The organism is Rhodococcus sp. 1163, assembly GCF_002091985.1.
Taxonomy (GTDB): Bacteria; Actinomycetota; Actinomycetes; order Mycobacteriales; family Mycobacteriaceae; genus Rhodococcoides.
In genome coordinates this window covers 225,559-432,033 of the sequence record NZ_MKKX01000033.1, presented here as the reverse complement: position 1 = coordinate 432,033, position 206,475 = coordinate 225,559, and the positions used below count along the sequence as shown (strand labels likewise).

The window sequence follows — 206,475 nt, the reverse complement described above, 5'->3', positions numbered from 1 at the left end:
ATATCACCCACCACCACAGACGAATCCGCCACCACCGCCTCCAACACCCGAACAAACCGCTCCGCAAACAACACCATCGTCGACTCATCGAACAAATCCGTCGCATACGTCAACGTCGCCGACAACCCCGCAGCACCACCATCGACATCGAACGACTCCGTCACCGTCACCTGCACATCGAACTTCGCAACCGCAACATCGAAATCAACCGCCGACACCGACAACCCCGGCAACTCCAGCGAAGACCGCTCCAAATTCTGGAACGACAACATCACCTGAAACAACGGATGACGCCCCTGCGACCGAGCCGGATTGAGCACCTCCACCAAACGCTCGAACGGCACATCCGCATGCCCGAACGCCCCCAAATCCCGCTCACGCACATCCCGAACCACATCAGCAAACGACCAATCCGAACCGAACACCGTCCGCAACACCAACGTATTGACAAACATCCCGATCACATCATCGAGAGCAGCCTCACCACGCCCCGCCACCGGCGTACCCACCGCCACATCATCAGACCCCGACAACCGCGACAACAACACCGCCAACGCCGAATGCACCACCATGAACAACGACGCATTCAACTCCCGCGCCACCACACTCAACCCACGATGCACACCCGCATCCACCGAAAACACAACATTCGCACCACGATTGGACGCCACAACAGGACGAACCCGATCAGAAGGCAAATCCAACTGATCCGGCAAACCCTCCAACGCCGACCGCCAAAACGACACCTGCTGCGACAACAACGAATCCGGCTCCGACTCCGACCCCAACACCGCACGCTGCCACAACGCATAATCGGCATACTGCACCGACAAAGGAGCCCACCCCGGCCCCTCACCCGAAGCCCGCGCCACATACGCACCCATCACATCCCGCGTCAACGGCCCCATCGAAAAACCATCAGCCGCAATATGATGCACCACAAACACCACAACGAACTCCGAACCCACACCACCCGAACCCACAACCTCGAACAAACGAGCCCGAAACGGCACCTCCGCCGTCACATCGAAACCAACAGAGACGAACTCGACCACACGGTCGAGCACGTCCGCCTCCGCCACCGGCTCTACCGCCAAAGTGGGAGCCACCGCATCGACCTCGAGCACCAACTGTGATCCGACACCGTCGATTTCGGGATAGATCGTGCGCACGGATTCGTGACGCGACAGGACATCGCGGACAGCGGACTCCAGCGCAGCGACGTCGAGATCACCGGTCAGCCTGATCGCCACCGGAATATTGTTCACCGCAGACGCGGTATCGAATCGGTTGAGGAACCACATCCGCTGCTGCGCCAACGACAACGGAACAACATCCGGCCGCTCCTGCGGAACGAGCGGTGCTCGTCCCCCGCCGCCCTGCGCAACTGCGGCGTCGACGAGTATCGCGAGTCCCGCGACCGTCGGCGCGTCGAAGAAGTCGCGAACGTCGATACGGATGTCGAATCGCGCATTGATGCGCGAGATCACCCGAGTGGCGATCAACGAGTTACCGCCGATCGCAAAGAAATCGTCGTCGGCACCGATGGTCTCGGAACCGAGTACCTCGGCGAACACCGCTGCAAGCGCCAGCTCGGTTTCGGTGGACGGCTCCCTGTATTCGCTTGCCAGCGAGGAGAAGTCGGGATCGGGAAGAGCTCGTCGGTCGAGTTTGCCGCTGGAACCGAGTGGGAACTCCTCGACTGCGACGAACAACGCGGGGACCATGTATTCCGGCAAGCGGGACGCGACAGCCTGCGCCAGAGACTCCTGGTCGATGACCTCGCCCTGCGCAGGCACCACATACGCGAGAAGGACATCACCGAGCGAGTCGTCGGTGTGGACTAGGGCGACCGCTTGTGCTACCGAAGGATGCTCGAGAACGGCAGTTTCGATCTCACCGAGCTCGATGCGAAGACCACGTAGCTTCACCTGGAAGTCGGTGCGTCCCACATATTCCAGCATGTCGACTTCACCGCGAGGTACCCACCGGACCAGGTCGCCGGTCCGGTACATCTGGCGCCCGCTCTCGAACGGATCAGCCACGAACCGATCGGCTGTCAGATCCGGTCGCGCTACGTAACCACGTGCAAGTTGGACGCCCGCAAGATAGAGCTCACCTTCGACACCGGTCGACACCGGTCGGAGGCCATCGTCCAACACGTAGAGCGAGGTGTCGTGCACGGCCCGGCCGATAGGGACGGATCCCGATTCCACATCGGCAGTCTCGTAGGACGTGACATCCACTGCGGCCTCTGTCGGCCCGTACAAGTTGTGCAGTTCTGCCGAGCTGACGGTATGAAAGCGCGTCGTGGTCTGGGCCGGGAGCGCCTCACCGGACGCAAATACATATCGCAGAGTCTCGATCCCGCGGACCGAGGGTTCTGCGACGAACACCGCGAGCATCGACGGCACGAAGTGCGCCACAGTGACACCGCGGTCGATCATCACACGAGCAAGATACGCGGGGTCACGGTGTCCATCGTGTGTCGCGACGATGAGACGCGCACCGATCTGCAAGGGCCAGAAGAATTCCCACACCGACACATCGAATGTGAACGGCGTCTTTTGCAGCACCACATCGCCCGGTGTCAAGACGTAGTGATCTTGACGCCATTGCACATTGCTGACGATCGCGCGATGTGAAACTGCCACACCCTTGGGGCGGCCGGTGGATCCTGATGTGAAAATCACGTAGGCCAACGCGTCGTCCGACAACGTCCGAACCCGGTCGCTGTCGGTGAGGGCGGTCGCGTCGAATCCGTCCAGCTCCAACAAGTCGATCTCGATGACACCGACCCCGGTCGGCAGGTCGAGGGGTTCTGTGGACAGGCCGAGTACGGCTGCCGGCTGTGCGACGTCGAGCACGTAGGCCAGCCGCTCCGCCGGGTGATCAGGATCGAGCGGAACGTAGGCTGCTCCCGATTTCACGATCGCGTACATGCCGACGAGTAACTCCAGCGACCGTTTTATCCCCAATCCGACGAGGCACTCCGGGCCGATTCCCAGCGACACGAGATGGCGGGCGAGTCGATTCGCGCGAGAATCGAATTCCGCGTAGGTCAAGCTTGCGCCCTCGAACTCGACGGCGATTGCATCCGGGGTACGGGCGACCTGTTCCTCGAACCGGGATACGAGCGTCGGCGGGCCTGCAGGCGTCATATCCCCCAACACCTCGGAGGCGTCGGCGATGATCGACTCGACGATGCCGGCGAGGCCGCGGGACTCGAGTGCGCCGGGAAGAACGTTGGACAGCACGACGGTGACGAGGGCCTCGGTGCCGAGTGCGCCACCCATGGCGGCCTCGAGCGCAGTCAGTTCGGCATGCAACGTCGTGTAGGTCACGGTTGTCCCACCATGGGTCAACGCGATGCGATCGGGCGCAGCATCGACAACTGCAGAGATCACTCCTGGAAGCTCGTCCACGGTTACGCTGCCGGCAGCGTCCTGGCTTCGAGTGTTCGGCCGACCATTCGACATCTGAGTGTTCCTCCTACTAACCGCCGCGGGACGCGCCGAGATGCATCGCATACACGAGACACCCTACGAAACGCTGCGACACAAACCGGCTTCGACTCCAAGTTCACGATCAGGCCCAGGTAGGTCACTGCATGGTGACACCGGGTCCTCCCGGATCAGCGATGAACGACTGAGCGTCACTGATCAGTGACGCAACTGTCGCGGCGAAACCATCGGCACCCAGCGCAGGCAATATTCCTGGTAGAAGACCTGTCAGCGCCACCGACAGAACCGCCTCTGGTTTGAGTGCGCCCCCGGTCGATTTCGAGACGGCCGACAGTTTCTCGTCGAGCTGACCGAAGGTGACGGAAGTTCCGGCGTGGGACACCGCAATGGACGATGCGGCAACTGCGGCCGCGGCCGAGATCAGTTCGGGCAGGTCGTCGATCGTCTTCGGCTTCGGTGCCGGCTCTGCACGTTCGGCCTCGGCCCGCATGTCCACCGCCCGAATGACACTGCTGGGGTCTGAGGTCACGAGATCGAGCACACGGGTGAAACGCTGCGCGAACAATTCGATCGTCTTCGACTCGAACAACGACGTGGCGTAGTTGAACACGGCATCGATTCCGACAAGATCACCGGAATCGTCGAAACGTTCGACCGCCGTCAGTTGCAGATCGACTTTGGCCTGCTCCAGTCCGCTTTCCAAAGCCGACACTTCCAGGCCAGGCAATGCGAACGTGCCGGTGGCAAGGTTCTGGAAGGTCAGCATGACCTGGAACAGAGGACTGTAGGCGGCCGAGCGCTTGTGACCCGCCACCTCGACAACCCGCTCGAAAGGGACATCGGCGTTACCGAACGCAGACAGATCGGTTTCCCGTACGTCTATCAACAGATCAGCAAAGGTCGCGCTCGGCGAGACTTTCGTCCGGAGCACCAACGTGTTGACGAACATTCCGACGAGGTCGTCGAGCGCGGCGTCACCACGACCCGCCACCGGGGTCCCTACGGTGATGTCTTGATCACCGCTCAGCTTCGACAGCAGCACCGCCAACGCGCCGTGCACGACCATGAAGACTGTCGCATTGTGCTCACGCGCAGTTTTTTGTACACGCGCTGCTATGTCGGACGGGACCGTGAACTCGGAGCGGCCACCGCGCAAGGACGCTCGAGCAGGGCGCGGAAAGTCGGTCGGCAACGCGATCTGCTCGGGCGCGCCGACCAGAGCATCGGCCCAGTAGCCGATCTGCTTGGACAACACACTGTCCGGATCGTCCTCGGATCCGAGGACCTCGCGCTGCCACAACGCGTAATCGGCGTACTGCACAGGCAGTTCCGTCCACTGCGGCGTGTCGCCTGCCGTCCGGGCGACGTAGGCAGTCATGACGTCTCTGATCAACGGCCGCATGGAGAAGCCGTCGGCGCTGATGTGATGTGCGACGAAGACCAACACGAACTCGGAACCGTTCGTCTCGCTGATCGAAAAGAGCTCGGCGCGAACGGGCACCTCGGCCGCAACATCGAACCCTGCGGTGACGACGTCTCCGACGACTGCCGGTACGTCGGCGGCCGAGATTTCACGAATCTCGAGCCTTGGTAGCACTTCGGACACCGGAACCACGGATTGCACGGGGCCGTGATCGGAATCCGGATACCGCGTACGCAGTATCTCGTGCCGACGGAACAGGTCGCCCACTGAGGCTCGCAGCGCCGCGACGTCCAATGAACCGGAGAGTCTGATGGCCACTGGAATGTTGTAGGCGTCCGATGCACGATCCACTTGATTGAGGGTCCACATGCGCTGCTGCGCCAAGGACAGCGACACGGCCTCCGGACGAGGGCGTGCGACCAGAGGCACACGAGCTCCCTGCCCGACGTGCGATTCCACCCGCGCAGCCAACGCACCGACCGTCGGCGCCTCGAACACCGAGCGCACCGAGATCGACGCATTCAGTGCCGCCCCGAGACGGGCAACGAGCTGGGTTGCGACCAGGGAATTGCCGCCCAGTGCGAAGAAATCGTCGTCGAGTCCCACTCGAGCCACTCCCAGAAGCTCGGAGTACACACGCGCCACGATCTCCTCGATGGGATCGGTCGGAGCGCGAAACTCGGTCGATTCGAAGACCGGAGCAGGCAGCGCTGCCCTGTCGAGCTTGCCGTTGGCGTTGAGCGGCAACGACCCCAGGACGACGAAGTGTGACGGCACCATGTAGGACGGCAACGACGTACCCAACGCGGTCCGTATCTCGTCGATGTCGATCGTCCGGGATTCGGAAGGAACCAGATACCCCACGAGTCGATCCCCGGTGAGGGCGTCGGAGTGCGAGATCACCGCCGAATCGGCGAGCGTATCGAGAGCGCGCATTGCCGCCTCGATTTCGCCGAGTTCGATCCGGAAGCCTCTGATCTTGACCTGGAAGTCGGAGCGGCCCGCGAACACGAGCTCGCCGTCTGCATTCCAGTAGGCCAGGTCACCCGAGCGATACAGCCGTCCGCCACTGGGGTCGAAAGGACTGGCGACGAAGCGCTCAGCGCTCAGATCGGGACGGCCGAGGTACCCCCGTGCCAGCTGCCCGCCCGCAAGATACAACTCCCCGATGGTTCCCGTCGGGACAGGGTGTAGGCGGGTATCGAGCACGTACGTCTGTGTATTCCACTCCGGCCGACCGATCGGGACGCGCGCACTCTCATCGGGTCGTACGCGGTGCGAGGTCACCGACACCGCAGCCTCGGTGGGGCCGTACAGGTTGAACAGGCCAGCGTCGTTGTGTTCGACGAAACGCCGCGCGGTATCTCCCGGCAGTGCCTCACCGATCGCGAGCACGCGCTTCAACGAAGACGGAAGGGCGCCATCTCCGTCGACCATCAGCGCGGTCAACATCGACGGCACGACATGGAGCGTGGTGATCGACTCTTTCCGAATGATGTCGTTGACTCGTGCGGGGTCGCGGTGCTCGTCCGGTCCGGCGATGACGAGGGTCGCCCCTGACGTCGGGGCCGACCAGAACTCCCACACCGACAGGTCGAACGTCGCTGCAGTCTTCAGCAGAATCGCATCCCGCGAATCGAGATCGAATTCCGCTCGCTTCCACATGAGCTGATTGACGATCGCAGCGTGGGTCACGGCCACACCCTTGGGGCGTCCGGTCGATCCCGAGGTGAAGATGACATATGCGGAGTTACCCGCGCGCAACGGTGCCCGCCGCTCCGAATCGGTGATCGGCGCGTCCGAATATGCCGATAGTTCCAGACCTGCGATATCCGACATCGCTATGTCCAGAACGGAGTGGTTCGCCAGTCGCGAACCGTCACTCGACTTGGACAGCAGCAGTATCGGCTCAGCAGTGTCGAGTATGTACTCGATCCGTTCCAGCGGCTGATCGGGATCGAGTGGCACATATGCGCCACCTGTTTTCGCGACGGCGAACATCGCGACAACCAGATCAGCACTGCGGCGTATCACCAATGCCGTCAGCGTCTCCGGTCCGACCCCACGTGCGATCAGATACCGGGCCAATCTGTTGACCTTCGAATCGAATTCACGGAAGGTCCAGCGTCGATCACCCTCGACCACCGCAGTCGAGTCCGGATGGATCGCGACCTGCTCGTCGAACAACGAGACCAGAGTGGCTTCGCGGTCAACGGGATGGTCGGTCGAATTCCACGAATCGAGTACGAGTTCGCGTTCGGAAGCAGCCAGCAAGTCGATGTCCCCGAGCAGTATCTCGGGTCGATCGACCACAGATTCGAGTAGCCGGACGAACCGAGTCGCGATCGTGCTCACCGTTGTGTGGTCGAAGAGATCCTTCGCGAACGTGAACTCTGCCGACATCCCTGCAGGCACTCCGCTTTCGGAATAGCGGTCCACCACGATCAGATGCAGATCGAACTGTGCCACACCGGACTCGATATCCACTGCTGCGATATCGAGACCAGGAAGGGCCACATCGGTGACTCCCTGGTTCTGGAAGGAGAACCCGACCTGAAACAGCGGGTGCCGTGCAGTCGAACGGACAGGATTGAGGACTTCCACCAGCCTCTCGAATGGCACGTCCGCGTTGGCGAAGGCGCCGAGGTCCACCTCACGGGCGCGGTCGATGAGTTCGTCGAACGACAGTGCGCCGTCCACCTGTGTGCGTAGAACCAGTGTGTTGACGAACATGCCGATCAGATCGTCGAGTGCGCGATCACCGCGACCGGCGATCGGTGTACCGACAGCGATGTCCCCTGTGCCGGAGAGCCTCGAGAGTAGCCCGGCGAAGGCCGCGTGCACCGCCATGAACAAGGTGCTACCCCGCTTGCGTGCCAGATCGCGCAAACGTCCGTGTAGTTCTGCATCGATGTCGAATTCGACACTGCCACCGGCGAAAGACTGCGTTGCCGGTCGCGCGCGATCGGACGGAAGGGTCAGCTCGTCCGGAAGATCCGCGAGTGCGTCGGTCCAGTAGCTGATCTGCTGAGCCGCAGTCGAGTTCGCGTCGTCCTCGGAGCCGAGCGCTTCGCGCTGCCAAAGACTGAAATCGGCGTACTGCACCGGCAACGGAATCCAACCCGGCTCGGTGCCCGTCGCCCGCGCCGCATATGCGGTCATCAGGTCACGAGCCAGCGGACCGACCGATACCCCATCGACGCTGATGTGATGCGCAACCATCGCGAGCACGTGCTCGGTGGCACTGATTCGGTAGAGCTCGATTCGCATCGGTACCTCTGTCGCCACATCGAACTGTGTGGACGCGAGTACAGCGATGTGCTCAGCCACAGCGTCGGGGGCGACATCTGATACCGGCAGCTCCGGAATTGACCGAGACGGGTGCAAAATCTTCTGCACCGGGCCGTTCTTGGACTCCGGATAGATGGTTCGAAGCGACTCATGACGAGAAATGAGATCGGAGACGGCCGCTCCGAGGGCTGCTACATCCAGCTCGCCTGACAGGCGAAGTGCAAACGGAACGAGGTACGCCGTCGAGGTGGGATCGAACCTGTTCAAAAACCACATACGACGCTGGGACAACGACAGTGGGATCTCGTTCGGGCGCGTTCGCGCGGCAAGCGCGACTCTCCCGGACGTTCCGGACCGTTCGACCTCGACAGCGAGCCTCTCCACTGTTCGTGACTCGAACAGTGCACGCACCGGCACAACTGAATCGACCGCTGCGCCGATCCTCGACACCACTCGCGTCGCAATCAGCGAGTTGCCGCCGAGTTCGAAGAAGTCGTCATCGACACCGACCCTGTCGACACCGAGCAAGTCGGCGAAGACCTCCGCGACGATCTCCTCGATCGGCGTAGTCGGCGCCCGGAACTCGCGAACCTCGAACACCGGCTCCGGCAACGCGCGACGATCCAACTTTCCGTTCACAGTCAACGGAATCTCGGACACCACAACAAAAGCTGACGGAATCATGTACTCCGGCAACACCGCAGCCACTGCACCACGAAGGGCCTGAACATCGACGCTCGAACCCACGACCGGTACGACGTACGCCACCAACTGCTGTGCGTCGTGCCGATCGGTTCGAACCACGACGGCCACCTGGCCCACCGAATCCTGACTCGACAGCCCGGATTCGATTTCACCGAGCTCGATACGGAAGCCACGAATCTTGACCTGATCATCAGCACGACCGACGAACTCGAGATCACCATCGATGGTCCACCGCGCCACATCACCGGTGCGGTACATCAACGAACCAGCAGCATGCGCCGCACTACCAGAGAACGGGTTGGCGAGGAAGCGCGTTGCAGTCAGGTCCGTTCGACCCAAGTACCCACGAGCCAACGTCCCACCCGCAACATACATTTCGCCCGCAACACCCACCGGAACCGGCTCCAGACGCGAATCGAGAACATAGACGCGTAGCCCTGGGATAGCTCCGCCCACTACCGATCCCGTAGCACTCGACACCAGTTCGCGGTCGATCCGACGATGCGACACATGCACGGTGGTCTCGGTGATCCCGTACATGTTCACCAGCTCGGGACCGTTCTCCCCGTGTCGTTCGAACCAATCCGACAGTCGACGCAGTTCGAGGGCCTCACCACCGAAGATCACATACCTGAGCTGCAAGCTTCCCTCACCGACAGTGCCGACTCGGTCCACCTCTGCCAGCTGATAGAACGCCGACGGGGTCTGGTTCAGGACGGTGACATTTTCACGAATCAGCAGTTCACGGAACGACTCCGGCGACCGTGAGGTGAAGTAGTCCACCACCACGAGCGTGCCGCCGTGAAGCAAGGGCCCCCACAGTTCCCACACCGAAAAGTCGAATGCGTACGAGTGGAACAGCGTCCACACATCACTGCTGTCGAACTCGAACAGCCCATCCGTATTGGCCATCAAACGCGCCACCGCGACATGCGGGACCACTACGCCCTTCGGACGCCCCGTCGATCCTGAGGTGTAGATGACGTAGGCAACATCCGTGGGACGGAGCGGACGAGCACGCTCGACATCGTTCACCGCAGCGGAACCGAAAACCGACAAATCGACGGCGTCGATCTCCACGCAGTCCAACTCTGCAGGCACTGAGAATTCGCGTCCCGACCAGGTTACCAACGCAGTCGGTGCAGCATCTGCCAAGACGTAGGCGATGCGGTCTGCCGGATTGGTCGGATCCACCGGCACATACCCACCGCCGGCTTTGATCACAGCCAACAATGTGACAACGAGCTCCACCGATCGTGGCAATGCCACGGCGACCAACGACTCCGGGCCGACTCCAGTCGACATCAGGTGACGTGCAAGGCGATTCGAGCGATCGTCGAGCTCCCGATAACTCAACCGCTCATCACCGAACACCACCGCAGTCGCCTGCGGAGCCCACAGGACCTGTTGGTCGAACATCTCGGCCAATGTCGATACCGAGGGATCGATCCCGTCGACACCTGCCCAGGTCGAGGTCACAAGCACTCGTTCCTCGGCACCGAGCAGATCGATCTCGCCGATCACGATGTGTTCGTCCTCGGCAACCGCGTCGAGCACCCTCAGCAACCTAGCGCCGAACTCTTCGACCGTTCCTCGGTCGTAGAGATCTGTTGCGTAGGTCCAGAAAACTCGCAGACCATCCGGGGTGCCGTCTACAGCCGTCGATTCGGTGACCGTCAATTGCAGGTCTGCACGCGCGGTCGCCGCGTCGACGTCCACCGGCGCGACGGTAAGCCCAGGGAGGTCGAATCCAGTCCGTCGGATGTTCTGGAACGCGAGCAATACCTGAATCAGCGGATGACGGGCTTGTGAGCGCTCGGGATTGAGCACCTCCACCAGACGCTCGAACGGAATATCGGAATGCGCGAATGCAGCCAGGTCGACCTCACGCGCTGTCGCGAGCAATTCGCTGAACGTCGTCGCTGCGTCCACATCGGTGCGCAGGACAAGGGTGTTGACGAACATCCCGATCACATCGTCGAGAGCAGCGTCTCCGCGACCCGCGATCGGTGTGCCTATCGCGATATCGTCCGTCGCCGACATGCGGGCCAACATCACGGCAACTGCACTGTGGACGACCATGAACAACGACGCGTTGTTTTCTCGCGCGAGCGCTGAGAGTCGACCATGTACATCTGCGGTGACGTCGAAAGACACCATGGCCCCGTGACCCGAAGCCTTCTCTCCGCGAGGACGATCGGTCGGCAAAGTCACCTCGTCGGGCAGCCCGGCGAGCGCGTCTCGCCAGAATGTCTCCTGCTGAGCGAGCAGCGAGCCTGGGTCGGATTCGGACCCCAACACCTCGCGCTGCCAGATGGCGAAGTCCGCATACTGGACCTCGAGCATCGGCCAGCCTGGGTCGTGCCCCTCCGATCGGGCCACATATGCCGTCATGACATCGCGGGCCAGCGGAGACATCGAAAACCCATCGGCCGCAATGTGGTGGGCTACGAACATCAGCACGTGCTCGCGAGCACCGATCCGGAAGAGCTGCGTACGGAACGGAACATGCAGGGTGACATCGAAGCCAGTCGCAGCCAACTCGTACATACGCCCCGGCAGTTCATCTGCCGAAACGTCTACCGGTGTCAGATCGAGCGTGACGTCACCGACGGGCAGGATCTTTTGGTATCCCGATCCCTCGTGGTCCGGATAGACGGTGCGCAACGACTCGTGACGGCTCGTCAGATCGCCTACCGCCGCGGCCAGCGCCGCGACATCCAAAGCTCCGGTGAGCCTGATCGCCGCCGGAATATTGTTGACAGCCGACTCCGGATCGAATCGGTTGAGGAACCACATCCGTTGCTGTGCAAGGGACAATGGGATCAATGCCGGGCGGTTCTGTGGACCGAGCGCCTTGCGGCCACCTGTCCCGGCTTTGCGCTCGACGCTGGCCGCCAGCGCGCCGACCGTCGAATTCTCGAACAGCTCTCGTACTCCGACACTCGAGTCCAGCGCGGTACCCAACCTCGAAACCAATTGCATGGCAACCAGTGAGTTCCCACCGAGCTCGAAGAAATCGTCGTCGAGACCAACCCTCGCCGTGCCCAGGACGTTCGTGAATACCTGAGCGACGATCTCCTCGATCGGTGTGACGGGTGCGCGGAACTGCGCAACCTCGGCACTGGGCACCGGTAGGGCACGTCGGTCCAACTTGCCGCTCGCGTTGAGTGGGAATGCATCCAACGTTACGAACGCCGACGGCACCATGTACGACGGCAGTGACATCTTCACTGACGCACGAAGCGACTCGGTATCGACGAGGTGACCAGGCCGGGGCACCACGTAGGCGATGAGTCGATCGCCTGCGCGTGCATCGGAATGAACGACCACGACCGCGTCGTCGATGTTCTCGGCGCCCGAGCGCACGCTCGACTCGATCTCACCGAGTTCTACACGTTGGCCTCGAAGCTTGACCTGAAAATCGCTCCGCCCCACATACTCGAGTTCGCCGGCGGAATTCCAACGTACGACATCACCGGTTCGGTAGAGTCGAGAACCGTTCTCGCCGAAGGGGTCTGCCACAAAACGCTCAGCTGTCAGGTCGGCCCGACTCGCGTATCCGCGGGCAAGCTGCACGCCGCCGATATACAGCTCCCCCAGTACTCCGGCGGGCACCGAGTGCAACCGTTGATCCAGCACGTATGCGCGCGTGTTCCACAGTGGCACACCGATGGGAACGGTCTCGGTATCGACGTCGGTGACTTCATGAAAGGTGACGTCGACTGCAGTCTCTGCAGGTCCGTACAGGTCGTGCAACTCGGCGCCAGGAAAGACTTTTCGAACCCGAGCCACGGCCGAAGGCGTGAATGCCTCGCCGCCGACGAACAGCAGTCGAAGGGACCGGCACGCGTCGGTATCGACATCGGTGACGTACACGGACAGTACGGAAGGAACGAAGTGCGCGAGTGTCACCTGTTCCCGCTCGATGATGCGGGTGATCCGGCCTGGGTCTCGATGCGCATCATGTGGAGCGATGACCAGTGAGGCGCCGTTTTCCAGCCCCCAGAAGAACTCCCACACCGACACGTCGAACGTCGCCGGTGTCTTCTGGATCAATACGTCGGCATCGGTCAGCCGGTAGATCTCCTGACGCCACAGCATCTGATTCACGATCGCGCGGTGACTGATCGAGACACCCTTCGGCAGACCTGTCGATCCCGAAGTGAAGATGAGGTAGGCCGGATTGTCCGGTCGGAGTGGACGCGTCCTGTCCGTGTCGGTGATCGCAGACGTCGACACTTCACTCAGATCGAGCGTGTCGAATACACAGACAGGCGCATCCGCAGTGATCGAGTTCGCGGTGTCCTCGGTCGCAAGGACCAGAACGGGCCGAGCAGTCGCCAGGATGTGCTCGTTACGCGAGGCAGGCTGATCGGGATCGAGGGGCACGTACGCTGCCCCGGATTTGATGATCGCGTACATGCCTATCAGCAGCTCGAACGAACGCCGTGCCACCAATGCCACGGTGGACTCGGGGCCGACACCTCGGCCCACCAGATACCGAGCGAGGGCGTTCGCTCGCGCATCGAACTCCGCGTAGGTAAGGACCGGCGACGGGGCGTCGGTCTCCGATGCAAGCACCAGCGCAGTCGCATTCGGAGTACGACCGACCTGCGCGTCGAACAGGGAGGCGAGAGTCTGGGTGCTATCGACCGCATGCTCGGTATCGTTGACCGTGCGGACCAGCTGGTTGTACTCCTCCGGTTCCTGAAAGTCGATGTCGCCGACAATGATTGCCGGATCGACTTCGATCGCTCGTAAGATCCGCTGGAAACGAGCGGCCATCGCCTCGACGGTGGCCGCGTCGAACAGGTCGGTTGCGTAGGTGAAGAGGCAGGACAAGCCGGCGTCGGTGCCGTGCTCGTCGGTCTTCTGACTCATGGTCAGCTGGAGATCGAACTTCGAACCCTTGGTTTCGAAGTCGACCATCGAGACCGACAGTCCTGGCAGCTCGAGGTTCGTCAGCTCCATGTTTTGGAACGAGAGCATCACCTGGAACAGTGGGTGTCTGGCTTGCGATCGGGCAGGGTTGAGCACCTCGACGAGGCGTTCGAACGGGACATCTGCGTTGGCGAAAGCCTGCAAGTCCGTCGTACGCGTAGCGGCGAGCACCTCATCGAACCGTGCACGCCTGTCCACCGGGGTGCGGAGAACGAGCGTGTTGACGAACATGCCGATCAGATCGTCGAGAGCGGACTCTCCTCGTCCAGCAACCGGAGTTCCGACCACGATGTCCTCGGTCCCCGAGAGACGCGCGAGCAGGACAGCGAAAGCCGAATGCATCACCATGAACAGCGAAGAGGTGTGGCGACGTGCAAGATCGGTCAGGACGTCCACGGTGTCCTGATCGACGAGGAAGCTCACGCCCGCACCCTGATTCGATGCGACCGCTGGCCTCGGATGATCTACCGGCAGATCCAACTGGGCAGGTATCCCTGCGAGCGCAGACTTCCAATAGTTCTGTTGCCGCGCCAGTAGCGATTCCGGGTCACTCTCGTGCCCGAGCATGTCACGCTGCCACAAACTGTAATCCGCGTACTGAACCGGTAGCGGCAACCAATTCGGTTGCACGCCTTCGGACCTGGCAATATAGGCCGTCATGATGTCCCGGGTCAGTGGGCCCATCGAGAAGCCATCGGTGGAGATGTGATGGACGACCAGCACCAGAAGGTGTTCGGTCGGGCTGATTTCGAACAGACGCGCACGTAACGGAAGTTCGACGGTGACGTCGAAGCCGGTCGTCGCAACGTCTTCCAGAACCGAGAAAATGTCGTCCCCGGAGATCTCGATCGGCGCGAGATCAGGAATCACCTGGCTGGTGGGCAATACCAACTGATGGCCGGACCCGTCGACCTCGGGGAAAATGGTACGAAGGGACTCGTGCCGATCCAACACGTCGGCAACGGCCACATTGAGTGCCTGTCGGTCGAGCAGACCGGACAAGCGCACTGCCACAGGAATATTGTTGACCCCGGAGGCAGTGTCGAACCTGTTGAGAAACCACATGCGCTGCTGGGCGAGAGAGAGGGGAACGAGGTCCGGGCGCGCCTGCGGCACCAGAGGCTTACGGCGTCCGGCACCTGCCCGCTCGGCGAGTGCGCGAGCCAAAGCGTCGACAGACGGATTCTCGAACAACGTACGGACGCCGATCTCGGCATCGAGGGCTGCGCCCAGTCGAGTCACGACACGCGTCGCGATCAACGAGTTGCCGCCCAGTTCGAAGAAATCGTCGTCGAGTCCGACCTCGTTCGCGTCGAGTACCTCTGCAAAGACGCGCGCGACCGCCTGCTCCGTCGGCGAGACGGGTTCGCGGTACTCGCGCTGCACATGTACCGGATCCGGAAGTGCACGACGGTCGAGCTTGCCCGTGGCACCCAGCGGGAATTGCGCCAACGGCACGAAAACGGACGGGACCATGTACTCGGCCAGTCGTGAGGCCAGCATCTCTCGTACCGGACGGAGATCGGTATCGGGAGCAGTGACCACATAGGCGACCAACTGTTCGCCTCGCACCGAGACGGCCGCCTGCTGGATCGAGGTGTTTTCGAGTAGCACAGCTTCGACCTCACCGAGCTCGATGCGCAGACCCCTGAGCTTGACCTGCGAATCGCTGCGACCGATGTACTCCAGTTCACCGCCGCGATTCCACCGCACGACATCGCCGGTTCGGTACATCCGACTTCCGTACTGCGCGAACGGATCTGCGACGAAGCGGTCGGCCGAGAGGTCCGGACGACCGACGTATCCGCGCGCCAACTGAGCACCCGCGAGATAGAGCTCACCCGCGACACCCACCGGCACCGGCAACAGGCGCGCATCGAGCACGAACACCGAGGTGTTCCACACGGGCATACCGATCGGCATCACAACTGTGTCGACGTCGCTCACCGGGTGGTATGTGACGTCGACGGCAGCCTCGGTGGGACCGTACAGATTGTGCAAGGCGACATGGGGCAACGCTCGACGCAATGCCTGTGCGGTTGTCGGAGCGAGTGCTTCACCCGAGGCGAACACCAGACGCAACGAACTAGCCGCGGCCCGGCGGACCTCGACCTCCGGCACGAACACCGCCAGCATCGACGGCACGAAGTGTGCGACGGACACCCGCTCGCGCTGAACGAGTTGAAGGAGATAGCCGGCATCTCGATGGCCGTCGGGCGCAGCAACAACCACCGACGCACCGTTCTGCAGAGCCCAGAAGAATTCCCACACCGAGACGTCGAATGTGGACGGGGTCTTCTGGAGAACGACGTCGACGTCGTCGATCGGGTATTCGTTCTGCATCCACAGCAAACGATTCACGATGGCCGAATGCGCCACTGCGACACCCTTGGGCCGACCTGTCGAACCGGAGGTGAAGATCGCGTATGCCGTATTCGATTCCCGTAGCGGGCAGACCCTGTCATCGTCCGACACCGGCGCGTTCGAGTACCCGTCGACGTCCAGCGTATCGATGTCGATGACGCCGATGACGCCGAGTTCGAGATGATCCCGCGTCGTGGACAACACACAGACAGGGGACGCGGTGGCAATGATGTACTCGTTGCGCTCGATTGGCTGCGTCGGATCGACAGGTACGTATCCGGCGCCTGTTTTGACGATGGCATACATTCCGACCAGCAGTTCCACACTGCGGCCGATCGCAAGCCCCACCAACATGTCCGGGCCGACACCGATCGAGATCAAGTGCCGCGCAAGGCGATTGACTCGAGAATCGAATTCCGAGTACGTAAGCGTCGCGTCCTCGTACACCAGCGCTGTGGCGTCAGGTGTGGCCTCGACCTGGCGATCGAACAGATCTACCAGTGTCAGACCGGATGCGACATCGTGCCGTGTGCTGTTCCACGTCGATAGAACTCGCTCGCGTTCACCGGTGTCCAGCAGATCGATGTCACCCACCGCGACCGATGAATCCGCGACGACCGCTTCGAGAACGCGAACGAATCGAGACGCGAAACTGCGCACAGTTTCAGCATCGAAAAGATCTATTGCGTAGGTCAATTCGGCGGACATGCCCTGCCCGCGACCGTCCTCCCCGATCGACTCGACGACGTTGAGCTGTAGATCGAACTTTGCTACCTCCGTATCGAGAGCAACGCTGTCGACGGAGAGACCGGGCAGTTCGACGTGGCTTCGAGTGAGGTTCTCGAAGGAAAGCATGACCTGAAAAAGCGGGTGCCGCGCCTGTGAACGTGTTGGATTGAGCACCTCGACGAGGCGTTCGAAGGGCAGGTCTGCGTGACCGAATGCGCCGAGCGCCACTTCCCGCGCGCGACCGAGCTGCTCCGAGAACGATCGCGACGCGTCGACGTCGGTGCGGAGCACCAAGGTGTTGACGAACATCCCGACCAAATCGTCGAGCGCGGCGTCCCCGCGACCGGCCACGGGCGTCCCGATGGCAATGTCGTTCGTCCCGGACAGTCTCGAGAGCAAAACGGCAAGGGCGCCGTGCACAACCATGAACAGAGAAGCATTGTGGGCATGCGCCAGAACGGACAATTCACGATGCATGCGGGCAGAGATTTCGAAACGAACCGAGGAACCCTTGTAGGACTGACGATTCGGCCGCGGATGGTCGGTCGGCAGATCGAGCTGATCCGGTAGCCCTGCAAGCATGTCCGCCCAGTAGTGGACCTGGCTCGAAACAATCGACGTCGAGTCCTTCTCCGAACCGAGAACCGATCGCTGCCACAAACTGTAATCGGCGTACTGAACGGCCAGGGGCAGCCATGCGGGATGCTCCCACGCCGTCCGAGCCGCATAGGCGATCATGATGTCGCGAGCGAGGGGCCCCATCGACCAGCCGTCGGCCGATATGTGGTGCACCACCATCGCGACCACATGCTCGCGTGGCCCGATCTCGAACAGTCGGGCTTGAATGGGGACGTTCACCGTCACGTCGAACGTGGTCGAAGCGAGCGCGAAGACCTGGCGCTGGATGTCCGCTGCCGACGTCTGAATCGGCATGAGATTCGGTACGGTCTGAGCCGCATCGAGGATGCACTGCCGCGGGCCGTCGGCGGTGTCCGGGTAGACGGTCCGCAACGACTCGTGTCGATCGATGACATCCATGATGGCGACTTGGAGTGCCGCCACGTCCAGCTCGCCGGTCAGTCTCAGTGCGAACGGAATGTTGTAAGCAGTGGAATCGGTGTCGAATCGATTGAGAAACCACATCCGTTGCTGCGCCAACGACAGTGGCACGTGTTCGGGACGGGTCGAGGCGACCAAGGGGGTGCGACCGCCTTCGCCCGCTGCTTGCTCCACCCGTACTGCAAGAAGCGCTACCGTGGATGCCTCGAAAACCATGCGTACGGGAACACTTGCATCCAGCGCGACACCCAGCCTGGAGACCACCTGAGTGGCCAGTAGCGAGTTGCCGCCGAGTTCGAAGAAGTCGTCGTCGAGGCCGACGACAGGGACACCGAGGACATCACTGAACACTGTCGCAACAGTTTCCTCGATCGGAGTCGTCGGGGCACGGAACTGACGAAAGCTGATTCCGAGTTCCGGTTCTGGAAGCGCCCGGCGATCCAGTTTGCCGATCGGTGTCAACGGAACCTCGTCGAGAACGACGATCACCGAGGGCACCATGTAGTTCGGCAGCAGACGAGCAACGTGCTTCGACAGTTCGTCCTTGTCGATACCCACCGAACCGTGCACGTACGACACGAGAGCCGTTTGACCGGACTGCATTTCGCGTCCGAGTGTCGCAGCGAAGGTGACCGCCGGGAACGTCTCGAGCGCTGCGTCGATCTCCCCGAGTTCGATACGGAAGCCGCGAACCTTCACCTGGAAGTCCGAGCGCCCCACGTACTCGATGGCAAAGTCTTTCGTCCATCGAACAATGTCACCGGTGCGGTACATCCGCGTCCCCGCGTTGCTGTACGGGTCGGCGACGAACCGATCCGAAGTCAACCCTGCACGCTTGTAATATCCACGTGCGACAGCGTCGCCCGACAGATAGAGCTCACCTGCGACACCGGCAGGGACCGGCTGCAGGCGCGAGTCCAGAATCAGAGCGCCGACACCAGGCACAGGCCGACCTACCGTGATCGGCTCGCCGACGAACAGTTCACCGCGCGTCGATACGATCGTTGTTTCGGTAGGCCCGTATGCGTTGAAGAAGCGGCGGCCCGGCGCCCAACGCGCGATCAGATCGGCCGCGGATGCCTCACCGCCGACGGACAACAATTCCAGGTCGTCGAGGCCGGCCGGGTCGACGGAGCCGAGCACGGCCGGCGTGATGATCGCATGTGTGACAGCAACATCGGCGAGAAGTCGATGAAGTTCGGGGCCACCGATGATCGACGGCGGAGCCACGACCAGAGTTGCCCCAGCCGAGGCAGTGAGTGCCCATTCGAGAACCGATGGGTCGAAACTCGGGGAGATCACGTGCAGGAACCGCGACGCAGGCGTCACCCGATACAGGTCGACCGACTGGTCGATAAGGCCCGACAGGCCTCGATGAGTGACACTGACGCCCTTGGGCAGGCCGGTGGAGCCGGAGGTGTAGATGATGTACGCGGGGTGGTCCAGCCTCAGTGGCGCGGTCCGATCCTCGTCGGACAAGCCGACAGCCGGATAGCCGGCGACAGCCTCCTCGAACTCGGCGTCGTCGATTGCCCACCACTCGCACGTACCGGGTAGTTCGTCGACGCGAGCCGACGAGGTGATCCCTACGAGGGCCCCTGAGTCCGACAGCATGTGCCGTACCCGGTCGACGGGGTATTCGGGGTCGACCGGAACCCATGCGGCACCAGCTTTCGCCACTGCCCACATCGAGACGACCATCTCGAGCGAGCGCGGAAATGCCAGTGCGACAACGGACTCCGGTCCCACGCCGCGATCGATCAGGTACCGAGCATATCGATCGGTCAACTCGTCGAGTTCTCGGTACGTCACCGTCTCCATAGACGTGTGCACCGCGATGCCGTCCGGGTTGACAGACACACCGGCCGCCAAGAATTCTGGCAGAAGTCGCCGCGATTCGACGCGGCCACCGTGAATGGTCGTCAACGTCTCGGACTCGTCCGGAGCCAAAATATCGATGGCGCCCAACGGAACCGACGCGTCTGCAACGATGGCCTCGAGAATGCGCAGGAACCTGTCTGCGAATCCCTCGATCGTCGACTCGTCGAATAGATCTGTGGCGTACTCGAAGGTGGCTTCGATTCGTCCCGGCTCCCCGGAATCGTCCTGATGCTCGGTGAGCCAGAGCTGAAGGTCGAATTTTGCGATCGGAACATCGAGTTCCTGTGCGGTCACTTGCAGACCGGCGAAGCTGAGCTCGCTCACACGTGCCTTTTCCAGGGAGAGCGCAACCTGAAACAGTGGGTGCCGGGCAGTGGATCGAGCGGGATTGAGGACCTCGACGAGTCGCTCGAAAGGGATGTCTGCGTGCGCGAACGCCGACAGGTTGGTGTTGCGTACCTGATCGAGTAGTTCGTCGAACGAATCGTGGGGCTCGACCCGAGCACGAAGAACCAGCGTATTGACGAACATGCCGATGATGTCGTCGAGTTGCTCGTGGGCTCTGCCTGCAATCGGCGCACCGATCGCAATGTCGGTGGTACCGCTCAACCTCGACAGCAACACCGCGTACGCGGCCTGGACGACCATGAAGAGCGACGCTTGGTGTGCGCGTGCCACGGTGGTGAGACCGCGATGGATGCGAGCATCGATGGTGAAGCGGCTCTTTGCTCCGCCGTTGGTCGCCACCGACGGACGGGGGCGATCCGATGGCAGATCGAGCTGATCGGGAAGCTCGTCCAATTCTTGGACCCAGAATTCGATCTGTTGAGCGGACAGCGATGCGCTATCGCTCTCGAGTCCGAGGAGTCGACGTTGCCACAGCGCGTAGTCCGCATACTGGATCGGGAGCGGCGACCACGCGGGCACCCGTCCGTTCGACCGGGCCTCGTAAGCGGCCATCATGTCGCGTGCGAGTGGACCGAACGAAGACCCGTCCGCCGCGATGTGATGCAGCACCATGGCGAGCACGTACTCGGTATCGGAAATCTTGAACAGCGCGATCCGGATCGGTGCGGCGACTGCCACGTCGAATCCGCCGCGAGCGAACTCCACCAATTCGGTAGCCAACGAATTCTCGTCGACGGTTGCGGCCGAGAGATCCGACAAGACGTCCTCGGTCCGCAGGATCAATTGTTGTGGGGCATCGTCGACCTGCGGGTAGACCGTCCTCAGCGTTTCGTGACGAGCGACCACGTCCGCAAATGCCTGGGACAGCGCCACTTCGTTCACGTCGCCGGTCAGTCGCACCATGAACGGGAGATTGTAGGCAGCGGTATCCGGGTCGAACCGGTTGAGGAACCACATACGTTGCTGGGCAAGGGACAGGGGCAGAACATCCGGCCGAGTACCGGCAGTCAGTGGTGGGCCTGCGGAGCCTTGTTCGATCGCAGTCTCGGCACGCGATGCGAGCGCACCGACCGTCGGTGCTTCGAACAACTCTCGGACACCGAGACGGATGCCGAGGGCAGTTCCCACCCGGGTGACGAGTTGCGTTGCGATCAGCGAGTTACCGCCCAGTTCGAAGAAGTCCTCGTCGAGACCGACGTGCGATGCGCCCAGGACGTCTTCGAAGACACCTGCAACCACGTACTCGACACGTGTCTGCGGTGCTCGGTATTTTCTGGCGCTGCTGAACACCGGCTCCGGCAACGCTTTTCGATCGAGCTTGCCGCTCGTGTTCAGCGGCAGGGCATCGAGAACGACGATCGCGGAAGGCACCATGTACGACGGAAGCGATCGGGACGCGAACTCGGTGCCCTCGGCAGCGTCGAGCGCAGCGCCTGGACCGGGTACCACGTAGGCGACAAGTTGCTCTCCGGTCGCAGTGGGAACGACGAGTGCCACGGCCTGCGAGATGGATTGGTGTGCAAGAAGAACCGTCTCGATTTCACCGAGTTCGATGCGCTGCCCACGAAATTTGACTTGGAAGTCGGTACGCCCGATGTAGTCGATGGTGCCGTCCGCACGCCAACGCACGAGATCGCCGGTGCGGTACATCCGTTCCCCCGCGCTCCCGAACGGGTTGGCGACGAAACGGTCCGAGCTCAAATCTGGTCGGCCCACGTATCCGCGAGCCAACTGCACGCCCGCCAGATAGAGTTCGCCGCTTTCTCCGACCGGGCTGGGCCGGAGCAGGCCGTCGAGTACCAAAGCCCTGGTGTTCCATTCGGGAACTCCGATGGGAACAGTTCTTTCGTCTTGTACACCACTTTCGTAGTACGTCACCGAGACCGCAGCTTCGGTGGGGCCGTACAAGTTGTGCAGCCCGGCATCGGTCAGCTCACGAAAGGCTGCTGCTGTTTCCACCGGCAACGCTTCACCGATGACGAAGACATGCCGCAACGACCCGCATGTTCCGATCGGTGCGTTCGCGACGAACACCGTGAGCATCGACGGCACGAAGTCGGTGACGGTCACGCTGTGTTCGGCGATCTTGTCCGCGACGTAGACCGAGTCCCGATGTCCGTCGGGAGTGGCCAACACCATGGTGGCGCCGACCTGGAGGGGAAGGAAGAAGCCCCACAGTGAGACGTCGAACGTTGTCGCCGTCTTCTGCAGGTAGACGTCGGTGGAGTCGAGTTCGTACTCCGAGCGCATCCACTGGAGTTGGTTGTCGATCGCCGCGTGAGTGACTGCGACGCCCTTGGGTCGGCCGGTGGAACCCGAGGTGTAGATCACGTATGCGGTGTTGTCGAGTCGCAACGGGGAGAGGAGATCGCACTCTTCGACGCGTGCCGAATTCAGCGCTGCGTAGTCGAGAAGGTCGACCTGAATCGTGTCGGTGCCGTCCGGCAGTTCCACGCCGTCGCGCGAGACGACCAGAACGCAGAGTGGTTGCGCAGAGTCGAGAATGTAGGCGGTGCGATCGGCGGGATGATCCGGATCGAGCGGTACCCATGCGCCGCCGGCTTCGACGATCGCATACATCGCAACGATCAGGTCGAGTGATCGACGAATCGACAATCCGACCAGTGTCTCCGGCCCTACACCCTGGGCGATCAGCATCCTGGCAAGACCGCTCACGCGCGAACCGAGTTCGCCGTAGGTGAGCGACAAGCCTTCGTAAACGAGCGCTGTGCTCTCTGGATCGAGGTCGACGCGGGCATGGAAGTCCGACAGAAGTGTCCGTTGGACCAGCTCGTGTTCTGTCTCGTTCCAGATCTGCAGGACAGAGGCTTTCTCGTCTGCAGTGGTCAGCTCCAGGTCCCATACTCGGGCGCTCGGCCCTGCCGCGATGAACCGGTCGAGGAAGTCGGTGAAGCGTGCGTGATTGCGTGCCGATTCTTCGGAGCCGTACAGGTTCGGGTTCGACTCGAAATCGACGTGAGTCGTGCTGCCTGCGACGCTCTGATAGAGGTTGAGCCCGAAATCCTCGATCAAACCGGTGGAGAGGATGTTGATTCCGCCGACCATCGAACCGAAACGCAACTCGCTGAAGAAAAGCATGATGTTGACCCACGGTCCGAAAAACGACGCCTGTCCGCCGGCACCGCCGGCGTCGCGGCGGATGTCTTCGTGGCGGTAACGCTGATGCCGAAGCGCACCGGTCACTTCGGTACCGATGCGTGCCAGAAGCTCTTCGATCGTGGTGTCGCTCGACACGTCGAGACGCAGGGGGACGACATTGGAGACCATGCCACCCGAGCGGCGAAGTACTGCCGTGGTGCGAGCGGTGACCGGCAGGCTCAGGACGACGTCCTCGCGTCCGGTCATCTGTGCCAGGTAGGCCGCGAACGCGCTGATCACGACACTTGCCAGCGTTGCACCCGTCGCAGTGGTCAACTCTTCGATCCGCGCGCCTTGGAGCGGCGACAACGCCGTGGTGTCGATCTGACTGACGGGTGCGGGAGCCGCACTGCGCCCGGCCAGGCTCGTCACAGAGTCGATTCCCGCCACTCGATCCGCCCAGTACTCGCGGTCGGTCTCGAAGCGAGTCGAGTCCCGATATGCAACGTCGAGGTCGTAGACCTTGGTCAGGTCCGAGGACAGATTCTTCTTCGGCTCGGTGCCGTTCACGGCGGCGGTGTAGAGCTCCGCGACGCGATTCATGAACGTGACCGCACCGAATCCGTCGAGCACCACGTGATGGACGCGCTCGTACCAGAAAAAGAGGTCGTCTTCGAGGTGCAGCACCGTCGCGGCGATCAACCGGTCGGTGAGCATGTCTATCGGAGCGCTGTAGTCGGCTCGCATCCACGCGTGCGCTACTGCTCGCGGGTCGTCCTCACCGCGTAGGTCGAGGTATCCGAGTTCGTCGTCGAGGGTGGGATCGACGTATTGGCGCGGTTCAGCATCGACTTCGACGATACGAACGAACCCGGACTGCATCTCGAGCGCTGCTTCGGACGACACTCGCTGCAGAAGGTCGATGTCGAGAACACCACGTAGTTCGACGTACTGCGCGATGTTTGCGGGAACGGACGGATCGACGTGTTGCGCGAACCACATCCCGAGTTGAGCAGGAGAGAGCGGAAACGACGACTCGCGGCCCCCCTGCGCATCCTGACCTGATCCTGCCGAACCTAGCGGGTCCAATCGAAGCCTCTCTTTCCCACAATCACACGCCCCTGATCGACTTCTGAGTGCAGAGGTCGATCAAGCACCGAATACAACAATCTCATTCTTCGCTGCGCAGTCGAAAAGAACGCACACCGATCAGAGCCAAGTTACCTTGCAGTACATCTCCGAATCCGGTTGCGATCGTTACATCTGCTTACTGATCCGCTGGGCCCCCGCCAGCGACATCGATACGGTCGGCCGAACGCTCGGCAGTATGCACGAGCCGGTGATCTGAGATCACGCCACCGTTCTTCTTTCCTGAATTCGGCACCGGTCCAATCTACAGTGCTGCCGACAATCGACTCCAACTCGGCGAGGCCTGTGCAGGCGCCTGCTCAGGCGGTCATGTCCAGCGACGCGATGACCTTGGTCGGATGAATACGAACCACCAGCTCACCGGGCACCCCGTTGCGCTTGCCGAACTCTGCGGCACGCTCGGCTCCCATATATCGGGCGCCGATCTCGGTGGCAGTACGCACCAGGTCTGCCGGCTCCTCGGACGTCGTGGCGATTCCTTGAATCTGCACGAATCCGTAGGGCGGCTCCTCCAGGTCCACCGACAACGCGACGCGCGGGTCACGTGCGATCGCGCGCCCCTTCGCGGTCTCGGCACCAGTGTTGAACACGATCGTCTCGTCTTCGAGAACGAACCATATCGGCACCACCAGCGGCCGCCCGTCCGCCGCGACGTAGCCGAGCTTGCCTGTTCTCGTGCCGAAGCCGAGAAATTCACGAACCTCACTATCCGCCAGTGTTGCCATCCCGCGAGCCTATCGACTACCACCGACAATTCTCCGTGCGATCGTCAGATACACCGCTGCAAGTTCTGGCGCCGAGAGTGGACCGTCGGGCCGATACCATCCTGCGATTCCGACGCACAGTGTCGTCACCGCCCGAGAGGCATCCTCCGCATGCTCGGTGTCGAAGTCACCCGACTCGACGCCGTCGTGGACGATCGTGTCGAGCATGCGCTGCTGCTCATCACGTTGGGCGATGTACTCACTGCGGTTGTCGGCTTCGAGGCTGCGGATCTCGGTCGATCCGATGAACGCCTGATCCCGGCGATACATGTGGAACAGGAGTAACGAGGTGACGACGGCATCGAACCGGGCGCTGGGTGAGGACCCAGCTTCTGATTCCGCGATCCTCGACCGTTGAAGCAAATCAGCCATAGCGGCCTTCATCAGACCCACCAGAAGGGCCTGCTTCGACGGGAAATGGTGATACAGCCCTGGCACCGACAGTCCGGCGCGAGCTGCGATCTCACGCACCGAAGCCCCGTGGTAGCCCTGCTCGACGAACGCTGCGAGGGCCGCAGCCAGCGGCGCGGAGAGCACCGAGCCCTCGTAGAAGCGCCAGCTACCTCGCTCCGCATCTCCACTCATGTTGTCCCAGCTTGCTCGAATGTGACCTTGCCTGCGCGAACAGTGGCCAGAATAGGATCCGAACGCAGGTCGCGGTTTCCCAAGTTCGCGGGGTGTTCGGCCAGAATCACCAGATCCGCGGCATCCCCGACTTCGACCGATGGGCGGCCACCACAGGCCGCGCTCAAGGCGATATTCAGCGGTAGCGCCTCCTCGACCTGCCACGGCCGGCGATCGTCGTCGGTGCGCCACACGGCATCGGCGACCGCATCGAGCGGCGACGGCGAGCTGACCGGGGCGTCGGAGCCGAACAGCAGCTCCACGCCCGCGCGATGCAGCGAGGCGTACGGGTAGGAGATCGAGGCTCGCCCACTCCACAGTTCGTCGGCGACGTCACGGTCGCTCATCGCGTGCTGAGGCTGGATGGAGGCCGCGACGCCTGCCGCGGCGAACCGCTGCACGTCGACAGGCAGGACCTGTTGAGCATGCTCGATCCGCCCGCCGGCCCCGATAGCCTCGAACGCGTCGAGTGCGAGTGAGTTCGCGCGGTCACCGATCGCGTGAACAGCCGGCTGCATTCCGGCTTCGGATGCCTTGCGCATCAGTGCCTGGAGGTCTGCGGGCGTCTCGAGAAGCAGGCCGGTTCCGGAACCATCGGGATACGCGTCGTGACAACATGCGGTTCGGGTGTTCAGTGAACCGTCGAACATCACCTTCAGCGGGCCGAGTGAAAGATGCCGCCCGTCACCGATGCGATCACCGGTCCTCGCGCCGAGGTGCAACTCGTGTTCGAGCCATTCCGGCCACACCGCGATGGACACGTCGACGAATGACTGCCCGACGTCGGCACGACGCAGCCAGACAGCTCTGTTGTCCGCGTACTCGAAATCGGTCACGGCGGTGATGCCTCGTCGAGCCAATTCGGCGGTGGCGTCGAGGACACTGCGATCACCGTGCTCGGTATCGGCCCGCCGGTCGAGAGCACCGAGACCTTCCATGCAGTCGTGATCGCGCAATATCCCCGTCGGATGATCGATGGACAGTTCGGCCAGAAGTGCCGGACTGAGCCACAGTGTGTGCAGATCCATGCTCGTGATCGCCACGAGGCGGTCCGGTAGGGCCCTCTGCAACACATCCTTGTGTGGCGCGTCGGGCCACAGCGCGTCCCGAAAACCTTGGGCGCGCAGTATCCCGTGCCCGTACCGCTCCTCGGAGTGCACAAGGATGTCCACGACGGCAGCGGCAGAGTCTGATTCCGAGACATCGATCCGCGTCAACGATGCGGCCCACTGCGTCAGATGCACGTGATTGTCCACGAAACTGGGCAACAGCGCCCCTCCCCGACCGTCGAGGATCTCCCCCTCGGTGGCGCGCGAAGCACTCCCGGACGGGGTCACCTCGGCGATCCGACCACCGACCGTCTGCACTTCGAAGGTCGGGCCGCCCGCGGCGAGAACCACGTTTCTGATCAGCACCTCCGGACTCTAGAACACTCTTGCCTTGAAAGCGTGGGCCGACCGAGTGGGAACCTCTGACGAAGGTGAAGCATCAGCGGCTGTGGTCTCGTCCACGTTCGACGAACCAATCCACCAGATCCGGTGCATCGACGGCCGAGCGGTCGAGAATGCGAGCGGCGTCATCACCCTGAAAGATCCGTTTGAGCGGAACCTCGAGCTTCTTCCCCGTCCTGGTGTGTGGGATTCCGGGGGCTGCGATGATCTCATCGGGTACATGCCGCGGTGATGCGTGCTCCCTGATGACCGCCTCGATCCGTCCTCGTAGCGGCTCATCGAGTTCGGCACCGTCGGCCAGCACTACGAACAGCGGCATCCAATAGCTACCGTCGCCGGATTCGATCCCGAGGACGAGGGATTCGACCACCTCGGGTAAGGATTCGACTGCCTGGTAGATGTCGGCACTACCCATTCGAATACCGTTGCGGTTCAATGTCGAATCGGAACGCCCGTGAACGATGACGCTGCCATGATCGGTGACGGTAATCCAGTCTCCGTGGCGCCACACCCCTTCGAAGGTATCGAAGTACGCGTCGTGATACCGCGATCCGTCCTCGTCGTTCCAGAACCGGGTCGGCATCGACGGCATCGGCTCGGTGATGACGAGTTCGCCTACCTCGCCGGTTACCGAACGACCCTGGTCGTCGTACGCGGCCAGCGCGACGCCGAGGTAGGGGGCCGACAGTTCGCCCGGCCATACCGGCACCGTGCGCACCCCACCCGCGAACGCCGAGACCACATCGGTCCCACCCGAGATCGAGAATACCGGGACGTCACGGCTGATGTTGTCCGCCAACCAGATCGACGATGTGGCCGGTAGCGAAGACCCGGTGATCCCGATCGCCCGCAGCGCACCGAGGTCGTGATCTTCACCTGGGTGTGAACCCGCCTTGATGCAAGACAGCACGTAGCCCGGGCTCGTTCCAAGGAAGGTGACCTTCTGTGCGGCAGCGATTTTCCACAACGCATCGGCCGTCGGGAAGCCCGGGCTACCGGACGAAGTCACGATGGTGGCGCCGACGAGGAGACCTGCCACCTGAAAATTCCACATCATCCAACTGGGGCTCGTGTACCAGAAGAACGTGTCATTCGGTCCGATATCCGATTGCAGTCCAACGGACTTGAGATGTTCGAGCAGAACTCCACCATGACTGTGCACGATCCCCTTGGGCAAACCCGTGGTACCCGAGGAGAACACTATCCACAGCGGATGGTCGAACGGAACAGGAACACTGGTCCACACGCGCTCGCCGGCAGTGGCCTCGTCCCACGTGATCGATCCTGCAGTGACATGCGTGCCGACCTGGACGACGAGATCGACCGTCGGCAAGTTCTCACGCAACGCGCTGACGTCTGCAGTCTTGTCGTGGAATTTGCCGCCGTAGGAGTACCCATCGGCGCTGATCAGCACCTTCGGATCCAGTTGTCCCAACCGATCCGATGCGGCAGACGCGGAATAGTCCTGTCCACAGGCCGACCACACCGCACCGATGCTTGCCACCGCCAGAAACGCGATCACCGTCTCGGGAATGTTGGGAAGATAGCCGACGACGCGGTCTCCCTTCGTGACGCCTCTAGTCTTCAACGTCTCGGCCAGCGATGCTGCCTGCCTAGCCAACTCGTGCCAGGACAGTCTGGTGATCGATCCGTCCTCGTGAGCGTGGACGATCGCGGGCCGATCGGTTCGGATATGTCGCTCGACCTGGTCGACGTAGTTCAGCGCGGCGCCGGTAAACCACTGTGCCCCCGGCATATCGGTCGATTCGAGAATCGAGGTGGGTCGATCGGCGACGATGATGTCGAAGTAGTCCCACACCGCGCGCCAGAAATCGGGGAGATTCTCGGTGGACCATGTCCACAACGATCGATAGTCGGTCAGGTCGAGAGCGTGCCGCCGTTGGACGTAGCGCTGAAAGTCCGTGATGCGCGCATTCTCGATGTCCTCGGTCGACGGCGTCCACTGCGTATCGGTCATATTGTTCAGTATTCCCGACGGTGCCCGATCCGCGTCGTAGGTCACTGCGGCTCCACTGCCAGCATTACGATGGACTTCTCACGCATCTCGACTTTCCGCACCTTACCGGTGACCGTTGTCGGGAACTCATCGACGACGTGGACGTATCGCGGGATCTTGTAGCCTGCCAGTTTTCCCTCACTGAATGCTCGAACCGCAGCGGCATCGAGCGGTACTGCGCTGTCCCGCATTCTGATCCAAACCATCAGTTCTTCGCCGTACTTCGCGTCGGGAACTCCGATCACCTGAGCGTCGAGGATATCGGGGTGGGAGTACAGAAACTCCTCGATCTCTCGGGGGTAAATGTTCTCTCCCCCTCTGATGACCATGTCCTTGATCCGCCCTGTGATGGCGACGTAGCCGTCGGCGTCCATGACTCCGATGTCGCCGGTGTGCATCCACGCCTCGGCATCGATGGCCTCGGCTGTCTTTTCCGGGTTCTGCCAGTACCCGGCCATGACGGAATAGCCTCGTGTGCACAGCTCCCCCGGCTCACCGCGCGGTACGGTCTCCGCGGTCGTCGGGTCGACGATCTTCACCTCGAGATGCGGACCTACTGCACCTACCGTCGAGACTCTTTGGTCGATGGTGTCCTCGCTACGAGTTTGCAGCGAGACTGGCGAAGTCTCGGTCATGCCATAGCAAATGGACACCTCGCTCATTCCCATTTTGTCTATCACCTGCTTCATGATCTCCGCCGGGCACGGCGACCCTGCCATGATTCCGGTGCGTAGACTCGACAGGTCGAACGAATCGAACTCCGGCAGCGCAAGTTCGGCGATGAACATCGTCGGGACGCCGTACAGCGATGTGCACCTCTCCTTCTCGACGGCGGCGAGCGTTGCAGCAGGCTCGAAAGCTCGTCCAGGGATCACCATGGCACTGCCGTGGCTTGTGCAGGCAAGGTTGCCCATGACCATGCCGAAGCAGTGATAGAACGGCACCGGGATGCACACTCGGTCCTCGGCGGTGTAGTGGCACAGTTCGCCGACGAAAAACCCGTTGTTCAGGATGTTGCTGTGGCTGAGCGTGGCGCCTTTGGGGAATCCTGTTGTACCCGAGGTGTATTGGATATTGATCGGATCGTCGACCCGCAGTCGGTCCTGCACCTCGGCGACCATTCGTGGTCGATCGGCCAGCGCGCGGTGCCCGCGGTCGGTCATCAATTCCCATCCGAAGCTGCCGATGTATACCACTTCCCGCAGATCAGGAGTTTCCGGACGAGCCTCCTCGATCATGGCCGCGTAGTCCGCGCCCTTGAACTCCTGCGCCGACAGTAGGACCGACACGCCTGATTGCTTCAGTACGAACCGCAACTCGTGGGTGCGGTAGGCCGGGTTGATATTGACCAGAATGGCACCGATTTTGGCGCTTGCGTACTGCGCCAGTACCCACTCCGGGCAGTTCGGGGCCCATATGCCGACGCGATCGCCCTTCACGACGCCTTGCACCAGCAGGCCCGCGGCCAACAATTCCACGTCCGCGAGGAACTCCGAATAGGTCCACCGCCGGTCGGACACGACATCTATCAGCGCATCATGCCCGCCGTACAGCGATGCAGTTCGATCCAGATTTGCTCCGATAGTGTCTGCGAGCAGCGGCTGAGGCGACGCTCCTGACGCATAGCTGAGTGTCTCCATGACTCCCACGATAGTGAGCTGCGTCACCGAGGACCACCCCCGGACAGGGGTACTCAGTCGAGCGTCATGGTCTCCGAGGATTCGAGAACATCCGCTCGAGAGGTGTCCTTCAGCGCCACACCCGACCGTCCCAGGCTGCGCGCGCCCCGCACGAGTCCGGCAACGATCTTGGCGGATTGCCGATAGCCCAATCCTTCCGGTGGGTGAATGTTCGAGATGCAGTTGCGGTCGGCGTCCGACCGGCCTGGCGCAGGCAGATGCGTCAGATAGATGCCCAGACTGTCGGCCACCGACAGCCCGGGGCGTTCACCGATCAGCACGACGACAGTGCGCACCCCCATCGCCTCTGCGATGTGATCGCCCAGTGCCACCCGAGCCTCGGTCGCGATGACCGGCGGCGCCATCGTGTACAGGTCTGCCAATTCCTCGACAAGCGCTTCCAACATCGAGGTTCCATGATCGGTCAGTGCGCGCGGCGAGAGTCCGTCGCTCAGCACGAATCCGATATCGAACTCCCCCGGCGTGATCGAAGACAGATCCTGGGGCTGTCGGCCCAGGTCCGGTCTGCGGAGATACTCCGCCCGCGATGTCGCCTTCGAAGTCACGACGGCAGGAGCACCGATCCCTACCCGCTCGACGGCGACTGTGAACGAGTCCACCTCCAGTGGCGTGTGTACGGCGTCACGGGCCGCGGCGTGTGCGGACCTGAGCTCGAGAACACGTCGCGTCGGCAGTGAATCGCCGGTGCGGCCCAGTCCGATTCGAGCCTGCGTACTCAGTCTCAGGTCCGCCCAGAAGTCGGTGGGTTCGATCTCGGTCATCGTGTACCCGTCAGCGCTCGTAACGGGGACCCCGTTGCGTCGACGTCGAGTATCCGACCATGGGAGTCCACCATGCCCAGGCGATCGAGCCAGGCCGCAAATTCGGGAGCAGGTTCGAGGCCCAGTACCTGACGCACGTACAGGACGTCGTGAAAACTCGAACTCTGATAGCCGAGCATGACGTCGTCCGCACCGGGAACGGCGATGACGAAGGCCACTCCTGCGGCGCCGAGAAGCGTCAACAGCGTGTCCATATCGTCCTGATCGGCCTCGGCGTGGTTGGTGTAACAGACGTCGACACCCATCGGTAGGCCGAGCAGCTTTCCACAGAAGTGGTCCTCGAGCCCGGCTCTGATGATCTGCTTACCGTCGTAGAGGTACTCGGGTCCGATGAATCCGACGACGGTGTTGACCAGCAACGGTTCGAGGTCGCGGCATACCGCATACGCCCGCGTCTCCAGTGTTTGCTGGTCTACTGGTTTGCCTCCCATTCCAAGGTGCGCGCCGGCGCTCAGCGCTGAACCCTGGCCGGTTTCGAGATACATGACGTTGTTGCCGACGGTTCCCCTGTGCAGCGATCGACCTGCTTCGTTGGCTTCGCGGAGGAGCGAAACATTGACGCCGAAACCAGAATTGGCGCCCTCGGTTCCCGCGACGGACTGAAAAACCAGGTCGACGGGAACGCCTTTTTCGATCAGCTCCATCGTCGTCGTGACGTGCGAAAGGACGCAGGACTGCGTCGGGATCTCGAAACGCTGACGAATGTCGTCGAGGAGATGTAACAGATCCGACGTCGCATGAGGTGAATCGGTCGCCGGGTTGATTCCGATGACGGCGTCCCCCGACCCCAACAGCAACCCGTCCAACGTTGCCGCCGCGATGCCGCGTGGGTCGTCGGTCGGATGATTGGGTTGCAGCCTCGTCGCGAGCGTTCCCGGCAGGCCTATCGTCGTGCGAAACGCTGCGGTGACCTCGGCAGCGCGTGCCACCGCGATCAGATCCTGGTTCCGCATGATCTTGCTGACTGCAGCCACCATCTCCGGGGTGAGGCCTGGTGCAACGGCACGTAGCGTCGCTGCAGCCGAGGTCGATGCGGCAGTGTGCAGAAGCCAGTCTCGGAGTCCTCCCACCGTGAGATGCGAGACTGCGCCGAACGCGACGCGGTCATGCGAGTCGATGATGAGTCTGGTGACTTCGTCGGTTTCGTAGGGAACCAGAAGGTCCTGCAGAAATACCCCGAGGGAGACTTCCGACAGTGCCCACTGTGCTGCCGCACGCTCTGCATCGGATTGTGCTGCGCACCCGGCTAATTCGTCGCCCGAGCGTAGTGGCGTCGCTTTGGCCATCAGTTCCACGAGAGAGTCGAACTGGTAGGTAGTGCCCGATATCTGCTGCGTGTAGGTGGTCATTCGAGCTCAGCTTCTGCCTTCGCCAGCGCTGCGAACTCTTCGTCGGGCGAGTTCGCGACCAGGTGATGGCGGCTGTAGATACCGAAATACAGCATGAACGCAGCGAACACGCCCAGGCACCAGAGCGCTGCAGTGCTGTCGACAAGGAACGTTGCGACGACGGCCAGCGCGGCGACTACCAGGGCGAAGCCGGTAGTGACGACTCCACCGGGAGTGCGGTACGGGCGTTCCATCTCCGGTTCCTTGCGACGCAGCACGATGTGGCTGATCATCATCAGAACGTAACTCAGCGCGGCGCCGAAGACTGCCATGTTGAGCAACATCGCACCTTGCCCCGTGAGCGAGAGCAGGAAACCGATGATGCCGGGCACGATGAGTGCAAGGACGGGAGCTTTACGAGAGTTGGTGACAGAGAGCGTCTTCGGTAGGTACCCGGCACGAGAGAGCGCGAACAACTGCCTCGAGTAGGCGTACATGATCGAGAAGAAGCTGGCAACGAGGCCGGCAAGTCCGATGTAGTTCACCACCTTGGCGGCTCCACTGTCGCCGAGCGCCTCCACGAGTGGATTGCCGGATGACTGCATCGCCTCGGCTCCGCCTGCGCCGGTGACGAGGAAGAGCACCGATGCGCCGGTGACGAGCAGGATGCCCATCGCAGCGATGATGCCGCGCGGGACGTTCTTGGTCGGGTCCTTGGCCTCCTCCGCGGCGAGCGGCACTCCTTCCACTGCGAGGAAGAACCAAATGGCGAACGGGACCGCTGACCAGATTCCGAGGTATCCGAACGGCAGGAAACTCGACGCGCCCGCTGCATCCGTCGGGGCGATGTCGGTGAGGTTGCTCGCGTCGAACTTGCCCAGTGCGGCGAGGACGAAGATCACCAATCCGACCAACGCGATGGCGGTGATGACGAACATGATCTTCAGCGCCTCACCGGCGCCGGTGAGGTGAATGCCGATGAAGATGGCGTACACCGCCAGATATACCCACCACCCATCGGTGATTCCGAAAAGGCCGAGGGATTCGACGTACGCCCCGATGAAGGTGGCGATCGCGGCCGGGGCTATCGCGTACTCGATGAGAATTGCCGTACCGGTGGCGAACCCACCCCACGGTCCGAGTGCACGCCTGGCGAAGGTGTAGCCGCCTCCCGCCGCCGGTAGCGCCGAGGACATTTCGGCCATCCCGAGTACCATCGCCAAATACATTCCCGCGATCAGTACGCCCGCGATGAGAAGCCCACCGAATCCACCTTGTTCGAGACCGAAGTTCCACCCCGAATAGTCCCCGGAGATAACGTAACTGACACCGAGTCCGGCGAGGAGGACCCAACCGGCCGTGCCCTTCTTCAACGTTCGTTTGGCGAGGTAGTCGTCGCCTTCGACGTGTGAATCGACACCGCCGTGATGTGATGCCGTCGGATCGCTGACAGACATGAAAATCCTCTCGTGCAAGTGGAGGTTCGCGCGCGCGGGTTGCGCGAGTCGGCTCAAAATAGGCCCGCTGTGTAAGCGAGATGTCATCTTTCGATGACGAGAGAATTACGGCGTCCTACGTCACTTGGTTGACGTCACCGATGTCGCCCTCGTCCGGTTCTGCGACTGTCAGCACTGCGTCCACAACAGCCTTGTTGGTCTCGAGCTCACGCTCCAGTCGCCGGAGCGTGCGCGCGATCGACGATTCGACGGCATCACCGACGAGATCGACACTTGCCACAACATAGATCTGCTTGGGCCCGGCGAATTCGATACGAACGAAGTTCACCGACGCTACACCCGGTAACTCTTCGATCCTGTCGACTACTGCTTGCCATAGTGCTCGCGACCCGGGTTCGCCGGTGAGAAAACGGCGGTTCCGGTCGATCGGAACGAATGCGACGATTGCCAGAAGTATGCCGACGAGAATGGAACCCATCGCATCCCACGCCGCGTTGCCGGTGATCTGGTGCAGCCCGATCCCGATTCCCGCGATGACGAGACCGATCAGTGCTGCGGTGTCCTCGGCGAAGACCGCGCGAAGCGTAGGGTCCGACGTCTGCAAGCGTCGACCAGAAGTAGGTCTCTCGACCGCGTCCGAGCGGACGTTCGTCGTCCGGGCCGCGCGAGCCCCGCTTGTGGGCGACGAGCAGAAATATCTCGTTGCCGGTGTCGGCCCACGAGTGCGCGGCCTCGGCAACCAGCGAAGCGGAACCGGCGATGACTGCGGCTGCAGTCGTGGCGACAGCGACGCCGAAATTCGCCACGAAGGCGATGACGACGGTGTGGAAGCTGTCGCCACCGGTGACTGGAGCGGTCGTAGAACTCTTCATCGGTCCGACCTCGGCACGGCGTCAGCCCTGGAGCATCCCGGGCACCGGGCACGCGTCCGCAGCTTCGGCGACCACCAGGTGCTCGCCCGGAACTTCGGGCCTGCGCCCCTCTTCCCAGTCGAGGCCGATAAGCGGCGGATGGTGCTCGAGAAGTTCGTTCTCCACTGCCGTGTACGCACGTCCTCGACTGAGGAAACGTACGCCCTCCGGTGATTCCAAGGAAAAGCCTCCACCGCGTCCCGGCACGACGTCCAGTACCAGTTGAGTGTGCTTCCACGCTTGGAACTGAGAACCGGATATCCACACCGGAACGGCGTCACCGCCTTCGGGAAGGTCGTCCGGGATATCGCCCACGCCGAGACGTAGGTCCAGAAGACCCAACAACACATCCCGGTCACCGACGATGAATTCCCCTGCGGGATAACACATCGGCGACGACCCGTCACAGCACCCGCCGGACTGATGCATCATCAGCTCTCCGTGGATACCGCCGAGGCGACAGAGAAGCTCCATCGCCCCGGCGGTTGCTCGCAGACGCGCAGGCGGGGCCGGAGCCGCAGGCCTGCCGGCCATCAGAAGAAGCCCTGAGCCTTTTGGGCGTAGCTCACCAGAAGGTTCTTCGTCTGCTGGTAGTGATCGAGCATCATCTTGTGATTCTCACGTCCGATGCCCGACTGCTTGTACCCACCGAACGCGGAGTGTGCCGGGTACTGGTGGTAGGTGTTGGTCCACACACGACCAGCCTTGATGTCGCGGCCCGCTCGGTAGGCGACTCCTCCATCTCGCGACCAGACGCCGGCCCCGAGTCCGTAGAGCGTGTCGTTCGCGATATCGATGGCCTCGTCGTAATCCTTGAACGACGTCACCGAAACAACTGGCCCGAAGATCTCCTCCTGGAAGATCCGCATGTTGTTCTTGCCGGTGAAGATGGTCGGTTGCATGTAGTAGCCACCGTTGAGATCTCCACCGAGTTGGGCGCGCTCGCCGCCGGTGACGATCTGTGCACCTTCACTCTTGCCGATTTCGATGTAGGACAGGATCTTTTCGAGCTGATCGTTACTGGCCTGTGCACCTATCATCGTCTCGGTGTCCAGCGGATCACCCTGACGCACAGCCTTCGTGCGGATCGCAGCGAGGGCCAGGAACTCGTCGAAGATGTCGGCCTGGATGAGCGAACGCGACGGGCACGTGCACACCTCACCCTGATTGAGCGCGAACATCGTGAAGCCTTCGAGTGCCTTGTCCTGGTAGTCGTCGTTGTGGGCAAGGACGTCGGAAAAGAAGACGTTGGGACTCTTGCCACCGAGCTCGAGGGTGACCGGAATCAGGTTCTGCGACGCGTACTGCATGATCAGGCGGCCAGTGGTGGTCTCACCGGTGAAGGCGATCTTGGCGATCCGGGGGCTGGAGGCAAGAGGCTTGCCTGCTTCGACACCGAAACCGTTGACGATGTTGAGCACTCCCGGCGGCAGGAGGTCACCGATGATCGAAATCAAATGGAGGATCGAGGCCGGCGTCTGCTCGGCAGGCTTGAGCACGACGGCATTACCGGCGGCAAGTGCGGGCGCGAGCTTCCAGACTGCCATGAGGATCGGGAAGTTCCACGGAATGATCTGGCCTACCACGCCGAGTGGCTCGTGAAAGTGGTAAGCGACAGTGTCGTTGTCGATCTCGGAAAGCGAACCTTCCTGTGCACGAATGCAACCCGCGAAGTAGCGAAAGTGGTCCACTGCCAGAGGAATATCGGCGTTGAGAGTTTCACGGATCGGCTTGCCGTTGTCCCAGGACTCGGCGAGCGCAATGGACTCGAGGTTTTCGGCGATTCGGTCAGCGATCTTGTTGAGGATCACGGCGCGCTCGGCAGCGGATGTCTTACCCCATGCGGGAGCGGCGGCATGCGCGGCATCGAGAGCCAGCTCGATGTCCTCGGAGGTCGAGCGAGCAACCTCGCAAAAGTTCTCACCGGTGACGGGGGTCGGGTTCTCGAAGTACTGCCCCTTGACCGGCGGCACCCATTCTCCACCGATCCAGTTTTCGTAGCGTGGCTGGAACGACATGACTGCTTCGGCCGTACCGGGGCGGGCATAGACGGACATCTAGTGACTCCTTCTGATCAACCGAACTGATGTGATTCAGAACACTAGAGTTTGCAACGTTGCAACTACGTTGCTGTGCAGCGCAGCAACTACGTTGCTGCGCGCGCATGGATCGAATCAGACACCCAACTGACGGTCGAGTAGATCGATACGTGCGTTGACCTGGCCGTAAAGCGCAGAATCTGCGTTCAGGGTGGCGCGATACGCCTCCCAGGCAATGACGTCGGTACGACCGTGGATCGAGGAGGTCCACTGGGCGAGCAGGACAGGGTCGCCGACACGAAGCAGAGCTGCTTGCATCCTGGATCGCAGTTCTTCGCGAATTTCCTCGATACCGGGTGCAGACGAACCCGGAAGCACCGGCCCCGAATAGATCCGCATCGCGGCGTCGACGTCACCACGGTCGAGCGCACGGCGAATATCACCTACATCCGAGGCCAGTTCACCGACCAACCGGTACGGTCGGGATGCGAGCCCGGACGCGCCGAAGGTCTTCCGTAGACGCGACATCTCGGCTCGGATCGTTACGGAGTCGAGTTCGTGTTCATCGAGCAGCACAGCGAGATGATCCGAACTCAGACCTTCGGGATGATCACCCAGCAGCAACAGTATTTCCGCATGCCGTTGCGACAGCGCCAACCGACCGCTGCCGCGCACCAACCCTGGCCGCCCGCTCCCGAGCACTTCGAGGCGAGGTGCTGTGTCCCCCAGTGACTTCGGTGAATTCATCAGATGCACCCGAAGCTCGGACTCGGCAGCAGCCACGGTGGCACGGATCAGCGAGAGCACCTCGGGCACAGCAACTCTCGGACCACCGGTGATGTCGATTGCGCCGAGAATATGTCCACTCGTCGGATGATGCACAGGAGCCGCCGAGCAGCTCCACTCGTGCACCGAACGAGAAAAATGCTCGGCCGCGAAGATCTGGACGCAATGATCGACGGCGAGCGCCGTCCCCGGCGCATTCGTTCCCTTGGACTCTTCACTCCAATCGGCGCCCTCGGCGAAGTTCATGGTGAGAGCGCGATCCTTGGCGGTCGCATCCCCCTCCACCCACAACAACCTTCCCTCGGCATCGGAAATCGCGACCAGCAGACCGGTGTCGGCTGCGTCCTCGACGAGCAGTTTTCGGATGACCGGCCTGATGATCGACATCGGATGACCGTCGCGATATCGCTCGAGTTCGGCGCCGGAAAGGGCGAGCGAATCGTTTCCACCGTCCGGATTCACACCCTTGGTTCGGCTGCGCAGCCAGGAGTCCAGGACTACCGATCTGACGGAATCGGACGAGGGCGGCTCGTCGTCGACGAAGAGTCGGTGCGCGGTGGACATCTCCCGGGCGAGAACATCGACGTCTTCACCTGGGCGAACGGCAATCCAGGGGTTGCCCTGCCCTGGAAATCTGGCTGTCATTCCGATGCACGCCTTCCTGCATGTTCACGTCACTGTAACGCAGCTCACATAGTTCAGGGTACAGCTAAGCCTTTGCCGGGCAGAGCCTCGGAGTGTGGGGTCTTACAGCTCGAACCTCGAGAAGAAAGGACTTACGTGGCGGACGCCGAAAGGAAGTCCGCGGCACGCTCGGCGAGCATGACTGCAGTCGCATGCGGTCCACGCGTAGGAACAACAGGAAAGGCAGACGTGTCGGCCACCATCAGACCCTCGAGCCCCTGCACCTGCAACCTATCGTCGAGAACGCCGTTGTCGTTGCCCATCGCGCAACTCCCCGAAAGGTGAAGCGAAGTACCCAGTCGACTCAGCAGGGGGTCGCCCAGGACATCGAGCACCTCGATCGGATGCCGCTTCGATAGCCGTCCGAGCAATTCGGCAACACGATCGAGCCCCGCCTGGACTGCGCGTCGATCGCCCGCTGATTCCAAGTATCGATATCTCACGAGTGGGGCAACCGCGGGGTCCGCTGACGCCAACGTGATGTCGCCGCGACTGTCGGACCTCATCAGGCCGACACCGATCATCGGGTCACCGATCGGAAGTCCGGGGATCAGTCGATCGAATGCCGCTGTGTAAGGACGTATTTCCAGATCGTCGACATGCAGCACCTCTTGGAGGGGCGATGCGGGTTCGAAGGGTAGCGGTGTTCGATAGTAGACGCCGACTTCCGGGTGATCGCTGAACTCCCGACCCACGAACGGGTGATTTAGAACAACCGGAACACCAAGCTCTGCAATATGATCCGCCGGACCTACACCGGAAAGCATGAGCAGCTGCGGGGTGCGAACCGCCCCTGCGCAGAGGACCACCGATGGAGCGATGACCCGCGAAACACTTCCGTTACGAACTACTTCCACACCAGTCGCACGGGTGCCATCGAAAAGCACTGCTACGACTGTGGATTCGGCGAGGACATCCAGATTGGATCGGCGAAGAACCGGTAGCAGATATGCTGCAGCAGCATTAACTCTGCGACCATCGACGACATTGAGTGGAACCGACCCGATTCCGCCGGACGTTCTCGGATCGTTCATGTCCGGATCTCCCGGATAACCGAGCGCCATCGCCGCGTCGTGAAACAGTTTCGTGATCTCGTTCTGCGCCGCGCGAGGAGTCCGAGCTACCGGCATGGGACCACCTCGGCCATGCCACTCGCCAGAGAAGTCCAGATCGGTTTCCGACTTCAGGAAGTAGGGCAACACCTCGTCATAAGACCAGGAAGCGGGCCAGGCATCGAAGTCTTGCGGCCTACCCCGCACGAAATACCCACCGTTGACTGCTCCGGAGCCGCCGAGGACTCGCCCCCGTGAGATCCAGCGGGTGACCTCTGGCGTCAGTTCCGCACGGTACGACGACATCCAAGGGCTCGAGGGCCCGACCGGTAGGACATGTGCGTCCAGGATCTCCGGCGGATACGTCCCATCGCTCGAGAGCCCGGGCCCACTTTCGAGGAGCACTACCCGACACTCCGGATTCGCGCTCGCTCGCGATGCCACAATGGAGCCACAAGAGCCGCCACCTACGACGATCACATCGGCGTACGAAGTCTCGAGCGGGCTCACGTGTCCATGCGCGGAGTCAACGCCTTCAAGCTACGAGACTCGGCGGCACCTCGCCATAGGCCTGTGCCGTACGCGATGTCGTCGACCCGCTTGAAGAAGGCATACCGTATCGGATCCAAGCCGCCGAGTTCGCGGTGGTTGTACCAGTCGGCCAGTGCTTCGGCAACGGCAAGTCCGAGTGCAATCTTCCTGATTCGACTCGAAAGCAACACTGCGAGCAGGGTTATCGGCCAATAGTGCCGACACATCGCTGATGCCAGTTGCCAAACCCCTGCAATGAATCCTTCGGCGGCGAGTATCGCGGCGATGCGCGTGGGCTGATCGAGACCGACGAACATCTTACGTAGTCGACCGATGGTCACTGCGAGAGTCGCCAGTGCGCCCAGCAGCCCGAGCTTGGTGAAACTGATAGCCAACAAGGTAGCGATCAGGGTCCACGGTGACATCGAAATCGGCGGGACCATTCCGGGGTGACGCTCGGCTAGAGGGCTGGCGCCGGTGCCGTAGAACAGTTTGCGGCCGAACCACCGTCCGAACGTCACTCGATGATCGTGAGCAACGTGTGCAACGGGCTCGTATCGCAATCGCCAGCCGGCTTCCTGCAACCTCCAGCACAGATCGACGTCCTCGGCGACGTGCATGGATTCGTCGAACCCATTGCATTCCTCGGCTACGTGCCTGCGTATCAACATGGCTGCGCTGGGGACGTAGGAGACCGAACTACCCGCCCGAACAGCCGCTTCCCTGCGACCGAGATCGAGAGAGGAGCGAGCATGCTCATACCTGGCCAAGGCGTTGCCCTCGGGTTCGAGGGCAACGATACGAGGAGCGACGAGCGCCACCGCCGGATCCGAGAAGTGCCCCAGCATCACCTCGAGCCATCCCTTGCGGGGAACGACATCCGAGTCGAGAAAGGCGACGAAATCCGTTGTTGCACTCCGAAGTCCCGTGTTTCGAGCGGCCGCCGGCCCTCTGGAGGTCTCGTGACGTAGGACCGTCACCCCACCGACGCTCCAGGCCATCGGCGGCGCGGTCACCGGCTCGTCGGATCCGTCGTCGACGATGATGACGTTCAAACCGTGGAGCGCAGGAAGCAGCCTGCCGAGACCGGAGGCATTGTTCTTCATAGGAACGACGACAGTCACATCCTGCGGAGACGGGATGGACATCGGCCGCGGATTGGCTACCCCCGAGTCCAGAAGTTTGCGAGCAACGAGCGCCGACTGCGAGTCGGTGACCTCGAGAAACCCGTCGCCGATCATGGCGGCAGCGGTAGGTGCAAGCTTCAACATTCTGGTGGGTGAGCCACCGATCAACACTCGACCGTCGGAGTATTTGCGAACACGAGGATCGACTCGTACCCCGAATCCATCAGGCAACCGACCTTGACCCATCAGGTGATCGTAAGCGGACATTGCGCCGATGTGTCATCCACTGCCCTAAATTTCGAGGAACATACTCGAAGCCGGTTTTGCCGGGACGGATCAAGGACCTGAATCACGTCAACATTCCAGTATCGGATGGTGCCCACCGACTCACTGCAGCGCTGCCCCGTGCACACATGTCCTGCAGCACTACCTCACCCTCATCTCCGCTGGACAGTCGCGGGTCACCGAGAATCCCGTTGGGCGATACTGCCTTCGTACCCCCCGCACGCAGGCGCGGAAGCAAAGAATCGATAGTGTCGGTATTTCCTACCTCCACACGGGACATGTCGACGACGTCGGGTGAAAGGTAGAGCAGCAGTGAAGTTTCGGTCCGGCCGGCGTGCGCGTCCGCGCCGGGAACGGCACAGGGTAGCCACGCGACATCGCGGCCCTCGTAACGCAGCAGTCCGACGGCGGATATCAGCGTCGAGACGTTTCCACCGTGACCGTTGACGAACACGACACGCTCGGCCCAACGGCACGCCGAGCGTCCGTACTCGACCAGAACCGCGTGCAACGCGTCCGAACCGATGGATACGGTCCCGGGAAAGCCCTCATGCTCCCCGCTTGCGCCATAGGCGATAGCGGGAGCAAGAACGGTGCCGGGCAGCCGCATCGCGAGCGCCTCGGCGATGCGGGTATCGGTGTCCAGCGGCAGGTGCGGTCCATGCTGCTCGAACGATCCGACGGGCACAACGACGGTCTGAGCGCCTTGCACTCGCGGCCACCCACCGATGCCTAATCGCGACGGCTCGGAGACGGGTGGCGGCAGCATTCCGATAATGCTATCGGACGCTTGACCCACGCTCTCCACCGAATCTTCACACATACGAAACAATGTCGAACTAATGTGCCGCTGGTGTGATACCGGAAGGAACTTACATGCCACCACGACGGAGATCAGTACTTCTTGCGCAACTGAGTATTGCGACCCTCGGTGAGCGACAACCTAAGATACTCGAAGAACTACGCAGAGTAATATTGTCCGGCGATGCACCGCCGAACACACCGATACCGTTGAATGAAGTTGCCGAATCGTTCGGGGTGAGCAGAATCCCTGTTCGAGAGTCCCTGAAAACGCTCATAGGTGAGGGTCTCGTAGACCACCGCCCCAATCTCGGTTACACCGTCGCCCAATTGACGTCCTCCGAATTTCGTGAAATGTACATTGTCCGCGAAGTGCTCGAATCAGCAGCACTCGTAACAGCAGTCGAACTTGCGAACGATGACGACCGAGTTCGCGCCATCAAAGCCAATCATCTTCTGGAACAGAGTATAACGGTAAACAACTCACGCGAGTATCACCGTCAAAGTCGCGAATTCCACATGTCTCTCACCCGGCCGTCGAGAATGATGCGACTTCTCCACATGCTCGAGTCAGCATGGAATATCACCGAGCCGATACAGCCAATGGTGCACGTAGCCGGATCCGTTCGCGAAGAATTACACACCGACCATCGAAGAATGCTCGAAGCATTTCTCGATCGCGATTCGGTGGCCCTGATGGAGATCGCACAATTCCACCACATTCGTCTCAATACGGTCATCTCATCGATTTCCAGCGATTCCGGACTTCTTGCAGAATCGCCGCACTCACCTCGGGACTGAACGCGCGAAATGATATATCACTGCCGTCACGCAGGTGCAACACTTCGTCGCTACCTTTTGTTTCACCGACCGAACCCGTATGCGGTGTCGGTCGAAGAAACTCGCACCTCGCGCACATCAGGAGCATCGATGACCGATATATCCCACCAACCCGGCGCGTCGTCAGGCGACCTGGTCGAAGCCGCAGGCCACTCGGTCGGCGGCGGCATGATCAAGGACGGATACGACCCTCGGCTCACCAACGAAGACCTCGCGCCACTGAAGAATCAGTCTTGGTCTTCCTACAATCTTTTTGCTTTCTGGATGTCGGACGTGCACTCGGTGGGTGGATACGTTACAGCTGGTAGCCTCTTCGCGTTGGGCCTGGCCAGCTGGCAGGTGCTCATCTCCCTCCTGGTCGGCATCACGCTCGTGTACTTCTTCTGCAATCTTGTCGCCAAGCCGAGCCAAGCTACAGGCGTCCCATACCCAGTGATCTGTCGAGCGTCGTTCGGTGTGCTCGGTGCCAACATTCCAGCGATCATCCGCGGCCTCATCGCCGTCGCCTGGTATGGGATTCAGACATTCCTGGCCTCCGCTGCCCTCGATATCGTGCTCATCAAGCTCTTTCCCGGACTCGCGCCGTACGCAGTCACCACCGACTACGGATTCGCGGGGCTATCCACTCTCGGATGGATCAGCTTCCTTTTCCTGTGGATCGTCCAGGCCGCTGTCTTCTGGCGAGGAATGGAGTCCATCCGCAAGTTCATCGATTTCTGCGGCCCCGCCGTCTACGTCGTCATGTTCGTGCTGTGCGGCTACCTCATCTGGAAAGCGGGCTGGCGCGCAATCGATCTCAATCTGGGTGGGGTTCAGCACACGGGGTGGAGTTCGATGCCGATCATGCTCGGAGCCGTCGCGCTCGTAGTCTCCTATTTTTCGGGTCCGATGCTCAACTTCGGTGACTTCTCGCGTTACGCCAAATCCTACGCGGCAGTGAAGAAAGGAAACTTCCTGGGTCTACCGGTCAACTTCCTGGTCTTCTCGATCCTCGTCGTCGTCACAGCGTCACTGACATTGCCGGTCTTCGGTGAATTGATCACCGACCCAGTCCAAACCGTCGCCCGTATCGACAGCACTTTCGCTATCGTCCTGGGCGCACTGACGTTCACGATCGCCACCATCGGCATCAACATCGTCGCAAACTTCATCTCCCCCGCGTTCGACTTCTCCAACGTCAGCCCGCAGCGGATCAGTTGGCGTGCCGGTGGAATGATCGCTGCCGTGGGCTCGATCTTGATCACACCGTGGAACCTGTACAACAACCCGGACGTCATCCACTTGACCCTCGAGACCCTCGGCGCTTTCATCGGACCGTTGTTCGGCGTCCTGATCGCCGACTACTATCTGGTCCGCAAGCAGAAGGTCGTCGTCGACGAGTTGTTCACGATGTCACCGGCAGGACGGTACTGGTACTCGAAGGGATACAACCCCGCGGCTGTGTGCGCCACCATCGTGGGAGCTCTACTGGCCATGTTCACCGTGCTGTTCAACGGCGCCATCGACGGTATGGAGATCGGTGGCATGTCTACCGCGTCGAAGTACAGCTGGTTCATCGGCTGTGCAGTCGGATTCGTGCTCTACTACTTCCTCGCCACCAAGACGAAGCTCGCTGTGATGAACGTCGACGCGCCGACCAAAGCATAGGAACTGCCGCGTGTACATCAAGGTCATCAACCCGAACACCACCGCTTCGATGACCGCCAAGATCGAAGAATGTGCCCGGGCCGTCGCAGGCCCGGACACATTCGTCGAGGCAGTCAGCCCATCGATGGGGCCTACCTCCATCGAATCTCACGTCGACGAGGCTCTCAGCATCCCAGGCATACTCGAGCAGGTAGTCCTCGGTGAGACGCAGGGCGTCGACGGATATGTCATCGCGTGCTTCGGTGATCCAGGGATGGATGCCGCCCGTGAGGTGGCATCGGGACCTGTCGTCGGGATCGCCGAGGCGGCAATGCATACAGCAAGCTTCCTCGGTCGCGGATTCTCCGTCGTGACCACACTGGAGCGAACCACTGGACGAGCGTTGGACCTAGCCGCCCACTACGGGATGTCGAGTCGGTGCAGAGGTGTCCATGCCTGTCGAATACCAGTACTGGAGCTGGAGACCGACGCAAATGCACGCAAGGTCATCACCGAAACTTGCCGCGAAGCACTGCTACGCGACGGCAGTGATGCCATCGTCCTCGGCTGCGCCGGTATGGCCGACCTGTGCGAAGACATTCAGAACGCGATCGGCGTACCCGTCGTTGATGGTGTCACTGCCGCAACGCTGTTCGTACAATCACTCGTTGCCATGGGGTTGAGGCCAAGCAAGAGTGGCGAGTTCGCACCACCGCCACCCAAACCCTACGCCGGACTGTTGGCGATCTTCGGAACCGAAGTGTCGCCACGACTGCGCCACAACCACTGAGCGTCAACGTCTTCCGTTCCTGCGGAAGGTCCACAACCGCTACCACTCGGTCGCGAAGGTCGGACATCAGGGGGGATACGGCATCTCGTGGATTCTCACCGCGGACAAGCCGAATGGGGGAACCAACGACACCGTGGATTCGTAACGGCGCCGTTGGTCCACAGACTCCTATTTCACCGCGTCGACCTCGACCTCGACGAGCCATCCCGGAACTGGGAGTGATGCGACCTCGAGCGCGAAGCGCGACGGTCGTGCGGCATTTCGTTCCATCGGCGCCGCAGGCTCAGCGGTGCCCATCGGCACGAGTTCGGTCTCGTTGCTGTCGAGATCGGTGTTGGCGAAGAATTGCCGATACGCCCGATTCCAACCAGCATAGTCAGCCCGCTCGGTACCTGGAGCATTGTCAAGGAACACCCGCATGGTTGCGACGTCTTCGAGCGCGTATCCCTCGGCTTCGAGATTGCTTCTGATCTTTTTCAGGACACCGATCCCTTGGGCCTCGGTCACGCTGACGCCTGCAGGCATTGTGCCGCCGGAAAACTGATCAGTGTCGATATAGGACTCTGCGCTACCCTCCGGAGCTGCCTTGTTCATCGCTGATGGTCCGATCCCGCTGGTTTTGTACACCGTTGCATCGCTGCCGATCTCGACTCCCTGCGCAATCATCGGGGTCGCTTCGCCGGGTTCGATGACCGAGCGTGCGCCGGATGCCGCTGATGGCTCGACTGCTGGATCGGTTTCCGACGAGCACGCCGCAGCGAAGAGGACTGCCCCGGCGGCAAGGGCTGCGGTGAACGAACGTGTGGCATTGGACATTGAGTGTTGTTCCTTTCGAGAAAGATTCGGGGTCAAGACGCGGTGACGCGGGCATGAATGGCAGTGACGACGTCACGAGCAGAGGTGAATGCACCATGCTGCCAAGCGATTGCATTGGAAAGGTGGTCGCCCGCGAAATAGATCCGGTCGACAGGTTCGAGCAACTTCTCGTATTCAGGGGTGGCCATCCCGCCATGCGAGTCGCCCGCTCCGGCCCATGAAACCCAGGCCGATTCCGAGAATTTTGTTCGACGCCAACTACCAGAGAAGGACGACGCTATGTCCTTGGTGTACTTGTCACCGTGGATCATCGAGCCCTCTGCCAAGGCCTTGGCCAGTCGTTGCTTGTGCGTCAGTGACTCGAATGCTTGGTGTCTTCTGCCGGTGTTGTAGTAGCCGACGACAACTCCGCGATCGGAGTTGTAATGGTCGTACGGGAACATGATCTGCGAGATGTCCATGTCCGTATTGCTGGCGCCGCCATAGATGCGCTCGTCGGTCTCCCACCAGCGCCTCGAGTACTCGATTCCGAGCTTGCCCGACGGCGTGGCCTTCGCCGCATTCAACGCAAGGAGTACGTCGGACGGGAGATTGTTGTCCAGACGCTTAACCAGAGCCGGTGGGATTGTGCAGATCACGTACTCGGCCGAGATCGATTCTTTCACTCCATCTTTCGTGTACTCGACCGTGGCACCGTCGGAGGTATTGTTCATCGCGGTCACCTCCGCGCCGTAGACGATGTTGTCCAGCCCGATTCTGTCTTCGAACGCGTAATAGATCTGATCCATGCCACCTACCGGTGAGAACATCAGCATGGCCTGGTCGTATCCGAACTCGAAGCTGAAGTTTCGTCCGATGCCGCTTCGGATGACGTCCGACATACCCTGAGGCTTGGTTTCGGCACCGAAGTTCAAGCCGCCACCCGGCTCGGAGTCGTACCCCCGACGGGTCGAACCGAGATAACGGCCGTCGTCCGAGAGGTCACCGAAGCTGCTCAGAAACTCCGACAGCGCGTCCTTGTCATCGGGGGTCAGAACGTCGTCGAGCGCTCCACGACTTGCGGCCTTCTGCAACAACTCCGACATGTAGCCGTAGGTGTCGGCCTTGGCCGCGCGATAGGACACCGACTGCCGCGACAGCGCAGTATCGCTCTTGTAGTTCACCAGCGTATTTGCATTCTGGTTGCCGAAAGTTTGCAGTTCGACGCCCAGTTCCTTGCAGTAGTCCATAGTGATGTGACTCTGCGGGATTCGGGTCGCGCCTACGTTGTAGAAATGCCCTTCTGAGAACGTGCACTTCTGAGTCTCCCCGTTCAGATCCGTTTCCTCGGTGCCTGAGCGCGCCGACCACACGCGACCCCCTGGCCTCGCCCGCGCCTCGACGATGGTGACCGAGTAACCGGCCTTCTGTAACTCGTACGCCGCGCACAATCCGGCGGGCCCGCCACCCAGCACGACCACGGACGGGCTCCCCTCGACCCTACCCAGCAGATCTGCCATCGCCGGTGCCTGGAATCGCGACGGCGCAGCTGCGGCGGTAGGAGCAAGGCCGAGCGTGGACATCGCACCGTAGGCCAAGCCCGCACCGCCGGTGACGCCGAGTCCCCGCATGAACGATCTCCTTGTTACTGCCATGTGTTCATACACTCCTTCTGCCGGATCCTCTTCACGCTTACTGCCAGACCAGCTGGTTTCGATTCCGGTCAATCGTGGAACTCGAAAGAGTCGGAGATGGAAATGCGGCAATACCTTCTCCGAACTCCGTGTGAGAAAACATGCGGCGGTTGTCCAGGCGTTCTCATTCGTAGGAACCCGACCGAAGCATCGCCGCAATCCGCGGGCAACATGTCGCAACTATTTTCGGAAATCATGTCTGCACTCGAACACGCAATCACTGCGTCCTTCGCTGCGCGCGAACCCGATCGGCCAGCGCTCTCGCCGCTCCGCGCGCTCGGCCGTCGCCAGATGTCCGGCATCGAGGTTCTCGCGCAGGCAATTGCAACGACGGCACCCGCAGCGTCGATGGTCATCCTTCCAATCACGATGCTCACCAACGAGACGATGCTCAGCGGGCTGCTCACTGTCGTCGCCGCGACTGTCATCGTGTCGATGATCGCGTTCTGCGGATCTCAGTTCACTCGCCGCTTCGCAGCATCGGGTGGTCTGTACACCTTCGCGTTTCAAGGTGTCGGTAGCCGCGGCGCATTGACAGTCGGTGCGGCGATGCTGTGCAAGTACTGCGCGAGCGGAGCCATGACGATGTATTTCGGTGGCCATGCCGTGCGTACTGTCCTGCGGGAGACCGGCCTGAATGCTGCTGGTGTCCTGTGGACCCTGCTGATCTACGCAACTATCGGCCTACTGATGCTCGCGTGCCTGCTGCGTGGTGTTCGATTCGCCGCCACTGCCATTCTCGTCGTCGAACTGTGCTCGCTGCTGTTCATCGTGAGTTTGATGATGTTTCCGGCCCCCCAGGTGGTGCAAATCGAGCCATCCGGCGCATCGAACGGACTGCTCCTGGTCGCGCTCGGTGCGATGTTCGCACTCGCCGGATTCGAAAGCGCAACGTTTTTCGCACCCGAGGCCAAGCGTCCGTTGCTGGCGATCACTCGAACCGTTCTCTTGACGCCTGTCATCTGCGGAGCCCTCTTTACGTTCGCGGCGTGGGCGGTGTGGTCCGGTCGCGGCGGGGTATTGATCAACGCGTACCTTCATGGCACCTCCACCGGCATCGACGCGTGGCTCGTCGTTGCACTGAACGTAGGGTTGAGTTGTTCGTGGCTCGCATCGTCCATGGCTTCGTCCAATGCGGCTTCTCGTCTTGTCTACACAATGGGGATCGAGAGGGTACTTCCCCGCGTTTTCAGCCAAGTCCATCGTTCGTTCCGTACACCCCACGTCGCGCTGACCGTCGTGATCGCCGGATTGGCCACCGCCAGTTCTATATTCGCTTTCATCGACGGCTCAGTGGTGTTCGAGGACGTCAAGTTGCTCGCCCGAGCCTCCATCGTCCTCGGCTATACGGTGGTGGCAGTCGCTGCTGTTCGATTCCTCCAGCGGATCGGTGAACTCACCCCAGCAGTGATCGTGTCCGGTGTGCTCGGTTGCGCAGTGGGCTGCGCGACTCTGACCAGCCTGGTGGTCTCAGTCTGCCGGGAACAAAACCTCACCTCTCTGACCGTATTCACAATTTTCGCGGGGTCTGGGCTCGCTTGGCACAGATACCTACGCCATCGCACTCCGAAGGTTCTCGATTCGATCGGAGTTTTCGACAGCGCCGAGTCCAACGACGTACTCCCCGGTGCCGCGTCCTACGGCAAGAACTCCCGCGGCGCAGTAGCACTCGTCAAACTGTCCCGACACGACGCCCGCTGATGGTGACGCGGACGACGAGAGTGCCAGAAACTGGAGGTCACGAACCACGAGCGGTCCAAAAGGCACTTGCCCTACTGGAAGCCGTAGCGCAAATCGGCTCTGGAGCACGCGCCAAGGACGTCGCCAACTTCACTGGCATTGCACCGGCAACCGCATACCGTCTGCTGAACCTTCTGGTCGCCGACGGATATCTGGTTCGGATCGAGGATCTGTCCGGCTTCGCGCTCGGCCGTCGAACGCGGGAACTGGCAGGTGCTGCCCCGCAGACTGCTGTCGTAGACCATCGGCAAATCGTCGACGAAATCCGCAGTCACACTAGATTCGGGGTCTATCTCGTTTCGTATCAGCACGACCGGATCGCTCTTATCGATCGCGACCCCGACCACGAACTGCCCGGCGAATCCGCTCTTGCGACGCACCCACACGCATCGGCCATAGGGAAACTGCTGTTGGCCAACAGGCCTGACGGGGTCAGCTTGAAGGACCTGCGCAAGTTCACCAGTCGCACCATCACCGATCTTGCTGATCTTGCTGTCGAGTTGAGCCGAATCCGAATTTGCGGCATCGCCATTGAGGTCGACGAGATCAAGGTAGGCAGATCGGCTATCGCCGTCCCCATCCGAGACGACGCCGATGGAGTCCGCGGCGCTCTGGCTGTTATCGGGAGGACGGGACGGCTGCATACAGACGATGCGGGATTGATCGAACTGCTCACGGTCTCGGCTCGTGAAATTGGTACTGCCCGATGACCCTGCTCCTCTGCAAAACCGTCTGGGCTCTACAGTCACGTCCCTGCAATGCTCCTCGCCGCCTGCTCCCCCTCGCGTATTGCCGAATCCAGTCGGCGAGGTGTGACGGCGTCGCCGATACGTACGACCGAAAACCCTTCGTCCTTCAACTCGTTCCACAATGCGTCATCCGGCTTCTGGTGGAGCGAGCAGACGATCCAATCGAACCGATGGTTCGCCGTCACGCCTGTGGGGTGATGGAGCAGCGAAATATCGAGGCCGTCGCGTAGCTGGACCGGGACGACATCGGTCAGGCAGGTGATCGACTGTCCGTGCGCTCGCCGCCGCCACCCTTCCATGTCCAGGGTGAGCCCGAGATCCTGCCCGACGACCATCCCCGGCGTGCATACCGTCACCTGACAGCCGCGTTCGGCCAGAAACTCTGCCGTCGACGTCGCGTGGTGGAAACTCAGTTCGTCGACGATCAGGACGCGACCTGACAGTGACGCCGTGCCGTCGAGGACCTCACGGACGTCGACGACGTGATCGTGGGAACTTGCCCACTCCGGACGCACCGGGTTTGCCCCGGTCGCGATCACCACCACGTTGGGCTTTTGCGTCAGGACGAGCATTCTGTCGACCTCGACGCCTGTGCGGATTTTTACACCGCGTGCGCGGCATTCCGCTTCGAGAACATCGACGATTCCAGCGAATTCGGCGCGATGCGGTGCCCGTCCAGCGGTCCGGACCTGTCCCCCGGTCTGTGGCTCGCGTTCGTACAACGTGACGTCGTGCCCTGCGTGTGCAGCAGTCGATGCAGCTTGCAGTCCTGCCGGTCCGCCTCCAACGATCAGGACTCGCAGTCTTGAAGCGGGCAACTGCGGCAGGGCGACGAATTCTTTTCCGGCGCTGGGGTTTACGACACATCCCAGTGCGGCGTTCATCCCGACGCGTCCGATGCAGTCCTGATTGCAGGACAGGCAGGTGTGGACTTCTCGCGCACGGCCTTCACGGGCCTTGTTCGCGAACTCCGGGTCTGCAATCTGGCCTCGAACGACGCCGACCAGATCGCACACCCCGTCGGCGAGAGCCTGCTCGGCCATCTCCGGTGTGGTGAAGCGTCCGACCCCGATCACCGGCAACGACACCCGCTCTCGGATAGCACTGGGAACGAAGTTCGCGTAACCATGGGGCGTTGCCATCGATGCCTCGATCAGGTGGAGCGTCGAGGTCGCCACGCCGATTGCGGTATTGATGTAATCGACCGAACCGGTTCGTTCGACGAGGACAGCGGTGTCCACGGCTTCGTCCAGACGGATACCCCCCTCGATGTTTTCCTGCCCGCTCAGCCTCACTCCAACGATCATTTCGGACCCCAGAGCGGTGCGGACTGCCGAGAGAACCTCCACCAAGAATCGAGCTCGCCCGGCGAGGTCACCCCCGTATTCGTCGGTGCGATGGTTCGTAGTGCGCGCCAGGAACATTCGGATCAACGAGGACTGTGAACACTGTAGCTCCACGCCGTCGAATCCGCCGTCCCTGCAATGCTCGGCGACGCGCACATATCCGTCCACCAACTCGCCGATCTCGACCCGGTCGAGGCAACGAGGTACCTCTCGAAAGAGCGGATCGGGGACGGCGCTGGGTGCGAGGACCGAACGCCCCGAATACATTCCTGACGACTGTCCACCATTGTGGTTGACCTGTGCCAGAACGAGCGCTCCGTGTGCGTGTACGGCGTCGGTGATCGCTCGATATCGAGGTATCACCGCTGGGCGATACCCTTGAATCATCTTCTCGTACGGTTGATCCGACGGGTGGGTGGACTGCTCCTCGACGATGATCAAGCCGGCCCCGCCTGCGGCGCGAGCTGCGTAATAGGCGGCGTGGCGATCCGTCGGGAGGCCGTTCTCGGCGAAGTTGGTCAGATGCGCAGAGAAGACAACTCGGTTCCGCACCGTCGACCGACCGATGTCGAGAGGGGCGAACAGCCGCGGATACTTCATCGGACAGACCCTGTGGCTTTGTACACTCCGGCGTCGTACCCGTCTCGAATGGCCTCGGCGGCAGAACGAGGCGCGAAGCAGTCCCCAATCGTCATCCGCCTCGGACCGTGCAAGGAATCGTCAGCAGAGCGATGCGAGCAGTCCACTACCACTGCGCATTCGATCATGCGGCGTTGCCCGGTGTGTACGTCCTCGAGCTCGGCGCCGCCGTCGCCGACCCGCAGAATTTTTGACAGTAGATGACGCTGGATGCCTGCGCGCTGCAACCGAACGTTGGCCGGAGCCAGGTCACCGGACAAGGAAAGGTGTCGACCGATGGTCTGATCGACAGTCACCACAGAAACGTCCCTACCTGCCTTTGCAAAGCGCTCAGCAAGCGCGACAGCCACGGGACCACCGACCGGATCCCATACGACAACGGGCCCCTCGCCGAGCACGGCACCGTCCAGAACGGCTCCGGAATCGAGGTAGTGCACGCCTGTAGCCACCTCGAACGATCGCGGGCTCGGCACACTGCCGGTCGCGAGGACGACGTCCTTTCCCGCCTCGAGATCGCTGGGTCCGATCTCGACCCCGGTCGCAATATCGACCCCGAGATGGACGCACTCGGCGGCGAGCCATGCGGTCAACGCCTCTCCAGTGCTCGTGAGCGAAAACAAGCCCCCTAGCACGGGCTTACGCTCGTACAAGGTGACCGTCCGACCCCGCAAGGCCAACACCCGCGCTGCCTCGAGACCAGCGGGGCCACCACCCACCACCAGCACAGTGCCTGCACCGTCCGGCTCCGGGTCATCGCCTGCTCGTCCGATGCACGCCACGGTCGGATTACGCGGATCCCGAACCAGACAGGTCTGATTGCACAGAATGCACGGCCGCGGGCTCGCACCGGCTCGCGACTTCGATACCAGATCGGGATCGGCGATCAACGCTCGTGTCATCTCGATGATGTCCGCAACACCCTCGGAGAGTGCGGCTTCGGCCATCGCTGTGTCGACGATGCTGCCCTGCAGCACAACAGGAACCATGCCGTCGACAGAGCCCGATACCGATCGACACAGGTCGAGGTTGAACCCAGGCTCGGTGTGGAAGTCCGGGCGATAGGTGGACATGGCCATCGCCCCACCTCGAACGACGGTAAGCAGATCGAGTTCCGGCGCCATCTCGCGGGCGATGTCGGCACCGATTGCGGGAGTGATCCCCGCCCACGGCGCTCCCTCGTCACAGCTCAGCCGCAGCGCAAGGATTCGATCCGGGCCGAGCTCGGCCCGCACCGCGGTAACCACGTTCCGTACGAACAGCATTCGGTCGGTGCCATATTCGTCTTCTCGCAGATTGGTCAGGCCGGAGAGGAACTGCCGTATCAGGCTCGATGAGCCTGCATCGAGTTCGACGCCGTCGACGTCGGCAGCGGCAGCAACGCGAGCAGCGGCAGCGAACCCGTCCACCGCGGCACGGATGTGTTCCGGTTCCATCGCCATCGGCAGTTCACGCGAAGCCACGTCTGCGACGTGCGACGGCCCCCACAGTGCCTCCCGCGAGTACGCAGGCGAACCTTGGGATCCGGTGTGAGTCAGGCCTGCCAGAACGAGCGTTCCGTTCGGCCTGCACGCGTCGACCACAGCCTGCCAACCGGGCCCGCACTCCGATGCCAGAGGCGCACGCTCGTACGGCCAGTCCGACCGATGCACCGACGCATTCTCGGTGACGATGATCCCGACGCCCGCCCGACGGCGGTAGTACTCCACCAGTGCCGGCGAGAAAGCCCGGCCATCAGCAAGATTGGTTTCGTGCGGGCCGAACATCACGCGACTGGCAGCCGACCGTCCACCGAGGACGATCGGCTCCGTCAGCAGAGTCACCTCGCTACTCTGCACCAAGCTTCCGGTCGAATCCCAACGGCATGACGACGTCCGACGCAGTCAGGTCGTGGACAGAGGAGTGTCCGAGTCCGAGAACAGCGGAGTCGACGCCGCCCCGCAAAATATCGAGAACGTTCTCCACACCGGCCTGACCGTTCGCTGAAAGACCCCACAGGTACGCCCGGCCGATCATGACAGCACGAGCACCGAGTGCGAGTGCTTTGACGACGTCGCTTCCTCGACGGATGCCGCCGTCGAGGGTGATCTCGATCTGGTCGCCCACTGCCTCGGCGATCGCCGGCAGCGCGCGGATCGGAGCTGGAGTGCCGTCGAGGTTGTTGCCACCGTGGTTGGACACCGAGATGGCGGTGACTCCGGCGTCGACTGCCTTCTTGGCGTCATCGACACGCATGACTCCCTTGAGCATGAACGGCCCGCCCCACTGCTCACGCAGCCAGGCAACGTCCTCCCAGGTCGGCAACGGGGTACCCATCCACTCGCCGTATGCACCGAAGAATGTCGGCGCAGTACCCCCGGGTGGAGTCAGGTTGGGCGTCGACAGATCGGGAATTTTTCCGGTTTTCGCGTACTCCCACAACCATTTCGGACGCGTGATGCCTTCGGGGGCGAACTGCCACATCGCCTTGAGGTCCATCTTTTCCGGGATCGACGGGCTGCCCCAGTCGCGTCCGTTGGAGAACGACCAGTCCAGCGTCATGATCAATCCGACCGCGCCGGCCGCACGTGCCCGCTCCATGCGCTGAAGCAGAACCTCGCGCGAGCCGACCCAATACATCTGGAAGAACGTCTGCGGGTTCACGGCCGCGACCTCTTCGATGGATTTGCTCGCAAAGGAGGACAACCCGACCGGGATTCCGCGAGCGGCCGCGGCACGGGCCACAGCGACCTCGCCTTCCGGGTGCACGGCCTGCACACCCGTCGGCGAGATCATGACCGGAAACGAGAGTGGTTGTCCCATGACTGTTGTCGACAGATCCCGTTTGTCCGACAACCCCGCAACATGCGGCGCGAAGCCGAGCTCACCGAATGCCGCCGTATTGTCGTCGACGGTGATGCCCCGCTCCGAGCCCGCCACCAGTGCGGCGTACACGGATTTCGGAAGTCGTTTCTTGGCACGCCGTTGCGCCTCGGCAACGGTCTCGAACCACGCACTCTTGGCCATAGCTATATGTTCCTATTCCATTCCTGCGAGAGGATTCTCGTCGCAGATCTTGGCCGGTGGCCGCATCATCAATGTGAGCGGAACCGACGCTCTCGGTGTTTTACGCTGCCCGGTACGGGAGTGGTCGACGCTGGACTTGGGGATTTCTCCCGCCGCCGCCAACGCCATCTCTCCGTTGCCGATTACGCATTCGGGGTCAGGGCCGTCCATGGGGAGGCCGGTGAAGAACTTTGCTGCCATGCAGCCACCGCGGCACGAATCGAAATGTGCGCACTTGGTACACGCGCCGGAGGTCTGCGGGGACCGCAACTCCTGGAACAATTCGGACGTCTGCCAGACGGTTTGGAAGCCGCCCACAGCCGCAGATGTCGCTGTCGCGGGACGCGCATCGCGGACGATGTTTCCGGCGAGGAAGTTCTCGTGGATAGCGAACGGGCAGGCATAGACGTCGCCGATCGGATCGATCAAGCACACCACTCGCCCAGCGCCGCACAGGTTCAAGCCTGGTAGCGCGTCTCCGAAGGCAGAGAGGTGAAAGAACGAGTCTCCGGTCAAGACGCCCTCGCCGTTCGCGACCAGCCAGTCGTACAACTCTCGCTGTTGGCCGGCCGTGGGATGCAAATCGTCCCACACATCGGCGCCACGACCCGACGGGCGTAGGCGCGTGATCCTCAGTGTCGCACCGTATTTGTCCGCCAGCGCCTTGAAAGTATCGAGCTGTGACACGTTGTGGCGGGTGACGACTACAGAGATCTTCGCGTCCTTGAACCCCGCCTCCTGCAGGTTCTCGAGGGCGCGGATCGCCATGTCGAAGGATCCGGGTCCGCGCACTGCATCGTTGACCTCTGCAGTAGCGCCGTCGATGGAAATCTGCACATCGACGTAGTCGGATGCGGCCAGGCGGGCAGCGACCTTCTTGTCGATCTTGACGCCGTTGGTGGAGAACTTCACGCCGACCTGATGGGCCGTCGCGTAGTCCACGAGTTCCCAGAAATCGCTTCGAACCGTCGGCTCACCGCCACCGATATTGACGTAGAAGACCTGCATCTTCTGCAACTCGTCGATGATCGACTTGCACTGCTCGGTCGAGAGCTCGTTGGGGTCACGCCGGCCCGATGAGGACAGGCAGTGAACGCAAGACAGGTTGCAGGCGTAGGTCAGTTCCCACGTCAGACAGATGGGTGCGTCGAGTCCGAGTTCGAACTGATCGACCAGTTTGCCGACCGCAGGGGGCGGCGCAGGCCTTTCAAGCATGGAGGTCATCGGGTTGTCCTCTTCGGTATGGGTGTGGCGAGACGATGGAAGGGGCTGCTTCCGTGGTGCTCGAGTTCTCTGGTGAGCTGTGGTGAATCAGGCGTCGATGCGGACGATCATGTGCGAACCGACCAGTGTCGCGAGGGCGCGCGTGTACTGGGGCACCGCCGACTCTGCGATTCCTGCAGCCGTGATCGCGGACCGCAGGTCAGAATGATCGGGTAACGATTCGATGATCGTCACGATCGTCCGGTTCTTGAGAAACGAGAGTTTTCGTGTCCCGAAGTGGTAGAGCAGCGCCCCGAACGACTCGGGACGCAGCGCCACCTGCGGGTGAAGAGCCCATCGAGCATCCAGGTCCAATGCAGCTTCCTGGGACGACTTCACGGGTGCGGACATGTCAGTAGACGCCGCACATACCGTCGATGGAAACCTCTTCGACGAGGGATTCTTCGACGAGGTCGGTCTCGATCACTGCAGCGTTGACAACGTCGGTCTTCGAATTCTGGGACATCGCTTACCTCCAGGTGAAAATATGTGGATCCGCCACATCCGGTACTGGACGTGACTTGGTTCACTACAATAATGGCATCGAGTGCAGAATGACACCAATCGGAGAGAAAAAGTGGAAAGCCGTACGAAACTGTCCAGCCGGGTAGGTCGACGCCCATCCACAACGAGGGGTGAGATCAGCGATCTCGGCATCGAGCTCTTCGCTCGGAACGGATTCGACGAGACCAGCGTGGACGAGATCGCCGAAGCCGCCGGCATCGCGCGTCGCACGTTCTTTCGATATTTCCCATCCAAGAACGCCGTTCCGTGGGGAGACTTCGACGAACAACTCGGTGCACTTCGCAGCCTTCTTGCGGCACTTCCCCATGACATCTTGCTGGCCGACGGGATTCGCTCGGCGCTTCTGCATTTCAACACTTTCCCAGAGGACGAACGCGCGGTCCATCGCCAACGCATGGAGTTGATTCTGCGAAATCCTGCGCTCCAGGGTTACTCGATGCTCATGTACGAGGGCTGGCGGGGCGTCATCACCGAATACGTGGCGGCGCGAACGGATTCGAACCCGAGCGATCACTTTCCCCGAACGGTTGGCTGGCTGGTTCTCGGTGTGGCAATGTCTGCATACGAGCAGTGGCTCACCGATGAAACACTCGACCTCGCCGAGCTTCTGTCCGACGGCACCAGAACGCTGTATTCCGGCATTCCCAGCACTCCGACGGCTTCGAGTACTTACGCGAAAGAATCGACATGACCGAACTAGACGCCCTCGCGCCCAGCGTTCCAGGTTCGTGGACACATGAAAATACGACAGTCTCGTTCACCCCGCAGGCAGCCCCCGGCCACATAGGCGTGACGCGCCACGGCGACGCGGTGGATGTGCGCCACGGACTGAGCTCGAAGCATATCGGCGAAAGACTCGTCCGGGAGATCACCGCACACGCAGTCGAAGCCGACCTGTCTCAGCGGGAGTTCGAACTGGTGATGGTCGGCCTCGTTCGATCGACAATCGCCGATCCGGTGCAAGCATGGGCCACGTATTACCGAAACTCGCTCGACGAATTGCTATCGGGAGCTGCCGATTTCGCGTCCATTCACGAGCGCGCAGAATCCTTGGTGATCGGTTCGGTTCTGGATCTGGGTTCGTGTTTCGGATTCTTTCCACTCCGCCTTGCATTGAGCGGACATGCCGTGACCGCCACCGATCTGTCGGCCGGCACCATGCGGCTACTCGATACCGTCGCGCCCCACCTTGGCGTCACCATCGAGACGCTGACCTGTGACGCTGCCGATGTTCCGCTCGCGGACAACAGCGTCGACACGGTGACGGCCTTGCACCTCCTCGAGCACGTGGACGCAGACGCCGGTGCGCGAATCATCGACGAGGCCTTACGCATCGCACGGACCAAGGTGGTCATCGCGGTACCTTTCGAAGACGAGGCCACCGCCTGCCATGGCCACGTACGCACCTTCGATGAGGCAGCCTTGATCGAACTGGGACGATCTACCCATACCGACTTCGAAGTTGCCGAATTCCACGGCGGGTGGCTGGTTCTGAACAAAGCATCCGTTTTGCTTCCGGTATGAGCCGAAGCACCGCACCGAAACCTCAGATCAGCCCTTGCTTGCTCGCGGCATAGACCGCCTCGGCGCGACGGCTGACACCGAGTTTGCGCATCAGGTTGCTGACGTGAAATTTGACCGTTGTCGCCGAGATGAACAGCTTTGTGCCGATACTGTTGTTGGACAGTCCAGTTGCAAGTAGACGCAGCACCTCCAGTTCACGATCGGTCAGTCTCTCGACGCTCGAGCCTTGCCCGTTGAGAGATCGAACAACTGCAGACGCACTCCGGGAATCGAACGCACTCTCACCTCGTGACACCGCGCGGATGGCACGAACTAGCTCGGTGGTGTCGACGTCTTTGACAACATATCCACGCGCGCCCGCGTGCACTGCCTCCACGACCAGTCGGTCGTCGAGAAATGTGGTCAACACCAGGAGACCGATGCCGGGGTGCGCGCCCGACAGTTGCGCACACAGCGCAAGGCCCTCGTAGTCCGAACTCGCCGACAATTTCAGGTCCATCAGCACGATGTCCGGTTCGACCCGATCCACCACCGCCAGACCTTCACCCCTCGACGACGCTTCTCCGACGATGGTCAGATCCGGTTCGCGTTCCAACACGGACCTGAGGCCGTCGCGCAGAATGGCGTGATCGTCGACCAGCACGATACGAACGACGTCGGTATGGACGGTCACGGGTTGCTCACTCTCTCGTACGGGATCCGCGCAGATACGCGCACACCGCCGATTCGGGCCCTACGGATTTCGAGTGCGCCACCGTGCTCACGCGCCCGCGCGGCCATGTTTGCCAGGCCTCGGTGTCTGCCGTCGACGTCGTTGTTCTCCGCCATCCGAAGCATCAGACGGAGGTGCGCGGGATCGCCGTGGCCGTCATCTGCGACGGACAGTTGCACGTTATCTTCACGGTAGGCCAAACGCAGCGTCGCCCGCGTCGCACCAGCGTGGACGGCTGTGTTGAACAACGCCTCTCCCGCGATGCGCAGCAGTCCGTGCTCGCACTCGCTACTGAGTTCGATGGGGGTACCTTCTATCCGCAACGACACCCGCAATTCGTCCGGCATGCGCACGATCGAGAGTTGTTCGAGCATCTCCGGCAGCGAGGTGCGGTCGGCGTCCTGCGCGTGGTTGAGCGCATAGATCGCCGAACGCAGTTGTTCGACGGCCCGTCGGGTCAACTCCTTCGCCAGGTCGAGTCGCTCTCTACGCTCGTCGGCTGGAATATCGTTGCGGCACAATTCGATTTGCATACCGGCCGACAGCACCGCCTGCGTCACACTGTCATGTAGTTCTCGGGCGATACGATGACGCTCGTCGTCGAGAACCTGATGGCGATGAGCTGCGCCCAGTTGGCGTTGCGTCGCTTCGAGTTCAGCGTTGCGGATCGCGAGATCGGCTGCTGTCCGGTGCGCCTCGGCGTAGGCGCTCTCGGCGCGCTCGAGGAGGACTCTTCGGCTCTGGTAGAGCGCCGAGTTCTGCAGTGCAACAGCAGTTTGACTCGCCAGAATGCTCAAAACGGCCGAGTCGGTCGCGTCGAGTACACGGTGGTCGGGTGTCCATGCCGCAAAAGCGCCGACGACGCCACCGTCGAGCGCGATGGGAACGAATGCGTGATGGGCCGCGATGACGGGGTCGCGCCCGTCGCCGATCGTCGCGAGCCTGATCGACTCCAGGCACTCGACGACGTCCTCGGGCAGCGGTGGGCCTTCTACGTTGTCGACGAGAAATGGGGTGGCGTCAGGGCCGAGAACGAGTCGCCGCGGGCCGGCGTCGCCCAATGCTCCGTCGGCGAGTGCGAAGACAACCCATTGCGCGCTCAGATGCGCCCTGGCTGCCTCGGCGACGGCGCAGATGAGAGTTTCCGGGCCGTCGACGGTGCGCACGAGCGCGCGCGAGATCAGTTCCAAGGCGTGGACCACCCGCTCCAGTCGCTCTGCCGCACCGCGATACTGCGGGTAGAACGTGTTCTTGCCTGACCTCAGGCCTGTCAGTAGCGAGAGATCGGGCTGCGAGGCCGTCACAGCGCTGCCCTGAACAGTTCAGCCATCTCATGGTGGGTGGCCGGGCGCGGGTTGGTCGACATACATGCATCGCGTAGGGCGTTGGTTGCGAGCACGTCGATATCGTGCTCGCTCACCCCGATGTCGCCGAGGCCTTTGGGAACCCCGACTTGCCGCGCCAATCGCTCCACTCGCGCTGCGACCGCCAAGGCGGCCTCTTCCGCAGGACCGCGTGCCTCTTCGAGTCCGAGGCTTGTTGCGATCGCCACATATGGAAGCGGATCCGCCTCGGCGTTGAACCTGATGACGTGCGGGAGAAGGACTCCATTGATGACCCCGTGCGGGAGGTCCAGTAGCCCACCGACTTGATGACTCATCGCATGTGTCGCGCCGAGAATGGCATTGGTGAACGCCAGTCCCGCTTCGAGACTCGCCTGTGCCATCGACGTCCGGGCAACGATGTCCGACGGAACGTCCATCGTACGAGCGAGATGCGAGGTGACCATGGTGACCGCCCGCAGCGCGTGATGATCGGTGAGTTGATTGTGACCGAGCGAGACGAAAGCCTCGATGCCGTGCGTCAACGCATCCAAACCTGTTGCTGCGTTGAGCCATTCGGGCATCGTGGTCAACAGACGAGGATCGATGACGGTGATGTCCGGAACCAACCCGCGGCCGAGGATGGTGATCTTTCTCGACCGTGCAGTATCGGTGACGATGCAGAACTGCGAGACGTCGGCCCCGGTACCCGACGTCGTGGGGACCATCACGAGCGGCGGGATCGGGCGGGTAGCTCGATCCACTCCTTCGTAATCGAGTATCGATCCACCGTTACCTGCGAGAACTGCGATTCCTTTGGCCGCATCCATGACCGAACCACCCCCGATGGCCACCAGGACGTCACATTCGGACTCCTGATACGAGGCGTGTCCTGCTTCGATCTCGACGTCCTTGGGATTCGGCGTCAGAGCGCTCCAGGTAGTCGGTTCGAGGCCCTGGTCTTCGAGTGATTGGATCAGCTGGGCAACCCAGCCTGTCTCGATGAGCCCGGCGTCGGTGACCACCATCGGCCGCCTTGCGCCCAAGCGGAGTGCCGAATGTGCAACTTCACCCAATGAACCCTGACCGAACACGATCTCGGGGGCATGAAACTTGAGGACTCTCGGTGTTTCCACCGCACTGCGATGTGAATGCAGATCGTGCAGCGCCTGGCCTGTCGCTGCCACTTCGATCATCGGTTCTCGCCTCTGCAATGCCTGTCGTAGCCGTGTTCGGATCGTATGTGATGCACGTTACAACCATACGAGTCGGAGAGCATCATCCCCACGGGCGCGAGGAGGGGTCGTGACCTGCCCGATCGGGTAGGTCACGGGCTTTCACCGGTCAGGAGAGCGCATGTCCCAACTCTGCAGCCTGAGCAGTCAGCTGCTGACCGTCACGGGCGACGACCACGTGATCGCAAATCCGCTCGTACTCTCCCATCGAGCAGGACGCTTGGTCCCAGTAGCGTCGTGACTCCGGAGTGATCCACGCCAACCGGTGCACCTTCGAACGGATCTTCTCGAGTTGGTCGATCCCCGGTGGTCGACCGTTGCACCGGCCGTCTCCGACGATGATGACAGCGGTGCGCTTGTTCAGAACATCGCCGTACTCGTCGAGCAGATTTGCAAACGTCTTACCGTAATCGCTGCTCGCCTCGAGATCGAGACGCTCGTCGGCCAACACTGCTGCCAATGCACCGTCGCCGGTGCTACCGAGAAGTGTGGTGGTCACATCTACCGGCGAGTCGACGAAACCCATCACTGTGCACCGATGGGCCCTCCTGTGCATGGCTTGCGCGAGCCGCAGCGTAAAGGCCGTGATCGGCCGGACAGATAGCGACACATCTGCCAGAACCAACAGCCGGACCTTGTCCGCCACCGGCGTTCTGGTCACCAAGTGAAACGGAATGCCATCGGTCCCCAGACTCGCTCGAACCGTCCGACGCATGTCGAGGGGCCCACGCGAGTGTTCCCGCGGCCTCGGACGTGGCTTGCCTCGCATCCGGCGCAACACCTCGTGGCTTGCCCGATCGATCTCGGCGTGACGCTCGGTGGCACGATCAGCGACGTCCAACGGGTCCGGTGTGGAGAGGGTCCCGGTCAGCTCGGCGAGCGCAGCTACGAATGCTTCGACAGCGTCGGTGATTCGGTCGAGTTGAGCCGCCGACAACGGGCCCGAATCGGTACCGTCGCCGTACACGCTGCGCGGGTCGTAGGCGTCGAACCACGCCAGAATGCTCGCCGGATCGTCCCAACTGAGCGTCCCTGCCACGGCACCGCTCGTACTCGACGCCAACTCCCCCGCGGCAGTCGATCCAGAGCGCTCGAGATCGACGGTGTACGTCACTCCTCTTCTGCCCATGTCACCGTCGGTGTCGACCGAAAGGTCGTGATCCTCGGAGGACAGGCTGATGTCGTCGTCGTCCTTGTGCGGGTTGAAGCCCTTGTCGGCTTCCGGGGCGTCGAGGAGGTCACCGATTTCCACTGCCCGTTCGTTGTACTCCGCGTACTTCGCCGCTTCCTGATCCGCGCCGACGTCGAGATCACTGGGCAAGCCGCCGGCCACCTGCGCACCCAACGCTTGCCGGGCGGACTCCGTCGCGGACTGAAGGGCAACGAGGAACAGCGAATCGAACGCCCGATCGAAACCATCCTGCTCGTGCGCATACTTTGCACACGTAGCCCGAAGAGCCGCACGTAGAACCGTAAGGTCGCGGGCTCCGATCAGACCGAGAACGCGTCGAACTTCGATCACTTCGGCCGGAGAGGAGGCGACACCGTGGACTCGCAACGTACGTCCGAACACCGCCGACAGCACATCCAACACGATCGACGGTGAAAACGTCGGTGCATCAGTCATTTTCGTATCCCGATGCCGCCCTTTTCGCGGCCACCATGGCCACGGAAAGCGGAGGCGGTGGTATTCATCGGTGCTCCGAGTGAGCTCTCGGCAGCCGTGAGCTTGTCCGGCACAGCCCCTGCGAGCGCCAGTTTCATATCGGAGGAATATTTGACGAGAGCGGCGAGCAGGTACTTCTTGGTTTCTTCGGTATGACCGAGAACCGCTGCTATCCGAGAGGCGTCGATGACCTCCGAGATGGAGGGGCTCTTCCGCAACGGGAGTTCGCGCAGCTCGGCGGCCAAGGCCACGACGTCGGCGGCAACCTTCACCGGCACTTCGGGAGCACGGGCCGTGACGATCTCCCGTTCTCGCTGCGGCGTCGGGTAGTCGAGATGAAAGTGCAAGCAGCGGCGCTTGAGTGCAGAGGATAGTTCGCGAGTATCGTTGGAGGTCAATATGACCCACGGGTCACTGCGGGCGATGAATGTGCCCACTTCGGGAATGGTGACCTGTTTTTCGGCCAGAACTTCGAGCAGCAACGCTTCCATGGATTCCTCGGTGCGGTCGACCTCGTCGACCAGGAGTACCACCGGTTCCTCGGACAGCACGGATTCGAGCAACGGCCGAACCGCGAGGAACGCCTCGGAATACAGACCGAAGTCTTTGGCCGCCAGCAACTTCGATGCTTCATCGATGTCGGTGATGTGTTCGGTCAGCGCGCCGATATGCTCCCGCAGCATCTGCACGTGCAAGAGTTGCTTGGCATAATCCCATTCGTACAGGGCTCGGTTGTCATCGAGGCCCTCGTAGCATTGAAGCCGTACGAGCTTGCGGCCGCTGGCCGCCGCGAGCGACTTCGCCAATTCCGTCTTTCCCACGCCCGCTGGGCCTTCCAGCAGCAATGGACGATCCAAGACAGTCGCCAGATGAACTACGGTGGCGAGATCGTCATCGGCGATGTAGTTCTGCTCGCCCAACGCTCGTTGTAGATCCGTCGCGTCGACGAATCGGACGGTCCCCTCGTCGTCGTCGTTATGCACTGTCGACAACCTTGTCATTGGTGTCCTTCTCGTAGATGTGGCCCGAGCGACCGTGTTCCTGTCGGCATGGTCGGGTGCGCGTGGGTGCACCCGACCACGCCGACAGCACGTTGGTGACTGCCGACTAGTAGGACTCGTTGATGGCGTGTGAGATCACCGGGAGCATGGACTCGACGGTCACTTCCCGCGGATTGCCCGGTGTGCACCAATCGTCCTGGACGTGCTCGGAGATCTTGAGTACCGACTTCTCGTCGCCCTTGATCACGTCGCCCTTGCCTGCGTATTTGCCGGTGTTCATCCGGTTCTTGCCGTAGGTTGCCGATCTGATGGAGCCGAAGTTGTCGGGGATACCGACATCCTTGGCGAGTCGAATCGCGGCCTCGACAGCGGCATCGGCGGCCTGAACCGTGGTCATGTTCTTGGTGTCGACGCCCATGGCTACGGCAATTTCGGCGTAGCGCTTGTAGCGAGAGGGCAGGTTGTACTCCCACACCCGCGGCAGGGCGATGGCGTTGTTCAGTCCATGTGCGCTGTCGTAGAAGGCGCTGATGGCATGCGAGATGGAGTGGATGACGCCGAGGCCGCCAGAGTTGAACGCCTGAGTCGCAATGTACTGGGCGTTCATCATGCCCTCGCGAGCCTTCAGGTTGCCCGGGTCGTACACAGCCTCGCGAAGATGCTTGGACACCAAGCCGATCGAGTAAATGGCATTACCCAGCGAGGGCGCGAAGTCCAGACGCGACACGTACGGCTCGGCTCCGTGGGCGAGGACGTCGAATCCGCAGAATGCCGTCCACTGTTGCGGGCAGGTGTAGTACAGGAGCGGATCATCGAGTGCCAAAGTCGGAGTCGACGCCTCGTCGAAGGCAAGCCACTTGTGCGGCTTGTCCATGTTGGAGGTATCGGTGATCACGTAGGCCCAGGAAGTCTCCGAACCGGTTCCGGCCGTGGTGGATACGGCGATATGCGGCGGATTCTGCTTATTTGTGGACTTGGAGAATCCCTCGAATTCGTTGATGTTTCGGCCGTCATGAGCGACGACGACGCGGATGCCCTTGGCCGCGTCGTGGCTGGAGCCGCCACCTACTGAGATGACGCTGTCGCATTTTTCCTTCTGGTAGAGAGCGGCACCGTCCATGACGTTGTAGTCCTTGGGGTTACTCTCGATCTTGTCGTAGAGAACAACCTCGACGCCCTGGTACTCGATCTTGCCGATCAGTTCCTCGATGATTCCGGATCCGCGAAGTCCGGTGGTGACGAGCAATGCGCGCTTGAATCCGAGTTCCTTGGCCTCGACACCGAGCATGTCGTGGGCACCGACTCCCAGCTTGGCGCGGGGCAGTGGGTGGAATTCCTTGATCGGAAACTCCCAGATCTGGTTGAGCTCGATTGCCATCGGTATCTCCTCGGTGTGTATGGATTGCGTGGACACCGACTGTGATCGGCGTCTCACTGATGACAACTCTGTCCGCTCGGAGGCACTCTGTGAACAGATACCGATGCGAACCCTGCCTTCGCCGATAGTGAACTATCCGATCGGGCAGGTAGGGGTGCTGCACGGCCGATCAGGCGAGAGTGGAAAATCGACACAAGGGAGCGAGATGGCTAAACTAGAACACGTTACAATTGATCGAGAGGACACCACCGAATGACGACAGTCGATGTGCCCCACGGTTCCAGATCCGTACTGCTCACGGTGGCGGATGTAATCGAAGAATCAGCCGACGCCCGGTCGATCGTCTTCGATATCCCCGAAGACGCCAAAGACAAATTCACCTACAAGCCCGGGCAGTTCCTCACGCTGCGTATTCCGAGCGACCGGACCGGCTCTGTCGCCCGGTGCTACTCCTTGGCGAGCTCGCCGCACCGCGACGCTCGCCCCAAGGTGACGATCAAGCGAACGTCCGACGGCTACGGATCCAACTGGGTATGCGACAACGTGAAGGCCGGCGACACCATCGAGGTGCTCCCGCCGTCGGGACGGTTCACCCCGGCCGATCTGGACGATGACTTCCTACTGTTCGGCGCAGGATCGGGCATCACGCCGGTGATTTCGATTCTGAAGTCCGCGCTGGGAGAGGGCACCGGCAAGGTGTTCCTCTTCTACGCCAATCGCGATGGGGACTCGGTCATCTTTGCCGAAGAACTTCGCGCTCTCGCAACCGAATATCCCCGCCGACTCGTCGTCTTGCACTGGCTCGAATCACTGCAGGGCATTCCGACGGTCGATCAACTCGCAACATTCGCAGCACCGTTCCGCGAGTACCGCGCGTTCATGTGTGGACCCGCGCCCTTCATGGACGCGGTGCACAAGGCACTCTCCTCGGGCGGGTTCCCCCGCGAGAACGTGCACAGCGAGGTGTTCCTCTCCCTTGCCGGGGACCCGTTCACCGACGCCCCCGAGATCGAACTGACCGACGACGACACTGCTTCGGCTGCCACCGTCGAGGTCGAACTCGACGGCGAGACCCACACTCTCTCGTGGCCACGGAAACAGACACTCGTGGACGTGATGCTGGCCGGCGGACTCGACGTCCCGTACTCCTGCAGAGAGGGCGAATGCGGATCCTGCGCGTGCACCCTCTCCGTCGGCGAAGTGACGATGGACAATTGCGAAGTCCTCGACGATGACGACATAGCCGAGGGCTTGATCCTCGGCTGCCAAGCTCACCCGGTCAGCGACAACCTGAAAATCGAGTTCTGACGCCGGTAGAAATGTCAGTGCTGGGGAAACTACCGAGGCCCGCTTTCGCGCCGTGATGTGATGCCGAATCCGACGGCCGAGATCATGGCCAGCAGGATCACGAATCCGCCGTACGCGAGGGCGGTCTGCTCCAATCCGAAGAGGTGTACGGCAAATCCTCCTACGACGGCGGGCAGACTGAATGCCAAGTAGCTGATGGCGAAGGTCGTGGCGAACATGCTTCCACGATCGGCTGCGGGGACGATTGCGCCGAGCGTGCGCATGGCTCCGAGAAACGCGCTGCCCCACCCTGCACCTGCGACGGCGGTGCCGATGAAGTAGAGCCCGACTATCGACGTGCTCACTGCGACAAGAGAAATTGCCACGCCGGTTGCCAGGACGAGGGCACCGGCGATCATGACGGTGCGCGGTGTGCGATGTCGCACGAACGCGGCGGCCAGGGATCCGGAAAAGAAGAGCGCGAAGCTTTCGAGTCCGCCGATGATGTGATTGTCGATTCCGAAGACCGACCGGATGATCGACGAACCGAGGGAAAGATGAAATCCGCCCAAGGACCACGTTGCGACGAGGGCGGGGACTATCAGCAAGAATGGTGTCCTGATGTCGGCTGGTACCGCCATCCGCGGGAGCACCAAACGTGCAAGATGCCGCTTCGAGTCGACTCCTCGAAGCGCGGACGTTTCGGGTAGGAACGCAAGGGCGACAGTGAGAACTACCAGCGCTCCGATGAGCATGGCGTACACGAGGACCGTCGGGGCCGGGGCGAGTTGCACCAGCAATCCGGCGCCGAGCGCGCCCGAGGCCAAACCCAGTGAGGGTGCGACGCTGTTCACGAGCGGACCAGCGGTGTTCGACGGCTGGAGATCGACTACTGCTGCATTCATCGCGCCGATTGCGGCACCCGCGGCGAGTCCTTGCACGATGCGCGCGGCGATCAGGCCTGCAACGCCGTCGGCCACGATGAAGAGCAGCAGGCTGACCACCAGGAGAGCGACCGAACCCACCAGGATCGGCTTCCGCCCTACATGATCGGACAGACCCCCGACGGTGAGCAAAGCTGCGAGCAGCGCCAACGCGTAGACCGCGAAAACGATGGTCAATGTCGTCGAGGAGAAGCCCCAGTTGCTCTGATAGATCGGGTAGAGCGGGGACGGTGCTGCCGACGTCGCCATGGTTACGAGGTAGGTCAGACCTACGACCCAGAACGCGACACCGTGGGGCAGTCGACGCGGTGTCCGTCCTCGAGGGGGAAGGGCGATGTCCGACTCGACGTTGACCACGTAGGTCCCTACTTCCGCTAAAGCTATGATCATTGCTTTAACTAACGGTATACCTGCTTGGTCTCCGGTGCCGAAAGTGCGGCCCGCTCGCTCACTGGTGGACCGACTGTTCGCTCAATAACCGGCCCTCGCGGTGCGCAAGCGCACTGGCCGGAAGCTCCCCTGCCCGGCCGCTGAGGAACACTGTCAGCTCACTCGATCCGGCAGAAATCTCGCCCGCCGCGTCGATCCGCCGAAGTGTCTGCCGCGCAACGGCTTCTGCGCTGTCGAACAGGAGCACGTTGTCCGGCAACAGAGCAGTGATCTCGTTCGATACCAACGGATAGTGCGTACAACCGAGAACGACGGCATCGACATCTGCCGGCGTGGCAGCGACCGCAATTCGAATCGCCGCCGAGATCGCCTCCGTGTCGCCCCGGTCGATGGAATCCGCGAGACCGTGACACGCGACCGAAGTGACGGACCGGCCTGTCGCGAACTCCGCTATCAAGCGCGCTTGATACGGACTGGCAGTCGTTGCAGCCGTTGCCCAGACCGCGATCCGATCGCTGGTTGCCGCAGCGGGTTTGATCGCTGGGACAGTGCCGATCACCGGAATCGCGTCACCGAGGTGGCGTCGCACATGCGCCAAGGCCGTCACGCTCGCGGTGTTGCACGGCAATACGATCACCTCGGCTCCCGATGACACGGCGCGATCGGCAGCGGTCACCACGCGATCGATCACCCACGCATCCGGCTTCGGGCCCCACGGGGCCCCGTCGGGATCCATCAGCAGAATCAGATCTAGCTCGGGACGCAGCTCCCTCAAGCGTGCAGCCGTCGGCAGCAAGCCGAGCCCCGAGTCGATCAGTCCGACTATCACTGTGTGTGTCAGCCCAGCGCCTGCTCGAGATCGCCGAGGAGATCAGCGGCGTCTTCGATACCTACCGACAAGCGAACGAGATTATCGGGAACCTCGAGCAGCGACCCTGCCGTCGATGCGTGAGTCATCGCTCCGGGGTGTTCGATGAGTGATTCGACACCACCGAGGGACTCCGCGAGGGTGAAGATCTCGGTGCGAGCACAGAAGTCGAGCGCCGCCTGCCGACCGCCACCGAGCAGCACCGAAATCATGCCGCCGAAGCGTCGCATCTGCTTTGCCGCAACATGATGCGAAGGGTGTTCCGCCAGTCCCGGGTAAATGACCTGTGAGATCGCCGGGTGACTGTTCAGCATCTCGACGAGCGTTTCGGCATTGTCGCTGTGACGCTCCATTCGCAACGCCAGCGTCTTGATGCCGCGCAGAGTCAGAAACGCGTCGAACGGTCCCGGCACTCCACCGGCCCCGTTCTGCAGAAACGCGAAGGCCGCGTCGAGCTCTTCGTCATCGGTGATAAGTGCCCCGCCGACGACGTCGGAGTGTCCGCCGATGTACTTCGTCGTCGAATGCAGCACGACGTCTGCACCGAGCGCAAGCGGCTGCTGCAAGTAGGGCGAGGCGAAAGTATTGTCCACGACCAACTTCGCGTTCGAGCCGTGAGCGACCTCTGCGAGTGCCTCGATGTCACCGATGTTGAGCAGCGGGTTGGTCGGCGTCTCGACCCACACCAGCTTGGTGTTCGGCCGGATCGCCTGACGAACGGCGTCGACATCGGACACCGCGGCGACGGAGTACTCGATACCCCACTGGGTGAAGACCTTGTCGATCAGGCGGAAGGTGCCGCCGTAAGCGTCGTTGGGGATGACGAGGTGGTCACCTGGTCGCAGGGTCGCACGAAGGAGGCAGTCCGTGGCCGCCATGCCCGACGAGAACGCTCTGCCGTAGGTGCCGGATTCGATCGCGGCAAGGTTGGCTTCGAGCGGACGACGCGTCGGGTTTCCGGTACGGGCGTACTCGAACCCACTGCGCATGCCGCCGACGCCGTCCTGAGCGAACGTCGAGCTTGCATAGATCGGCACGTTGACCGCGCCGGTCAACGGATCGGGCTCGTACCCCGCGTGCACCGCCTTGGTGGAAAACCCCTGCGTATCACCCTGGGTCGTTCCGCTGGCTCCACTCCCGGACGTGATGTCTGCCTTGCTGCGCTGCTCACTCATGGCTTCCAGACTAATAGGTGCAGGAAATGGGTAGCCTGCGGGAGACTCAGCCGCACGAAATTTTCGGCGGCAACACTCATCCAAGCCAGCGGAGAACACCGCCGGAAGAAACGAGGCACATCGTGGCCGACTCGACACCCCACAGCTCGCAGAGCGTCGAAGAACTGTTCGCGCTCGATTCTCTCCTGGACTCCGAAGAACGTCAGATTCGCGAGACGGTCCGCAAGTTGGGCAACGAGCGCATCCGCCCGCACTTGGCGGAATGGTACGAGGCGGGCACTGTCCCCGCTCGCGAGCTTGCCAAGGAACTGGGCGCACTCGGCTTGCTCGGGATGCACCTGGAGGGCTACGGCTGCGCTGGAACCTCTGCGACTGCATACGGATTGGCCTGTATGGAACTCGAAGCGATGGACTCCGGGATTCGCAGCCTTGTCTCTGTGCAAGGTTCGCTGGCGATGTTCGCGATCTGGAAGTTCGGCTCCGAGGAGCAGAAGCAGCAGTGGCTCCCGTCGATGGCCGAGGGGTCGAGCATCGGTTGCTTCGGGTTGACCGAGGCGGACTTCGGCTCGAACCCCAGCGGCATGAGGACCAGAGCGAAAAAAGACGGTAACGACTGGATCCTCAACGGCAGCAAGATGTGGATCACCAACGGCCCGATCGCCGATGTCGCAGTCGTCTGGGCACAGACCGATGACAAGATTCGCGGCTTCGTCGTACCGACGGACACTCCCGGCTTCACCGCGAACACCGTGAAGAACAAATTGTCGCTTCGCGCGTCCATCACCGGTGAACTCGTGCTCGAGGACGTCAGGCTTCCCAACGACGCGATGCTCCCCGAGGCCCGCGGGCTCAGCGGCCCGCTCGGGTGCCTCAACGAGGCACGCTTCGGCATCATTTTCGGCGCGATGGGAGCGGCGCGCGATTGCATGGAATCGGCGATCGAGTATGCCCAAACCCGAGAGGTGTTCGACAAGCCCCTGGCCGCCTACCAGCTGACCCAGGCAAAGCTTGCGAACATGGCCCTGGAGCTCGGCAAGGGTCAACTCCTCGCACTCCACCTCGGGCGCCTGAAGGACAAGGGCGAACTGCGCGGTGAGCAAGTATCGGTCGGTAAACTCAACAACGCGCGAGAGGCGATCAAGATCGCTCGCGAATGTCGAACGATTTTGGGCGCCAACGGAATCACGCTGGAGTACCCGGTGCTACGGCACGCCAACAACCTCGAGTCCGTCCTCACCTACGAGGGCACTTCCGAGGTACATCAGTTGGTGGTGGGCCAGGCGCTGACCGGGTCGAGCGCGGTCCGATAGGCGCTCGGGCACACGTGAGTGGAATCTGCCCTAGTCGGGAAATTCCACTCACGTGGGGCTAGGCACCCTTGCTGAGGAATCCGAGAAGATCGTGGCGGGTGATGACGCCGACCGGCTTGCCTTCTTCGACCACCATGAGGGCATCGGTCTCCCCCAACGCCTTCGTCGCGTCGGATACGTGCTCGCCTGCTCCGATGAGCGGGAACGGCTCGCTCATATGCTTGGCCACCGGGTCGGCGAGTGTCGCGCGTCCTTCGAAAACTGCACTGAGCAGATCGCGTTCGGTGACGCTGCCTGCAACCTCGCCGGCCATGACGGGCGGCTCGGCGCCGACGACGGGCATCTGCGAGACACCGTATTCACGGAGAATTTCGATGGCGTCGCGGACGGTCTCGGACGGATGCGTGTGTACCAGGGCCGGTAGCGCACCGGACTTGCCGCGCAGGACATCGCCGACCGACGGTTCATCGGTCTTGCCGTCGAGACGTGAGCGCAGGAACCCGTAGGAAGACATCCAGTCGTCGTTGAAGATCTTTGCCAGGTAACCGCGGCCACCATCGGGCAACAGCACGACGACGAGCGCATCGGGGCCTTCACGCTCGGCAACCTTGATCGCAGCTACCACTGCCATGCCGCAGGATCCGCCGACCAGCAGGCCCTCTTCCCGAGCCAACCGTCGTGTCATGTCGAACGAGTCCGCATCGGATACCGCGATGATTTCGTCGGGGATCGACGGGTCGTACGCGGTCGGCCAGAAGTCCTCGCCCACGCCCTCGACGAGGTACGGACGGCCGGTACCGCCGGAGTAGACCGACCCTTCAGGGTCGACGCCGACGACCTTGACCTTGCCGCCGGACATCTCCTTGAGGTACTTGCCTGTTCCGGAGATGGTGCCGCCGGTACCTACTCCCGCAACGAAGTGAGTGATCTTGCCGTCTGTATCGGCCCAGATCTCGGGTCCGGTGGTCTCGTAGTGAGACTGCGGGCCGGCAGGGTTTGCGTACTGATTCGGCTTCCAGCCGCCGTCGATTTCCTGCACGAGACGGTCGGAGACGCTGTAGTAGCTGTTCGGGTCCTCGGGTGCGACGGCGGTCGGGCAGACCACGACCTCGGCGCCGTAGGCGCGCAGGACGTTGCGTTTTTCTTCGCCGACCTTGTCCGGGCAGACGAACACGCACTTGTATCCACGTTGCTGAGCAACGAGAGCGAGGCCGATGCCGGTGTTGCCGGACGTGGGCTCGATGATGGTGCCGCCCGGCTTCAATTCGCCTGACGCTTCTGCCGCGTCGATCATCTTGACTGCGATGCGGTCCTTCGACGAACCACCGGGGTTGAGGTATTCGATCTTGGCTGCAACCGTCCCCGCGTTGCCGCCGACAACGGAGGAGAGCTTGACCAACGGAGTGTTGCCGATCAGTTCGGTGACGTGCTGAGCAATGCGCATATCTCTATCTTCCCAGACGCCACCACGGGCGGCTTCTCGGTACCACCGAGGCACGTGTGGTTCGTTGCATACGATGGACGGCATGGCGCAGAAAGAAAAGGACCTCGAGTGCCTGTGAATCGATGGCAAACCGCCGCCAAAGCAGGGGCCGCGACCGTATTGGCAGGCTCCTCCGCCGGCACCGCATCCTGGGCTGCGTACAAAGCTCTGATGTCCCAGGCGAGTTCCGCGCGAGGCGTCATCGGGAGAACCATGACCAAACCTCCCGAGGCCGACGGCGTCTACACCGCAGCATCACCGACCCCGCAGCGCTGGCGGCCCGGAATTTCGGCCGATATTCACCTGATGGTCTTCGGCGACTCCACTGCTGCAGGCGTCGGGTGCGCCGTCGCGGAGGAGGTGCCCGGTGTCCTCGTGGCCCGCGGTTTGGCCGAGGAGACGGACAAACGAATAAGACTGAGTACCAAAGCACTTGCGGGTGCAACATCGAAAGGCCTCGAAGGTCAGGTCGACGCGATGTTCGTCGCCGGTCCTGCGCCCGACGCCGTTGTCATTCTCATCGGCGCCAACGATGTCACCAAGAAGTTCTCGATCAGCGCCTCGGCGACGCGACTCGGCGACGCCGTGGGACGCCTGACCGCGCAAGGAACTGTGGTGGTGGTGGGGACGTGTCCAGACCTGGGAGTCGTCACAGCCATTCCGCAACCGCTGCGCACCGTCGTGCGGAACTGGGGCCTTCGACTCGCTCGCGCACAGAGCGCGGCTACCCTCTCTGCCGGCGGTCATCCCGTCGCTTTGGCAGATCTGCTCGCGCCGGAGTTTCTTGCCGCGCCGGAGACCATGTTCTCGGCCGATCGTTTCCACCCGTCGGCGGCGGGTTACGAACTCGCGGCACGTCAGTTGCTTCCTGTCCTGGCGGCCGCGCTCGGCGAATGGCACGGCGGACCACTACCCCAGCTCCCCGAGGTATCCGCGGCAGTAGAGTCTCGCAGGTTCGGGCCTCGGGCAACCGCGTCGATCGAAAGGTTTCTGCGCCGTCGAGGTGCCGAAATAGAGGCACAGAACGGCTAGCGATATGTTCGAAGCATCCAATGCCTGCTTGCGCAGTTCTCGCAGTCAGCAGCCAACAAAGGAGATTTCATGCCAGAGGCAGTAATCGTCAGTACCGCTCGTTCACCTATCGGCCGCGCGATGAAGGGCTCGCTCAAGGACATTCGTTCCGATGACTTGACCGTGCAGATGGTGGCCGCAGCACTCGCCAAGGTTCCCGAGCTCGACCCGACCGACATCGATGACCTGCTCCTCGGCTGTGGCCTTCCCGGCGGAATGCAGGGCAACAACCTCGCGCGGATCGTCGCTGTTCTTCTCGGTTACGACTCGCTGCCCGGTACGACCATCACCCGCTACTGTTCTTCTTCGCTGCAGACCACTCGCATGGCCATGCACGCGATCAAGGCCGGCGAAGGAGATGTCTTCATCTCTGCAGGCGTCGAGAGTGTTTCGAGCTTCGTTCACGGCAATTCCGATTCTCTTCCGCAGAGCCACAACCTGCTCTTCGCCGATGCCGAGGCACGCACCAAGAAGGCGCAGGAAGAGGGCGCGGACAGCTGGACCGATCCCCGCGAGAACGGCGACCTCCCCGACGCGTACATCGCGATGGGCCAGACCGCCGAGAACGTTGCGCTCGTCACCGGCATCAGCCGCGAGGACCAGGATCACTGGGGCGTGCGAAGCCAGAATCGTGCCGAGGAAGCCATCGCCAGCGGCTTCTTCGAGCGTGAAATCACCCCGGTCACGCTACCCGACGGCACCGTCGTCTCGACGGACGACGGCCCGCGTGCAGGGACGACCTACGAGAAGATCAGTCAGCTCAAGCCGGTATTCCGTCCGAACGGAACCATCACCGCAGGCAATGCTTGCCCGCTCAACGATGGTGCGGCCGCACTGGTGATCATGAGTGATACGAAGGCAAAGGCGCTCGGTCTGACGCCGCTCGCACGCATCGTTTCCACGGGTGTCACCGGTACCTCGCCCGAGATCATGGGTCTCGGCCCGATCGAAGCCACCCGCAAGGCGCTCTCGATCGCCGGAATGTCGATCTCCGACATCGACCTCTTCGAGATCAACGAGGCGTTCGCGGTCCAGGTTCTCGGATCCGCGCGCGATCTCGGCATCGATCACGACAAGCTCAACATCTCCGGTGGCGCTATCGCCATCGGACACCCCTTCGGGATGACCGGTGCTCGCATCACCACGACGCTGCTGAACAACCTGAAGACGCAGGACAAGACATTCGGCGTCGAGACCATGTGTGTCGGCGGCGGCATGGGAATGGCAATGGTTCTCGAACGCCTCAGCTGATCGAGACGTCCCGGTTTCCACTTACATGAGAAAGGCCCCGCACTCCAGTGGAGTGCGGGGCCTTTCTCATGAGTACTAGTCGTTGTTGAAGTAGCTCAACAGACGCAAGATTTCGACGTAGAGCCAGACCAAGGTGATGGTCAATCCGAGAGCAACACCCCACGCTGCCTTCTCGGGAGCCTGTGCGCGGATCAACTGATCGGCCTGATCGAAATCGAGCAGGAAGCTGAACGCCGCGATACCGATGCAGACGAGGCTGAAGATGATGGCAACAGTGCCACCGTCGCGCAGACCCAGTCCGCCTGCGGTGAAGAAGCTCGCCACCAGGTTGCCCAGCGCCAGCACTACGACGCCGATGAGAGCGCCGACGATCATCCGCGTCAATCGCGGGGTGACCCGGATAGCGCCGGTCTTGTAGACCACCAACATGCCGAAGAAGACGCCGAACGTGCCGAGGACCGCCTGGGCGATGAGAGTGCTACCGCCCACACCCCCGAATTCGATGCTCGTGAACATGAAGGACAACGCACCCAGGAAGAAACCCTCGGCTACCGCGTAGGCCAGCACTATCGCCTTGTTGTCCATTTTGCGGCCGAACGTCGCGAACAACACGAGACCGAGGCCGACGAGTCCGCCACCGATGACGAACGGTGCGGCCAGGTCGGTGTTGCTGTCGACGAGCAGGTACGAGATGATCGCGGTGATCGACAGCACACCGAGTGTGATGCCCGTCTTGGTGACGACATCGTCGATCGTCATCGCCCGCGTGGTGGGACCCGTCCGGTACGGCTCAGGCTGCGTACCCGGCTGCCCGAACTGCTGTGTGGCCTGCGAGGCACCAGCCGTCGCAGTGCCGAAAGTGGCGTATCCGCCGCCCTCCTGCTTGGGCAGGTTGCGGAACACCGGGTTGCTGGAGGTGCGCACCGTGTCTCTTTCCCTTCGTCGTATCGAGCAGACCGCGAGGAAATCCCCGGGCACTTATATGAAGAACGTTCCACATCCGGACAAAAGTTCCCAGTCGGACCCGATACGTTCGGACAATTCGGACTTTACCGGCCCGCACGGTGGGCCGCTCGCACAAGCGGCAAATTCAGCCGTGCAGTATGGAGTGCATGAGCATCGAAGACGGACCCGGACAGACCCTCGATCAGAGCGAAAGCTTGGACTCTGACGAACTGCGCAACGACGACGGCGATACGGTCGTGGACGCACCGGACCACTGGAGCGAGGCAGACAAGTTCGGGACCACCGCCGAAGAAGCTCTCGAAGGTGAAAGCTTGGAGGAGAAGTTGTCCGAAGAAGAACCGGACATCGCTCTGGAACCCGAGGCACGTTCGGTTGCCGAAACTCCCGACGCAGAGTTGACCGAGGAACTGGTCGACCATGTGATCCTCGAATCGGACGAGGATCCCGATATCGACTACGCGGACGGTCAGCGACAGGCCGAGATCGTCGAAGGAACCTTGATCGAGGATCTCGGGCGTAATCGCGGACAGATCGACGGGACCCCTGAAGACGGCGGCCCCGTCACCTAGCCGATCAGGCGACGGTCGACCGAGTAACGGTGAACTTTTTGTTCTTTCCCTTCACCTCGGTCGGCCCGACAGCCTTCGCGAGCGCAGCCCGATAGTTCAAGTGCCAGTTGTATACGGTCCACAATTCACCGCCGGGCCGCAGAACCCGACCGGCTGCGGCGAAGAGCTTCTCGGCCCCACCGGTGTGCACTGCCGCGCCCTCGTGAAAGGGCGGGTTGCATACGATGAGGTCTACCGAATCGTCTTCCAGCGTAGCCATGGCGTCGTCCCGAAGGACCTCTACGGCAAGGCCGTTCGCCTCGGCCGTCGCGCGGGCGGAATCGACGGCCGCCGTCGAGCGATCGGTGGCCAGCACGCGAACTCCCTCGCGCTCACGCGCGAGCATGCACGCGACAATTCCTGTGCCACAACCGAGATCGACGACAACTTGCGCATCGCGTTTCATTTTTCTCTCGTGCTCGAGAAGGAAACGTGTTCCGATGTCGAGTGTTGACCCGGCGAACACAGCACCGTGGGCAACCACCGTCAAGCCGACGTCTTCCAATGCCTGAGTGACCGGGTACGTACGCGACGTCGAACGAATCGGTGTCGCCGCGGACAACACCCGCGACTTCTGCCTACCCCGTCCCGCGCTGAACGTCTCGAAATTCTTCCGCAGAATGTCGTTCATCGCCGGGAACATGTGTTTGTCGCGACCACCGGCAAGGACCAGCACGTCGTTCGGCGCGTATGCGGCGATGACTTCGATCACCTCGGTCAGCTCGGCGACGCTGCGGGGCAGTTGCAACAGGACGACGTCAGCAGTCTGCAGGAGGTCCTCACCCAGCGAGAAGTTGCCGTACACCTCCGACAGTCCTACCGCTGCGGCATTACGTGCCAAGGCTGCCTCACTGGTCGACGAGTCCTGATGTACTCGAATTCCGGTGGCCCCGAACTGCACAGCGGCGCCGAGAGTCAGGGCGCCGTAGCGGTCACCGACAACCGCAATCTGCACGCCAGGGCCCACCGGCAGCGCAGCAGGTACCGAGTCGAGCAACAGACGATCTGTGGGGTCTACGGCAAAGAGGTTGGGCGCTTCGGTGTCGGGAAATCGCCGTAGTCCGGCGAGGACGGATTCCAATTCGTGCATCCGACCAGTGTTTCACCCCTGGAATGCATATCCAAACACGTTGAACGTCAATAATTTCGACACGTCATCAGCGCGCCCGAATGGCATTTTCGGCGGATCGGGAGCATGCTCGTCGAATGGAACAACCGAAAAAGATCGAAGCGCTGTTCAGCCACGTGGAAGACGCGTCGGATGATGCACCTGCCGAAAACAAGAAGCCTGCTGTCTACACCACACTGTTCAGCGGCGAGACCCCGTCAGGACAAATAGCGTAGATAGTCCAAGGACTTGTCAGCGTGGACATGTGAGCGTTCGCTCCTGACCACCAGCCTGACCACCTGATTCGTGTCGATAACAAATGTTGTCCGCTTGACCGACAGCAACTGACGGATCATCGAAAATCGCGCCGAGTGTGACCTACCCCGACCGATGTCCTTCCTTCGTCTCAGCCTTGCGAGTGGCCCTCCGCGACGCACCCCAAATTGCTCGGCCACCGCACCGTCGGTATCGGCGAGCATTGGATAGTCGAACGAGCGTTGCAGCGCAAAGTGCGACTGTTTACCGGTGGTGTCGGTGCTGATTCCGACTCGCTGAGCGCCGAACGACTCGAATGCACCCCCGAGATCTCTGAAATGACACGCCTCTGCGGTGCATACGGGGCTGGTGGCAGCCGGGTAGAAGAAAAGCACCACCGGGCCGTCGACCAGCAGTTTACTCAGGCTCCGGACGTTCCCCAGATGGTCGGGGAGTCGAAAATCCGGCGCGATATCGCCAGTACGCATGACAACGAGGCTACGTGACCTCCCTGCACATCGGTCGAGAAGCAGTACAAATTTCAATTCGAGCGCGTTGAAACTGCCTTCAGGCTCCGACGAGCAACGTCGATCGGAGCCTGAGGAGGTCGTCTCCGTCGATTCCGATCGCGTCGAGGTATCCATCGAAAGATCCGTGCACTTGCTCGACGGCCTCCAGTCCGTGCCGGTAGTACCGCTCTGTCACCCCGAGAAGAGCATCGGACAGTTCGATCGGCGCACTGCCTTCGTGAGCTGCCACACTCGCCAGCACGTGAGCACGTAGGGAATCGACGGCGGCATTGCTGCGTAGGTAGTCGGCAACGATGTGCGTGTCTTCGACTCCGGCAGCGCGAAGCACCGTCGCAATAGTCCAACCAGCCCGATCCTTGCCTGCCGCACAATGCACCAACACCGGTCCTTCGCCGGTCCCCAGCGCCGTGACGACGCTCCGTATGGCGATACGAGCGCCCTCGAGCGACGCATAGGAGGTATAGGCGCGCATCATGTAGTCGAGTTGGGCGTCCTCGCTCGCAGTGATTCTCGACTCATGTGGGGCCTTTTCGCCCTTGTGGTTGTCGTAGGGAACGTTGTACACACGAACGTTGCCTGGAACGCGGTCGGTTCCGCTTCTCTCGATCTCCGTCTCACCCCGCAGGTCGAAGACCTGCCTTACCCCGAGCCGGGTCAGCTCTTCGTGTCCTCGAGCATCGAGCCGAGTCAGTTCCGACGACCGGTAGAGCAATCCGCGACGCACTTCGAGTCCGTCTGCTGTCCGTGCCCCGCCGACGTCCCGAAAGTTCCATGCGCCCGACAGCTGAAACTGATCGTTTGTGCTCGCTTCTCGCATTCCACGACCATAACCAATGCCTCGGACCGGTCACATTCTCGCAGTCCGGACGTGGAACTCGGTCGGGCGGTAGCGTCAGCAGGTATGGCATCGAACTTCGAAGTCCGGACCTACGAGGTAATCATCATCGGGGGCGGTATCGGAGGCGTATCGATCGGCTATGAACTCGCGTCCGACCGTACGGTGTGCCTTCTCGAGCAGGAGTCGACGCTTGCTTTCCATACCACTGGACGTTCGGCCGCATTGTTCCTCGAAACCTACGGCAACAAGACGATTCGAGCGTTGACGAGTGCGAGCAGAGCTTTCCTCCTCGAACCACCGGTGCATTTCGAAAGTGAACTGCTTTCTCCTCGTTCGTTACTGCAGTTCGCTGCCCGCGGGCGCGGTGCGGTCCTCGAGTCCATGTTCGAACAAGTCCGATCGCTGACACCGAACGCGCAACTCGTTTCTTCTCGTGACGCCCATGATCTGTTCCCACCGCTACGGTCCGATCACATCGATCTCGCACTCCACGAGCCTGGTTCGATGGAAATCGACGTGCACGCCCTGCACCAGGGTTTTCTCCGCGGCCTGCGCAAGCGCGGTGGCCATGTCGAGACCGACAGCGGCGTCGTGAACCTGCGACGCCGGGAAGGGATCTGGCACGTGACTTCGCGCGACGGGACAGTCCGTCGGGCCGAGGTCGTCGTGAATGCTGCTGGAGCCTGGGCAGATTCGGTCGCCATTCTTGCCGGAGCGCAGCGATCGGGACTACGGCCGCTACGTCGAACGATCTTCATGATCGGCGTCCCGGAAGAGCTGGATACGAACGCGCTCCCCACGCTCAGCGACATCGACGAGTCCTTCTATATCAAGCCCGAGGGTGATCAACTGCTCTGCTCGCCCGCCGATGAGACACCGGTGGAACCCAGCGATGCACGGCCGGACGATCTCGAAATCGCTCGTGCCCTCGACGCCATACACGAGACGACGACGCTGACGACCCGCCACGTGCGATCGTCCTGGGCCGGCCTTCGGACCTTCGTCTCGGATCGGACGCCGGTAGTCGGATTCGACCCGCGGGTCGACGGTTTCTTCTGGTGTGCGGGACAGGGCGGTTACGGCATCCAGACGTGTTCGGCCCTTTCGCGTGTCGGAGCTGCACTGGTCAGAGGGGCGGATCTGCCGTCCGATGTCGTCGATCGCGGTCTGGCCGCAGCGGATCTCGCCCCTGGTCGCGACTTCGCTGCCCCAATCGATGCCTGAGCGCTCCTTTCGGCGCCTACGCCGTGGACTCCGCATATCGTGGACTGCATGACCGATCTGGACAGAACGGATGCCCGTTTGTTGCTCGCGTTGTGCGATCGTCCACGCGCCACAGGCGTAGAACTTGCGGGAGATCTAGGAATCTCACGGAACACTGTGCAAGCTCGGTTGACTCGCTGGGAAGAGAAGGACGCTCTCACCTCCATCGATCATCGGGTGCGTCCGAGAAGTCTCGGGTACGCATTGCAGGCTTTCGTGACCACCCGTGTCGATCAGCACAAACTCGCCGAGGTCACCGATCATCTCCGCACCATTGAGGAGGTACTCGAGGTCTTCGGACTGTCGGGCGCCTCGGACATGCACATTCGAATAGCCGCGGTCGATGCCGATGATCTGTACCGCGTCGCCGGACTGATACTGAAGATTCCGGGAGTGGAACGCACCAACATGTCCATCGCAATGAGCGAACTGATTCCGTATCGCACCCGGCCTCTACTGAATCGCGCCGCCACCACGCCGCGCAGCTGAGCACTTCCCCCTATCTCTCAGTCTCCCAATCGAAGTGGCGCAATACCACCGAACACATCTCCCGGGCCCGGATTTGTTTTCGCTGTTCCACCGCCGAGATGATGCACCACTCCCCACACCGCATTGAGTGCCGTCTGGATCGCACCTTCCGCCCACCCCGCGGTCCACGAAATGTCGTCTCCGGCCAAAAAGATTCCACGATGCCGCTCATCGAAATCGTCCTGAACGAAATGCGAGAACAATCGCTCCTGATAACGATAGTGGCCAGGCAGATTGGCCTTGAAGGCTCCCATGAAGTCCCGCTCGGTCTCCCACGACAAAGTGACGGGATCTCCGATGATGTGACTTCGGAAGTCGACGCCCGGGTAGATGCCCTCCAGAGAACGAAGCATGATGTTCATCCGCTCGACCGGGCCCAGCGCCAACAACTTCAGGGAATCATCCGACCACGTGTACGAGAGGCAGATCAAGCCCGGTTTGCCCTCCCCCTGATCGAGCAGATACGTCCCCCGACTCATCCGATCCGTCAGCGTCATACTGACGATGTCGCGGCCGGTGAGCGGGTCCTTGTCCTTCCAGAACGGGCGGTCCACGAGCACGAACACCTTGGTCGAACCCATGTAATGCGTCCGCTCGACGGCCGTCCAATGGTCGATGGGAAGCAGATCGTCGTCACATTCGATGTTGCTCAGCAACATCCACGACTGAGCGGTCACCACTGTCGACTGGTAGGCCCGGACTCCCCCTTCGCTGTCGTGCACCACCACCGCACCGGCGACGCGTCGTAATTCGGTCACCCGCGGACTCGGCGTCTCTCCGTTCAGCGACGCGACCGTGGTGCCCACCGGCCAGTGTGCCGAGTGTGCTGCGTTTGTCCACAGTCGTTGGGGTAGTTGTTGAGCGCCACCGACGATGCCGCGATGGTGGTCGTCCGCTGCGGTCACCACGACCCGAAGGATTTCCAGGATGGAGTTGGGGTAGTCGGTGTCCCACCCGCCGGTGCCGAAACCGACCTGCCCGAACAGTTCTCGCAGACGGAAGGATCCGAAGTGCTCGGACTCGGCCAGAAAACCGTAGAATGTCTGATCGTCCAACCGCACTACGATCTCGTTCCACAGCCGCTTGATCTCGTGGGTGTCCCGCGCCCGAATCGCCCGCTGGAGGGGAACCAGTTCGGCATACTGCTCCAGAGTGCGCTGCCAGGCTCGCGCAACCTCGCCGAACACCGAGGGCAGATCGTCGAGACTGCGCGCGTAGTAACTGACACCCTTGAGGTCGATCACGGTGCTCGGGGTGACCTCGGCAAGCGGATTGGGGAACGGCTCGGTGTGCAGACCCATTGCATCCAGATAGTGGAACAGCGCAGTCGACGAAGGAGGAAATCGCATTGCGCCCATTTCGGCCACCACTCCGTGGTGGCCTTCGAACTTCACCGACCGCATACGACCGCCGATCTGATCCGACTCGTAGACAATCGGTTTCAGTCCGATTCTCATCAGTTCGTACGCGGCGACCATGCCCGCGAGACCGCCACCGATCACTGCTACCTCGGTTCCGTATGCCGATTCGGGCACCGAGCCGAGTCCGTGCGGGTGGGACAGATAGTCGTCGTACGCAAACGGAAAGTCCGGACCGAACATGGTCAGCGGCAACTCGTGGTCGTCTTCGGCGGTGCTGTCCGGGCTGACGGGGGTGCTCACCTGCCACTCTTCCCATCCTGGTAGAGGTCGTGTCTCCGATCGCCCAGGTGGGTATTGATCTCCCGCGACGTGGCACGTACACCGGGATCGATATCGACCGTGACAAGCGCCTCCCCGCGGCCGGCACGGCCGAGTTCGGATCCGTCGGGCGCTATGGCACAGGTGAGACCGCAGTACTGCAGATCGCCCTCGATTCCACACCGATTCACGTAGGTGAGGAACAGCTGACTTTCATAGGCCCGAGTAGGTACGACATGTGTGGCAACCATGTCGAACGGGTGCATCAGCCCAGTCGGGACGATCAACCATTCGGTTCCTGCATCAGCGTGTGCACGAACTGCTTCAGGGAATTCGACGTCGTAGCAGGTCAGAAGTCCGCAGGTCAACCCGCCGAAGTGAAACTGCACGACCAGTTCGTCGCCTGGAACGAAGTGCCCACGATCGAGCTCTCCGAACAGATGCGTCTTGCGATACCGAGCCATGGTTGATCCGTCGCTACCCACTACCTGTACCGAATCGTAGATTCCTGCCTCGCTCCGCTCCGGATACCCGTACACCACAACGAGACCGGAGCGTCGGGCGATCTCGGCGACGGCATCGAAGATCGGCCCGTCCGGCGCCTCGGCACGTTCTTCTACGAGACGTCCGACGTCGTAGCCTGTCGCCGACATCTCGGGAGTGACGAGCATCGCCGCTCCTGCGTCCGCCGCGGCAGTGGCCGCGCGCGATACGGCAGCGAGGTTGGCCTCGACGTCGCCTGCCAGTTCGGGGCCTTGAAACAGCGACACTCGTACCGCGGTAGTCATCGGCTGGTCCTTTCCGCAGGTTTCGCGTACGGCCGGCAGGCGCGCTTGTTCGATAATCGTGCGCCAACGAGGCACGGCCGGGCAACATAGCGCTATCGACAATTATCCGACCAACGACGCTGGATGTACCTGAAGGACTATCAGAAAGCGCTTCCTATGAGCAGCGAAACGCCACCGATCGGACCGGTCGACGCGAGAAAGGTCCCGCGGTTCGCAGAGCCGACGACGTTCGCGCGGCTACCCAGGCTCGACGAAGTCTCTCGAGCGGACGTCACGATCCTCGGGGTTCCGTTCGATTCGGGGGTCAGTTATCGACCGGGGGCGCGCTTCGGCCCCGGTCACATTCGCGCTGCATCGAAATTGCTTCGGCCGTACAACCCAGCGTTGAAAGTCTCACCGTTCGCCGAACAACAGGTCGCCGATTTCGGGGATATCGGCATCAACCCGTTCGATATCGCCGAGGCGCTGAATTCGGTGGAGGCGGCGGTGACCGATCTCCGCGCGGACGGTTCTTCGGTGCTGACCCTCGGAGGTGATCATACGATCGCTCTGCCGATCCTGCGTTCGCTCGCCCGCGATCACGGACCTGTCGCCGTGCTCCATTTCGATGCTCACCTCGATACGTGGGACACCTACTTCGGCGCCCCGTACACCCACGGAACTCCGTTTCGCCGCGCGAGCGAGGAAGGGCTCATCGACCTCGAACGCTCCCAGCACATCGGTATCCGTGGGCCGCTCTACACCGAGCAAGACCTCGAGGACGACCGTGTTCTCGGATTCCAGGTGATCCGGTCGGATGACTACGAGGTCGATGGGGTCGCGAGCATCGTCGAGCGGATGCGGCAGCGACTCGACGGCGGCCCGGTGTACGTCTCGGTGGACATCGATGTGCTCGATCCGGCTCATGCACCGGGAACTGGTATCCCGGAGGCCGGGGGCATGACCTCACGAGAACTGTTGAACACGTTGCGTGGACTCGTAGGACTGAACGTGGTGGGTGCAGACATCGTGGAGGTCGCCCCTGCCTACGACCACGCCGAGATCACCGGTATCGCAGCAGCACACGTCGCCTACGAACTGTTGTCCGTTCTGGCACTGAATCGATAGTGCCTCCCCAGGCGCATACGATGAGACCGATGCCCACCCGATCGGACACACCTGACCCGGACGGCAAGTACCAGCAGGTTGCCGACCTCGCAGCAGCCGACGCGGGTGGCTTGTCTACCGAGCTTCTCGGAGATTTCCTCGAGGTACTCACCGACGCCGTCGCTGTTGGACGTCCATTGACACGTCGACAGCTGCGCACATTGCGGGTTCATGGGGATACTGCAGCCAAGGAAGGCGTCGCATTACGGGCGTTGCTCGATCTGTACTTGTCCTCGGCCTGGCGCCTGTGGCGCGAGCTCCCCGCGGTGGTGGACGCCGCCCGAAACCCCAGCGCCGTCGTGACGGCCGGTGAAGTGATGCTGCACGCCGTCGACGACGCTGTCGCAGAACTCGCGGAGGCCTACCAGCTCGCCCGTAGAGCGTTGGTCCGTGCCGAGGTGTCGGCTCGACGCGAGTTCGTCGACGATCTGCTCTCGGGCAGCGCCGATATCGCAGGGGTGCTGGGTCGCGCAGAGTCGTTCGGACTGGACTTGACCGGACCACACGCTGTCGTGGTCGTGGAGGCGATGTCCCCGTTCACCGACGATGCTTCGATGATCACCGACGTCGAGCGCGCGATCGCCGGGAGCAAAGGTGATACCGAGACGTTGGTTGCCAGCAAGGAGGGCCGTCTCGTCGTCGTGTTCGCGGCTCCCGACCATCAGGCGGTGAAACTGGTGACCGAACGTGTCCGAAGCACCGTCGGTCAAGTTCACGGCACCGATGGGTGGACGCAACGTTTGGGAGTGGGACGTCCTGGTCAGAGCGCGGCCGGGGTGGCATCCTCGTACCGCGAGGCACTCGACGCGCTCGACCTGGCCGGCAAACTCGGACTCGACACACCGGTGTTGGACGCGCGCGACCTGCTGGTATATCGAGTGTTGCTCGATGACCGACCCGCGATCACCGATCTCGTCGAGACAGTATTGACGCCGCTCCTCGCGGCCCGCGGCGGCGCCGTACCTCTTCTGCGCACGTTGTTCGCCTACTTCGAATCCGGGGGTAACTCCGCGATGACGGCGAGGTCGATGCACCTCTCGGTCCGCGCGGTCACCTACCGACTAGCGCGCATTGCCGAGCTGACCGGCCACGACGTGAACCACCCGAGCGAGAGATTCGCACTGCAGACAGCAGTGTTCGGAGCGAAGTTACTGGACTGGCCCACCAGCACCGCCTCACCGCCTTAGTTGCCGGATTACGGCAATAGAAACTGGACAAACATGTCCGCGATCGCACGGTGCATGCCGCTTTCATGACAGGCACACTTGAGTAGTCGCGGTAAACACAGTTGCCGCAGAGAACAATGAAGCGACAAGGAGCCCATTCCATGGCATCCCTGACCCAGAAGCCATCTCTATTCACCAGTAAGGATTACCGCCGATGAACGTCCCTCTCTGGGCATGGGCGGCATTTGCCGCGGTAGTGCTCACCCTGCTCGCCATCGATTTGCTTGCGCATCGCGGTGCACACGTCATCGGCTTCAAAGAAGCCGCATGGTGGAGTGCCTTGTGGGTCGGCGTCGCACTCGTCTTCGGCGGAGTCGTCTTCGCCACTCTCGGTACGACGGCAGGTGTGGAATACACGACGGCCTGGCTGCTCGAGAAAAGCTTGTCCGTGGACAACCTCTTCGTCTTCGCATTGATCTTCGGCTATTTCAAGGTTCCGAAGGAATATCAGCACCGAGTCCTGTTCTTCGGTGTCATCGGCGCATTGGTCTTCCGCGGCATCTTCCTCGCCGCAGGCGTCGCGATCGTCAGCAAGTTCACCGTCGTATTGTTCGTTTTCGCAGCCATCCTGCTCTACAGCGCGTGGAAGCTGATGAAGGACGAGGACGACTCGTACGATCCCAGCACTTCACTTGCAGTTCGCTTGTTGCGCAAGGTTATCCCAGTTCGGGACGAGTACTCCGGCACGAAGTTCTTCGTCAAGGAGGCGGGCAAGCGCATCGCCACTCCCCTGTTGGCCGTCGTTGTCGCCATCGAAGCTGCCGACCTTGTTTTCGCAGTCGACAGCGTCCCTGCAGTCCTTGCCGTCAGTGACGATCCGTTCATCATCTACTCGTCGAATGCGTTCGCCATTCTCGGACTACGCGCGTTGTACTTCCTGCTCTCCGGATTGTTGGACAAGTTCCACTATCTGTCGAAGGGGTTGGCGATCATCCTCGGCTTCATCGGGGTCAAGTTGATCTTGCAGGCCAGCCACAAGGTCATCAGCACCTCGATCCCCGAGATTCCATCGTTCGTCAGCCTCGCCGTTATCATCGGCGTGTTGGCAGGTTCGATCATCCTCAGCTTCGTACGCCCGGCAAAGGAGGAGCCTTCCGAGCTGGCGTCCGGCGAGAAGTAACACGGGCAAGACACAGGGGGTAGCCAACCGGTCCGGTCGGCTACCCCTCCTTTTTTGATCCACCTTCCGGGAGCTGTGTTTCACTCCGGTTCGTGCTGGGTAGTTGTTCATCATGACCACATCGAACTCATACACAGTTCCCGGCATGAGCACCGACGAGGGAGCGCGCGTCGCGACATTGCTTCAGGATCGTCTGAACGCATACAACGATCTCCACCTGACCCTCAAGCACATTCACTGGAATGTCGTGGGCCCCAACTTCATCTCCGTCCACGAGATGCTCGACCCGCAGGTGGAAACCGTACGCGGATTCGCCGATGATGTCGCCGAGCGTATTGCGACACTGGGATCCTCGGCGAAGGGCACGCCGGGCACCATCGTCGAGCAGCGGTCATGGGACGACTACTCGATCGGGCGCGCCACGGCTATCGAGCACCTCGGCGCACTCGACCTCGTGTACACCGGCGTCATCACCGACACGCGCAAGGCAATCGAAGAGATCGGCAAGGTCGATCCGGTCACCGAAGACTTGCTGATCGGCCAGAGCGGTCAACTCGAACTCTTCCACTGGTTCGTTCGTGCGCACCTGGAGAACTCCGGTGGACAGCTTTCCACTAGCGACGCATCGAGCGAAAAGCAGGCTGCCGCCGACGCGAGCTGAAAGAATTCATTTCGAAACACCGATCACGTTTGAGACCAAATATTCCGGGGTAACATCAGTTGCCCGACTCTCCACTGAGGAGAGTTGTGTCTTTCGTCCAGCCAGTGGCGAACCGCTTGCGCGGGCATCTTTCATGTGTCATAACAATGGCACTCCGAAGGCTATGTCGTCGTGGGCCCGAGCGGTGTCGGCTGGAATTCGACTTTGTGAGAAGTTCGAAAGATCTACCGCCACTGTAGATTCAAGAGACATCAGGGTAAGTTCTCAGGTGGTTGGCGATCAACGCAATCATCTGATGCCGCATGCAGAATCCAATTCGAAAGAAGGAATAACAGTGATCGTCCTGGGAATCATCCTCGCACTCATCGGCTTTTTCACGTCGATCAGCATCCTCACCACGATCGGCATCATCCTGATCGTCGTCGGTGCCGTCCTCACCATCCTCGGTGCAACCGGGCGCGCTATCGGCGGCCGTAAAACCTGGTATTGATCCCCAGGTATTGCCCTTGCACGTAGACGAGGCCCCGCGCACCAGCGCGGGGCCTCGTTCGTTTCCCACCAACTTTTCGGTTCCGCGTCAGCGAACCAACCGTCCAGTACGTAATATCTGCTCGGCCTGCCGCAACACGGGTGCATCGACCATCTGCCCCTCGAAGCGAAACACTCCGCGCTCTTCGGCAGCAGCCGCAACCACCCGGTCAGCCCAATCGATCTCTGCCTGAGTAGGCGCAAAGGCTTCTCGAATTATCGGTAACTGCGACGGGTGAATAGCAACCTTCCCGTCGAATCCGACGGCCACAGCATCCTCGGATTCGGCCGTCAAGGTGGCGACGTCTCCGATATCGAGCACCACCGAATCGAGGGCGAACACGCCGCGCGCTTTGGCTGCGAGCAATGTCGTCGACCGAACATGTTGTGCCACATCGCGGTACATACCATCAGGGAATCGACTCGACCTACCACCCAGTGCTGCGATCAGGTCCTCGGCACCCCACATCACCCCGATCGAATTGGCTGCACCGAGGCTGTCGAACACAGCGACTGCACCGAGCGGTGATTCGACGAGGGCGATCACCTCGTACGGCGCGGCCGCCTCGATCTGAGCCGAACTTTCACACTTGGGCAGCATTACTCTGCGATACGACGTCCGGGCGAGTGCCGCCATGTCCAGGTCGAAGTCGGAAGTGCCGTGCGCGTTGACTCGGACGACGGTGAACGCTGGGTCGAGTGGGGCGGCCAGTAACGACTGCCTGGCTTTCGGCTTGTCACCGATCGCGACAGCGTCCTCCAGGTCGAGGATGACGACGTCGGCCCGCTGTGCAGCCTTCTCGTAGCGTTCCGGTCGATCCGCCGGACAAAACAACCATCCAGGCCCAGGCGGCACCCACGTCACGACGCGTCCTCTGCAGGCCGGAGCCGGACGAGAGTCTTACGGACCGCCGTCGCAACGACGTCGCCGTGTTGGTTGCGTCCGGTGTGAGCGAAGGTGACGATGCCCTCCCCAGGGCGAGATTTCGATTCGCGCTTGTCGACGATGAGCGTCTCCGCATACAGCGTGTCCCCGTGAAACATCGGCTTCGGAAACGTCACCTCGGAAAAACCGAGGTTGGCCACGATCGTGCCCTGCGTCAACTGCGCTACCGAGAGGCCGACGACTGTCGACAGGGTGAACATCGAGTTGACCAGGCGTGCGCCGAACGCAGTGCTCTCACTGAAGGCCGCGTCGAGATGCAACGCCTGGGTATTCATCGTTTGCGCCGTGAAGAAGGTGTTGTCGGCCTCGGTGACCGTTCGGCCGGGCCGGTGTTCGTAGACGGTGCCGAGCTCCATCTCCTCGAACCACAGTCCGCGCTGACGGACACGCTTGTCCGAAGTCATAACCCGAGCCCTCGCGCGATGAGCATCAACTGCACTTCGGTGGTCCCTTCGCCGATCTCGAGGATCTTACTGTCCCGATAATGCCGGGCAACGGTGTATTCGTTCATGAACCCGTATCCCCCGTGAATCTGCGTTGCGTCGCGCGCATTGTCCATTGCTGCTTCGGAGGCGACCAATTTCGCGATCGAGGCCTGCTTCTTGAATGGCTTTCCCGACAACATCAGCGCGGCCGCGTCGTAATACGCTGTGCGGGCTGTATGTGCTCGCACTTCCATTCGAGCAATCTTGAATGCAATGGCCTGATTTCGTCCGATCGGTCCACCGAAGGCTTCTCGTTCCTTGGAGTACTTGACACTTTCGTCCACACACCCTTGCGCAACGCCTACCGAGAGTGCGGCGATGGCTATGCGGCCCTCGTCGAGAATGTGCAGAAAGTTGGCGTATCCGCGGCCCTGTTGGCCCAGCAGATTTTCGTACGGAACCCGGACGTCGGTGAAGGACAACGGATGTGTGTCCGACGCGTTCCAGCCCACCTTGTCGTAGGCCTTCTCCGCTACGAAGCCCGGAGTCGACGTCGGGACCAGGATCGAGGAAATCTGTTTCTTACCGGTCAGTTCGTCGACCCCGGTTACTGCGGTGACGGTGACCAGTTCGGTGATGTCGGTGCCCGAGTTCGTGATGAACTGCTTGCTGCCGTTGATTATCCATTCACCGCCGACGAGGGTGGCGGTGGTCCGGGTTCCCCCTGCGTCACTGCCTGCCCCTGGCTCGGTCAGCCCGAAGGCGGCAAGGGAGCGTCCGCTCGTCAAGGTGGGCAACCACTCCTGCTTCTGCTCGTCGTTACCGAAGCGGTAGATCGGCATCGCGCCGAGGGAGACTCCCGCCTCGAGCGTGATGGCGACACTTTGATCCACCTTCCCCAACTCCTCGAGGGCAAGACAGAGCGCAAAGTAGTCGCCGCCCATTCCGCCGTATTCCTCCGGGAACGGCAGGCCGAACAAGCCCATCTCGGCCATGCCGGCAACGACCTCGTACGGAAACGAGTGCTCGGCATCGTGTTTTGCCGATACCGGCGCCACCACCGACGTGGCGAAGTCGGCGACACTCTCGATCAGCTGCTGGTACTCGTCGGGTAGATTTCCGGTGGCGAGATGATCGGTCATGACTTTCCTTCTTCCACTTCGGTTCTCGGGGTCACGCGGGCGAGAAGTTGGTCGACACGAACCTGCTCTCCCACTACGACGAGAAGTTCCACCGTTCCATCGATCGGGGTTGTCATTGCATGTTCCATTTTCATTGCCTCGACGACGACGATCGTCGAGCCTGCTTCCACGGCGTCGCCGCTCGATACTCCTACGGCAATAACGGTTCCCGGCATCGGGCTGGTCATGTCGGCATCTCCGGAGTGGCTGTCTTCACCACGAACACTGGTCTCTTCGACGGATGTGACAGCCCACGTACCGGCCGGTGAGGACACCCAGACAGTCGCGTCGTCGTCGGCAAGCCGAAAGCGCGATCGCACGCCTGCGCGCACCATGGCCACGTCACCGTCCTCGACACGAGCGAACGACATCGGCTGCAATTCTCCGTCGTCGACCGCGACCCATGCCTCCGACAGAGTGCCGCGCACGTGCACATGCACCGTCCGTGTTCCCGAAGACAGGCGATAGGTCACTGGATGGACCCGACCGCCGATTCGCCAACCGCTCGGGACCGACCATGGTTGGGCCTGGTCCGATGCCGTCCACAGTGATGACCACAGATGGATGCCGGCTACCGCAAAAATGTCGTCCGGAGCGGGCACTGCCTCGTAGTCCTCCAACCTGCGATCGAGCAATCCGGTATCGAGCCTTCCCGCGACGACATCGTGGTCCGCCAACAGAAACCGAAGGAATTCGATATTGGTGACAACGCCCAATGCAGCGGTGTCGGCAAGCGCGCGATCGAGGGTAGCGAGCGCCGAAGCCCGATCGGGGCCGTGCGCGATCACCTTGGCCAGCATCGGGTCGTAGTCGCTGCCGACGACGGACCCGACTTCGAGGCCGGAGTCGACGCGAACTGCTGGAGTGGGTAACGGTTCCCGAAGCGAAAGGACGGTCCCTCCGGTGGGCAGGAATCCCCGACCGGGATCCTCGGCGTAGACGCGAGCCTCGATCGCATGACCGGTAAGAGTCACCTCCTCCTGCCGAATTGCGAGCGGTTCGCCGCGGGCGATTCGAACCTGCCACTCGACCAGGTCCAGCCCCGTGACCATTTCCGTCACCGGATGCTCGACTTGAAGTCTGGTGTTCATTTCCATGAAGAAGAACTCTTCGGGGCGATCCGCCGAGACGATGAACTCCACGGTGCCCGCGCCCGTGTAGTCGACGCTGCGGGCGGTGTCGCACGCCGCCTTCCCTATCCGTTCTCGTGTCGCCTCGTCCAGGAGCGGCGACGGCGCTTCCTCCACGACCTTCTGGTGCCTGCGCTGCAGACTGCATTCGCGCTCACCCAAGTGCACGACGTTGCCGTACTGATCGGCGAGTATCTGCACTTCGATGTGCCGAGGCCGCAGAACGAACCGTTCGAGGAACAGCGTGTCGTCACCGAACGAGGAGGCCGCTTCGCGTCGTGCACTCGCCAACGCACCGGCAAGCGCTCCCGGCTCCTCGACCAGTCGCATGCCCTTGCCGCCTCCGCCTGCCGACGGCTTGACCAGGATCGGATAGCCGATGTCCTGGGCCGCATCGAGGAGGTCCGCGTCGGAAAGTCCTGGGCGCGCGATACCGGGCACTACCGGGACACCGAACTCCGCCACTGCGTTCTTGGCCGTGATCTTGTCGCCCATCACCTCGATTGCTGCAACGGGTGGGCCCAGGAACGCCAATCCGGCAGCCTCGCAGGCTGCAGCGAATTCGGCGTTCTCCGAGAGGAATCCGTAGCCCGGATGGACGCCCTGTGCTCCGGTGCGGTGCGCGGCTTCGACGACCTTGTCTATCGCGAGGTAACTCTCACGCGCGGAGGCTGGGCCGAGGCGGACAGCGGTGTCTGCTTCATGGACGTGCCGTGCGTCGAAGTCGGCGTCACTGAACACCGCAACGGATCGAATACCCATGCGCCGCAACGTTCGAATGACCCGAACCGCGATCTCGCCGCGATTGGCTACCAGCACTGTGTCGATCTGTCTCGTCATCACAACTCACATCCGAAAAACGCCGTAGGAGACCGGCCCGAGCGGCGCGTGAGCGCTCGCCGACAGAGCAAGTCCGAGAACAGTTCTGGTGTCCGCGGGGTCGATGATTCCGTCATCCCACAATCGCGCGGTCGAGTAGTACGGGTTGCCCTGCGATTCGTATTGCTCTCGAATCGGCGCTTTGAACGTTTCCTGCTCTTCGCCGGACCATGGCTTGCCGGCGGCATCGAGTTGTTCACTGCGGACCGTGGACAGTACCGAGGCTGCCTGTTCGCCGCCCATGACGGAGATGCGGGCGTTCGGCCACATCCACAAAAAGCGCGGTGAATAGGCGCGGCCACACATCGAATAGTTGCCCGCGCCGTAGGAACCGCCGATGACGACGGTAAACTTCGGGACCCGAGCGCACGCGACGGCAGTCACCATTTTGGCGCCGTGCTTGGCGATGCCGCCTGCTTCGTAGTCTCTGCCGACCATGAAACCAGCGATGTTCTGCAGGAACACGAGTGGAATGCTGCGCTTGTCGCACAGTTCGATGAAGTGCGCGCCCTTCATCGCCGATTCTGCGAACAGCACGCCGTTGTTGGCGATGATGCCGACCGGATGTCCGTGCAGGTGCGCGAACCCGGTGACCAGAGTCTTGCCGTACTCGGACTTGAACTCGTCGAACTCACCGCCGTCGACGATGCGGATGATGACCTCGCGAACGTCGTACGGGATGCGCGAGTCGATCGGCACCACGTCGTAGAGGTCTTGCTGATCGACGGTGGCATCGCGGGCCTGCAGTATCGGCCACTGTGCCGCAGGGATCGGCCCGAGATTTGCGACGATTCGACGCACTCGGCGCAGCGCGTCCCGGTCGTCGTCGGCCAGGTAGTCGGTCACCCCGGATACCTTCGAATGCAGGTCACCGCCACCGAGCTCCTCGGCGGTGACAACCTCACCCGTCGCTGCCTTGACCAGCGGCGGTCCCCCGAGAAAAATCGTGCCCTGGTCTCTGACGATGATCGCTTCGTCGCTCATCGCGGGAACGTAGGCGCCGCCTGCCGTGCACGAGCCCATGACAGCCGCGATCTGCGCAATACCTGCCGCGCTCATCGTCGCCTGATTGAAGAAGATCCGCCCGAAGTGCTCGCGGTCGGGAAACACCTCATCCTGCCGAGGAAGGAACGCACCGCCTGAATCGACGAGGTAGATGCAGGGCAGTCGATTCTGCGCTGCGATTTCCTGCGCGCGCAGGTGCTTCTTCACCGTGAGCGGATAGTACGTGCCGCCCTTGACGGTCGCATCGTTGGCGACGATCACGCACTCACGCCCCGACACTCTGCCGATTCCCGCGATCATTCCGGCGCCGGGGCACTCGTTTTCGTAGATTCCGTCGGCTGCCAGCGCGGCAATCTCGAGAAAGGGACTGCCTGGATCGAGCAACTCGTTCACACGATCGCGCGGTAGTAGCTTGCCTCTTGCTATATGTCGCTCGCGGGACTTCTCGCTGCCGCCGAGTGCAGCGCGGTCCAGCTTGTCGCCCAGTTGTTCGACGAGCCTCTTGTGTTCGAGCCTGTTGGCTTCGATATCGATCGCCATAGTGGTGCCACTCCCTGCCGAACCTTGGGTTAATCATCACTAACCGAAATTAATAGTAAACTCTGATTAACTGAGTTGTCCAGTATCGAACCGAAGGCGTGGATTTCACCATGAGCACAGTGTCGCCGCCTGCCGAGTCGAAACCGACCATTCGCGAGCAGCGCAAGGCCGCGCGACGCATCGAGCTCCTCGATGCGGCAGCCGAACTCTTCGCCGAGCGCGGCTACGCAGCCGTGCGGCTCGAGGACCTCGGCGCCGCAGTCGGCATCAGTGGACCTGCGGTGTATCGCCACTTCCCCAACAAGGAAGCAGTCCTCGTCGAGTTACTGGTGGACATTTCCGACTACCTACTGGCCGGTGGCCGACAGGTCGTGCGGAACACCGCGGACGCGTCCGACACGATCTCCGAACTGGTCGATTTCCACCTCGACTTCGCGCTGAGCAAGCCGGCGCTGATCCGGATTCAGGACCGCGATCTGGCGAATCTGCCGACGTCCGCTCGACGCGATGTACGGCGCAAGCAGCGCGAATACGTCGAGGTCTGGGTCGGCGCACTCCGCGGATCCGACCCGGAACTTCACGAAGACGATGCCCGCACCAAAGCGCACGCCGTGTTCGGCCTGTTGAATTCGACCCCTCACAGCATCGGCCGGAGTATGTCTCGCCGATCGCGCGAAGTGCTCAGAGAGATGGCGAACGCCGCGCTCGGGGCCTAACAGGTCCAGGACTGACCCGCACGACAGTATGGTCGTGAGAACCGCGAGCAGAGGGGGACGTGTGCCCATCATCGAACGTGGACCTCGACAATCGACGGAGCGACGGTCGAAATCGGCGGGCAATGGGTATCGCCCGATCGAACGGCACTGATTTCGTTGCTCGACGAGCTCGGTCTGTACACTGTCCCGCGTCATCGCGACGATTACTCGGTGTACATCGCACCTTATGGCAAACCCACGAGCTACAGCGGTACTTCGTTCCCCGTCGACCACACCACGGCGACCGAAATGGATCGACTCATCGAGGTGCTCGACGCGTTGGCGGCAGAAATCGGCGCCGAAGCGCCATGGGAGCACGCCAAAGCACGCGAGCTCGACACGGTCTCTTTCGAGCAATGGCTCGGCCGGCTTCGACCTCGGCGGGTTACACAGATACGGTAAGGATCAGCGAACACAGGTGGGGCCGATCTTGTTCTCCTGCTCCGATATTGCAGCGGAGGGATACCAGCACGTGGACGGCGCGGTCCGGATGGGCGAACGCACAGCCGCCGCTATCATCGCGCAACTCCGAACGTGACGCAGGTCTGTGAAGGCGCAGAGTCACGCCCTTGCAGCTAGAGCGCTTGCACCAATGCCGGTAATCCGACTGCCGCAGTGGTTCGCCAGCGGTGATCGGCGATGTCGGAAATCTCCGTCTCCACGGGGTTGATCTCGACCACGGTTGCGCCGCAGCTGCGTGCCATTGCCGGCAGCCCAGCGAACGGGAAGACTGCGCCGGACGTCCCGACGACCAACACGAGATCAGCGCTTTCGACGGCGTTCACTGCCGACGTCCACTCGGACTCCGGCAGCGGTTCGCCGAACCACACTGCGCCCGGCCGCATGGGCCCCCCGCACTCGGGACACGGCGGCGGTGGAACCCGATCAGACTGCTCATCAGTCGGATCGGGTGAAGGCTGGGAGTGAACCCCGCATTCGGAACAACGTGGATCGAACAAACTACCGTGCACGTGCGATATGACCTTCGAGCCTGCGCGCTCGTGCAGATCGTCGACGTTCTGGGTAGCGATGTCGAGATGCGCACGCTGTTGCCAGGTAGTCAGTGCACTATGACCGGCATTCGGCTGCGCCCGGCGGACCAGCTCTGTGCGCCACTGGTACCAACCCCACACCAGATCGCTGTCACGTGCCCAACCCTCCGGGCTCGCCAGAGCAGCGGGTTCGAAGTTGGACCACAGCCCAGTTTGCGCATCACGGAAGGTCGGTATCCCGGATTCGGCCGACATCCCAGCGCCCGTCAGTACCGCCACACGAGACGCACTTCGCGCGAGTGTGACTATGGCGCTTGGCAGCTCGACATTGTTCATGGTGGTTAGTGTGCCATGGCATACCGATGGGGATCTGGTTGATCTCGGCAGGGATCACGGTGCCTACTGATGCCCGTGCCCACAGACGAAACCCGGCGACCGATGAGATCGGGCGCGACCCAAGAAGACTGCCTATCTGGACGGCAATGGGCTTGTGTGACAGCATGTTACGACTTTCAATTCCAGCGTCACGTTACCCGTTCGTTACTTTTGTGATCAATCTGTTATCCAATGGGTTGCAGGACGGCGACTTCCTTGCTTCATGCTTACCTCAGCACGATCTGCAACGAGGAGTGGGCATGAACTACGCAACGCTCGACGAAGATTCCCAAAGCATGACCCTGATCCCTCAGGTGCATCATCGCCTTGTCCTCGGTTCCTCCTTCGGAGCGATCGTGGCCGCCGCGATCGCATTGTCGGTGGGCGGACACGCCATCACACTGATGATAGGTGCTCTGGTACTCGGCATCGTCGGTCTCCTCGCCGCCACCCTCTGATCTCCCCGGCACCCGCGAGCGACACATCATGACACTTCACTACTCCCCCATCTGCAGACTCGACGACGACGCCATCGGCGGTGTGAAGATCGATCTGGACGAGCGCAACGACGGAATGGACGAGTTCGACGATGCTCTGCACAGCGCATCGAGCGCGGTGCTCGACAGCACCGGATGGATGACGCCGTTGCTGGTCGGCAACGGGATAGCGTCAGAGGCTTGCGGGACCTTCGTCGTGCGCGAGAGTTCGATGGTCGACAACCCGGCGAAGACCTTGCTCGCGGTCGAGAAGGCCAGAGCACGAAACAGCATAATTGCAGTCGACGACGTCGGCGGACAGCTCGCGTCCTTCTGCATCCTGCCTCTGATCGAACCCGACATCATCGTTCTGGCACCCGAGCTGAGCGCTTCCGTTCCCGACCCGTATGTGGCCAGGGCCACGCATGTTCTCGCGGTCCAAGCCGAACGGACCGGAGCAGTCATAGTCGCCAGTGGCGTCGATTCCGAAGCACACCGCGTCAGAGCACTCGAGCTGGGGGCAACCTTCGGAATCGGTCGTTTGTATCCACCCATGTCCTCACCCAAGTCGCTGTCGGAGAGCACTTCTCGTGCAGTCCTCGCATCGCGCACCTGGAGTACCCCCGATGCCGACTCGACGTCGCCATTCGCCATCGCATCTGCCGGTCGTGTTGCGACCCGAAGCCGCAAGAACCTGCTCGTGGAGATGAGCACACACATCGAATGGCAGGCGTCGGTGGCCGGACCGGAGACCTTGGTGCTCGGAACTTTTCAACACGATCGACATTTCCGAGGCAGCACGAAGGCTCGCTGGCAGGCAATGGCCGAACACAGTGCCTATACCGGCGTGTGCGGCGTCGGGATGGCCGATACGTCCGATACCCATATCCACCGAGCACCCCTCGCCCCTGCCGACTGCATGACCGAGGAATGGAATGTCGTGGTTCTGGGGGTTCACTTCTGCTGTGTATTGTCCGCGCGAGAGATGAACTCCGGAGACTTGGGACCGGATCGGGAGTTCGACTACGTCATCTCACACGATCGCTGCACGGTGGTTCGCTGCGCCAAGGCCATTCTGCACAGATTCGACGGGCCAGCTGGGGTTTGCGAGCCGAACTGAACTTCACCAGGACAACCACGGCTCCGACCGTGCCACCTGCACACCCACGGTCGCAGCGGAGGCTCGACGCACGCCGAACAACGCGTTCATCAACTCCGATTCACTTCGTCCGGACTCGGCGACCCAACGGCGGCTTCGATGGAGAGCTCGCGACGTCCACACCGTCAGTGCTGCATCGCAACTCTCACTACTACTGCTATCGCCGGCGAAGTCGACTTTCACACCGCCTGCAGCGCCGGGCCCCACCTCGGCACACAACCTCTGCAACGAGTCCTCGCCGAACACCACCCGACCGGACACCTCGACGACGAATCGGCACCGAGCACGTATCCAGTCATCGGGTTCATCGAGATGGACCCTCGAATCATCCAGTCCCAGTTCGTGATAGAGATTCGCGGCGTTCGCTCCTACGATCCAGACACCACAGTCCGCTGCTGCACCGACCGAAGTCGCGATCGTCACCGACAACGACGCCGCGCTGTGCGAGTCCGACGCTACGATCACGACACAGTCCGGAACGCGGTATCGAAGCCCCGACCTTCTGGCCGCAGGATCGGTGATCAGCGGCGCAAGTTTCAAGGCCTCGGCATTCTTGGAGTCCGTTCGTGCCGACACGGATCGCTCAGCCCAATCGGGACCGTCGTGCCAGGCGAGGGCTGTGCGTTCGTAGGCGAATACGGCGCCGGCCATGAAGGCGCGGTTGGCGAACTCCCAGTCCTCCCCTCCGTACTGCACGAAAGACTCGTCGAATCCTCCGATGGCATCGAACAGTGAACGTCCACAGGTCATCACGGCGCTGATCATGTACTTGTACGCGTCCCATCCTGGGTGCAGGAGATCCCCCGTCCGCTCGTAAGCGTCGACCAGCCAGGCTGGTTCGGTCACCGCGGCCGAGGAATGTTTACGCCTCCCGACCACCAGCGCATCAGGAAGAAGCGAGGGCAAGCGTGTTGCCGCGCGTATGTAGTCGGGCGTCGGCACGGTGTCTGCGTCCAGGAAACACAGAATCGAACCGCGCGAGGCGGACACCCCGAGATTCCGTGCAGCAGCCGCTCGAAAACCCTTGTCTTCCTGTCGGATGGTCACGATGTCGAGCCGTGCGCACCATCGATCGATGGGCGGCGGCTGCGAGGATCCATCGTCGGCAACGACGACTTCCAGTCGATCTGCCGGGTAGGTCTGCTCGGCCAACGCGGCCAGGACGAGGGACAACTGACTCGGTTGGTCGTAGTAGGGAATGATGACGCTGACGACGGGACATCGCGACGGGCCGTGCACACGGTCCCACTCGTTGTCGGGCACCAGTATCCGGCCATCACCGATATCTACCGTGCCGGTCACGCGGACCAACGTCGGAGGATCGCGTCGTAGGCGTTCGCGACCTCGGCGGGCGACGGTGATGGAACGACAGACTGATCCGTCCACGAGTCGGCAGGGTTCTCCATAGCAGCCGCAAGCGCCGCATCGAGTGCACCGTCGACGTTCTCGTACACGGTGAGCACTCCCGGTGACCGACGGTCCATCTCTTCGATGTACCTGGTCCGCGGTACGAGTGGGCGCCGCCCTGCCGAGATCCAGGTATTGATCGAACCCGATGCCGAGAGGTGTCGATGATGGGCAACTGGAACCGTGACCTCCCACATACGTTGCCAAAGTTCTTCGTCGTCTACGAATCCCGTGACGAGACACTCCCGCCCCGATACTGCCGCCTCGGTACGCAGTTCATCGACCAGATACTCGTGCCCGGGGGACGGCATTCCCAGAGCCGTGAACCCCACGGAAGCAGGCAGCGTCTGCATTGCCCGCATGGTCTCGATGTGGCCCTTACCCGGATAGAGGAACCCGAGCACTCCGACAGTCCGTCCCACCGTCGGCGGTACTCGCTTCGGTCCCATCGGGCCGGCAATCATCAACGGCACTACCGCAACCTCGACGAGTGAGTCCGCAGCGGGATGTACGAACTCGCGCAGCAGCTCGGCTTCGTGTTCGCTCGACACCACCACTCCCACAACGAGATCGAGAACAGATCGATAGAATTCGACCCGGTCCGACATCGACGGTCCATCCGAGGGTTGCGGAAGGTCGTGCAACGTAACCGAAACGGGCCTTCCGATTGCTGCGATCAATGCTCGAAGATCGGTCAGCGCTTGCCGAGGGCTACTGCCGAACAATCTGTCGGTGACATGAATGTGGACCAGAACGCACTCGAGTACGTCGATTGTCTCTGGACTGTAGGACCGAATCAAGCGGTGTTCCAAACCTTCGGCCCGCGCCGCGTCGTACACGGCAAAGCCGTACCGGACGACGCCGTGCGTTTCAGGACCGACGACCAGATGACACACAGTGCCCATCATGTCCGCAGGCCGAGAATGTCGATCAGACCGCTGTAGCGGCTCAGCGCAGCGTCCACGAACTCCGGGTGCTGTGCGTACCAGGACATCTGCTGATCGTGAATAGTCTTCTCCTCCACTATTTCTCCATCGACAGTCCACGAGGACCTGGCTACCGCATCGAGACCGAGCGCATCGATCACCCGTCGCTCCAGCGGTGCTCGGACGACGCCGAGCAGTTCGCGATCGAGCGAATACGGACCTGGCAGACCGAGGGCGTCGAGGATACGACTACCGAGCTCGATCAGGACCGCGTTGCCCGGGTGGTTGATGGTGTGCGCGGCAGCACCGCCGAGGGGGCGAAGAACATCGGAGATCGCGACGTCGCAGTCGCGCCGCTCGCGTCGGTCCAGTTCGGCGACGCTCGCCTGCGCGGCATCGACAATTCCCGCCGATGAGATTTCGAGATCCCACTCGTCGAACCGCATTCGCCCGTCGCGGACCGCCAGCACGGTCCGAAGGTCGTGGTACGGCACACCAGGAGGCACGGCCGAGGGGTCGCTGGGATGCCGAACGATGATCTGCCACGGGTACAACCCGGCGTACCGGATGACCGGCCAGACGATCCTGGTCGTGATGGACGGGGCCATGTCCGTGAGGTCTGCGGTACCGATGGGCAGCCCTCGGTAACCGGCCCGGACCGGTTGTGCGATCACGGCAAGAGTCTGCCGCAGAAGGCGTTCGACATGCGGAATGTCAGTGGCAGTCAGCTCGTGAACGGGCGGCACGCGGACGGTGCGGAATGGGCTGCTCGCCGAGGAAGCCAGCACGATACGCAGCGCTTCCGCCTGGCAGTTTCCCCAGACGAGCAGCACCGGACGGGCGTCCGAGGTGTCTGCATCGACGCCGTAGAAGCTGCCGTAATGCAGGGTTCGGCCGTCCGCGGTCACGCGCTGTAGTATTCGTTTGTCACGCAAATACACTCCCTCTCGAGCAGCCGGGCCGGGTTCGACACTCTCCCGTATATCCACTCTGCCGACAGAGGAACCCTTTATTTTGATCACGATCGCCTCGGTGCCCACTGACCACCGATATATCACCAATCTCGAACCGGACACCGTGGACATGGGTGAGCCGGCCTGTCTCCGGCTACCCGATCCACGGCCGGTCGACGCCGAGGAGACAGACGCCCGGTGGTGGCCTCCTCGGTGGCTCGAACCTCGATGGTTGACCGAGCACATCGATACCTTCGACGTGTTCCATCTTCACTTCGGGTTCGATGCGGTCGAGCCTGCGAGGCTGGCCGCAATCGTCGAGATTCTGCGCACGCACAACAAGCCTTTCGTGCTCACCGTGCACGATCTGCACAATCCACACTTCGCGGACAACTCCATGCACCTGGCACAACTCGACATTCTCGTGACTGCCGCGGACGACGTCATCACTCTCACTGACGCCGCTGCCGCGGAGATCACTGCACGATGGAACACCCCTGCCACTGTGCTGCCACATCCCCATGTCGCTCCGCTCGACCTGATCGGGCAGGCGCGGGCGGACCACGAGCGGGAGTTCGTCATCGGGATTCACGCGAAGAGCCTTCGTGCAAATCTCGATCCGCTGGCGGTCATGGACGTCGTAGTCTGCACCGCAGCAGAACTCGGAAACACACGAGTGCAACTCGACATCGACGAGGAGGTGTTCGCCCACCGTGATCAGCGGGGAGCAGTCGGTGCAGCGTTGACTGCGTACAACAGATTCCGCAGCGTCGACGTTCGGGTGCATCGCCGCTTCGACGACACCGAATTGTGGCGCTATCTGAGAGAAATCGACGTGTCGGTACTACCGTATCGATTCGGCACACACTCGGGCTGGCTCGAAGCATGCTACGACCTTGGAACCGCCGTCGTCGCCCCGGACTGCGGATACTACAGCGATCAGAAACCCTGTATTACATATGAATTCGGGATAGACCGATTCGAACCCGATAGCCTTGCGCAGGCACTGCGGGATGTCCACGCCTCCCGTAACCGGACTCCGGCCGCATCCAGAGCCGAACGGGAACGCGAACGCACCATGCTCTCCCGAAAACACTACGAAATCTACGAACGTGCTCTGTCGCGAGGTAGCCGCGTCCTGACCGAGGCCCGCTGATGCGACCATTACGCATTGCGCTACTCGGTTCATCGAATTTCCCTATCGCCGAACCGTTTGCCGGGGGTATGGAGGCGCACATCTGGCAACTCGCCCACACCCTGACCGAACGCGGCCACATCGTGACGCTTTTCGCCGCAGAGGGGTCTTCGGTCGAGGTCACCGGCGGAAATCTCAGGGTCGCACGACTGGAACTGAGTGCGATTTCCAAAGCGGACATCACCACACCAGCGCTGGCAGTGAGCGAGCATCACGCGTACCTGTCGGTGATGATGGATCTGGCTTCGGACCTGCGAGACTCCTTCGACATCATCCACAATCACAGCCTTCACTACCTGCCCATTGCCATGTCTCCGACAGTGCAGACGCCGATGCTCACCACGTTGCACACTCCCCCATTCGCCTGGCTGGAGTCGGCCATCGCTGTGTCGGCGAGTCCTGCGTCGTCGTTCGTCGCGGTCAGTGAGCATGCCGCTCGCCAGTGGGCACCCGTGCTCGGCGCGGTTCATGTCGTCCCCAACGGCATCTCGACGCAGCGGTGGCCGGAAGGACCCGGCGGAGACTATGCAGTCTGGTCCGGCCGTATGGTGCCGGAGAAGGCACCCCATCTTGCGATCGATGCCGCGCGTATGGCCGGAGTTCCACTTCGTCTCGCCGGACCTGTCTCGAATACCGAGTACTTTCGGGACCACATCGAGCCGCACCTCGACGACTCGGTGACCTACGTCGGTCATCTTCGTCAGCGGGAGCTCGCGACACTCGTCGGTGGCGCCGCAGTCGCTCTGGTTACGCCCGTCTGGGAAGAGCCCTACGGCCTGGTCGTCGCCGAAGCCTTGGCGTGCGGAACCCCCGTCGCCGCTTTCGACCGTGGCGGGATTCCGGAAATTCTCACCCCCGCCTGTGGCCGTCTCGCTACCGCAGATTCGGTGGAGGATCTGGCAATCGCGCTCGTCGACGCCGCAGCACTCTCGCGGAGCGATGCCCGGGCCCGTGCCGAAACTGCATGCTCGGAAACCGTGATGGTGGACCATTACTCGGAGCTCTACGAGCACATGGTTCGCGAAACGACGGTTCGACGAGGTGCGGCATGATCGGGTACTACGCGCATCATCATGGATCGGGACATGTGACTCGTGCGGCGTCGATCGCCGCTGAGCTCGAAGAACCGATGACCGTACTGTCTTCGCGCCCGCGATCTTCCGAACACGCTCACCTCGACTGGTTGCCGTTGCCTCTCGACGTGGACTCGACGATGGGCGATCGAGCGTCCGATCTCGACCCGACTGCATCGGGGGTGCTCCATTGGGCACCGATCGGTGTCCGCGGCCTCACCGAGCGCATGGCGATGCTTGCCGAGTGGGTCGCACGAACACATCCACGGCTCGTCGTCGTCGACGTGTCCGTCGAGGTAGCCCTGTTCGTCCGGTTGCTCGGAATTCCTGTTGTCGTTGTCGCCATGCCCGGTGATCGAACGGACGAGCAACATCAGTTGGTTTATCGGATCGCAACAGCAATCATCGCCCCGTGGTCCAACAATGTGTACGACCCGGCCTCGCTTCATGCGTTTTCCACCAAGACCACCTACGTGGGGTCGATCAGCCGTTTCGCTGGGCGACCGCGCACTCCGAACACGACAACCGAGCCGAATGTCTTCGTTCTCGGTGGCGCGGGCGGGACGTCGCTGACGAAGAAGGATATCGACGAAGCGGCCGAACTCAACTCCGAATTCACCTGGACGGCAGCGGGACTCGATGCACGAACATGGATAGACGATGTCTGGCCACACTTGTGTGCGGCATCGGTGGTGATCACCCATGCTGGGCAGAATGCACTCGCCGACGTGGCATCTGCGGCGGTGCCTGCAGTCGTCGTGCCCCAGGATCGGCCCTACGGTGAACAGGACGCGACCGCCGACGCACTAGCAGGGGCGGGAGTGGCCGTAGTCGCGCCGTCGTGGCCGTCCCCCGATCGTTGGCGGGCCCTGTTGGCGGAGGCGGTACGCCTGGGGTCGGAGGGCTGGCATCGCGTCGAAGCGTCCGGTGCCGCCTACCGCGCAGCGCGACTGCTGTCCGAGACGGCCGCAGTATGAGGACATCCGTGATCACCGTCGTGTCAGGGCGGCACGAGCACCTTCGGGGACAACTGCGTGGCCTCGCCCAGTCGATGCTCGAACCCGAACAGCACATCGTCGTCGCCATCGGCGACGGCGAGATCGCTCGTGTCGTCGCCGACACGGAAAGCACGGCGCAGGTTGTCGACCTCGCCGCACCCCAAGGCAGGCTTCCGATCGGGCAGGCACGAAACGAGGGCGCCCGAGTGGCATTGGACGGCGGAGCCGATCTTCTCGTCTTTCTCGACGTCGACTGCATTCCGTCACCCGAACTGCTTACGCGCTATCACGATTGCGCAACACAGCCTGATCACCGCACATCGTTACTCTGCGGACCGGTTACTTACTTACCCGCTCGAAGCTCGGCGTGGGCGATCGAGGAGTTGCAAGCCCACACCGACCCTCATCCGGCGCGTCCGAATCCGGTTGCTGGAGTGGTCGAGACAGGCAAGAATTTCGATCTCTTCTGGTCACTGTCCTTTGCTCTGTCGACCGATACCTGGAACCGTATCGGCGGATTTCACGACGAGTATGTCGGATACGGCGGCGAGGACACCGATTTCGCAGCTGTAGCTCGCTCGATCGGAGTCGGGTTGCGTTGGGTCGGCGGCGCGCATGCTTACCATCAACATCACCGCGTCTCCTCACCGCCGATCGAACACCTCGACGACATCGTCCGCAATGCGGCTCTGTTCCATCGCCGTTGGAGCCGGTGGCCGATGGCAGGGTGGCTGGACGAGTTCGAGCGTGATGGCCGCATCGTGCGCAATCCCGACGGATCCATCGATCGCATTGCATGAACCACTCGACTACGGGGTAAGCCGTACGTGCTCTGCACTGAACGCAGGTGCCCACACAGGATGCGAGGTCCGTACGATGAATCGAGTAATCAACATCGGCGCGTCGGCACCAGCGGCGCGAGCTGTGACAACCAAGCGGGAATGGGCAGCAGACCTCAGTACCCAGCGGTTGTACGCGCTGCTCAAGCTGCGCGTGGAGGTGTTCGTGGTGGAACAGGCTTACTTCTACCCTGAGCTCGACGGTGAGGACTTACGCTTGCTGACCAGGCACTTCTGGCTCGAGCGTGACGATGAAGTCCTGTGCACGTTACGACTGACCGAAGAGGGCAACGGACCTGATCGGGTGTTGCGCATCGGCCATTTGTGTACCCGACGCTCCGAACGCGGGAAGGGCCATACCACCCGCCTGCTCCAGGCAGCCTTGGCCGATGTCGGTTCGGCCAGATGCCGAATCGATTCGCCGAGCTACCTCGTGGACATCTACTCCGGGCACGGATTCGTGCCGTGTGGGGACGAGGTCCTCGACAACGGAGTTCCTGTCATCCCATTGGTGCGAGAATCCAAGTGAATGTGGAAGTTTCGGTCGAACTACGCCCAGCAGGCGCGGCTCGACCGGGTAGATTGGACTCGTACGCGCAGTAGCGAACTGGTGAAGCCCGCTTCCCGACGATATTGATGCTGTACCCCTGAAGGATCTGGTCGCGAGAGAGTCGAGAACAACATGCAGTGGTGGGGATGGGTTATCGTGGCCCTGGTCGTGATCGTGGCGCTCGTGGCGCTCGTGCTGGCCGTTCAGGCCAAGCGCCGATCCGGCGGTGTGATCATCACTGGCCGGCCAGGCAAGACCGGAAGGTCGAGAAAACCATGATCGAACAGTTGATGCGGTCCAGTGAGATCGCCAAGCGTCCGGTTGTGACTTTCACCGGTGAAGATATCTCACAGATCAAGGACATCATCTACGCCCCCGACGGCGGAGCCGTCGCCGGTTTCACTCTCGCCGGACGCGGATTGTTCTCCGGTCCCCGGAAAGAGGTTCTTCCGTGGCGGTCCGTTGCAGCACTGGGGCCCGACGCAGTGATGATTCTCCGCGAGGACATGCTTTCCCCGGCAGGCGAGATGTTCACCGCTCCAGACTCCGGCGACGACACTCCACAACCCTCACATGAGCGGCGTGGCGACATCCTCGGCTCCAACGTCCTCACCGACTCCGGTATCGAATTGGGCACCGTTGTCGACGTCATCATCGAGGTCAGTGGCCGCTACGGCGGAAAGTGCGAAGTAGTGGGCTACGAAATCAAGTCCTCGGAGGCGATGAAGAACAAGGGCACAACGGTGCTCATTCCGTTGCCCGACACACTCGCCGCATCCGGGGAGCATCTGATGGTGCCCGCCAGCGCCACCGACTTCGTGCGTGATGATCTCGCCGGGTTCGGTGCCGCCGTCGACGCATTCCGCGCGCAATTGGGGGGTACGAACTGATGTTGTTCTCCGAGTCCACCGGCCGCAAGGTGGTCAGCACGACCACCGCCGACACGGTAGGGACCATCGCCGGGTTCTTTGTCGATCCACACAACCGCGCAGTTGCCGGGGTTCATCTCAAGAAGGCCAAGTCCGGGAACGCGCTCGCGTGGTCGGGGATTTCCGCGTTCGGAATCGATGCGGTCACCATCGAATCCTCGGACTCGATCGTCGATGCCCATGACGAGGCGTCGCTCTCGGCGCTGGAAGGAAGGACCCACGACGTTCTCGGAAAGCGTGTACTCAGCACCGGTGGTGTCGAGCTCGGAAAAGTCGACGACGTCGATTTCGATCCTGAAACGGGAGCGATCACCTCGCTCATCGTCGGCGCCGAGCAGATCGAGGGACGCGCCCTGATCGGAGTGGGATCGTACGCAGTGATCGTCGACCACCGACAGCAGTGAATCGGGCCTCCCACATGTGTGAGAGGCCCGATTCACGTACGGATATGACAGAGAGTGTCAGCTGCCTTCGGTATCGCTGACGAATGCCCACTCCCCGTCGTGGTCGACCTCGAGGCGCCAACCCAGTTCGGAATTGTCGGCCTTCTTGTCGATGAACCAGGCATGTGCGTCGTCCGCACTGTCTATGTCTTTGGTTTCGACGACTTCGCCTTTGGGATCCAGAACTCTGTAATTTGCCATATCTGCATGTACCCGCGATTCGCTCGAATTCAAACGTGGTTTGTCACCCGGGGTCCGGGGTAAATCAGAGCAATGAACGACGCCAGCCCCACGACCATCAGCAGGCCGTACCCACTCGGTGCATCTCTACTCTCCACGGGCGGGGCCGACGTGGCCGTGTACTCCGAAACCGCCGACTCCATCGCTGTCGTTGTCGTCGACGAGAACGGTGCCGAAGTCTCCTCGACCACGCTCGATAGCCGAACCGGCCATGTATTTCACGGTATCGTCGAGGATCTGACAGCGGGTTCGCGCTACGGACTGCGGGTAGAAGGACCATGGGATCCCGAGTCCGGTCTACGCCACAATTCACACAAGCTCCTCCTCGACCCCTATGCGAGAGCAATAGCCGGTGGAGTCGAGTGGGACGAGTCGGTATTCGGCCACCACCACGACGAGCCCGACACTCGCAACGACGACGACTCCGCGGCCTCGATGCCGCTGTCGGTGGTCTCGGCATCCGAGTTCGACTGGGGCAGCGATGCCGCACCTCGAATTCCGTTGGACCGCACGGTCGTCTACGAAGTTCACGTGAAGGGTTTCACTGCCACACATCCCGACGTGGAGGAGTCCATTCGCGGAACCTATGCAGGGTTGGCCCATCCCGCAGCGATAGCCGAGCTTGTCGAACTGGGCGTGACTGCCGTCGAACTGCTTCCCGTTCATCAATTCGTCCAGGACTCCCATCTTCTGGAAGCGGGCCGTCGAAACTACTGGGGATACAATTCGATCGGCTTCTTCGCCCCGCACAACGAGTACAGCAGTGCCGGTGACACCGGAGGGCAGGTAGACGAGTTCAAGACCATGGTGAAAGCTCTCCACGACGCAGGAATCGAAGTGATCCTCGACGTGGTGTACAACCACACAGCCGAGGGAAATCACCTAGGACCGACGTTGTCGCTCAAGGGAATAGACAACAGGTCCTACTACCGATTGGTCGAGGACGACAGGGCGTCGTACTTCGACACCACGGGAACGGGCAACAGCCTCAACGTCGGCCACCCAGCCGCACTGGCTCTGATCATGGACTCCTTGCGATATTGGGTTACCGAGATGCACGTCGACGGATTTCGATTCGATCTCGCGAGCACTCTCACCCGCCAGGACTCCGATCTGGACAAGCACAGCGCATTCCTCGATCTGGTCCACCAGGATCCGACACTGGCTCCGGTCAAGCTCATCGCCGAGCCTTGGGACACCCACGGTTATCAGGTGGGCGGATTTCCCGCTCGCTGGTCCGAATGGAATGGCCAGTTCCGCGACGACGTTCGAGACTTCTGGCGCGGTGAACCCGGATCGCTCGGCGCCTTCGCACAACGCATCACTGGCAGCCCCGACGTCTACGAGGCCAGCCGTCGGCCGACCTTGGCGAGCGTCAACTTCATCACCGCGCACGACGGCTTCACCCTCGCCGATCTCAACAGTTACGACGACAAGCACAACGAGGCCAACGGCGAAAACAACGAGGATGGCGAGTCCGACAATCGTTCGTGGGGTTGCGGAGCGGAAGGCCCGACCGAGGACGAGGGCATCCTTGCCCTGCGCGCGCGGCAACAACGAAATCATCTGGCGACGTTGTTGCTGTCTGCCGGTGTGCCGATGATCCTCGGTGGCGATGAAATCGGCAGATCGCAGCAGGGCAACAACAACGCTTACTGTCAGGACAACGAGCTGTCGTGGTTCGACTGGGCGGGCGCCGATCTCGATCTCCGCAACTTCACCCGCGAGCTCCTACGAATGCGCCGTGAGCATCCGGCACTGCGTCCGAAGTGGTTCCGGCACGACGGTGACAGCAATGCCGAAAACTCTGTGGACTTCTACCGGGCGGACGGCGCCAAGCTCGGCGCGGAGGATTGGGAGGACGGCACCGCTCTGTCGATGCTGGTGCGCATGACGGCGCCCGAGGACGACACCACCTTCGCCTGGCTCGTCAACTCTTCCTCCGGCCCAGTGGACTTCTCACTGCCGGAGGGAAAGTGGGCGCAGAGTCTATCGAGTGACCCCGATCAGGCCTACGAAAGCGAAGGCCCGACAATTCTGATTCGTGAGCACTCGTTCACCCTCCTGGCAGCAGAAAACTAGAAGGCGGGACCTAGAACCACTCGGGATTCATATCCAAGGTCGTACGGTCCAGGGACGCCAAGAGGTCGAATTGCGGGCCTGTCTTCGGTAGCTCGTAGCCGAAGAAGTACCGAGCGGCTTGACGCTTGCCGTCGTAGAAGGCTCCGGTCTTGCCTTCGACGGCGGTGAGCTGCTCGAGCCACATCCAGGCAATCACCACATGCCCGACGGCTTCGAGATACACGGTCGAATTCGCCAGTGCCACAGCAGGATCACCCGTCGACCACAGTGCTGCGGTGACCTCGACCGTGCGGTTCCATGCCGCTTCCAATTCACCGGCGAATTGGGCGGTGTCGGGGCTCAGCGGCCGGGCCCGTTCGACGGTAGCCAAAATTTTGGAACCGAGGAGCGCCACCCCCGCTCCCGCCTGCATGGTCACCTTTCGACCCAGCAGATCGAGCCCCTGGATGCCGTGCGTCCCCTCGTGAATCGGATTGAGCCGATTGTCGCGGTAGTACTGCTCGACGTCGTAGTCACGGGTGTAGCCGTACCCGCCGTGAATCTGGATCGCCAGACTGTTGGCCTCGAGACACCACTGCGACGGCCAACTCTTCGCGATCGGCGTCAACACATCGAGCAGTAGCGTCGACTCCGCCTTGACGGTGTCATCGGTCGTCGAATCCTGCTCGTCGACGAGCCTGGAGCAATAGAGACCGAGCGCAAGCGCTCCCTCCACATATGACTTCTGTGCCAACAACATTCGCCTGACGTCGGCGTGCTCGACGAGCGGTACCGCAGGAGAGGACGGATCCTTGGACCCCAGCGGCCGACCTTGAGTGCGAACCTTCGCATACTCGAGCGACTTCAGGTATCCGACGTAACCCAACGCAATTGCCAGGAACCCGACCCCAATTCGCGCCTCGTTCATCATGTGGAACATGTAGGAGAGACCGCGATGCTCCTCCCCAACGAGGTAGCCGACCGATCCGTCGAAAGCGAGAAGGGTGTTGGTCGTCCCTCGGTTGCCCATCTTGTGGTTCAAACCGACGAGAGTCACCTCGTTGCGGTCCGCGTTCGGCAGCAGCTTGGGGACGATGAACAGCGAGATGCCCTTGACTCCCGCTCCCCCACCTGGAATTTTGGCCAGCACCAGGTGGATGATGTTCTCGGTGAGTTCGTGGTCGCCTGCCGAGATCCACATCTTGGTTCCGGTGATCCGGTAGCTGCCGTCGTCCTGCTTCTCGGCCCGGGTCGTGATGTCGGCGAGCGAGGAACCCGCCTGCGGCTCGGACAGGCACATCGTGCCGAAGTACTTGCCCTCCAACATCGGACGCACATACTCGTCGATCTGCTCGGGAGTTCCGTACGTCGAGATCAGATTGGCATTGGCGACAGTCAGGAACGGGTACGACGCCGTCGAGGCATTGGCCGCCTGAAAGTACGCCATCGATGCGCGAGCGACCGTCGTCGGCAGTTGCATACCGCCGACGCTCTCGTCGAACTGACTTGAAATGAGCCCGGCAGAGGAATATACGTCCAGTGCGGCCTTGACCTCGTCGATCATGTCCACCGAGCCGTCGGGACGCATGGTCGGCTCGTGCGCATCGGACTTCTTGTTGTGCGGTTCGAAGTGCTTGTGCGCAATGTCGGAACATAGGTCCAGTACCGCGTCGAACGTCTCCTTCGAGTGTTCGGCGAACCGCGCGCGGTCCGTCAGCGATACGACGTCGAGCCACTCGTAGAGCAGAAAGTCGAGATCGCGGCGAGAGAGTACGTCGGTCATGTCATGCCTCGTGTCGGAAAGTCGCAGTGGGAACTATGCAAGTGCATAGTTTCTATGCACCTGCCTATAATCGACCCGGCACCCGATCGTGTCAACCCTGGACATGGAGAGGAGGGATCGCGCGAGAAATGAGTGTCGACGAAGTGAGCACCTCCAAAGCCGCCGCCCGGATCAGAAGCGCTGCCATCGAGATTTTCGCTGCCAAAGGGTACGGCGCGACGTCGACGCGCGAGATCGCCGCAAGCATCGATCTCAGTCCCGGGGCTATGTACCCCCATTACAAAACCAAAGAGTCGCTACTGTTCGACGCGAGCCTCGACGGACACCGACGTGCGCTCGCCGAAACGAAACAGGCCGATATCCACACCGACCCGCCGCCGGCTCGACTCGCATCCACGGTCCACGCGTACGTCCAGTTCCATGCCCGTCATCACGCATTGGCACGGGTCATCCAATACGAACTGCGGTCGCTCACACCCGAGCACTTTCGCACGATCGCCGCTGTTCGACGGGCCACCTCCAAGGTGTTCACCGACATCATCGACGCGGGCGTGAGCTCCGGAGATTTTTCGGTCGCCGATACCGGCGCTGCCACGTTGGCGATCACCTCGCTCGGAATCGACGTCAGCCGATGGTTTCCTAGTAAGTCGTTCTCGGATCCGGACATCCTGGCCTCGCGTTATGTGGAACTGGCGCTTCGGATGGTCGGCGCACCGCCGTCGTAGTTTCCACGGCAAGCCGGCTCGTTCAGACAGCTATCGACTCACTCCGACGACAGCGTAGGTTGCCATTGGTGTGGGTCACGCACGACGATCGGGAGTGAGTTCGGGTCACCTGCAGGCCAACGTGCTGGAGATTCACCGAGCGCATGCAAGCGTTCCATTTGCTCACGACACCAAGGCGATACCGCACCCCCCTCGGCAACGAACCTCGAAAACTGTTGCCAGGGAACCCAATCGGCGCGTGAAACCTCTTCGGGATTCGGTTTCGGAGCGGGCCCGTCGTAGACGACGCCGAACACCGGACACAGTTCGTTTTCCACGATTCCGTTTGCCATGACGGCTCGATACCGGAAATCGGGTAGCAGCAGCCGCACGCCTCCTGCCTCGATTCCCAACTCCTGACTTAACCTGCGCAGGACCGCATCGCCCAGATTCTCCCCTGGTCCCGGATGCCCGCAGCAACTGTTGGTGGTCACCCCCGGCCAGGTCGACTTGTGGTGGGCACGCTCGGTAACCAGTACCTCGTCCTTGCCGTTGAACACGTAGCACGAGAACGCCAGATGCAGCGGAGTCGTCGTCGTATGCACTGTCGACTTCACCTGCGTTCCCAACTTCCGACCGGCATCGTCGACGAGGACGACCTCCTCGGTCAGCATCGGGCACTGCCGGTGGATGAGGTGAGGGGCGCGCAAGCTATCCGATCCATAACATCATGTTCCCAGACCCCGCCACATTCGAAACATTTCGGCACCGGTCGGCGCGTTCTCTTTCATTCCACGGTCGAAGACCACACCATGCGTGGGCGGAAAAGTTCGATGTTTGTAGTTACCGACGGAACGGGTAGTGCGATACGCAGGCGGGGCCGTGTTGGTTCACTTCGCCGCCGGAGCGTCCGGGCAGGTTGAGCACACAGCCTCCCGGCCGTTCTTACTCCCCGGACACCGATGGAGCGGACGTCGCTGGAGAACTCGACGCAAATGTGAGGTCCAGAGCCGCCGAGAGATCGGCGATCAGATCGGCCGGATCCTCCAAACCGACGGAGAATCGCAAGTGTCCGAAGGTCCGGAAGGAATCCGGATATCGGGCGACCCGCGCACCTTCGGTTCCTACATGCACGATCAACGACTCGTCGTGGCCGAGTGATACCGCCGAGGTGATCACTCGAAGATTGGCGACGAACACGTTGTGGGTATCGGAGTCGGCGTCGATCGCAAAAGCCATCATCGCGCCGAACCGACCATCGAACTGGCGTGCGGCGACCTCGTGCTGAGGATGCGATTCCAATCCCGGATAGGCAACGAACGCCACCCTCGGATCGTTGTCGAGAAACCTGGCGATGGTCGCGGCAGAGCTCGTCTGCTGGTTCACTCGAAGTGGAAGCGTGATCGAGCCACGACTGATCAGCCAGGCATTGAACGGTGAGATGACACCGCCGACATCGACCATTGCGTCGTTCTTGATCCGACCGATGAGCGCGCTCGATCCGATGACCGCACCACCCATTGCGTCACCGTGCCCGTTGATGTACTTGGTCAGCGAATGCACGACCAGATCTGCGCCATCGGCGAGCGGTCGATACATCGGAGGCGGGGTGAAGGTCGAGTCCACCGACAACAGGACATCTGCGTCGTGGGCTACCCGTGCGATTGCCGCGATGTCGGTGACCTTGGTCGTCGGATTCGCGATCGCCTCGACATGCACCAGAACGGTGTTCTCGCGCACAGCGGCCGCGACCGCGGCGGCGTCCGAACTGTCGACGAACGTTGCTTCGATTCCATACTTCTGCGGCAGTAGCTCCGAGAACAACCGGAAGGTCGCTTCGTACGTGACATCGCCGACGACCACGTGGTCACCGGAGGAGAGAAATGTGAAGAACACCGCATGCAGCGCGGCCACTCCGGATGCGAGAACGACGGCGTCCTCACCGTTGTCGAGTGCCGCCAACTTCTCCTGCAACGCAATCTGATTCGCACCGGAATTGCGCGTGTAGAGCGGCACGTCGGTGGCCGACCAACTCAACGAGGACGGATCCTCGGGTAGTGCATAAGAGTTGGCCATGACGATGGGTTGCCTGATCGCTCCCGAACCACCGTCTGTTCGATTGCCCGCATGTACCGCTTGCGTGGGGAACGCCAGTGTCGATGGGTCTTCTTTGTCGGGACGCGATGTCATACCGAGAAATCTATCGAACACCAGACCGCGCGTGCGTTAGCGGCGTGAGAGAACGACCACCGGGATCTCGCGGTCGGTCCACGCCTGATAGTTGGCAAAGTCTGCATATCTATTCACCAGTAACGGCCACAGCCGCGCACGCTCGCTGGAGTCTGCTGTGCGTGCATGCACGTCACGTCGCTCGGAGCCGATTTGCAGCCACGTATCCGGGCTCGCCATCAGATTCGAATACCACTGCGGGTTCTTGGGCATTCCGCCCTGCGAGGCCACCACGATCACGTTGTCGCCATCGAGCAGATAGATCAGCGGAGTGGTGTACTCGGTGGCCGACTTTCGGCCTCGATGCCCCAGCAGGAGCACTGGCACCGGCTTGCGGAATCCGCTGCCGATACGCCATTTCCCACCGATCCGGCCACCGGTGCGTCGGTACAACCAGACCTGAGCCTTGGCGCCGTATTTCATCACCGAGGGAACGATCGGTGAGTCGAGATGGGATGGCCGTGCGGGAGATGTCGTCACGTCGGGCAGTCTAAGGCCGCGAGGCCGCAGCCGTCGATGATCCTGTTGAGCTCTACCCGTTTCTTTAAGTAACTGGCAATCTCCGTAACAGTTACATTGGTAGAACCTCGACGAAGGGATGCACCCGCGATGAACAGCACCGTCAGCTCGATCGACACCATCGAAGCCGAGGATGTCTCAGCACGGCTGCTCGATTCCGCCGCGCAATTGTCGTACGACCCGGCCGAGGAAGTCGCCTGGGACGAACCCCTCGACCCCGCCCTGTTCGGCCTCAATCCGGAATGGAGCACTCTCTACGGCACCGCGATGTGGGAGGAGATGACGCAGGAACAGCGCATCCTGCTCACCCGCCACGAGGTGTGCTCGATCATGAGCACCGGAATCTGGTTCGAGATGATCCTGCAACAGATGGTTCTTCGCGACCAGTATTGCAAGGACTCGTCGAACTCCGACTTCCAGTTCGCGTTGACCGAGATCGCCGACGAGTGCCGACACTCCATCATGTTCGCTCGTGCGTGCACGACCATGGGCATCAAGGCGTACCTACCGCGCCGGATGAGCATCGAACTCGGCCGCGGCTTCAAAGCTATTGCATCTGCCGAAGCCGCCTACGGCGGAATACTGGTGGCCGAAGAAGTTCTCGACGTGATGCAACGCGATTGGATGCGCGGCGAGAACGTCCTCCCGCTGGTGCGCACCACCAGCAAGATCCATGTAGTCGAAGAATCGCGACACATGACCTTCGCCCGTGCGCAGATGCGTGAACGGATTCAAGGCAAGAGCGTCGCGCGGCGTAAGTCGAGTGCGCTGGTCGTTGCCATCGCCGCTCGCATCATCGTCTCGAACATGGTCAACAAAGGGGTGTACGAGGCTGCAGGTCTCGACGCGAATCGTGCAATCAAGGAGGCCAAGAACAACGCCCATCACCACACCATGATGCGAACCAGCAGCGAACACCTGATGGCTTTCCTGCTGGACTGCGGTCTGATCACCAAGCCGGCGGAGGCAATTTATCGTCGGCTGCACATGCTGTGAAGAAGGACTGACGATATGGCTTTCGCCATCACCCAGAACTGCTGCAACGACGCGTCCTGCCTGTCGGTCTGCCCGGTCAACTGCATTCATCCGACACCTGATGAGCCGGATTTCGGCAAGACCGAGTTGCTGTACATCGACCCACGCTCCTGCATCGACTGTGGGGCATGCGCCGATGCATGTCCGGTCGACGCGATTGCCCGCGTTTCGCGTCTGACACCGGAGCAGTCGATCTACGCCGACATCAATGCGGACTACTACAAGGACAAACCGACCGATCCGGCATGGGCAGCTCCGCGGTTCCCGTCCCCGGCGGTGAACGAACTTCGAAAAATCGATGTCGCGATCATCGGAACCGGCCCGGCTGCCTGTTACACCGCGCAGGCACTCCTGCGGCTTCCGAGCAGCCGGGTGACGTTCTACGACCGCCTGCAGAGCGCAGGTGGATTGGCTCGCTACGGGGTGGCACCCGACCATCTCGGAACCCGCCGAATCAACGAGCATTTCCGCAGCATCTTCGCGCACCCCCGCGTCAGCATGAAGCTCGGCGTCGAGGTCGGAGTCGACATCGACCAGCAGACGCTGTCCGAACGCTACGACGCCGTCGTGTACGCCGTAGGTGCGGAGAACGATCGCCCCCTCGACATTCCCGGCCTCGACCTGCCCGGTTCGATCAGCGCTCGCACCGTAGTCGGTTGGTACAACGGCCATCCTGACATCGCCGCCGATGCCGTCGACCTGACCGGCGTTCGGAGCGTCACGATTTTCGGCAACGGCAACGTGGCCCTCGATGCGGCGCGCATCCTCACCGCCGACCCGGACGATCTCGCATCCACCTCCATCGCACCCCATGCCCTCGCGGCGCTCCGAGCGCACCGGGTCGAGGAAGTCGTCGTTCTCGCTCGTCGTGGCCCGGAGTTCGCCGCATTCACTCGTTCCGAGTGCAAGGCGCTTCTCGACCGCCCATACGTCGATGTGGTGGTAGCCGGATCGCCGGAGACTTTGTCGATGATCGACGCGCTTCCCGCCTCGGCTCCGGCGTCGGCGTTGCGTGGCGCGAACGTCGTCGAACTGGGTTCACCGCATTCTTCGCCTCGGATCGTCTTCGCTTTCGGACGGGCACCTCTCTCCGTTCACGGCGACAACCGTGTCGAGTCTGTCCTCGTCGGAACCGGAGACGATGCACGATCGATTCCCACCGAGCTGGTGCTACTCGCGATCGGATATCGCGGAACACCTTCTGCGGGAGTTCCTTTCGACGAGCATTCTGGGACGATCAACAATATCGACGGCCGAGTGTCCGACCACGATGGAACACTCGTAGCGGGTTGTTACGTGGTCGGTTGGGCCAAGCGTGGCGCCACCGGCGGAATCGGCGACAACAAGGTCGACGCCGAACTGACTGTGGACGCGCTCGTCGAGGACGTCGCAGCGCGCAGTCCCCGACGAACTCGCGACTGGTACCGAAGACTTTCTGCATCAGCGAAAACTCTCGAGGACGTCGTTATACTCGATCGGTGAGTACTTCTGAGATCGCGACCGTATTGGCCTGGCACGACGCACTCAACGCGAACGACGTGGACACGGTATTGGCTCTGTCGAGCGACGATATCGAGGTGGGCTCGGCCGATGGGGCCGCGCAGGGGCTCGAGCACCTGCAGGAGTGGGTGCGCACTCCGGGAGTGACGCTCACTCCAGGTGCGATGTTCTACCGGGACGGCGTCGTTGTGGTCGAGGAATCGGCAACCAGTGGTGACGAGTCGGCGGGAACCACCATGGAGGCCGCCAGCTTCCGAGTCGTGCACGACCACGTCACGTCGATCTTCCGTCATACCGACCTCGAATCGGCCCTTTCTGCCACAGGTATGTCGGAAAGCGATCGGGTGGCCGAAAGCTGACTCGCACGAAGCACTCTCACCTGGGATAGGCCGAACGGTCCGGTGCCCGTTCTACGGGATCGGGCACCGCACCGTCAGCGAGATCAGTCGTCCCCGCGCGGAGGCGGCTCGACATCCACGCCTCCGCCCCGGTGCTCGGGCCCCGCGTCAGGATGGTTCGCCGGAACACGGCTGCGCGAATTGGCGGCTTCGCTGTCGTTGAACTTCCTACGCCAGGATTCTTCGGGCCGGTAGGGGCCGGGCTTCGGCCGAACCTTGCCACCGGGCAAAGCGAGTCGGGCGATTGTGCGGTGCACCATCCCCCACTGCTGCATCAGCGGTCCACTGTTGTACGGCAGCTGGTACCGCTCGCAGATGTCCTTGATTTTCGGAGACACTTCGGAATACCTCGTACTCGGCATATCCGGGTACAGATGGTGCTCTACTTGGTAACTCAAGTTCCCGCTCATCAGATGGAACAGTGGACCGCCATCGATGTTGGCGGCCCCGACGAGTTGGCGAACGTACCAGCCGCCGCGGGTTTCGTTCTCCACTTCTTCTTCACTGAACGTGTAGGCCTGATCCGGGAAATGCCCGCAGAAGATGATGCCGTGTGACCAAACGTTGCGAATGATGTTCGCAAAGAAATTCGCGGCAAACGTTGCGACGAACGTGCTTTCCACGCCACTGAAGCGAGCATCGAGCACATTGGCTACGGCGTTGTTCTTCCCGAATCGTGTCGACTTACGCAACCGCGCAGCCACTCTCGACTTCTTGCTCTCGCGCAGATGCCCTCCGGATATCAGCTGCGCCAAGCCGAATGCGCCCGCACTGATAATTGGCCAGCCGACATAGTCCTTGACGAACTGCCGACGTGCTTTGCCTGCAATCCCCGCGAGATCTGCCAGCAGTTCCTTCGGCGACTTATCGCCGTGTCGCAACGCATCGAGGTCCAGATCATGCAGGGCCACCCCCCATTCGAAGAACGCCATGAGGAGAACGTTGTAGAAGGGCTGCGCCAGATAGACCGGGTGCCACTTCTGCCGCGGGTCGATACGCATGATCTCGTACCCGAGGTCTTTGTCCTTGCCGCGAATGTTCGTGTAAGTGTGGTGCACGTAATTGTGTGAGTGCTTCCACGATTGCGCCGTCGATGCGGTGTCCCAGTCCCACACCGAAGAGTGGATCTCCGGATCGTTCATCCAGTCCCACTGCCCGTGCATGACGTTGTGGCCGATCTCCATATTCTCGAGGATCTTCGCAATTCCGAGGCACGCCGTGCCCGCCAGCCAAGCAGGCTTGCTCGTCGAGCCGAGCAGAAGTACGCGACCAGCGACCAGAAGTTGGCGTTGTGCCGCGATCACCGAGGTGATGTATTTTCGATCCTTCGCACCCAGGCTCGCGTACACCTCGTCGTGAATGGCGTCGAACTCTTTGGCCAACTCGGCGATGGTCTCCTCGCTCAGATGTGCCAGCGGATTGACCGGCTCCGTGCGGGTCGAGTGGTCGATGGTCATAAGAATCCCTCCGGAGATCTCATAGCTCGATTTCGATGTCGCCCTCGGCCGTGTTCACACAAATTCGCACGGCTTGTCCCGTTGGTTCGGACACATCCCCATTGCGCAAGTCGCGTAAACGCCCAGACCTCAACGTTCCGACGCAGGTGTGGCAGATCCCGATGCGGCAGCCGAACGTCAGGTCGAGGCCTGCGTCTTCACCGGCTACCAATATCGTGGTTCCGCCGTCGCACTCCACGTTCTTGTCACTGTTGACGAACCGGATAGTGCCGCCCTCGCCGTCCTCGGAATTACCACCGATGACTGGCTGAAAGCTTTCATGATGGAACCGTTCGTAGTCCCCTTCGTCCTTCCAGTAGGACCGCAGGTCGTCCAGATGCTCCCCCGGACCGGAACAGAACGCCTCACGCTCACGCCAGTCCGGAACGAGTTCGTCGAGCTCGGCAGCTTTCATTCGACCTTCGTCGCTGGTGATGCGCAGTTCGAAACGAAAGCCAGGATGCTTCGCTTCCAGTTGGGCAAGGGTGTCGGTGAACATCAACTGCTCACGGCTGTGAACCGAGTGGACTACGACGATGTCTTTCAGGTGATCGTGGTGGTCCAGGCTTCGAAGCATGCTGATGATCGGTGTGATGCCACTCCCCGCACTGATGAACACCATCTTCACCGGTAACGGATCGGGAAGCGTGAACTCCCCTTCGACCTCACTGAGCCGGACTATGTCGCCGGCCCTGATGGTGCCGACCAGGTAGGGCGACACCGTGCCTTCCGGGACAAGCTTGGGACTGACACTCACCAGGCCGTCGACCGGGTCGGGATCGGAGGTGATCGAATACGCTCGCCAGTGGTACCGGCCGTCGATGAGCACTCCCAACCGTACGTACTGCCCCGGGGTGTGGCCGGCCCATTCGAAGCCTGGTCGAATGTAGACCGACACCGCCTCCGACCCCTCCGGAGAGACTCGCTCGACCTTGCCACGCAGCTCACGGGTGGTCCAGAGCGGATTGATCATCGAGAGATAGTCGTCCGGTCTCAGCGGATTGAACAGTAATCGGACAGCTCTCAGCATCGTCCTGCGAACTATCGAAACCTGGGGTCTGGCCCCGCGCTCTGCCACGATGTACACGTTAACCTCGGTCACGCGTGTTTTGTGTTGGATTCGCGAATCGGCTGAACCGACGGCGTCGCGGAACGGTCGGTATTTCATTGCAGCGCAGGGAAATACACAGAATCAACGACCCCCATCCCAGGCGAAAACCACCCACCGCCATCGACTTCGAAAAGGGACATTTCGACAGCACCCTGCGAACACGCGCTCCGGTGAGCCCACCAACAAACACCCAGTGATGCGCATCACTCTCGCACTCTGGGTGTTTGTTGTAAATATCGACGGGTAACGCACTACGCAGTGCCATTGACTACGTGGGGGGCACACCAGAAACGAGAGACCCACACAACCGAAAAGGAGCGCACGATGGCTACATCCACCCTGCTCGCACAGTTGCGGGCCGTTCTCCAACTGACCAACACCGAGATCCAGACAGCTCAGACCCGCACCGCTCAAGCTCGCACCGAAGCAGTCCGGACAGAGCTCGAACAGAATGCGTCGAACGGCCGTGACCGCGCCGACGCCATCGAATCCGCACTTCGTGATCTCGGTGGCCTTCCTGACGTCGTCGGACCGCTGGTCGGACGCACCCTCGCACTCTTCAAGACCCTCGGCGAGCAGGCCCAACCCTTCGACGAGGCGCTTCTCGGAGACCTTGCACTCGAACAACAGCTGCTCGGCCGCGCTAAGTACATCAAGGCTCTCGCGACCGCCGCCCACGAACCCAAGGTGGTCGCTCTGGCCGACCGCTTGATCACCGCACACAGTGCCACTGTGGATTGGCTCGAAACCGTCCTCGCCGAAGACGCACTGGGCGGCCCTGCAGCCTTGCGCCGGTCACCTCTGCAGGCTGCAGCGGGCGGCGCCGTCAAGTTGGTCAATGCTCCCGCGACGTGGTCCGCGCGCAGTCTCGATCGAGCACTCGACGCGGCCCGCGGCACACCCAATCGGGTGAGCGAGCTACTCGGTCGAGGTGCACACGCGGGCGATGTTGCAGCAAAGACTCTCGCCGCCAGCCGCGACGCAGCCCTGGAAGCTGCCGAGGGTGTCACTCGCGAAGAGGGCGCTGACGGGGTAGCCGACGCTATTCATTCTGCACGGGCAGCGGGTGGCATTCTCGATCCCGAGGAGCTTCCCATCGATGGCTACGAGGATCTGAATGTTTCCGAGTCCGTTTCTGCGATCAAGGAATTGGATGATCCGTCGGATATTCGCGTCGTGCTCGCCTTCGAAGAAGCGCACAAGAATCGTCACGGGGTCGTATCCGCGGCCCAGACACGGCTGGCTGCAATCGCCAAGGAAGTTGTCTCGACGCCCTGATCGATGATGTTTCGAATAATGGAAGCCGGCCCGAGCTGATCAGCTCGGCCGGCTTCCATCATTGGTGAGTCGACACGGTTTCCAGAATCGACGGACGGGTATGTCCGAACCGTGCACGTACGTAACGATTCACCAGCCCCGGTCGACGCCGACCCCGACGACCCTCGCAAGCCGGAGTCACCGGCCGAGCTGACCAAGCCCTCATGGTTGTTCGTCGTTCGCAAGACTGCAAGAGAGTTTTCGCGCGATCAATGTACCGACCTCGCCGCGGCGCTCACCTATTACGCTGTGCTATCACTGTTTCCGGCGATGCTCGCTGTCGTGTCGCTACTGGGAGTGTTCGGCCAGGGCCAGGCAACGGTGGACGGAGTACTCGAGGTCGTCGGCAATCTCGGTCCGTCCTCTGCGGTGGACACATTGAGAGGACCCATCGAGCAGCTGGTTCAGGCACCGGCTGCCGGGTTCGCTCTTGTTACCGGCCTGCTGGGCGCCCTGTGGTCGGCCTCGGGTTACGTGGGAGCTTTCGGGCGGGCGATGAATCGGATGTACGAGGTCGACGAAGGTCGGCCCGTCTGGAAGCTGCGTCCGATCATGCTCTTGGTGACCTTGATTGCACTCGCCTTGCTGGCATGCGCAGCGGTCATGCTGGCTTTGAGCGGGCCGGTCGCCAAAGCGGTAGGCGAGACCGTGGGGCTCGGGGAAACCGCGTTGACTGTATGGAACATCGCCCGTTTCCCGATCGTCCTGGTACTTGTCGTTCTCGCCGTAGCCGTTCTCTACTACGCAACCCCGAATGTCCAACAGCCGAAGTTTCGCTGGATCAGCGCAGGCGCTGCAGTCGGCATCATCGCGTGGATTCTGGCAACGGCTGGTTTCGGCTTCTATGTCGCCAACTTCAGCAGTTATAACAAAACCTACGGCTCGCTCGCAGGCGCGATCATATTTCTGCTGTGGCTGTGGATCACCAACCTGGCGTTGCTGTTCGGAGCAGAACTCGATTCCGAATTGGAGCGAGGCCGTCAGCTACAGGCGGGAATGATCGCCGAGGAGCAGCTTCAGTTGCCGCCACGCGATACCCGGGTCTCGGACAAGAACGCCGAAAAAGACGCCGAAGCGGTCGAACAGGGCCGCCAGTTGCGCAAAAAACACAATCCCGATCAGTCAGAGGACGCCGACTCTCCCATCGGCACTGAAGGAGCAACCGTGACAGACCGACCAGATGCCCGACCCGACGATCTACGACAGGCGAGTAGAAGCGAGGTTGCGGATCTGTCGACCGTCCAGCTCGTCGAACGACTCACTCAGCAAGTCTCGACCCTGGTACGCACCGAAATCTCGGCCGGTCTGGACGAGGTGAAAACCAAAGGCACCCGCCTGGGAATCGGAATCGGAATTTCCGGCGCTGGCGCGCTACTGCTGTTCTTCGGGCTCGCGACCTTCATCGCCACGGCTGTTCTCGGTCTGGCGACCGTTCTGGACCCCTGGCTCTCCGCGCTGATCATTGCGGCGGCGGTAACGCTTATCGGCGGAATTCTTGCGCTGGTCGGGGCCAAGCGTGCGAAGAACGCGCTCCCTCCCGTTCCCGAAGACACTGTGGCCAGCGTCGACAAAGACATCAGCGCAATCAAGAAAGGCATCCGATGACCGGAAAACACTCCAACGAAGCCCAGCCTTCTAACGAGCAGACACCCAGCGTCGACGAGCTACGTGCCGAACTCTCGGAAACCGTGGCAGCGCTCGCAGCAAAGGCCGATGTCCCTGCCCGCGTCCACGACAGCGCGTCGGCAAGCGTCGAGAAGGCCAAGACCACTGCGGAATCCAATCCGGGAATCGTTGCTGCGCTGGCAGCAGCCGCGATCGGCGCAGTCATTGCATACGTCGTCGTCCGGCGACGCAGGTCGAGACGAGGAGTCCTCCGATGAGCGCGGTATCGAAGACGATGTACAAGCCACTGTCGTTGGCAATGAGCGTGCTCGGCGGAGTTGTAGCCGGAATGGTGTTCAAACAGGTGTGGAAGCGTATCGGGGACGACGACGACAAAGCCCCGGACCCGAAGGATCTCGGACGCTCCGCGCGGGAGGTGTTGATCGCTGCGGCAGTTCATGGCGCCGTGTTCGGGCTGGTGAAAGCTGCGATCGATCGCGCAGGCGCCCACGGTTATCGCGCTTTGGCCCACGAAGACCCCACGTGAAGGACCACACCGCTACCTTCTTCGACGTTGTGATCGTCGGCGGTGGAAACGCCGGTATCAGCGCTGCCGCACGCCTCATGCGCAAGGGAATCGATTCCGTCGCGGTGATCGAACCCCAGCAAGTTCACACCTACCGACCGCTGTTGTCCTATGTCGGTGGCGGCCAGGCTTCGTTGAGCAGCGCACAACGCACCCAACGATCGGTGACGCCGCGCGGATGCACGTGGATCGAGGACTCGGTCACCGTCGTCGACGCTGCGGAGCGCACCGTGACGTGCGCATCGGGGAGACGCTACCGATACCGCGACCTGGTGCTGGGTCCCGGTTTGGTTCCGGATGTCGATGCGTTGCCGGGCATCTACACTGCGCTCGACTCGCCTGAGGTGGCCAGCAACTACCTCGACCGTGCGGAGAAGACATGGGCACTGTTAGAGGCGATGCCCAGTGCCGGTCACGCAGTATTCACCGTGCCCAGGGCTCCGGTCAGTTGTACCGGTACGACGCTCAAACCTTTGTTCCTCGCGGTCGCTCACTGGCGACGGATCGGGCAGTTGGACAGCATCGAGATCACTCTCGTCGTCGACCGCCCCCGCCTCCTGGGGGTTCCAGACCTGGACGCTCGGCTGCTGAGCCGCTTGCGAGAGCTCGGGGTCCGGATACTGTCGAGCACGACGGTCACGTCGCTGGAACCGGACGAACGCCGAATCACCGTGACGGATGTCGACGGCAACGCCGAGAAACTGCAATACGACTTCCTTCACCTGGTGCCGCCCTTCCGAGGCCCACAGTGGTTGCAATCCTCGGATTTGACCGGCGACAACGAACATGGATTGGTGGACATCGATCCGCTGACCTTCGCGCATCGCACGCACCCGAGCGTATGGGCAGTCGGAGACGGCGCTGCTGTGCACACAGATCCTTCGGGTGGCGCACTACGCCAACAGGTTTCGATACTGGTCGACAACATGCTGGCGGTTCGCGCCGGCACCGAGCTGTCCTCGTACGACGGGTACACCGTCGCCCCGGTGACGGTCGACGCACACCGGCTCATTGCGGGAGAATTCGACCGGACGGGTGCGGTGACCTCGTCACTTCCATCGTTTCTCGATCCGCTCACTCCCCGCCGAATTGCATGGGCTTTCGATCGGTACGTACTACCTCGGGTCTACTGGAATTCGATCTTGAAAGGACGCCTCTGACCGCGATCGAGTACCGGACCAATCACTCAGCCGTCGGTGCTCGCAGGGCAGCAACGCGGGCCTGGTTTAATCGACCGGTAAGCGTCCACCTTCGGACCGCTTCTGAGCGAGGAGTGCCCATGCCGGTCGACGAGACCCAGGCAGCGCAGTTCGACATTGCGCGTCACCACCACGGGTCGACGCTTGTGCTGACGGTTTCCGGCGAGCTGGACATGCGGACCTCGCCCGCCCTCGACAAGGAAATCTCTGAAGGCGCACTGACGGCACCGACTGCCCTGGTGGTGGATTTGTCCGAGGTGACTTTCGTGGCCTCGGCCGCGATGACCGTGCTGACAATTGCTCAGAACAAGCTCGGCGAAACACTGAAGTTCGCCGTCGTGGCCGACGGTCCGGCCACCAGCCGTCCGATCCGGCTGATGGGCCTGGATCAGGTCTTCTCTCTCTACGAAGATCTGCCGACCGCGCTTGCAGCAATCGACTCACCGAGCTGAGCATCGGGTCCGGCGGGCACACCGAGCGCCAGTACAGCGGCGTCGTCCTCGAGGCCCGACCCGAAGCTGTCCAGTAGTGCGCGGATGTCATCGATGATTGCCTCGGCGGTCGTCGGGGAATGTGACCTCGCGAAGTCGAGTAGTGCCCCGGTGTCGTCGTAACGTTCACGGCCGGGCCCGACTCGCGCTTCTGTCAATCCATCGGTGTAGAGCACGAGAGTGTCTCCCGGCCGAAGGAACAGTCGGGTCGAGACGAACCTGGCATCGGGAAGTATGCCGACCAATTGGCCACCTGTCGTCTCCATGTAACGTGCACTGCCGTCGGCGCGAAGAAGGAGCGCCGGAGGATGCCCGCCACCGGCCAACTCCACCTCGAAACCGCCGTCGACGATTGTCAGGACGCCGAAGATCACGGTGCAGAACTGCGGTTCGGTTGCGTGGAACTCTTGCTCGAGCACGGTATCGAGATTGTGCAACACGGCAATTGGGTCCCGGTCGTACACCGCAGCGGCACGGAGCGTATATCTCGTCAACGACGTCACCGCCGCCGCGCTCGCACCTTTGCCGCAGACGTCGCCGAGAAAGAAGCCCCATTGGTCGGCCGCGAGCGGGAAGAGGTCGTAGAAGTCACCGCCTACGTCTTCCGTCGACGCGTAGTGATAGGAGGCCTTGGCATCCATTCCCGCGGGTGGAGACAGCGAAGATGGCAGTAGTGATCGCTGTAATGTCTTGGCCAACACTTCGACTCGCGCTCGACTGTCGTCTGCACGTCTACGGGCCTCGAGTAGTTCACGCTCATAAGCCCGCCGATGGCGAGCGTCGAGAGCAGTGATCCGGATCAACACTGGCTCACCGCAATCGTCGGTCTTGACGTTCGCGGTCAAGAACACCGGCAAGCGGTCACCGTCCGCGGTCACGAGATCCACCGTGACGCCGTCGATGTGCCCGTTCATGTGCAGAATCGGCGCGAAATGGGTCTCGTAGTGAATGCGACCGCCCGCAGTGAGCAGTCGCGTGAATGACGTCCCGATCAACGAGTCCTGTTGATGGCCAAGCCATCTGGCGATCGTCGAATTCAGCTTCGCAATGGTTCCATCCGGCCATAGCGAGAGATATCCGCACGGCGCGTTCTCGTATAGATCGAGCAGGCTTTCTTCGAGTGCATCGCCCGAAGCGGGGTCCTTCGGTGCACTCACGACCGCGCCACAAACCCAGCTATGGCGGCGGCTGTCAGTTCGGGAGCACTGACCTGCGGGCAGTGTCCGCTCACGTCGAGCGTCTGCAACGCACTCCCGGCGATGTTGTGGTGCACGTATCGGCCGACGTCGGGCGGAGCGAGCGTGTCGCGTGCACAATCGACCACCAGTGTCGGGACCGTCACGCGCTCGAGATCGGCACGATTGTCCGAAAGAAACGTCGCCATCGCGAACACTTTGGCAGCCGCCGGATCCGTTCGGCAGAAGCTATCGGTCAGTTGCTCTTGAAGTTCGGGTCGATCCGGTGTGCCCATGATGGTCGGAGCCATGACTGCTGACCAACCCAGATAGTTGCTGTCGAGAGAATCGAGCAACTCGTCGATGTCGGCCCTGGTGAATCCACCTCGGTAATCGCCATCGTCGATGTAACACGGCGACGGCGTCAACAAGACCAACTTCGCGAATCGTTCGGGCGCCTCAGCCACGGCGAGGACCCCGATCATCGACGCGACCGAGTGGCCGACGAACACGACGTCGCGTAGATCGAGTTCCTCGACGATGTCGAGCACGTCGCGGGCATATTGTTCGAGGTCAGCGTACTTTCCGGCGTCCCAAGCGTCCGGGCTCGATCCGCCTGCACCCACATGATCGAACAGGACCACCTTGAAGGAGGCCACCAGGCGCTCGGTGACCGAACTCCACAAACTTTGATCGCAACCGAAGCCGTGCGAGAGCATCACTACCGGACCGTCGGCAGCTCCGACGATCCTCACATTGTTCTTCACGCGCACGTTCACCAGCACATTCTGACACTGGGCCGCAGAGCCGTCGGGCGCACCCTGGTTCAGGGGCGAAGCAGAGCGGCCAGTACCGAATGTTCACTGCGCAATCTCGCCGTTCACCGCCGTAGTGTCACTCGACCCGCCAGTTCGGCGACGCCGATATTCCAGTCCTGCGAAAGCCTGCTGAGTAGGTCGAACGCTTGGACCGCGTCGATGCCGTATCTTTCCATGATCATGCCTTTGGCCTGGCCGATGAGGTCACGCGAGGCGAGCGCGGACTGCATCTGATCCTCGTGTTGAGCAGCGATCAGCGCAACGGCAGCGTGCGTGGCCAACACCAAGCCGAGTTCCTCACTTGCAGAATCGAACCCGTCGGCCCTCTCGGAGTACAGATTGAGGGCCCCCAAATTGTCACGCCGAGTGAAAAGTTGGAACGCCAGCATCGAGTGCACACCCATGCCCGCTGCAGCAGGGGCGAATTGCGGCCATCGATGTTCCGATCTCATGTCTTCCACGTAGACCGTGCGCTGTTCCCACACTGCGTCCAAGCATGGCCCCTGCCCGCAGTGCTCTTGCAGGGAGTCGAGTCGACGTGGTAATTCGCCCGTCGCTGCCCTCGACTCGACTGTGCGGCGTCCGGTGACCAGCGTTATTCCGGCGTGATCGGTACCTGGGACCATCTCGACTGCCATTCTTGTGATGGAGGCCAGCGTGTCTTCGATACTCGCATAATTCTGCTGAAAGACGCGCGCCATGTCCGACATCTCTCGACTCAGCGCCCCGTCGAGCGGACGCCGATCGGATGACTCCAAACTCATCGTCCCTACCCATCGATTGAACATGCCCTGACGTGCCCGCGTTCTCCCGACCCTACTTCGTTCTCGACGCCGATCCGGTCGTCTCGGCGATTGCAAGTGACAGACGGAAGCTCTTCGATCGAGGAGCGAAGACGCGGTGGTTGGTCGTAGTTTGATTACGGACCAGTCTGGCTATTTACCAGTGAAATGCCTATTGAAAGGGATCGATCATGAGTAAGAACCAAAGCCAATCGAGCTCGACAGCCGACAATCTCGGTAGGGACAACACGATTCCAAATACCGAAGATGGGATAGCAGTCGGACACTCTTCCGAGTCCTCGTTCGAACCAGAGGAAGATACCGACGAGGATTGATGTCCGCTTGCCGTAGCGCGACCCGAAGGAGGTCAGCCACGCGATAACCGGCATCGATCCCGGAGAGAAGAATTCCATCGTCGAAGCCGACCTCGACCTCACCGGGCACTCAACTACTCAGTCATGCCATCCGACAGCGGCGAACGGAGCATTCGTCGTAATTCGGCCGACGATGCCCGCGTGCGCGAAATCCTTGGCCATAGACACCGCTTCGAGGACACTCGCACCTTTGGCAAGCTCAGCGGTAATGGCGGCTGCGAAGATGCATCCTGCACCGGATACCCGCTCGTTCCCGATCTTCGGCGCCCGAAAGAAGGTGATGTCCTGCCCGTCGTAGAGCACGTCGACGGCATCGTCACCGGGCAGGCCGGTGCCACCTTTGACAACGACATATCGAGGCCCTAGGTCGGCAATTCTCCTTGCCGCCTCGGCCAGGTCTTCGGCAGTCTCGATGGCGTCCATCCCTGCCAGTGTTCGAGCTTCGAACAGATTGGGAGTAACGACGGTGGCCAGCGGCAGTATGTCGGTACGCAGCGCGGTGTCCGTATCCAGGGCAGCACCCGGTTCCTGACCCTTGCAGATCAGAACCGGGTCGACGACGACGTGACGCCAAGGCTGTCTGCCCAGGGATTCCGCCACAGTGGCAACGGTCTCCGGTGTGCCCAGCATGCCGATTTTGACGACGTCGAGGTCGTGCGCCGAGGTTGCTGCTTCGATCTGATCGGCAATGACCGAGCCGGCAATCGGAACGAATCGGTGCCCCCAACCCGACGCGGGATCGAACGAGACTATGCAGGTAATTGCCCCGACGCCGTAGACACCGAGCTTTTCGAAAGTCTTGAGGTCGGCCTGCAGTCCCGCGCCACCCGTGGCTTCGGACCCTGCTATGACAAATGCGCGTGTCGACATGTACTTCTTTCTTTTCGTGGCCGAATTCTTCACCAGCGTAATTTGCTACTACCGAGAGTGATCAACGCTGGGCGGTGATCGCGGTGGTTGCCGCGACGATGCGCGTTCGACCGGATTCGATGTCGATCGGATCGTTGTCGCTGTCGCCATAGGCGCGATTCAGAGCCGCCAGCTGCCGCAGAACCGCCACTCGGATCTCGGAATGCACTGTGGCAGTACCGATCCGCTGACCCAACTCCGCTGCTGCGGTCACCGCAAGCGGATTCCCGAGACCGTAGTGGCGCATGGCGTCGAAGACTTGATCGACCAGCTCTGTCACTGTCGGGCGAGTCAGGGTGGCCCGATAGTTCCCCTCCCCGTCGACGCGTCCGAGAAGCGGTGTCGGTCGCGTGCTGAGCGGCACCAGTCCGACGGCCAGTTCGGCGAGCGCGTTTCGGGCCGTATAGGGGTCGTTGGTGCTCGGCGACATTGCCCGCACCGCCATCTCCGTCAGCTGCTGTACTGCGAACTGGATGTCTTGGTTCGGGGTACGGGTGTCCCCTAGATTGAGTGCTCCCCTGACTGCTTCGTCGACATCGGAATCCACGTCGCCACTCTTGATAGCGATCGGCTCGCCCACGATCAGGTGGTCACCGGGCCCGATGCGCAGTTCGATGACGCAGTCACCGGCGCGAGCCGCTGAAACCAGTGCTTGCTCGTCAACACCAACGACGAACCCCGACGATTGCGCAAGCACAACCGCCGAAGGTGAAGGTACAGAACGCGCAGCAACCGCATTGTCGGGCGAAGTCTCCGGGTACAACGAATCGACTACCGCGACCAGCTCACCTCGAACCCGTGCGGAGAGCGTGGAGACCTGGATCGAATTCGCAATGTGGTGAATGAAATACACCAATACCGCGACATCGAGTACCGCCAGTAGGACTGCAACATTGACGGCTATATCGGGAACGAAGGAGATCCCGTCGTTCGATTCGGAGCGGATCGAACGCAATACCATCAGTGCGTACAGGAACGTCGATCCGAAGATTCCGAGTACGAACTGATTACCTCGGTCGGACATGAAATTTCGCACGAGCCGCGGACCATAAGTGGAACTTGCGGTCGCAAGTACCGAGATCGTGATGGAAAAAGATGTCGCAGCCACCGCCAGCATCGAACCACCGATGGCACCGAGGATGTCCCGGCTTCCGCTGGCTCCGACCCGGTAGAACAAAAATCCCCAGGCGCCGAAATCTGTACCGTCGAGACGGCGGTCGAGCGTGATCAGAAGTTGCGCCAGAACGATGGCCACGATACCGAGGAGCGCGGGAAGAAACCAGAACGACTCACGCGCCCGGAGGAGCCGGACACGTAGAGCGCTCACCACGGGCTCGCACCGGAAAGACCAGGGACACTCACGGGCAACTCCTTCGATCCACGGACGCTCAGCTCTCTACCCGTCCAAAAGTATGTCGGAACACCTCAGAGCAGTTCGCTGAATCGTTCGATATCCCGGACCTTCCCCGAGACGATGATGGTATCCCCCGCGGCGACGATCGTGTCAGCGGCAGCGTAGGTGAAACCCTCGCCAGACCGTTTGATCGCCACCACCGTCACCTTGTGCTTGGTACGAACAGCACTGTCACCCAACTGAATTCCGATGACGAATTTCGGTGGCGACGTCTTGGCCATGGCAAATTCGTCGTCGAACTCGATGTAATCCATCATTCGTCCACGAACGAGGTGCGCTACCCGCTTGCCCATGTCGTGTTCGGGTCGCACCACGTGGTGGACACCGATCTGCGTCAAGATCTTTGCGTGCGCGTTGGTGGTGGCTTTGGCCCAGATGTTGGTGACCGACAAGTTGATCAGGGCCGAGGCGGTGAGCAGACTCGCTTCGAGTTTCGAACCGATGGCTACCACCGCACGGTCGAACTCGTGCACCGAGAGCTGCCGAAGCGCTTCCTCGTCGGTTGTATCGGCAACGGCTGCGTGAGTCAGGCGATCCGACATACGTTGGACAAGCGTTTCGTCGGAGTCGATTCCGAGGACTTCGGTACCTTGCGACATGAGTTCGAGTGCAAGGGAATTGCCGAATCGACCGAGCCCGAGGACGACGACCACGTTGGAGGAAGGTTTCTTAACCAATGAACGGCCTTTCTTCGGGGAGAGTGTAGCGACGCCCACGATCGCGCGCCGCAAGTGCACTGACCAAGGTGATCGACCCGATTCGGCCGAGGTACATGAGGAGAATCAGGATCAGCTGCCCCCAAGGTGGAAGCTGGCCCGTGATCCCGGTCGACAGTCCGACAGTCGCTGAAGCCGAGACGACCTCGAACAACAGTTCGTCGAGGCCGAAAGGTGTGCCTGCCAGGAGGACCACGGTCGGAATCACCACCAATGCGATACCGAACAATGCGACGGTCAAGGCCTGCCGCTGCACGCGCGTATTGATCTGTCGGTCGAAGACCGTCACTGTTCGATCTCCACGGATTTCGGCGATGATGACGAACAACAGCACTGCGAACGTGGTGACCTTGATTCCGCCGGCCGTGCCACCGCTTCCCCCACCGATGAACATCAACACATCGGTGACAAGGAGAGTCGCTTGGTCGGCCTCCGCCCAGTCGATGCTGTTCAGGCCCGCGGATCTCGACATGAGTCCTTGGAAACTGCCGACCAGCACTTTGTCGGCGACCCCGAAGGGTGCCAGGGTCCGAGACCATTCGAGTGCCAGTACCAGTACGGGTCCGACGATCAGAAGCACTCCGGTGACCGACAGTGTCAGTCGAGAGTGCAGAGACCACCGACGCGGCAATTGTGACGGGCGGCGACGAATCTGCCGAATTACCTCGAACAGCACTGGGAAGCCCAGTCCTCCTAGTACGACGGCGACCATCAGGGGTAGACAAATCCAAGGGTCGGTGGCAAAGCTGATGATATTGCCCTGAAAGAGGACGAAGCCAGCGTTGTTGAACGCCGATATCGAATGAAAAACGCCCAGCCACACCGCTCGCATCGGCGGTTCGTCGTACCCCAACCAGAAACGTAGTCCGAGAGATACGGCTACGACGGCTTCGATGACGAAGCTGGTGCGCACGACCCCGGTAACGACACTGCGGATGTCGGTCAGTCCCGTTGCCCGCAATTCCACGGCCGTGTTCAGCCGACTCCGCAACCCAATTCGATCGGCGAGGATCAACCCCACCAACGAGGCCATGGTCATGATGCCGAGCCCGCCGAGTTGGATCAGCGCCAGAATGATGCCCTGCCCGAAACCCGACCACTGCGTCGGCGTATCCACCACGACGAGACCGGTAAGGCACATCGCCGACGTCGCGGTGAACAATGCCTGCAGTGGACTTGCGCCCGATCCTGGCTGGCTGGCCCAAGGGATGCTGAGAAGACCCGTTCCGACCGCAATAGCAACCGCAAATCCCAGAGAGACGAAACGAACCGGAGTCAACTTCGCGGCGTCTATGAACCATCGACGCTTCTCAGGGGGATCGTCGGCGGGGGGCGTCACGCACTAGAGCCTAACCACGGCGTGATCACTCTCGATCACAACGAGGGCCAACGACGTCCGTCGACCTTCACGTGCCCCGCCGAGAGTCATGCAACGACGGCGCGCTGCGGCACTCCCGAGTATTCGCTGAGCGGACGGATGAGTGCGTTGGATGCGCCTTGTTCGATGATGTGCGCGGTCCACCCCGTGATGCGGCTCATCACGAAGATCGGTGTGAACACGTCGATATCGAAGCCCATGAGGTAGTAGGCCGGTCCGGTCGGGAAGTCGAGGTTCGGCTCGATTCCGGTGGCCTCGTTCATTGTCTTCTCGAGTGTGTCGTACATCCGAACCCACTTCCGACCGTCCTTCACTGCCGCAACTTCCCGGAAGGCCTTGCTCATCGTGGGCACCCGCGAGTCACCGTTCTTGTAGACCCGGTGACCGAAACCCATGACCTTGTCCTTGGCCGCAAGTTTGTTCCTCAACCATCGCTCGGCCAGATCGGGGTCACCGATCTCGAGCATGTCCCGCATGACGGCCTCGTTCGCGCCGCCGTGCAGCGGACCCTTCAGGGCGCCGATGGCAGCGGTGACGGCACTGTAGATATCCGACAGCGTCGACGTCACGACTCTCGCAGCGAACGTCGAGGCGTTGAAGCTGTGCTCGGCGTACAAGATCAGTGACACCTCGAACGCTTTCACGATCTCCGGCTCCGGCACCTTCCCGAAACACATGTTCAGGAAGTTCTCGGCGAACCCGAGATGCGGGTGCGGTGCGATCGGATCGAGGCCTCGACGTCGGCGATGGTCAGCGGCCACGATCGTGGGTAACACTGCCGTCATCCGAAGCGCTTTCTGCAAGTTCGCCTGTGGACTGTTGTCGTCCTCGGCAGGATCCTCCGCACCGAGGTAACTGATCGCGGTGCGCACCACATCCATCGGATGGCAGTTGTCGGGCATCTTCGTCACCAGGGACAACAGAGACCGGTCCGCCCGGCGCAGCGCACGTTCACGTTGGGTGAACGACTCGAGTTGCTGCACCGAGGGGATCTCTCCGTTCCACAACAGGTATGCCACCTGTTCGAAACTGCAGTGCGCGGCCAGATCCTGAACTGCATACCCACGGTAGGTCAGCGAATTGGTCTCCGGCACAACCTTGGAGATCGCCGTTGTATCCACCACGACACCGGCCAAGCCTTTGAAGATGGTAGGAATCGCTTCACTCATCGATGTGCTCCTAGGCCGAAATTGTAAATGCCGGTGTCGAACTCGTTGTACTTCTCGTAGTCGAGCAGCTCGTACAATCTGCTGCGGTGCTGCATCCTGTCTACGATCGCCGATTGTGTTCCAGTCGAATCGATCTCACGCAGCCCCTGCTCTACTGAGAACATCGCCAAGCGCAGGGTGGTGACCGGGTAGATGATCGCGTTGTAGCCCAGGTCTTCCAATGTGTGCGCGGAGATCAGCTCGGACTTGCCGAACTCGGTCATATTGGCAAGCAACGGAGTGTCGACGGCTGCTCTGAACTGTGCGAACTCTGCTTCGTCGGTGAGTGCCTCGGTGAAGATCAGATCGGCACCCGCGTCGGCGTAGGCTTTTGCACGATCGATTGCCGCATCGATTCCTTCGATGGCACGGGCGTCGGTGCGAGCGCAGATGACGAAGTTCGGATCACGCCGAGCCGACACCGCAGCGTGGATGCGCTGCACCATCACCGAGGTATCCACCACTGCCTTACCGTCGAGATGGCCGCAGCGCTTGGGGTTGACCTGATCTTCTAGGTGGCACCCGGCGACACCGGCATCCTCGAGCATCGTCACCGTCCGGGCAGCGCTCATGGGTTCACCGAAACCGGTGTCGGCGTCGATCAATACCGGCACGTCGGTGACCCGGGCAATCTGCTGGCCGCGGGCTGCGACCTCGGTCGAAGTGGTGAGTCCGATGTCGGGCAGACCCAGATCAGCGGAGACTACCGCGCCTGAGATGTAGACGCCCTCGAAGCCGATCTCCTGCACCAGTTTTGCTACCAGCGGAGAGAATGCTCCCGGCATTCGCTGGATGGTTCCGGAGTTCAGTCCGGCACGGAAAGCATCCCGCTTGGCTGCTGCAGAGGTCACCGCTGTGATGAGGCCGGACATCAGAAGATGCCCTTCGGCGTCTTCGGTGCGCGCGCGAGTACATCGGCTTCGACGGTGAACGTCAGTTGATCGAGATCTCCAGCGTCGAGGCTCGCAGCATTCTGTGCGGCGGCGAGGAAGCGATCCTGTTCGGCAGGTGCGATGACGCCGTCTGCGAGGGAACGGAACTTCGCGATGTACTGCTCGCGAGCGAAGGGTCGAGCTCCCAGCGGGTGCGCGTCGGCGACAGCGAGTTCGTCGACGATCACGGTGCCGTCTTTCAAGGTGATTTCGGCGCGGGCACCGAACGCCTTCTCCGCCGGATCGACCGAGTGGTAGCGGCGAGTCCACTCGGGATCCTCGGCGGTGGAGATCTTGTTCCACAGTGCGACCGTGTCAGGGCGTTGGGCACGGTCGGGAGCGTACGAATGTTCGTGGTGCCAAGTTCCGTCTTCGAGCGCAACAGCGAAGATGTACATGACCGAGTGATCGAGAGTCTCTCGTGATGCGGTGGGATCGAACTTCTGCGGATCGTTCGATCCCGTGCCGATGACGTAGTGGGTGTGATGGCTGGTGTGCAGGACGATCTTCTCGATCTGTTCGAAATCGGAGATCTTCTCGCGCATCCGGCGCGCGAGGTCGATCGGCGCCTGACTCTGGTACTCGGCGGAATGCTCTTTGGTGTAACTGTCGAGGATCGCGCGCTTGGACTCGCCAGGTCCGGGCAGTGACACACGGTATTCCGCGTCGGGCCCGCCGAGCAGCCAGGCGATGACGCCATCCTCGCCTTCCCAGATCGGCGACGGTGCACCTTCGCCGCGCAGGGCACGGTCGACTGCTTCGACTGCTACTTTGCCTGCGAGTGCTGGGGCATAGGCCTTCCAGCTCGAGATCTGCCCCTTGCGTGACTGGCGTGTAGCGGTGGTGGTGTGAAGTGCTTGGCCGATCGCCTGGTAGATGGTCTCGGTGTCGAGACCGAGGAGTGTTCCGATGCCGGCAGCCGCCGACGGCCCCAGATGGGCCACGTGGTCGATCTTGTGCTCGTGCAACGAGATTGCGCGTACCAGATCGATCTGAACTTCATAGCCGGTGGCGAGGCCGCGAATCAGATCGCGCCCGCTACGGCCCGCATGCTGCGCGACAGCGAGGATCGGCGGAATGTTGTCGCCAGGGTGGGAGTATTCGGCAGCGAGGAAGGTGTCGTGGAAGTCGAGTTCACGCACTGCCACGCCGTTGGCCCACGCTGCCCACTCCGGCGAGTACTTTCCATCGACACCGAACACCGTCGCACCGGGACTGTATGGATGCGACATCGCCTGTGCGCGGGCGCTCGTCACCGGGCGTCGCACCAGTGAGGCGGCCGCGACGGAGGCGTTGTCGATGATGCGGTTGACGATCATCTCGGAGGTGGAGGCGGAGACCTCGACCGCATCGGTAGCTACCTCGGCGATCCTCCATGCGAGGTGATCGGACTGCGGAAAATCCTCGGCGGATCGATGGGTACGAACGAGATGAGTCTTCACAAAACCCTCCGTGCTGGTGGTGACTACGCTTGATTCGCAACCTTACGTACACGCTCGGAGCTGCAGAAGGTCTCGCAATTGCCTATTTTTGCGAGACCTTTGTTGCAAATCAGCGAATCTTGCGAATGCGGTCCGAGTACAGTGTGCTCTCGTCGAGAGGAAGTGATCGAGGTGCAGAAAATTTACGCTGGCAGTCGTCTGCGTCGCCTGCGAGAGAGTCGAAATCTGACACAGTTGGCATTGGCGAAGACGCTCGAACTATCGCCGAGCTATCTCAATCAGCTCGAGAACGATCAGCGTCCGCTCACGGTCCAGGTACTGCTGAAGTTGAACACGATGTTCGAGCTCGATCCAGCGTTCTTCGCTACCGACACCGATGCTCGACTGGTCGCGGACCTTCACGATGTTCTCACCGAGACCTCCGATCGCGGTGAAGTCTCGATGTCCGAGGTACACGAACTCGTCTCGCGTATGCCCGATGTCGGCCGAACCCTGGTTGCGCTGCATCGGCGCCTGCATGCTGCGACCGACCAGGTGGAGCGATTGTCAGCGGGACTCGATGGCCGCGGGCCCGACATTGCTTTGGACAGCCGAGCACCGATGCCCTACGAGGAGGTCCGAGACTTCTTCTACGATCGCCGCAACCACATCCCCGAACTCGACGTGGCCGCAGAAGAGTTGTTCTTCCGTCGCCGATTGACCATCGGCGCACTGGATCTGCAACTAGCGCAGCTCATTTACGAGGATCACGGCATTTCTGTCGCTATCCGCGACGACGACCCTGGCGCTTTGGGGCCCAAGCGAGTCTTCGACGAATCAACGCGGACGCTGACACTTGCGCGGCGGTTGACGGCGGGACAGCGTGCGTATCAGATCGCTACACAGCTGGCATTCGTCTCGCATTCGTCGACGATCGCCGCGGTGGTGGATTCCGACACCGCGATGAGTACCCAGTCACGTGAGTTGGCCCGCGTGGGCCTGGCCAACTACTTCGCCGGCGCACTACTGCTGCCGTACCGACAGTTTCTGGCGGCTGCAGAATCACTGCGCTACGACATCGAGATGCTGTCGTTGACGTTCGAGGTCGGTTTCGAAACCGTGTGCCATCGACTCTCCACCCTGCAACGGCCGGGCGCCAAAGGTGTCCCCTTCTTCTTCGTCCGCACCGATCGCGCGGGCAACATCTCGAAACGACAGTCCGCCACCGCATTTCACTTCTCACGCGTGGGCGGCAGCTGTCCACTGTGGGTGGTGCACGACGCGTTCGCCGCGTCGGGCCGCATTCTCACCCAGATCGCGACGATGCCCGACGACCGGTCCTACCTCTGGATAGCGCGGACCACCGACAGCGGTGGACTCGGATACCGATCACCACGAAAGAGTTTCGCCATCGGCCTCGGATGCGATATCGCCTACGCGAACAAACTCGTCTATGCCGACGGTCTCCCACTGGACTCCCCCAGCGCGTCGACCCCGATCGGGCCGGGCTGCAAAGTGTGCGAACGTACCTCCTGCGCCCAACGCGCGTTCCCCCAGTTGGGACGCCCACTGGTCGTCGACGACAACGTCGACACGGACTTGCCGTACCCGTACATCTCGCAGCCCCCAGCCCGCACCTGAACCGTTCGACCGGCCGCCCTACTGCGCGTCGATATGCGGTTGAGTAGCGGTGTCCGGTTCAGCGCGTAGGCTGGTTGAACTCGTGCGTGGGATAGTGAATATCGCGGCAATACAACCGATTACGACGGCGAAGCATGCGAGCGTGTACCAGAGGTTGCCGATCGGATCGCCGTTGTCGGTGACGCCGTCGACTGCCGAGAAGTAGTCCGGCAACGCGCTCGCCCACAGCAACCCCATCACGCCGAGGTAGACGAGGCTGTAGATACGGACCAAGTCGTTCGAATACACCGGCTCGCGCGCTTGCCCAACCCGCACTGCGCGCCATTGGCGAACGAGAAGTGGGATCGCCACGAGCGTCAGAGCCACAAGCTCGGCCGCGTAAAGGAAACCGCGGACGGTATCGCTACCCATCCCGAAAACCGTCGCCGGAAGTGGTAGGACGAACGTGCCGACCGACGCCGCCAATCCGATCACCACTGTGCGCCAGAGAAGTTCGAGACCGGTGAAGTGTCGGCCCTGATCGACGTGACGGCCTACGAAGAACTGGACACACAACGCCAACGACATCGGCCACAGCGCAGCGAACACGACGACACTCGGTATCGGGACGGAATCGAACATGGGTTGGTTGATCGGGTTGTCGGTCGACCATTCCCACCACCGCAGCTGTGGGCCCAGTTGATCGAATATCTCGTAGAACGCGTGGTGGACGAATCCGACACACACAGCGCCGAGAAGAACGCCGTACCTGCGGAACACGCCGAGCATCCGGACGATCTCGAAGGCGAGCGTCGCCATCAGCGGATAGATCGCGACAATGTAGAGCGGGAGTCGTCCCCACATGAACTCGACGGTGAACAGATTGTGCGCGAACATCGTGTCGACTTGTTCTTCTATCCCGAAAGCGGCCGGGAAGTACAGCGGCGGTTCGATGATGAACAGGAACGCCGTCGCACCGAACCACAGCACCAAGTTGGTGGGATCCCCATGCCGACGAAGGCGCACGACCGCGTACACGAGCGCGATCACAGATCCGAGCACGATCATGAGCTCGAGCACCGGAAGAGTCCAGTTCTCCAATCCGAACGGACTGCGGAGATCGAACAACCCGCCGGCTTCTTCGCAGGAGAATCCCAGCGCAGTCGAAAGCTGATCGAACGTGGACGTACAGAGATCTGTCATCTGTCGGACCTCGATCCAACCGACTGATCGGACGGTGTAGCGCTGTACCAGCGAGTGCAGTCGTAACCCTCGTCGTAGCGTTTGAACCATTCGTCGGCAAGCGCCGGGAGCTTCTCGTGTTCAGGCTTGTGCCGGGGCATTTGACTCCGGGCGGCCCCTGCGAGGGCAGTGAGCTGTTCTTTGAGGGGCAGGCCGTCGAAGGCTCGCGGCATCGTCCCCTTGCTCAGGTAGGGAACGAAGAGGGTGAGCACTTTCTGCTTCGCGCGGTGGGAGGCGAACATCGACAACGAGTCGACCTGCCGATCCTTGAGCGGAACATGCTGGTTGAACCCCGCGCAGGCAATCCGAATCACCTTCATCACGTGGGCGAAAATCGACGGTGCCATCCGCACGCGATAGCCCTCATTGCCCACGAGGGCATCGAAGATGATGAGCGCAGAACTGCGGTGCTCGACTTCCTCTACGAAGTGCCACAGGAACAGTGACGCAACACGGTCGTCGCCCGGCGCGAACAAGGTGGCTTCGTTGTCGAGCATCAGCTTGAACACCGGGGTGAACGTCGCCTCGAGGTCCGCGGTGTAGGCGAGTCGATAGTTCAACGAGGTCGCCTCAGTGAGTACGTCGTACTCACCGAGTACTGCATCGAGCGTGTTCTGCAGTCCGGGATACCGCCTGATCAGGGCCTTCACGTGCTGTCGATGAGCGGTCGAGTGATGACCTTCCTGACGCATGAACGCCATGGCCTCTTCCGCGACCACAGGGTCGGTCATCAACGGCTTGGACTGGATGATTGCTTTCACGATCATCTTTTCGAAACCGATTGCCAAGAACGACACCGCGTTCGACATGCTCGACCACGCAGGGTTCTCCGGGTTCCACACGAAGGGGACGTCCGCGTCCTCGAATCCGAAATCCATCTTCCGGGGATGAAGGTCGGTCATGTACGACACCTCTCTATTGCTGACATATTGCGACGAACATACATCAAGGTGTCGCTACGTATGTTGATATTGCTCTAGTTGTCCATCGAACCGCCGGTCAGTCCTGGCGCGGGATGACACAGCTGCAGCGGCATTCGCGATACGCTCGGCAATCCGGCAACGAACGGTGTTCGCCCAACCGGCCTCGTTCGGGCCCTACCGGAGAAACGAGGACGAACCGAAGTGGCACGTAGGCGCGGGTGGGGTGGAACACCCCCCGAGAGCGACGACGAAGCTGTGCGACGGATCGTCGCTGCTGCCGTCGAACTCATCAGTGCCACTGGCGGTGAGGTCACCATCGCCGACGTTGCGGAGTCCCTCAATGTCATCCGACAAACCGTCTACCGGTACTTCCCCAGCGCCGACGCTCTCCTGCGAGCGGCGGCTATCGCCTCGGTCGACGCCTTCCTCGATCGACTCACCGATCATGTACGTGGCCTTCACGATCCGGCCGAAGCCGTCATCGAGGCGGTCTTGTATGCGTTGAGCGACGTCCCCAGAACCCCCCACCTGGCCATCATGCTTTCGGGTGCGTACTCCCACACCGAAGGCATCGCCTCGGACGAGGCCATGGCTTTCGGAATGACCATGATCAGACGCTTCGACGTCGACTGGGAACATCACGGTTACGACGAGCAGGCTCTCCGCGGACTCGTCGAACATCAACTTCGAACCATGCAGTCGTTCTTCATCTCCCCGGGAAACCCACCCCGCAGCGAGCAAGACCTGCGCAGCTATCTACAACGCTGGCTGGGTCCCGTCGTCCTGCTGGTCGAACCTGCGTAGATAGTCCGAGGTGACGGTGTCTGCAGGAAAGAACGACTCGATGGCAAGCTCGGACAAGGTGATGTCCAATGCGGTTCCGAAGGTGGCGATGATCGCCAGAAACGATAGATCGGTGTCTCCGACACGGAGTTTCAGCGGCACGTATATGGCACCCGGGTCGGTGACCGCCTGATCGCTATCCGATTCATCCCCAGGGTAAGCGAGGAGTTCGTCGTGCAGTGCGAGCATCTCGGTGTCGGCTCGGGCATGGGCACTACGCAGCAGCGCAGCGAGTACCGCGGCGCGCCACTGGCCGAGGTTGGTGATGTGCGGTGCCACACCGTCAGGGTGCAGGGTGAGCCGCAGCGCGTTGAGCGGTTGCTGTGCCAGCAGGGCAGGTGACACGACCTGGGTGAGGACAACGACCGCGGCATTCGCGTCGACGATGTTCCAGGTTCGGTCCACCGCCACAGCGGGATAGGGCAGGTGCGCCTCGAGAACCTCGCGTACTGCGATACGCGCAGGCTCCATCTGCGGTGAGGCCAAGTCGTTCTCGGGATACACCGGCGCGAATCCGGCGGCGAGCAGAAGCCGGTTGCGCTCGCGCAGAGGCACATCGAGGTGCACACACATCCGCAACACCATCTCACGGCTGGGTTGGGATCGGCCGGTTTCGACGAAGCTCAGATGCCGGGTCGACACCTCTGCCTTACTCGACAGCTCGAGCTGACTCACTCGTCGATGAGATCGCCACTGCCGCAGCAGAGCGCCGAACGGGACCGGAGCAGTAGTGGTCGTCATCGGACCAGTCTGACAACGGATCGACGTAATCGCCATGACCTCGTAGGTAATCGACTCTGCTCCGTGCGGAAGGCACCGTTGTCGTCATGGTCGACGGACATGCCGTCGATCCGACATTCCTTAGGAGCAAGCCATGAACCAGATCCGCACTCTCCTTCGACTCGACGCCCTGGCTTCCGGCGGCCTCGGAGTTCTACTTGTTGCTCTCGCAGGAGCACTGGAAGGCCCACTGGGACTGGACGAGACTTTGTCCGTCGTGGTCGGCCTCGGCCTACTGGCATGGGCCGGTTTTCTCACCTGGGTCTCAGCCCATCCGAGTCCGTCCATGATGCTCGAGGTCGTCGCCCTCAACCTGGTCTGGGTTGCCGCGAGCATCACGTTCGCCATCGGCGGCTGGGGCGGCCTCACCGGCTGGGGTGTGCTGTTCGTCCTGGCCCAGGCGCTCGCCGTCGCAGCATTGACTGCGCTCCAAGCCGCGGCCCGGCGGGAATTGCGGACGCCGGCGCCTGCCTGACACCTGGAGCGCGGGAGACCTCGAGACAACGACTTGCGTGACGGCAGGCTTCACCGGTGGCCTGCCGTCACCCCCATCAGGGGCGGCGTGATCAGGCTCGTGAACGATGAATTTGCAGTTCGCGACGGGTCAGTTTCGTACACGCAGGATTCGACAAGCAGCACTCGGGCCAACGCTATCGACAAGGGGAAGTACATGAGCGCAACAATTGACACGAACGGCGTCACTCTGGGGGTCGAGCAGTTCGGCGACCCTGCGTCGCCGCTGATCTTGCTCGTCGGTGGTACGACCATGCTCTCCTGGCCGGACGCACTGTGCGCGGCGCTGGCGAGCGGTGGACGCCATGTCGTCCGCTACGACTTGCGCGATTCGGGGGTGTCGACCACCGCCCAGCCGGCTGCACCCTCGTACACCCTGCGAGATTTGGCGGCCGACGCCGCGGTGCTCGCCCAGGAACTCGATTCTCGTCCGGCTCACCTAGCGGGTATCGGAGTGGGCGGCATGGTCGCCCAGGTTGCTGCGCTCGACCATACGTCCGCGTTTCGAGCGCTCACCCTCGTCGGAACCAGACCCGTTGCCCCAGGGCCGGTCGATGACGACCTGCCAGATCATGACGGGGCGACCATGAATCAACTCTTCAGCCACCCGATGCCTGATTGGACCGACCGCGGTGCCGTGGGTGAGTTCGCCGCCGCAGGCGCCGAAGTTCTCGGCGATGATCCCGCCGTCGCGCGCGCTACTGCCGAACGCATCTGGGATCGCACGCCAGGTACCGACGTTGCGGTCCAGATGGCCAATCAGATGGGAATCGTGTTTGCGCACTTGAAGTGCACGCCGCGCTGGCGGGAACGCCTACCCGACATTGCGATCCCCACGCTGGTAATCCACGGCAAGCGCGATCCCTTCTTCCCGATCGGCAACGGTGAGGCCCTCGCCCAGGAGATTCCCGACAGTCGATTTCTGGTGCTCGAACACGCCGCGACTGCGATCCCCGATAACGCTGTCGACGACGTTGCGGCGGCGATGCTCACGCTGTAAGGGTCGCCTCGATCGGACTACTCACTCATCACGCCCAGATGTCGCACCGTCCCCGAAAGTCCGGGGAGCTCTCGCGCGGGCGACCACGTGTGCAAGCCATCCGTGCTGTCGGAATAGAGATACTTGTTCTCGGTGTACGCATCGAGATATATCCGCCAATCGCCGTTCGGCAGCTGCGTCAGGGCCGGCCCCTCCAGCATCGTGCCCCAGTCTCCGGACGGGACGAAGGAATAGGGTCCCGCCGCCGACGACGCGACCGCATGGTCGATTATTTTCTTCGTCTCGTTCTTGGTGAACGCATGATAGGTCGATCCCACCTTCACCACAGTGGTGTCGATGTGGTCCGCGCCGATCCCGGCGAGCGGAACAGGCAGACCCCACAACCCGAGCGACGGATCGAGCGCGGTCATCATGTACGGCACGAACCCTCCGCCGGTCGACAGCGAGAGTATGACGTTGACGCGGTCGCCGTCGACGAACCATTCCGGCGCCCACGCTTTGGTGACGAACGGCGACAACGACGGGCCGTCCGACGACCCCGCCGATCCGGTGCCGGGTAGATTCACGAACCCGACACCGTCGCCCGTACCTGGCATGAAGGCGCAGCAAAACGGGACCGGATACGTTCCCATGGAGGTCCAGTTGATGCGGTCGGGGCTGCGCGCGAAGCCGATATTCGCCCCGTTGGCCGTTGTGTAGGTGACGTAATACAGCCCGTCTGTGTTCTTGAAGATGCTCGGGTCACGCACAAGCCCCGACGGTGGCCGATACGCCGAATGTTGGACGGCTTGGAACGAAGTAGCGTCCCCCGACTCGTACACATCCATATCGCGGTCGCTGTCGTTGCTGAACGCCACCATCGTGTACTGCGAGGCAGGCTGTGCAGCACTGCTTCCCGGGCCTGCAACCAGTGTGGCTGCGAAAACAAGTAGCGCCGTAGAGATCGCGGACAAACAAGTTCGTTCGGTCGAAGTCACGGGAGCAGTATCAACGGCAACTGCCGCGCTTCGTGCCGTTTTGGCCGACTCCGCACAAGATCGTTACGGGCGGGCGGCCGTCATGAACTGACCGATCGGCGTTGCATTCATAGCGTGCAACCGATGCTCCGCCTGGATGTCAGGAGCTCGCCACTGCCGTCGCCCAGCGGTAGTCCGCTTTGCCGGCAGGGGTTCGCTTGACCTCATCGACCAGCACGACCGAACGCGGGATCTTGTAGCCGGCCAACGTCTTGCGGCAATGCTCCTGAATGTCGTCGAGGGTTAGCTCAGGAGCCTCGGGATAGGTTGCGATCACCGCGGCAACTTGTTGGCCCATGCGCGGGTCGGGTGCCGCGACGACGAGCGCATCGGCGATCGACGGGTGCGCGTGGAGGGCGGCCTCGACCTCCTCGGCGAAGACCTTTTCGCCGCCGGTGTTGATGCATTGCGAGCCGCGTCCGAGGAAGACTATTGTGCCGTCAGCCTCCACCTTGCCCATGTCGCCGAGCACCGACAGACGGGTGCCATCACTGCGTGTCGGGAACGTCCTGGCAGTCTTCTCCTCGTCCTTGTAGTAGCCGAGGGGGACGTTGCCGATCCTGGCGATATAGCCCACATCCTCGGAGCCGGCTGGAATCTCGTTCAGACGCTCGTCGACGAGGGTCATGCTCGGCGAGGGGGGCATACGCAGAGTGCCGGCCTCGTCGATGGTGAAGGCTCCGTCGTTCCCGGACTCCGAGGCGCCGAAATTGTCCCGCAACAGCAGGTCCGGTTTGACCGCCAGCATGCGTTCCCGAACGCTGGTGGACCAAATCGCGCCACCTGAGGTGATCGAGAACAGGGAGCTGAGATCGACCTCGCCCTTTCGTCGTTCCATCTCGTCGACCAGCGGAAGACCCATAGCATCGCCGACGATCAGGATCACCTGCACCGAATCTCTCTCGATCGATTCGACGACCTTCTGCGGATCGAAGTCACGCCTGAGGACCACACGAGCGCCGAGGGTGAAAAAGGTGAACAACGAATACAACGCCGCACCGTGCATCAGGGGCGCAGCGATCAGGAACGAGAGTTCGGGAAATTCCTTTGCACCACTGGCGATCTCGGCGAGGGATTCTCGCGCCCCCTCACCGTATGGGTTTCCGCCGGAAAGTGGCTTGCGGAAAAAGTCATCCTGCCGCCACATGACGCCCTTCGGGTATCCAGTGGTCCCTCCCGTGTACAGCAGGTACAGATCGTCGCCCGTGCGGGGCTCGAACTCGGTTGTGGGCGACAAATCATGAGCATCGGCGAATGAAACCACCGAAACTCCGCGCTCCTTTGCGGCGGACAGCAGATCGGCGGCGATCTCGCCGATCACGATCACCGTCCGGATCGTCGGGCACTTCTCCAAGAGGGAAGCAAGGACGCACTGATGCTCGGGGATTTCGACGATCACCGCAGCCGAATCGGAGTTGACGAAGATGTACTCGAGTTCGGCGGGCGTGTACCGGTAGTTGACGTTGATCGGGACCGCGCGGATCTTGATCAATCCCAGGATGGAAGTTACGTGCTCGACACTGTTCTTGAGGAACAGTGCGACATGGTCGCCTCGAGAGATTCCGGCCTGCGTGAGCAGCCGGGCAGTCCTGTTAGCTTCCGCGTCCAACTGGGCGTAGCTGAGGTTCTCGCCCTCGTAGGTCAAGGCAACCCTATCGGGCACCGCACCGGCGACTGTCTCGAAAACGTCGGCAAGGTTGAACTGCATCGTCATTCCTCTCAAGTGACAGCGCCGCGATCGCGAAGCGGGTGACCCGAGTCTAGAACACGTTCTAGGTTGCCGGAGCAATACAGTCCGATTTGTTCTGTTTCGGTCGCGCCCGGGGAGACCGCAACTTCCACACTCCGCCGGACTGCGCAGGCGCGGTGCAGCTGTGATACTTCACAAGGGTGAAGACCGATCCCGGATCCTTTCCGGTTGCACGGGATACGACTTGTACGGGATACGACACTGATCGACTCGCGAGACCGCCAGCGTCTCCGTAACGCGAACATTCCCTCGTCCGACATTCCTGACCAGCGGAGCCTCGGCGCCCCTAACCTCGTCCAACGGTGCTGTTGCGCTGACTCTTCGACGCACGGACGGAGGTGCACAGCGTCAGGAGTGCGCATCGAGGCACGCTCTGTTCGAGATCCAGTGCCGGCTACGCGCCGCGGCGCACGTCTGTGTCGTTCGCGGCGGAGGCAAGTCGCACTTCACGGCCGTACATTTCAACTCGAGCCACGGCGAACAGTACCTTTATGGTGCCCCCAGTCGGGCTCGAACCGACACTGTACGGATTTTAAGTCCGGAGGGATGGACTTATCCGGACTTTGCTGAATCCATTTTTCGTTGCCTCGCAGCGCTGTTCGACCATTGCCGTCCAGCCCGATCCAGTCACGTGTGTACCGAGTTGTGTCACTCTCGTGTCATCGAGACCTTCGGCTGGGACCGTCGTGCATCCGTCTGCACGCTGACGTACTGCGGTGGACAAACAGCCGATATGGTGGTGGGACCCCGACTCAAGACTGGGACTGCCCCAGGTTTGGATGCTCCTATTGGTGTCAAGCGGAATCGGAAAGTTGTCCCGTCAACCATTCGCGGTAGCGAGAGGCGAATTGGTGGTTCGGTTTGATAGCCCGTTCTGTGCGCGAGATCGTCGTGAGGGAGACCGCGAAGTGGTCGGCGCAGGACTGCATCGACAGACCGACTCGGTGGCGTAGTGGCCGAAGGTCATCGGTGCCGGGGACGGACTGCGGGTGGACGAGAAGGGTGTAGACCTCACGGGCGATGTGCCGTTTGAGGCAACGCCTGATTTCCCGCGGCGATTTCCCCTCGGCGGTCCTCCGCGCCACGTAAGTGCGGGTGCGTTCATCGCTGGAGGATCGGATCAGCGCGATACGCCACAGGGCGTTGTTCGCTTGGCGATCTCCACCGCGATTGAGCCTGTGCCGGGTGTGCTTGCCCGACGACGCTTCGATCGGCGACACGCCGCACAGAGCAGCGAAAGATGCCTCGCTGTGGAGTCGTTCGGGATTATCTCCTGCGGTGACGAGCAGGGTTGAAGCGCTGTCAACCCCAATGCCCGGTGCTGCGAGCAACGCGGGGTTGACTCGGCGCACCAGCTCGGTCAACTCGCTTCGGAGCCGATCCATCTCGTGTTGCTGGAAGAGGATCTGCCGTGAGAGTGAACGAAGCGTCGACCTGACGGCTACCCGAGCGTCGGTAGGCGCGCCGGCCGGGACACGGAAGCTGGAGCAATGATGCAACAAGGTGCCGATGGTCATCGGTTCGAGTTGATCGCGTAATTCCGGTGGAGCACCGACGATGATGTTGCGCAGCGAATTCGTCAGCGCTGTAGAGCATTTGCGCAGACCAGTCAGTGTCACACGGAGAAGTCGGATCGACTCGATAGCTCCGTCGTGCGACTTCGGGACGGCCGCTGCGGCGCCGGCGAGAGCGGCCCGCGCCGCAGCTTCGGCATCGACCGCATCGGTTTTGCCGCGCAGTCTCCGCATCTGCCGGTTTGGCCGGTTCACTTCGACGACCTCGAGTTCTCGGTCGCGAAGCAGTCGGGTGATGGCGACTCCGTAGGAGCCTGTGCCTTCGACTCCGATCCGGTCCACGTCGCCGAATGACGTAATCCACTGCAGCAGAGTTCGATACCCGGCGACCGTCGTCGCGGCTGTGAATGTGTCTAGCAGTCGACCCAGATGGTCGACGACCGCGGCGACGTGAAGATCCTTGTGCGTGTCGATTCCCGCGTAGACAGCGTCGACGACTGAATTTTCGGACAATTTCTACCCCATCCCGTACTCGGTGGACGACTTGTCGTCCTGTCGTGTCCGCCGCCGGGCGCGGTTAGCGGACAAAACACTAACGATGAGGTCAAGGCTCCTATGAGGTCACACAACCGAGACTCGGCGACGCCCCACTTCGGCAGCGGTGTCGAGGCGGGAGCGTCGAGCAACGGCCGCCGACAAATCCAAACGAGGACATGGTTCAGTCAGTTGACATTCGAGTCAGACGACGCTGCTCGACGCTTCAACCATTATTAGTGTTGACATCTTGACCTGCCCCAGAGTTTCTTACCCGTTTCGGTGTGAAGATCGAGCCTCGCTGAAAGGCTTCGATCCATGCCACGACCGTATCCGCCGGAGTTCCGATTCCGGGCCGTCGCCCTCGTCCGTGCCGGCAAACCGATCACCACCGTCGCGACCGAACTCGGTGTCAGCGCCGCCGCGCTCCACAAGTGGGTTCGCCAAGATCAAGTCGACCGCGGCGAGCGGCCAGGTATCACGACAACCGAGTCTGCAGAGTTGACCAAGGCAAACAAGCGAATCCGGCAGCTCGAGGCCGAAGTCGAAATCCTCCGCACCGCTGCGACGCTGTTTAAGGAGAACTGCTCGGCCCCACAAGGATTCACCCGGTGATCGACTCTCTCGTCGACGCCGGGCATCCGGTAAAGGTGTGCTGCCGGCTCCTGGGCGTCAGTAGCCCCGGCTACTACATGTACAAGTCTCGGCCGATGTCACCGACACAGATGCGCCGCAAGTGGCTCACCGGCCTGATCCGCGAAGTCCACACGGCTTCAAGGCAAACCTACGGTTCCCGCCGAGTACACGCGGAGCTCACGCGCGGTATGGACATCGTCGTCAGTGAGAACCTCGTTGCTACACTCATGAAGCATGCAGGCATCGTCGGCCTGCCTGGCCCAGCGAAGGCCAAACGGTTGAAGGGCATCGCAACAGCGGACGATCTCGTGCACCGCAAGTTCCATCGGCTCTCGCCAAATGAATTGTGGGTCACCGACATTACGGAACATCCGACCCGTGAAGGGAAGGTCTACTGTTGCGCGGTGTTGGACACGTTCAGTCGGAGAATCGTCGGTTGGTCGATCGACAACTGCCAGGACTCGACCCTGGTTGTCAACGCGTTGGACATGGCGATCAAGAACCGTAAACCGCCTTCTGGTGGGATCGTGCATGCCGATCACGGAGTTCAGTTCACGTCCTGGGCATTCACCAACAAAATCCGCTCTGCGGGCCTGATGCCGTCGTTCGGGACTATCGGGGATGGGTACGACAACGCGATGATGGAATCGTTCTGGTCGTCAATGCAGATCGAACTTTTGAACCGGAAGAAGTGGCGGACCCGGCTCGATCTGGCGAACGCGATATTCGACTACATCGAGATCTTCTACAACCGGCAAAGACGGCATTCGCAGATCGACTACGTATCGCCGATCGAGTATGAGTTACGGTACGAGAACCCATCCGTTCCGGCTTGATCTTCACATCGCCAGGGGTAACGAACCTTGGGGCAGGTCAACGAGTCAACTGAACTCGGGGCAGTCCCATCGTTGAAGGCCCTCCCAAGACAAAGAAGTCTCGGCGCACGCTACCGATCTCGAAGTGATCGGCCCAGGGATTTCGGACAGTGGACCCGCTTAGAATAGGGATCTACTGAAATGAGTCAGACGAGCATGAGCAGATCACGGCGATCGTTCTCGGCCGAGTTCAAGGATGAACTGTGCCGTGAGGTGATCGAGTTGTCCAAGCCGATCAGTGAAGTCGCCAAGGTGTACGGGGTCGGTGACGACAGCCTGCGCCGGTGGCTGAGCAAGTATCGCGACACCCATGGCGGCAGTGTGGACAATGAACTCACTCTGACCGAACGAGCGCGACTGAACCAACTCGAACGAGAAGTTCGTGAACTTCGTTCCGAGACAGCATTTCTGAAAAAAGCAGCCTCGTACTTCGCGCGGGAGCCACGGTAGTGGCGAAGTACGAGTTCATTGATTCCTATGTCGCGGACGACTCCGCGAACGTACCTGTCATCGATCGTTGCCGTTGGCTCGAGGTGTCGACCTCAGGCTTCTATCACTGGCGCAGCCGGCCGCAGTCGGCAACATCGAAACGTCGAGATGCTCTGGCAGGGCAGATTCGTGTGTTTTTCGACGCGGCGCACGGTACCTACGGCTATCGGCGTATCCATGCCGACCTACGCGCCGTCGGTGTCGAATGTTCCGCGGAGTTGGTCCGCTCGATCATGCGTGAACACGAACTCGTCCCGTGTCAGCCGCGTCCGTTTCGGACCCACCACCGAATCCGGTGACGACGACGCGGTGCCGGACCTGGTCAAGCGGGATTTCACTGCCGATCGGCCAGGGGTCAAGTTCGTCGGCGACATCACTTACATTCATACCTGGCAGGGGTTCGTGTACTTGGCCACGGTGATCGACTGCTTCTCCCGGAAAGTCGTGGGCTGGTCGATCGCCGATCACATGCGCACCGACCTCGTCGCAGCCGCACTCAACAATGCTGCTGCGACCAGCCTGATCGAGCCGGGAGCGATTTTTCACTCCGATCGTGGCAGCGTCTATACCTCTCATATCTACCGGGCTCTGGTGACAGGTTTGATGATGAGGTCCTCGATGGGGCGGACCGGTCAATGTTGGGACAACAGCATGGCCGAAAGTTTCTTCGCTGCACTGAAGAACGAGTGCGTCTACCGCACTGTCTACGCCACGGAATACCAAGCGCGACATGATGTCATCCGCTATATCGAGGGTTTCTACAATCCCCGACGGAGGCATTCAGCACTCGACTACCGCGCTCCGAACGATGTCCATTACAGTTACCGGCAGCACGTCAACGCGGCCTGAATTTAACCATCTCCAGTGTCCGAAATCCCCGCGGCAGATCAAAGCCCCTGGCAGTCGCGTTGCGTCAGGCCAAGGCCCAACAGGCGAAGGACAAACTACTTTTGGGTGAGCACTACGACGAGTCCGACTATATCGTCCGACTGCCTACCGGGCTACCGGTGCACCCAAATTTGTTGACGTTCCGCTGGAAGCGGATCTTGGAGTCGGCGCAGCTTAAGCATGTAAGGCTCCATGACGCCAGACATACATGCGCAACACTCATGCATTTACAGGGCATCCCGATCGTCGTTATCGCCGCCTGGCTCGGCCACGCGTCGGCGGCGTTCACGATGAGCGTGTACACACACTCGCAGGAAGACGCGTTGATACAAGCGGCCAGCAGCTTTAATTGATCTCGATTGAGTTGCGTGACTACCGATCTACCTCCTCTAGCATGATAGTTAGGATGCACACTCCATTCACACCTGGGAACAGATCAATTTCCTCGTTTTAATTCCCCTCAATCTAATCACGGTGGATATATTCATGGGTTTGTTTCGTAACTGCGCATCCGGACAGTTCAGACGTACGCGGTGGGTGGCAGGGACAACTCTAGAGTTCTGGCGGAATAGAAGCGAGAACTAACGATGCTTCACGGACAAGCTGCAGCGAGGCGTTAGAATCCGTGCCGATAATTAAGGATGCAGCGTGAGCCCCAACCTTAACCGCCCAATCATCCCCTGCGCTTTGCATGTAGGAAATTAGCCAGTCAAGCCCCAGCACACTTTTTTTATCCGCCGCAATCTTCCGTAAAATCTCGTCGCAGGAACCGTCGACCCACTGTTGAAGTGTCGAGTTCGACAAGGTCCAAATGGAAAGAATCTCTTCGGCATACTGAGTATTACCAGACGGTACATAGTCTTCCCTCTGCTTCTCCGCAAGGTACAGCGGGTCTATCGCTATTTGTATACGCAGGATTGGCCAAGAAACGTCAACGTCATCATACTTCGCACGAACGTTTGAGAGATAGTTGGATATTTTCCTAATGCTGGGGACACGAAATCGACTTCTACTTCCCAGCGCCAACAGTAAGCTTCGTTCACCCGCTGAAGCCGGAAAGGTTTCGTCGACTGTAAGCCACATAGGCCACACCAGCCCAGATCCCGTACCCCAATCAATCTCAGTAAGATGCTTCCGCAACGCCGTCATGTGATCAACATCGTTCGTGTGCCTGCCGCGTCTATTTTCTTCAAACAAAATACCCGAGAAAAACGATATAGCGTCAAGAAGCGCAGACCGGTTACCGCCAATAGTGCAAGGAAGGATACTTTGAATAAGATTGGTGACGAACTCGACCGAGTCCCTCCCGTCAGCTGAGACCCGCCGCGCCCGAAGGTGCATTCCCGACAATGCCACACCAGACAATGCCAGTTCTCGCGGCAGCGGGTTGTCCCAATTTCTTTCAGACTCATCATCTACAGATAGAGAAAGATCTGTGCCGATGTTTATCCCGGCGGACCACCGCATCTCCGCGGCGGTCCAGACATCTAAATCACCCAGCTTGCCGTCCAGCGCTGCAGTAGAAAGAAAACGAAGCTGGTCCCCATATGCAGCCTCTCCGTCACGAATCGCCAATGAATGCGCGTTTTGCAAACAAGCGCGAAGAACCCAGGGCGTGCTTCGAAACAGCATCGCATCCTCGTACGGATGGATTGACGCTAGAGCAAGCGCATCCGACAACGAATTGGCCGTGGGCTGAAGACAGAACCGTGCAATCGAACGCAACAGAGGCCACATGCCCACTCCGCCATCAATTTGAAGAACCCACTCCCACATATCGTAATCGTCTTGCACGGATGAGAACGTGAACATGAAGGGATTTATTTTTGAATCTACAGTGGCGAAACGGTCGATAATCTTGATAGCCTGAGTGCGGTTACGAGACAGTCTCGCTAGCTTGCTGAATGACTCCGTCCAAGCTACTTCTCGATCGGCTGAATCGGCATCGATAGATGATTCCCAGTCACTTACATCCAGGATAGAGAACCTTGCAAGATCTGCCGGATCACAACGAGATATAAGCTCATTTAAAAGGGATTCTAAACGCCCATCACGAGATTTCGCCGCAATTTCGGCGAGAGCAGTCAAGGCTCCACGATCAGCCCGCTGAACGTAACTTCGTAAAAATTCGAAATCATCAACTTCCCCATTGAGCGCTAGCCCGGCGAGTAATCGCGCCCTGTTCAAGCGGGTGGCTACATTGCAAGGCGAAGAATCTCTAGCCACGGATCGGATCAGTTTGATCCCCGCCGTATCAGATACGGTCGCTAATTCGCCAAGCCTAGGATGCGGTGGTCCGTCAACAATCTCGCAGGCAGTCTTCGACAGCGCCCTAATATATCCGGGTTGGGAATTCGCGCATCCATCTAAGAGTATGTCGAGGGCGAAGTCAGACCCGGGCTTGAGTAGTGCATGCGCCTCAACCTCCATGTTAAGGTCACTACACAAGTGAGTGACATCGGCCTTCATCGACTCGCGGTTCCCGAAAATTCCACCCGCGATGAAGAGAGAAACATTTCGCCAAAAGGAGCTCATCGATAACAGTTTTAACCGCGGAATTATTTCCGATTCAGGAAGTGCTATTACCCATTCAGCAGCCATGAACTCTTGGAAACTTCTCAATTCAAATCCGATTACCTCGGACGTGAGTAGCGCCAGGAAGACAAGCCGGTCAGTCACCAAACGGGAGAATTCAATGCGTAATCGCGCCACCTCATCTGGGTCGTGCTCTTGGTCGGTCAACCGCTGAGCAATGATATTGTCAAATTCTTCTCTGGTTATGGTCGACGAAGCGTCTCCAGCCTCAGAGCTACGCATTTGCAATAAGTTCCCGATGAACCGATGTAGATAATCAACGTCGGATTCATAACGCTGCAACAATTCCGAGAGTTCACCCCCCTTCTCTTGCTCTCTCTGCGTGATTACTTTGTAGTACTGAGAGAAAAGGCGCGACCGCTGTTGTGGTGCGTGACCCAACTTTTCAAGTAACACAGTCAGGATCGTGACCTGAAGGGGCGTCTCCATCAAGCGCATTGTCGTACCGTCTTCTATTGCCCGCGCAAGTCGTTCATTCACCCGATCTGACATCGACGTTCCGACGCCGTGCCGAATGCAAACGAGACCATTCGCGTAATCTAGGGCGGTCTGCTTGTCAAGTGGGCTTAGCTTAAATTCTATATACTTGTCCGGTGGGAATTCCTCGTTATACCCCTGAGGCCGAGTCGTAGCCACGACCGCGATGTCAGCCTCTACTGTCGCAGCGGTGATGAAAAAGTCCTGAATGGCCCGCATAACATTGACCCGGTTGCTAGTTGACGGGACTTCGTCCAAACCATCGATGAGTAAGACCCAGGGATACGTTCCAAGCCATTTCATTATGTCGGTCGTTGCCACTGGGACCGGAGACCTTCGAGTTATTGATTGTGCAATATACTCCAGCACTGTCCCACCGTCGATACGGGCTAGGTAGTCAGCAAACTCGGTAAGTTTTATCCTGTACGGCCAGCGTCGCGCTTCGAGAGTAGGAAGATCTAATTCTGCGTGCCGGCAATCCAGGTCCCGGATTGATTTCTTGAGATCGGGCTCGACAGCTGCTCTCGTATATCTCAGGAAGTTCGCACGGTAGATTTGGGCAAGCCACTGAGTGACGGTGCTCTTTCCTTGACCAGGCCCACCAATTACAACAGCACGACGCGTCGAATATTCCTCGTCCTCAGTCGAACGCTGGTTAAACATGCGGATTAGCTGCGCACTGATGCCGCCCGTTATATCCATATCTTCTCCGAGATAACGGGCCCGCATTCGAAGCGTCTTGGACGACGGGGCAGCGGGTAGGTCTACAATCACGTCGGAGACACCAACGGTTTTGTCAGAAACCCCACCGGCCTGGGTGAGATTGAGACTGTTGTCATCGAGAAGCGTCGCGCCTGCGTGGCTCACCAGAGCCGTACTGAATGCCTCATTATTCCAATCAAGGTCGGCCGCTAGTCGCGCAAGTATATCGCCGGGCGTTAAGAATGCGGCGTAAGTTACACGAATATCTTTTGCATCGTCCAACAGAGTTCGCAAGTCGTCGTAGTCCCACACTCGCCCCTCTTTCAGACCCAGGCCTAGTTCTTCGGCGGCGTCTGCCAACACCTTCTTAATCTCGTCTTTTCCTCCGTTCGCTACCGCGGATAGACGAACATTCGTGGCAAACAGAATATAGTCAGGCTTGGGAGTACGTGCGCGTTCTTCGTCAGCCCAGTCCCGTAGTTCAGCGATGACCGCCTTCTTCAATCATTTCAGGTTATCCTTCGGATCGCCGGTGTGATGACAAAATTTTGCCTGTACAACACCGTAGCCATTCCAGTCAGCGAGTGCTCCAAGCGACGGACTACTGCCATTCCAAGTCGCTTCCCTACCGCCGTCAGCGCCGTCGCCGAAACTTGAAAGGCCCGCCCCGATCTTTCGTTGCGCCAGCGCCTGCACAACATGCTCAAAATTGCGTGAGCCGAGCGAGTCAACGTTGTAGTCCATCGGCTGATTATGCCGCCTCATCATCGCCCAGCGCCCGCGAACGGTCCCGCACGGCGAGTCCAAAACTATCGCTGGTCAATCAACACGGAAACCGACACCTTTGAACAGTTGGCTCTGGTAGGACCGACCGTGTTCTCACCCCGGCGTCGTTCTTGCCAACCCTGAGCGTGGGTTCCCATTGACCTCAGATTGAAACTTCTCAGGCTCAGTTCCTCCCAGTCCACGCCCACCACACTGTTGCGGGTGACCCCTTCGGGTCTGTCCGCATACGCTCTTCGACCGCCTCGAGTACAAAGACTGGGCTTTATACGATTGGGGTCAATATGCACATTCCGAATTTTGGCCCGAGGTTGGTCTGAGCGCGCGAAAGCATACGCAAGTGGCGGCTCGTCACCGCCGATCCGGGAGAACCGTCGGCATCAGGGCATCAGGGCATCAGGGCATCGGCGGATCGATGTGGACGGTCCGGGGGTCGGTCCTCCTATCGGATCGCACCAGTCCCGCGGGACCGCCGGGTGAACTCAGCAGAGTTATTCTGACTTGTGACATTCTGTGACACCGAAGTAGGCGTTCGAACGGCTCACCGCGCATCACACCGTACCTGACCAGCTGTTTTATGGTGCCCCCAGTCGGACTCGAACCGACACTGTACGGATTTTAAGTCCGTTGCCTCTGCCAATTGGGCTATAGGGGCCACCGCGGACGTGCAGGTCCGCGTCGATCATCTTATAAGGCTGTATCCACCTTGGAATCACCGGCGCCACGATCGCGGATTCTCTTCGCAGCTGAAGATGGAAGATGAACTACCGCAAGCTCATCCGATCGAACAGCAACACGGAAATATACCCGCACCACCGGGGAGTTCTACCTGCCTAGACCTTCACCGAGAGAGCAATTCCGTCGAGAATGTCGTGTTCACTGACGATCAGTGTGCTGACGGCTCCGCGTCGCTCGAATTCCTCGGCCAAGACGCTGCAGACGATGGAACCGCCGCCGATGACGTCGACCCGCCCTGGGTGCATGGGGCCCAACTCGCTTCGTTCTGCACGCGTCATGTTGACCAGCCGGTCGCATACCTCGAACAGGTCCGCGAACGGCACCCGGGTTAGGTGCACCTTCTCGGCGTCGTATTCGGTGAGTCCGGAGGCGATGGCGGCAATGGTGGTCATGGTTCCCGCGACGCCGACCCAGCTTGTCGCGTTTCCGATCGACACTTCTTCGAAGGCTTCTTTCAGCCTTGCGCGCACATACTCACGGGCACTGGCGATCTCGTCTGCGGTGGGCGGATCACTGTGCAGGAACCGCTCGGTCAGCCGGACACAGCCGATGTTCGCCGAGAACGCAGCCTTGACGCCTTTGTTGTCTCCGAGCACCAGCTCGGTGGATCCACCTCCGAGGTCGACGACCAGGAAAGGTGCACCGGCAGCATTGAGTTCACCGACGGCTCCGGCAAAGGACAGTCTGGCTTCCTCGTCACCGGTGATGACCTCGGCGACCGAGCCCGCGACGATCGGATCGAGTATTTCGCGTGTCATCGCGAAGAAGTCCTCGCGGTTCGACGCGTCGCGCGTGGCCGAGGTGGCCACCATGCGTAGTGCCGATGCACCGCTCTCGCGGATGATTCCGGCGTACTCCTGCAAGGCATCTCGGGTTCGCTCGATGGCTTCGGGCGCAAACGCTCCCGTCGCGTCGACGCCTTGGCCGAGCCTCACGATGCGCATTTCACGGGCGACGTCGGTGAGGACACCGTCCTTGACATCGGCGACGAGCAGCCGGATCGAGTTGGTTCCGCAATCGATGGCGGCAACTCTGGTCATTGTGTCTCCCCGCGAAGTTCTGCGACGGTCGGCCAGTCCGCTGGAATGGCCTTGCCGCGCATATGGTTTTCGGCGGCGAGAGCAACTGCCTCGTCGCCGAGTGGATTGAGACCTGGGCCCTTGGCGAGCGAATGCGCGATGAGGACGTGCAGGCATTTCACGCGGTCCGGCATGCCTCCGCCGGTGAAGTCTGTTCCCAACGATTCGATCTCGTTGCGTTCGGCCAAGTAGGACTCGTGGGCTCGCCGATATCCGGCTGCCAACTCCGCATCGGTCCCCAGCCTTTCGGTCATTTCACGCATGACACCTGCAGATTCCTGCCTGCTCGCCTCTGCGGTGAGCCGCGGATCGGTCAGGTAGTACAGGGTCGGGAAGGGCGTGCCGTCGGGGAGTTTCGGTGCAGTTTTCACCACACCGGGCCTGCCGTCCGGGGATCGGTAGGCGACCTCGAGGACCCCGCGAGGCTCACGCCCCAGCTGGGTCGCAACCGCCTCTAGATCCTCCGGCGAGACTGCCGATTTTCCTGCACCGGTCACCCGACAGGTCCTCCTTCTAGTACCGGTGCAGGCGCAGGAACGAGTGCGGGCAGTGGTTGCTGCTCCGGCTCGTCGCTCTGCTGCGGCTGCACTGCTGATTCCCAAAGATCCCGATACCACGGGCCCTCGGATTGTTCGATCGATTTCGCTTCGGCGTCGGACTTTGCCATGTCACCGGGAAGCTGCACCTGATAGGGCGTCTCCCCCGGCATCACCCACCGCAGCCGACTGCGTGCCTCGGCGTCGATGCGTGCTGGTTCGTTCAGTTGCGACTTCTCACGTTCGAGATTCTTTACGTCGTCTTCGAGCCCTTTACGCTCCGCAAGGACCGAAGCGAGCTCGGTCCTCTGCGAAAAGTACGTCCGCAGCGGCATCGCGAGCGTCAACGCCAACGCACACACCACGACCGCCAAGATCACAGCGCGACCGGTGGACAGCCCGAAAAAACTCCGCTCCGGACGCGTCGACGCCTGGACGCCGACGCGTCGTGGCGCTGCCCTGCCGGCCACGACGGCATCGCGTGCCTGATCGGACGGCTCGGGCGGCAATTGACCGGTGCTGCGCGCGTCGCCGCGCGCAGCTTCGGTCTGCCGGTTACGAGGTGAAGCCGAGCGGCCGCGAGGCCGAGGATCACGCCCACCTGGACTTGTCCCCGGTCTACCTCGTCCTGCCGCCATGACCCACCTTCAACGCTTGCGTAAGAAAACTATCCCTCGTAATTGAACCGGGGGAAGGCCAGCTCGCCTGCGTAACGCGCCGCGTCGCCGAGAGCTTCTTCGATTCTCAGCAACTGGTTGTACTTGGCGACTCGCTCGCTTCGAGCGGGTGCACCTGTCTTGATCTGACCACTTCCGACGGCAACTGCCAGGTCAGCGATGGTGGTGTCCTCGGTTTCGCCGCTGCGATGGCTCATCATGGTCTTGTAACCATTGCGATGCGCCAGCTCGACTGCGTCGAGGGTCTCGGTGAGGGTGCCGATCTGGTTGACCTTGACCAACAGTGCGTTGGCGGCGCCGCGAACGATGCCGTCTTCCAGACGCTCAGGGTTGGTGACGAAGAGATCGTCGCCGACGAGCTGAACCTTGTCGCCGATGGACTCGGTGAGTGCAACCCAGCCGTCCCAGTCGTTCTCGTCCAGCGGATCCTCGATGGACACGAGTGGGTATGCGTCGACGAGTTCGCCGTAGAACGCCGACAGCTGCTCGGCGGTCTTGGTGTCACGCTCGAAGGCGTAGCCGGTGCCCGCGGTGTAGAACTCGGTGGCTGCGACGTCCAGAGCCAGGCCGATATCGCGTCCCGGCTCGAGTCCGGTCTTCTTGATGGCTTCGAGGATGAGGTCGAGTGCTTCTTTGGTACCGGCGAGGTCAGGAGCGAATCCACCCTCGTCACCGAGTCCGGTCGAGAGCCCCTTGGCCTTGAGAACCGACTTGAGCGAGTGGTAGACCTCGGCGCCCCAACGAAGGGATTCCTTGAACGTCGGTGCACCGATCGGAGCGATCATGAACTCCTGGACGTCGACGCCGCTGTCCGCATGCGCGCCGCCATTGATGATGTTCATCATCGGGACGGGAAGTATGTACGCGTTCGGTCCGCCGAGGTAGCGGAAAAGCTCGAGGCCCGCAGACTCTGCAGCAGCCTTCGCGACAGCGAGTGAAACACCCAGCAGCGAGTTCGCGCCGAGGCGGGACTTGTCCGGGGTGCCGTCGAGATCCAGCAGGGCCTGATCGATGGTGCGCTGCTCGATGGCGTCGAGGCCGATGACGGCCGGTGCGATCTCGTCGAGAACAGCGTTGACGGCCTTCTCCACGCCCTTGCCGCCGTAGCGGTCGCCGCCGTCACGAAGCTCGACGGCCTCGTGCTCGCCGGTGGATGCACCGGAAGGAACTGCCGCACGGCAAAGGGTTCCGTCGTCCAATGCGACCTCGACCTCGACAGTGGGGTTGCCACGGGAGTCGAGGATCTCGCGAGCTCCGACCTGCTCAATGATGGCCACGAATGCTTCTCCTATAAACGGGGACCGACAACGCCGCTGTTCACGACGCCACGACCGAGTTGCGGACTGTGCCGTGTGTCAGACTAGCCGCTTCGCTCACCTACCCGCATACGACATGGAGCTAGGCGCCGGCTCCCACCGAATAGGCCGCGGCAGCATCGCGGACATCGCGGAGATAGACGCCCGACTGGTTGTACGCCATCAGGGCCCGCTCCCACCCTTCAGCGGTGCGCAAGTCGCCACCACGCGCACACAAGTACCGGGCTGCGGTAAGGGACGCGTCGTCCAGGTTGTCCGGATTCGGGACGCCGTCGCCGTTGGCGTCGACACCCCACTTCTTCCATGTCTCAGGAATGAACTGCATCGGTCCCATGGCGCGGTCGTGGATGTCGTCGCCGTCGAGGACACCGCGGTCGGTATCCGGGATTTCGGCGACGCCGGGAGCGCCGTCGAGCGGGATTCCGCGAATGGTCGGCGCAACAGTGCCATCCTGCGCGACGGCAGAGCCCTGGTAAGTACCGTGGCGGCTCTCGATGAATCCGATGCCGGCGAGAGTGGTCCAGGCGATCCCGCAGTCCGGTGCCGTGGCGGACATGACCGCGGCGGCATGCGCGTATGCCGCGAGCGCCGGACCCGAGATGCTCAGCGCATCCGACTGCGGTGCAGCCCACGCGAGCAACAGATCTGCGGTGCGTCCCGGAGCGTTGAAGTCGATGTCCGGAACCGGCGCGCCTGGGCCGGGAGGTATGCCCTCGGGAATAACTCGCGGAGGTTCGGAGGAACCGCATGCGCTGGCCATGATCGCCACTGCCAAGGCTGTGGACAGCAAGATCGCGGCTCGGCGGGGTCGATGGGTCACACCACCCATCCTGCACATCAAAGGTAATAGAAACCTAAAGCTCTATGTAAGAGCTCGTTTGTGGTGTTTTTGCTCTGGCCATCTGGGTGTATGTTCCTGTAATAGTTAACAGATGAGGGTCGCCTACCCTTCGGAAGGGCAGGCGTACCGAACTCAGTGTCATTCCAGGAAGGTCACCCGTGTCCGTACTCGCTGCCGCCGGAACTGCGCCGTCGATCGCAACCCAGATGTTCGGCAGTGGACTGATCGGACTGCGTGAGGGGCTAGAAACCGGGATCGTCGTGATGATTCTCGTGGCCTTCCTCGTCAAAGCCGATCGCCGCGATGCACTCAAATGGGTGTGGCTAGGAGTCGGCGCTGCGGTCGCCATGGTCGCGGTCGTGTTCTTTGTCATTCACTACGGCACATCGACGGTCACCGGTCTCACCGCCGAGATCATCGCCGGGCTCGCTTCCCTAGTCGCCGTCGCGATTGTCACGGCGATGGTCCTGTGGATGCGTACAGCGGCCAAGGACATCTCCGGCGAGCTGAAGGGCGGAATGGAACGTGCACTGACCGTCGGTCCGATTGCCGTTCTGACCCTGGCCTTCTTCGCGGTCGGGCGTGAAGGAATCGAAACCGCGCTTCTCATGGTCGGATACGCCGAGAACACCAACGGCAGCCTGTGGCCGTTGCTCGGACTTCTCGTGGGCATCGTCGTCGCAGCCATCCTGACGGTGTTCCTGTACTTCGGTGCGATTCGCATCAACTTCGCCGTGTTCTTCAAGTACACCGGCGTCTTCCTCATCGTCGTCGCCGCGGGGATCCTCGCCTACGGCATACGCGCACTGCAGATCGGCGGATTGATCCCCGGCGGATCTTCGGTGGCGTTCGACGTCACCGCACACTACGACGCCTCGAGCTGGTACGGCACCGTGCTCGCGGGCATCTTCAACTTCCGACCCGAACCGACAGTCCTGCAAGCCGTCGGCTGGTTGGCATATCTCGTCATCGTCCTGTTTCTGTTCCTCCGGCCGGTTCGCGTCCCCGCAAAACCAGAGCCTGTACTCCACACGTCCGAAAGGCACTGAAGAAAATGCGTCGTACCACCTACGCTCTGGCAGCGGTTGCGGTTCTACCGCTGGCTCTGGCCGGTTGTACCGAAAAGTCGTCCTCCGAGGCGAGCGACGGGGACATCACGGTCACCGCGACCGACAACGGATGCGACATCAGTGCCTCCGAAGGTGCCACTGGAAACTCCACCTTCCAGATCACGAACAACGGCAGCAAGGTCACCGAGTTCTATGTCTACGGTGAAGGCGATCGAGTCATGGGCGAGGTCGAGAACATCGGCCCCGGCCTGACCCGCCAGCTCATCGTCGCACTGCCCGACCCCGGCACGTACCAAACTGCATGCAAGGCAGGCATGGTGGGCGACGGCATCCGCACAAACTTCGTCGTCAGCGGTGACGCCGTTCGCCAGGCCGACGAAAACGGTCTGCTGGCCGAAGCCGCATCGGGTTACAAGCGCTACGTTCTCAGCCAGATCGATGCATTACAGGAGACCACGGCAAGCTTCGTGGCAGCTGTCAAGGCCGGCGACGTCGAAGGTGCCAAGGCTCAGTTCCCCATCGCGCGTAGCTATTACGAGCGAATCGAGCCCGTCGCTGAAAGCTTCCCCGACGACCTCGACCCCCGTATCGACCTCCGCGAGCCCGACGTCGAGCCAGGCGCGGAATGGACCGGCTTTCACCGCATCGAAAAAGATCTGTGGGCGCAGGGACTGCAGCCGGACACGAACGCGATGGCCGATCAGCTGCAGGCCAACATCGACGAACTCGCCGAGAAGGTCAAGGCCGACGACTTCACCGTCGATCCGATCCAGGTCGCCGGTGGCGCACAGGGACTGCTCGACGAGGTCGCCAAGACCAAGATCAGTGGCGAAGAGGACTTCTTCTCGCACACCGATCTCTGGGACTTCCAGGCCAACGTCGACGGCGCACAGGCCGCGATCGCCGCAGTGCGTCCGATCATCGACGAGCGTGAACCCGAACTCGGAACATCGATCGACACTCGCTTCGCCGCACTCGACGCCGAACTTGCCAAGTACCGTGTCGGCGACGGTTTCGTATTCTACGACACCGTGACCGAACCACAGCGTCAAGAACTCTCGAACAAGATCGACGCGTTGTCCGCTGAAGTGAGTCAGGTGCAGGGTGTCGTCGCAGGACAGTAAGAGCACAGGGCCGGCCGCCTCCGGCTTCTCCCGACGGCGCCTCTTCGGTGCCGTCGGGGCGGGGGCCGCGCTTGTCGGAGTCGGGGCCATCGCAGGCAACGCAACAGCAACCGGCTCCGAGTCCCCGACGTCCGACGTCGTCGAATTCCGCGGTGACCATCAGGCAGGCATCGTCACGCCCGCACAGGACCGCATGCACTTCGTCGCCTTCGACATCACCACCGACTCGCGCGAGGAGTTCGTCGCACTTCTCCGCAAGTGGACGGATATGGCCGAGCGACTGACCAAGGGCGAAGAGACGTTCGAGGACGGCGCCGTCGGGGCAGGCGAGTACAAGCCGCCGTCCGACACCGGCGAAGCCCTCGGGCTCGCCGCCTCATCACTGACATTGACCATCGGATTCGGTCCGGGGTTGTTCGATCGGTTCGGTCTCGCGGACAAAAAGCCCGCATCGTTGGCCGACCTCCAGCACTTCCCCGCCGACAACCTCGATCCTGCGCGATCGGGCGGCGACCTGTGTATTCAGGCATGCGCCAACGATCCGCAGGTTGCCGTGCACGCCATTCGCAACTTGGCTCGCGTCGGATTCGGGACGGTGTCCGTCAAGTGGTCGCAACTCGGTTTCGGACGCACCTCGTCGACGTCGACAACTCAGGCCACACCACGAAACCTGTTCGGCTTCAAAGACGGAACTGCCAACCTCAAAGCCGAAGATCCGCAGATGCTGGACGAGAACGTCTGGGTCGATCCTGCCGACGACCAGGCCTGGATGGGTGGCGGCTCGTACCTCGTTGCCCGAAGAATCCGTATGCTCATCGAGTCCTGGGACCGCACGACACTCAAAGAGCAAGAGCGAGTCATCGGGCGTAGCAAGGGAACCGGCGCACCACTGGGCCTGACCGACGAATTCGATGCGCTCGACCTCGATTCGAAAGGTCCCGACGGCCCCCTGATCGACGCCGACGCACACGTCCGGCTGGCGTCCAAGGAAGAACTCGGCGGCATCCAGATCCTGCGGCGCGGTTACAACTTCACCGACGGTTCCGACGGTTTCGGGCACCTCGACGCCGGACTGTTCTTCATCGCGTACTGCCGTGACCCGTTGACCCAGTTCGTGCCGCTGCAACTCGCACTGGCGCGAACAGACCTACTCAACGAGTACATCCAGCACGTCGGCTCCGCGGTGTTCGCGTGCCCACCGGGGCTCGGGGAATCGGAGTACTGGGGTTCCACGCTGTTTGCATAACCGCTTGAATGGCACATTCATACGATCAAATAGTTCGAGTGCGCCATTCAAGTTGGGAGTGCGGTGCAAAGTTACGCCCGCAGACCCCAGTTTTCGATCCACTCGATCGCGGAGAGCTGCCCGGGAACAGCCCCGCGATCCTTGGCCGACACTTCGGCAGAACGGATGCGCTCGGCGAACTCCAGCACCCGACGGCGGAGCAGATCTTCCGCACTCTCGCCCCCACTGCTGTGATCGAGACCGATGTGCACTGTTCGCAGGTCGTCGGGCACCAGCTCGTTCGGGAGGCCGGCCTTGGATGCGCGCGCAATGATCTTCTGCGTCAATGCAAGCGCGGGCTGAGCCATCGCGATGCCGTCGAGGCATGATCCTCGCGCCTTCTCCGCCGCCTTGCGTTCCTCCCACGCTCGTTCCTGAGTCGCGACGTCGATGGGTCCCGTCGAGCCGTCGGTCAGGTGGGGTGTGCGGTGTGTCAGCTTTGCGACCAGACCGGCAGCGACATCGTCGACGTCGAAGCCGCCGTGTTCTGTGTCCTGAGCGATCCTCGAATGGAACAAGACCTGCAACAGGAGATCGCCCAATTCTTCCTTCAGATCCACGAGGTTCCCGCTGTGAATTGCGTCGAGCAACTCGTAGGTTTCCTCGAGGAGGTAGCCGCTCAACGAGGCATGCGTCTGTTGCGCTTCCCAGCCCCCGATCGTTCGGAGTCGGTCCATCAGAACGACTGCTGCGATGAGATCGTCACCGGGTAGTTTCGGGGAGGCAATAACCCGGTCACCGCGCCGAATACGCTCGAGGACATCACCATTACGCGGATCGGTGCTGACGAGCACACCGCCGGAGTCGTCGGCACGTGCGGTTCCGGCGAACAGCCACCGAATACCGACGGGCACTTCCTCGGTGAATTCGACTACCCCACTGAGGAATTCGACGGCTGCCGCGGGAACTTGACCGGGCCGGGTCGGATCAAGCAGGACTACCGTCATCACACGCCCACAGTGTGCTCCAACAGAACCGATCGAGACGGCTTACTGTCGAGCGAAAGAATCAGGTCGGCAATGAACTGCACCAATTCGACGTCACGAACCCTGGCCGCCCCGACTCCCCCACCTTCGACGCGCGGTAGTGGCAGCTGTACGACGCCGGTGCTCGCGCGGTACTGCGCGCTCGGGTAGAGACGCTTGAGCCGGATCTGCTTGGAATCGGGAAGATCCATCGGCGCCAACTTGACCTGCGTACCAGCGACATTGACGTCGGTGAGGTTGTATTCCTTGGCGATAAGCCGCAGCTTCGCGACGGAAACGAGCCTGCCGACCTCCTCGGGCAGCGGGCCGTAGCGATCCACCAACTCCTCGATGACGGCATTGATGCCTTCGGAATCCGCAGCAGCGGCCAACTTCCGATAGGCCTCGAGACGAAGTCGATCACTGGTGACGTAGTCCGGCGGAATGTTGGCGTCGACGGGCAGGTCGATCCGAACTTCCTTGGGGGCCTCGTCGGTGGTGATGGGCTTGCCGTCAGCAGCTGCGCGATAGGCCTCGACAGCTTCACCGACCAATCTGACGTACAGGTCGAAACCGACACCTGCCACGTGGCCGGACTGTTCGGCGCCGAGAACGTTACCGGCACCGCGAATTTCGAGGTCCTTCATCGCCACGGCCATACCGGCACCGAGGTCGGAGTTCTGCGAGATGGTGGACAGACGGTCGTACGCAGTCTCGGTGAGAGGCTTCTCGGGCGGATACAGGAAGTACGCGTAGCCACGTTCGCGACTACGCCCGACCCGACCACGAAGCTGGTGCAACTGCGAAAGCCCCAGCGAATCACTGCGTTCGACGATCAGGGTGTTCGCATTCGAGATATCGAGTCCGGTTTCGATGATGGTGGTGCAGACGAGTACGTCCGTTTCACGTTCCCAGAATCCCTGCACGGTTCGCTCGAGCGTCTCCTCGTTCATCTGACCGTGCGCGGTGGACACCCGAGCTTCCGGTACGAGGTCACGAATCTTCTTGGCTGCCTTGTCGATCGAACTGACTCGGTTATGCACGAAGAAGACCTGACCGTCACGGAGCAGTTCGCGTCTGATCGCCGCAGCGACCTGCTTGTCGTTGTAGGCGCCCACATAGGTGAGTACTGGGTGACGCTCTTCCGGCGGAGTCAGAATGGTCGACATCTCGCGAATGCCGGCCAGGCTCATCTCCAGAGTACGAGGAATCGGTGTCGCCGACATGGTCAGGACATCCACATGCGTACGCAGGGACTTGATGTGCTCTTTGTGCTCGACGCCGAATCGCTGTTCCTCGTCGACGATGACCAGCCCCAGGTCTTTCCACGCCACTCCGGTCTGCAGCAACCGGTGAGTACCGACGACGATATCGACCGTCCCGTCGGCGAGCCCGGCCATGACCTGCTTCGAGTCCGAGCCGTGGGTGAAGCGCGAGAGCCCTTTGACCGTCACCGGGAAGGCCGCCATGCGCTCGGTGAAGGTCTGTAGATGTTGCTGTGCCAGCAGGGTGGTCGGCACGAGGATGGCGACCTGCTTGCCGTCTTGAACGGCTTTGAAGGCGGCACGAACGGCGATCTCGGTCTTGCCGTAACCGACGTCGCCGAGGATGACACGATCCATCGGGACCGGCTTCTCCATGTCGGCCTTGACGTCGGTGATGGCCGTCATCTGGTCCATCGTCTCGGTGAACGCGAAGGCATCCTCCATTTCACGCTGCCATGGAGTATCGGGGCCGAAAGCGTGGCCCGGCGCCGCCTGACGAGCCGCATACAGCTGCACCAGCTCTCCGGCGATCTCTCGAACAGCCTTGCGCGCCTTGCGTTTCGTGTTCGACCAGTCCGAACCACCGAGCTTGCTCAGCGACGGCATTTCCCCGCCGACATAGCGGGAGAGCTGATCCAGGGAATCCATCGGCACGAACAATCGATCGCCCGGGTGCCCCCTCTTGCTGGGTGCATACTCCACGACGAGGTATTCGCGGCGCGCTCCACCGATCGTCCGCTCGACCATTTCGACGAATCGGCCGATACCGTGCTGATCGTGCACGACACTGTCGCCGGCCTTCAATGCAAGCGGGTCGACCTGATTTCGCCTCTTGGCCGGTAGCTTTCGGCCCTCGGCGGCGGCAACGCGGTTACCCGTCAGGTCGCTTTCGGTGACGATCACGAGCTTCGCGTCGGGCAGGATCAGTCCGGCGTGGAGAGAGGCACACAGGACGCTCACGACGTCGGGCAACGGTTCGGAACCCGAATCTATTGCGACAGCGGGCACTTCGGCCTCGCCGAGCCGCTCGATGATACGCGTTGCGGTTCCCGCGCCCGCGACGGCGATGACGGCGCGACCGCCGGTGGACACATGCGCTCGGAGCATGGCAAAGAGTCCGGTGAGCAACTCCTCCGAACCCCGGACCTCGGGGACGGTCTCGACAGCCAATTCGACCTCGGTCTCGCTGCCCGAAGCCAGTGGACTGATGGTCCACCACGGCCGACCGAGCGCCTGCGCGGATTCGCGGATCTGGCGTAGCGAACGGTAAGCGGACGCTCCGAGGTCGAGACTCGTCCCGCCCAGGCTGCTGGTGTCCACGGTGGCGGTGTCGAGCGGTGCTGCTCCACCCACGGACGCCGCCGTCCACGACGCTTCGAGGAACTCCTGCCCGGTACGGACCAAATCTGTTGCACGCGTGCGGATTCGCTCTGGATCGCACAGCAGGACGTGCGCACCCTTCGGCAGCACATCGGCCAGTAGCTCGAGTTCACCGGGCTGCAGCAGCGGAAGCAACGCTTCCATGCCTTCCACCGGTACCCCGGCAGACATCTTGTCCAACATCTCTACCAGGGCCGCATCGGCCTGATTGTCACCGGCGAGCGCCGCCGCACGATCGCGGACGTCCTGAGTAAGAATCAATTCACGGCAGGGCGGTGCGATGACCGACTCGATGACGACATCGGGCAGGGAGCGCTGATCGGCCACGGAGAACGCGCGGAGTTCGGTGACCTCGTCACCCCAGAACTCGACACGCACCGGATGATCGGCCGTCGGGGAGAAGATGTCGAGGATGCCACCACGGACGGCGAATTCGCCGCGTTTGCCGACCATGTCCACACGCGAGTACGCCAACTCGACGAGTCGGTGGATCAGGCCGTCGAAATCGATCTCGACGCCCACCTTCAATCCGATCGGCTCGATCTCGCCGAGCCCCGGGGCCATCGGCTGAACGAGCGATCGCACCGTGGTGACGATCACTTGGAGAGGTGGGCCGTAATCCTGGTCGTCCGGCCGCGCGAGCCGACGCAGCACTTCGAGTCTGCGGCCGACGGTGTCCGCGCTGGGCGAGAGCCGCTCGTGCGGCAAGGTCTCCCACGACGGAAACTGCGCCACCGAGTCGCCGAACATCTGGCCGAGTTCAGCGGTGAGATCGTCCGCTTCACGTCCCGTGGCGGTGACGACGAGCACCTGCGCCTGCTGCGCTATCGCGGCAGCGACGAACGGGCGTGAGGAGTTCGGCGCGACGAGCGTGTATTCCGCAGTCCCGACGGCCTCGCTCACGGTCATCAAAGCGGAATCTGCCAGAGCGACGCGCGCGACGCCCGACAGGTGAAGCGAAGAATCGGAAGACAACAGCAGGGCTCCTGAACGAAGGACGACACGAAGGCAGCCCGGTTGGAAAGTGCACCAAGATGTTGGCGAACGAGCAAACCGGCGGTCGCGGCCAATTCTATGGGAGCAGACCGACCCGTCGACGGCTGGGCAGGCCCACCGAGCCGTCGGAGCTAGTGCCGGATGACCCGTCGTGCTGCAAATTCGCGGAAGTAGTCGAGCTTGCCTGCCGTGACGAGCGAGGGAAGCAGGTAGTACCAGAGGCGCTCCATGCGTGAGGGCAACTCCTCGGTGGTCCCGGTAGCGACGGCCACCATGTGCACTCCGGTGAGGATCTCGAGAACGAGAGACCCGATGGTGTTCGGGTCCGCATCCGGATCGATATCACCCTGCTTGATCGCCTTGGCTGCAAGTGCATCGAACGCGACGCTCCACCCGGCCATGACATTGCCCTTGGTGCCGCTGTAGTCACCTATCTGGTGGCTCAGACGCATCATCGCCGAGACCATGGGGTCGGTGACCGACATGTCCACCACGATGTAGGAGATGCCGATGGCAGCTTCGAGGGCCGGGATGCGGCCGTCGTTGAACTGCAGGCACGCGGCGGTGAGCCTGGCGTTGCCCTCGTCGATCACAGCACGCGCGAGTTCTTCCTTCGACCCGAAGTGGAAGTAGAGAGCACCCTTGGTGACCTGTGATTGAGAGATGATTTCGCTGAGACTCGCGTTCGCGTAGCCGAGACGCAGAAACACGTTCGCTGCACCGGACAACACCGTATCGCGAGTAATCTCAGCGCGGGCCTGTCTGACCATTGGATCCGCCTTAGGAATACTGGGACTGCCATTGCGCAATGCTGCGAACGGTACCATCCAGTGGTTTTCTCGCCTCGGTCAACTTGCTAACGGTCCGAACCTGTAAATCCAGCACCTGTGACGTAACTCTCAGTGCTGCAAATTTGACCCTACCCGCTCTTTCGAGCGGTAGTGCGAAAATCGACCGCTCATTTGCCGCCCAATTGCGGCGCAGCCTCCAGATTGGTCAATCCGTTCCAACACAAGTTGACAACGTGGGCCGCAACAACTTCTTTCGAAGGTTCTCGAACGTCGAGCCACCACTGCGCCGTCATCGAGACCATTCCGACCAGCGCTTGGGCATACAAGGGAGCAAACCCGGCATCGAACCCGCGCCGTGCGAAGTCCCCGGCCAAAATGTGGCCCACCTGAGACACCGCATCGTTCAACAACGAGGAGTACTTGCCATCGGCCACCGCGGCGACCGGTGAGTCCCGAACCAAGATTCGGAAGCCGTCCGTGCGCTCCTCCACATAAGTAAGCAGGGCCAGAGCGACTCGCTCGACGCGGACTCGGGAGCGATTCTGTTCGAGCGAAGACGTGATCATCTGCAGCAGCGTCGACATCTCTCGATCCACGATCACCGCATACAGGCCCTCTTTCCCGCCGAAGTGCTCGTACACGACAGGCTTGGACACATGTGCCCGACCTGCGATTTCTTCAACCGATGTCGCCTCGTATCCGCGCTCGGCGAAAAGGGACCTCCCGATCTCGATCAACTGCTCACGTCGCTGCGTCCCCGTCATACGGACGCGCGGTACCCGCTCGGGTTCGGACAAAATGCCTCCCACCGAAATTCTTCGCTCGCTTGCTTGCAAGGAGCCTCGTTGGGCCAGCCTAGTGGTCAATTTTGGGCGCGGTTCGACTGGCAACTACCGTTCATGCGAGACTCGTTGCGCTCGGTGGGAGAACTGCGGCTGTAGACCTGATTCACAAAGGTCTTCGGTCTCCGGAGAAACCGCTGGTCCACGATCCGCCGTGGTGTAATGGCAGCACCTCTGATTTTGGTTCAGATAGTTCAGGTTCGAGTCCTGGCGGCGGAGCGAGAAGAATTTCTGTCGAGAAAGTAACCAGCAATTCGCAAGGAGCTCAGTTGCCGTTGCACACCGCCGTGGTCGTTCTCGCAGCGGGAGCAGGCACCCGGATGCGGTCCAAGACTCCCAAAGTCCTCCACCCCCTCGCCGGTCGCACGATGCTTGCCCACGCTCTGCATGCCGCTGCCGACCTAGGGCCCGACCACCTGGTCACCGTCGTCGGGCACGATCGTGAGCGAGTTACGGAATCGGTCGACGAGTTGAGTGTCGAGCTCGGACGCACCATCTCCACCGCCGTTCAGGACGAACAACTCGGTACCGGCCACGCAGTGCAGTGCGGCTTACGTTCACTACCGGACGACTTCGAGGGCACCGTCCTCGTCACAGCCGCCGACGTGCCCCTGCTCGACGGCCACACCCTCAAAGCGTTGCTCGACGAGCACCTGAGCGCACCCAAACCAGCCGCAGCGACGGTCCTCACATTCGTGCCCGCCGACGCCAACGGATACGGCCGAATCGTACGTACCGAAGACGGTGAAGTAGCCGAAATCGTCGAGCATGCCGACGCGAGCCCGGCACAGGTTCGAATCGACGAGGTCAATTCCGGGGTCTACGCGTTCGATGCCGTCGCACTGCGGACTGCACTGGGCAAACTGAGCACCCAGAATGCTCAGCACGAGCTGTACCTGACCGACGTGGTCAAGATCAGCAAGAACAGCGGCCTGGCGGTCTACGGCACTCAGCTCGCAGATCCGGACCTGGTTCTGGGTGTCAACGACCGAGTTCAGCTCGCCCGCGTCACCGCAATCTTCAATCGCCACATCATCGAACGACACATGCGCGCGGGCGTCACCGTCGTCGATCCCGCCACTACCTGGATCGACGTCGATGTCACTCTCGGCGCGGACGTCCGCCTCGAACCCGGCGTGCAGTTGTTGGGAAGCACTCACATCGGCGAGGACTCCGTCATCGGACCCGACTCCACACTTCGCGACGTCGTCGTCGGCGAGCGCGCGTCGGTGGTACGCACCCAAGCCGATCTCGCGACCATCGGCTCCGGTGCCACTGTTGGACCGTTCGCATACTTACGTCCAGGATCCGATATCGGTAACGGCGCCAAGGTGGGAACCTTCGTCGAAACCAAGAATTCGACGATCGGAAACCACTCGAAGGTTCCGCACCTGACGTACGTCGGCGACGCGACCATCGGTGAGTACTCCAACATCGGCGCATCGAGCGTTTTCGTGAACTACGACGGCGTCGACAAGAACCGCACCGTCGTCGGTTCGCACGTCCGGACGGGGTCGGACAACATGTTCGTCGCCCCGGTCCGAGTAGGCGACGGGGCCTACACCGGAGCTGGAACAGTGCTCCGACACGATGTACCCCCGGGGGCGCTCGCCGTCTCTGCGGGTTCCCAGCGCAACATCGAGGGCTGGGTCGAGAAAAAACGGCCAGGAACGGCAGCGGCGGAAGCTGCAGTTCGGGCTGTGGCTGCCAAGTCGACAAACGCGCACGAATCAAAGGATGGCGAACAGCAGTGACCACCCCCAATTGGATCGACAACCAGAAGAACCTCATGCTCTTCGCGGGTCGAGCACATCCAGAGCTGGCCGAGCAGGTGGCGAAGGAGCTGGGAATCGGCCTTACCCCGCAAACGGCACGTGACTTCGCCAACGGTGAGATCTTTGTTCGCTTCGAGGAATCGGTCCGCGGATCCGACGCCTTCGTTCTGCAGAGCCACCCGTTCCCGCTCAACACCTGGTTGATGGAACAGTTGATCATGATCGACGCGCTCAAGCGCGGATCAGCCAAACGCATCACCGCAATTCTGCCGTTCTACCCGTACGCCCGTCAGGACAAGAAGCACCGCGGACGCGAGCCCATCTCCGCGCGCCTGGTCGCCGATCTTCTCAAGACCGCCGGCGCCGATCGCATCATCACGGTCGACCTGCACACCGATCAGATTCAAGGCTTCTTCGACGGCCCCGTCGACCACATGCACGCGCACAGTCAGTTGGCCGAGCACATCCGCAGCAAGTACAGCCTCGAACACATCACCGTCGTCTCCCCTGACTCAGGACGCGTTCGCGTCGCCGAGAAGTGGGCCGACAGCTTCGGCGGCGGACCGCTGGCATTCATTCACAAGACGCGTGACCCGTTGGTGCCCAACCAGGTCAAGTCGAACCGCGTCGTCGGAGACGTCGAAGGACGCACCTGCATTCTGATCGATGACATGATCGACACCGGTGGAACGATCGCCGGAGCCGTGAAGGTGCTCAAGGAAGCCGGAGCCGGTGACGTCGTCATCGCAGCCACCCACGGCGTCCTCAGCAGCCCTGCCGCCGAACGTCTCGCAGAATGCGGGGCAAAGGAAGTTGTCGTCACCAACACCCTCCCGATCAGCGAAGACAAGCGCTTCGACACGCTCACCGTGCTGTCCATCGCTCCGCTGCTTGCTCGCACCATCCGCGAGGTCTTCGAAAACGGTTCGGTGACAAGCCTCTTCAACGGCGTCGCTTAGCACCCAGCACTATTTGGTTGGACGCAGGCTCAGTTCCTTTACACCCGCTCCGCCATCTCTCCCCCACTGCATGAACTTGGTCACTAACAGGTTCGAAAACCGCAGTTCGACAGGGAGGGGTGTGCGGGGCGGGTTTCGTTGTAACCTAAGATGACTCGTCGTGATCGACGCACAAACTATGGACAGCCCGACCGCAACTTCTACCGTCCGAATCGCCCGCTGGACTCCGGGCGCGTGCGTCTGGTGTGGGAGCACCGATTCGATCGAAATGTATCGAAACGAGCCACGCTGCGGCCAATGCCGCGAACACGAAGCCATCATCGACGAGGCCAAGCACTTCATCGGAATGTATGGTTTGCGTCCCCTCGGCGGGACCCTCGCGTCCGAAGACGAGGAAGAGCGCGAGTACCGCGTCACCGCACGCGACGCACGCGAGGTTCTCAATCGCATCCGACTCGAGAAGCTTCCCGATCCGGCCGCCGTGCGCAAAGCATTGCGTCCGAGGGCAGCTGCTGCAGTTGCCGCAGCACCGACGTCGGTATCTGCATCAGGGAAAGCAGCTCCCAAGAAATCCCAGGCAGGTGTGAGCAGTGTCGACCTGATCGAACTTCAGTCACGTGGACAAAAACTTCTCGAGCAGTTGGCGAGCATCGACGAGAAGATCGCCGCACTCGACGGTAGCTCCGGATTGCCGGCCCGTGCGCGGCTCAAGGACCTCAACAGTCAGCGCACGAGCGTGATGGGCACACTGGGCGCCCTCGAAAAGGCTCGTCGCCGTACCAGCTGACTCCACCTTTACTCGCCGGAAGTTCGGCGTGGGAAGATGCTCAGTCGGTGCTCAGGTCGGTCGACGACGTCCGATGCGTCAGGAACCTTCGGGGCGTCAGGAACCCTCGGGCACCGACACGACGATCTCGTTACGACGCCGGAATGCCAGCGTCCAGGGCGGATCGTAGAACCAAGTCATCGGCTCACTCGACGTCTCGATGTTGAGGGCACGCAACACTTCTGACAATTTTTCCATCTGCGGCAAAACGTTGCCCCGGGCGCGGCTACCACTGAAGCGCAGCACCGCAACTGTCTCCGCCGGGACCTCGACCAACTTCACGCGGTCGTCATCGGGCGTAGGCAACGTCTCCATCGACCATGAGGACGGCATGAAGAACCGGATTACCCAGCTGTCGCCGTCGGCGGTGCTCGACACCGGCGCCGTCATCGCGATCCGCTGGGAGTCGGCGGACGATTGACTGACAGGCGCTGTCATGGCGACCTCCTGTGAGCCCGTATTACCACCGAAGATGTATCCGGCTAGGCGCCGGAACCCGTCCCGGCGTGCTTGTTCTTCATCCGCGTCAACCGTCGTCTGTGCGGCAATTCGCGGTTCGTAGCGACGGATTTCCACTGCGTCGGTCAACCGCCGACTGGTATGGGCAGGTTCTTCCGTGCCGATGCGAACACCGACGACGCCCAAGGCGGACTTGGCTACCTGACCGATCGTGGACACAATCTTGTTCGACATCGTCTCGTCCGATCTTTATCGCGTGGTCCCTACTCTCATTCCTACCAGCGCCGGCCACGGGCGGTCGGGACGAGAATGAGGGCGGGCCAAGGATCAGCGGCCGCGACGAGCAAGGATCAGCGCGAATCGCTCCTGCGGGTCCGTCCAGAACTGGTCGACATCGAATCCTGCGTCGGCCAGCTCTGCCGTAATCCCCTCTTGACGAAATTTGGCCGAGATCTCGGTGCGCAACTCCTCACCCTTGGCAAATTCGATATCGAGAGCCAGGTCCGCGACGGCAATGTGCTGCGCCTCTTTTGCACGGAGTCGCATTTCGATCCACTCGTTGTCTGCATCCCACACGGCAACGTGTTCGAACTGGGTGCGATCGAAATTCGCCCCTAGCCGATCGTTGAGTACCGACAGCACGTTGACGTTGAACTCTGCCGTCACACCGGCTGCGTCGTCGTATGCCGGGATCAGAACGTCCGGATCGATGACAAGGCCCACTCCGAGGACGAGAAATTCGTCGGCTATCAGTGCACTGGCGATGTCGGACAGGAACCCCGCGCGCTCCTCGGGAGTCAAGTTGCCGAGCGTGCCCCCGAGGAAGGCGATAGTTCTCCGCCCGTCGGCGGGCAGATTCTGCAAGGTGTCCGTGAAGTCGCTGACGATCCCATGGACTTCGAGCGCAGGAAATTCGCGTGAAATCTGCTCGATAGCGCCGGACAACGCCGACGGCGAGACATCCTGCGGAACGTACTTTGCAAGCGAGCCGTGTTTGATTCCGGCCGCGATCAGCAATCTGGTTTTCTCCGAAGAACCGGAACCGAGTTCCACGAGGATCGCCGCGTCGGTGCGCTCGGCGATGTCGTGGGCATGAGCCTCGATGAGTGCCCGCTCGGTTCGAGTCGGGTAGTACTCCGGCAACTCGGTGATTCGCTCGAACAATTCACTGCCAGTGGCGTCGTAGAACCACTTGGGCGAGAGCCACTTCGGCGACGCAGTCAGACCCTGCCTCACATCCGATCGCAAGTCCTCCAGCAACCGTTCCGGCGAGATGTGGACATCCAACGCATTGTCTGACACGAAAATGCTCCTTCAATCGAGGTCGGTGACGTCGAGGTAGCCGGGCCGGGCCACCACGAACTGGTGGTCCGCAATCGGTTCCCACGACGGATCGTCGTCCAGCGGTTCGGACGCGAGAGTGATCGCGTCTTCGCCTCGTAGCGCGGACAACGAGTGATAGACGGTCGTGGCATAGAGCGTCTGCCCGTCGGAGAGCAGAAGATTCAGCCGCGAACTCGGCGATACGGATTCGACGCGGTTCACCAGGATGCGCAACGCCTTGTCCGGTTCGTGTTCACGAAGAAGGTTCGCCAGGATGACCCATAACGCTGCCGAATCCGTCGGTGCCGGTAGGCGCAGAAGGTCCGCCAACGGGATTTGCTCGGCGAGGTCCGTCATCACCTCCGGCCAACCGAAGACGACACCGTTGTGGCTGAAAGCCCAGGTGCCGTCCGTGAACGGGGCACACGCACTGCGCTCCACCGGCATTCCGACGGTGGCTGAGCGCACCGCTGCAACGATCGCCGTCGACTGTGCGGCGACGAGGACCTCGTCGACGGCTGGGTCCGACCAGATCGGCATCTGATTTCGGTAGCTGCGCACGGTGCCCGCATCCCACCACGCGGCACCGAAGCCGTCGGCATTGATGGTGCCTCCGCCTCGCATGTCCTTGGGCGCCCACGACTGCACACGCAGGGAATTACTACCCGCCGTCACAGCGTCGGCGACGCTGCGCTGCGGGCCTAGGTAACCGAGATGACGGCACATTCAGCGTGACTCGACATCGCGTGCACACCGAAAGCCGGCGAAGATCTGCCTACGAATCGGGTGGTCCCAATTCCGGAACGTGCCCCGGCACGCGACCTCGTCGGTACCGAACGAACCTCCGCGCAGCACCTTGTAGTCACCGCGAAGAAACACCTCGGAATACTCGGCATACGGAAACGGCTCGAATCCCGGGTAGGGCTCCAGATCCGAAGAAGTCCACTCCCACATGTCACCGATGAGTTGCTGCACACCCTGCGGTGTCGCGCCCGCTGGATAAGCCCCGATGTCGGCCGGTTCCAGATGCCGCTGACCCAAATTCGCGTGGGCTTCCGTCGGCTCGGCATCTCCCCACGGATACTTGCGGACCGAGCCGGTCGACGAGTCGAAACGCGCCGCCTTCTCCCACTCCGCCTCGGTCGGTAGGCGCTTGCCTGCCCAGCGCGCGTAGACCTCTGCCTCGAAGAAGCCGACGTGAACCACAGGCTGGCTCGGCCGAATCGGGGCCGTGACACCGAATCGGCGACGCCACCACGCACCACCTGCGTCACGCTCCCAGAACAACGGCGCTCGAAGTCCCTCGGTGATCCGGTGCGACCAACCGCGCTCGCTCCACAGATCTTCTCGGTCGTAACCACCGTCTTCGATGAAGTCCACATACCGACCGTTGGTGACCGGTGCGACGTCGAGCGCGAAGGTGGGAACGAACACCGAGTGCGCCGGCCGTTCGATGTCGAGTGCCCACGGATCGAAGGTGGTGCCCATCGAGAACGTGCCGCCCTCGATCACGACCTCGCCGGCCGGCTCGACGGTCGGGGCGGGAGGCGCGGGCGCCGAGAGGACCGCAGGTCCGAGCCGTAGCTGGTGCGTCGCAAGCATAGTCTCGTCGTGCTGCTGCTCGTGCTGCGCAACCATGCCGAACGCGAATGCGTCACGCTCGAGCCTGCGCCCATCGAGCGGGCTGGACGCGAGAATGTCCCACACCTTCTCCCGCACGGTGCCGACGTAGGCGCGTGCCTCATCCGGCGACAACAGAGGCAGCGACCGGCGGCTCGAACGCGAGTGCTTGAACGCGTCGTACAGCTCGTCGATGTCCTGGCGCACCGGATCACGACCGCCGACGTCGCGGACGAGCCACAACTCCTCCTGATTACCGATGTGCGCGAAGTCCCACACCAGCGGGCTCATCAGTGGCGAGTGCTGCGCGGTCAGCTCTTTCTCGTCGAGACTCTCCGTCAGCAGCGCACTACGTGCACGACTACGGGTGAGTACGACCTCGACTCGGTCACGAAGCTGCTCGACTGTCACGACACCGTCTCCTTGCGCGTGGAATGGCATGCGTTGATCGAACGGGCCACTGCGTCCCCTGGTTCGGGTGACTCGCCCCTGCGACATCGCTCCGAGGCCGCTGACAACGAGTCCGCGTGATCACCTCCCGCGCGTGCAGACAACCGCAGCAGCTCGACGGCGGTCTCGCGCAGGTCGGCATCCGCCAACCCGGACTGTGCGGCATCGATCCATCGGCCTGCAGTCCGGTGGGCTAGCGCGGTTGCCGCCTCGATGACGGCCGGGGTCGACAACAACGATTCGAACGCCGATGCCAGAACGACCCATTGCCCATCGGGTTGGGCGTCGAGGTACCGAATTTCGAGGTGTCCGCAGGCTCGAACGTGCGGGAACAGAGTGGTCAGGTGGTAGTCGAGGTCGGCGGTGGTCGGCCGTCGCCCGGCCAGTGCCTCGACATCCCCTGCAAGCCAATCCGCAAACGTCGATCCGAAGGGCGCCTCCCAGCTTTCCCCCTCACTGCGAATGCACAGCAACGGGACGTCGAGCGCCCATCTCGCATAGTCCGCAATGGGATCACCGGTGGCGGGAACTGCGGTGCGACTGTCGTCGAGTTCGAGCCAGGTGCGCATGCGTTGCGACGCCCAGGCCCCTTCCGGTGCGCCTCGCAGACGAGGCGAGGATGCGAACGCGGCAACGAATGCGGGACCGATGGCCTCCAACATCTCCCACCGTGCAGCAACCTCGGCACGATCGACCCCGGCGTCGACGCTGACCTGAGCTGCAGCGGTGTTGCACATCATCAGCTTTCCGAACGGGCCGATGGTGGTGAAACGATTCTCCATAGCGCAGTAGCGCGGTAAGACCAGCACTCTGTGCGCCTCACGCTCGGTGTCTGCGGGCACCGATGCCATATAGATCCCGCCTGCTTCCATGACGTCGGTGACCACACGGGAGTCCGAATCCAACGCGTGCTGCAGTTCGGTCACCGACGCATGCGGCGAGCTGGAGAGTTCGATCTGGCCGCCCGGTTCGATCGTGACGGCGCTTCCGCCCGGCAACGTCAGGGCGGGTGAATCAGGTGCGATGCTGCGCGGTGCGTAGTCCCCCAGCGCGTCGGCAAGATGTTCGAGTGACGGTCTGTCTCCGTCCTCGGCGAACGTCAACCATTCCAATTCGGCACCGATGAGCTGCGGCGGCCCGAGCTTGAAGCAGACCCGCGACACATAGGCCTCGGCCGCAGGCCGAGAACTCAACCCGAGCGACTTCTCGTTGGACGACAAAAGTGCCTCCTTGCATGACCCACACTCGCCTGTACGAATGTGGATCGAACTACCCAGGGGACCGAACTACCCAGGGCCGTGCTGCACGAAACGCGGATGCTGTGCAATCCTGCATCGACAATAACCAGAAGTGCATCACATCGCACCGACAACTTTCTCGTACAGGAGGGCTCATCCACGGTGTTCGACCTCGAAAGAACTCGCCGCGACACCCCTGCCGCCGAGACTGCAATCTTCCTCGACAGCGCCGGGTCCTCGCTGCCTCCGACGCCCGTCGTCGAGTCTGCGGTTGCGCATTTGCGTCGAGAAGCCGTCGTCGGAGGCTACCGCGCTGCCATCGAGCGCAAGCACGATCTCGCCGCCGTCAAGACCTCGATTGCGACGTTGATCGGCGCTGAGGCGTCGGATATTGCGTTGAGCGACAGCGCAACTCGCGCATGGAGCGACTTCTTCTATTCGATTCCGCTGACCGCGGGTGATCGAATTCTGATGTGCGAAGTGGAGTACGCGAGCAACGCGATCGCAGCCCTGCAACGCGCGGCGGCAACGGGCGCGCGGGTCGAGATCGTGCCGAGTGATCCGACAGGGCAGATAGATCTCCTCGCGCTGGAAGCAATGCTCGACGAACGCGTCCGAATTGTCTCGCTCGTGCACGCTCCGACCAACGGCGGTCTGATCAATCCGGCTCGCGCAGTGGCCGATCTTGCGCACCGATTCGGCGCACTCGTGTTGCTCGACGCGTGCCAGTCGATCGGTCAGATTCGCGTGGATGTCGCCGAGCTCGGAGTCGACGCTCTGAGTGCAACCGGGCGAAAATGGCTGCGCGGGCCCCGTGGAACCGGATTCCTGTACGTGCGCCCAGAACTGTCCGCATCGCTGGAGCCGCCGGCCCTCGACCTACACAGCGCCCAGTGGATCGGTGAGTCCGAGTACCGACTCGCGCCCGACGTCACGCGATTCGAATTCTGGGAATGCGACGTCGCAGCTCGATTGGCGCTTGGTGCCGCTGTCGACTACCTGCTCGATATCGGCATCGACAACGCAGAAGAAGCGATCTCCCAGCGTGCCGAATACCTGCGGACCGCGCTACGGGGTCTCGATGGTGTGTCGGTGCACGATCTGGGCGACCACAAGAGCGGCATCGTGTCCTTCACGGTCGCGGAGCTCGCGCCGACCGCCGTCCGCGACTTCCTGACAGCCAAGGGTGTGACGGTCACCGTGAGTCCACGCAGCTCGACGCTCCTCGACATGACGCATCGGAGACTCGACGCCGTCGTACGGGCGTCACCGCACTATTTCGTCACGTTCGCGCAGCTGGACGACATGGTCGAGGCACTCCGAACCCGGTGAGTTCCGGACGCACTCGAGGTGTCGGTAGCGCCGTCGTGTAAAGTCTTCCGGGTTGTCTCGGCGAGGGTAGAACCTACACAGGAACTACCGTGATCGACGCGGCTCGGCCCCTGGCCTTGCTCGTACGTGTCAGCCCCGACGAGTCTTTATCCGCCACAAGCGATACACCAGGAGCATTCACCACATGGCGCAAACTGTTAACAACCTCAAGGCAATCGTTCGCACCGAATTCGGCAAGGGTGCAGCCCGCCGCGCACGTCGCGACGGCCTCGTTCCTGCCGTTCTGTACGGACACGGAACCGACCCGCAGCACCTCGCACTCGATTCGCGTGCCTTCGCTTCCGTTCTCCGTAACCACGGCACCAACGCCGTCCTGACGCTCGACATCGACGGCGCAGAGCAGGTCGCACTCACCAAGTACATCGTCGTGCACCCGATCCGTCGCAGCATCGAGCACGCCGACCTCCTCGTCCTCAAGAAGGGCGAGCGCGTCGCCGTTGAGGTCAACGTCCTCATCGAGGGCGACGCCGCTGCTGGCACCCTGGTCTACACCGACTCGACCGTCATCGAAATCGACGCCGACGCATTGTCGATCCCCGAGTCGATCACCGTCTCGGTCGAGGGCCTCGAAGCCGGATCGCAGATCCTCGCAGGCGCCGTCGCGCTGCCTGAGAACGTCACCTTGGTGTCCGACGCCGAACTGCTGCTCGTCAATGTCGTCGAGGCGCCGTCCGAGTCGGACCTCGAAGGCGATGCCACCGAAGAGGCCACTCCGGAAGCAGCCGAGGACAGTTCGGAAGAGTCCGAGAGCTGATCTCGGCCCTTCAACTACCGACGCGCCGTTCCCCTGCACTGGGGAGCGGCGCGTTGTTGTTTGTCACCTGAATGGAAGCATGGTCGCTGTGAATGTAGAGCCAGCCCTGATCGTCGGACTCGGGAACCCCGGACCTCAGTACGAGGCGACGCGGCACAACGTAGGTTTCATGGTCGCCGACGTGTTGGCCGCTCGAATCGGTGCAAAGTTCTCTTCTCACAAGAAGTCCAATTCCGAAGTGATTCAGGCGCGCCTGAGCGATCGCCCGGTGGTGGTGGCCAAGCCGCGCACGTTCATGAACCTGTCGGGCCAACCGGTGGCCGCACTTGCGCGTTTCTTTTCCGTCGACCCGAGCAACATCGTGATCGTGCACGACGAACTGGACATCGAGTTCGGAGCGATTCGCCTCAAGCTCGGCGGCGGCGAGGGCGGACACAACGGCCTGCGCTCGATTTCACAGCACCTGGGCACCAAGGACTATCTGCGCACACGGGTCGGGGTCGGCCGACCGCCGGGTCGGATGGATGCTGCCGCGTACGTCCTGAAGCCATTCTCCGCGGCCGAACGCAAAGATCTCGGCGTGATCTGTGAGGAAGCTGCCGATGCGGCGGAACTGCTTCTACGCGTCGGGCTCGAAGCTGCGCAGAACCAGGTTCATCCGCGCTGAAGCTAACACCATTTTTGCCAACCTTCGCGCCCTGTTCACGTCCGAGCCCCTGTGCGCGCCTTACAAAAAGGGTGCACGCTACCCCAGCAACGCAGCCGAATTGGCCCGACGCAGCTTGCCCGAGGACGTCTTCGGAATCGAACCCGGTCCGAGGACAGCGACGGTGCGGGGCCGCACGCCTACCTCCGAGTGCACGGCGTGGACCACTTCACGCTCGATCCGCTTGACCTCCTCCGGATCACGAAAATCGTTGGTTTCCACGGCAACTGCAAAACTTTCACGCTTGTCACCGGCGTCGAGACGGATTGCGACGGCGTTGCCCGGGCGCACTCCGCGCACGGACCCTGCGGCCCGCTCGATGTCGGTGGGATAGATGTTGCGGCCGCCCATGATGATGACGTCCTTGATACGCCCGCACACCACGACCAGACCGTCCTCGGTGAAGTATCCGACGTCGCCGGTATCGAGCCAACCGTCCTCGTCCTGGGTTGCTACCGGGCCGTCGACGGTGATGTATCCGGGGGTAACCGCTTTGCCGCGTACTTCGATGATGCCGACACCGCGCGGTGTCAATACCTGTCCTTCCTTGTCCACCACGCGTCCTTCGAGGTTCGGCACCATCTTGCCGAGCGTCGCCAGGGCCCGCACGTTGCCCTTGGTGGCCGGCACCGCCCGACCCATCGCCTCGAGTAGGTCTGCGTCGACGACGTCGAGCACCTGTCCTTGATACGGGTCCGGAATGGACACGGCCAGAGTCGTTTCCGCCATACCGTAGACAGGGGCAAGGGCCAGCGGATCGAGTTGGTACGGCCGTCCGGCCTCGGCGAGCGCCGTCATCGTGTCCGGATCCACCGGCTCGGCGCCGTTCCAGGCGTAGCGCAGTGAGCTCAGATCCAAATCGAAATTTTCGTCGGCTTGCCGCAGCCGTCGAGCGAGCAGTGAGTAGGCGAAATTCGGTGCCGCCGTTACAGTTCCGCGATACTTGTCGATCAGCTTGGCCCACAGCAGTGGTGACCGCAGGAAGTCCAGTGGGGTGATACTGACGACCTCGGCCCCGACCTGCATGGGCACGGTGAGGAACCCGACCATACCCATGTCGTGGAACAACGGCAGCCAACTGACCATGACGTCGCGGTCGACGTCGAACTCGATCCGATCGATCATGGCGTACGCGTTGACGAAAAAGTTCTCATGGGTGATCCGCACCGCTTTGGGTGACCCGGTGGACCCCGACGTCAACTGTTGGAGCGCGATGTCGGACTCCGAGGTGTCGATCGGATCGACAGGAAAGCCGCGACGCATGTCTTCGATCTTCAACACGGTGATGCCGCGTTCCTCGAGAATCGGGGCGGCGACGTCGAACGGGGCGCCGAGAACGACGGCCTTGGAGGCGATCATCTTCACCACGGATTCGGTGTCCTGCCCCCACACGGCAAGGTCGGTCCGCGGCGTCGGCTGATGCAGCATCGTGACCGAGCTGCCCCGCATCCACGTGGCCTGACAGGCGGGTGCGATGTCCACCGGCTGCCCGGCGAGGACACCGATCGCGTCTCCGTGCCCGATCCCCGCCTCGGCCAGAGCGCCCGCTATCGCGCGCGCGTCCTGGTGGATCTCACCCCAGGACTGACGGAGTGGCTGGTCAGGCTCGCCGGTCACGAGTCCGCGACGACTGGATTGTGCCGTGGCGAACATTTCTTCGGTGAACTTACTCAATGCCATCTCCTCGTCGAGCGAGCGTGGTCGCGGCAGGTGGTGTTCAGGTTATTCAATCCTCGCGCGGAGGTGAACCGTTACCGCCTTTTCGTCCGAGTACCCTGGTACGAGCCCGATGCCGCACAACGTGAGATTGAGGTTCGTTTGAGTACGCCGCCCGATTCGGTAGACGCTCCGGTCGACAAGAGCAGTACCGCCACCGAGTCGACGGCGCAGCCGAAGAACCCGCACAAGGAACTCGTCCACGAGGTCCATCGCAGGCGCACGTTCGCCGTCATCTCCCACCCCGACGCCGGTAAGTCCACGCTGACCGAAGCCCTCGCACTGCACGCCCGAGTGATCTCGGAAGCGGGCGCCACCCACGGTAAGGCCGGTCGACGCGCCACGGTCTCGGACTGGATGGAAATGGAGAAGGCACGCGGCATCTCGGTGAGTTCGACCGCGCTGCAGTTCAATTACCAGCTCGACCGGAGCGTCGACGAGATCAACGTCATCAACCTCGTGGACACCCCCGGCCACGCCGACTTCTCCGAGGACACCTACCGGGTTCTGACCGCTGTCGATGCGGCAGTGATGCTCATCGATGCAGCCAAAGGCCTGGAACCACAGACGCTCAAGCTCTTTCAGGTATGCCGCCAGTTCGGCATTCCGGTCATCACCGTCATCAACAAGTGGGACCGGCCGGGTCAGTCACCACTGGAACTCCTCGACGAGATCGAACAGCGCATCGGACTGACTCCGACACCGCTGTACTGGCCTGTCGGCATCGCAGGAGACTTCCGTGGTCTGCTCGACGTCAGGGCAGGCAATTACATCCGATTCACTCGCACCGCTGGTGGCGCCACTATCGCCCCCGAGGAATTGATGGATGCCGACGCTGCCGCTGCGCGCGAGGGCATCGAGTGGGACACGGCAGTCGAAGAGAGCGAACTCCTGGTTGCAAGCGGCCAGGGCCACGATCAGGAAATGTTCCTCGCCGGCCAGACGTCGCCCGTCATTTTCGGTTCGGCGATGCTCAACTTCGGGGTTCGCCAGATCTTGGACACTCTGGTGGCGCTTGCGCCGCAGCCAGGGCCGAGGGAAGACATCAAGGGTATCGCGAGGCAAGTGACCGATCCGTTCAGCGCTGTGGTGTTCAAGGTGCAGGCTGGAATGGATACTGCGCACCGGGACCGGTTGGCGTTCATGCGCGTCGTGTCTGGCGTGTTCGAGCGCGGCATGGTCGTGACGCACGCGCAGACCGGTAAGCCGTTCACCACCAAGTACGCCTTGACCGTGTTCGGTCGGGAGCGGACCACCGTCGAGCACGCGTATCCCGGTGACGTCGTGGGACTCGTCAACGCCACCGCTCTCGCACCCGGGCACACCTTGTACACGGAGAAGAAGGTCGAGTACCCGCCGATTCCTTCGTTCGCGCCCGAGCACTTCGCACTGTTGCGCGTGGACAGCGCCGACAAGTACAAGAAGTTTCGTCGCGGCGTGGAGCAGTTGGACTCCGAGGGCGTTGTTCAGGTGTTGCGCAACGATATTCGCGGTGACGCTTCGCCGGTTCTCGCAGCTGTCGGTCCCATGCAGTTCGAGGTGGTCATGGCCCGAATGAAAGCTGAGTTCGGTGTCGATGCCCGTCTGGAATCGCTGGGCTATTCGCTCGCTCGTCGGACCGACACCGAGTCTGCGGTCGAGTTGGGTCGCCAGCGCGGCGTGGAGGTTTTCACGCGGACGGACGGCGTGCTGCTCGCTCTCGTCAGCGACAAGTGGCGTCTGCAGTACCTCCAGAAGGAGATGCCCGAACTGACACTGGAGCCCCTCGTCGCTGCGGGTGAGTGACCCGCAACGGGAAAATACTCGCAATCGGACCCGCTAAACAGTCATAGTGCTACGCTTCCGAAGTCCGAACGGGCTTCGGGTACGTTTCATACTCGAGTGCAGCACATTGCACACCGAGACGTGGCATGACACAGGTTCTTCACGACGCGAGGTCTTCTATGACGCAGGGTTCCAGCTATCCGCAGGCGGGAATCAAGATCGGCCAAACACCGGCCCACCGGTTGAGTACGCCGACCCCGAAACTGGCCGCGGACATTTTGCCGCCTTGGGCAGACTCGCCTGCATCGACCAATCCGAAGACCGCCACACCTCCGGCGAAGGATCCCGCCGAGATGGCACCTACGACGCCCGCAAAGCCTGCGATCACGCAGGAAGTGGAGCAATCGGTCATGAAGCAGGAACCCCCAAGTGCCGGCCCCGAGCAGCCGTCCAAAGATTCGAACGAGGTTGAAGTGACTACTAGCGATCAGATCTCCGAGCACGGCCTGCCGACCAACGGCCGATCGAGCACCTACGCAACGAACGGCGCCGGCAGCGGCCCGTCGTCGAGCCCGGCACGCGGCGCAGCACCCGACCGCCGGACCGCGATGGGTGTTGCCTCGGTACGCATAGCGGGCCGACTCACTCAGAACGAGCTGGGCAGCCGCACCGGTGACATCCGTACGCCAGACACCTCGGTCGGCCCCGACGAGCTACTTCAGCTCCTCGGTGAGTACCTCACCTCCGGTGGACTGCAGAACCCTGAGATCCATGTCAGGTCCAACGGACAGACCATCGTGCTCGATCTGCTCAACCCGGCCAAGGGCTACCGCTGATCTCTCACCACATGTGACGGAACACCTCTGGCTCGACTATGTCCAGCATCAGAGGGTTCCAGCGCTATTCGTGCTCTTCCAGCCGCGACGGCCGTGCATCTTCGGGAATGTCAGCGGCAGCGCACGGACGTTCCTCGGCTGTGAACCATCCTCGGTAATGGAACAGCCGACCCAATATCGGGCTGGTGACGTCGATCTGAATGCGATGCCGCTGCTCGCCCTCGTCCCACCATTCGCGTCCGGTTGTCAGGGCAGATGCGAACGCGGGGACATGTAGCCCACGTATCCGCGGTGCGCCGCTCTCGAGCAGGATTCCACCATCGGCGTCCGCGCTACATCGAGTGTGTACCAGCATGTCCGAGCTATATCCCAGGTAGTCCAGCGCAACATCGTGCCCCTGGGACACAGCCGGTGTGACCATCACCGAGTTCATGCCCTGTGGCTTTCCGACGAAGGAAAAACGGCGCACGAACGACATCGTCTCCCGTCCGAGATCGTCGGTGTACGCGTAGTTGGCGACGGTGAAGGGAATATCGGTTCCTCGACCCCCGGGGAACAAACCCCGCCGGGCCCCGAGCGCCAGAACGGGCCTCGGCACCAACGCCGAATGGGTCATCTCTTCCATGACGCCGACGCCGATCTGGCAAAACCCGTCCGCCGCGGACAGTCCGAAGCGCCATTGGACCTTGGGATGTAGATCCTCGAACGAATCACCCATGGCCGTGCGCACTACGGACGTCACTGAGCGGACCTCATCTCGGCGCTCGGCTGGAAGCTCGGTATGAAAAGTATGGACACGATGTACTCGTGGGTCCTCTCGTATCCGGTGTGCGCGGTCCGCCGAACCGTCCTGCTATCGAAAGTACCTACTGCCGTCGAACACCGCCATCATGTGCAGGTCACTCCAGCTCGGCGGCCAGCTCCATCCAACGCTCCTCGGCGACGTCCTTGTCCGCCACCACCTGCTTGAGCTCGGTGTCCAATGCCACCAGCTTGCCCGGATCGGTGGCCACCTCGGCCAGTTCGGCGTGCAGCTCCGCTTCCCTCTTCGACAAACGAATGACGGACTTCTCCAGCTTGCTGAGCTCCTTACGAGCAGCCCTCTCGGATCCGGCGTCACGCACAGCGGTCTTGACGACACCGCCGGTGGTGAGCGAATCCGGTGTGGCCTCGGCCGCCATCACCGCGCGACGACGCAAGTACTCCTCGATGCCACCGGGGAGATTGGTGAGCTTGCCATCACCGAACAGCGCCCAGGTCGAGTCACAGATCCGCTCGATGAGGTACCGGTCGTGGCTGATGACCACCATGGTGCCTGCCCAACCGTCGAGCAGGTCCTCGAGCTGTTGCAGTGTGTCGATATCGAGATCGTTGGTGGGCTCGTCGAGCAACAGCACGTTGGGCTCCGCCATCAATACCCGTGTGAGCTGCAACCGTCGACGCTCGCCGCCGGACAGATCACCGACTGGAGTCCGCTGACGGGCAGGGGTGAACCCCAGACGTTCGGCGAGCTGGCCCGCCGATACCTCTTTGTCGCCCAGGGTGATTCGCTCAGCTACCTCTTTGACTGCGTCGAGAACTCGCAGCTTCTTGGGCAGATCGTCCAATTCTTGCTTGAGCCAACCGATCTTGACGGTCTGACCTTGAATACGCTTGCCGACGGCGGGTTCCAACTCACCGGCAAGGGTGCGCAGGAGCGTGGTCTTACCGGAACCGTTGACCCCTACCAGACCCACTCGTTCCCCCGGAGCCAGGCGCCAGGTGAAGTCGCGAACCAGTTCACGGCCGTCCGGAGTTTCGAGTCGTGCATCTTCCAGTTCGATGACGACCTTGCCGAGTCGACGCTGTGCGAACGACGCCAAGGCAACGGAGTCGCGCGGCGCAGGCACGTCGGCGATCAACGCTTCGGCCGCTTCGATCCGGTACTTGGGCTTCGAGGTTCTGGCCGGTGCGCCGCGACGCAGCCACGCCAACTCTTTACGCGCCAGGTTGCGTCGACGCTCCTCGGAAGCATCGGCCTGCCTGCTGCGCTCGGCACGAGCGAACACCCAGTCGTTGTATCCACCCTCGTAGGTTTCGACGCCGCCGCCGACGACCTCCCACGTCTGGTTCGCCACCGTATCGAGGAACCAACGATCGTGAGTGACGACGACGAGCGCGCTCCGACGCGAAACCAGATGCGCGGCGAGCCACTGCACGCCTTCCACGTCGAGATGGTTGGTCGGCTCGTCGAGCACCAACAGGTCGAGATCCTGGACGAGCGCCGCCGCCAGCGCGACTCTTCGGCGCTCACCGCCGGACAGGTTGTCGATGGACGCGTCGAGCCCCGAGCTACCGATAGGACCGAGGTCGGCAATACCGATGCCGGTCAGGATGTTTCGTACGCGTGAGTCGCCCGCCCACTCGTGCTCGGCCATGCCGAGCGGATCGAGAACGACCTGCCCGACGGTCGAGCCCGGAGGCAGCACACCGCGCTGGGTGACGACGGCCATCCGCAGCCCGCCGACCCGACTGACCCGCCCCGAGTCGGGCGGCTCGATGCCGGCGAGAACCTCGAGCGTGGTGGTCTTACCACCACCGTTGAGGCCGACCATGCCGATGCGTTCGCCCTCCTGCACTCCGAGGGACACTCCGTCGAGCAGCGGTTTGACGCCGAAAGACTTGGAGACGTTTTCGAGATTGACGAGATTGACCATCAGGAGAAACCAATCGATTCACTAGTTACCACGCGAGCGCCGGGAACCGGGCCACTCGCGACACGCACGGTGCGGCAGACACCCGCACCGGATAGTTCAGCACTGACCGACACTGCGGTATCAGCGTCAGCACACAGAAAAGCGCACGTGGGACCGGACCCGGAGACGATCCCGGCCAGAGCGCCGGCGTTCACCCCTGCGCGCAAGGTGCGGCGCAGTTGCGGAAGCAGCGATACCGCAGCAGCCTGCAGATCGTTACCGAGAAGCGGCGCAAGCGCATTCGCATCACCCGTCGCGAGCGCATGCATCAGAGCCTCTGGCTCACCGAGACGCGGCGGGTTTCCTTTGGCGCGCAGCTCGTCCAACTCGGCGAACACGGCAGGGGTCTGCAGTCCGCCCTTGGCCAAGGCGAGTACCCAATGGAATGTGTTGCGCGAGAGGATCGGAAGCAGCTTCTCCCCTCGGCCGGTACCCATCGCAGTTCCGCCGTGCAATACGAACGGGACATCGCTGCCGAGCTTGGCAGCCAGGTCGGTCAACTCCGCTCGGGAGAGATCCAGATCCCACAGGGCGTTGAGCGCGACGAGCGTCGCCGCTGCGTCCGTGCTCCCACCAGCCATACCGCCGGCCACCGGGATGCCCTTGTCGATGGTGATCTCGACGCCCGGCTCACGTCCGACGGCGTCGGCAAGTAGCACCGCTGCCTTCCACACCAGATTGCGCTCGTCGGTCGGAACCGACCGCGCATCATCGCCGCGAACACTCACGCGTAACGCGCGAGCCGGCACTACCGAAACTTCGTCGGCCAACGACAGCGCCTGAAACACCGTGGTGAGCTCGTGGTAGCCGTCCTCGCGCAGGTCACCGACCGAGAGGTGCAGATTCACCTTGGACGGAGCCCTGACGACTACGGGGCTGGGGACGACTGAGAGCACGAGGGTCAACAGTAGTGGAGAAATCGTGGTACCCCACATTCGTGTGGCCGTCCTAACTCCCCGGTCACCCCGACCGCGGACAGTATCGGTCCGCAATTGCTGCCATTATCGAGGTATGCGGGAAACCTCGGCACGACTTCTGAAGTTGCTGTCTCTGCTCCAGACACGACGTGACTGGGCAGGAGCCGACCTCGCGGACCGACTGAACGTCACCCCGCGCACGGTCAGACGCGATGTGGACAAGCTCCGCGAGATCGGATACCCGGTCCACGCCACCGCCGGCGTTGGCGGCGGCTATCAGCTGGGTGCGGGTGCCGAAATGCCTCCCCTGCTACTCGACGACGACGAAGCACTCGCAGTGGCATTCGGACTCCAATCGGCGGCCGGCGGCTCGGTAGCGGGCATCGGAGAGGCGTCGTTGCGCGCGCTGACCAAGTTGCGCCAGGTTATGCCGTCGCGCATTCGGCACCGACTCGACGCCCTGCGCATCGACGTCGTAGATCGTCCAGCTGCACGATCCGCCGTCGACGCTGAGGTGTTGTCGGCAGTTGCGGGTGTGTGCCATGGCCAGGAACGACTGCGCTTCGATTACCGCAGCCACGACGGGACCGAGACCAGGCGCGAGGTGGAGCCGTACAGCCTGGTGCGGGCGGGCTCGCGGTGGTACTTGCTCGGCTGGGACCTGTTCCGTCAGGACTGGCGATCGTTCCGCGTCGATCGACTCCAACCGAAGATCCCGACGGGTCCGCGCTTCACCCCACGAGAATTGCCCGACGGCGGGGCAGCGGCATTCGTCGCACGGGGAATCGACCGTGCACTCGCTCAGGTGCAGGCACGGATACGGCTGCACTCACCGATCGAGACGATCGCACCGATGGTCGACGCGGAATGGGGCACCCTCGAGTCCGAGAGCGACGAGACCTGCATCATCGCGTTGGCCGGAGATTCACTACCGTCGATCGCTCGATGGCTGTCCGCCTTCGACACGGACTTCACGGTCCTCGATCCGCCGCAACTCGCCGACGAGTGCCGAGTGCTCGCGGAGCGACACACAATGCTCAGCCGTCGGTACCGAGCGGGTGCTGACGGAGTGTGAAGGGCCTGGGCGCGCTGAAGCCGACTCCTCCTGCGCTTGAATGAACCACTGAAGTTATCTGATCGTATGAGTGGACCATTGAAGCGATCTGGAACGGAGCGATCTGGACCGAGCAATCCCGACACCTCAGGCTTCGGTTGCCGCCAACCGCACGTAGGCAGCGGCGTCGAGAGTTTCCCCGCGAGCAGATGGGTCGATCCCGGCTTCGCGTAACCGGCGTTCCGCGATGACGGGCGAGCCGGCCCAACCGCTGAGTGCTGCACGGAGGGTTTTGCGACGTTGCGCGAATGCGGCGTCGATGACGGCGAACACGGCACGTCGATGGGCGTCGTCCATGGACCACGGTGGCTCTGCGTACCGATCGAGCCGTACCAGCCCGGACTCCACTTTCGGCACCGGCCAAAATACCGAACGCCCGACGGATCCTGCGCGTTTGACGGTTCCGAAAAAGCCTGCCTTGACGCTGGGGATGCCGTAGATCTTGTTGCCGGGGTCTGCGGCGAGCCGATCGGCTACTTCTGCCTGAACCATCACCAAAGCGGTACGGAGCGACGGCAGTTCCGAAAACAGGTGCAGCAGAACCGGAACCGCTACGTTGTAGGGAAGATTCGCGACGAGGGCAGCCGGCTCACCTGGAATGTCGGCAGCCTTGATTCTCAGCGCGTCATATTCGACGACGGTGAGTCGGTCGGCCAGCGACGGTGCTCGCTCGGCAACTGTCTGCGGCAGCCGTGATGCCAACTTCGGATCGATCTCGATGGCAATGACGGCGTCTGCGACGTCGAGCAGGGCCAGCGTCAATGAGCCCAGACCAGGCCCGACCTCGAGGACCGTATCGCTGCCACAGATGTCGGCTGCGGCCGCAATGCGTCGCACCGTATTGGCGTCGTGCACGAAGTTTTGGCCGAGTTGCTTGGTAGGACGCACGTCCAACTCGGCGGCGAGAGATCGCACCTCCGCAGGCCCTAGCAGCGCCGCGGGTTCCCTCACATGTTCTTGCACTGTGAAAACTCTACGCACCTGTCATCGGTAGCCGAGGCGGGAGGTGCACGCAGGCCACGCTCCCCATCCCTGGGACTTCTGCGTCACCGAAGCGATGGCGATCTGCTCTTCGCGGCTCGCAAGGTCGGCGCGGGGCGCGTATTTGAGGCCGCCTTGGCGCTCCCAGGTGTTCTGGTCGAACTGCACTCCACCGAAGAATCCGTTGCCGGTATTGATGGCCCAGTTACCTGTTGCTTCACATTGTGCGAGTGCGTCCCAGGTGCTGCCGTTCTCGACGGGCGGGACCTCGGTGCCCGGCTTGGCACCGACTCGAACTATCTTCGGTTGCGCCGGAACCTTGACGGTCTCGGTTACCTTTTCGCGGCCGACTTCCTTGCCGTTGACGGTGTTGATCGCCCAGGTGATGTCGGAGATGCCGGGTGCGCCGGGATTCTCGAGGACGGTGCGGCTCATGTTCATCGTCGGGTCCTCGATGCGCTGCTCGGGTGGCGCTACATCGGCGGTTTCGGACTTGGTCTCGGTTCGATCTCGGGTGACGATGATCGACGCGCCTTCGGTGACGATCTCGTCGGGTGCAGGGACAACCGTGTCGGCTTCTTGGAGTGGCGCGCCTGCCTGCTCGAGCAGTTCCCGGACGGTAGGTGCCGCCAGTGTCACCGGTGCAGCCGGAGCAGCTCCGTCGACGAGCGAGACCTGTTTGGGCAGTGCGATTTCCAGCGACGTGCCTTCCAGTGGCAGTCGCTCACCGCGCGAAGCGGAAACGTGCACGTCCTGAGCCAGATCCATCTGCGAAAGAGCTTCGTCGACCGTCAATGCTGTGGTCCAGACGGCTCGGGGTTGGCCATCCACCGTCACGCTCAGTTCACGAGCGCGCCGGAGGACGACCGTCTCGCCGTCGGACAGCGACGAATCGCCGGAAGGCACTACCAGATCCTTGTCACTCGGTTCGTATCCAGCCGCGCCCAACGCGCCGTTGACGTCGGACGTCATCGTGCTGAGCGTGATCATCTCGCCATCGACGTCGATTGTCACGGTTTTGTGACGAGCGACGGCGGTGACGCCCCCGACGATCAACGTCGCCAGCAGCGCGGCGACCACCAGGTAGAAGGTCAAAGACCTGGTGGAGTTAAGGCGGGCAATACTAGACACAAGCGATTCCTGGATTCTGGAGCGTTACCTTCGGTTCGAAACGCCCGGCGGTCGGTCACGGTACGGTAACGAATTGGTGGATATCTCGCAACCCAAGTAAGCAGCCGGTTGCAATCAGCGCCGCGTTGTGGCTTTCCGCTACTGCCCAGACGGGAGCGAGTACACCCGTTCCGCATTGGCCGTGACGTGGGCGGCAAGCTCCCCAGGGTCCTGACCCCGGATCTCCGCGAGCGCCCGAGCGGTGTACGGCAGGCAGTAGGACTCGTTCGGGGCCCCGCGGTACGGATGGGGTGTCAGAAAGGGAGCGTCGGTTTCCACCAGCAACTGCGCATCCGGGATCAGTGCCGCCGCTTCCCGCAAAGCGTGAGCGTTCTTGAAACTGACGGTCCCGGACAGGCTCAGCACGTACCCCGCGTCGATGCAGGCCCTCGCCATTTCCGGCCCCGAGGAGAAGCAATGGAAGATCACGGTCTCGGGGGCGCCTTCGGACTTCAGGGCCGCCAGCAGATCGTCGTCGGCCTCGCGATTGTGAATCATCAGTGGCTTGTGCAGCCGCTTTGCCAGATCGATGTGCCAGCGAAATCCCTCGTGCTGTTCCTCGACCGTCGCGCAGCCGTCGAGTTTGCCAGGCCAGTAGTAGTCCAGGCCGGTCTCCCCCACCGCAACGACCCGAGGATCCGCAGAAAGCTGCTCGATTTCGCTACGGGTCGTCTCGTCGAGCACGTTGGCTCGCGTCGGATGTATCGCCGTGGCCGCCCACACTCGCCGATCCCAATGAGCAGCGTCGACGGCGAAGTGTGCGGCAGCGAGGTCGTCGGCAACGGTCACCACGCGAGAAACGCCTACTGACTCGGCTCGGTCGAGGATGGCAGCCACACTGGCCGCATCGACGGCACCGCATGCGTCAAGGTGGGTATGGGCGTCGACGAGGTGGCCGAGCGGCTCGGGCAATGGTGGTGCAGGACGGTCTTTGCTCACGCCGATAGAGTAGGCGAACCATGACTGCGCCAGCTGATGCCTCACGGCCCTCCTTCTACGTCACAACTGCTATCGCGTACCCGAACGGCGTTCCGCACATCGGACACGCCTACGAGTACATCGCGACGGATGTGATCGCCCGATTCAAGCGACTCGACGGTTTCGACGTCATGTTTCTGACCGGAACCGACGAACACGGTCTGAAGATGCAGCAGACGGCCGTCAAAGAAGGCATCGACGTCGTCGATCTCGCTGCACGCAACTCCGATGCCTTCGAGGAGCTCGACAAGGCCCTCGGCATCTCCCACGACCGGTTCATCCGCACCACCGACGAAGACCACCACGCCGCCAGCAAGGAGCTGTGGAGGCGCATGGAGGCCAACGGCGACATCTACCTCGACGCGTTCTCCGGTTGGTACTCCGTTCGCGACGAGGCCTTCTACACCGAGGCCGAGACCACAGTCGCCGACGACGGCACCCGCGTCGCCACCGAAACGAACACTCCTGTCGAGTGGACCGAGGAAGCGTCGTACTTCTTCCGTCTGTCGGCATATCAGGACAAGCTCCTCGCGCTCTACGACGCGCAGCCCGACTTCATCGCACCTGTCTCGCGCCGCAACGAGATCGTCAACTTCGTCAAGGGCGGACTGCGAGATCTGTCGATTTCTCGGACGACGTTCGACTGGGGCATCCAGGTACCGAACGATCCCGAGCACGTGATGTACGTGTGGGTCGACGCCTTGACCAACTACATCACCGGCGTCGGCTACCCGGACACCGAGTCGGCGAAGTACCAGAAGTATTGGCCCGCAGACCTTCACATCATCGGCAAGGACATCACGCGTTTCCATACCGTGTTCTGGCCTGCGTTCCTGATGTCCGCCGGTGTCGAACTGCCCAAGAGGGTGTTCGTCCACGGCTTCTTGAACAACAAGGGCGAGAAGATGTCCAAGTCGGTCGGAAACGTCGTCGACCCCTTCGCATTGGTCGAGGAGTTCGGACTCGATTCACTCCGTTTCTTCCTGTTGCGCGAGGTCTCGTTCGGCCAGGACGGGAGCTACAGCGCCGAGGCGATCGTGACGCGAATGAACGCCGACCTGTCGAACGAACTCGGCAACCTGGCGCAGCGTTCGCTGACAATGGTCGCCAAGAACTGTGATGCCGTGGTGCCCACACCGGGCGAATTCACCGCCGAAGACTCCGCGATGCTGGCACGCGCAGACGAACTGCTCGAGATCTGCCGACGCGAATTCGACGTGCAGGCACTGCATTCGGCCGTCGAGGCGATCTGGTCGGTTCTCGGCGAGACCAACCGCTACTTCTCGCAGCAGGAGCCATGGGTACTGCGCAAAACGGACCCGGCACGCATGGCAACTGTGCTCTACGTGACGATGGAAGTGCTGCGCATCGTCGCAATTCTGGTGCAGCCGATCATGCCCGACTCGGCCGCCCGCATCCTCGAACTACTCGGCAGCCCAGCGCACGAATTCTCCGATATCAGCAGCCGAATCGTCGTAGGTACGCCTCTACCCGCACCATCACCGGTCTTCCCGAAATACGAGGTCAAGTAGCACGCATAGTGGCGGCGTAGGTGTCGGTGTCGGTGTCGGGCCGCCCCCCGCATCGCTTGAATGGTCCATTCATACGATCAGATAGCTTGACGGGTCCATTCAAGCGGCGCTGGCGGCCTGCATCCCGACCGCTTCAATGGTCCACTCATACGATCAGATAACTTGACGGGTCCATTCAAGCGGCGGTAAGCGGGCGTCAGCGGAGGCCACCTACCCCCGCCCCGCCTACAGCGTCTTTTCCAACTCCTCCAGGGAGTTCTCCAGATGCGTCAGCATCCGCTGCAGATGCGGGACGCTGCGCCTGCAGCAGATGAGCCCGAAGTTCACCGAATCTCCGTTGCTGGCGACGGTGATGTTCAATGCCATGCCGTCGCAGACGATCGAGGCCGGGTAGATACCGTCGAGTTTGGCTCCGTTCCAATACAATTCCTCGGAGGTGCCCGGCACGTTCGAGATGATGACGTTGAACGGCGGGGGCGTGTAGTTGACGAAGCCGGGTACCGGCCCGAACAGCAACGGCGCCACGGTCACTGCGCCGATTGCCAGTGATTCGAGGGTGTTGAGTTCGCGCATCATGTTCTTGCCCTTGGCGGTGGAGTCGGTGATGGCGTCGAGTCGGGCAAGTGGGTCGGATTCGTGGGTGCCGAGATTGCACAGAATCACCGAGACCGAGTTACCGGGCCCTTTGTCCTCCCCTGGCTTGCGGAGGGATACCGGAACCATTGCGATCAAAGGCGATTCGGGCAGAGCTTCTTGATCGATGAGGTAGGACCGCAGCGCACCGGAGCACATCGCGAGCACGATGTCGTTCAGGGTTACACCTCGCGCTTTGGCTACTTTCGTCATTCGTTCGAGGGACCAGCTTTCGGCCGCGAAACGTCGAGCTCCACCGATCGGCACGTTGAACATCGTGCGGGGTGCACGCAGCGGTAGCTGTGCGCCTTCGTTTCGCATGGCGCGCAATCCGATTCGGGTTGCTGCGGGCAGAAAGTCAACGAGATCAGCGGCAATGGTGCGCCCTAGGGCCAACCCGCCGGTGATTCGTTCGAGTGCGGACGGTGTTTCACGCGGTTTCTTCTCGCGGAACAGTGACGGATCCCATGTGGCGACACCGTTTCTGTCATCGGGATCGGTACTGAGAGCGTTGAACGTCAACTTCAGGGCCGAGACACCGTCGACGAGGGAGTGATGCACCTTGGTGTACAGCGCGATGCGGTCGTCGGCGAGGCCTTCGATGATGTGCACTTCCCACATCGGCCGGTACCGGTCGAGAGGAGTGCTGTGATTGAGCGACAGGAACTGGAACAGCTCTCTGATTCGCCCGGGAGAGGGCAGAACTGATCTCCTGACATGGTAGTCGAAGTCGATGTCCTGCTCACGTGACCACGCGAGGCTGCCCATGACATTGACGGGCCGACCGGGGCGCTTACGAAACAACTCGTGAACTTCACCTTTCGTCAACTTGTCGTGGACCTCCTGTGCGAAGTCATGCGGTTCCCCTGGTGGCACGAACAATTGGAGGCTTCCGACGTGCATCGGATGCTCACGCGATTCAGCGATCAGGAACATGGATTCAGTAACGGGCATGAGCGCCATGTGGATCACCTTTGAGCCTAGTTTCGATCACGGTGTGACATCGAACACGACCTTACGTTCGAGCGATATGTGTCACACGCTAAGGTCCGTTAGTAGGAGTTCCAAACAACTGCCGAATCGAGGCGAAGACGATGAACACAGCGCTCACCGCACTACGGCAGCCCCAGTCGACGCCTGACCGCGCACCCCGCAGGCAAGATTTGCCTGGTGGCAGTCTGCGCTCACGAGCACTTTCCACGGGCTTGCAGTTCTCGATTCGCCCCTTTTTGTCACTGTGGGCCAAGGCGCCACATCTTCCGTGGCCGATGGGACTCGTCGACTACGCAGGCATGCTGATGCCTGCAGTGAAGGGTGCGCAGTGCAACCGGATCATGCTCGCCGATTGCTACGCCGAATGGATTCGTGCCGAAGGAGTCCGTAACGACAATGTGGTGCTGTACCTGCACGGAGGAGCCTTCATCTGCTGCGGGCTCAATACCCACCGCAGGCTGACGTCGCGGATCTCGCAGTATGTCGGTGCGCCCGTGCTCTCGGTCGACTACCGGATGATGCCCCGTAATCCGATCGCTCATGCGGTCGAGGACGGCGTCGACGGCTACCGCTTTCTTCTCGATTCGGGATACCGCCCCGATCAGATCTTCATCGCCGGCGACTCTGCCGGTGGCTACCTCGCCTTCATGGTCACCTTGGCGTTGGAGACGTTGGATCTACCGATGCCTGCCGGCATTTTCGCGATGTCACCGTTGACGGACATGGACCCGACGAACAAGCTCAACCACGAGAACGCGTCGAAATGCGCTATCTTCCCGCCCGAGGCAGTGCCTCCACTGACTGTGCTGGCAGACAGGGTCGAGGCCCGGATCGTCGTCGAAGGAGAACAGGGGCCGAGGGTTTCACCCGTCGACGCAGACCTACGCGGGTTACCGCCGGTGCTGATTCAAGCTGGGTCCACCGAGATGATCCTTGCCGACGCCGAGTTGATGACGGAGAGGCTCGGCGCTGCGGGCGTCGATTGCGAACTCCAAGTATGGGCGGATCAGGTGCACGTGTTCCAGGTCGCGGACTTCCTACCGGAAGCACACCGCGCGCTGCAGCGGATCGGTGACTTCGTGCGCTCGCATGGCTCGATTCCGGTCGCGGACCGCTCCGCCTGAGTTACCTTGTCCCCATGGCAGTCACAGCGAACAAAGATGTCGATATCGATGCCGATCCCGCGGCGGTGCTCGAAGTTCTCGCAGATGTGGAAGCGCTCCCGTCGTGGTCGCCGGTCCACAAAAAGATCGAGGTCATCGATCGTTTCGACGACGGCCGCCCCCATCACGTCAAGATGGCAGTATCGATCCTGGGAATCAACGACGACCAGGTCGTGGAGTACACCTGGACCGATACGACTGTCAGCTGGGATCTGGTGGAGGGGTCGCAGCAGAAGGCGCAGCACGGCGAGTACACGTTGACGCCGACTGCCAAGGGCACTCATGTGGCGTTCGAGCTGACCATCGACCCGAAGATTCCGATTCCAGGTTTTCTCATCCGGAAGGGCACCAAAACCATCCTCGAGGCAGCGACCGAGGGGCTGCGTCAGCAGGTCGTCGGCTGATCTCCTACAGGCGCGGTGCTGAGTCGACAGCACGCACTGTCGAAGAAGCTCACTCCGCGTCGCGAAGCTCGCATCTGTCAAAATCAATCCATGACTCCATCCACGCCACGCCGGTACGGCGGCATGAGCGCAGACCAACGGGCAGTCCAACGGCGCGAGAGTTTGCTCGAGGCAGGATTGGACGTGTTCGCAGCTACCGGGAAAAGTGGCGCCACGATGACTGCCATCTGCAGCCACGCCAAGCTGACGGAGCGATATTTCTACGAAAGCTTCACTGGCAGAGACGATCTCCTACAGAAAGTCCTGGATGGTATCGCCGACGAAGTTCGAGAGGCGGGACTTGCCGCGCTTCGAGCGAGCACCGGCACACTGGAAGAACGCGTACGAAATGCCATCTCCTCATTCGTCACCATCCTCACCGAAGATCCGCGCAAGGGACGAGTTGCGATGATCGAATCCGCTGCGTTCGAGCCCCTGCGCACCCACCGTCGCGCAGCTCTACGTGGCTTCGCTCAGATGGTCGCAGACGAAGCGTCCCGAATGTACGGCGATCGAGCGTGGCCACCACCCCAGGGAGAAATCAACGGCCTGTTGTTCGTCGGCGGCTTGGCCGAGCTGGTCACCGCATGGCTGAACGACGAAATCACCATCACTCCCGAGGAGATCGTCGACGCCGCCACCTACCAATTCACCTCCACGGCCCACCGCTGACGGCCTGTCCGAAACTTACGACGGTGTGTCCTGCGCAGATTTACGAGAATCCAGAACTGCCTCGTACAGCTCGCGTTTACTGACCCCGCCGACCGCCAACTCGGCGCATGCATCCTTGAGCCGCATCCCCGACGCAACCAGTTCTTCTACTTCACCGATCAGATCTTCCGGTTCTGCGGCAACGGGCTGTGCTCCGGCGAGCACGACGGTAATCTCGCCGCGAACCCCGTCGGCAGCCCACGCCGCCAGCTCGTCGAGCGTGCCGCGCTTGACTTCCTCGTAGGTCTTCGTCAGCTCCCTGCAGACCGCAGCACGTCGATCCGGGCCGAGGACTGCGACGGCGTCGTCGAGACTGGCAGCGAGACGGTGAGGCGCCTCGAAGAACACGCAGGCGCGCGATTCCGTCCGCAAGGACTCGAAAAAGGTTCGTCGCTGGCCCTGCTTGCGCGGTGGGAACCCGTCGAAACAGAACCGTTCGACGGGTAATCCGGACAGCGCGAGTGCGGTGGTCACAGCGGAAGGACCCGGCAGACAGGTGACCGGAAGGTCGGCCTCGACGCAGGCGGCCACCAGCCGGTACCCCGGGTCGCTGACGGACGGCATGCCCGCGTCGGTGACCAACAAGACCGACTTCTCGGCGCGAACCGCGTCGAGCAGCCCCGGAAGACGCGCAGTTTCGACCTGGTCGTAGAAGCTGATCACCTTGCCGGTGATGGTCACCCCGAGCGAACTCGCCAGCTGTTTGGTCCTTCGGGTGTCTTCTGCTGCGACGACGTCGGCCGTGGCCAGTGCGTCGCGCAGTCGCTGGGACGCATCACCCACATCGCCCATGGGTGTTGCGGCAAGGATCAGCATGCACCCATCATCCCCCACACCCACCTTCTCGCATTCCGCTGCGCCGCCTACGATCGGCATGTGACCCTGTCGACCGATGCGCGCCCCGTCGTCAGTCCCGGGCCCACCATTCCAGCGGCCGACTATTACCGCGATACCGATCGGCGACGCGGATGGATCGTCACTCTCGTTCTCACGGCCATCGCCGCCATCACCCGTTTCGCGATTCTGCGTTACCCCACCGATGCCGGTACGCCTGTCTTCGACGAGAAGCATTACGCCCCGCAAGGATGGCAGGTGCTCACCGGCGGTGGGGTCGAGGACAACCCCGCTTACGGGCTCGTCGTGCATCCGCCTGTCGGCAAGCAATTGATCGCAGCCGGGGAAGCACTGTTCGGCTACAACGGTTGGGGTTGGCGGTTCTCGTCGGCTCTGTTCGGAACTCTGTTGGTGCTGATCGTGATTCGGATAGTACGGCGGATGGCGCGGTCGACGCTGGTTGGCGCGATCGCCGGCGTCCTACTGATCGCCGACGGCGTCACGTTCGTCTCCTCACGCATCGGCATGCTCGACATCTTCCTGGCGTTCTTCGTCACGGCGGCTTTGGGTTGCCTGGTGGTCGATCGAGACGATGTCCGTGAACGTATGGCAAAGGTACGAAGCGAAGGACGTATCAAGGCAAGCGAATTCGGGCCGAGGCTCGGTGTCCGCTGGTGGCGTTTCGGCGCCGGGATCATGCTCGGTCTCGCCTGCGGAACCAAGTGGTCCGGGATGTACTTCATCGCGTTCTTCGGACTGTTGTGTGTCGGATTCGACGTCGCGGCCCGCCGCGCGAACGGAGTATCGCGGCCCTGGATCGGTACGGCAGTTCGAGACATCGGGCCGTCCCTGTACGCCCTCGTCGTGGTGCCGTTGATCGTCTACTTGTGTGCGTACTCAGGGTGGTTCGCCAGCGAAACCGGAGTCGATCGCCATGCCGTCGGGAATCAGATCGGTACCGGTGGGCTGTTCTCGTTCGTACCGGATGCACTGCGCTCACTGTGGTACTACAGCGGCAATGTACTGACCTTTCACGAGGGTCTCACCAATTCGGTGGGGAACCGTCACCCATGGGAATCGAAGCCGTGGACATGGCCGATGGGCTTGCGCCCGATGCTGTACTACTTCGCCGACGGTGAGCAGGTGCAGGGCTGCTCGACGCCGTCGTGCGTCAAAGCCATCATGCTGATCGGCACACCGGCCATGTGGTGGCTCGCGGTGCCGATGCTCGCGTGGGGCTTGTGGATGTTCCTGGTCCGGCGAGATTGGCGATTCGCCGCAGTCGTCGTCGGGTACGCCGCAGGATTTCTGCCATGGTTCATCACGCTCGACCGGCAGATGTACTACTTCTACGCAGTCGCGATGGCGCCGTTCATGGTGATGGGGTTCGCGTTGATACTCGGGCAGATCATCGGCCGCGCACGCGCGTCCGCCGAACGTAGAGGCACGGGGCTACTACTGGTGTGCCTCTACGTCGGCCTGGTGGTTGCGAACTTCATCTGGTTGTGGCCGATCCTGACCGCGATGCCGATCTCACCGGAGCTGTGGCAGCAGCAACTCTGGCTACCGAGTTGGCGCTAGCTACGCACCAGCGGGTCTCTGGAGAGATCTTTGTACAGCGCGACGGACAATCCGATCATGACGAGCACGAAGGGTGCTGCGGCGATGATGGTCATCGTCTGTAATCCGTTGAGCGCGTCTGCTCCACCGGTCCAGAGCATCAGTGCTGCAATGCCACCGGTCAGGACGCCCCAGAAGATGACCACCCATTTGCTCGGAGTGTGTGTTCCGCGCTGACTGAGCGTTCCCATCACCATCGATGCGGCGTCGGCGCCGGAGACGAAGAAGATAGCCACCAGGATCATGACGAGAACGCTGGAAATACCTGCGAGCGGCAGATTGTCGAGCATCCCGAAGAGTTGGGACTCACTGCTGTCGCGGCCAGCCAGATCGTTGCCTGCTTGCTGATCGGCGATTCCGGCTCCGCCGAAGATGGAGAACCAGACCAGGCTCACCGCGCTGGGAACGAGGATGACGCCGACGACGAATTCACGGATGGTGCGTCCACGGCTGATTCGTGCAAGGAACATGCCGACGAACGGCGTCCACGACACCCACCATGCCCAGTAGAAGATCGTCCATGAGGACAGCCAACCTGCAGTCTCACCGTTGTCGCCTGCAGCAGCGGATCGAGCCGACATGTGGACGAGCTGGCTTGCGTAATCGCCGATAGTTGTCGGAATGAGGTTGAGGATCAACACCGTCGGGCCGACTACGAATACGAATACCGCCAACACCAGTGCGAGCACCATGTTGGTATTGGACAGCCACTGAATCCCTTTCGCGACGCCGGAGACAGCAGAGGCGACGAAGGCCAGTGTCAGAATGGCAACGATAGCGACCAGAAGGAGCGTCCCGGATTCACCGAGCCAGCCGAGAACCTCGAAGCCGGAGCCGATTTGCAGTGCACCGAGTCCAAGGGATGCGGCAGTGCCGAACATGGTCGCGAAGATCGCGAGGATGTCTATGACCTTACCGATCGGGCCTTCTGCGCGACGTCCGATCAGTGGAATGAAGGCCGAGCTGATCAGCTGCTTCCGGCCTTTTCGATACGTTCCGTAGGCGACGGCCAGGCCCACGACCGCGTAGATGGACCACGGGTGCAGACTCCAGTGAAACATTGTCGTCGCCATCGCGGTTCCGACCGAACCGTCGGTTCCCGGGGGCGGAGTAACGAAGTGTGACAAGGGTTCCGAGACACCGAAGAACATCAACCCGATGCCCATACCCGCGCTGAACATCATTGCAATCCAGCTGACGGTATTGAACTCGGGCTTCTCCCCGTCTTTTCCCAGTGGGATCTTGCCGAACTTGCCGACGGCCAAGTAAATCGAGAACATCACAAAACCCGACGCGGCGAGGATGAACAGCCAGCCGATGTTCGTGACGAGCCAGTCCAAGATCGACGAGGTTGTGGTTTCGAGAGAGTCTGCGGCAAGAATGCCCCAGACCAGAATTGCGGCGGCAATAGCTGCGGTGACGCCGAAGACAAGAAAATCGGTGCGCGGTGGGGATTCGTCAGGTGTGAATCCGTCGTACTCGTCGGCATTGTTCGAACCGGTTGAAGCCTGGGATCGTTCGATATTCGTTGCCATGTAGCTTTACCTTGCGGCTAAGGCGCTCGGAAAGCAATACGGAAACCGTGTTCATTCCAGTCTTGGGTTCTCCCGGGTCATGAATCTGTTCGACAATCAGAAGCGCATTTTCGCCAAGCTCGTCTTGCCTCCGGAGACCCCGTCGAGGCTGAAGCGTCCGGCGCCGACGGCCGCCAGCAATAGGGATCCGACTCCGAGCGCTACTACCAATTCGTAGCCACCCTCGCCGACGAAGACCCCCTTGTCGTAGTGAACGAACAAGAATGCACCCAGCATGTCGAGAAAGAGCAGAATGCCGACGATCGGTGTGAAGATGCCGAGAACGAGTGCGACTCCGCCGATGAGCTCGACGAAGGTTGCGAAGTAGGCCGAGAACCCGGCCAACGGGACACCCATGCCGTCGAATGCGGCTTTAGTGGCGTCGAGACCGTTGGTGTTGAGTTTTTGCCAACCGTGGGTGATGAAAATGATGCCGAGCCCGATTCGGGCCACCAGCGTTGCGATGTCACGGAAGATGTTCGATTTCATATCAGGTCCTTCGAGGCGGCATCAAGACACGGCAACTTTGTCACGACTAGGTTGAACCGTCAACTTGCAGCGAGAGCGACGTCCACGAGGTTTCGCACTCGCTCATCGGACAACCCCAATGCCCTAAGTTCGGCCACGTACGTCATTGCTGCCCGGGCGGCATTGTCCTCGGTGGGATCACCTCCGGACGCGATGAAGGTACCGAGCCGACCGCGAGCCTCGATGACTCCCTGCTGCTCGAGTTCCCGGTACGCCTTCGCCACGGTGTGCGGTGCAATGGAAAGCTCCGCAGCCAATCCCCGGA

Annotated in this window: 169 protein-coding genes, 3 tRNA genes and 2 pseudogenes (1 of these 174 only partly in view); 71 read left to right on the top strand and 103 right to left on the bottom strand. The window is 61.7% G+C overall.

The annotated features are described in order from the left end of the window. The 17 genes and pseudogenes from BJD99_RS15725 to mftE form a co-directional block, all read right to left on the bottom strand. Positions 1-3,479: non-ribosomal peptide synthetase (locus BJD99_RS15725; RefSeq protein WP_143542184.1), on the bottom strand; the 3,479-nt coding region annotated here is incomplete at its 3' end. Between the two features lie 124 nt (positions 3,480-3,603). Beyond that, positions 3,604-24,456: a non-ribosomal peptide synthetase gene (locus BJD99_RS15720; protein WP_084348038.1), complete on the bottom strand. Its 20,853-nt coding sequence runs from the start codon at positions 24,454-24,456 to the stop codon at positions 3,604-3,606. Positions 24,457-24,815: 359 nt separating this feature from the next. Further along, on the bottom strand, positions 24,816-25,241 hold the full coding sequence (locus tag BJD99_RS15715) for a PPOX class F420-dependent oxidoreductase (protein ID WP_084348037.1): 426 nt from the start codon (positions 25,239-25,241) through the stop codon (positions 24,816-24,818). 9 nt (positions 25,242-25,250) lie between these two features. After that, a complete protein-coding gene (locus BJD99_RS15710; RefSeq protein WP_084348036.1) occupies positions 25,251-25,865 on the bottom strand; it encodes a TetR/AcrR family transcriptional regulator in 615 nt (204 codons plus the stop codon). Further along, positions 25,862-27,319 (bottom strand): amidohydrolase, encoded by a 1,458-nt coding sequence (locus BJD99_RS15705; protein WP_084348035.1) that lies wholly within the window; start codon positions 27,317-27,319, stop codon positions 25,862-25,864. The genes BJD99_RS15710 and BJD99_RS15705 overlap by 4 nt, the downstream gene beginning before the upstream one ends. A 73-nt stretch (positions 27,320-27,392) precedes the next feature. Further along, entirely contained in the window at positions 27,393-29,333 is a 1,941-nt protein-coding gene (locus BJD99_RS15700) for an acetoacetate--CoA ligase (protein WP_084348113.1), read from the bottom strand. A 41-nt stretch (positions 29,334-29,374) separates the two neighbouring features. Continuing rightward, positions 29,375-31,012 (bottom strand): AMP-binding protein, encoded by a 1,638-nt coding sequence (locus BJD99_RS15695; RefSeq protein ID WP_084348112.1) that lies wholly within the window; start codon positions 31,010-31,012, stop codon positions 29,375-29,377. Positions 31,013-31,065: 53 nt separating this feature from the next. Then, positions 31,066-31,833: an ethanolamine ammonia-lyase subunit EutC gene (eutC, locus tag BJD99_RS15690; protein ID WP_084348034.1), complete on the bottom strand. Its 768-nt coding sequence runs from the start codon at positions 31,831-31,833 to the stop codon at positions 31,066-31,068. Then, a complete protein-coding gene (locus tag BJD99_RS15685) occupies positions 31,830-33,242 on the bottom strand; it encodes an ethanolamine ammonia-lyase subunit EutB (RefSeq protein WP_084348033.1) in 1,413 nt (470 codons plus the stop codon). Before BJD99_RS15685 ends, eutC begins: the two co-directional genes overlap by 4 nt. Then, on the bottom strand, positions 33,239-34,678 hold the full coding sequence (gene eat, locus BJD99_RS15680) for an ethanolamine permease (protein WP_084348111.1): 1,440 nt from the start codon (positions 34,676-34,678) through the stop codon (positions 33,239-33,241). Before eat ends, BJD99_RS15685 begins: the two co-directional genes overlap by 4 nt. 115 nt (positions 34,679-34,793) lie before the next feature. Then, positions 34,794-35,550 (bottom strand): annotated as a pseudogene (locus tag BJD99_RS15675) (cation diffusion facilitator family transporter). Between the two features lie 21 nt (positions 35,551-35,571). Continuing rightward, positions 35,572-36,123: a DUF779 domain-containing protein gene (locus BJD99_RS15670; protein ID WP_256895778.1), complete on the bottom strand. Its 552-nt coding sequence runs from the start codon at positions 36,121-36,123 to the stop codon at positions 35,572-35,574. Next, positions 36,123-37,646: an aldehyde dehydrogenase family protein gene (locus BJD99_RS15665; RefSeq protein WP_084348031.1), complete on the bottom strand. Its 1,524-nt coding sequence runs from the start codon at positions 37,644-37,646 to the stop codon at positions 36,123-36,125. The genes BJD99_RS15670 and BJD99_RS15665 overlap by 1 nt, the downstream gene beginning before the upstream one ends. Before the next feature lie 117 nt (positions 37,647-37,763). After that, positions 37,764-39,059, bottom strand: a complete 1,296-nt coding sequence (locus tag BJD99_RS15660) for a helix-turn-helix domain-containing protein (RefSeq protein ID WP_084348030.1) — start codon at positions 39,057-39,059, stop codon at positions 37,764-37,766. 131 nt (positions 39,060-39,190) lie between these two features. After that, the gene (gene mftG / locus BJD99_RS15655; protein ID WP_084348029.1) at positions 39,191-40,660 is read right to left on the bottom strand and encodes a mycofactocin system GMC family oxidoreductase MftG; all 1,470 of its coding nucleotides are present in this window, start codon (positions 40,658-40,660) and stop codon (positions 39,191-39,193) included. Further along, positions 40,657-42,054 carry a mycofactocin biosynthesis glycosyltransferase MftF gene (mftF, locus tag BJD99_RS15650; protein ID WP_179142364.1) on the bottom strand — a complete coding sequence of 466 codons (1,398 nt, stop codon included), beginning with the start codon at positions 42,052-42,054 and terminating at the stop codon, positions 40,657-40,659. Before mftF ends, mftG begins: the two co-directional genes overlap by 4 nt. A gap of 103 nt (positions 42,055-42,157) precedes the next feature. Next, complete coding sequence (mftE, locus tag BJD99_RS15645; RefSeq protein ID WP_084348110.1) at positions 42,158-42,862, bottom strand: mycofactocin biosynthesis peptidyl-dipeptidase MftE; 705 nt, start codon at positions 42,860-42,862, stop codon at positions 42,158-42,160. Between the two features lie 107 nt (positions 42,863-42,969). Here mftE and BJD99_RS15640 point away from each other — a divergent pair, with 107 nt between their 5' ends. The 3 genes from BJD99_RS15640 (at position 42,970) to BJD99_RS15630 (ending at position 46,150) form a co-directional block, all read left to right on the top strand. Further along, positions 42,970-43,695 (top strand): GntR family transcriptional regulator, encoded by a 726-nt coding sequence (locus BJD99_RS15640; protein ID WP_084348109.1) that lies wholly within the window; start codon positions 42,970-42,972, stop codon positions 43,693-43,695. A 129-nt stretch (positions 43,696-43,824) separates the two neighbouring features. Next, positions 43,825-45,381 carry an NCS1 family nucleobase:cation symporter-1 gene (locus BJD99_RS15635; protein ID WP_084348108.1) on the top strand — a complete coding sequence of 519 codons (1,557 nt, stop codon included), beginning with the start codon at positions 43,825-43,827 and terminating at the stop codon, positions 45,379-45,381. A gap of 10 nt (positions 45,382-45,391) precedes the next feature. Then, positions 45,392-46,150, top strand: a complete 759-nt coding sequence (locus BJD99_RS15630; RefSeq protein ID WP_084348027.1) for an aspartate/glutamate racemase family protein — start codon at positions 45,392-45,394, stop codon at positions 46,148-46,150. A 168-nt stretch (positions 46,151-46,318) separates the two neighbouring features. On the opposite strand, the gene BJD99_RS15625 is transcribed toward BJD99_RS15630, so the two are convergent. Together BJD99_RS15625 and BJD99_RS15620 are read right to left on the bottom strand one after the other, a co-directional pair. Then, complete coding sequence (locus BJD99_RS15625; protein WP_084348026.1) at positions 46,319-46,966, bottom strand: Rid family hydrolase; 648 nt, start codon at positions 46,964-46,966, stop codon at positions 46,319-46,321. A gap of 32 nt (positions 46,967-46,998) precedes the next feature. After that, positions 46,999-48,576: a flavin monoamine oxidase family protein gene (locus tag BJD99_RS15620; RefSeq protein WP_084348025.1), complete on the bottom strand. Its 1,578-nt coding sequence runs from the start codon at positions 48,574-48,576 to the stop codon at positions 46,999-47,001. Positions 48,577-48,834: 258 nt separating this feature from the next. Between BJD99_RS15620 and BJD99_RS15615 the strand changes: the two genes are divergently transcribed. Both BJD99_RS15615 and BJD99_RS15610 read left to right on the top strand, forming a co-directional pair. Continuing rightward, entirely contained in the window at positions 48,835-50,340 is a 1,506-nt protein-coding gene (locus tag BJD99_RS15615; protein WP_084348107.1) for an APC family permease, read from the top strand. Next, positions 50,340-51,089: an IclR family transcriptional regulator gene (locus BJD99_RS15610; protein ID WP_084348024.1), complete on the top strand. Its 750-nt coding sequence runs from the start codon at positions 50,340-50,342 to the stop codon at positions 51,087-51,089. The genes BJD99_RS15615 and BJD99_RS15610 overlap by 1 nt, the downstream gene beginning before the upstream one ends. 35 nt (positions 51,090-51,124) lie before the next feature. Here the strand turns inward: BJD99_RS15610 and BJD99_RS15605 are convergent, their stop codons facing one another. From BJD99_RS15605 to mftA, 6 genes are all read right to left on the bottom strand, one after another. After that, positions 51,125-53,074, bottom strand: a complete 1,950-nt coding sequence (locus BJD99_RS15605; RefSeq protein WP_084348023.1) for a mycofactocin system FadH/OYE family oxidoreductase 2 — start codon at positions 53,072-53,074, stop codon at positions 51,125-51,127. Continuing rightward, complete coding sequence (locus tag BJD99_RS15600; protein ID WP_084348106.1) at positions 53,071-54,933, bottom strand: mycofactocin system FadH/OYE family oxidoreductase 1; 1,863 nt, start codon at positions 54,931-54,933, stop codon at positions 53,071-53,073. The genes BJD99_RS15605 and BJD99_RS15600 overlap by 4 nt, the downstream gene beginning before the upstream one ends. Positions 54,934-54,937: 4 nt before the next feature. Next, complete coding sequence (gene mftD, locus BJD99_RS15595) at positions 54,938-56,116, bottom strand: pre-mycofactocin synthase MftD (RefSeq protein ID WP_084348022.1); 1,179 nt, start codon at positions 56,114-56,116, stop codon at positions 54,938-54,940. 12 nt (positions 56,117-56,128) lie between these two features. Next, the gene (gene mftC / locus BJD99_RS15590; RefSeq protein ID WP_084348021.1) at positions 56,129-57,379 is read right to left on the bottom strand and encodes a mycofactocin radical SAM maturase; all 1,251 of its coding nucleotides are present in this window, start codon (positions 57,377-57,379) and stop codon (positions 56,129-56,131) included. A gap of 87 nt (positions 57,380-57,466) precedes the next feature. Next, entirely contained in the window at positions 57,467-57,769 is a 303-nt protein-coding gene (gene mftB / locus BJD99_RS15585; protein WP_084348020.1) for a mycofactocin biosynthesis chaperone MftB, read from the bottom strand. 1 nt (position 57,770) lies between these two features. After that, a complete protein-coding gene (mftA, locus tag BJD99_RS15580; protein ID WP_084348019.1) occupies positions 57,771-57,884 on the bottom strand; it encodes a mycofactocin precursor MftA in 114 nt (37 codons plus the stop codon). 111 nt (positions 57,885-57,995) lie between these two features. Here mftA and mftR point away from each other — a divergent pair, with 111 nt between their 5' ends. Beyond that, positions 57,996-58,634, top strand: coding sequence for a mycofactocin system transcriptional regulator (gene mftR / locus BJD99_RS15575; RefSeq protein WP_084348018.1), 639 nt, complete (start codon positions 57,996-57,998; stop codon positions 58,632-58,634). Further along, complete coding sequence (gene mftM / locus BJD99_RS15570; protein ID WP_084348017.1) at positions 58,631-59,467, top strand: mycofactocin oligosaccharide methyltransferase MftM; 837 nt, start codon at positions 58,631-58,633, stop codon at positions 59,465-59,467. The genes mftR and mftM overlap by 4 nt, the downstream gene beginning before the upstream one ends. Before the next feature lie 22 nt (positions 59,468-59,489). Here mftM and BJD99_RS15565 read toward each other — a convergent pair whose 3' ends face one another. The 6 genes from BJD99_RS15565 to mdo all read right to left on the bottom strand — a co-directional run bounded on the left by BJD99_RS15565 (position 59,490) and on the right by mdo (position 66,781). Continuing rightward, entirely contained in the window at positions 59,490-60,140 is a 651-nt protein-coding gene (locus BJD99_RS15565; RefSeq protein ID WP_084348016.1) for a response regulator transcription factor, read from the bottom strand. Next, positions 60,137-61,483, bottom strand: coding sequence for a histidine kinase (locus tag BJD99_RS15560; RefSeq protein WP_084348015.1), 1,347 nt, complete (start codon positions 61,481-61,483; stop codon positions 60,137-60,139). Before BJD99_RS15560 ends, BJD99_RS15565 begins: the two co-directional genes overlap by 4 nt. Then, positions 61,480-62,697, bottom strand: a complete 1,218-nt coding sequence (locus BJD99_RS15555; protein WP_084348014.1) for an iron-containing alcohol dehydrogenase — start codon at positions 62,695-62,697, stop codon at positions 61,480-61,482. The genes BJD99_RS15560 and BJD99_RS15555 overlap by 4 nt, the downstream gene beginning before the upstream one ends. A 148-nt stretch (positions 62,698-62,845) precedes the next feature. After that, positions 62,846-64,363, bottom strand: coding sequence for a VWA domain-containing protein (locus tag BJD99_RS15550; protein WP_084348013.1), 1,518 nt, complete (start codon positions 64,361-64,363; stop codon positions 62,846-62,848). Beyond that, positions 64,360-65,403, bottom strand: coding sequence for a MoxR family ATPase (locus tag BJD99_RS15545; RefSeq protein ID WP_084348012.1), 1,044 nt, complete (start codon positions 65,401-65,403; stop codon positions 64,360-64,362). Before BJD99_RS15545 ends, BJD99_RS15550 begins: the two co-directional genes overlap by 4 nt. A 106-nt stretch (positions 65,404-65,509) precedes the next feature. Next, on the bottom strand, positions 65,510-66,781 hold the full coding sequence (gene mdo / locus BJD99_RS15540; protein WP_084348011.1) for an NDMA-dependent methanol dehydrogenase: 1,272 nt from the start codon (positions 66,779-66,781) through the stop codon (positions 65,510-65,512). Positions 66,782-67,033: 252 nt separating this feature from the next. On the opposite strand from mdo, the gene BJD99_RS15535 reads away from it, so the two are divergent. Beyond that, a complete protein-coding gene (locus BJD99_RS15535; protein ID WP_084348010.1) occupies positions 67,034-68,089 on the top strand; it encodes a ferredoxin--NADP reductase in 1,056 nt (351 codons plus the stop codon). 29 nt (positions 68,090-68,118) lie between these two features. On the opposite strand, the gene BJD99_RS15530 is transcribed toward BJD99_RS15535, so the two are convergent. From BJD99_RS15530 to BJD99_RS15520, 3 genes are read right to left on the bottom strand one after another with little or no spacing between them, the layout of a single operon-like run. Further along, on the bottom strand, positions 68,119-69,402 hold the full coding sequence (locus BJD99_RS15530; RefSeq protein ID WP_143542183.1) for an MFS transporter: 1,284 nt from the start codon (positions 69,400-69,402) through the stop codon (positions 68,119-68,121). A gap of 58 nt (positions 69,403-69,460) precedes the next feature. Then, positions 69,461-70,231 (bottom strand): glutamate racemase, encoded by a 771-nt coding sequence (locus BJD99_RS15525; protein WP_084348009.1) that lies wholly within the window; start codon positions 70,229-70,231, stop codon positions 69,461-69,463. Between the two features lie 8 nt (positions 70,232-70,239). After that, complete coding sequence (locus tag BJD99_RS15520) at positions 70,240-71,445, bottom strand: cystathionine gamma-synthase (RefSeq protein ID WP_084348008.1); 1,206 nt, start codon at positions 71,443-71,445, stop codon at positions 70,240-70,242. A gap of 122 nt (positions 71,446-71,567) precedes the next feature. On the opposite strand from BJD99_RS15520, the gene BJD99_RS15515 reads away from it, so the two are divergent. Further along, on the top strand, positions 71,568-72,755 hold the full coding sequence (locus BJD99_RS15515; RefSeq protein ID WP_256895777.1) for an acyl-CoA dehydrogenase family protein: 1,188 nt from the start codon (positions 71,568-71,570) through the stop codon (positions 72,753-72,755). 58 nt (positions 72,756-72,813) lie between these two features. Here the strand turns inward: BJD99_RS15515 and BJD99_RS15510 are convergent, their stop codons facing one another. After that, the gene (locus BJD99_RS15510) at positions 72,814-74,199 is read right to left on the bottom strand and encodes a cystathionine beta-synthase (protein ID WP_084348104.1); all 1,386 of its coding nucleotides are present in this window, start codon (positions 74,197-74,199) and stop codon (positions 72,814-72,816) included. Positions 74,200-74,307: 108 nt separating this feature from the next. Between BJD99_RS15510 and BJD99_RS15505 the strand changes: the two genes are divergently transcribed. Both BJD99_RS15505 and BJD99_RS15500 read left to right on the top strand, forming a co-directional pair. Beyond that, positions 74,308-75,270 carry an SGNH/GDSL hydrolase family protein gene (locus tag BJD99_RS15505; RefSeq protein ID WP_084348006.1) on the top strand — a complete coding sequence of 321 codons (963 nt, stop codon included), beginning with the start codon at positions 74,308-74,310 and terminating at the stop codon, positions 75,268-75,270. Between the two features lie 69 nt (positions 75,271-75,339). Continuing rightward, positions 75,340-76,560 (top strand): acetyl-CoA C-acetyltransferase, encoded by a 1,221-nt coding sequence (locus tag BJD99_RS15500; RefSeq protein ID WP_084348005.1) that lies wholly within the window; start codon positions 75,340-75,342, stop codon positions 76,558-76,560. 75 nt (positions 76,561-76,635) lie between these two features. Here BJD99_RS15500 and BJD99_RS15495 read toward each other — a convergent pair whose 3' ends face one another. Further along, positions 76,636-77,484 (bottom strand): Bax inhibitor-1/YccA family protein, encoded by an 849-nt coding sequence (locus BJD99_RS15495; RefSeq protein ID WP_084348004.1) that lies wholly within the window; start codon positions 77,482-77,484, stop codon positions 76,636-76,638. A gap of 188 nt (positions 77,485-77,672) precedes the next feature. Between BJD99_RS15495 and BJD99_RS15490 the strand changes: the two genes are divergently transcribed. Continuing rightward, positions 77,673-78,095 (top strand): hypothetical protein, encoded by a 423-nt coding sequence (locus BJD99_RS15490; RefSeq protein WP_179142356.1) that lies wholly within the window; start codon positions 77,673-77,675, stop codon positions 78,093-78,095. Between the two features lie 4 nt (positions 78,096-78,099). On the opposite strand, the gene BJD99_RS15485 is transcribed toward BJD99_RS15490, so the two are convergent. Further along, positions 78,100-79,224 carry a class I SAM-dependent methyltransferase gene (locus BJD99_RS15485; protein ID WP_084348002.1) on the bottom strand — a complete coding sequence of 375 codons (1,125 nt, stop codon included), beginning with the start codon at positions 79,222-79,224 and terminating at the stop codon, positions 78,100-78,102. Between the two features lie 116 nt (positions 79,225-79,340). On the opposite strand from BJD99_RS15485, the gene BJD99_RS21020 reads away from it, so the two are divergent. Beyond that, complete coding sequence (locus BJD99_RS21020) at positions 79,341-79,478, top strand: hypothetical protein (RefSeq protein ID WP_168708277.1); 138 nt, start codon at positions 79,341-79,343, stop codon at positions 79,476-79,478. On the opposite strand, the gene BJD99_RS15480 is transcribed toward BJD99_RS21020, so the two are convergent. Together BJD99_RS15480 and BJD99_RS15475 are read right to left on the bottom strand one after the other, a co-directional pair. After that, positions 79,461-79,985, bottom strand: coding sequence for a peroxiredoxin (locus BJD99_RS15480; protein ID WP_084348001.1), 525 nt, complete (start codon positions 79,983-79,985; stop codon positions 79,461-79,463). The two genes, BJD99_RS21020 and BJD99_RS15480, sit on opposite strands and share 18 nt — an antisense overlap. 79 nt (positions 79,986-80,064) lie before the next feature. Beyond that, a complete protein-coding gene (locus tag BJD99_RS15475; protein ID WP_084348000.1) occupies positions 80,065-80,844 on the bottom strand; it encodes a tyrosine-protein phosphatase in 780 nt (259 codons plus the stop codon). Positions 80,845-80,928: 84 nt separating this feature from the next. Here BJD99_RS15475 and BJD99_RS15470 point away from each other — a divergent pair, with 84 nt between their 5' ends. Both BJD99_RS15470 and BJD99_RS15465 read left to right on the top strand, forming a co-directional pair. Next, on the top strand, positions 80,929-82,089 hold the full coding sequence (locus tag BJD99_RS15470; protein ID WP_084348103.1) for an FAD-binding oxidoreductase: 1,161 nt from the start codon (positions 80,929-80,931) through the stop codon (positions 82,087-82,089). A gap of 48 nt (positions 82,090-82,137) precedes the next feature. Continuing rightward, entirely contained in the window at positions 82,138-82,617 is a 480-nt protein-coding gene (locus tag BJD99_RS15465) for an Lrp/AsnC family transcriptional regulator (RefSeq protein WP_084347999.1), read from the top strand. Positions 82,618-82,634: 17 nt separating this feature from the next. Here the strand turns inward: BJD99_RS15465 and BJD99_RS15460 are convergent, their stop codons facing one another. Together BJD99_RS15460 and BJD99_RS15455 are read right to left on the bottom strand one after the other, a co-directional pair. Then, the gene (locus tag BJD99_RS15460; RefSeq protein ID WP_084347998.1) at positions 82,635-84,317 is read right to left on the bottom strand and encodes an NAD(P)/FAD-dependent oxidoreductase; all 1,683 of its coding nucleotides are present in this window, start codon (positions 84,315-84,317) and stop codon (positions 82,635-82,637) included. Next, positions 84,314-85,123 (bottom strand): carbon-nitrogen hydrolase family protein, encoded by an 810-nt coding sequence (locus BJD99_RS15455; protein WP_084348102.1) that lies wholly within the window; start codon positions 85,121-85,123, stop codon positions 84,314-84,316. Before BJD99_RS15455 ends, BJD99_RS15460 begins: the two co-directional genes overlap by 4 nt. Before the next feature lie 156 nt (positions 85,124-85,279). Here BJD99_RS15455 and speB point away from each other — a divergent pair, with 156 nt between their 5' ends. The 5 genes from speB to BJD99_RS21015 all read left to right on the top strand — a co-directional run bounded on the left by speB (position 85,280) and on the right by BJD99_RS21015 (position 89,766). After that, entirely contained in the window at positions 85,280-86,230 is a 951-nt protein-coding gene (speB, locus tag BJD99_RS15450; RefSeq protein WP_084348101.1) for an agmatinase, read from the top strand. A 29-nt stretch (positions 86,231-86,259) separates the two neighbouring features. Next, positions 86,260-87,456 (top strand): CdaR family transcriptional regulator, encoded by a 1,197-nt coding sequence (locus BJD99_RS15445; RefSeq protein ID WP_084347997.1) that lies wholly within the window; start codon positions 86,260-86,262, stop codon positions 87,454-87,456. A gap of 193 nt (positions 87,457-87,649) precedes the next feature. Continuing rightward, positions 87,650-88,615: a TerC family protein gene (locus BJD99_RS15440; protein WP_084347996.1), complete on the top strand. Its 966-nt coding sequence runs from the start codon at positions 87,650-87,652 to the stop codon at positions 88,613-88,615. Positions 88,616-88,727: 112 nt separating this feature from the next. Then, the gene (locus BJD99_RS15435; RefSeq protein ID WP_084347995.1) at positions 88,728-89,276 is read left to right on the top strand and encodes a Dps family protein; all 549 of its coding nucleotides are present in this window, start codon (positions 88,728-88,730) and stop codon (positions 89,274-89,276) included. 334 nt (positions 89,277-89,610) lie between these two features. After that, on the top strand, positions 89,611-89,766 hold the full coding sequence (locus BJD99_RS21015; protein WP_168708278.1) for a DUF6131 family protein: 156 nt from the start codon (positions 89,611-89,613) through the stop codon (positions 89,764-89,766). An 87-nt stretch (positions 89,767-89,853) separates the two neighbouring features. On the opposite strand, the gene BJD99_RS15430 is transcribed toward BJD99_RS21015, so the two are convergent. Genes BJD99_RS15430 through BJD99_RS15410 form a run of 5 tightly spaced genes read right to left on the bottom strand, consistent with a single transcriptional unit; the run spans position 89,854 to position 95,910 of the window. Beyond that, positions 89,854-90,669 (bottom strand): CoA ester lyase, encoded by an 816-nt coding sequence (locus BJD99_RS15430; protein ID WP_084347994.1) that lies wholly within the window; start codon positions 90,667-90,669, stop codon positions 89,854-89,856. Beyond that, entirely contained in the window at positions 90,666-91,154 is a 489-nt protein-coding gene (locus BJD99_RS15425) for a MaoC family dehydratase (protein WP_084347993.1), read from the bottom strand. Before BJD99_RS15425 ends, BJD99_RS15430 begins: the two co-directional genes overlap by 4 nt. Further along, positions 91,151-92,317 (bottom strand): acyl-CoA dehydrogenase family protein, encoded by a 1,167-nt coding sequence (locus BJD99_RS15420; RefSeq protein ID WP_084347992.1) that lies wholly within the window; start codon positions 92,315-92,317, stop codon positions 91,151-91,153. The genes BJD99_RS15425 and BJD99_RS15420 overlap by 4 nt, the downstream gene beginning before the upstream one ends. After that, positions 92,314-94,326: a biotin carboxylase N-terminal domain-containing protein gene (locus tag BJD99_RS15415; RefSeq protein WP_084347991.1), complete on the bottom strand. Its 2,013-nt coding sequence runs from the start codon at positions 94,324-94,326 to the stop codon at positions 92,314-92,316. The genes BJD99_RS15420 and BJD99_RS15415 overlap by 4 nt, the downstream gene beginning before the upstream one ends. Before the next feature lie 6 nt (positions 94,327-94,332). Continuing rightward, positions 94,333-95,910 (bottom strand): carboxyl transferase domain-containing protein, encoded by a 1,578-nt coding sequence (locus tag BJD99_RS15410; protein WP_084347990.1) that lies wholly within the window; start codon positions 95,908-95,910, stop codon positions 94,333-94,335. A gap of 110 nt (positions 95,911-96,020) precedes the next feature. On the opposite strand from BJD99_RS15410, the gene BJD99_RS15405 reads away from it, so the two are divergent. Beyond that, on the top strand, positions 96,021-96,626 hold the full coding sequence (locus tag BJD99_RS15405) for a TetR/AcrR family transcriptional regulator (protein ID WP_084348100.1): 606 nt from the start codon (positions 96,021-96,023) through the stop codon (positions 96,624-96,626). A 72-nt stretch (positions 96,627-96,698) separates the two neighbouring features. Continuing rightward, positions 96,699-97,028 (top strand): annotated as a pseudogene (locus BJD99_RS15400) (FAD-dependent oxidoreductase); the annotation flags it as partial. 212 nt (positions 97,029-97,240) lie between these two features. On the opposite strand, the gene BJD99_RS15395 reads toward BJD99_RS15400, so the two are convergent. Then, complete coding sequence (locus tag BJD99_RS15395) at positions 97,241-97,993, bottom strand: NAD-dependent deacylase (protein WP_084347989.1); 753 nt, start codon at positions 97,991-97,993, stop codon at positions 97,241-97,243. Positions 97,994-98,292: 299 nt separating this feature from the next. Between BJD99_RS15395 and BJD99_RS15390 the strand changes: the two genes are divergently transcribed. Both BJD99_RS15390 and BJD99_RS15385 read left to right on the top strand, forming a co-directional pair. After that, complete coding sequence (locus BJD99_RS15390) at positions 98,293-98,490, top strand: hypothetical protein (protein ID WP_084347988.1); 198 nt, start codon at positions 98,293-98,295, stop codon at positions 98,488-98,490. A 28-nt stretch (positions 98,491-98,518) separates the two neighbouring features. Beyond that, the gene (locus tag BJD99_RS15385; RefSeq protein ID WP_143542182.1) at positions 98,519-99,628 is read left to right on the top strand and encodes a DICT sensory domain-containing protein; all 1,110 of its coding nucleotides are present in this window, start codon (positions 98,519-98,521) and stop codon (positions 99,626-99,628) included. 3 nt (positions 99,629-99,631) lie between these two features. On the opposite strand, the gene BJD99_RS15380 is transcribed toward BJD99_RS15385, so the two are convergent. Genes BJD99_RS15380 through BJD99_RS15370 form a run of 3 tightly spaced genes read right to left on the bottom strand, consistent with a single transcriptional unit; the run spans position 99,632 to position 102,908 of the window. Then, positions 99,632-100,969 (bottom strand): glycosyltransferase, encoded by a 1,338-nt coding sequence (locus BJD99_RS15380; protein WP_084347987.1) that lies wholly within the window; start codon positions 100,967-100,969, stop codon positions 99,632-99,634. Next, positions 100,966-101,982: a hypothetical protein gene (locus tag BJD99_RS15375; RefSeq protein ID WP_084347986.1), complete on the bottom strand. Its 1,017-nt coding sequence runs from the start codon at positions 101,980-101,982 to the stop codon at positions 100,966-100,968. Before BJD99_RS15375 ends, BJD99_RS15380 begins: the two co-directional genes overlap by 4 nt. Beyond that, a complete protein-coding gene (locus tag BJD99_RS15370) occupies positions 101,979-102,908 on the bottom strand; it encodes a WcbI family polysaccharide biosynthesis putative acetyltransferase (protein ID WP_256895776.1) in 930 nt (309 codons plus the stop codon). The genes BJD99_RS15375 and BJD99_RS15370 overlap by 4 nt, the downstream gene beginning before the upstream one ends. Positions 102,909-103,032: 124 nt before the next feature. Between BJD99_RS15370 and BJD99_RS15365 the strand changes: the two genes are divergently transcribed. The 8 genes from BJD99_RS15365 (at position 103,033) to BJD99_RS15335 (ending at position 108,941) form a co-directional block, all read left to right on the top strand. Further along, entirely contained in the window at positions 103,033-104,109 is a 1,077-nt protein-coding gene (locus tag BJD99_RS15365; RefSeq protein ID WP_256895775.1) for a glycosyltransferase, read from the top strand. Continuing rightward, the gene (locus tag BJD99_RS15360; protein WP_084347984.1) at positions 104,109-105,200 is read left to right on the top strand and encodes a glycosyltransferase; all 1,092 of its coding nucleotides are present in this window, start codon (positions 104,109-104,111) and stop codon (positions 105,198-105,200) included. Before BJD99_RS15365 ends, BJD99_RS15360 begins: the two co-directional genes overlap by 1 nt. After that, positions 105,197-106,198: a glycosyltransferase gene (locus BJD99_RS15355; protein ID WP_084347982.1), complete on the top strand. Its 1,002-nt coding sequence runs from the start codon at positions 105,197-105,199 to the stop codon at positions 106,196-106,198. Before BJD99_RS15360 ends, BJD99_RS15355 begins: the two co-directional genes overlap by 4 nt. Next, entirely contained in the window at positions 106,195-107,019 is an 825-nt protein-coding gene (locus BJD99_RS15350) for a glycosyltransferase family 2 protein (protein WP_084347980.1), read from the top strand. Before BJD99_RS15355 ends, BJD99_RS15350 begins: the two co-directional genes overlap by 4 nt. A gap of 76 nt (positions 107,020-107,095) precedes the next feature. Next, a complete protein-coding gene (locus tag BJD99_RS15345) occupies positions 107,096-107,587 on the top strand; it encodes a GNAT family N-acetyltransferase (RefSeq protein WP_084348097.1) in 492 nt (163 codons plus the stop codon). 177 nt (positions 107,588-107,764) lie between these two features. Next, on the top strand, positions 107,765-107,887 hold the full coding sequence (locus BJD99_RS21345) for a hypothetical protein (protein ID WP_254900665.1): 123 nt from the start codon (positions 107,765-107,767) through the stop codon (positions 107,885-107,887). Beyond that, positions 107,884-108,498, top strand: a complete 615-nt coding sequence (locus BJD99_RS15340) for a PRC-barrel domain-containing protein (protein WP_084347978.1) — start codon at positions 107,884-107,886, stop codon at positions 108,496-108,498. Before BJD99_RS21345 ends, BJD99_RS15340 begins: the two co-directional genes overlap by 4 nt. Then, positions 108,498-108,941, top strand: a complete 444-nt coding sequence (locus BJD99_RS15335; protein WP_084347976.1) for a PRC-barrel domain-containing protein — start codon at positions 108,498-108,500, stop codon at positions 108,939-108,941. The genes BJD99_RS15340 and BJD99_RS15335 overlap by 1 nt, the downstream gene beginning before the upstream one ends. A 57-nt stretch (positions 108,942-108,998) precedes the next feature. Here the strand turns inward: BJD99_RS15335 and BJD99_RS15330 are convergent, their stop codons facing one another. Further along, positions 108,999-109,181 carry a hypothetical protein gene (locus tag BJD99_RS15330; protein WP_084347974.1) on the bottom strand — a complete coding sequence of 61 codons (183 nt, stop codon included), beginning with the start codon at positions 109,179-109,181 and terminating at the stop codon, positions 108,999-109,001. Between the two features lie 72 nt (positions 109,182-109,253). On the opposite strand from BJD99_RS15330, the gene glgX reads away from it, so the two are divergent. After that, on the top strand, positions 109,254-111,302 hold the full coding sequence (glgX, locus tag BJD99_RS15325) for a glycogen debranching protein GlgX (RefSeq protein WP_084347972.1): 2,049 nt from the start codon (positions 109,254-109,256) through the stop codon (positions 111,300-111,302). 10 nt (positions 111,303-111,312) lie between these two features. Here glgX and BJD99_RS15320 read toward each other — a convergent pair whose 3' ends face one another. Continuing rightward, positions 111,313-113,064: an acyl-CoA dehydrogenase gene (locus BJD99_RS15320; protein WP_084347970.1), complete on the bottom strand. Its 1,752-nt coding sequence runs from the start codon at positions 113,062-113,064 to the stop codon at positions 111,313-111,315. 128 nt (positions 113,065-113,192) lie between these two features. On the opposite strand from BJD99_RS15320, the gene BJD99_RS15315 reads away from it, so the two are divergent. Further along, positions 113,193-113,789 (top strand): TetR/AcrR family transcriptional regulator, encoded by a 597-nt coding sequence (locus tag BJD99_RS15315; protein ID WP_084347968.1) that lies wholly within the window; start codon positions 113,193-113,195, stop codon positions 113,787-113,789. Positions 113,790-113,827: 38 nt separating this feature from the next. Here the strand turns inward: BJD99_RS15315 and idi are convergent, their stop codons facing one another. The 3 genes from idi to BJD99_RS15300 all read right to left on the bottom strand — a co-directional run bounded on the left by idi (position 113,828) and on the right by BJD99_RS15300 (position 116,420). Then, positions 113,828-114,442 (bottom strand): isopentenyl-diphosphate Delta-isomerase, encoded by a 615-nt coding sequence (idi, locus tag BJD99_RS15310; protein ID WP_084347966.1) that lies wholly within the window; start codon positions 114,440-114,442, stop codon positions 113,828-113,830. 271 nt (positions 114,443-114,713) lie between these two features. Beyond that, entirely contained in the window at positions 114,714-115,958 is a 1,245-nt protein-coding gene (locus tag BJD99_RS15305) for a PLP-dependent aspartate aminotransferase family protein (RefSeq protein ID WP_084347964.1), read from the bottom strand. A gap of 36 nt (positions 115,959-115,994) precedes the next feature. After that, positions 115,995-116,420 carry a nitroreductase family deazaflavin-dependent oxidoreductase gene (locus tag BJD99_RS15300; protein ID WP_084348096.1) on the bottom strand — a complete coding sequence of 142 codons (426 nt, stop codon included), beginning with the start codon at positions 116,418-116,420 and terminating at the stop codon, positions 115,995-115,997. A gap of 186 nt (positions 116,421-116,606) precedes the next feature. On the opposite strand from BJD99_RS15300, the gene BJD99_RS15295 reads away from it, so the two are divergent. The 3 genes from BJD99_RS15295 to BJD99_RS15285 are packed head-to-tail and all read left to right on the top strand — an operon-like array spanning position 116,607 to position 119,410. Beyond that, positions 116,607-117,512, top strand: a complete 906-nt coding sequence (locus tag BJD99_RS15295) for a diiron oxygenase (protein ID WP_084347962.1) — start codon at positions 116,607-116,609, stop codon at positions 117,510-117,512. A gap of 15 nt (positions 117,513-117,527) precedes the next feature. Then, entirely contained in the window at positions 117,528-119,033 is a 1,506-nt protein-coding gene (locus BJD99_RS15290) for an FAD-dependent oxidoreductase (RefSeq protein ID WP_084347960.1), read from the top strand. Further along, entirely contained in the window at positions 119,030-119,410 is a 381-nt protein-coding gene (locus BJD99_RS15285; RefSeq protein ID WP_084347958.1) for a nuclear transport factor 2 family protein, read from the top strand. The genes BJD99_RS15290 and BJD99_RS15285 overlap by 4 nt, the downstream gene beginning before the upstream one ends. A gap of 83 nt (positions 119,411-119,493) precedes the next feature. On the opposite strand, the gene BJD99_RS15280 is transcribed toward BJD99_RS15285, so the two are convergent. Beyond that, on the bottom strand, positions 119,494-120,906 hold the full coding sequence (locus tag BJD99_RS15280; RefSeq protein WP_084347956.1) for an acyl-CoA desaturase: 1,413 nt from the start codon (positions 120,904-120,906) through the stop codon (positions 119,494-119,496). Between the two features lie 19 nt (positions 120,907-120,925). Then, positions 120,926-122,023 carry a ferredoxin reductase gene (locus tag BJD99_RS15275; protein WP_179142354.1) on the bottom strand — a complete coding sequence of 366 codons (1,098 nt, stop codon included), beginning with the start codon at positions 122,021-122,023 and terminating at the stop codon, positions 120,926-120,928. A gap of 357 nt (positions 122,024-122,380) precedes the next feature. On the opposite strand from BJD99_RS15275, the gene BJD99_RS15270 reads away from it, so the two are divergent. The 6 genes from BJD99_RS15270 to BJD99_RS15245 all read left to right on the top strand — a co-directional run bounded on the left by BJD99_RS15270 (position 122,381) and on the right by BJD99_RS15245 (position 127,215). Further along, entirely contained in the window at positions 122,381-123,334 is a 954-nt protein-coding gene (locus tag BJD99_RS15270) for a hypothetical protein (RefSeq protein WP_084347954.1), read from the top strand. Positions 123,335-123,445: 111 nt separating this feature from the next. Further along, the gene (locus BJD99_RS15265) at positions 123,446-124,978 is read left to right on the top strand and encodes a YhjD/YihY/BrkB family envelope integrity protein (protein WP_084347952.1); all 1,533 of its coding nucleotides are present in this window, start codon (positions 123,446-123,448) and stop codon (positions 124,976-124,978) included. After that, positions 124,975-125,256, top strand: coding sequence for a DUF3618 domain-containing protein (locus BJD99_RS15260; protein WP_084347950.1), 282 nt, complete (start codon positions 124,975-124,977; stop codon positions 125,254-125,256). Before BJD99_RS15265 ends, BJD99_RS15260 begins: the two co-directional genes overlap by 4 nt. Then, positions 125,253-125,525: a DUF4235 domain-containing protein gene (locus BJD99_RS15255; RefSeq protein ID WP_084347948.1), complete on the top strand. Its 273-nt coding sequence runs from the start codon at positions 125,253-125,255 to the stop codon at positions 125,523-125,525. The genes BJD99_RS15260 and BJD99_RS15255 overlap by 4 nt, the downstream gene beginning before the upstream one ends. Next, on the top strand, positions 125,522-126,724 hold the full coding sequence (locus tag BJD99_RS15250) for an NAD(P)/FAD-dependent oxidoreductase (protein ID WP_084347946.1): 1,203 nt from the start codon (positions 125,522-125,524) through the stop codon (positions 126,722-126,724). The genes BJD99_RS15255 and BJD99_RS15250 overlap by 4 nt, the downstream gene beginning before the upstream one ends. Before the next feature lie 119 nt (positions 126,725-126,843). Next, entirely contained in the window at positions 126,844-127,215 is a 372-nt protein-coding gene (locus tag BJD99_RS15245) for an STAS domain-containing protein (protein ID WP_084347944.1), read from the top strand. On the opposite strand, the gene BJD99_RS15240 is transcribed toward BJD99_RS15245, so the two are convergent. The 3 genes from BJD99_RS15240 to BJD99_RS15230 all read right to left on the bottom strand — a co-directional run bounded on the left by BJD99_RS15240 (position 127,167) and on the right by BJD99_RS15230 (position 130,011). Then, on the bottom strand, positions 127,167-128,411 hold the full coding sequence (locus tag BJD99_RS15240) for a SpoIIE family protein phosphatase (protein ID WP_084347942.1): 1,245 nt from the start codon (positions 128,409-128,411) through the stop codon (positions 127,167-127,169). The two genes, BJD99_RS15245 and BJD99_RS15240, sit on opposite strands and share 49 nt — an antisense overlap. Beyond that, the gene (locus BJD99_RS15235) at positions 128,408-129,208 is read right to left on the bottom strand and encodes an alpha/beta fold hydrolase (protein ID WP_084348094.1); all 801 of its coding nucleotides are present in this window, start codon (positions 129,206-129,208) and stop codon (positions 128,408-128,410) included. Before BJD99_RS15235 ends, BJD99_RS15240 begins: the two co-directional genes overlap by 4 nt. A gap of 101 nt (positions 129,209-129,309) precedes the next feature. Then, positions 129,310-130,011 (bottom strand): GAF and ANTAR domain-containing protein, encoded by a 702-nt coding sequence (locus BJD99_RS15230; protein WP_084347940.1) that lies wholly within the window; start codon positions 130,009-130,011, stop codon positions 129,310-129,312. A 209-nt stretch (positions 130,012-130,220) separates the two neighbouring features. On the opposite strand from BJD99_RS15230, the gene BJD99_RS21010 reads away from it, so the two are divergent. Then, complete coding sequence (locus BJD99_RS21010; protein ID WP_179142353.1) at positions 130,221-130,364, top strand: hypothetical protein; 144 nt, start codon at positions 130,221-130,223, stop codon at positions 130,362-130,364. Positions 130,365-130,481: 117 nt separating this feature from the next. On the opposite strand, the gene thiD is transcribed toward BJD99_RS21010, so the two are convergent. From thiD to prpD, 7 genes are all read right to left on the bottom strand, one after another. Further along, on the bottom strand, positions 130,482-131,273 hold the full coding sequence (gene thiD, locus BJD99_RS15225; protein ID WP_084348093.1) for a bifunctional hydroxymethylpyrimidine kinase/phosphomethylpyrimidine kinase: 792 nt from the start codon (positions 131,271-131,273) through the stop codon (positions 130,482-130,484). Between the two features lie 61 nt (positions 131,274-131,334). Next, positions 131,335-132,639: a DUF2254 domain-containing protein gene (locus BJD99_RS15220; protein ID WP_084347938.1), complete on the bottom strand. Its 1,305-nt coding sequence runs from the start codon at positions 132,637-132,639 to the stop codon at positions 131,335-131,337. A 98-nt stretch (positions 132,640-132,737) separates the two neighbouring features. Beyond that, the gene (locus tag BJD99_RS15215; protein ID WP_084347936.1) at positions 132,738-133,379 is read right to left on the bottom strand and encodes a TrkA family potassium uptake protein; all 642 of its coding nucleotides are present in this window, start codon (positions 133,377-133,379) and stop codon (positions 132,738-132,740) included. A gap of 16 nt (positions 133,380-133,395) precedes the next feature. Then, positions 133,396-134,736, bottom strand: coding sequence for a TrkH family potassium uptake protein (locus BJD99_RS15210; protein WP_179142361.1), 1,341 nt, complete (start codon positions 134,734-134,736; stop codon positions 133,396-133,398). 131 nt (positions 134,737-134,867) lie between these two features. Next, positions 134,868-135,989, bottom strand: a complete 1,122-nt coding sequence (locus BJD99_RS15205) for a bifunctional 2-methylcitrate synthase/citrate synthase (RefSeq protein WP_084347932.1) — start codon at positions 135,987-135,989, stop codon at positions 134,868-134,870. Beyond that, a complete protein-coding gene (prpB, locus tag BJD99_RS15200; RefSeq protein ID WP_084347930.1) occupies positions 135,986-136,900 on the bottom strand; it encodes a methylisocitrate lyase in 915 nt (304 codons plus the stop codon). The genes BJD99_RS15205 and prpB overlap by 4 nt, the downstream gene beginning before the upstream one ends. Beyond that, the gene (gene prpD / locus BJD99_RS15195; protein ID WP_084347928.1) at positions 136,900-138,402 is read right to left on the bottom strand and encodes a 2-methylcitrate dehydratase PrpD; all 1,503 of its coding nucleotides are present in this window, start codon (positions 138,400-138,402) and stop codon (positions 136,900-136,902) included. Before prpD ends, prpB begins: the two co-directional genes overlap by 1 nt. A gap of 171 nt (positions 138,403-138,573) precedes the next feature. Here prpD and BJD99_RS15190 point away from each other — a divergent pair, with 171 nt between their 5' ends. Continuing rightward, positions 138,574-140,022 (top strand): short-chain fatty acyl-CoA regulator family protein, encoded by a 1,449-nt coding sequence (locus tag BJD99_RS15190; protein ID WP_084348092.1) that lies wholly within the window; start codon positions 138,574-138,576, stop codon positions 140,020-140,022. Positions 140,023-140,040: 18 nt separating this feature from the next. Here BJD99_RS15190 and BJD99_RS15185 read toward each other — a convergent pair whose 3' ends face one another. Both BJD99_RS15185 and BJD99_RS15180 read right to left on the bottom strand, forming a co-directional pair. Next, positions 140,041-141,204, bottom strand: coding sequence for a hypothetical protein (locus BJD99_RS15185; protein ID WP_084347926.1), 1,164 nt, complete (start codon positions 141,202-141,204; stop codon positions 140,041-140,043). Continuing rightward, on the bottom strand, positions 141,201-142,145 hold the full coding sequence (locus tag BJD99_RS15180; protein ID WP_084348091.1) for a metal-dependent hydrolase: 945 nt from the start codon (positions 142,143-142,145) through the stop codon (positions 141,201-141,203). The genes BJD99_RS15185 and BJD99_RS15180 overlap by 4 nt, the downstream gene beginning before the upstream one ends. 222 nt (positions 142,146-142,367) lie before the next feature. On the opposite strand from BJD99_RS15180, the gene BJD99_RS15175 reads away from it, so the two are divergent. Further along, a complete protein-coding gene (locus BJD99_RS15175; RefSeq protein ID WP_084347923.1) occupies positions 142,368-142,970 on the top strand; it encodes a TetR/AcrR family transcriptional regulator in 603 nt (200 codons plus the stop codon). Here the strand turns inward: BJD99_RS15175 and BJD99_RS15170 are convergent. After that, entirely contained in the window at positions 142,923-143,750 is an 828-nt protein-coding gene (locus BJD99_RS15170) for a helix-turn-helix domain-containing protein (protein WP_084347921.1), read from the bottom strand. The genes BJD99_RS15175 and BJD99_RS15170 overlap by 48 nt on opposite strands. Positions 143,751-143,883: 133 nt before the next feature. Here BJD99_RS15170 and BJD99_RS15165 point away from each other — a divergent pair, with 133 nt between their 5' ends. Beyond that, positions 143,884-144,264: a hypothetical protein gene (locus BJD99_RS15165; RefSeq protein ID WP_084347919.1), complete on the top strand. Its 381-nt coding sequence runs from the start codon at positions 143,884-143,886 to the stop codon at positions 144,262-144,264. Between the two features lie 195 nt (positions 144,265-144,459). Continuing rightward, entirely contained in the window at positions 144,460-145,302 is an 843-nt protein-coding gene (locus tag BJD99_RS15160) for an alpha/beta fold hydrolase (protein ID WP_084348090.1), read from the top strand. Between the two features lie 17 nt (positions 145,303-145,319). Here BJD99_RS15160 and BJD99_RS15155 read toward each other — a convergent pair whose 3' ends face one another. From BJD99_RS15155 to BJD99_RS15145, 4 genes are all read right to left on the bottom strand, one after another. Further along, a complete protein-coding gene (locus tag BJD99_RS15155; RefSeq protein WP_306294110.1) occupies positions 145,320-146,162 on the bottom strand; it encodes an arabinofuranosidase in 843 nt (280 codons plus the stop codon). A gap of 256 nt (positions 146,163-146,418) precedes the next feature. Further along, the gene (locus BJD99_RS15150) at positions 146,419-148,026 is read right to left on the bottom strand and encodes an AMP-binding protein (protein ID WP_084348089.1); all 1,608 of its coding nucleotides are present in this window, start codon (positions 148,024-148,026) and stop codon (positions 146,419-146,421) included. Positions 148,027-148,560: 534 nt separating this feature from the next. Further along, a tRNA-Leu gene (locus tag BJD99_RS21005) sits at positions 148,561-148,644 on the bottom strand. 218 nt (positions 148,645-148,862) lie between these two features. Continuing rightward, a complete protein-coding gene (locus BJD99_RS15145) occupies positions 148,863-150,095 on the bottom strand; it encodes an IS110 family transposase (protein ID WP_373270549.1) in 1,233 nt (410 codons plus the stop codon). A 339-nt stretch (positions 150,096-150,434) separates the two neighbouring features. Between BJD99_RS15145 and BJD99_RS15140 the strand changes: the two genes are divergently transcribed. The 5 genes from BJD99_RS15140 to BJD99_RS21525 all read left to right on the top strand — a co-directional run bounded on the left by BJD99_RS15140 (position 150,435) and on the right by BJD99_RS21525 (position 153,357). Then, a protein-coding gene (locus tag BJD99_RS15140) for an IS3 family transposase (RefSeq protein ID WP_373270548.1) occupies positions 150,435-151,588 on the top strand; the annotation gives its coding sequence in 2 pieces (ribosomal slippage) (positions 150,435-150,702 and positions 150,702-151,588; 1,155 coding nt in all). Between the two features lie 195 nt (positions 151,589-151,783). Beyond that, positions 151,784-152,077, top strand: coding sequence for a transposase (locus tag BJD99_RS21340; RefSeq protein WP_256895773.1), 294 nt, complete (start codon positions 151,784-151,786; stop codon positions 152,075-152,077). Further along, the gene (locus BJD99_RS21445; RefSeq protein WP_306294104.1) at positions 152,077-152,415 is read left to right on the top strand and encodes an IS3 family transposase; all 339 of its coding nucleotides are present in this window, start codon (positions 152,077-152,079) and stop codon (positions 152,413-152,415) included. Before BJD99_RS21340 ends, BJD99_RS21445 begins: the two co-directional genes overlap by 1 nt. Further along, on the top strand, positions 152,354-152,965 hold the full coding sequence (locus tag BJD99_RS21330) for an IS3 family transposase (RefSeq protein ID WP_256895772.1): 612 nt from the start codon (positions 152,354-152,356) through the stop codon (positions 152,963-152,965). Before BJD99_RS21445 ends, BJD99_RS21330 begins: the two co-directional genes overlap by 62 nt. Next, on the top strand, positions 152,962-153,357 hold the full coding sequence (locus BJD99_RS21525; protein WP_084347914.1) for a tyrosine-type recombinase/integrase: 396 nt from the start codon (positions 152,962-152,964) through the stop codon (positions 153,355-153,357). The genes BJD99_RS21330 and BJD99_RS21525 overlap by 4 nt, the downstream gene beginning before the upstream one ends. 199 nt (positions 153,358-153,556) lie before the next feature. Here the strand turns inward: BJD99_RS21525 and BJD99_RS15125 are convergent, their stop codons facing one another. The 8 genes from BJD99_RS15125 to BJD99_RS15090 all read right to left on the bottom strand — a co-directional run bounded on the left by BJD99_RS15125 (position 153,557) and on the right by BJD99_RS15090 (position 162,736). Then, on the bottom strand, positions 153,557-157,282 hold the full coding sequence (locus BJD99_RS15125) for an NACHT domain-containing NTPase (RefSeq protein WP_084347912.1): 3,726 nt from the start codon (positions 157,280-157,282) through the stop codon (positions 153,557-153,559). Beyond that, positions 157,283-157,522: a hypothetical protein gene (locus BJD99_RS15120; RefSeq protein ID WP_143542180.1), complete on the bottom strand. Its 240-nt coding sequence runs from the start codon at positions 157,520-157,522 to the stop codon at positions 157,283-157,285. A 617-nt stretch (positions 157,523-158,139) separates the two neighbouring features. After that, positions 158,140-158,216: transfer RNA gene (locus BJD99_RS15115), tRNA-Leu, on the bottom strand. A gap of 178 nt (positions 158,217-158,394) precedes the next feature. Continuing rightward, a complete protein-coding gene (locus BJD99_RS15110; RefSeq protein ID WP_084347908.1) occupies positions 158,395-159,339 on the bottom strand; it encodes a Ppx/GppA phosphatase family protein in 945 nt (314 codons plus the stop codon). Further along, entirely contained in the window at positions 159,336-159,875 is a 540-nt protein-coding gene (locus tag BJD99_RS15105; RefSeq protein WP_084347906.1) for a DUF501 domain-containing protein, read from the bottom strand. Before BJD99_RS15105 ends, BJD99_RS15110 begins: the two co-directional genes overlap by 4 nt. Then, the gene (locus BJD99_RS15100) at positions 159,872-160,552 is read right to left on the bottom strand and encodes a septum formation initiator family protein (RefSeq protein ID WP_084347904.1); all 681 of its coding nucleotides are present in this window, start codon (positions 160,550-160,552) and stop codon (positions 159,872-159,874) included. Before BJD99_RS15100 ends, BJD99_RS15105 begins: the two co-directional genes overlap by 4 nt. A 29-nt stretch (positions 160,553-160,581) precedes the next feature. Further along, positions 160,582-161,868, bottom strand: coding sequence for a phosphopyruvate hydratase (gene eno / locus BJD99_RS15095; RefSeq protein WP_084347902.1), 1,287 nt, complete (start codon positions 161,866-161,868; stop codon positions 160,582-160,584). A 121-nt stretch (positions 161,869-161,989) separates the two neighbouring features. Beyond that, positions 161,990-162,736, bottom strand: coding sequence for a lytic transglycosylase domain-containing protein (locus BJD99_RS15090; RefSeq protein WP_373270547.1), 747 nt, complete (start codon positions 162,734-162,736; stop codon positions 161,990-161,992). Between the two features lie 170 nt (positions 162,737-162,906). Here BJD99_RS15090 and efeU point away from each other — a divergent pair, with 170 nt between their 5' ends. From efeU to efeB, 3 genes are read left to right on the top strand one after another with little or no spacing between them, the layout of a single operon-like run. Continuing rightward, positions 162,907-163,797 (top strand): iron uptake transporter permease EfeU, encoded by an 891-nt coding sequence (efeU, locus tag BJD99_RS15085; RefSeq protein ID WP_084347901.1) that lies wholly within the window; start codon positions 162,907-162,909, stop codon positions 163,795-163,797. 5 nt (positions 163,798-163,802) lie between these two features. Then, positions 163,803-164,942 (top strand): iron uptake system protein EfeO, encoded by a 1,140-nt coding sequence (efeO, locus tag BJD99_RS15080; RefSeq protein WP_143542179.1) that lies wholly within the window; start codon positions 163,803-163,805, stop codon positions 164,940-164,942. Continuing rightward, positions 164,923-166,188, top strand: coding sequence for an iron uptake transporter deferrochelatase/peroxidase subunit (gene efeB / locus BJD99_RS15075; RefSeq protein WP_084347900.1), 1,266 nt, complete (start codon positions 164,923-164,925; stop codon positions 166,186-166,188). Before efeO ends, efeB begins: the two co-directional genes overlap by 20 nt. 71 nt (positions 166,189-166,259) lie before the next feature. Here the strand turns inward: efeB and BJD99_RS15070 are convergent, their stop codons facing one another. From BJD99_RS15070 to BJD99_RS15055, 4 genes are all read right to left on the bottom strand, one after another. Further along, entirely contained in the window at positions 166,260-167,174 is a 915-nt protein-coding gene (locus BJD99_RS15070) for a MazG family protein (protein WP_084347899.1), read from the bottom strand. Next, a complete protein-coding gene (mfd, locus tag BJD99_RS15065) occupies positions 167,174-170,746 on the bottom strand; it encodes a transcription-repair coupling factor (protein WP_256895786.1) in 3,573 nt (1,190 codons plus the stop codon). Before mfd ends, BJD99_RS15070 begins: the two co-directional genes overlap by 1 nt. A gap of 218 nt (positions 170,747-170,964) precedes the next feature. Further along, a complete protein-coding gene (locus tag BJD99_RS15060; protein WP_084348086.1) occupies positions 170,965-171,603 on the bottom strand; it encodes a ScbR family autoregulator-binding transcription factor in 639 nt (212 codons plus the stop codon). A 188-nt stretch (positions 171,604-171,791) separates the two neighbouring features. Continuing rightward, the gene (locus tag BJD99_RS15055; protein WP_179142360.1) at positions 171,792-172,388 is read right to left on the bottom strand and encodes a TetR/AcrR family transcriptional regulator; all 597 of its coding nucleotides are present in this window, start codon (positions 172,386-172,388) and stop codon (positions 171,792-171,794) included. 226 nt (positions 172,389-172,614) lie between these two features. Between BJD99_RS15055 and BJD99_RS15050 the strand changes: the two genes are divergently transcribed. The 4 genes from BJD99_RS15050 to BJD99_RS15035 all read left to right on the top strand — a co-directional run bounded on the left by BJD99_RS15050 (position 172,615) and on the right by BJD99_RS15035 (position 175,987). Beyond that, positions 172,615-172,685, top strand: a tRNA-Gln gene (locus BJD99_RS15050). A gap of 50 nt (positions 172,686-172,735) precedes the next feature. Next, entirely contained in the window at positions 172,736-174,220 is a 1,485-nt protein-coding gene (glmU, locus tag BJD99_RS15045) for a bifunctional UDP-N-acetylglucosamine diphosphorylase/glucosamine-1-phosphate N-acetyltransferase GlmU (protein ID WP_179142351.1), read from the top strand. After that, the gene (locus BJD99_RS15040) at positions 174,217-175,200 is read left to right on the top strand and encodes a ribose-phosphate diphosphokinase (protein WP_084347897.1); all 984 of its coding nucleotides are present in this window, start codon (positions 174,217-174,219) and stop codon (positions 175,198-175,200) included. The genes glmU and BJD99_RS15040 overlap by 4 nt, the downstream gene beginning before the upstream one ends. 160 nt (positions 175,201-175,360) lie before the next feature. Beyond that, complete coding sequence (locus BJD99_RS15035) at positions 175,361-175,987, top strand: hypothetical protein (protein ID WP_179142350.1); 627 nt, start codon at positions 175,361-175,363, stop codon at positions 175,985-175,987. 96 nt (positions 175,988-176,083) lie between these two features. On the opposite strand, the gene BJD99_RS15030 is transcribed toward BJD99_RS15035, so the two are convergent. The 5 genes from BJD99_RS15030 to egtA form a co-directional block, all read right to left on the bottom strand. Continuing rightward, a complete protein-coding gene (locus BJD99_RS15030; protein ID WP_084347895.1) occupies positions 176,084-176,719 on the bottom strand; it encodes a heme-binding protein in 636 nt (211 codons plus the stop codon). Positions 176,720-176,812: 93 nt separating this feature from the next. Further along, entirely contained in the window at positions 176,813-177,787 is a 975-nt protein-coding gene (gene egtD, locus BJD99_RS15025; RefSeq protein WP_084347894.1) for an L-histidine N(alpha)-methyltransferase, read from the bottom strand. A gap of 12 nt (positions 177,788-177,799) precedes the next feature. Next, complete coding sequence (gene egtC, locus BJD99_RS15020) at positions 177,800-178,534, bottom strand: ergothioneine biosynthesis protein EgtC (RefSeq protein WP_084347893.1); 735 nt, start codon at positions 178,532-178,534, stop codon at positions 177,800-177,802. After that, entirely contained in the window at positions 178,535-179,869 is a 1,335-nt protein-coding gene (egtB, locus tag BJD99_RS15015; RefSeq protein WP_143542178.1) for an ergothioneine biosynthesis protein EgtB, read from the bottom strand. It abuts the gene before it with no gap. After that, positions 179,836-181,098: an ergothioneine biosynthesis glutamate--cysteine ligase EgtA gene (gene egtA, locus BJD99_RS15010; protein WP_084347891.1), complete on the bottom strand. Its 1,263-nt coding sequence runs from the start codon at positions 181,096-181,098 to the stop codon at positions 179,836-179,838. The genes egtB and egtA overlap by 34 nt, the downstream gene beginning before the upstream one ends. 180 nt (positions 181,099-181,278) lie before the next feature. Between egtA and BJD99_RS15005 the strand changes: the two genes are divergently transcribed. The 3 genes from BJD99_RS15005 to pth all read left to right on the top strand — a co-directional run bounded on the left by BJD99_RS15005 (position 181,279) and on the right by pth (position 183,929). Continuing rightward, positions 181,279-182,448 (top strand): aminotransferase class V-fold PLP-dependent enzyme, encoded by a 1,170-nt coding sequence (locus BJD99_RS15005; RefSeq protein WP_084348083.1) that lies wholly within the window; start codon positions 181,279-181,281, stop codon positions 182,446-182,448. A 184-nt stretch (positions 182,449-182,632) separates the two neighbouring features. After that, positions 182,633-183,262, top strand: a complete 630-nt coding sequence (locus BJD99_RS15000) for a 50S ribosomal protein L25/general stress protein Ctc (RefSeq protein ID WP_084347890.1) — start codon at positions 182,633-182,635, stop codon at positions 183,260-183,262. Between the two features lie 88 nt (positions 183,263-183,350). Then, positions 183,351-183,929, top strand: a complete 579-nt coding sequence (gene pth, locus BJD99_RS14995) for an aminoacyl-tRNA hydrolase (RefSeq protein ID WP_143542177.1) — start codon at positions 183,351-183,353, stop codon at positions 183,927-183,929. Positions 183,930-184,007: 78 nt separating this feature from the next. Here pth and BJD99_RS14990 read toward each other — a convergent pair whose 3' ends face one another. Continuing rightward, positions 184,008-185,642 carry a fatty acyl-AMP ligase gene (locus BJD99_RS14990; RefSeq protein WP_084348082.1) on the bottom strand — a complete coding sequence of 545 codons (1,635 nt, stop codon included), beginning with the start codon at positions 185,640-185,642 and terminating at the stop codon, positions 184,008-184,010. Between the two features lie 144 nt (positions 185,643-185,786). On the opposite strand from BJD99_RS14990, the gene BJD99_RS14985 reads away from it, so the two are divergent. Together BJD99_RS14985 and BJD99_RS14980 are read left to right on the top strand one after the other, a co-directional pair. Beyond that, positions 185,787-187,469, top strand: coding sequence for a peptide chain release factor 3 (locus BJD99_RS14985; RefSeq protein ID WP_084348081.1), 1,683 nt, complete (start codon positions 185,787-185,789; stop codon positions 187,467-187,469). A 158-nt stretch (positions 187,470-187,627) separates the two neighbouring features. Continuing rightward, positions 187,628-188,284 (top strand): hypothetical protein, encoded by a 657-nt coding sequence (locus BJD99_RS14980; protein ID WP_084348080.1) that lies wholly within the window; start codon positions 187,628-187,630, stop codon positions 188,282-188,284. A 64-nt stretch (positions 188,285-188,348) separates the two neighbouring features. Here the strand turns inward: BJD99_RS14980 and BJD99_RS14975 are convergent, their stop codons facing one another. From BJD99_RS14975 to BJD99_RS14965, 3 genes are all read right to left on the bottom strand, one after another. Next, positions 188,349-189,026 (bottom strand): DUF4166 domain-containing protein, encoded by a 678-nt coding sequence (locus BJD99_RS14975; RefSeq protein ID WP_084347888.1) that lies wholly within the window; start codon positions 189,024-189,026, stop codon positions 188,349-188,351. Positions 189,027-189,183: 157 nt separating this feature from the next. Next, on the bottom strand, positions 189,184-190,980 hold the full coding sequence (locus BJD99_RS14970; protein ID WP_084347887.1) for an ABC-F family ATP-binding cassette domain-containing protein: 1,797 nt from the start codon (positions 190,978-190,980) through the stop codon (positions 189,184-189,186). Continuing rightward, a complete protein-coding gene (locus tag BJD99_RS14965; RefSeq protein WP_084348079.1) occupies positions 190,980-191,915 on the bottom strand; it encodes a 4-(cytidine 5'-diphospho)-2-C-methyl-D-erythritol kinase in 936 nt (311 codons plus the stop codon). Before BJD99_RS14965 ends, BJD99_RS14970 begins: the two co-directional genes overlap by 1 nt. Before the next feature lie 115 nt (positions 191,916-192,030). Between BJD99_RS14965 and BJD99_RS14960 the strand changes: the two genes are divergently transcribed. Further along, positions 192,031-193,011 carry a YafY family protein gene (locus tag BJD99_RS14960; protein ID WP_084347886.1) on the top strand — a complete coding sequence of 327 codons (981 nt, stop codon included), beginning with the start codon at positions 192,031-192,033 and terminating at the stop codon, positions 193,009-193,011. Positions 193,012-193,137: 126 nt separating this feature from the next. On the opposite strand, the gene rsmA is transcribed toward BJD99_RS14960, so the two are convergent. The 3 genes from rsmA to BJD99_RS14945 all read right to left on the bottom strand — a co-directional run bounded on the left by rsmA (position 193,138) and on the right by BJD99_RS14945 (position 196,140). Next, entirely contained in the window at positions 193,138-194,013 is an 876-nt protein-coding gene (gene rsmA / locus BJD99_RS14955; protein ID WP_084347885.1) for a 16S rRNA (adenine(1518)-N(6)/adenine(1519)-N(6))-dimethyltransferase RsmA, read from the bottom strand. A 21-nt stretch (positions 194,014-194,034) separates the two neighbouring features. Beyond that, positions 194,035-195,162, bottom strand: a complete 1,128-nt coding sequence (locus tag BJD99_RS14950; RefSeq protein ID WP_084347884.1) for a resuscitation-promoting factor — start codon at positions 195,160-195,162, stop codon at positions 194,035-194,037. A 138-nt stretch (positions 195,163-195,300) separates the two neighbouring features. Continuing rightward, the gene (locus tag BJD99_RS14945; RefSeq protein WP_084347883.1) at positions 195,301-196,140 is read right to left on the bottom strand and encodes a TatD family hydrolase; all 840 of its coding nucleotides are present in this window, start codon (positions 196,138-196,140) and stop codon (positions 195,301-195,303) included. A 20-nt stretch (positions 196,141-196,160) separates the two neighbouring features. Here BJD99_RS14945 and metG point away from each other — a divergent pair, with 20 nt between their 5' ends. Next, the gene (gene metG, locus BJD99_RS14940; RefSeq protein ID WP_084347882.1) at positions 196,161-197,711 is read left to right on the top strand and encodes a methionine--tRNA ligase; all 1,551 of its coding nucleotides are present in this window, start codon (positions 196,161-196,163) and stop codon (positions 197,709-197,711) included. Between the two features lie 225 nt (positions 197,712-197,936). On the opposite strand, the gene BJD99_RS14935 is transcribed toward metG, so the two are convergent. Further along, positions 197,937-199,307, bottom strand: a complete 1,371-nt coding sequence (locus tag BJD99_RS14935; protein WP_084347881.1) for a wax ester/triacylglycerol synthase family O-acyltransferase — start codon at positions 199,305-199,307, stop codon at positions 197,937-197,939. A gap of 131 nt (positions 199,308-199,438) precedes the next feature. Here BJD99_RS14935 and BJD99_RS14930 point away from each other — a divergent pair, with 131 nt between their 5' ends. From BJD99_RS14930 to BJD99_RS14920, 3 genes are all read left to right on the top strand, one after another. After that, positions 199,439-200,461 carry an alpha/beta hydrolase gene (locus BJD99_RS14930; RefSeq protein ID WP_256895771.1) on the top strand — a complete coding sequence of 341 codons (1,023 nt, stop codon included), beginning with the start codon at positions 199,439-199,441 and terminating at the stop codon, positions 200,459-200,461. Between the two features lie 14 nt (positions 200,462-200,475). After that, a complete protein-coding gene (locus BJD99_RS14925) occupies positions 200,476-200,904 on the top strand; it encodes an SRPBCC family protein (RefSeq protein WP_084347879.1) in 429 nt (142 codons plus the stop codon). A 90-nt stretch (positions 200,905-200,994) separates the two neighbouring features. Then, a complete protein-coding gene (locus tag BJD99_RS14920; RefSeq protein WP_084348078.1) occupies positions 200,995-201,615 on the top strand; it encodes a TetR/AcrR family transcriptional regulator in 621 nt (206 codons plus the stop codon). A gap of 15 nt (positions 201,616-201,630) precedes the next feature. On the opposite strand, the gene rsmI is transcribed toward BJD99_RS14920, so the two are convergent. After that, a complete protein-coding gene (rsmI, locus tag BJD99_RS14915) occupies positions 201,631-202,470 on the bottom strand; it encodes a 16S rRNA (cytidine(1402)-2'-O)-methyltransferase (protein WP_084348077.1) in 840 nt (279 codons plus the stop codon). 60 nt (positions 202,471-202,530) lie between these two features. On the opposite strand from rsmI, the gene BJD99_RS14910 reads away from it, so the two are divergent. Further along, positions 202,531-204,069, top strand: a complete 1,539-nt coding sequence (locus BJD99_RS14910; protein ID WP_084347878.1) for a dolichyl-phosphate-mannose--protein mannosyltransferase — start codon at positions 202,531-202,533, stop codon at positions 204,067-204,069. Here the strand turns inward: BJD99_RS14910 and BJD99_RS14905 are convergent. The 3 genes from BJD99_RS14905 to BJD99_RS14895 all read right to left on the bottom strand — a co-directional run. Next, complete coding sequence (locus BJD99_RS14905; protein ID WP_256895770.1) at positions 204,066-205,643, bottom strand: BCCT family transporter; 1,578 nt, start codon at positions 205,641-205,643, stop codon at positions 204,066-204,068. The two genes, BJD99_RS14910 and BJD99_RS14905, sit on opposite strands and share 4 nt — an antisense overlap. Before the next feature lie 96 nt (positions 205,644-205,739). Continuing rightward, a complete protein-coding gene (locus BJD99_RS14900; RefSeq protein WP_084347877.1) occupies positions 205,740-206,171 on the bottom strand; it encodes a DoxX family protein in 432 nt (143 codons plus the stop codon). A 59-nt stretch (positions 206,172-206,230) separates the two neighbouring features. Beyond that, positions 206,231-206,475, bottom strand: partial view of a GntR family transcriptional regulator gene (locus tag BJD99_RS14895; RefSeq protein ID WP_084347876.1) — the 3' portion only. 115 nt of this gene lie beyond the right edge of the window; 245 of the gene's 360 nt are visible here — the last part of the coding sequence; its start codon lies beyond the right edge, outside the window — the gene reads right to left on this strand; it ends in the stop codon at positions 206,231-206,233.

What these genes read in the sequence shown, in the direction of transcription:
- BJD99_RS15500 (WP_084348005.1), top strand. Translation starts at nt 75,340, where the DNA reads ATGCCAGAGGCAGTAATCGTCAGTACCGCTCGTTCACCTATCGGCCGC.
- BJD99_RS15320 (WP_084347970.1), bottom strand. Translation starts at nt 113,064, where the DNA reads ATGACCGACGTACTCTCTCGCCGCGATCTCGACTTTCTGCTCTACGAG.
- BJD99_RS15425 (WP_084347993.1), bottom strand. Translation starts at nt 91,154, where the DNA reads ATGACTTCGGACAAGCGTGTCCGTCAGCGCGGACTGTGGTTCGAGGAG.
- BJD99_RS15100 (WP_084347904.1), bottom strand. Translation starts at nt 160,552, where the DNA reads ATGGCGGCAGGACGAGGTAGACCGGGGACAAGTCCAGGTGGGCGTGAT.
- BJD99_RS15375 (WP_084347986.1), bottom strand. Translation starts at nt 101,982, where the DNA reads ATGATGGGCACTGTGTGTCATCTGGTCGTCGGTCCTGAAACGCACGGC.
- egtB (WP_143542178.1), bottom strand. Translation starts at nt 179,869, where the DNA reads ATGCCATTCCACGCGCAAGGAGACGGTGTCGTGACAGTCGAGCAGCTT.
- BJD99_RS15410 (WP_084347990.1), bottom strand. Translation starts at nt 95,910, where the DNA reads ATGGCGATCGATATCGAAGCCAACAGGCTCGAACACAAGAGGCTCGTC.
- BJD99_RS14960 (WP_084347886.1), top strand. Translation starts at nt 192,031, where the DNA reads ATGCGGGAAACCTCGGCACGACTTCTGAAGTTGCTGTCTCTGCTCCAG.
- BJD99_RS15385 (WP_143542182.1), top strand. Translation starts at nt 98,519, where the DNA reads ATGACACTTCACTACTCCCCCATCTGCAGACTCGACGACGACGCCATC.
- BJD99_RS15335 (WP_084347976.1), top strand. Translation starts at nt 108,498, where the DNA reads ATGTTGTTCTCCGAGTCCACCGGCCGCAAGGTGGTCAGCACGACCACC.
- BJD99_RS15440 (WP_084347996.1), top strand. Translation starts at nt 87,650, where the DNA reads ATGAACGTCCCTCTCTGGGCATGGGCGGCATTTGCCGCGGTAGTGCTC.
- BJD99_RS15615 (WP_084348107.1), top strand. Translation starts at nt 48,835, where the DNA reads ATGTCTGCACTCGAACACGCAATCACTGCGTCCTTCGCTGCGCGCGAA.
- BJD99_RS14925 (WP_084347879.1), top strand. Translation starts at nt 200,476, where the DNA reads ATGGCAGTCACAGCGAACAAAGATGTCGATATCGATGCCGATCCCGCG.
- BJD99_RS15030 (WP_084347895.1), bottom strand. Translation starts at nt 176,719, where the DNA reads ATGTCGAACAAGATTGTGTCCACGATCGGTCAGGTAGCCAAGTCCGCC.
- BJD99_RS15315 (WP_084347968.1), top strand. Translation starts at nt 113,193, where the DNA reads ATGAGTGTCGACGAAGTGAGCACCTCCAAAGCCGCCGCCCGGATCAGA.
- BJD99_RS15260 (WP_084347950.1), top strand. Translation starts at nt 124,975, where the DNA reads ATGACCGGAAAACACTCCAACGAAGCCCAGCCTTCTAACGAGCAGACA.
- BJD99_RS15485 (WP_084348002.1), bottom strand. Translation starts at nt 79,224, where the DNA reads ATGCACGAATTGGAATCCGTCCTCGCCGGACTACGGCGATTTCCCGAC.
- BJD99_RS15205 (WP_084347932.1), bottom strand. Translation starts at nt 135,989, where the DNA reads ATGAGTGAAGCGATTCCTACCATCTTCAAAGGCTTGGCCGGTGTCGTG.
- BJD99_RS21020 (WP_168708277.1), top strand. Translation starts at nt 79,341, where the DNA reads ATGGAACAACCGAAAAAGATCGAAGCGCTGTTCAGCCACGTGGAAGAC.
- BJD99_RS15185 (WP_084347926.1), bottom strand. Translation starts at nt 141,204, where the DNA reads ATGACAGATCTCTGTACGTCCACGTTCGATCAGCTTTCGACTGCGCTG.
- BJD99_RS15160 (WP_084348090.1), top strand. Translation starts at nt 144,460, where the DNA reads ATGAGCGCAACAATTGACACGAACGGCGTCACTCTGGGGGTCGAGCAG.
- BJD99_RS15620 (WP_084348025.1), bottom strand. Translation starts at nt 48,576, where the DNA reads ATGCGGGGACTCGGCGTCACCGGCGGTGCGGGCTTGGCCTACGGTGCG.
- BJD99_RS15170 (WP_084347921.1), bottom strand. Translation starts at nt 143,750, where the DNA reads ATGACGACCACTACTGCTCCGGTCCCGTTCGGCGCTCTGCTGCGGCAG.
- BJD99_RS15550 (WP_084348013.1), bottom strand. Translation starts at nt 64,363, where the DNA reads ATGACTGATGCACCGACGTTTTCACCGTCGATCGTGTTGGATGTGCTG.
- BJD99_RS15070 (WP_084347899.1), bottom strand. Translation starts at nt 167,174, where the DNA reads ATGACGGTAGTCCTGCTTGATCCGACCCGGCCCGGTCAAGTTCCCGCG.
- BJD99_RS14920 (WP_084348078.1), top strand. Translation starts at nt 200,995, where the DNA reads ATGACTCCATCCACGCCACGCCGGTACGGCGGCATGAGCGCAGACCAA.
- BJD99_RS15290 (WP_084347960.1), top strand. Translation starts at nt 117,528, where the DNA reads ATGGCTTTCGCCATCACCCAGAACTGCTGCAACGACGCGTCCTGCCTG.
- BJD99_RS15280 (WP_084347956.1), bottom strand. Translation starts at nt 120,906, where the DNA reads ATGACCATCGACCACTCGACCCGCACGGAGCCGGTCAATCCGCTGGCA.
- idi (WP_084347966.1), bottom strand. Translation starts at nt 114,442, where the DNA reads ATGCTGACCGAGGAGGTCGTCCTCGTCGACGATGCCGGTCGGAAGTTG.
- BJD99_RS14900 (WP_084347877.1), bottom strand. Translation starts at nt 206,171, where the DNA reads ATGAAATCGAACATCTTCCGTGACATCGCAACGCTGGTGGCCCGAATC.
- BJD99_RS15350 (WP_084347980.1), top strand. Translation starts at nt 106,195, where the DNA reads ATGAGGACATCCGTGATCACCGTCGTGTCAGGGCGGCACGAGCACCTT.
- BJD99_RS15360 (WP_084347984.1), top strand. Translation starts at nt 104,109, where the DNA reads ATGCGACCATTACGCATTGCGCTACTCGGTTCATCGAATTTCCCTATC.
- BJD99_RS15090 (WP_373270547.1), bottom strand. Translation starts at nt 162,736, where the DNA reads ATGGGTGGTGTGACCCATCGACCCCGCCGAGCCGCGATCTTGCTGTCC.
- efeO (WP_143542179.1), top strand. Translation starts at nt 163,803, where the DNA reads ATGCGTCGTACCACCTACGCTCTGGCAGCGGTTGCGGTTCTACCGCTG.
- BJD99_RS15670 (WP_256895778.1), bottom strand. Translation starts at nt 36,123, where the DNA reads ATGGCCGGCAGGCCTGCGGCTCCGGCCCCGCCTGCGCGTCTGCGAGCA.
- BJD99_RS15700 (WP_084348113.1), bottom strand. Translation starts at nt 29,333, where the DNA reads ATGACCGATACGCAGTGGACGCCGTCGACCGAGGACATCGAGAATGCG.
- BJD99_RS15345 (WP_084348097.1), top strand. Translation starts at nt 107,096, where the DNA reads ATGAATCGAGTAATCAACATCGGCGCGTCGGCACCAGCGGCGCGAGCT.
- thiD (WP_084348093.1), bottom strand. Translation starts at nt 131,273, where the DNA reads ATGTCGACACGCGCATTTGTCATAGCAGGGTCCGAAGCCACGGGTGGC.
- glgX (WP_084347972.1), top strand. Translation starts at nt 109,254, where the DNA reads ATGAACGACGCCAGCCCCACGACCATCAGCAGGCCGTACCCACTCGGT.
- BJD99_RS15405 (WP_084348100.1), top strand. Translation starts at nt 96,021, where the DNA reads ATGAGCACAGTGTCGCCGCCTGCCGAGTCGAAACCGACCATTCGCGAG.
- BJD99_RS15330 (WP_084347974.1), bottom strand. Translation starts at nt 109,181, where the DNA reads ATGGCAAATTACAGAGTTCTGGATCCCAAAGGCGAAGTCGTCGAAACC.
- BJD99_RS15445 (WP_084347997.1), top strand. Translation starts at nt 86,260, where the DNA reads ATGCCCACCCGATCGGACACACCTGACCCGGACGGCAAGTACCAGCAG.
- rsmI (WP_084348077.1), bottom strand. Translation starts at nt 202,470, where the DNA reads ATGCTGATCCTTGCCGCAACACCCATGGGCGATGTGGGTGATGCGTCC.
- BJD99_RS15710 (WP_084348036.1), bottom strand. Translation starts at nt 25,865, where the DNA reads ATGAGTGGAGATGCGGAGCGAGGTAGCTGGCGCTTCTACGAGGGCTCG.
- BJD99_RS15295 (WP_084347962.1), top strand. Translation starts at nt 116,607, where the DNA reads ATGAACAGCACCGTCAGCTCGATCGACACCATCGAAGCCGAGGATGTC.
- BJD99_RS14935 (WP_084347881.1), bottom strand. Translation starts at nt 199,307, where the DNA reads ATGGCGCTCATGCCCGTTACTGAATCCATGTTCCTGATCGCTGAATCG.
- BJD99_RS15510 (WP_084348104.1), bottom strand. Translation starts at nt 74,199, where the DNA reads ATGCGCATTGCTCAGCACGTCACCGAACTGATCGGCAACACTCCGTTG.
- BJD99_RS15685 (WP_084348033.1), bottom strand. Translation starts at nt 33,242, where the DNA reads ATGACCACCTACACGCAGCAGATATCGGGCACTACCTACCAGTTCGAC.
- BJD99_RS14970 (WP_084347887.1), bottom strand. Translation starts at nt 190,980, where the DNA reads ATGGTCAATCTCGTCAATCTCGAAAACGTCTCCAAGTCTTTCGGCGTC.
- BJD99_RS21010 (WP_179142353.1), top strand. Translation starts at nt 130,221, where the DNA reads ATGAGTAAGAACCAAAGCCAATCGAGCTCGACAGCCGACAATCTCGGT.
- BJD99_RS15340 (WP_084347978.1), top strand. Translation starts at nt 107,884, where the DNA reads ATGATCGAACAGTTGATGCGGTCCAGTGAGATCGCCAAGCGTCCGGTT.
- BJD99_RS15640 (WP_084348109.1), top strand. Translation starts at nt 42,970, where the DNA reads ATGCCACCACGACGGAGATCAGTACTTCTTGCGCAACTGAGTATTGCG.
- BJD99_RS15545 (WP_084348012.1), bottom strand. Translation starts at nt 65,403, where the DNA reads ATGACAAGGTTGTCGACAGTGCATAACGACGACGACGAGGGGACCGTC.
- BJD99_RS14905 (WP_256895770.1), bottom strand. Translation starts at nt 205,643, where the DNA reads ATGGCAACGAATATCGAACGATCCCAGGCTTCAACCGGTTCGAACAAT.
- BJD99_RS15060 (WP_084348086.1), bottom strand. Translation starts at nt 171,603, where the DNA reads ATGGTCAGACAGGCCCGCGCTGAGATTACTCGCGATACGGTGTTGTCC.
- BJD99_RS15555 (WP_084348014.1), bottom strand. Translation starts at nt 62,697, where the DNA reads ATGATCGAAGTGGCAGCGACAGGCCAGGCGCTGCACGATCTGCATTCA.
- BJD99_RS15110 (WP_084347908.1), bottom strand. Translation starts at nt 159,339, where the DNA reads ATGACCAGAGTTGCCGCCATCGATTGCGGAACCAACTCGATCCGGCTG.
- BJD99_RS15470 (WP_084348103.1), top strand. Translation starts at nt 80,929, where the DNA reads ATGGCATCGAACTTCGAAGTCCGGACCTACGAGGTAATCATCATCGGG.
- BJD99_RS15660 (WP_084348030.1), bottom strand. Translation starts at nt 39,059, where the DNA reads ATGACAGCCAGATTTCCAGGGCAGGGCAACCCCTGGATTGCCGTTCGC.
- BJD99_RS15535 (WP_084348010.1), top strand. Translation starts at nt 67,034, where the DNA reads ATGACGACAGTCGATGTGCCCCACGGTTCCAGATCCGTACTGCTCACG.
- eutC (WP_084348034.1), bottom strand. Translation starts at nt 31,833, where the DNA reads ATGACCGAGATCGAACCCACCGACTTCTGGGCGGACCTGAGACTGAGT.
- BJD99_RS15305 (WP_084347964.1), bottom strand. Translation starts at nt 115,958, where the DNA reads ATGACATCGCGTCCCGACAAAGAAGACCCATCGACACTGGCGTTCCCC.
- BJD99_RS15465 (WP_084347999.1), top strand. Translation starts at nt 82,138, where the DNA reads ATGACCGATCTGGACAGAACGGATGCCCGTTTGTTGCTCGCGTTGTGC.
- BJD99_RS15475 (WP_084348000.1), bottom strand. Translation starts at nt 80,844, where the DNA reads ATGCGAGAAGCGAGCACAAACGATCAGTTTCAGCTGTCGGGCGCATGG.
- mftE (WP_084348110.1), bottom strand. Translation starts at nt 42,862, where the DNA reads ATGCTGCCGCCACCCGTCTCCGAGCCGTCGCGATTAGGCATCGGTGGG.
- BJD99_RS15395 (WP_084347989.1), bottom strand. Translation starts at nt 97,993, where the DNA reads ATGAACAATGTCGAGCTGCCAAGCGCCATAGTCACACTCGCGCGAAGT.
- mftB (WP_084348020.1), bottom strand. Translation starts at nt 57,769, where the DNA reads ATGTCCGCACCCGTGAAGTCGTCCCAGGAAGCTGCATTGGACCTGGAT.
- BJD99_RS15415 (WP_084347991.1), bottom strand. Translation starts at nt 94,326, where the DNA reads ATGACGAGACAGATCGACACAGTGCTGGTAGCCAATCGCGGCGAGATC.
- mfd (WP_256895786.1), bottom strand. Translation starts at nt 170,746, where the DNA reads ATGACCGTGAGCGAGGCCGTCGGGACTGCGGAATACACGCTCGTCGCG.
- BJD99_RS15230 (WP_084347940.1), bottom strand. Translation starts at nt 130,011, where the DNA reads ATGAGTTTGGAGTCATCCGATCGGCGTCCGCTCGACGGGGCGCTGAGT.
- BJD99_RS15245 (WP_084347944.1), top strand. Translation starts at nt 126,844, where the DNA reads ATGCCGGTCGACGAGACCCAGGCAGCGCAGTTCGACATTGCGCGTCAC.
- eat (WP_084348111.1), bottom strand. Translation starts at nt 34,678, where the DNA reads ATGTCTGTCAGCGATCCGACGGCATCACATCACGGCGGTGTCGATTCA.
- BJD99_RS15420 (WP_084347992.1), bottom strand. Translation starts at nt 92,317, where the DNA reads ATGACCGATCATCTCGCCACCGGAAATCTACCCGACGAGTACCAGCAG.
- BJD99_RS15695 (WP_084348112.1), bottom strand. Translation starts at nt 31,012, where the DNA reads ATGGAGACACTCAGCTATGCGTCAGGAGCGTCGCCTCAGCCGCTGCTC.
- speB (WP_084348101.1), top strand. Translation starts at nt 85,280, where the DNA reads ATGAGCAGCGAAACGCCACCGATCGGACCGGTCGACGCGAGAAAGGTC.
- BJD99_RS15530 (WP_143542183.1), bottom strand. Translation starts at nt 69,402, where the DNA reads ATGATCATAGCTTTAGCGGAAGTAGGGACCTACGTGGTCAACGTCGAG.
- mftD (WP_084348022.1), bottom strand. Translation starts at nt 56,116, where the DNA reads ATGGCCAAGAGTGCGTGGTTCGAGACCGTTGCCGAGGCGCAACGGCGT.
- BJD99_RS15150 (WP_084348089.1), bottom strand. Translation starts at nt 148,026, where the DNA reads ATGCAGTTCAACCTTGCCGACGTTTTCGAGACAGTCGCCGGTGCGGTG.
- BJD99_RS15300 (WP_084348096.1), bottom strand. Translation starts at nt 116,420, where the DNA reads ATGAAATACGGCGCCAAGGCTCAGGTCTGGTTGTACCGACGCACCGGT.
- BJD99_RS21340 (WP_256895773.1), top strand. Translation starts at nt 151,784, where the DNA reads ATGAGCAGATCACGGCGATCGTTCTCGGCCGAGTTCAAGGATGAACTG.
- BJD99_RS14930 (WP_256895771.1), top strand. Translation starts at nt 199,439, where the DNA reads ATGAACACAGCGCTCACCGCACTACGGCAGCCCCAGTCGACGCCTGAC.
- BJD99_RS15120 (WP_143542180.1), bottom strand. Translation starts at nt 157,522, where the DNA reads ATGGACTACAACGTTGACTCGCTCGGCTCACGCAATTTTGAGCATGTT.
- BJD99_RS15480 (WP_084348001.1), bottom strand. Translation starts at nt 79,985, where the DNA reads ATGCGTACTGGCGATATCGCGCCGGATTTTCGACTCCCCGACCATCTG.
- BJD99_RS15270 (WP_084347954.1), top strand. Translation starts at nt 122,381, where the DNA reads ATGGCTACATCCACCCTGCTCGCACAGTTGCGGGCCGTTCTCCAACTG.
- mftC (WP_084348021.1), bottom strand. Translation starts at nt 57,379, where the DNA reads ATGACCTCCATGCTTGAAAGGCCTGCGCCGCCCCCTGCGGTCGGCAAA.
- metG (WP_084347882.1), top strand. Translation starts at nt 196,161, where the DNA reads ATGACTGCGCCAGCTGATGCCTCACGGCCCTCCTTCTACGTCACAACT.
- BJD99_RS15605 (WP_084348023.1), bottom strand. Translation starts at nt 53,074, where the DNA reads ATGAAGTATCCGCGGCTGTTCGCCCCTCTCGACATCGGTCGGTCGACG.
- BJD99_RS15665 (WP_084348031.1), bottom strand. Translation starts at nt 37,646, where the DNA reads ATGTCCGTCTATGCCCGCCCCGGTACGGCCGAAGCAGTCATGTCGTTC.
- mftA (WP_084348019.1), bottom strand. Translation starts at nt 57,884, where the DNA reads ATGTCCCAGAATTCGAAGACCGACGTTGTCAACGCTGCAGTGATCGAG.
- prpB (WP_084347930.1), bottom strand. Translation starts at nt 136,900, where the DNA reads ATGTCCGGCCTCATCACAGCGGTGACCTCTGCAGCAGCCAAGCGGGAT.
- egtC (WP_084347893.1), bottom strand. Translation starts at nt 178,534, where the DNA reads ATGTGCCGTCATCTCGGTTACCTAGGCCCGCAGCGCAGCGTCGCCGAC.
- mdo (WP_084348011.1), bottom strand. Translation starts at nt 66,781, where the DNA reads ATGGCAATCGAGCTCAACCAGATCTGGGAGTTTCCGATCAAGGAATTC.
- BJD99_RS15490 (WP_179142356.1), top strand. Translation starts at nt 77,673, where the DNA reads ATGAGCATCGAAGACGGACCCGGACAGACCCTCGATCAGAGCGAAAGC.
- BJD99_RS15455 (WP_084348102.1), bottom strand. Translation starts at nt 85,123, where the DNA reads ATGACTACCGCGGTACGAGTGTCGCTGTTTCAAGGCCCCGAACTGGCA.
- BJD99_RS15180 (WP_084348091.1), bottom strand. Translation starts at nt 142,145, where the DNA reads ATGACCGACCTTCATCCCCGGAAGATGGATTTCGGATTCGAGGACGCG.
- BJD99_RS15155 (WP_306294110.1), bottom strand. Translation starts at nt 146,162, where the DNA reads ATGGTGGCGTTCAGCAACGACAGCGACCGCGATATGGATGTGTACGAG.
- BJD99_RS15635 (WP_084348108.1), top strand. Translation starts at nt 43,825, where the DNA reads ATGACCGATATATCCCACCAACCCGGCGCGTCGTCAGGCGACCTGGTC.
- BJD99_RS14980 (WP_084348080.1), top strand. Translation starts at nt 187,628, where the DNA reads ATGACGCAGGGTTCCAGCTATCCGCAGGCGGGAATCAAGATCGGCCAA.
- BJD99_RS15625 (WP_084348026.1), bottom strand. Translation starts at nt 46,966, where the DNA reads ATGTCCAATGCCACACGTTCGTTCACCGCAGCCCTTGCCGCCGGGGCA.
- BJD99_RS15055 (WP_179142360.1), bottom strand. Translation starts at nt 172,388, where the DNA reads ATGACGGGGACGCAGCGACGTGAGCAGTTGATCGAGATCGGGAGGTCC.
- BJD99_RS15435 (WP_084347995.1), top strand. Translation starts at nt 88,728, where the DNA reads ATGACCACATCGAACTCATACACAGTTCCCGGCATGAGCACCGACGAG.
- BJD99_RS15000 (WP_084347890.1), top strand. Translation starts at nt 182,633, where the DNA reads ATGGCGCAAACTGTTAACAACCTCAAGGCAATCGTTCGCACCGAATTC.
- BJD99_RS15715 (WP_084348037.1), bottom strand. Translation starts at nt 25,241, where the DNA reads ATGGCAACACTGGCGGATAGTGAGGTTCGTGAATTTCTCGGCTTCGGC.
- mftF (WP_179142364.1), bottom strand. Translation starts at nt 42,054, where the DNA reads ATGGGTCAAGGTCGGTTGCCTGATGGATTCGGGGTACGAGTCGATCCT.
- BJD99_RS15355 (WP_084347982.1), top strand. Translation starts at nt 105,197, where the DNA reads ATGATCGGGTACTACGCGCATCATCATGGATCGGGACATGTGACTCGT.
- BJD99_RS15520 (WP_084348008.1), bottom strand. Translation starts at nt 71,445, where the DNA reads ATGAGTGAGCAGCGCAGCAAGGCAGACATCACGTCCGGGAGTGGAGCC.
- BJD99_RS15610 (WP_084348024.1), top strand. Translation starts at nt 50,340, where the DNA reads ATGGTGACGCGGACGACGAGAGTGCCAGAAACTGGAGGTCACGAACCA.
- mftM (WP_084348017.1), top strand. Translation starts at nt 58,631, where the DNA reads ATGACCGAACTAGACGCCCTCGCGCCCAGCGTTCCAGGTTCGTGGACA.
- BJD99_RS15390 (WP_084347988.1), top strand. Translation starts at nt 98,293, where the DNA reads ATGAACTACGCAACGCTCGACGAAGATTCCCAAAGCATGACCCTGATC.
- BJD99_RS15255 (WP_084347948.1), top strand. Translation starts at nt 125,253, where the DNA reads ATGAGCGCGGTATCGAAGACGATGTACAAGCCACTGTCGTTGGCAATG.
- BJD99_RS15165 (WP_084347919.1), top strand. Translation starts at nt 143,884, where the DNA reads ATGAACCAGATCCGCACTCTCCTTCGACTCGACGCCCTGGCTTCCGGC.